The sequence below is a fragment of the Thalassobellus sediminis genome (assembly GCF_044386045.1).
Classification (GTDB): domain Bacteria; phylum Bacteroidota; class Bacteroidia; order Flavobacteriales; family Flavobacteriaceae; genus Thalassobellus; species Thalassobellus sediminis.
In genome coordinates this window covers 692,057-922,742 of the sequence record NZ_JBISCD010000040.1, presented here as the reverse complement: position 1 = coordinate 922,742, position 230,686 = coordinate 692,057, and the positions used below count along the sequence as shown (strand labels likewise).

Annotated in this window: 187 protein-coding genes, 2 tRNA genes and 3 pseudogenes (2 of these 192 cut by a window edge); 66 read left to right on the top strand and 126 right to left on the bottom strand. The window is 31.4% G+C overall.

The genetic code is table 11. From position 1 onward, the window contains the following. Positions 1-1,546, bottom strand: partial view of a carbamoyltransferase family protein gene (locus ACH5TW_RS10600; RefSeq protein ID WP_439336474.1) — the 5' portion only. It extends 254 nt beyond the left edge of the window; the window shows 1,546 of its 1,800 coding nt (coding positions 1-1,546); the start codon lies at positions 1,544-1,546; its stop codon lies off the left edge, out of view. 314 nt (positions 1,547-1,860) lie between these two features. On the opposite strand from ACH5TW_RS10600, the gene ACH5TW_RS10595 reads away from it, so the two are divergent. The 3 genes from ACH5TW_RS10595 (at position 1,861) to ACH5TW_RS10585 (ending at position 10,312) form a co-directional block, all read left to right on the top strand. After that, positions 1,861-4,974 (top strand): SusC/RagA family TonB-linked outer membrane protein, encoded by a 3,114-nt coding sequence (locus ACH5TW_RS10595; RefSeq protein WP_439336473.1) that lies wholly within the window; start codon positions 1,861-1,863, stop codon positions 4,972-4,974. A gap of 10 nt (positions 4,975-4,984) precedes the next feature. Then, on the top strand, positions 4,985-6,913 hold the full coding sequence (locus ACH5TW_RS10590; protein ID WP_439336472.1) for a RagB/SusD family nutrient uptake outer membrane protein: 1,929 nt from the start codon (positions 4,985-4,987) through the stop codon (positions 6,911-6,913). A gap of 105 nt (positions 6,914-7,018) precedes the next feature. After that, entirely contained in the window at positions 7,019-10,312 is a 3,294-nt protein-coding gene (locus ACH5TW_RS10585; protein WP_439336471.1) for a VCBS repeat-containing protein, read from the top strand. Here ACH5TW_RS10585 and ACH5TW_RS10580 read toward each other — a convergent pair. The 7 genes from ACH5TW_RS10580 to ACH5TW_RS10550 form a co-directional block, all read right to left on the bottom strand. Then, on the bottom strand, positions 10,309-12,585 hold the full coding sequence (locus ACH5TW_RS10580) for a CRTAC1 family protein (protein ID WP_439336470.1): 2,277 nt from the start codon (positions 12,583-12,585) through the stop codon (positions 10,309-10,311). The two genes, ACH5TW_RS10585 and ACH5TW_RS10580, sit on opposite strands and share 4 nt — an antisense overlap. Positions 12,586-12,648: 63 nt before the next feature. After that, complete coding sequence (locus ACH5TW_RS10575; protein WP_439336469.1) at positions 12,649-13,674, bottom strand: glycoside hydrolase family 43 protein; 1,026 nt, start codon at positions 13,672-13,674, stop codon at positions 12,649-12,651. Between the two features lie 12 nt (positions 13,675-13,686). Continuing rightward, positions 13,687-15,141 carry an MFS transporter gene (locus ACH5TW_RS10570; protein WP_439336468.1) on the bottom strand — a complete coding sequence of 485 codons (1,455 nt, stop codon included), beginning with the start codon at positions 15,139-15,141 and terminating at the stop codon, positions 13,687-13,689. A gap of 16 nt (positions 15,142-15,157) precedes the next feature. Beyond that, complete coding sequence (locus ACH5TW_RS10565; protein ID WP_439336467.1) at positions 15,158-16,288, bottom strand: endo-1,4-beta-xylanase; 1,131 nt, start codon at positions 16,286-16,288, stop codon at positions 15,158-15,160. Positions 16,289-16,295: 7 nt separating this feature from the next. After that, positions 16,296-17,411: an endo-1,4-beta-xylanase gene (locus tag ACH5TW_RS10560; protein ID WP_439336466.1), complete on the bottom strand. Its 1,116-nt coding sequence runs from the start codon at positions 17,409-17,411 to the stop codon at positions 16,296-16,298. 2 nt (positions 17,412-17,413) lie between these two features. Then, complete coding sequence (locus tag ACH5TW_RS10555; protein WP_439336465.1) at positions 17,414-20,314, bottom strand: glycosyl hydrolase 115 family protein; 2,901 nt, start codon at positions 20,312-20,314, stop codon at positions 17,414-17,416. A gap of 29 nt (positions 20,315-20,343) precedes the next feature. Continuing rightward, positions 20,344-22,509: an alpha-glucuronidase family glycosyl hydrolase gene (locus ACH5TW_RS10550; protein ID WP_439336464.1), complete on the bottom strand. Its 2,166-nt coding sequence runs from the start codon at positions 22,507-22,509 to the stop codon at positions 20,344-20,346. A gap of 204 nt (positions 22,510-22,713) precedes the next feature. Here ACH5TW_RS10550 and ACH5TW_RS10545 point away from each other — a divergent pair, with 204 nt between their 5' ends. Both ACH5TW_RS10545 and ACH5TW_RS10540 read left to right on the top strand, forming a co-directional pair. Further along, a complete protein-coding gene (locus ACH5TW_RS10545; protein ID WP_439336463.1) occupies positions 22,714-24,984 on the top strand; it encodes a glycoside hydrolase family 3 C-terminal domain-containing protein in 2,271 nt (756 codons plus the stop codon). An 8-nt stretch (positions 24,985-24,992) separates the two neighbouring features. Next, complete coding sequence (locus ACH5TW_RS10540; RefSeq protein WP_439336462.1) at positions 24,993-26,942, top strand: sialate O-acetylesterase; 1,950 nt, start codon at positions 24,993-24,995, stop codon at positions 26,940-26,942. Between the two features lie 67 nt (positions 26,943-27,009). Here ACH5TW_RS10540 and ACH5TW_RS10535 read toward each other — a convergent pair whose 3' ends face one another. Beyond that, positions 27,010-28,041 carry a LacI family DNA-binding transcriptional regulator gene (locus ACH5TW_RS10535; RefSeq protein ID WP_439336461.1) on the bottom strand — a complete coding sequence of 344 codons (1,032 nt, stop codon included), beginning with the start codon at positions 28,039-28,041 and terminating at the stop codon, positions 27,010-27,012. A gap of 82 nt (positions 28,042-28,123) precedes the next feature. Here ACH5TW_RS10535 and ACH5TW_RS10530 point away from each other — a divergent pair, with 82 nt between their 5' ends. Then, entirely contained in the window at positions 28,124-29,860 is a 1,737-nt protein-coding gene (locus tag ACH5TW_RS10530; protein ID WP_439336460.1) for a glycoside hydrolase family 43 protein, read from the top strand. A gap of 343 nt (positions 29,861-30,203) precedes the next feature. Here ACH5TW_RS10530 and ACH5TW_RS10525 read toward each other — a convergent pair. The 3 genes from ACH5TW_RS10525 to ACH5TW_RS10515 form a co-directional block, all read right to left on the bottom strand. Further along, positions 30,204-30,277, bottom strand: a tRNA-Asn gene (locus ACH5TW_RS10525). A gap of 72 nt (positions 30,278-30,349) precedes the next feature. Then, on the bottom strand, positions 30,350-31,684 hold the full coding sequence (gene rseP, locus ACH5TW_RS10520; RefSeq protein ID WP_439336459.1) for an RIP metalloprotease RseP: 1,335 nt from the start codon (positions 31,682-31,684) through the stop codon (positions 30,350-30,352). Between the two features lie 69 nt (positions 31,685-31,753). Then, on the bottom strand, positions 31,754-33,691 hold the full coding sequence (locus tag ACH5TW_RS10515) for a M1 family metallopeptidase (RefSeq protein WP_439336458.1): 1,938 nt from the start codon (positions 33,689-33,691) through the stop codon (positions 31,754-31,756). Positions 33,692-33,810: 119 nt separating this feature from the next. On the opposite strand from ACH5TW_RS10515, the gene ACH5TW_RS10510 reads away from it, so the two are divergent. The 4 genes from ACH5TW_RS10510 (at position 33,811) to ACH5TW_RS10495 (ending at position 37,053) form a co-directional block, all read left to right on the top strand. Further along, positions 33,811-34,485, top strand: coding sequence for an SCO family protein (locus tag ACH5TW_RS10510; RefSeq protein WP_439336457.1), 675 nt, complete (start codon positions 33,811-33,813; stop codon positions 34,483-34,485). Between the two features lie 69 nt (positions 34,486-34,554). Further along, entirely contained in the window at positions 34,555-34,788 is a 234-nt protein-coding gene (locus tag ACH5TW_RS10505; RefSeq protein WP_439336456.1) for a FeoA family protein, read from the top strand. Then, positions 34,781-36,880, top strand: a complete 2,100-nt coding sequence (gene feoB / locus ACH5TW_RS10500; RefSeq protein ID WP_439336455.1) for a ferrous iron transport protein B — start codon at positions 34,781-34,783, stop codon at positions 36,878-36,880. The genes ACH5TW_RS10505 and feoB (ACH5TW_RS10500) overlap by 8 nt, the downstream gene beginning before the upstream one ends. A 35-nt stretch (positions 36,881-36,915) precedes the next feature. After that, positions 36,916-37,053 carry a FeoB-associated Cys-rich membrane protein gene (locus ACH5TW_RS10495; protein ID WP_439336454.1) on the top strand — a complete coding sequence of 46 codons (138 nt, stop codon included), beginning with the start codon at positions 36,916-36,918 and terminating at the stop codon, positions 37,051-37,053. 37 nt (positions 37,054-37,090) lie between these two features. Here the strand turns inward: ACH5TW_RS10495 and ACH5TW_RS10490 are convergent, their stop codons facing one another. Further along, positions 37,091-37,657: a hypothetical protein gene (locus ACH5TW_RS10490; RefSeq protein WP_439336453.1), complete on the bottom strand. Its 567-nt coding sequence runs from the start codon at positions 37,655-37,657 to the stop codon at positions 37,091-37,093. A gap of 148 nt (positions 37,658-37,805) precedes the next feature. Between ACH5TW_RS10490 and ACH5TW_RS10485 the strand changes: the two genes are divergently transcribed. Next, positions 37,806-40,049, top strand: coding sequence for a TonB-dependent receptor (locus ACH5TW_RS10485; RefSeq protein ID WP_439336452.1), 2,244 nt, complete (start codon positions 37,806-37,808; stop codon positions 40,047-40,049). 17 nt (positions 40,050-40,066) lie between these two features. On the opposite strand, the pseudogene feoB (ACH5TW_RS10480) reads toward ACH5TW_RS10485, so the two are convergent. The 3 genes and pseudogenes from feoB (ACH5TW_RS10480) to ACH5TW_RS10470 all read right to left on the bottom strand — a co-directional run bounded on the left by feoB (ACH5TW_RS10480) (position 40,067) and on the right by ACH5TW_RS10470 (position 43,954). Further along, positions 40,067-42,272 (bottom strand): annotated as a pseudogene (gene feoB, locus ACH5TW_RS10480) (ferrous iron transport protein B). Between the two features lie 3 nt (positions 42,273-42,275). Continuing rightward, the gene (locus tag ACH5TW_RS10475) at positions 42,276-43,298 is read right to left on the bottom strand and encodes a metal-dependent transcriptional regulator (protein ID WP_439336451.1); all 1,023 of its coding nucleotides are present in this window, start codon (positions 43,296-43,298) and stop codon (positions 42,276-42,278) included. A 2-nt stretch (positions 43,299-43,300) separates the two neighbouring features. Continuing rightward, entirely contained in the window at positions 43,301-43,954 is a 654-nt protein-coding gene (locus ACH5TW_RS10470; RefSeq protein ID WP_439336450.1) for a metal-dependent transcriptional regulator, read from the bottom strand. Between the two features lie 127 nt (positions 43,955-44,081). Here ACH5TW_RS10470 and ACH5TW_RS10465 point away from each other — a divergent pair, with 127 nt between their 5' ends. Continuing rightward, a complete protein-coding gene (locus ACH5TW_RS10465; RefSeq protein ID WP_439336449.1) occupies positions 44,082-44,441 on the top strand; it encodes a YraN family protein in 360 nt (119 codons plus the stop codon). 85 nt (positions 44,442-44,526) lie between these two features. Here the strand turns inward: ACH5TW_RS10465 and ACH5TW_RS10460 are convergent, their stop codons facing one another. Next, positions 44,527-45,855, bottom strand: a complete 1,329-nt coding sequence (locus tag ACH5TW_RS10460) for a TlpA family protein disulfide reductase (protein WP_439336448.1) — start codon at positions 45,853-45,855, stop codon at positions 44,527-44,529. 37 nt (positions 45,856-45,892) lie between these two features. Further along, positions 45,893-49,240 carry a transcription-repair coupling factor gene (gene mfd / locus ACH5TW_RS10455; RefSeq protein WP_439336447.1) on the bottom strand — a complete coding sequence of 1,116 codons (3,348 nt, stop codon included), beginning with the start codon at positions 49,238-49,240 and terminating at the stop codon, positions 45,893-45,895. A gap of 376 nt (positions 49,241-49,616) precedes the next feature. Between mfd and ACH5TW_RS10450 the strand changes: the two genes are divergently transcribed. Both ACH5TW_RS10450 and ACH5TW_RS10445 read left to right on the top strand, forming a co-directional pair. After that, positions 49,617-50,048: a tellurite resistance TerB family protein gene (locus ACH5TW_RS10450; RefSeq protein ID WP_439336446.1), complete on the top strand. Its 432-nt coding sequence runs from the start codon at positions 49,617-49,619 to the stop codon at positions 50,046-50,048. A gap of 579 nt (positions 50,049-50,627) precedes the next feature. Further along, the gene (locus ACH5TW_RS10445; RefSeq protein ID WP_439336445.1) at positions 50,628-51,212 is read left to right on the top strand and encodes a tetratricopeptide repeat protein; all 585 of its coding nucleotides are present in this window, start codon (positions 50,628-50,630) and stop codon (positions 51,210-51,212) included. 101 nt (positions 51,213-51,313) lie between these two features. On the opposite strand, the gene ACH5TW_RS10440 is transcribed toward ACH5TW_RS10445, so the two are convergent. Genes ACH5TW_RS10440 through sqr form a run of 3 tightly spaced genes read right to left on the bottom strand, consistent with a single transcriptional unit; the run spans position 51,314 to position 53,379 of the window. Further along, on the bottom strand, positions 51,314-51,787 hold the full coding sequence (locus tag ACH5TW_RS10440; RefSeq protein ID WP_439336444.1) for a DsrE/DsrF/DrsH-like family protein: 474 nt from the start codon (positions 51,785-51,787) through the stop codon (positions 51,314-51,316). Positions 51,788-51,805: 18 nt separating this feature from the next. Continuing rightward, entirely contained in the window at positions 51,806-52,114 is a 309-nt protein-coding gene (locus ACH5TW_RS10435) for a TusE/DsrC/DsvC family sulfur relay protein (protein ID WP_439336443.1), read from the bottom strand. Positions 52,115-52,140: 26 nt separating this feature from the next. Then, entirely contained in the window at positions 52,141-53,379 is a 1,239-nt protein-coding gene (sqr, locus tag ACH5TW_RS10430) for a type III sulfide quinone reductase, selenoprotein subtype (protein WP_439336442.1), read from the bottom strand. 308 nt (positions 53,380-53,687) lie between these two features. Between sqr and ACH5TW_RS10425 the strand changes: the two genes are divergently transcribed. Then, positions 53,688-55,088 carry an OmpP1/FadL family transporter gene (locus ACH5TW_RS10425; RefSeq protein ID WP_439336441.1) on the top strand — a complete coding sequence of 467 codons (1,401 nt, stop codon included), beginning with the start codon at positions 53,688-53,690 and terminating at the stop codon, positions 55,086-55,088. A gap of 307 nt (positions 55,089-55,395) precedes the next feature. On the opposite strand, the gene ACH5TW_RS10420 is transcribed toward ACH5TW_RS10425, so the two are convergent. The 5 genes from ACH5TW_RS10420 to metG all read right to left on the bottom strand — a co-directional run bounded on the left by ACH5TW_RS10420 (position 55,396) and on the right by metG (position 61,959). After that, positions 55,396-57,513: a Tex family protein gene (locus ACH5TW_RS10420; protein WP_439336440.1), complete on the bottom strand. Its 2,118-nt coding sequence runs from the start codon at positions 57,511-57,513 to the stop codon at positions 55,396-55,398. Between the two features lie 316 nt (positions 57,514-57,829). After that, positions 57,830-58,348 (bottom strand): ferritin, encoded by a 519-nt coding sequence (locus tag ACH5TW_RS10415; RefSeq protein WP_439336439.1) that lies wholly within the window; start codon positions 58,346-58,348, stop codon positions 57,830-57,832. 140 nt (positions 58,349-58,488) lie between these two features. Beyond that, complete coding sequence (locus tag ACH5TW_RS10410; RefSeq protein ID WP_439336438.1) at positions 58,489-59,193, bottom strand: YiaD family glycine zipper/OmpA-like lipoprotein; 705 nt, start codon at positions 59,191-59,193, stop codon at positions 58,489-58,491. 1 nt (position 59,194) lies between these two features. Continuing rightward, the gene (locus ACH5TW_RS10405; protein WP_439336437.1) at positions 59,195-59,665 is read right to left on the bottom strand and encodes a lipocalin family protein; all 471 of its coding nucleotides are present in this window, start codon (positions 59,663-59,665) and stop codon (positions 59,195-59,197) included. Between the two features lie 209 nt (positions 59,666-59,874). Continuing rightward, positions 59,875-61,959, bottom strand: coding sequence for a methionine--tRNA ligase (metG, locus tag ACH5TW_RS10400; protein ID WP_439336436.1), 2,085 nt, complete (start codon positions 61,957-61,959; stop codon positions 59,875-59,877). 217 nt (positions 61,960-62,176) lie between these two features. On the opposite strand from metG, the gene ACH5TW_RS10395 reads away from it, so the two are divergent. After that, entirely contained in the window at positions 62,177-63,193 is a 1,017-nt protein-coding gene (locus tag ACH5TW_RS10395; RefSeq protein ID WP_439336435.1) for a S66 peptidase family protein, read from the top strand. 53 nt (positions 63,194-63,246) lie between these two features. Next, a complete protein-coding gene (locus tag ACH5TW_RS10390) occupies positions 63,247-63,501 on the top strand; it encodes a hypothetical protein (protein WP_439336434.1) in 255 nt (84 codons plus the stop codon). Positions 63,502-63,572: 71 nt separating this feature from the next. Here ACH5TW_RS10390 and ACH5TW_RS10385 read toward each other — a convergent pair whose 3' ends face one another. Then, positions 63,573-64,025, bottom strand: a complete 453-nt coding sequence (locus ACH5TW_RS10385; protein WP_439336433.1) for a DUF1569 domain-containing protein — start codon at positions 64,023-64,025, stop codon at positions 63,573-63,575. Between the two features lie 71 nt (positions 64,026-64,096). Continuing rightward, positions 64,097-64,696 carry a YceI family protein gene (locus ACH5TW_RS10380; protein WP_439336432.1) on the bottom strand — a complete coding sequence of 200 codons (600 nt, stop codon included), beginning with the start codon at positions 64,694-64,696 and terminating at the stop codon, positions 64,097-64,099. Between the two features lie 123 nt (positions 64,697-64,819). On the opposite strand from ACH5TW_RS10380, the gene ACH5TW_RS10375 reads away from it, so the two are divergent. After that, positions 64,820-65,680, top strand: a complete 861-nt coding sequence (locus ACH5TW_RS10375; RefSeq protein ID WP_439336431.1) for a helix-turn-helix domain-containing protein — start codon at positions 64,820-64,822, stop codon at positions 65,678-65,680. Here the strand turns inward: ACH5TW_RS10375 and ACH5TW_RS10370 are convergent. Then, positions 65,677-66,429, bottom strand: coding sequence for a TerB family tellurite resistance protein (locus tag ACH5TW_RS10370; RefSeq protein ID WP_439336430.1), 753 nt, complete (start codon positions 66,427-66,429; stop codon positions 65,677-65,679). The two genes, ACH5TW_RS10375 and ACH5TW_RS10370, sit on opposite strands and share 4 nt — an antisense overlap. 120 nt (positions 66,430-66,549) lie before the next feature. Here ACH5TW_RS10370 and ACH5TW_RS10365 point away from each other — a divergent pair, with 120 nt between their 5' ends. The 5 genes from ACH5TW_RS10365 to ACH5TW_RS10345 all read left to right on the top strand — a co-directional run bounded on the left by ACH5TW_RS10365 (position 66,550) and on the right by ACH5TW_RS10345 (position 70,023). After that, positions 66,550-66,960 carry a BrxA/BrxB family bacilliredoxin gene (locus ACH5TW_RS10365; protein ID WP_439336429.1) on the top strand — a complete coding sequence of 137 codons (411 nt, stop codon included), beginning with the start codon at positions 66,550-66,552 and terminating at the stop codon, positions 66,958-66,960. A 103-nt stretch (positions 66,961-67,063) separates the two neighbouring features. After that, positions 67,064-67,462 carry a hypothetical protein gene (locus ACH5TW_RS10360; protein ID WP_439336428.1) on the top strand — a complete coding sequence of 133 codons (399 nt, stop codon included), beginning with the start codon at positions 67,064-67,066 and terminating at the stop codon, positions 67,460-67,462. Positions 67,463-67,537: 75 nt separating this feature from the next. Next, a complete protein-coding gene (locus tag ACH5TW_RS10355; protein ID WP_439336427.1) occupies positions 67,538-68,275 on the top strand; it encodes a lysophospholipid acyltransferase family protein in 738 nt (245 codons plus the stop codon). Positions 68,276-68,286: 11 nt separating this feature from the next. Further along, a complete protein-coding gene (locus tag ACH5TW_RS10350) occupies positions 68,287-69,285 on the top strand; it encodes an acyl-ACP desaturase (RefSeq protein WP_439336426.1) in 999 nt (332 codons plus the stop codon). A gap of 69 nt (positions 69,286-69,354) precedes the next feature. After that, a complete protein-coding gene (locus ACH5TW_RS10345) occupies positions 69,355-70,023 on the top strand; it encodes an HD domain-containing protein (protein WP_439336425.1) in 669 nt (222 codons plus the stop codon). Here ACH5TW_RS10345 and ACH5TW_RS10340 read toward each other — a convergent pair. Further along, on the bottom strand, positions 70,013-70,885 hold the full coding sequence (locus ACH5TW_RS10340; RefSeq protein WP_439336424.1) for an AraC family transcriptional regulator: 873 nt from the start codon (positions 70,883-70,885) through the stop codon (positions 70,013-70,015). The genes ACH5TW_RS10345 and ACH5TW_RS10340 overlap by 11 nt on opposite strands. A 730-nt stretch (positions 70,886-71,615) precedes the next feature. On the opposite strand from ACH5TW_RS10340, the gene ACH5TW_RS10335 reads away from it, so the two are divergent. Together ACH5TW_RS10335 and ACH5TW_RS10330 are read left to right on the top strand one after the other, a co-directional pair. Beyond that, positions 71,616-72,200 carry a hypothetical protein gene (locus ACH5TW_RS10335; protein WP_439336423.1) on the top strand — a complete coding sequence of 195 codons (585 nt, stop codon included), beginning with the start codon at positions 71,616-71,618 and terminating at the stop codon, positions 72,198-72,200. Positions 72,201-72,560: 360 nt separating this feature from the next. Continuing rightward, positions 72,561-73,169 (top strand): hypothetical protein, encoded by a 609-nt coding sequence (locus ACH5TW_RS10330; protein ID WP_439336422.1) that lies wholly within the window; start codon positions 72,561-72,563, stop codon positions 73,167-73,169. 52 nt (positions 73,170-73,221) lie between these two features. Here the strand turns inward: ACH5TW_RS10330 and ACH5TW_RS10325 are convergent. After that, positions 73,222-74,301: pseudogene (locus tag ACH5TW_RS10325) on the bottom strand (PA0069 family radical SAM protein). A gap of 209 nt (positions 74,302-74,510) precedes the next feature. On the opposite strand from ACH5TW_RS10325, the gene ACH5TW_RS10320 reads away from it, so the two are divergent. The 5 genes from ACH5TW_RS10320 (at position 74,511) to ACH5TW_RS10300 (ending at position 80,843) form a co-directional block, all read left to right on the top strand. Further along, positions 74,511-75,029 (top strand): Crp/Fnr family transcriptional regulator, encoded by a 519-nt coding sequence (locus tag ACH5TW_RS10320; RefSeq protein ID WP_439336421.1) that lies wholly within the window; start codon positions 74,511-74,513, stop codon positions 75,027-75,029. Between the two features lie 88 nt (positions 75,030-75,117). Continuing rightward, the gene (locus tag ACH5TW_RS10315; protein ID WP_439336420.1) at positions 75,118-75,525 is read left to right on the top strand and encodes a DoxX family protein; all 408 of its coding nucleotides are present in this window, start codon (positions 75,118-75,120) and stop codon (positions 75,523-75,525) included. 31 nt (positions 75,526-75,556) lie between these two features. Further along, a complete protein-coding gene (locus ACH5TW_RS10310; RefSeq protein WP_439336419.1) occupies positions 75,557-76,528 on the top strand; it encodes a VOC family protein in 972 nt (323 codons plus the stop codon). Positions 76,529-76,544: 16 nt separating this feature from the next. After that, on the top strand, positions 76,545-77,135 hold the full coding sequence (locus tag ACH5TW_RS10305; protein WP_439336418.1) for a protein-methionine-sulfoxide reductase heme-binding subunit MsrQ: 591 nt from the start codon (positions 76,545-76,547) through the stop codon (positions 77,133-77,135). Positions 77,136-77,282: 147 nt separating this feature from the next. Then, the gene (locus tag ACH5TW_RS10300) at positions 77,283-80,843 is read left to right on the top strand and encodes a T9SS type A sorting domain-containing protein (RefSeq protein WP_439336417.1); all 3,561 of its coding nucleotides are present in this window, start codon (positions 77,283-77,285) and stop codon (positions 80,841-80,843) included. A gap of 173 nt (positions 80,844-81,016) precedes the next feature. On the opposite strand, the gene ACH5TW_RS10295 is transcribed toward ACH5TW_RS10300, so the two are convergent. The 7 genes from ACH5TW_RS10295 to ACH5TW_RS10265 form a co-directional block, all read right to left on the bottom strand. Then, on the bottom strand, positions 81,017-81,799 hold the full coding sequence (locus tag ACH5TW_RS10295) for an enoyl-CoA hydratase/isomerase family protein (RefSeq protein WP_439336416.1): 783 nt from the start codon (positions 81,797-81,799) through the stop codon (positions 81,017-81,019). A 39-nt stretch (positions 81,800-81,838) separates the two neighbouring features. Further along, positions 81,839-83,296 carry a sensor histidine kinase gene (locus ACH5TW_RS10290; RefSeq protein WP_439336415.1) on the bottom strand — a complete coding sequence of 486 codons (1,458 nt, stop codon included), beginning with the start codon at positions 83,294-83,296 and terminating at the stop codon, positions 81,839-81,841. Positions 83,297-83,501: 205 nt separating this feature from the next. Continuing rightward, the gene (locus ACH5TW_RS10285) at positions 83,502-84,050 is read right to left on the bottom strand and encodes a CopD family protein (protein ID WP_439336414.1); all 549 of its coding nucleotides are present in this window, start codon (positions 84,048-84,050) and stop codon (positions 83,502-83,504) included. A gap of 3 nt (positions 84,051-84,053) precedes the next feature. After that, complete coding sequence (locus tag ACH5TW_RS10280; protein WP_439336413.1) at positions 84,054-85,397, bottom strand: MATE family efflux transporter; 1,344 nt, start codon at positions 85,395-85,397, stop codon at positions 84,054-84,056. A 2-nt stretch (positions 85,398-85,399) separates the two neighbouring features. Continuing rightward, entirely contained in the window at positions 85,400-86,434 is a 1,035-nt protein-coding gene (gene hemH / locus ACH5TW_RS10275) for a ferrochelatase (protein WP_439336412.1), read from the bottom strand. Positions 86,435-86,474: 40 nt separating this feature from the next. Continuing rightward, entirely contained in the window at positions 86,475-86,636 is a 162-nt protein-coding gene (locus ACH5TW_RS10270; RefSeq protein ID WP_439336411.1) for a hypothetical protein, read from the bottom strand. A gap of 19 nt (positions 86,637-86,655) precedes the next feature. Continuing rightward, positions 86,656-87,552: a helix-turn-helix transcriptional regulator gene (locus ACH5TW_RS10265; RefSeq protein ID WP_439336410.1), complete on the bottom strand. Its 897-nt coding sequence runs from the start codon at positions 87,550-87,552 to the stop codon at positions 86,656-86,658. 193 nt (positions 87,553-87,745) lie between these two features. Here ACH5TW_RS10265 and hemA point away from each other — a divergent pair, with 193 nt between their 5' ends. The 16 genes and pseudogenes from hemA to ACH5TW_RS10185 all read left to right on the top strand — a co-directional run bounded on the left by hemA (position 87,746) and on the right by ACH5TW_RS10185 (position 102,138). Beyond that, positions 87,746-89,008: a glutamyl-tRNA reductase gene (gene hemA / locus ACH5TW_RS10260; protein ID WP_439336409.1), complete on the top strand. Its 1,263-nt coding sequence runs from the start codon at positions 87,746-87,748 to the stop codon at positions 89,006-89,008. After that, entirely contained in the window at positions 89,001-90,578 is a 1,578-nt protein-coding gene (hemC, locus tag ACH5TW_RS10255) for a hydroxymethylbilane synthase (protein ID WP_439336408.1), read from the top strand. The genes hemA and hemC overlap by 8 nt, the downstream gene beginning before the upstream one ends. Next, positions 90,578-90,880, top strand: a complete 303-nt coding sequence (locus tag ACH5TW_RS10250) for a hypothetical protein (protein ID WP_439336407.1) — start codon at positions 90,578-90,580, stop codon at positions 90,878-90,880. Before hemC ends, ACH5TW_RS10250 begins: the two co-directional genes overlap by 1 nt. Before the next feature lie 93 nt (positions 90,881-90,973). After that, positions 90,974-92,002 carry a uroporphyrinogen decarboxylase gene (gene hemE, locus ACH5TW_RS10245; protein ID WP_439336406.1) on the top strand — a complete coding sequence of 343 codons (1,029 nt, stop codon included), beginning with the start codon at positions 90,974-90,976 and terminating at the stop codon, positions 92,000-92,002. Between the two features lie 158 nt (positions 92,003-92,160). Continuing rightward, positions 92,161-92,919, top strand: a complete 759-nt coding sequence (locus ACH5TW_RS10240) for an EI24 domain-containing protein (RefSeq protein ID WP_439336405.1) — start codon at positions 92,161-92,163, stop codon at positions 92,917-92,919. After that, positions 92,909-93,454: a GNAT family N-acetyltransferase gene (locus tag ACH5TW_RS10235; protein ID WP_439336404.1), complete on the top strand. Its 546-nt coding sequence runs from the start codon at positions 92,909-92,911 to the stop codon at positions 93,452-93,454. The genes ACH5TW_RS10240 and ACH5TW_RS10235 overlap by 11 nt, the downstream gene beginning before the upstream one ends. 3 nt (positions 93,455-93,457) lie before the next feature. Further along, positions 93,458-93,805 carry a 5-carboxymethyl-2-hydroxymuconate Delta-isomerase gene (locus ACH5TW_RS10230; RefSeq protein ID WP_439336403.1) on the top strand — a complete coding sequence of 116 codons (348 nt, stop codon included), beginning with the start codon at positions 93,458-93,460 and terminating at the stop codon, positions 93,803-93,805. Positions 93,806-93,810: 5 nt separating this feature from the next. Next, positions 93,811-94,713, top strand: a complete 903-nt coding sequence (hemF, locus tag ACH5TW_RS10225) for an oxygen-dependent coproporphyrinogen oxidase (RefSeq protein WP_439336402.1) — start codon at positions 93,811-93,813, stop codon at positions 94,711-94,713. Positions 94,714-94,722: 9 nt separating this feature from the next. Beyond that, positions 94,723-95,108 (top strand): annotated as a pseudogene (locus ACH5TW_RS10220) (YchJ family protein). A 95-nt stretch (positions 95,109-95,203) separates the two neighbouring features. Then, the gene (gene hemB, locus ACH5TW_RS10215) at positions 95,204-96,193 is read left to right on the top strand and encodes a porphobilinogen synthase (protein WP_439336401.1); all 990 of its coding nucleotides are present in this window, start codon (positions 95,204-95,206) and stop codon (positions 96,191-96,193) included. A gap of 27 nt (positions 96,194-96,220) precedes the next feature. Continuing rightward, positions 96,221-97,306, top strand: coding sequence for a CNNM domain-containing protein (locus ACH5TW_RS10210; RefSeq protein ID WP_439336400.1), 1,086 nt, complete (start codon positions 96,221-96,223; stop codon positions 97,304-97,306). Continuing rightward, a complete protein-coding gene (locus ACH5TW_RS10205; protein WP_439336399.1) occupies positions 97,306-97,779 on the top strand; it encodes a methylated-DNA--[protein]-cysteine S-methyltransferase in 474 nt (157 codons plus the stop codon). Before ACH5TW_RS10210 ends, ACH5TW_RS10205 begins: the two co-directional genes overlap by 1 nt. A gap of 158 nt (positions 97,780-97,937) precedes the next feature. Continuing rightward, positions 97,938-98,534, top strand: a complete 597-nt coding sequence (locus ACH5TW_RS10200; protein WP_439336398.1) for a TetR/AcrR family transcriptional regulator — start codon at positions 97,938-97,940, stop codon at positions 98,532-98,534. A gap of 68 nt (positions 98,535-98,602) precedes the next feature. Further along, on the top strand, positions 98,603-99,748 hold the full coding sequence (locus ACH5TW_RS10195) for a serine hydrolase domain-containing protein (protein ID WP_439336397.1): 1,146 nt from the start codon (positions 98,603-98,605) through the stop codon (positions 99,746-99,748). Next, on the top strand, positions 99,745-100,458 hold the full coding sequence (locus tag ACH5TW_RS10190) for a 3'-5' exonuclease (RefSeq protein ID WP_439336396.1): 714 nt from the start codon (positions 99,745-99,747) through the stop codon (positions 100,456-100,458). The genes ACH5TW_RS10195 and ACH5TW_RS10190 overlap by 4 nt, the downstream gene beginning before the upstream one ends. Continuing rightward, positions 100,459-102,138 (top strand): ABC transporter ATP-binding protein, encoded by a 1,680-nt coding sequence (locus tag ACH5TW_RS10185; RefSeq protein WP_439336395.1) that lies wholly within the window; start codon positions 100,459-100,461, stop codon positions 102,136-102,138. 302 nt (positions 102,139-102,440) lie between these two features. On the opposite strand, the gene ACH5TW_RS10180 is transcribed toward ACH5TW_RS10185, so the two are convergent. The 6 genes from ACH5TW_RS10180 to trhO form a co-directional block, all read right to left on the bottom strand. Next, positions 102,441-103,094: a 3-oxoacid CoA-transferase subunit B gene (locus tag ACH5TW_RS10180; protein ID WP_439336394.1), complete on the bottom strand. Its 654-nt coding sequence runs from the start codon at positions 103,092-103,094 to the stop codon at positions 102,441-102,443. A 98-nt stretch (positions 103,095-103,192) separates the two neighbouring features. Beyond that, a complete protein-coding gene (locus ACH5TW_RS10175) occupies positions 103,193-103,894 on the bottom strand; it encodes a CoA transferase subunit A (protein WP_439336393.1) in 702 nt (233 codons plus the stop codon). A gap of 142 nt (positions 103,895-104,036) precedes the next feature. After that, entirely contained in the window at positions 104,037-106,388 is a 2,352-nt protein-coding gene (locus ACH5TW_RS10170) for a penicillin-binding protein 1A (RefSeq protein WP_439336392.1), read from the bottom strand. A gap of 61 nt (positions 106,389-106,449) precedes the next feature. Further along, the gene (locus tag ACH5TW_RS10165; RefSeq protein WP_439336391.1) at positions 106,450-106,953 is read right to left on the bottom strand and encodes a gliding motility lipoprotein GldH; all 504 of its coding nucleotides are present in this window, start codon (positions 106,951-106,953) and stop codon (positions 106,450-106,452) included. Beyond that, positions 106,940-108,241, bottom strand: a complete 1,302-nt coding sequence (locus ACH5TW_RS10160; RefSeq protein ID WP_439336390.1) for a PSP1 domain-containing protein — start codon at positions 108,239-108,241, stop codon at positions 106,940-106,942. Before ACH5TW_RS10160 ends, ACH5TW_RS10165 begins: the two co-directional genes overlap by 14 nt. A 255-nt stretch (positions 108,242-108,496) precedes the next feature. After that, positions 108,497-109,567 carry an oxygen-dependent tRNA uridine(34) hydroxylase TrhO gene (trhO, locus tag ACH5TW_RS10155; protein WP_439336389.1) on the bottom strand — a complete coding sequence of 357 codons (1,071 nt, stop codon included), beginning with the start codon at positions 109,565-109,567 and terminating at the stop codon, positions 108,497-108,499. A 286-nt stretch (positions 109,568-109,853) separates the two neighbouring features. Here trhO and recA point away from each other — a divergent pair, with 286 nt between their 5' ends. The 4 genes from recA to ACH5TW_RS10135 all read left to right on the top strand — a co-directional run bounded on the left by recA (position 109,854) and on the right by ACH5TW_RS10135 (position 113,430). Further along, on the top strand, positions 109,854-110,852 hold the full coding sequence (gene recA, locus ACH5TW_RS10150) for a recombinase RecA (RefSeq protein ID WP_439336388.1): 999 nt from the start codon (positions 109,854-109,856) through the stop codon (positions 110,850-110,852). 104 nt (positions 110,853-110,956) lie between these two features. Then, positions 110,957-111,364, top strand: a complete 408-nt coding sequence (locus ACH5TW_RS10145; RefSeq protein WP_439336387.1) for a hypothetical protein — start codon at positions 110,957-110,959, stop codon at positions 111,362-111,364. 24 nt (positions 111,365-111,388) lie between these two features. Then, complete coding sequence (locus ACH5TW_RS10140) at positions 111,389-111,931, top strand: RNA polymerase sigma factor (RefSeq protein ID WP_439336386.1); 543 nt, start codon at positions 111,389-111,391, stop codon at positions 111,929-111,931. Continuing rightward, positions 111,931-113,430: a hypothetical protein gene (locus ACH5TW_RS10135; RefSeq protein WP_439336385.1), complete on the top strand. Its 1,500-nt coding sequence runs from the start codon at positions 111,931-111,933 to the stop codon at positions 113,428-113,430. Before ACH5TW_RS10140 ends, ACH5TW_RS10135 begins: the two co-directional genes overlap by 1 nt. Positions 113,431-113,530: 100 nt before the next feature. Here the strand turns inward: ACH5TW_RS10135 and ACH5TW_RS10130 are convergent, their stop codons facing one another. The 7 genes from ACH5TW_RS10130 to ACH5TW_RS10100 all read right to left on the bottom strand — a co-directional run bounded on the left by ACH5TW_RS10130 (position 113,531) and on the right by ACH5TW_RS10100 (position 121,934). Then, positions 113,531-115,108 (bottom strand): aldehyde dehydrogenase (NADP(+)), encoded by a 1,578-nt coding sequence (locus ACH5TW_RS10130; RefSeq protein WP_439336384.1) that lies wholly within the window; start codon positions 115,106-115,108, stop codon positions 113,531-113,533. 13 nt (positions 115,109-115,121) lie between these two features. Further along, entirely contained in the window at positions 115,122-116,003 is an 882-nt protein-coding gene (locus tag ACH5TW_RS10125; RefSeq protein ID WP_439336383.1) for an alpha/beta hydrolase, read from the bottom strand. Further along, complete coding sequence (locus tag ACH5TW_RS10120; protein WP_439336382.1) at positions 116,000-116,833, bottom strand: fumarylacetoacetate hydrolase family protein; 834 nt, start codon at positions 116,831-116,833, stop codon at positions 116,000-116,002. The genes ACH5TW_RS10125 and ACH5TW_RS10120 overlap by 4 nt, the downstream gene beginning before the upstream one ends. Next, positions 116,833-118,182: a GntP family permease gene (locus tag ACH5TW_RS10115; RefSeq protein ID WP_439336381.1), complete on the bottom strand. Its 1,350-nt coding sequence runs from the start codon at positions 118,180-118,182 to the stop codon at positions 116,833-116,835. The genes ACH5TW_RS10120 and ACH5TW_RS10115 overlap by 1 nt, the downstream gene beginning before the upstream one ends. 25 nt (positions 118,183-118,207) lie before the next feature. Beyond that, the gene (locus tag ACH5TW_RS10110; RefSeq protein ID WP_439336380.1) at positions 118,208-119,929 is read right to left on the bottom strand and encodes an IlvD/Edd family dehydratase; all 1,722 of its coding nucleotides are present in this window, start codon (positions 119,927-119,929) and stop codon (positions 118,208-118,210) included. A gap of 4 nt (positions 119,930-119,933) precedes the next feature. Further along, on the bottom strand, positions 119,934-121,097 hold the full coding sequence (locus tag ACH5TW_RS10105) for an endo-1,4-beta-xylanase (protein ID WP_439336379.1): 1,164 nt from the start codon (positions 121,095-121,097) through the stop codon (positions 119,934-119,936). A gap of 96 nt (positions 121,098-121,193) precedes the next feature. After that, the gene (locus ACH5TW_RS10100) at positions 121,194-121,934 is read right to left on the bottom strand and encodes a lysophospholipid acyltransferase family protein (protein WP_439336378.1); all 741 of its coding nucleotides are present in this window, start codon (positions 121,932-121,934) and stop codon (positions 121,194-121,196) included. Positions 121,935-121,998: 64 nt separating this feature from the next. Between ACH5TW_RS10100 and ACH5TW_RS10095 the strand changes: the two genes are divergently transcribed. Together ACH5TW_RS10095 and trpS are read left to right on the top strand one after the other, a co-directional pair. After that, complete coding sequence (locus ACH5TW_RS10095) at positions 121,999-122,241, top strand: GlsB/YeaQ/YmgE family stress response membrane protein (RefSeq protein ID WP_439336377.1); 243 nt, start codon at positions 121,999-122,001, stop codon at positions 122,239-122,241. An 88-nt stretch (positions 122,242-122,329) separates the two neighbouring features. Then, complete coding sequence (gene trpS, locus ACH5TW_RS10090) at positions 122,330-123,298, top strand: tryptophan--tRNA ligase (protein WP_439336376.1); 969 nt, start codon at positions 122,330-122,332, stop codon at positions 123,296-123,298. Here trpS and dprA read toward each other — a convergent pair. Next, entirely contained in the window at positions 123,295-124,398 is a 1,104-nt protein-coding gene (gene dprA, locus ACH5TW_RS10085) for a DNA-processing protein DprA (protein WP_439336375.1), read from the bottom strand. The genes trpS and dprA overlap by 4 nt on opposite strands. A 193-nt stretch (positions 124,399-124,591) precedes the next feature. On the opposite strand from dprA, the gene ACH5TW_RS10080 reads away from it, so the two are divergent. The 3 genes from ACH5TW_RS10080 to ACH5TW_RS10070 all read left to right on the top strand — a co-directional run bounded on the left by ACH5TW_RS10080 (position 124,592) and on the right by ACH5TW_RS10070 (position 126,792). Then, entirely contained in the window at positions 124,592-125,929 is a 1,338-nt protein-coding gene (locus ACH5TW_RS10080; protein WP_439336374.1) for an HU domain-containing protein, read from the top strand. A gap of 89 nt (positions 125,930-126,018) precedes the next feature. Continuing rightward, on the top strand, positions 126,019-126,528 hold the full coding sequence (locus tag ACH5TW_RS10075) for an acyl-CoA thioesterase (protein ID WP_439336373.1): 510 nt from the start codon (positions 126,019-126,021) through the stop codon (positions 126,526-126,528). 54 nt (positions 126,529-126,582) lie between these two features. Continuing rightward, complete coding sequence (locus ACH5TW_RS10070; protein ID WP_439336372.1) at positions 126,583-126,792, top strand: DUF6515 family protein; 210 nt, start codon at positions 126,583-126,585, stop codon at positions 126,790-126,792. A 39-nt stretch (positions 126,793-126,831) separates the two neighbouring features. On the opposite strand, the gene ACH5TW_RS10065 is transcribed toward ACH5TW_RS10070, so the two are convergent. From ACH5TW_RS10065 to ACH5TW_RS09975, 19 genes are all read right to left on the bottom strand, one after another. Then, the gene (locus ACH5TW_RS10065) at positions 126,832-128,061 is read right to left on the bottom strand and encodes a murein hydrolase activator EnvC family protein (RefSeq protein ID WP_439336371.1); all 1,230 of its coding nucleotides are present in this window, start codon (positions 128,059-128,061) and stop codon (positions 126,832-126,834) included. After that, a complete protein-coding gene (lolB1, locus tag ACH5TW_RS10060; RefSeq protein WP_439336370.1) occupies positions 128,061-128,828 on the bottom strand; it encodes a lipoprotein insertase outer membrane protein LolB1 in 768 nt (255 codons plus the stop codon). The genes ACH5TW_RS10065 and lolB1 overlap by 1 nt, the downstream gene beginning before the upstream one ends. Next, positions 128,828-130,189: a tetratricopeptide repeat protein gene (locus ACH5TW_RS10055; protein WP_439336369.1), complete on the bottom strand. Its 1,362-nt coding sequence runs from the start codon at positions 130,187-130,189 to the stop codon at positions 128,828-128,830. The genes lolB1 and ACH5TW_RS10055 overlap by 1 nt, the downstream gene beginning before the upstream one ends. A gap of 205 nt (positions 130,190-130,394) precedes the next feature. Then, positions 130,395-131,414, bottom strand: coding sequence for a sugar nucleotidyltransferase (locus ACH5TW_RS10050; protein ID WP_439336368.1), 1,020 nt, complete (start codon positions 131,412-131,414; stop codon positions 130,395-130,397). 111 nt (positions 131,415-131,525) lie between these two features. Next, a complete protein-coding gene (gene dut, locus ACH5TW_RS10045) occupies positions 131,526-131,960 on the bottom strand; it encodes a dUTP diphosphatase (RefSeq protein WP_439336367.1) in 435 nt (144 codons plus the stop codon). Between the two features lies 1 nt (position 131,961). After that, positions 131,962-133,419, bottom strand: a complete 1,458-nt coding sequence (locus ACH5TW_RS10040) for an oligosaccharide flippase family protein (RefSeq protein WP_439336366.1) — start codon at positions 133,417-133,419, stop codon at positions 131,962-131,964. 58 nt (positions 133,420-133,477) lie between these two features. Further along, positions 133,478-133,987 carry a hypothetical protein gene (locus ACH5TW_RS10035; protein WP_439336365.1) on the bottom strand — a complete coding sequence of 170 codons (510 nt, stop codon included), beginning with the start codon at positions 133,985-133,987 and terminating at the stop codon, positions 133,478-133,480. Between the two features lie 168 nt (positions 133,988-134,155). Then, positions 134,156-135,016, bottom strand: a complete 861-nt coding sequence (atpG, locus tag ACH5TW_RS10030) for an ATP synthase F1 subunit gamma (protein WP_439336364.1) — start codon at positions 135,014-135,016, stop codon at positions 134,156-134,158. Positions 135,017-135,104: 88 nt separating this feature from the next. Continuing rightward, positions 135,105-136,685, bottom strand: coding sequence for a F0F1 ATP synthase subunit alpha (gene atpA / locus ACH5TW_RS10025; RefSeq protein ID WP_439336363.1), 1,581 nt, complete (start codon positions 136,683-136,685; stop codon positions 135,105-135,107). Between the two features lie 27 nt (positions 136,686-136,712). Next, a complete protein-coding gene (atpH, locus tag ACH5TW_RS10020; RefSeq protein WP_439336362.1) occupies positions 136,713-137,249 on the bottom strand; it encodes an ATP synthase F1 subunit delta in 537 nt (178 codons plus the stop codon). 7 nt (positions 137,250-137,256) lie between these two features. Continuing rightward, positions 137,257-137,757 carry a F0F1 ATP synthase subunit B gene (locus ACH5TW_RS10015; RefSeq protein WP_439336361.1) on the bottom strand — a complete coding sequence of 167 codons (501 nt, stop codon included), beginning with the start codon at positions 137,755-137,757 and terminating at the stop codon, positions 137,257-137,259. A gap of 73 nt (positions 137,758-137,830) precedes the next feature. Then, positions 137,831-138,022, bottom strand: coding sequence for an ATP synthase F0 subunit C (gene atpE / locus ACH5TW_RS10010; protein ID WP_175445408.1), 192 nt, complete (start codon positions 138,020-138,022; stop codon positions 137,831-137,833). Positions 138,023-138,054: 32 nt separating this feature from the next. After that, complete coding sequence (gene atpB / locus ACH5TW_RS10005) at positions 138,055-139,134, bottom strand: F0F1 ATP synthase subunit A (RefSeq protein WP_439336360.1); 1,080 nt, start codon at positions 139,132-139,134, stop codon at positions 138,055-138,057. A gap of 100 nt (positions 139,135-139,234) precedes the next feature. After that, positions 139,235-139,633 carry a DUF6168 family protein gene (locus ACH5TW_RS10000; RefSeq protein WP_439336359.1) on the bottom strand — a complete coding sequence of 133 codons (399 nt, stop codon included), beginning with the start codon at positions 139,631-139,633 and terminating at the stop codon, positions 139,235-139,237. Next, positions 139,630-139,860, bottom strand: a complete 231-nt coding sequence (locus tag ACH5TW_RS09995) for an AtpZ/AtpI family protein (protein WP_439336358.1) — start codon at positions 139,858-139,860, stop codon at positions 139,630-139,632. The genes ACH5TW_RS10000 and ACH5TW_RS09995 overlap by 4 nt, the downstream gene beginning before the upstream one ends. Then, complete coding sequence (locus tag ACH5TW_RS09990) at positions 139,820-140,239, bottom strand: bactofilin family protein (protein ID WP_439336357.1); 420 nt, start codon at positions 140,237-140,239, stop codon at positions 139,820-139,822. The genes ACH5TW_RS09995 and ACH5TW_RS09990 overlap by 41 nt, the downstream gene beginning before the upstream one ends. A gap of 12 nt (positions 140,240-140,251) precedes the next feature. Further along, positions 140,252-142,816 (bottom strand): type IX secretion system periplasmic lipoprotein PorW/SprE, encoded by a 2,565-nt coding sequence (gene porW, locus ACH5TW_RS09985; RefSeq protein ID WP_439336356.1) that lies wholly within the window; start codon positions 142,814-142,816, stop codon positions 140,252-140,254. Between the two features lie 118 nt (positions 142,817-142,934). Next, a complete protein-coding gene (locus ACH5TW_RS09980; protein ID WP_439336355.1) occupies positions 142,935-143,630 on the bottom strand; it encodes an ABC transporter ATP-binding protein in 696 nt (231 codons plus the stop codon). Positions 143,631-143,641: 11 nt separating this feature from the next. Beyond that, positions 143,642-145,120: a DUF5687 family protein gene (locus ACH5TW_RS09975; RefSeq protein WP_439336354.1), complete on the bottom strand. Its 1,479-nt coding sequence runs from the start codon at positions 145,118-145,120 to the stop codon at positions 143,642-143,644. A gap of 104 nt (positions 145,121-145,224) precedes the next feature. Between ACH5TW_RS09975 and ACH5TW_RS09970 the strand changes: the two genes are divergently transcribed. Next, positions 145,225-146,280 carry a 2Fe-2S iron-sulfur cluster-binding protein gene (locus tag ACH5TW_RS09970; protein ID WP_439336353.1) on the top strand — a complete coding sequence of 352 codons (1,056 nt, stop codon included), beginning with the start codon at positions 145,225-145,227 and terminating at the stop codon, positions 146,278-146,280. A gap of 55 nt (positions 146,281-146,335) precedes the next feature. Here ACH5TW_RS09970 and ACH5TW_RS09965 read toward each other — a convergent pair whose 3' ends face one another. Beyond that, positions 146,336-147,355, bottom strand: coding sequence for a glycosyltransferase family 9 protein (locus ACH5TW_RS09965; RefSeq protein WP_439336352.1), 1,020 nt, complete (start codon positions 147,353-147,355; stop codon positions 146,336-146,338). A 62-nt stretch (positions 147,356-147,417) separates the two neighbouring features. Further along, on the bottom strand, positions 147,418-148,023 hold the full coding sequence (locus tag ACH5TW_RS09960; protein ID WP_439336351.1) for a DUF4254 domain-containing protein: 606 nt from the start codon (positions 148,021-148,023) through the stop codon (positions 147,418-147,420). Positions 148,024-148,097: 74 nt separating this feature from the next. Here ACH5TW_RS09960 and upp point away from each other — a divergent pair, with 74 nt between their 5' ends. Beyond that, the gene (upp, locus tag ACH5TW_RS09955; RefSeq protein WP_439336350.1) at positions 148,098-148,757 is read left to right on the top strand and encodes a uracil phosphoribosyltransferase; all 660 of its coding nucleotides are present in this window, start codon (positions 148,098-148,100) and stop codon (positions 148,755-148,757) included. Here the strand turns inward: upp and ACH5TW_RS09950 are convergent. After that, complete coding sequence (locus ACH5TW_RS09950) at positions 148,746-149,669, bottom strand: DUF6427 family protein (protein WP_439336349.1); 924 nt, start codon at positions 149,667-149,669, stop codon at positions 148,746-148,748. The genes upp and ACH5TW_RS09950 overlap by 12 nt on opposite strands. A gap of 72 nt (positions 149,670-149,741) precedes the next feature. Here ACH5TW_RS09950 and ACH5TW_RS09945 point away from each other — a divergent pair, with 72 nt between their 5' ends. Beyond that, positions 149,742-149,969, top strand: a complete 228-nt coding sequence (locus ACH5TW_RS09945) for a DUF6341 family protein (protein ID WP_439336348.1) — start codon at positions 149,742-149,744, stop codon at positions 149,967-149,969. On the opposite strand, the gene purD is transcribed toward ACH5TW_RS09945, so the two are convergent. After that, complete coding sequence (gene purD / locus ACH5TW_RS09940; RefSeq protein WP_439336347.1) at positions 149,964-151,235, bottom strand: phosphoribosylamine--glycine ligase; 1,272 nt, start codon at positions 151,233-151,235, stop codon at positions 149,964-149,966. The two genes, ACH5TW_RS09945 and purD, sit on opposite strands and share 6 nt — an antisense overlap. A gap of 131 nt (positions 151,236-151,366) precedes the next feature. Between purD and ACH5TW_RS09935 the strand changes: the two genes are divergently transcribed. After that, complete coding sequence (locus ACH5TW_RS09935; RefSeq protein ID WP_439336346.1) at positions 151,367-152,674, top strand: phenylacetate--CoA ligase family protein; 1,308 nt, start codon at positions 151,367-151,369, stop codon at positions 152,672-152,674. Here the strand turns inward: ACH5TW_RS09935 and ACH5TW_RS09930 are convergent. The 23 genes from ACH5TW_RS09930 to ACH5TW_RS09820 form a co-directional block, all read right to left on the bottom strand. After that, positions 152,658-153,440, bottom strand: coding sequence for a glycosyltransferase family 2 protein (locus ACH5TW_RS09930; protein WP_439336345.1), 783 nt, complete (start codon positions 153,438-153,440; stop codon positions 152,658-152,660). The two genes, ACH5TW_RS09935 and ACH5TW_RS09930, sit on opposite strands and share 17 nt — an antisense overlap. A gap of 3 nt (positions 153,441-153,443) precedes the next feature. Beyond that, on the bottom strand, positions 153,444-154,856 hold the full coding sequence (locus ACH5TW_RS09925) for an exopolysaccharide biosynthesis polyprenyl glycosylphosphotransferase (protein ID WP_439336344.1): 1,413 nt from the start codon (positions 154,854-154,856) through the stop codon (positions 153,444-153,446). A gap of 6 nt (positions 154,857-154,862) precedes the next feature. Then, positions 154,863-155,849, bottom strand: coding sequence for a UDP-glucuronic acid decarboxylase family protein (locus tag ACH5TW_RS09920; protein ID WP_439336343.1), 987 nt, complete (start codon positions 155,847-155,849; stop codon positions 154,863-154,865). 3 nt (positions 155,850-155,852) lie between these two features. Next, a complete protein-coding gene (locus tag ACH5TW_RS09915) occupies positions 155,853-157,154 on the bottom strand; it encodes a UDP-glucose dehydrogenase family protein (RefSeq protein ID WP_439336342.1) in 1,302 nt (433 codons plus the stop codon). Between the two features lie 17 nt (positions 157,155-157,171). Beyond that, on the bottom strand, positions 157,172-158,515 hold the full coding sequence (locus tag ACH5TW_RS09910; RefSeq protein WP_439336341.1) for an exopolysaccharide biosynthesis polyprenyl glycosylphosphotransferase: 1,344 nt from the start codon (positions 158,513-158,515) through the stop codon (positions 157,172-157,174). Between the two features lie 165 nt (positions 158,516-158,680). After that, positions 158,681-159,907, bottom strand: coding sequence for an O-antigen ligase family protein (locus ACH5TW_RS09905; protein ID WP_439336340.1), 1,227 nt, complete (start codon positions 159,905-159,907; stop codon positions 158,681-158,683). Then, a complete protein-coding gene (locus tag ACH5TW_RS09900) occupies positions 159,885-160,982 on the bottom strand; it encodes a DUF1972 domain-containing protein (protein WP_439336339.1) in 1,098 nt (365 codons plus the stop codon). The genes ACH5TW_RS09905 and ACH5TW_RS09900 overlap by 23 nt, the downstream gene beginning before the upstream one ends. Before the next feature lie 7 nt (positions 160,983-160,989). Further along, positions 160,990-162,087, bottom strand: coding sequence for a glycosyltransferase (locus tag ACH5TW_RS09895; RefSeq protein WP_439336338.1), 1,098 nt, complete (start codon positions 162,085-162,087; stop codon positions 160,990-160,992). A gap of 31 nt (positions 162,088-162,118) precedes the next feature. Next, positions 162,119-162,811 carry an acyltransferase gene (locus tag ACH5TW_RS09890; protein WP_439336337.1) on the bottom strand — a complete coding sequence of 231 codons (693 nt, stop codon included), beginning with the start codon at positions 162,809-162,811 and terminating at the stop codon, positions 162,119-162,121. Then, a complete protein-coding gene (locus tag ACH5TW_RS09885) occupies positions 162,804-163,628 on the bottom strand; it encodes an O-antigen ligase family protein (protein ID WP_439336336.1) in 825 nt (274 codons plus the stop codon). The genes ACH5TW_RS09890 and ACH5TW_RS09885 overlap by 8 nt, the downstream gene beginning before the upstream one ends. A 355-nt stretch (positions 163,629-163,983) precedes the next feature. Next, a complete protein-coding gene (locus tag ACH5TW_RS09880) occupies positions 163,984-165,030 on the bottom strand; it encodes a polysialyltransferase family glycosyltransferase (RefSeq protein ID WP_439336335.1) in 1,047 nt (348 codons plus the stop codon). Continuing rightward, on the bottom strand, positions 165,031-166,296 hold the full coding sequence (locus ACH5TW_RS09875) for a lipopolysaccharide biosynthesis protein (RefSeq protein WP_439336334.1): 1,266 nt from the start codon (positions 166,294-166,296) through the stop codon (positions 165,031-165,033). Between the two features lie 65 nt (positions 166,297-166,361). Beyond that, positions 166,362-167,291: an NAD-dependent epimerase/dehydratase family protein gene (locus ACH5TW_RS09870; protein ID WP_439336333.1), complete on the bottom strand. Its 930-nt coding sequence runs from the start codon at positions 167,289-167,291 to the stop codon at positions 166,362-166,364. A gap of 234 nt (positions 167,292-167,525) precedes the next feature. Beyond that, on the bottom strand, positions 167,526-168,830 hold the full coding sequence (locus ACH5TW_RS09865) for a sialate O-acetylesterase family protein (protein ID WP_439336332.1): 1,305 nt from the start codon (positions 168,828-168,830) through the stop codon (positions 167,526-167,528). 249 nt (positions 168,831-169,079) lie between these two features. Continuing rightward, on the bottom strand, positions 169,080-169,805 hold the full coding sequence (locus tag ACH5TW_RS09860; RefSeq protein WP_439336331.1) for an acylneuraminate cytidylyltransferase family protein: 726 nt from the start codon (positions 169,803-169,805) through the stop codon (positions 169,080-169,082). A 90-nt stretch (positions 169,806-169,895) separates the two neighbouring features. Next, on the bottom strand, positions 169,896-170,753 hold the full coding sequence (gene rfbD, locus ACH5TW_RS09855) for a dTDP-4-dehydrorhamnose reductase (protein ID WP_439336330.1): 858 nt from the start codon (positions 170,751-170,753) through the stop codon (positions 169,896-169,898). Then, positions 170,750-171,295 carry a dTDP-4-dehydrorhamnose 3,5-epimerase gene (gene rfbC / locus ACH5TW_RS09850; RefSeq protein WP_439336329.1) on the bottom strand — a complete coding sequence of 182 codons (546 nt, stop codon included), beginning with the start codon at positions 171,293-171,295 and terminating at the stop codon, positions 170,750-170,752. Before rfbC ends, rfbD begins: the two co-directional genes overlap by 4 nt. Beyond that, positions 171,295-172,161, bottom strand: a complete 867-nt coding sequence (rfbA, locus tag ACH5TW_RS09845) for a glucose-1-phosphate thymidylyltransferase RfbA (RefSeq protein ID WP_439336328.1) — start codon at positions 172,159-172,161, stop codon at positions 171,295-171,297. The genes rfbC and rfbA overlap by 1 nt, the downstream gene beginning before the upstream one ends. Before the next feature lies 1 nt (position 172,162). Beyond that, complete coding sequence (rfbB, locus tag ACH5TW_RS09840) at positions 172,163-173,206, bottom strand: dTDP-glucose 4,6-dehydratase (protein WP_439336327.1); 1,044 nt, start codon at positions 173,204-173,206, stop codon at positions 172,163-172,165. Between the two features lie 5 nt (positions 173,207-173,211). Then, positions 173,212-174,282, bottom strand: coding sequence for a hypothetical protein (locus ACH5TW_RS09835; RefSeq protein ID WP_439336326.1), 1,071 nt, complete (start codon positions 174,280-174,282; stop codon positions 173,212-173,214). Between the two features lie 9 nt (positions 174,283-174,291). Then, entirely contained in the window at positions 174,292-175,980 is a 1,689-nt protein-coding gene (locus ACH5TW_RS09830) for a DUF6909 family protein (protein ID WP_439336325.1), read from the bottom strand. Positions 175,981-176,016: 36 nt separating this feature from the next. Continuing rightward, entirely contained in the window at positions 176,017-177,510 is a 1,494-nt protein-coding gene (locus ACH5TW_RS09825; protein ID WP_439336324.1) for a GH3 auxin-responsive promoter family protein, read from the bottom strand. Continuing rightward, positions 177,511-178,374, bottom strand: a complete 864-nt coding sequence (locus ACH5TW_RS09820) for a M23 family metallopeptidase (RefSeq protein ID WP_439336323.1) — start codon at positions 178,372-178,374, stop codon at positions 177,511-177,513. A gap of 148 nt (positions 178,375-178,522) precedes the next feature. Here ACH5TW_RS09820 and ACH5TW_RS09815 point away from each other — a divergent pair, with 148 nt between their 5' ends. Beyond that, the gene (locus ACH5TW_RS09815; protein ID WP_439336322.1) at positions 178,523-178,711 is read left to right on the top strand and encodes a twin-arginine translocase TatA/TatE family subunit; all 189 of its coding nucleotides are present in this window, start codon (positions 178,523-178,525) and stop codon (positions 178,709-178,711) included. A gap of 78 nt (positions 178,712-178,789) precedes the next feature. Here ACH5TW_RS09815 and ACH5TW_RS09810 read toward each other — a convergent pair whose 3' ends face one another. From ACH5TW_RS09810 to ACH5TW_RS09795, 4 genes are all read right to left on the bottom strand, one after another. Beyond that, on the bottom strand, positions 178,790-179,779 hold the full coding sequence (locus tag ACH5TW_RS09810; protein WP_439336321.1) for a DUF4837 family protein: 990 nt from the start codon (positions 179,777-179,779) through the stop codon (positions 178,790-178,792). A 22-nt stretch (positions 179,780-179,801) separates the two neighbouring features. After that, complete coding sequence (locus ACH5TW_RS09805; RefSeq protein ID WP_439336320.1) at positions 179,802-181,367, bottom strand: LysM peptidoglycan-binding domain-containing protein; 1,566 nt, start codon at positions 181,365-181,367, stop codon at positions 179,802-179,804. 80 nt (positions 181,368-181,447) lie between these two features. Then, on the bottom strand, positions 181,448-182,635 hold the full coding sequence (locus ACH5TW_RS09800; RefSeq protein ID WP_439336319.1) for a phosphoglycerate kinase: 1,188 nt from the start codon (positions 182,633-182,635) through the stop codon (positions 181,448-181,450). A 126-nt stretch (positions 182,636-182,761) separates the two neighbouring features. After that, positions 182,762-183,826: a DUF2652 domain-containing protein gene (locus tag ACH5TW_RS09795; protein WP_439336318.1), complete on the bottom strand. Its 1,065-nt coding sequence runs from the start codon at positions 183,824-183,826 to the stop codon at positions 182,762-182,764. 159 nt (positions 183,827-183,985) lie between these two features. Between ACH5TW_RS09795 and ACH5TW_RS09790 the strand changes: the two genes are divergently transcribed. Further along, a complete protein-coding gene (locus tag ACH5TW_RS09790; protein WP_439336317.1) occupies positions 183,986-185,140 on the top strand; it encodes a DNA polymerase III subunit in 1,155 nt (384 codons plus the stop codon). A 71-nt stretch (positions 185,141-185,211) separates the two neighbouring features. Here ACH5TW_RS09790 and ACH5TW_RS09785 read toward each other — a convergent pair whose 3' ends face one another. The 5 genes from ACH5TW_RS09785 to ACH5TW_RS09765 all read right to left on the bottom strand — a co-directional run bounded on the left by ACH5TW_RS09785 (position 185,212) and on the right by ACH5TW_RS09765 (position 192,912). Then, a complete protein-coding gene (locus ACH5TW_RS09785; protein WP_439336316.1) occupies positions 185,212-185,733 on the bottom strand; it encodes an OmpH/Skp family outer membrane protein in 522 nt (173 codons plus the stop codon). A gap of 371 nt (positions 185,734-186,104) precedes the next feature. After that, positions 186,105-186,965 (bottom strand): class I SAM-dependent methyltransferase, encoded by an 861-nt coding sequence (locus ACH5TW_RS09780; RefSeq protein WP_439336315.1) that lies wholly within the window; start codon positions 186,963-186,965, stop codon positions 186,105-186,107. 134 nt (positions 186,966-187,099) lie between these two features. Then, positions 187,100-188,971 carry a tRNA uridine-5-carboxymethylaminomethyl(34) synthesis enzyme MnmG gene (gene mnmG, locus ACH5TW_RS09775; RefSeq protein WP_439336314.1) on the bottom strand — a complete coding sequence of 624 codons (1,872 nt, stop codon included), beginning with the start codon at positions 188,969-188,971 and terminating at the stop codon, positions 187,100-187,102. Between the two features lie 130 nt (positions 188,972-189,101). Then, entirely contained in the window at positions 189,102-189,512 is a 411-nt protein-coding gene (gene ybeY / locus ACH5TW_RS09770) for an rRNA maturation RNase YbeY (protein ID WP_439336313.1), read from the bottom strand. Beyond that, complete coding sequence (locus tag ACH5TW_RS09765) at positions 189,505-192,912, bottom strand: DUF4175 family protein (RefSeq protein ID WP_439336312.1); 3,408 nt, start codon at positions 192,910-192,912, stop codon at positions 189,505-189,507. Before ACH5TW_RS09765 ends, ybeY begins: the two co-directional genes overlap by 8 nt. A gap of 190 nt (positions 192,913-193,102) precedes the next feature. On the opposite strand from ACH5TW_RS09765, the gene gltX reads away from it, so the two are divergent. Then, positions 193,103-194,614, top strand: a complete 1,512-nt coding sequence (gene gltX, locus ACH5TW_RS09760; RefSeq protein WP_439336311.1) for a glutamate--tRNA ligase — start codon at positions 193,103-193,105, stop codon at positions 194,612-194,614. Positions 194,615-194,784: 170 nt separating this feature from the next. Beyond that, positions 194,785-197,058 (top strand): IPT/TIG domain-containing protein, encoded by a 2,274-nt coding sequence (locus tag ACH5TW_RS09755; RefSeq protein ID WP_439336310.1) that lies wholly within the window; start codon positions 194,785-194,787, stop codon positions 197,056-197,058. A 159-nt stretch (positions 197,059-197,217) separates the two neighbouring features. On the opposite strand, the gene ACH5TW_RS09750 is transcribed toward ACH5TW_RS09755, so the two are convergent. Beyond that, positions 197,218-197,901, bottom strand: coding sequence for a hypothetical protein (locus ACH5TW_RS09750; protein WP_439336309.1), 684 nt, complete (start codon positions 197,899-197,901; stop codon positions 197,218-197,220). A gap of 78 nt (positions 197,902-197,979) precedes the next feature. Between ACH5TW_RS09750 and ACH5TW_RS09745 the strand changes: the two genes are divergently transcribed. Next, on the top strand, positions 197,980-198,909 hold the full coding sequence (locus tag ACH5TW_RS09745) for an SPFH domain-containing protein (RefSeq protein ID WP_439336308.1): 930 nt from the start codon (positions 197,980-197,982) through the stop codon (positions 198,907-198,909). Between the two features lie 54 nt (positions 198,910-198,963). On the opposite strand, the gene ACH5TW_RS09740 is transcribed toward ACH5TW_RS09745, so the two are convergent. The 3 genes from ACH5TW_RS09740 to ACH5TW_RS09730 all read right to left on the bottom strand — a co-directional run bounded on the left by ACH5TW_RS09740 (position 198,964) and on the right by ACH5TW_RS09730 (position 202,733). Further along, a complete protein-coding gene (locus ACH5TW_RS09740; RefSeq protein WP_439336307.1) occupies positions 198,964-200,121 on the bottom strand; it encodes a GNAT family protein in 1,158 nt (385 codons plus the stop codon). 66 nt (positions 200,122-200,187) lie between these two features. After that, on the bottom strand, positions 200,188-200,673 hold the full coding sequence (locus tag ACH5TW_RS09735; RefSeq protein ID WP_439336306.1) for a DUF1761 domain-containing protein: 486 nt from the start codon (positions 200,671-200,673) through the stop codon (positions 200,188-200,190). Between the two features lie 62 nt (positions 200,674-200,735). Further along, positions 200,736-202,733, bottom strand: coding sequence for a glutamine--tRNA ligase/YqeY domain fusion protein (locus tag ACH5TW_RS09730; protein WP_439336305.1), 1,998 nt, complete (start codon positions 202,731-202,733; stop codon positions 200,736-200,738). Between the two features lie 80 nt (positions 202,734-202,813). Here ACH5TW_RS09730 and folB point away from each other — a divergent pair, with 80 nt between their 5' ends. Next, positions 202,814-203,176, top strand: a complete 363-nt coding sequence (gene folB, locus ACH5TW_RS09725; RefSeq protein WP_439336304.1) for a dihydroneopterin aldolase — start codon at positions 202,814-202,816, stop codon at positions 203,174-203,176. Between the two features lie 51 nt (positions 203,177-203,227). Beyond that, positions 203,228-203,298 (top strand) — tRNA-Cys (locus tag ACH5TW_RS09720). Between the two features lie 17 nt (positions 203,299-203,315). Here ACH5TW_RS09720 and ACH5TW_RS09715 read toward each other — a convergent pair. The 15 genes from ACH5TW_RS09715 to ACH5TW_RS09645 form a co-directional block, all read right to left on the bottom strand. Next, on the bottom strand, positions 203,316-204,011 hold the full coding sequence (locus tag ACH5TW_RS09715; RefSeq protein ID WP_439336303.1) for a LysE family translocator: 696 nt from the start codon (positions 204,009-204,011) through the stop codon (positions 203,316-203,318). A 120-nt stretch (positions 204,012-204,131) separates the two neighbouring features. After that, on the bottom strand, positions 204,132-205,892 hold the full coding sequence (locus ACH5TW_RS09710) for a T9SS type A sorting domain-containing protein (protein WP_439336302.1): 1,761 nt from the start codon (positions 205,890-205,892) through the stop codon (positions 204,132-204,134). A 418-nt stretch (positions 205,893-206,310) separates the two neighbouring features. Then, on the bottom strand, positions 206,311-207,195 hold the full coding sequence (locus ACH5TW_RS09705) for a glycoside hydrolase family 17 protein (protein ID WP_439336301.1): 885 nt from the start codon (positions 207,193-207,195) through the stop codon (positions 206,311-206,313). Positions 207,196-207,232: 37 nt separating this feature from the next. Further along, positions 207,233-208,795 (bottom strand): MFS transporter, encoded by a 1,563-nt coding sequence (locus ACH5TW_RS09700; protein WP_439336300.1) that lies wholly within the window; start codon positions 208,793-208,795, stop codon positions 207,233-207,235. Positions 208,796-208,802: 7 nt separating this feature from the next. Then, positions 208,803-210,299: a glycoside hydrolase family 30 protein gene (locus ACH5TW_RS09695; RefSeq protein ID WP_439336299.1), complete on the bottom strand. Its 1,497-nt coding sequence runs from the start codon at positions 210,297-210,299 to the stop codon at positions 208,803-208,805. 25 nt (positions 210,300-210,324) lie between these two features. Next, complete coding sequence (locus ACH5TW_RS09690; RefSeq protein ID WP_439337509.1) at positions 210,325-211,548, bottom strand: glycosyl hydrolase family 17 protein; 1,224 nt, start codon at positions 211,546-211,548, stop codon at positions 210,325-210,327. A 63-nt stretch (positions 211,549-211,611) separates the two neighbouring features. After that, entirely contained in the window at positions 211,612-215,067 is a 3,456-nt protein-coding gene (locus ACH5TW_RS09685) for a 1,3-beta-D-glucan phosphorylase, GH149 family (protein ID WP_439336298.1), read from the bottom strand. Between the two features lie 102 nt (positions 215,068-215,169). Then, on the bottom strand, positions 215,170-217,953 hold the full coding sequence (locus tag ACH5TW_RS09680; RefSeq protein WP_439336297.1) for a PKD domain-containing protein: 2,784 nt from the start codon (positions 217,951-217,953) through the stop codon (positions 215,170-215,172). A 10-nt stretch (positions 217,954-217,963) separates the two neighbouring features. Further along, positions 217,964-218,863 carry a glycoside hydrolase family 16 protein gene (locus ACH5TW_RS09675; protein ID WP_439336296.1) on the bottom strand — a complete coding sequence of 300 codons (900 nt, stop codon included), beginning with the start codon at positions 218,861-218,863 and terminating at the stop codon, positions 217,964-217,966. Between the two features lie 33 nt (positions 218,864-218,896). Beyond that, a complete protein-coding gene (locus tag ACH5TW_RS09670; RefSeq protein ID WP_439336295.1) occupies positions 218,897-220,312 on the bottom strand; it encodes a carbohydrate-binding protein in 1,416 nt (471 codons plus the stop codon). A gap of 12 nt (positions 220,313-220,324) precedes the next feature. After that, complete coding sequence (locus ACH5TW_RS09665) at positions 220,325-223,474, bottom strand: glycoside hydrolase family 2 TIM barrel-domain containing protein (protein WP_439336294.1); 3,150 nt, start codon at positions 223,472-223,474, stop codon at positions 220,325-220,327. 677 nt (positions 223,475-224,151) lie between these two features. Next, positions 224,152-225,108 carry a PKD domain-containing protein gene (locus ACH5TW_RS09660; protein WP_439336293.1) on the bottom strand — a complete coding sequence of 319 codons (957 nt, stop codon included), beginning with the start codon at positions 225,106-225,108 and terminating at the stop codon, positions 224,152-224,154. 12 nt (positions 225,109-225,120) lie between these two features. Beyond that, positions 225,121-227,316: a PKD domain-containing protein gene (locus ACH5TW_RS09655; RefSeq protein ID WP_439336292.1), complete on the bottom strand. Its 2,196-nt coding sequence runs from the start codon at positions 227,314-227,316 to the stop codon at positions 225,121-225,123. Between the two features lie 11 nt (positions 227,317-227,327). Beyond that, positions 227,328-228,830 carry a RagB/SusD family nutrient uptake outer membrane protein gene (locus tag ACH5TW_RS09650; RefSeq protein ID WP_439336291.1) on the bottom strand — a complete coding sequence of 501 codons (1,503 nt, stop codon included), beginning with the start codon at positions 228,828-228,830 and terminating at the stop codon, positions 227,328-227,330. 9 nt (positions 228,831-228,839) lie between these two features. Continuing rightward, positions 228,840-230,686, bottom strand: partial view of a SusC/RagA family TonB-linked outer membrane protein gene (locus ACH5TW_RS09645; protein ID WP_439336290.1) — the 3' portion only. 1,180 nt of this gene lie beyond the right edge of the window; only the last 1,847 of its 3,027 coding nucleotides appear in the window; its start codon lies off the right edge, out of view — the gene reads right to left on this strand; the stop codon is at positions 228,840-228,842.

Sequence of the window (230,686 nt, the reverse complement as noted above, 5' to 3'; positions counted from 1 at the left end):
TAAATTTACGCTTTTCATTTAAACTATAAGTTTCAAAATCTACTGGTAATTTTCTTCTTAAAGATTCCTTTACCTTACTTGTAAATAGCATATAATAAGAATGTTTCCCATATTCGAAATAATCATAATAGTCTTCTTCACAAACCATTGGAGCAAATGGTCTAAAACCTTCTCTAAATTTAATTTTCATATTTAAGGTATATTGCATTTCTGGATCTGTAGGATCAGCAATTATACTTCTATTTCCTAAAGCTCTAGGCCCAAATTCTGTTCTGCCTCTGTACCAACCAACAACCTTATTATCGGATATAGTTTGGGCTGTTGCTTTAGTTAACTCATCTATACTTTCAAAATGCTTGAATTTACATTTATATTTTCGCAACAGTCTTTCAATATCCTCATTAGAGGATTTAGATCCTAAATAAATATTAAATGCTTTTTTTAATCCATTAAAGTTTAAATCTTGATGTATATGAGCAGAAGCTAATGCTGCTCCTAAAGCACCTCCCGAATCCCCTGCTGCAGGTTGCACATATATATCTTTAAAAATGTTTTGTTCAAACAATATTGAGTTTGCTACACAGTTTAAAGCTACACCACCAGATAAACATAAATAATCTTCCTTTGTCGTATCCTTTATATATGTAATTAGTTTGATAAGAACTTCTTCGGTAACCTTTTGTGCAGCAAATGCTAAATCTGCATGTACTTGTTCTAATTTTTCTTCAGGTAACTTTTTCTTTATTTCAAATAAGGCTTCCCATTTTTTAAGATTCACCATACGTAAGCCAACAGCATATTCAAAATAATCCATATTCAATTTTAAAGACCCATCTGGTTTAATATCAATTAGCTTGTCTTTTATTATTTCAATAAAATGTGACACTCTTTTTGAGTTTTTATTTCCATAAGGAGCAAGACCCATCATTTTATATTCGCCAGAATTAACTTTAAAACCTAAAAAATAAGTGAATGAAGAATAAAATAATCCTAATGAATTTGGAAAATGAAGTTCGCCTAATACCTTAATCCCTTCTTTGCCAGATGCTATTCCATAAGATGTAGTAGTCCATTCGCCAACACCATCAATTGTTAAGTAAGCACTCCTATTATATGGAGATGTGTAAAACGCACTAGCAGCATGAGAAAGATGATGCTCTGGAAAATTAATAGGTATTCTAATTGTTTTAGATTTACTTAACTCAGAAATTCTTTTGTTTATAAACTGCTTAATAAACAATTTTTCCTTTAACCAAACCGGCATAGCCTTAGCAAATGATTTAAAACCTTTTGGAGCGAATGCATAATAAGTTTCTAATAATCTTTCAAATTTTAAAAATGGTTTATCATAAAAAGATATAAGATCTATATCTTCAATTTTATATCCAGATTCGTAGAGGCAGTATTCAATTGCCTGTATTGGAAATGAAGCATCATTTTTTATTCTTGAGAATCGCTCTTCTTGTGCAGCATATAAAACTTTACCGTTATCAATAATTGATGCAGCAGAGTCATGATAGTAAGCAGAAATTCCGAGAATTTTCATATATATAAATGTAAGATATAATTTATTTAAACTTCAATAATTGTTTTTCTTATAAAATCAAAAAGAAACAAAGAAAATCAAAAATAAAACAATCGGTTGTTTTTTTTAACGCAATCGGTTGTTTTTTTTATATATTTTTATATATTTGGATCAGTATAATATATTTTAGAGATAATATGCAATATAATGCGTCAAAACACAATCGATTGCGTCATATAGATGTCTTAACTTACAAATAAGCAAAAAATTATTTCGAAAAAGATAATACTAAAAATAATTAATAAAAAACCAATTAATTTTCTAAACTAAATTTTATGACAAATTTTTTACTTTTGAAAAACAAAAACATCAGTAAACTAGGGTATCTAGTTTTAATGTTTCTGTTTAGCGCAGGTATGACTGCACAAGTATCAGTTTCTGGAACAGTTTCAGATGCTGATGGACCTGTACCAGGTGTGAATGTAATTTTAAAAGGCTCTAACACTGGAGCAACTACAGATTTTGATGGTAATTACACCATTAAAAACGTATCATCAACTGGCACTTTAGTTTTTAGCTATATAGGCTATAAAACAAAAGAAGTTTCTATTAACAATCAACAAACTATTAACGTAACACTTGAAACTGACACAGCTACTTTAGATGAAGTTGTTGTAATTGGTTATGGTACACAAAGAAAAGAATCTGTAACAGGTTCTGTGGTTTCCATTAAAGGAGAAGATCTAGCTGAAATTCAAACAGCAAACTTTCAACAAGCACTTCAAGGACGAGCTGCTGGTGTACAAATAACCACAACCGGTTCTAGACCAGGAGATGCTCCACAAATTCGTATTCGTGGTACGCGTTCTCTAACTGGAGATAATGATCCTTTAATTGTACTTAATGGTATTCCGTTTTCTGGAGGTTTAAATGATATTAACATGAATGACATTGCAAGTCTAGATGTATTAAAAGATGCATCAGCAACAGCCATTTACGGTTCTAGAGGCGCAAATGGTGTTATTCTAATAACAACAAAAACTGGTAAAAAAGGCCAAAAAGCAAGATTTACATATAATACTTATTACGCTACTAAACAAGTATTTGCTAAGTTTCCTATGATGAATTCAGCACAGGTAACACAATTACGTGCAGATGTTGCATCTATTAATGGTGGCACTCCAATATATGGAATAGGAGGCGATGAAGACTTGGCAAACGATACTGATTGGCAAGACTTACTATATGGATCTGGTCTTCAAACAAGTCACGATATTAGTATTCAAGGAGGTTCTGAAAGAGGATCATACAACATTGGTATGGGGTATTTTAAAGAAACTTCTGTTATTCCTGGTGATGATTTCCAAAGATATTCTTTAAGAGCTCAGGTTGATCAAGAAATTGGTGCTTTCCGTTTTGGATTAAACTCAGTAATGAATTTTAATAAACAAAGCCGTATTATGGGTGTTGGTGGCGCCTTATCTGCATCACCACTATTAAGTCCATTTAATGCTGATGGAACCATTAATACCCCTGTTCGTCTACAAACTGAAGCTGATGACAACTGGATTCCTACCAGATACGAAATTAACCAAGTTGGAGCAGGTAGAGTAAACGATCAGTTAGATTTTGGTTCATATAATAATATATATGCAGAAGTTAAAATTCCTGGGGTTGAAGGTTTAAAAGCAAGGGTTAATGTTGGTTTAAATATTCGAACAAGTAGAGATGGTAATTTTACAGGTAGAGGTATTTTTAATTATAATCTTAACAACCCTTCAAATGCAAGCTACGGTAGTTCAATAACACGAGATTATGTTATTGAAAACCAATTACTGTTTGACAGAACATTTGCCGATAAGCATCAGGTAAATTTTGTAGGATTATTCTCGTCTCAAAATACTGAATATGACAATGTTAATCTTAATGTACAAAATGTACCAAACGAACAATTCTTATTTTATAACTTAGATTCATCGCTTGCTGAAGATATTACTAGATATGGTACAAATTATGAAGCTACTGGATTACTATCTTATATGGCTAGAGCCATGTATCAATATGACAACCGTTATATGATTACGGCAACAGTGCGTTCTGATGGATCATCTAGGCTAGCAGCAGGCAACAAATGGGTTACATATCCTGCAATGTCTGTAGGATGGAACATAGGTAATGAAGCCTTTATGGAAGATGTAAAATTTGTAAATAGTTTAAAACTACGTGCAGGTTATGGAGAAACATCAAACCAAGCTATAGATCCTTATACAACCAGAGGTAGATTAGGTACTAGAAACTATAACTTTGGTAGCACCTTTGCTACAGGTTATTATGTAGACAAAGCGCCTAACCCAACTTTAGGATGGGAATTTTCAGAAACTTATAACTATGGTTTAGATTTTACGTTATTTAATAATCGCTTATCTGGTACTGCAGAATACTATGTTACAAATACCAACGATATTCTTTATAACCAACCACTACCCGCTTCTTCTGGTTTAAGTAATGTAACTACCAATATTGGTGCAACCGAAAACAAAGGTTTTGAACTATCACTTAATGGTACTATTATAGATAATCCAGATGGCTTAACTTGGGATGCTGGTATTAATCTTTATACCAATAAGAATAAAATTGTTGCCTTATCAAGTGGAGAAGAACAAAATGTAGGACAACTTTGGTTTGTAGGGTCTCCTGTTAATGTAATATATGATCAGAAAAGAATAGGGCTTTGGAATACAACTGATGCAGATTATCAATATCTACAAGATTTTGAACCAGGAGGTAATGCTGGTATGATTAAGGTACAATACACCGGAGATTTTAACCCTGATGGATCACCAACTAGGGCTATAAATGCTGACGATAGAATTATACAAGATCCAACACCAGATTTTCAAGGTGGTTTTAACACGCGTTTTGCATATAAAAACTTCGATTTAAGTATGGTAGGTACTTTTCAAAAAGGAGGTATTGTTGTAAGTACATTGTACAGTAGTCACGGATACCTTAACTTACTTACTGGTAGAAGAAATAACGTGGATGTAGATTACTGGACACCAACTAATACTGGTGCAAAATATCCAGCTCCAGGAGGAATTCAAAGTGGTGATAATCAAAAATATGCTAATACTTTAGGTTATTTTGATGGTTCATTCCTTAAAGTTCGTGCAATAACTTTAGGCTATAACTTTGACCAAGGTTTAATAGAAAAATTAGGTATTCAAAAGCTTCGTATTTATGCAACGGCTCAAAACCCATTTGTATTCTTCTCAGATTTCCATAAAGAATCAGGAATGGATCATGAGACAAATTCTGGAGTCAACTCGAACGGAAGTCGTCAAAACGTAGCTGTAAACACTAGTAATATATCAGATGGAATTGCAACTATTGGTTCTAACGCTCCAACTACACGCAATTACATGATAGGGTTAAACTTAACATTCTAAAAATATTATTATGATAAAAAAATTGAAATATAAAATAACAACTACTGCAATAATTGCATTAGCTCTGATAACAGGTTTTTCTTGTACAGAAGATATTCTTCAAGAAACGCCAAGGAGTACTTTTACTCCAGATTTTTTCCAAACTGAACTTGGTGTTCAAGGCGGGTTAACGTATTTGTATCAAAATTTAAGAAACCTATACGGGCAACCATACCACTTTAATTCACTAGAGACTGGAACAGATGAATATACCTATGCACAAAGTGCTGATAATAATTTTAAAGGAGCAGATTTATCTGGTGTAGGTCAAATACTATCAGACTTTTACCCAACAGGTATAGTTTGGAGTACTGTTTTTCCTGCTATAAACACTGCTAGTGGAATTATTGAAAATGCTGCTACTGTTGGTCTAGATCCTTCAATTGTAGCTGAAGCAAACTATCACCGTGCTTTTAATTACTTCTTGTTAGTAAAAACTTATGGTGGTGCACCATTAGATTTAGGAGCAGGAGAATTAGTATTTAACACGTCAGCAATTAGTACTTCGGTTCGTAATTCAGTAGCTGAAGTATATACCAAAGCTATATTTCCAGATTTAAATACTGCTATCAACGATTTACCAGACAATCCAAGATTAACAGGTACAGTAACGAAAAATGTTGCTAGATTGACTTTAGCGAAAGCTTATTTAACTTATGCTTGGTGGTTAGAAAACCCAAATAATATCCCTACATATCCTGAAGTTGCAAGGACAGATCCTGATGGACAAAATGCAGCGTATTATTTTCAACAAGCATACAATATATCTGCTACAGCTATTGACAATCCAGGACCTTATGCTTTACAAGAATATTTTTATGATGTACATTTAGCTTCTAATGACCGTCATAGTGAAATGATGCTTTATGCCGATCGTACTGAAGAAAGCCAGATTTATAATGGCGCAAGTTTAGGTTGGAGTGGTACAGGCGGTAGTGCTAATACAGCTGCTTGGATGGTAACATCTAACTACACGTCTATTCGAGTTGATGGTGTAGCGGCAGTACAACGTGAAGCTGTACAAAGTTTAGGGCGTCCATGGACACGTATGGCTCCTACAATTAATGTGTTTGAAGAAACATTTGCAGATAAAGCTATAGATGCTCGTTACGATGCTACATTTGTAACTAGTTATAGAGGAAACTGGGATGTTGCTGGTGTTCCAGATCCAACAATAACTGGTGCCAATGGCTTAGACATTGCTCCTGGAGAGGCCGTTATGACATTCTTAGATGATTATGATGCGACTGTAGATTATAGTGTAAATGGAGGAAACCTAGGTGGTGGACAAATTGCTGGAAGATCTGATTATGTTATAAACCCAAATGAAATAAACAGAAGATTTTATCCTGGTTTATGGAAAATAGGAACATATCGTACAGATAGTGAAGGTGGATTAGGCTCTCCTAATGGAGCAATTACGCGTCCTTTCCCAATCGCTAAATTCTCTGAATTCTATCTTGTAGCTGCAGAAGCAGCTGTTAAAGGAGCAACTCCTCAAGGAGGAAAAAGTGCTAGAGAGTTAGTTAATGTGCTTCGTGCTCGTGCTGGTAAATGGCGTTTTGATAATGGAGAACAACAAGAACGTATAGAAGACAATAGCGCTGCTCTTATTGCTGCAACACCTGCAACAATAGATATAGATTATATTTTAGCAGAACGTTCTCGTGAGTTTTTTGGTGAAGGTTATAGATGGTATGATTTAGTTCGTACTCAAAAATGGGCTGAAGTAGCTGCTAATTATGAAATTGCTGGTAATGATGCTACAGACCATAGTCCAGTTGAAGTTACAAGAACTATTGAAAACTATCACTATTTAAGACCGATACCGCAAAGTCAATTAGACCAATTAGATATGTCTGATGCAGAAAAAGAAACTTATCAAAATCCAGGTTATTAATAACATTTCATATTTTTAGTTTGTTTTAGTTTTAGTGCTGCCCTAACAAAAAAGGGCAGCACTTTTTATATAAAGTTAGTTCCTTATCTTTAAATTATTTTTAACATGAAGAATACATTTAAAATAAAAAGTTTAATACTCCTTTCTGTATTACTATTTACTTGTAAAAAAGAAGTTTTAATAAAAGAAACTACTGCCAATTCTCTTTTTACATTGGTTTCAAGCAAAGAATCGAACATACATTTTAAAAATATAGTAAAAGAAACTACAGATTTTAATGTTCTAAACTATTATTACGCTTATAACGGAGGCGGCGTTGCCATTGGAGATATAAATAATGATGGCTTAGATGATGTGTATTTAACATCTAATCAGCAATCAAATAAACTATACATAAACAAAGGTAATTTTAAATTTGAAGACATTACAAATAAAGCTAAGGTAAGTGATTTAAAAGGCTGGACAACTGGTGTTAATATGATTGATATTAATAATGACGGTTGGTTAGATATTTACGTATGCAAATCAGCTTCTGTATATAATGAAAGCCTTAGACGAAACAAACTTTACATCAATCAAAAAGATGGAACTTTTATTGATGAGGCAAAAAAATGGGGCTTAGATAATAATGGTCTTTCCATTCAATCATACTTTTTCGACTACGATAAAGATGGTGATTTAGATATGTTTTTAGTAAATCATAGAAATGATTTCTTCGATTCAGTAAACCTTCAGAAAATTAAAAGAGAAGATGTTATTGGAAAATTCTATTTAGAAACATCCGACCATCTTTTTAGAAATGATGGAGGTGTTTTTAAAGATGTCACTCACAGTGCTGGGATATTAAATAAAGAATTTAGTTTAAGTGCTTCTATTGGTGATTTTAACAATGATGGATGGTTAGATATTTTTGTAGCTAACGATTTTATTACGCCAGACAAATTATACATTAATAAGAAAAACGGAACATTTATAAACCAAGCAAATGAAAGGCTAATGCATACGTCTTACAGTAGTATGGGATCTGATTTTGCCGATATAAATAACGATTTCTTGCCAGATTTACTCGTTTTAGACATGTCTGCAGAAGATCATCGTAGAGGGAAACAGAATATGCCAAGTATGAATACTAGTGGTTTTTGGGACATTGTTGATGCAGGCTACAATTATACCTATATGTCTAACATGCTCAACCTAAACAAAGGCAACGGCATGTTTAGCGATGTAGCACAACTATCAGGAATATCTAAAACAGATTGGAGTTGGACTCCTCTTATTGCAGATTTTGATAATGATGGCTTTAAAGATATTTTTATAACTAATGGGATTAAAAGAGAGATTGCTAACCAAGATTTTGGAAATTTTCTAGACACTGAGCAAGACTCTATAAACAAAATGTCCATGTCCCAAATTTTAAATACTATGCCTTCTGATAAACTTCAAAATTATGCTTTTAAAAATAATGGCGATTTATCATTTAGCAAAGTAATAAACGGATGGGGCCTAAATAAGGCTTTTAATTCAAACGGGGCTGCTTATGCAGATTTAGATAATGATGGTGATCTTGATTTAGTTATTAATAACCTAGACGATGAAGCTAGTTTATATGAAAATAATTCCATAAATAATTATATAAATATTAAACTTGTTGGTAATGAAAAAAATAGAAACGCTATTGGTTCGAAAATAAAAATTTATACCGATAGCACACAACAATACCAGGAAATGTTTCTTTCTAGAGGTTACCAATCTTCAGTCTCACCACAATTAAATTTTGGAATTGGACATGAAGCATTAATTAAACGTATTGAAGTAGTTTGGACTAACGGAAAAACATCTGTAGTAGAAAATGTTAGAGCCAATCAAACCCTAACATTAAATCAAAATGATGCTTCAGCTAAAGGAAAAACTAAAAACAAATCACTTAAAAATTTCTCAAAAATAAATCCTAAAACTTTAGGATTTAAATTTAAACATGCCGAAAATGAATTCAACGATTTTTCACGTCAAGTCCTTTTACCACAAAAACAATCGCAACAAGGACCTGCATTTACTATAGCAGATGTTAATAATGATGGATTGGAAGACATCTTTTTAGGAGGCGGTTTTAATCAATCGGCTGAATTATATATTCAAAATTCAAATGGTCAATTTAATAATAAAAAGCAAATAGCTTTTGAAAAAGATAAAAGCTATGAAGATAATGGTGCTCATTTTTTTGATGCAGATAGTGATGGAGACCTGGACCTTTATGTAGCAAGCGGTGGTTATGAATTAAAAGAAAAAAGTGTATTATTACAAGACCGTCTTTATATAAATGATGGGAATGGCAATTTTAAAAAATCAAACACATTGCCAAAAATTACCAGTAGCGCTAAAGCTGTAATATCTCTAGATTTTGATAACGATGGCGATTTAGACTTAGCAATTGGTGGACGTGTAGTTCCAGGCAAATATCCATTAACACCAAAATCGTATCTATTAGAAAATGTTAACGGTCGGTTTTTAGATGTAACGAACAAGATAGCTCCAGAATTTTCAGAAATTGGAATGATTAACGATATGATATTATCTGATTATGATAGCGATGGAGATAAAGACTTAATAATCGTTGGCGAATGGATGCCTATCACCATTTTTGATAATGTAGAAGGTAAACTACAGAAAAAAAACATTGAAGCTTTCGAAGATACAGAAGGTTGGTGGAATACCATTAGTGCCATTGATTTTGATAATGATGGCGATTTGGATTATTTCGCAGGAAATTTAGGTGGTAATAATAAATTTCATCCTTCAAAGAAAAGACCACTTCATATTTACGGAAATAACTTTGACGATGATGGAAACTACGATATGATTTTGAGTAAACTCTATAATGGAAATTTAGTTCCTGTAAGAGGAAAAGAATGCTCAACTAGTCAAAACCCTTTTGTTAGTGAAAAAATTAAGACTTATAAAGAATTTGCTAATTCCACATTAGTCGATATTTATGGAGATACTATGCTAGAAAATTCTTTTCATAAAGAAGTTTATGAGTTTAAATCCGTTTATATTGAAAATAAAGGTGATGGTAAATTTGAAGTAAACCATTTACCAAATACAGCTCAATTAGGACCAACAATGTCTTTTGAATTCACAGATATTAACAATGATGGCCATATAGATGTAGTTGGTGTTGGTGCCATTCATGAAGCTGAAGTAGAAACCGTTCGTTATGATGGTAATGCAGGTTATGTTTTATTAGGAGATTCGAAAGGCAGTTTAAAAACATACAACGACATTAGTTTTTATAATAATTTAAATGCAAAAGGGATGAGGTTGATAACAATTAAGAAAGAACCTTATTTAGTTATTGCAAACAATAATGGGCCATTAACTATTTTTAAAATTAAAAATTAATGGTTGTGATGAAGTGTTTTGCTTTTGAAAGACACTTTATTTAAATCGAGTTCTTTGATAGGCTCTCCTTCAATAATTTTAATAGTACGATTTATTGGTACGTTATTATAAACATTGGTCGGTTTAGAATAATGAGGCCATTTTATTTCTATTCTTTTTATACTGGAAGCTTTCCCTAAACCTATTTCGGCCATAATACTATTACCTCCAAAACTTGCTCCAGTCCCTACAGAATGATAAATATGGCGCTCTTTACCATTTTCTTCAATGGTTAGAATAATTTTAGCACCAATTGCAGATCGATTACTCTGTTTGCCTTCTAAAATAATATTTATCCAACTATTTTTATTCCCTAAAGGATTTTCAAAAAGTAAATTTCTAAAAACATCGCCTTCTAATGCGCCACCCATAACGGCATAAATATCTTGGTCTCCATCCAAATCTAAATCGCCAAAACCTATACCATGCCCTTTTTGTATATGTCCAAAACCCCCAGTATATGTAACATCTTCAAATTTTTCACCATTTATATTATGATACATTCGGTTAGGTACAATAGAAAAATAATCTGGATCTCCTGTTGCAAGATAAAAATCTAAAAAGCCATCATTATCTAAGTCACCAAAATTACAACCCATTGTTGCAATAGGCTCTGTTAAATTGACGCTTAAAGACACTTCTTTAAATGTCCCATCGCCATTATTTTGATACAGAAAAGGTCTATTATCATGATTATTCCCTTTTATATTTTGCATCATTAATTGTGCTGGCAATTTTTCAACGGTAGAATATCCAGAAACAAATATATCTTCCAGTCCATCATTATTATAATCAAAAATCCAAGTTGGAAAGCTTGCTATTGGTTGAGATACACCTGATTCTTTTTCGGATCTTTTAAAAGAAGGCTTTCCTTTTTCACTAGTCGTGTTTATATATAAAGTATTTAACCCTGAATAGTTAGATAAATAAAGATCTGGGTATAAGTCATTATTAACGTCACCACTTGCAATACCCTTAAAGTAGCCCATAGCAGTAATTCCAGATTCTTTAGCTAAGTCTTTAAACGTTCCATCTGTTTGATTTATATATAATTCGCATAGACTTTGTTTGTTTTGAGACCATTCGTTGGCTATAAATAAATCAACCCAACCATCTAAGTTTACATCTGTCCAAACGGCTGTTTGTGTTGGGTTAAGCGAATAAACACCAGCTTCCATAGTAACATCTGTAAAAGTACCATCACCATTATTTCGCATTAATGAATTAGGAATACCACCATTATTGGACAACCAAGCGCCTCGTAATATTATAAAATCTAAATGTCCATCATTATTATAATCGGCATGCCTCAAGTTTAATCCTCCTGTAACGCCATTTAAACCTGCATCTTTTGTTTTATCTGTAAAACTTCCATTTTTATCATTTTGAAAATACTTAATCTGATCTTCGAACCCCCAAGAAGACGCTATAATATCTAAATAGCCATCACCATTAAAGTCATCGATACAAGTGCCTCCAGACTTTTGGTTTTCATCTACTCCTAAGTTCATTGCAATATCTTTAAAACGTGGAAATGCTGCTGAGCTAGAAAAGTAAGCTTCGGGAATCCTAAATTTTAAAGGAACTTTGTCTGGATATTGACCAATGGTCATACTTGCAATATTAAGTAGGTATTGGCAATCTAGATCGTCTGGGTTTTCTATTAATAACTGATTAAGTAAGTCTATTGCTTTTTCTGCGCCTTCTTTTAAAACATGTTGTGCTTTTAGACTTATTGGAATTATACAAGATTCCTCATTATGATTTGCAATACAATTATCTTGCTCTGCTTTACGCATATAAGCAATTGCTAACTGCTTTTTAATAGTATAAATAACCTCAGCCTTAGATTTTAAATCTTTCGTTTGAATTATTTGTAATACTTCATTAAAAGTTAAAATAGCCGCTTCGGTTTTACCTGCATTAAGTAATTCTATAGCATATGTAAAAAGTAAACTTAAGCGGTTATTACCGCTTAAGTTTTGAAGGTGGTTTTCTAAAAGTTCAACTTTTTTGTTATTTAAAATATATGGAGCGTTTTCTACATCAATAAGTGAAACAGCTTGTTTTACAGATTGAATCATCTTAAGTGTTGATTGATCTGGCTCTCCTTTTTTATGTTTATGTATTATTTGATGATTTTCATCTGAAACTTTAGTCTTTTTTTCATCAGAACAACTAAAAATAGATAAACTTAATAACAATAAAATAGTATTTTTTAAAATAGAATACATATTCAAAAAAATGAAATTAATTATAAATATATTTAGAATACTTTTAAAAAAACAATATTCAAATTAAGACATCTTACTATAAGGGTTTAATGTATTTATAGTACCATCATCATTATAGGTTATTTCAGCAACTTTTACCGAACGCAAATGCGTAACACCTTCAGATAAACTAGAGTCATGATAAAACAAATACCACTTCCCTTCTACTTCACAAATAGAATGATGCGATGTCCAACCAACAACAGGATTTAAAATTCTTCCTGTATACGTAAATGGTCCATAAGGACTGTCTCCAATGGCGTAACAAATAAAATGAGTATCGCCTGTTGAATAAGAGAAATAGTATTTCCCTTTATATTTATGCAACCAAGACGCTTCAAAAAAGCGACGGTCATTATCTCCTTCTAGTAACAATTTGCCATTTTCATCTAAAATCTGAACTTCTTTTACGTCTTCAGAAAACTCTAATAAATCATCTGCTAATTTAGCAACCAAAGGTAGCAATGCAGGTTCTTCTGGCTTAGGTAACTCATTATCTTCATTAAATATATTATTTCTATATTTTTGAAGTTGACCTCCCCAAAGTCCTCCAAAATACATGTAGTAACTACCATCTTCATCTTCAAAAACAGCAGGATCTATACTATAACTTCCTTTGATGGCTTTAGGTTGTGCAACAAAAGGACCAATTGGAGAATCTCCTACAGCTACCCCAATTTGAAAAAACCCTTCTTTGTTTCTGGCTGGAAAAAACAAGTAATATTTCCCTCCCTTATGTGCCGCATCTGGAGCCCACATTTGTCTTTCTGCCCATGCTACGTCTTTTACATGTAAGGCAACGCCATTATCTACAGCATCACTCTCAATAGAGTCCATAGAAATAACATGATAATCTTCCATACCAAAATGGTCGCCATTATCATTAAAAGGGATTCCTGCATCAATATCGTGCGATGGATAAATATAAATCTTACCATTAAAAACATGAGCAGACGGATCTGCAGTATACATATGTGTAACTAATGGTTGAGAAATAGCTTTATTATTTAATTCATTAAAATCAATTTCTTCAATACTATCTTCTGGCATAATTATATTCTTTTAATTTCTTCTTTCTTTTAAATCACTTTCTATTTGTACTTCCATTTTCTTATTAATTTCATAAAGAAATAACAAGCCTACACATATTAAAAATGGAATTGCAGGATATATACTTACTAACATTTTTGTTCCCTGAATAGCTGTATCTGGTTGTGTAATTACTTCTCCAGCAATTGCAGCCTCTTTTGTTACATATCCATATAAGCCTAGAATCCAAGTTAACAAAGCGCTTCCTATGCTTAAACCGCCTTTTAAACCCACCATCATTGCAGAAAAAATAATGGCCGTAGCTCTACGGTTATTTTTCCATTCAGAATAATCCGCCACATCCGCAATCATAGCCCATAATAAGGGTATAGTAAGACCATAGAAAAAACCATGTAATATTTGTGAAACAAAGATTAATTCTACAGATTCGGTAGAGAAAAAATAAAAGGCTATAATAAACAACGTTGAAATAAATAGAGCCACTCTAAAAACATCTCTTTTTCCGTACTTGTCTGCATATTTTTTTGAAAGTGTTATACCAACAATCATAAAAATAATACCTCCTGCGTTAAATAATCCAAATCCAGCTGATACAGGGTTTTCTCCAAAGAAATTAATTCCAATAGATGACAGGAAATCTAAAATAGGTTGAATAAAATGTGTTAATTTTTCTTCACTAACATAATTCTCGAAGTAATAAACATACGAGCCTCCTTTCATAGCAAGTGTTACAAAAACTAATGTTGTAACAATAAGAATAATAACCCATGGTTTGTTTTTAAATAAATCGCCTAAATCTTCTTTAATACTCGATTTTTGTTCTGGTGTTGGTACAATACGCTCTTTTGTAGTTAAAAATGTAATAATTAACATAACAGTGCCTATAATAGCTAACCATGTCATTACAATTTCAATACCTACAGCTTTATCTCCACCTCCAGCAGATTCAATAATTGGCAACATAAATACTTGCACAAAAAATTGTGCAAACATTACGGCTACAAAACGATAAGATGATAAACTATTTCTATCTGCCATATCGCCTGTAATTACACCACTTAAAGCAGAATACGGTAAATTATTAGCCGCATATAATAGTAATAATAAAGTGTATGTTACTACAGCATAAATTACTTTTCCTTTATACTCAAAATCAGGTGTACTAAAAGCTAATAATGCAATAACTCCAAGAGGAATGGCTGTCCATAAAATCCAAGGTCTAAACTTTCCCCATTTAGAATTGGTTCTATCTGCAATGGCTCCTATTATTGGATTAAACCCAAATGCAGCAATAAGACCAACGGTTAACATAATTGCAGAAGCATGATTTGCTTCAAGTCCATAAATATCTGTATAAAAATATGCCAGATAGGTCATTAAGGTTTGGAAAACCAAATTTGCAGCGAGATCGCCTAAGCTATATCCAATTTTTTCTTTTATGGATAGTTTTTGAGAAGTTGAATTCATATGTCCTTGTATATATCTAGTTAGTTGGTTCTTTTTTTAATGACAAAATACTATCATATGCTTTTTTGGTTTTTAACTGTCTGTCAAAAACCATTGGATAATTTGTACGCCCTTCAATAGGCCAGTCATTTAACCAAGTATCTTTATCGCTTAACCCCCAAAAAGTCACTCTACTAATCTTATCTTGATGTTTTAAAAACAATTTAAAAATATCTTGATAACGTTTTGTGAATTTAGTTTGAATGGAGTCTGGAACACTTTTGGTATAAGGGTTCATTTTTTCACTGTTTTCAAACTTTTGACTTATTTCGGCTCCTACCAAATCCCATGGACTAGGCAGTAAATTAATGTCGAGTTCAGTAATGGCAACTTTTACTCCAAGATCTGCATATGCTAAAATACTTTCTTCAATAACTTCTATCGATGGAGAATCTAAACTCCAATGTCCTTGCATACCAATACCATCTACTTTTATTCCTTTATCAAGAATACGTTTTACCATCTTTATAGCACCGTTTCTTTTATCAGTACTTGTCATATTATAATCGTTATAATATAAATCTGTATTTGGATCTGCTTCTGATGCCAATTTAAAAGCTTGAGCCAAATAATCTTCACCATAAGTATCTAAAAAAACAGACTTTCTTAAAGTACCATCTTCATTTAATGCTTCATTTACAACATCCCAAGAATTTATTTTTCCTTTAAATCTACTCACAATGGTCTTTATATGGTTTTCCATAGTAGAACTCATTTCTGTACTATCTTTTATTGCTTTAAACCATGGCGCTAATTGGCTATGCCAGATTAAGGTGTGACCATGTATAAACATATCGTTCTTTTTTCCAAAGGCTACATATTTATCGGTTAGTATAAAATCGAATGTATCCTTTTTGGGATGGATAAACATGGACTTCATAATATTTTCGGCAGTAATACTGTTGAATTCCTTTGAAATTAATGCAGTTTCTAAAGAATCTTGTTCTTCTATTTGGCTTTCATTTATAGCAACTCCTATATAGAAATTTTCTTTAAACTCATTTTTTAAAGAAACAACTTTTACAGGTTTTACTTCATCAACTTTTTTACAGCTTATTACTAATAGTAGTATAGCTATAACAACTAAAAAGGGTTTTGTTTTTTTCATTTTTTATTTAATTAGTTAAACCATCTAAGAAACCAAATATTGCCGGTTTATAATTGTATCCTGAATCGAATAATAATGGCCATTCTTTTGGGTTATCGTAAAAATCTAGCAACCAACTATCGGTGTCTCTCATGCCCCAAAAGGTAATTCCAAATTGTTGAGCCTCTGGAATGGTTTTATATATGATTGCCATTTGTTTGTATCTTTCTTTTTGAGCATTTGATCTTTCTGTTGTGAGACGCGTTAAAACTTTATCTTTATTCACAGTCATATCTACTTCAGAAAAATGAATTAAAAGCCCTGTATTAGCTAGTTTAGTTACATTCGATTTTAAGGATTGTAACCCAGGATACTGATAATCTATATGCATTTGCATGCCAATACCATCAATGGGTACTGAATTTGCTTTAAAATCATTAACCATATTTATAACTTTACCTGCTTTAGAGCTATCGCTACCTAAGTTATAATCGTTATAAAACAACTTCACTTTGTCGTCGGCTTCACGTGCCCATTTAAAACATTTTTCAACATAATCAGGTCCAATTCTTTTATGAAAAGGAGCAGCTTCTGCATCTGAAGTAAATGCTTCGTTAACAACATCCCAACTTTCTAAAACAGGAGTTCCATCGGCAAAAGTTGCTTCAGCAAAATGAGAAACTGCAGCTTTAATATATGCTTCTATGTGCGCTTCAAACTCAGCATCAGTGCCCCCGAAATTTTCTAACCAATCTGGAATAGCATATGAAGGATGCCAAATTAATGTATGCCCATGAACCCGTAATCCGTTTGCTTTTGCATACGTAACAATAGCATCTCCAGAACTCCAATCATAATTATTTGGGCCTTTAAAAAACTTATACATTTTCATGTCATTACCAGCAGTAATACTATTAAATTCTTTGTTTAACAAGGTTCTAAAATAATTATTACTACTAGATGCTAGAGTACTTTCAGAAACAGTATTTCCTATTGGGAAATTTGCAGCTTCCTTTAATGTTATTGTAGGCATAGGAGCTGGAGTAGGTTCAGGTGTACTGATAGTATCATCGTCTTCTGATTTACTACAACTCATAAAAGCCAGTAAAACAATCAGTGTTATATATTTTAATATTTCACTCATTTTTAATTCTTTTTAAAGCTTTGCTTAGGACCTAAATAAGTGTCCTTTAAATGACTGCTTTCCGTTTCTATAATTATTTTTTGAAGCACTAAACCTTCATCAACTCTATAATAATTTAGGGTATGATTTCCTGCTTTATCAATTTCAAATTCAGTAGTAATAACTTTAATCTTATCTGAAACATTTGTATGCCAATTGCTTGGTACTTTTCCGTTATAATTAAAAATATTTGGATCTGAATCGTAATTTATTTGAATAGGTTTTTCTTTGTCGAAGGATAAACCATAATACAGACCTTCTCTATTAGCATAATTAATAGTTGGTGAAAAATACATGTGTACTTTTACAGTACCTATTGTTTGGAAATTAACATTATAAGATAACTTAGGAGCGTTTTCATTTAATACAACTCTACCTTTTTCTATTGGTAATGATATTATAGAAGAACCCGTTTTACCAAGATTATCAACAACAACCCATTTAAATGTTTCCGATACGGATTTATTTGAAAAATGAATGGCATCAATTGCTATAAAACCATTATTTTCAACAAAACCTTTAGCCTCTTTTAAATCAACATTATTCGTTTGAACAAAAACAGGTATAGATTTTTTATTCGCCTTAACAATAAAGGATGTTTTATGTAATCCTATAGGTGCTTTTCCCCAATCTATAGTGACCTTAATTCTTTCTTCTTTATCTATAGTCCCTTTTATTTTAGAAAAAATTAACCACTTAGATTTAGACTTTATTTTAAAACAAAAAGATTCAGTTCCTTTATTAAAAACATCAAAATAGAATGTATTATTTTCGAAAGAAATAAAGGTTGGAAGAATAGTTTCTTCTGTTGCATTTGGCCACCATTTTTTAGAACCTTCCACAGCAACACCAACTTCAGAATTGCTTGATAGTTCTATGGTTTTTGTTTCAGGCATTATGTTTTTAGATGGTGCTCTCCAATTTGTAGCTCCAATATATGCTTGAGACATCATGTGATTCCATTTGCCATTAGACATTACTTTATTATAATGGTTATCAAATTCAGCTACTTTATTAAATAAGTCTTTAACTTTTTCAGCTTCTAAATTAGTTGAAGCCCTTCCTTGTTCTGCATACAGCTTGTTTCTAGCAACGGTAACATATAATTCGTTAAGATTCGCACCTGCTAAAACATGATAAAGCACCAATTGATAAAAAGCGTCTTTATATTCTGGTTTTAATTGTTCATTAATTTCTTTAGCTTTTTCAACTAATGCATTATAATCATTAACAATCGTTTCGGCTTCATTATAATCTATTAAACTATATGTATTAATATCTAAAAGTTCAGGTGTTTTACGAGCATTATATTTTGTGTAAAGTCTTAAAAGATTCGCTATGTCTTCTGTAAACTGACCACCAAAATTATCTTTAGCCCACTGGTGATAATAATCTTGTAAATTATTTGCATCCCATTTTTCAGGATTCCAAGCATAATCTAAAAAGAAAGAAACAGGAAACTCCATGGGTTTTATATCCCCAACATTTACAATCCAAACATCATCTACGCCATGTTTGTAAGCCAAATGCATTTGTTCCCAAACACGTTCAATTTGGTTTGTGTTTGTCCACTTATAACTTCGTGGTCCACCAACATAATCAAAATGATAATAGATACCATAGCCACCTTTACGAGGCTTAGCATTTAAACTTGGTAACTTTCTTAAATTTCCCCAATTATCATCACAAAGTAGCAATGTAACATCATCTGGTACTTGCATACCTTTATCATAATAATCTTGTACTTCTTTATAAAGTGCCCAAATTTGAGGTGTTTTGTCTGCAGGTTTACCTGTTACTTCTTCAATAATTTCTCTTTGCGATTTTACTATACTTTCAAGTAAATCAGTAGCCGTTTCTTCACTCATAGGTTCATCACCATCACCCCGCATTCCAATAGTTACAAGCGATTCAGCATCACCCATATTTTGTATTCCCTTTCTCCAAAAATCATTAAGCCCCTCCTTATTAGTGTTATAATTCCATTCTCCTTTACCATATCGCTTCCACTCTTGCTGAGACCGAACCATAGGCTCATGGTGTGATGTTCCCATTACAATACCATATTCATCTGCTAAAGATTGGTTTAAAGGATCGTCATCATTAAAGGCATTACCCCACATTGCTGGCCACAAATAATTACCTTTTAATCGAAGAATAAGTTCAAATACCTGCTCATAAAACTTAGAATTAAGATCTCCATAATTTTCATCTGCCCAACCGGTTAATGCAGGTGCTTCATCGTTAATAAAAATACCTCTGTATTTTACTTTAGGTTCTCCCATAGTGTGATTACCTGGAAGCACATGTAATTCTGCTTGTTTTTTAATAGGAACATCTGCCCAGAAATACCATGGTGACACGCCTATTTGTTTTGAAAGATCGTAAATACCATAGATGGTTCCTCGTTTATCTGAACCAGCAATAACCAATGCTTTTTTAACACCCGTTAGCGGATTATCAATAATTTGCGTTATGAATTTTTCCCTTTTACCTTCAAGCCCTGTTTTATCTATTTTACCATCAGTTACTAACCTATTGATAATTTTACTTTTACCTAAAGTGCCAATAATAACTAGATAGTCTTCTACTTGCAATTCTTCATCTAAAGTATTTGGAAAGGTATTCGTTACGTTTTTAATATCATTTTTTAAATGCCCAGCAACACGTTTTACACCAGCAAAATCATCATCACTTATTAAAATAGATGCAACATTACCATTTGAAGCTAAAGGAAAGCTTCCTAAAGCTTGCTCATTAATAACATATTGCTTCGTATTTATACTTTGAGCATTATTCGTTATTGTAACTAATAACATTAATAATACAGTAGAAAAAACTCTAATTTTATTTAAAATTTTCATTTAGTTTTTATTTCTTTAAAAGCTTAAAATTAATGGTGTCCTGGAGCAAAAGGAAATTCTAACGATTTAAAATAGTCTAATGTTTGAGTCGGTTTTTCAACGCCTTGTGGCAATTCTTTTTTAGAAAATTGTTGAAAATATAGTAAACAGGCATCTCTCCACCATTTTGCTTCTTTATATTGAATGTTTAACAACATCTTCATTTCTTGAAAACGTTGAGAATCAACATAAGCTTCTTGTGCATCCCAAGTATTAATCATAGCTTGAATTTGATTAACACCTACTTGATATTTTAAAGCCATTCCATTCCATAGGCTTTCGCCATTCTTCAATTTATAATCCCATGATACATGATGGAACCATAATAAATATTCTTCAGGACATGTTTCTATGTTATTAAACATTTTAGCCACTTCTGGTGCGTATTGATCGATGGCATTACTTCCTTTCGAAGTTCGGTCGAAACCAATTCCTAAAGAATCTGCTTTATGATAATAAACCGGGTTCCATTCTGGTCTCGATAAATTAGAAACCCAAGGACCAGGACCGTAATGATGACCCGTTGCCATAATATGGTGCAAACCTAAAGGCGTCATATAATTAACAACAGCTTCTCTAGAATTAAGCATCATTTCCTTTACTGGTTTTACAAAACCTTCATTATTAGAAAAAGTTTCTCGTACCCATTCGTCTGCTATATCTTCAGAACTCAGATTTGGATTCCATGCCAATCTTCCAAGACCATACCAGTTAGCTTGTAAAAACACATTACCTGTCCAGTTTCTATCGGTACCAATATTACTAACACCAGCCATTCCTGTTAGCTTTTTATTATAAAGCGTTCCATCAATATCTTTAGCAACTGTTGAGCCTTTCCCTTTTTGGTAAGTGTCTGCTTTTAAAACTTCTTCATATAAAGCAGGAAGAAATACAGCATGTGTACTACACCCTAAATACTCTTGGGTAATTTGAAATTCCATCATTAAAGGTGTTTTTGGCATCGCACCAAACATAGGATGAAAAGGTTCTCTAGGTTGAAAATCAATCGCGCCATTTTTTACTTGAACAAGTACATTGTCTTTAAATTGTCCATCATAAGGCACAAACTCAGAGTAAGCCTGTTTTGCTCTATCTGTTACATCATGCTCTGAATAAACAAAAGCTCTCCACATAACAATACCTCCAAAAGGAGCTAAAGCTTCTGCCATCATATTAGCACCATCTACATGATTTCTATCATAATTTTGAGGTCCTGGTTGCCCTTCAGAATTTGCTTTTACTAAAAAGCCTCCAAAATTAGGTATCGATTTATAGATTTCAGCAGTTTTATCTTTCCACCATTTAATAACACCAGCATCTAGTGGGTCGGCTGTTTTTAAACCTCCAATCTCGATTGGTGCAGAAAAACGAGCTGTTAAGTATACCTTAATACCATAAGGCCTAAAAACATTTGCTAAAGCTTTAACTTTCTCTAAATAATGAGGCGTTAAAATAAGTGCATTCGCATTTACATTGTTTAACACAGTACCGTTAATACCTATAGACGCGTTTGCTCTCGCATAATCTATATAACGCTGGTCTATATAATCTGGTAACTTATGCCAATCCCAAATTGAGGATCCTGAATACCCTCTTTCTACAGTTCTATCTAAATTATCCCAATGGTTTAAGACCCTAACTTTTAATTTAGGAGCATCTACAATAGATAAATTTTCAATAGATTTATTTGTTTGTATTAATCTTAAAAAGTTAAAAACACCATATAAAACACCAACATCTGTTTTACCTGTAATAACTATTTGCTTCTTTCCTTTTAAAGTGATTGATTTAATAATAAAACCTTCATCATTGATCTCACTAAACTCTTTCGCTAATAAACTTGAAACATCTCGATTTAAAGATGATTCAGACCCAAAAACTAAAACACATTTTTTAGAATTACTCTCCTTTATTTTAGACAAGTACTTCTCACCCAACATACCTGAAAGCCCTCTTTCTAATTCATTTAAAGCAATTTTTATTGTTTCAGAATTACCAAAAGGTATTAATTTTTTAATATGAGACTGATAATTTTTTCTTAAAGATTCGTTCTTTATAATATCATACTGTAACCACAACTTATAACCATCATTAGCAAAACTCTTTAAGCTAAACATTATCATTACCAGTGCTAATAAACTATATCTCTTCAACATAAATCTTATTTTAAAACAAATCATACTTCTTAAACATATTGATAATTTAAATTCGAATAAATAACTATTCCATAATATCTGAGTTAATTTATTGTGAAAATAAAAAAATTCATTTAATTTGCAATCGATTGCGTAAATCTAAAACATTCCAATTGAATATAAAAATTTTTAGATACTTTTACTAATGCTTTTAATTAAAACCTAATGATGAAAACTTTATTGACAAAAACTTTACTACTCATTTTTTTTGCCTCAATTATAATTTCTTGTAATCAAGAAAAAAACAATAATTCTAGCACTGATAATGATACTGTCAAACTTCGAGACACCTTTGCATTTTACAACCCTTCACTTTCTATAAATGAAAGAATTCAAGATTTAATGTCAAGATTAACACTTGAAGAAAAGATAGGACAAATGATGAATGGTACACCGGCAATTGAACGTTTAAAAATTCCAGCTTACGATTATTGGAACGAAGCGCTTCATGGTGTGGGTCGTTCTTGTGCCGCAACAGTTTTTCCTCAAGCTATTGGTTTAGGTGCTACTTTTGATGAAGAGTTGGCTTTTAGAGTCTCTTCAGCCATATCAGATGAAGCTAGAGCGATATATAATGCTACAAATGAGGTAGGTTACAACAAACAATATAATGGTTTAACATTTTGGACGCCTAACATTAATATTTTTAGAGATCCTCGTTGGGGTCGTGGACAAGAAACTTACGGTGAAGATCCTTATTTAACTTCTGTTTTAGGAGCTTCTTTTGTTAAAGGTTTACAAGGAGATAATCCTGATTATTTAAAAACAGCTGCGTGTGCAAAACATTTTGCAGTACATAGTGGCCCTGAGAAAGTAAGACATGAATTCAATGCCGAAGTATCTCAAAAAGACTTATGGGAAACCTACTTACCTGCATTTAAAGCATTAGTTGATGTGAATGTTGAATCTGTAATGTGCGCCTATAACCAAACAAATGGAGAACCTTGTTGTTCTAGCAACTATTTAATAACAGATGTCCTTAGAGATACATGGAATTTTAAAGGTCATGTTTTAACAGATTGTAGTGCATTGGTTGATTTTTATAAACAAGTAGATGAAGGTGGACATGGAAGAGTGAAAACAGAAGCTGAAGCTGCCGCTCTATCAGTAAAGAGTGGTGTGAGTCTAAATTGCGGACCTACTTACCATGCATTAAATGATGCTGTTAAAAATGGATTAATTACTGAAGAAGAAATTGATAAACAATTAGCCATTCTATTACAAACAAGATTTAAATTAGGGCTATTTGATCCTAAAGGAAGTAGCCCTTATGATAATATTTCAATTGATATTGTAAATAACGAAACCCACAGAGCGCTATCTAAAGAAGTCGCTCAAAAAAGTATCGTGCTCTTAAAAAACAATGGTATTTTACCTTTAAAAAACGATCTTTCAAAATATTTTGTTACAGGACCAAATGCTGCTAGCATAGAAATACTTTTAGGTAATTATTATGGTGTAAATTCTAATATGGTTACCATTTTAGAAGGTATTAGTGCCGCTATAGAACCTACAAGTCAATTACAATTTAGATTAGGCGCTATGCTTAACAAGCCATCAATAAACCCTATAAACTATGCTATTGGACATGCAGGAAATAGTGATGTAACTATTGCCGTTATGGGTATTTCTAGTCAGTTAGAAGGAGAAGAAGGCGATTCGTTAGATTCAAACACAGCTGGTGATCGATTAGATTATAATTTACCACAAAATCAGATTGATTACTTAAAAGAATTAAGAGAAACAGCCGATAAAAATCCTGATAATAAAAAACCAATTGTTTCAATAATAATAGGTGGAAGTCCAATAAATCTAGCTGAAGTAGAAGCTTTATCTGATGCTGTTTTATTTGTTTGGTATCCAGGTGAAGAAGGAGGAACCGCAGTTGCAGATATTCTTTTTGGAGATGTTTCTCCATCAGGAAGGTTACCAATTACGTTTCCAAAATCGCTAGACCAATTACCTGCCTTTGATGATTACTCTATGAAAGGAAGAACTTATAAGTATATGGATGTAGATCCATTATACCCATTTGGATTCGGATTGAGTTATACTACTTTTGAATATAGTAATATTGAGGTATCATCTTCTACTATTTCTAAAGAAGAAAACCTTACTGTTCAAGTTTCTGTTACTAATACAGGACAAGTGAAATCTGATGAGATTGTACAAGTTTATATTTCAGATATTGAGGCATCAGTTAGTGTTCCAAACTCTCAATTAATCAACACAAAACGTATTACCTTAGAACCAGGAAATACTGAAAAAGTATCATTTGAATTAACACCGAAAGATTTCGAAATCGTAAAAAATGATGGTACTAGAACTATAGAATCTGGTTCATTTAAAATTCACATAGGAGGTTCGAGCCCAATGAAACGAAGTTTAGAATTGGGAGCTTCAAAAATATCTGAAATTTTAGTTAAAGTAAACTAATTATAAAAATGAATAAACTTAAGTTCTTAATTATTGTTGTATTTTTTATTCAAGCTAATACTGTAATCGGACAGGTTACACTGCCTAAACTAATTAGCGACGGTATGGTATTGCAACGCGATGTTAAGCTTCCTATTTGGGGATGGGCAAGTCCTAATGAGAAAATCGTGGTATCCTTTAACAGAAGAACATATCGAACTAAGGCATCCTTAGAAGGGAATTGGAGTATTAAACTCCCTAAAATGAAAGCAGGTGGTCCTTATACAATCAAAATTTCTGGAAAAAACAAAGTAGAAGTAAAAGATGTATTAATTGGAGACGTTTGGCTTTGTTCTGGGCAATCGAATATGGAGCATCAATTATTTAGGCATGATAATATTTATGCCAATGAAATTGCGAATGCAAATTATCCAGAAATACGTCATTTTAAAATCCCAAGAACTAATAGTATTTCTGGGCCAACAAAAGATTTAGTAGGAGGTGAATGGCTAAAAGCAGTAGGAGAAGAGGTGAGACCTTTTTCTGTAGTCACTTACTTTTTTGCTAAAAAAATATATGAAAAATTTCATATCCCAATAGGGTTAGTTAATTCTAGTATTGGAGGCACTCCTATTGAAGCTTGGATTCCAAAAGAAGGGTATAAAAATTTTCCAGACATGCTAAAGATAATCGAAGAAAACAAAGACACTGCTTTTGTAAATAGTTTAAAAAGAAAGCCTTCAAATAATACTTCAGCACCAAAAAAATTAGACAAAGGTTTAGCGGGAGAAAAACCTTGGTACGATATAAGTTTCACTCCTAAAAAATGGAGAACTATTAACATCCCTGGATATTGGGAAGACCAAGGTGTTAAAGATTTAAATGGTATCGTATGGTACCGTAGAGAAATTGATATTCCGCAATCTATGGTAGGCAAAGAAGCTCGCGTTTTTCTTGGAAGAATTGTAGATGCCGACGAGCTATACATTAATGGAGAAAAAGTTGGAAATACAACCTACCAATACCCACAAAGAAGATATACTTTACCCGCTAGCACTCTAAAATTAGGTAAAAATATTTTTGTAATACGTGTCACTAATAAATCTGGCAAAGGTGGTTTTGTTCCAGACAAACCTTATTATGTATTTACAGAAAATGATACTATAGACCTTAAAGGCTACTGGAAGTACAAAGTAGGCAAAGTGTTTCATCCTCGCAGTAAATCTTCTTCTAGTAAAAAAGATGTGAAAAAGCAAAGAACCATAAGACCGCAAAGAGAACCTAATTCGCTTTATAATGCTATGATTGCTCCATTTATTCAATATCCAATAAAAGGCACAATTTGGTATCAAGGAGAAAGTAATGCAGGGCAACCAGAAAAATACAAAGGCTACACACATGCTTTAATTTCTGGTTTAAGAGAAGTGTTTAACAACCCAGAAATGCCATTTATTTATGCTCAACTTCCAAACTTTATGGATGTATCTTATTCACCAAGAGAAAGTGGTTGGGCAGAATTTAGGAACGCTCAATTTCAAGCGCTTTCATATCCAAATACAGCCATGACCGTTAATATTGATTTAGGAGAATGGAATGATATTCACCCAGACAACAAAAAAGACGTAGGTGAACGTATGGCTCTTGCCGGACTTAAATTAGCATATAATCAAGATATCGTTTATTCTGGACCGCTATACAAAGGCTATGAAATAGAAGGAGATAAAATGATTATTTCATTCGAACACCTTGGTAGTGGCTTAATTGCTATTGACGGTGAAGTATTAAGCGAATTTGCTATTGCAGGTAAAGATAAAAACTTTGTTTGGGCAGATGCTAAAATAGAAGGTGACAAAGTTATTGTTTCTAGTGAGGAAGTTCCTAACCCAAAATATGTTCGTTATGCATGGGCAGACAATCCTGATAACCCAAATTTATTTAACAAAGAAGGATTACCTGCTTCACCCTTTCAAACCGAATAAAATAATTTTCTGAAATAAAATAAAATGACACTTACTGGCTACACGTTTGTAAAATAGTAAGTGTTTTTTATTTCCTTTTAGAAGATTCTCTAACAATAACTTCAGTGTTTAGCACTCTTGTTTCTTTAACCTCATCTTTTTCTTGAGACTTTAAAGTTTTTAAAATAATTTCAGCTGAAGCTTGACCCATTTTAGATCCTGGATTGGAAATAGTTGACAAATGAGGCTCTATAATTTGTGAAATTGGGTCGTTATTAAAACCTATTACGGCTAAATCTTCTGGCACATTAATACCTCTTTTTTTCGCGCATTGTATGGCACTTACTCCTAAAATATCTCCTGGTGCAAATATTCCATCTGGCGGATTTTTTAAATCAAGAAGATTGTTTGTAGCCTTGGCAGCTTCTTCCAAAGTTATGCCATCTAGTTTAACTATAAGTTCGTCTTCAATAGGAAGATTAAATTCTTTTAAAGCAGCTAAATACCCTTTTTTTCTTTCATAATAAATACTAAATTCTGAACCTGCTGCTAAGTGAGCAATACGCTTACATCCTTGAGAAATAAGATGTTTTGTTGCTTTATAACCAGCATCATAATTATCAATAATAACTTTATATGTACTAAATTCTTCTTGTGGCACCCTATCAACAAAAACCAAAGGCGTATTACTATCTATAAATAATTGAAAATGCTTAGCATTTGGAGTTTCCATAGCTAAGGAACAAATAATACCACTAACACGGTTATTATATAAGGATTGAACTAAACTCAATTCTCCTTTATAAGAATCATGCGATTGTACAATAATAACATTATACCCTGCTTTTTTTGCAGTAATTTCTATCCCACTAATTAATGATGAAAGAAAAGGTTGTTCAATTGTAGGTAATAAAACACCTATGGTTTTCGTTTTTTTATTTCGCAAACTAGCTGCTAGGTTATTGGGACGATAACCCATTTCTTCAGCTGTGTTTTTAACCTTTTCAATAGTTTTTTTACTAATACTAGAATGGTTCTTTAATGCTCTTGAAATAGTAGAAGTCGCTAAATTTAGTTTCTTTGCAATATCGTATATAGTAACTTCTGTATGTTCTTTCATTTATATTCTAAAAAATTTACCAAATATACATCTTTTAAGGAAAAGATATTTTATATTTAAATACTAATTAAACAAACAAGATATGCACGTTTTTTCTACAAGTTTTATCAAAACTTTATCTATTCTAAGTCTTTTAACTTTATTCTTTTCATGTAAAAAAATTTCCAATTTTAAACAATCGGTTGCGAACCATGAATATAGTACTTTTTTCTGGTTTAATTACCAAGGAAATGATGACACTTTTAAATCTTTTTCGAAATCAGATGATAGCTATATAAATCCAATTTTAACTGGCTTTTATCCAGACCCAAGTATTTGCTATGCTAATGGTAAATTTTACCTCATAAATTCATCGTTTTCATACTTCCCTGGCATTCCTATTTTTGAAAGTACAGACCTTGTTAATTGGAAACAATTAGGACACGTTATTACGCGTAAAGAACAAGCAGATTTTAGTGGATTAAAAGTCTCTAAAGGTATGTTTGCGCCAACTATTAGGTATCATTATGATACTTTTTATGTTATTTGTACAAATGTAGAAGCATCAGGAAACTTTATTGTTACTGCTAAGAATCCTGCTGGCCCATGGTCAGATCCTATATTACTTCCAGAAGTTGAAGGTATAGATCCAGATCTTTTCTTTGATGATGATGGTAAAGTTTATATAACACATAATGGTGTTCCGCCAAATAATATTTCTAAACATGAAGGTCATCGCGCTATTTATATGTTTGAATATGATCTTGAAAACAAAAAGGTTATTGGCGAATCTACACTATTAGTAAACGGCGGTACGAGTATGGATATAAAACCTGTTTGGGTAGAAGCGCCTCATATATTTAAAAAAGACGGTTACTATTACTTAATTTGTGCTCAAGGTGGCACAGGGAATAATCATTCTGAGGTGGTATTTAGAAGCAAATCTGTTTCTGGCCCTTATGTAAGTTATGAAAACAACCCAATATTAACACAACGTCATTTAGATGCTAACCGACCAAACGAAATTTCATCAACAGGACATGCCGATTTTATAGAACTCCCTAATGGAGATTGGTGGACTGTATTTCTAGGCTGCAGACCTTATGAAGGCGATTTGTATAATACAGGCAGAGAAACCTTTTTAATGCCCTTAGCTTGGGAAAATGACTGGCCAAAAGTTGTTGGTGGCAAAACCCCAATAACTGTTTTGCATAAAAAACCAAACTTACCTGTATCACAGGAAGCAACAACCCCTACAACAGGTAACTTTGTATTTCATGACGATTTTAATGAAGACACTTTAGACTTTAAATGGAATTTTATAAGAACCCCTTTAGAAGCATGGTACAAATTAGATGGTAACAATTTACTTATAAAACCTAGAACAGAATCGATACATACAAAAACAAACTATTCGTTTATAGGCCGAAGACAACAGCATTTACAATTTGAAGCGTCTACAAAGCTTTCTTATACTGTTACAGACACATTAAAAACGGCAGGATTGGTAGCATTTCAAAATGAAGATTTTTATCTATTAATTGGAAAACGACTTAATAAAGACGGTAATGTAGAAGTCTACTTAGAAAAAAACGCAGGACCTGTAGATGCTAGTAAACCGAGTATTATTGAAAAAAAGGAGCTAAATGAAAATACAGAAGACTTGTTTTTAAAAGTTGAAGGTGACAAACGTTTTTACAATTTTTATTACAAAACGCAAGAAAATGATCCTTGGATACTTTTAGGTAATACAATTGATGCTTCTATATTAAGCACCAATAAAGCAGGAGGTTTTGTTGGTACGTATTTGGGGATGTATACGTCTTTGAATCATTTTTAGGAAGTAAAAAAAGATTTCCTTTTCTATATAAAAAAGTTCAACAAAAATGTTGAACTTTTTTGGTTTATAAATATTGTTTTACCAAACCAATTTAATAAAGAATTACTCTTTATTTTTTATTTATTAATATGGCCTTTTTATTTCCATAATGCAACTATTCTCAACTATTACAATTCCCTCACCTGTTAAGAAATACAACACATAACCATAGCATCAATTTATAATTTGTTTAAAATATAATTGTTTAATAGGAAATCGATGTATTTTAAAAAATCATAAGGATTTTTAGTCAGGAAAGGTATAAAAACAAAAAAGTCCAACATTTCTGTTGAACTTAATTTTGCTCCTTCTCTTGGGCTCGAACCAAGGACCCTCTGATTAACAGTCAGATGCTCTAACCAACTGAGCTAAGAAGGAATATTATATTCGCCTAAGCGAGCGCAAATATATATATATTTTTAATTACTGCAAACAATATTTTTAAAAAATTTAATTAAAAATTGCTTTAAAAATATCATTCCCATTTGCAAACAAAACTAATCCTATTAAAATAAAGAATCCAACCATTTGTGCATACTCCATGAACTTGTCTCCTGGCTTTCTCCCAGACACCATTTCATATAATAAAAACATAACGTGTCCGCCATCTAAAGCAGGTATTGGTAATAAGTTTAAAACACCTAACATAATAGATAAAAAGGCTGTTAAACCCCAAAACGCAGCCCAATCCCATGTTGGAGGAAACATTTTACCAATAGCTGCAAAACCACCTAATTGTGAAGCACCCTTTTTTGTAAATATATATTTAAACTGAGCAAAATAATCGACTATAGTCCAATACCCTAATGAAAGTCCTTTACTTACACTTTCTGTAAAAGAGTAATCTTTATGATTATAAGTAATATAATCTTTATCGGTAGGTTGTAAAACCACTCCTATTTTTGAGTCTTTATCTGGAGTAACTATTACTTCTTTTAATGTATGATCTCTTTCAATAGTAAGTTTAACGGTTTCCTTTTCTGTATTTCTATTTTTTATAAAATAATTATAATCTGTATTATAGCTTACTTTATTCCCTTCTACTGCAACAATTTTATCGCCTTTTAATAAGCCAGCTTTTTCACCAGGAAAATCAGGCACTATAGAATCTAAAACAAATGGCGATCTAGCTGTAAAAGCGCTAGTGTCTCCATTTTCAAACATGGTAGTCCCAATATTTTCTGGTATAGCTATATCTACAGTATTTCCGTCTTGACGTTCAACTTTAATAGACTTAATGGTTCTAAACATTAAGTTAGAATTAATACTAGATATTTCTTCTATAGGAACACCATCGGCACTAACAATCTTATCGCCTTGTTCAAAACCAAGGTCTTCCATGGTCTTAGTAATACCATAGCCATATTTAATATCATCTTTTGTACTATAACTAGTTCCCCAAGCAAAAACTATAAAAATATAAATTACAAAAGCCAAAATAAAATTAACTGTTACACCACCCAACATAATAATTAATCGTTGCCATGCTGGTTTAGAACGAAATTCCCATGGTTGTGGCTCTTGAGACATTTGCTCGGTATCCATACTCTCATCAATCATTCCAGAAATTTTCACATAACCTCCTAATGGCAACCAACCTATACCGTAAACGGTTTCTCCTATTTTCTTTTTAAATAATGAAAACTTTACATCAAAAAATAAGTAAAATTTTTCAACGCGTGTTTTAAATAATTTAGCTGGTATAAAATGACCTAATTCGTGTAAAACAACTAATATTGATAGGCTCAACAACAATTGAGCTCCTTTTATTAAAAATACTGACATCTATAATTTTTTATAATCGCACAAAAGTAAGCTTTTCACATCATTTAGAAAACTTATTAAAATTAATAGCTAGTTTTTTAACACCGATTTATTAATTACACCCTGTGTTGTATGTAATTGCACGAAAAGAACTCCCGAAGAAAATGGAGCTATATTAACTTTTTCTAACCACTTTGATTGATATAATAATTGTCCAAATACGTTAAATATCTTTATTTCATCAACCTCTATACTACCTGGTTTTGAAACAATTACATTCTCTTGCGCAGGATTTGGATACAAAAGAATGCTTCTCTCAAGTTCAAATTTATTAGTTGCAAGTGTTACTGTATTGTTTTTTGAAATTAAATCTGCTTCAGGATCAAACTCAACTGAAGCTATTGTAAAATTTACCGAATTAAAGAAGTCTTCTTGATTCGTCGTGTTGTTTAATGTAATATCTAGTGTTTCGCCTAGAGTCCCTATAAGTCGCAATGGTACTGGAGCTTCAAAATAAGATACTGAAGGATTGCTTTGTGTTTGAGACATTTGAATATGTACTTGGCTAGCCGAAGGTTGATTCCATTGAATATTGTAACTAGGATAGCCTTCATTATATAACCAATCGTTAAAAAACTCTGTTAAATTTTCGCCACTTGCTGCTTCCATAATGGGAATAAAATCTTCTGTTTTAGCATAATCATAGGCATAATCCGTATCACTTAAATAATTTTTAACACCTTGAAAAAAATCGGTATCCCCTATTTTCTTTCTTAACATATGCAAAACCATAGCACCTTTATTATAAGTTAATCTGCTACTAAATATCCTACCTACACTTGTTGTATCTATATCTGAAAGATATACTGCCCCATCAGGAAAAGATGTTATAGATGTGCTACGTTGTTTTTTCCATGTTGTAAAAGCAGCATTTCCATCAAGATTTTCAATTGTTATGCCAGATAAATAGGTTGCAAAACCTTCATTAAGCCAAATATCTTTCCAACTACCGCAAGTTATTTTATTTCCAAACCATTGATGCGCCAACTCATGAGCAATTAAATTACGCCCAAAATTACCCATAAACGAAACGGTTGTATGTTCCATACCACCACCTCTACCAAATTGTGCATGACCATATTTTTCATTAGCAAAAGGATATTCTTCAAATAAATTAGAAAACAAATTCATTATATCAACTGTAATTGGCGTACTTGTTTGAGCCGTACTTAAATTTTCTGGATACACATAATTCACTATATCAAAAGGATTACCATTATTTGCTACCGTATGCGAATACACGCTATAATTTGTAACTGCTATCGCTATTAAATAAGCAGGAATATCATAACGATGTTTAAAATGGGTGGTCTTATTTAATCCATAAATAATCTGACTTTGCTCTAATCCATTAGAAACAGCAATATATTCTTCATTAAACGGATTAAACCTTGGTGTTGTGATGTATACATCTAAAGAATCTACTTTGTCATTTAAATCTTGCTTACAAGGCCACCAATCTTTTGCGCCATAAGGCTCAGAAAGTGTCCACACAATAGGATCTCCATCGTGTAGACTTTGTTCAAAAGAACCAAAGCCAGAGCTTACAGGGTTACCAGAATAGTTTATAGTTAAAGAATCTAAAACACCTGTGTTTTGAATAGCTGGTAATGTAATAACCAATTCATCATTTGCATTCTGAGTAAATGACAATGTATTTCCTCTTTGTATAACTTGTGAAACCACCATATTATCTGCTAAATCGTAAGTAACCTCACTCAAACCCACTTTGGCTTCAAAATAAGTGGTTACCTCACCAGATAAAAAAGCGATAGCTGGATCTACAGTAAACTCTAATCGGTGATATTTTACATCATAATTCCCTGTATTAACATTTGCTTTTTGCAGCATTTTCTTTGATGCCAATTTAACTTCTAAGTCTCTTATACTTTTTAATGCTTCTTCAAACTCTTGCCCAAAAGAATTGATAGTAAATAAGCAACATATTAAGATTATAAATACTTTCATTTTTACAAGTTTTTAATAACGTTTCCTAAGAATTCTTTTCAACTAAAAATACTACTTTATTAGTTATGTATCGTATTTTTGCATTCAATCTTAAAATTAATATCTAAAATTATATATAAATGCTTTCTTTTTTTAAAGACTACAAGAAGTTCGCTATTGTTTTTACTATAATTTCTATCATTATCATCACTTTAATATATAACACTTTAAATGTTTACCAACCTTTAGATATTTATCGTCCCGCAAATGTTGACCCAGTTTTAGTTGACAGTACAATTCAACATGTAAAAAAGTATCATAAAATAGCCGATTTTTCACTTACAAATCAAAATGGAAAAATCATTACTCAAAACGATTATAAGAATAAAATTTATGTGGCCGATTTCTTTTTTACAACCTGCCAAACCATTTGCCCCATAATGACAGACCATATGGCCGATGTACAAAAAGCAATTTTAAATGATGACGAAGTCATGTTATTGTCCCACTCTGTAACTCCAAAAATTGATTCGGTAGCTCAACTAAAACGTTACGCTATAAAGAAAGGTGTTAATGATAAAAAATGGAATTTAGTAACGGGTGATAAAAAACAGATTTACGAGTTAGCACGAAAAAGTTATCTAGCTGTTAAAACTCTTGGAGATGGCGGTCCTTTTGATATGGTACACACCGAAAACTTTATGCTTATTGATAAAAAACGTCAAATTCGCGGATTTTATGATGGTACCAACACAGAGGATATTGAAAAACTTCTTGAAGATATTAAAATTCTAAAAGAAGAATATAGGCAATAGTTTTATCTACAATTTTTTTAGCCTAATATTTTACATTACTTTTGTTCTTTAAAATCAATCTAAATAAGCTTGCAAGATACATTAGCCAATTTAAATCGAGGAGAACGTGCCATTATTACTGACGTTTCATCTATTCACATTCCTTTAAAACTCCTAGAAATGGGCTGTTTACCGGGTAATCCTGTAGAACTTGTACAATTAGCACCGTTTCAGGATCCTATGTATTTAAACATTAATGGGTCGCATGTAGCTATTAGAAAAGAAACTGCTATTCATATTTTAATTGAAAAAGCAGATGAGTAAGCAAATAAACGTCGCCTTAATAGGAAATCCTAATACAGGAAAAACATCAGTTTTTAATGCCCTTACCGGTTTAAACCAAAAAGTTGGTAATTACCCTGGAATTACCGTCGAAAAAAAGGAAGGGGTCTGCAAATTACCTCGTGGTGTAAAAGCCCATATTATTGATTTGCCTGGTACATACAGTTTAAACGCATCGTCTCTAGACGAAAATGTTGTTATTGAGCTTCTTTTAAATAAAAATGATAAAGATTTTCCTGATGTTGCTGTTGTTGTAAGTGATGTTGAAAATTTAAAACGAAACCTACTTCTTTTTACACAAATTAAAGATTTAGAAATTCCTACACTGCTGGTTATTAACATGGCAGACCGTATGAAGTACAAAGGTATTTCATTAGACATTCCTTACTTAGAAGAACAGCTTCAAACTAAAATTGCATTAATAAGTACTAGAAAAAACGAAGGTATTGATGCCTTAAAAGATCTTATTACTAATTATAAAGATCTATCGATAACACCTTGTTTAAATGCTTTTGAAATTGATAAAGATTATTTTGAAAATTTACAAAAAGCATTTCCTAATCAGCTTATATATAAACTTTGGTTAGTAATAACACAGGATGTAAACTTTGGAAAAACTAATAGAAAAGAAATTGATGCCATAGCTAGTTTTAAAACTAAAAGTAAAGCCGATTTAAAACGATTACAGCAAAAAGAAACCATTAAGCGTTACCAATTTATAAACAATACGCTTAAAAAAGGGCAAACTATTGATGCATCTCAAGCTAAAGACTTGCGCACAAAACTCGATCGTGTTTTAACACACAAAGTTTTGGGCTATCTTATTTTTATAGTAATTCTACTTACTATTTTTCAAGCTATTTACGACTGGTCTAGCGTCCCTATGGATTATATAGATAATGCGTTTGCTTTACTTAGTGAATGGACAAAAAACAGTTTACCACAAGGAGCTTTTACTAATTTACTAGCAGAAGGTATCATTCCAGGACTTGGCGGTATTGTTATTTTTATTCCTCAAATTGCATTTTTATTCCTGTTTATTTCGGTACTAGAAGAAAGTGGGTATATGAGTCGCGTAGTGTTTTTAATGGATAGAATTATGCGCCGTTTTGGTTTAAGCGGAAAAAGTGTTGTACCGCTTATTTCTGGTACAGCTTGTGCGATTCCTGCTATTATGGCAACACGTAATATTGAAAGCTGGAAAGAACGATTAATCACTATTCTGGTTACGCCTTTTACAACTTGTTCGGCACGATTACCTGTATACCTTATTATTATATCATTAATAATTCCTGAAGGACGATTTTTAGGGTTGAGTTATCAAGCTTTAACATTAATGCTTCTATACCTTATTGGATTTTTATCTGCTGTTGTAGCAGCAGCCATTTTAAATAAAATAATGCAATTTAAAAACAAAAGCTTTTTTGTTGTTGAAATGCCAAATTATAAACTTCCGCTTTTTAAAAATGTAGCACTAACGGTTATTGAAAAAACAAAAGCATTTATTTTTGGAGCCGGTAAAATTATTCTTGCCATCTCTATTGTACTTTGGTTTTTAGCTTCTTATGGCCCTGGAGAAGATTTTAATAATGCAGAAGACATCATAAAAACAGAATACGCTTCGCAACAATTAACTGAAGACGAAATACAGCAACATATTGCATCTCATAAATTAGAACACTCTTTTATTGGTATTACTGGTCGTGCTATTGAGCCAGCCATAAGACCTCTTGGTTACGATTGGAAAATTGGAATAGCCATTGTAAGTAGTTTTGCTGCACGTGAAGTATTTATTGGTACACTTGCTACTATTTACAGTGTTGGAAGCGATGATGAAGCCACCATAAAAAATCGGATGGCTGCAGAAATAAATCCTATTTCAGGAGGACCATTATTTACATTTGCTTCTGGTGTATCTCTATTATTGTTTTATGCTTTTGCTATGCAATGCATGAGTACATTAGCTGTTGTAAAACGAGAAACTAATAGCTGGAAATGGCCAACGCTTCAATTAATTATTATGAGTGGGTTTGCATATATTGTCGCACTCATTGCATTTCAATTTTTAAAATAATTTAAGGAATTTAAAAGATTACCGACTAAAAAAACATGAACATCATTATTCAAAACATACTCGTTTTTTTTACTTTAGGAATTGCTTTGCTTTTTTTAATTAAGAAATACTTTTGGAAAAAACCAACACCCAAAAAAGCCTGTGGAGGCGATGATGGATGTGGGTGTCATTAGTCATTTTTTTAATAAATTATATGCATTTAAATATTATTTAAAATCTATATCCTATTCTTAAGTGCAAATTCGCAGCAACATCACTTTCATTTTTTAAATACCCTGCATTTTTTGCGAAAGTATATACATACCCAATGCCAATACCTGTTTCATAATTAAAATGATTTCCAATATTTCTTCTTATTCCCCATGTTGGAACAATAGAAATATCGCTTATTACCCTAATATTATCATAATTAGAAATCACAAACCAATCTGGGTGATAACTTGTTTTTAAAGAAATAAAATTTCCGCTATTGCCATCTATTCTTCTAGATTTTCGTGTTCTTCTATTCAAATTATAATACCAACGTGGCTCTGCTGTAATTACAGGCGCTAGTAAAAAGCCTGTTTTATCGTAAAAACTTCCTCCCCAAATACCAGTATCAAGCCCAAATTCACTTCTTAAAACTATTTGATTTGATAATTTAGATTCGTTATGTATCCAAACACCTAAAACACCTGTTTGAATTCCGAAAGTTGACTGTTCTACACTTACATTTTGTGATTTTGCAATTAAAGTAGATCCGCAAAAAATTAAAGCTAAAAGAAATTTTCTTGTCATCTTATTCTTAATTAAAATATTAGATAAATCTTTATCAACAACTATACCTTCACTTAAAAATAAGTTTGTTTTAACACAATCATAATATTTTAAAACAAATTTTTAGTCTAACCTAAATTTATATTTATATTTGCATAAATTATTTTTAATGAAATATCTAATATTATTTTTAAGCATACTGCCAACTACTTTGTTTTCTCAGCAAATATCGGGTCATGTTTTAACCGACGGAGCCCCCCTTCCTTATGCCAATGTGTATTTAAAAAACACTACAAAAGGAGCAAATACGAAAGATGATGGCACATATAAGATCAGTAATATTAAATCTGGCACCTATACACTTACAGCATCGTTTACGGGGTTTAAAACTCAAAGCAAATTAATTACCATCACAGATAAAGATGTTACAGTAAATTTTAATTTAGAAGAATCTGAAGCACTAAATGAAGTTGTTGTTACAGGAACTTTAAAAGCCGTATCGCGTCTAGATAGCCCAGTACCTGTTGAAGTATATACTCCTTCCTTCTTTATGAAAAACCCAACACCTAATATTTTTGAAGCTTTACAAAATGTAAATGGTGTACGCCCTCAAATAAATTGTAGCGTCTGTAATACGGGTGATATTCACATAAACGGACTAGAAGGTCCTTATGCGTTAGTTTTAATTGATGGCATGCCCATTGTTAGTGGATTATCTACAGTTTACGGTTTATCTGGAATTCCTAATTCTCTTATAGAACAAATTGAAATTGTAAAAGGTCCTGCATCGTCTTTATATGGTAGTGAAGCTGTTGGTGGGTTAATAAACATTATCACAAAACTTCCAGAAAATGCCCCTTTAGTTTTTGCCGATAGTTACGCAACAGGTTGGGGAGAATGGAATTTAGACCTTGGTTTTAAAGCTAAAATAGGAAATAAAACAGATTTACTTTTGGGAGTAAACTACTTTAATTACAACAACCCAATAGATAATAACAATGATAATTTTACCGATTTAACACTTCAAGATAGAGTATCAATATTTCAAAAATGGAACTTTAAACGGAAACAAAATAGAATATTCTCTCTTGCTGGGCGTTTTTTTTATGAAGATAGATGGGGTGGAGAAATGCAATGGAATTCATCTTACAGAGGTGGAACCGAAATTTACGGAGAAAGCATTTACACCAAACGATATGAGCTTTTAGGAAAATACCAATTGCCTGTTAAAGAAAATATGTTTCTTCAATTTTCATATACCGATCATAATCAAAATTCTGTTTACGGTAACACACCCTATTTAGCAACTCAACGTATTGGTTTTACTCAATTAACTTGGGATAAACCTCTAGAGAATCATGATTTATTATTCGGAATTGCTGCACGTTACAACTATTACAATGACAATACACCAGCAACCATTAAAGCAGATAATATTGTAATTCCGTCTGTTTTTATTCAAGATGAAATTAAACTCAATGAAAAAAACAACGTTTTACTAGGCGCACGTTATGATTACGATAAACGTCATGGCAATATTTTCACCCCAAGAATAGCTTATAAATTTAAACCTTCAGAAAACGATATTTTACGCTTAAATGCTGGCACAGGCTTTCGTGTTGTAAATCTTTTTACCGAAGAACACGCAGCACTTACAGGCTCTAGAGATGTTGTAATTACTGAGGCTTTAAAACCAGAACGATCGTTTAACGTAAACCTTAATTATTTAACGAAACTATATACCAAACAAGGCAATATGTTTACAATTGATGCCTCAGCTTGGTATACACATTTCAGTAATTTAATAGCACCAGACTACGAGAGTAACCCTAATCAAATTATATATGATAATTTAAACGGAAAAGCAGTAAGTAAAGGTATAAGCTTAAATATAGACACAATGCTTTCTAATGGCATAAAACTATTAGTAGGCGCAACAGTACAAGATGTTTCTAAAACCGAAAATGGAGTTACAGAACGTCAAATTTTAACCGAAAGTTTTACAGGTACATGGGGAGTAACCTATAAAAATTACAAATACAATACTACCATAGATTATACAGGAAATCTCTACGGTTCTATGCGACTGCCTTTATTAGGTGATTTAGACCCAAGATTGCCAGAATCTCCTGTTTGGAGTATTCAAAATATACAATTTACTTTTGATGGATTAAATAATTTTGAAATTTACGGAGGAATAAAGAATCTACTTAATTGGACTCCCAACAAAGGAAACCCTTTTATTATTGCAAGAGCTAACGATCCTTTTGATGAAAATGTTCAATTTGATAATGACGGAAACGCCATGTCAACAGCCAATAATCCCTACGCTTTAACCTTTGATCCTGCATACGTATATGGTCCTAATCAAGGAAGACGCTTGTTTTTTGGTATGCGATTTACTTTAAAATAGTACGAGCACTAATTCTCTTAAAAAATAATCCTCCAAATTTGAGCTACTAAAAAAGTAACAACAAACCCTAAAACAACAGGCATAATAGATGCAAACACCGTCCATTTTACACTTTTTGTTTCCTTATAAATAGTATAAATAGTTGTACTACATGGGTTGTGCAATAAACTAAATAACATCAAATTTATGGCGGTTAGCAAAGTCCAACCACCTGCACGTAAAATATCGCCTGTAGCAGTAACCGAATCTAGTTCGAACATAACACCTGCACCAGAACCTCCAGTAATACCAGTTACCATAACCGTTAGCATTAATATGGTAGGAATCACAATTTCATTAGCAGGAATCGCGACTATATAGGCTAATAAAATAACACCATTTAGTCCTAAAAGGAATCCGAAACCATCTAAAGCATCAATAGTCCAAGCAGCTATACTTTCATTACCTATATACACATTAGAAATTAACCAAATAACCGCACCCGCAGGAGCTGCAAAAACAATAGCGCGCCACAAAACAATCATGGTTCTATCTATTAACGAGGTATATAAGGTTTTCCAAAAACGTGGCGGACGATACGGAGGTAATTCTAAATTAAATGTAGATACTTCTCCCTTCAACATGGTTTTAGACAATGCCCAAGATGTACCAAACATAAAAGCCATACCCAAAACAGCAATTCCTATAACCGCTAATAATGATACTAAACTAGATAATGAAGAAGGCACTACAGCTCCAATAAAAATAGTAGCAATTAATATTTGTGTTGGCCAACGTCCATTACACAACGAAAAATTATTAGTTATTATAGCAATTAAACGCTCTCTAGGACTATCAATAATTCGAGTAGCAACCACACCAGCAGCATTACAACCAAAACCCATACTCATGGTTAAAGCTTGCTTACCATGCGCGCCAGATTTTTTAAATAAAGAATCTAAATTAAAAGCAATTCGAGGTAAATAACCAAAATCTTCTAATAATGTAAACAAAGGAAAAAAGATAGCCATTGGTGGTAACATAACCGCAATAACCCAAGCTACAGCAAGGTAAACACCATCAATTAAAAACCCATCTAACCACCAAGGCATCCCAATATTTGATGCAAAGGATTTTAAAATAGGATGCACGGTATCTAGTAAAAGTTCTGCTAATAAACCTGAAGGGTAATTGGCTCCAATTATAGTTAACCATAACACCACGGCCAAGATTAAAAACATAATAGGAAACCCAAATGTTTTACTAGTAACTATTTTATCAATTTGTCTATCTAATCGAAAGCGTTTTTTTGAATTATCAACCTTTACGGTATCACTAACTATTTGAGCTGCATCAGCATAAATACCTTCGGTTAAATTATCATGAAAATCGTCACCAATTTGCCAACGCAATTCGTTAGACAATTCTAATATATGATCTATATTTTTATTCTTCATGTCGTTATCAAAAACCTATTAGTTAAACTAATTCTCCTGCTCTTAAAGCATTAATAATATGCGTATCGCCTTCTAACAATCTAAAGGCAATCCATCTGCTATTCGCAATATTAGGAAACTCTTTTTCTATTTCAGCTGAAAGCGTTTTAACAGCATTTTCAATATTACTAGGCACATTTTTAATACGGTGAGGCTTACATACAATATTGCCATTTGCAATCTCGCTAATGGTATGAATTAATTCTGGAATACCTTGATTAAATCGAGCACTGGTTGGCACTACTGGAATTCCTAAATCGCGTGCTAGCGTTCGTTCATCAATAGTAATATGGTTTCGTTTTGCTTCATCCATTAAATTCAAACATAGTACCGCCTTATCTGTAATTTCTAAAATTTGCAGTACTAAATTTAAGTTACGTTCTAATCTATTTGCATCAACAACAATTACGGTTACGTTGGGTTTTCCGAAAAGGATAAAATCTCGGGCTGCTTCTTCATCTTCTGATGTTGAAAGTAATGAATACGTTCCTGGTAAATCGACCAACTTAAATTTTTGACTATTATACTCAAAACCTCCTTCGGCTCTAGTCACTGTTTTTCCTGGCCAATTCCCGGTGTGTTGCCTTAATCCTGTTAATGAATTGAATACCGTACTTTTTCCTGTATTTGGATTACCTGCCAACGCCACCACAAAATCGAAATTATTGGTATTTATTCCCAGCTTTTTTAAACCTTCAGCATTGAAATGTTCACAGGTATCGCAAGCACTTTTTACTTTTGTATCCATGGCTTAATCTTTTTTAATAAGAATTTTTGATGCTTGATTTTTCCGAAGGGCAATAGAGGTTCCTTTTATTAAATAAGCATGTGGTTCTCCTAACGGATTCATTAAATCTATTTTAATATCGGCACCTTTTACAAAGCCTAAATCTAAAAGTCGTCTTCTACTCTCTCCTCTACTTTCTTTAGAAATTCCTATAATTTTAGCGGTATCTGATTCTTTTAAACTTGATAATCTGGCAATATTATCTTCAATAACAACCTCTTTTTCAATAGCTGCAACGGTTAAATTTGCTGCTACAATAGGTGCTAATCTAAATTCTTCACCTTCCGATAGAAACACAATACGAGTTGCATTATTTTCAACCACTCTAATAAGCGATCCTATATGAATATTTTCGGCTAAAATTTGCTTATAAATTATTTCGGGTTCATCTTCAATATGTGTAATTCTCCCAATGGTATTTACAGGTAATAAAGGCAACTCTGTGCCATTAACCTCAGCCATTTTCCCTGTTTTTGTGGGGATAGGATCTCCATGCGGATCGAACTTTGGGTTTCCTAAACGAGATGCCAGCGTATTGGTTTCATCATGACTTAACTTATGCTCCATCTTTTCTGCCCTATCATGCCATTCGGTTTTATCAAAACCTGTTTTATCGGCTAAATAGCGTTCCCATAGCCTATGTACTCTAACAATACGAACCGCATAATCGCGTCCTGTTTCTGTTAGTTTTAAAATATCTGATTCAAAATAAATTAAATCGTTTATCGTCATTTTTTTTATGGCTTCAACAATGCTATTATTATTAAAATCTAACACCTGAACCAAAGTTTTCATATCAACTTTGTTTTCTGAATTTTCAAAATGATATAACTGCTTTAAAATATCTTCAATTATTGTTTTTTCATTACCCTTTAAATTCTTTTTAAGAATCCAAAACCAACCCTTTATAGGTCTAAACAAGCCAAAAAGCAATATTGCAATAACAAAAAAGATAATAAGTGCCGATATTGGATTGTATGTATTCATAATTACATGCTTAAATATAAATTCTGAGCAACTTCTTTAGAAATAATCATCTTTTTAGATTTAGTTTCTATAGTTAACGAGTTATCAAAAGGTTCAAAATCTAAAACCTTAATAGTGTCTCCTAACGCCAAATTATTTTTGTTTAAATACTTTAAAAACACATCAGAAGAGTTTTTCACTAATGCTAAAATGCCTTCTTTTCCTGTTTCTATATCTAAAATATTCACACTTTTTACAGGCGAATAATTTCCGTCTTTATCTGGTATAGGATCGCCATGCGGATCGTGTGTTGGGTTTCCTAAAAAATCATCTAACTCGTTTACTAGTTTTAAAGATTTTATATGCTCTAACTGTTCGGCAACATCATGAACCTCATCCCAAGAAAAGTTTAATTTCTCTACCAAAAACACCTCCCATAGCCTGTGCTTTCTAACAACTAACGCTGCTGCTAAACGGCCTTTTTCGGTTAAACTCACGCCTTGATATTTTACATAATTAGCTAAGTTTTTTTCAGCTAATTTTTTAATCATATCGGTAACCGAAGACGCTTTAGACTCAATTTTTTTTGCAATAGCATTAGTACTTACAGCCAAACTCCCTTGTTGTCCTAACTGATAAATAGCTTTTAAATAATTCTCTTCAGATAATGAAACCATGTTATAAAAATATGCTGTAAAGATACATATATTTACTTTGGTTTAAAACTATTTTTAGGGATGACTAAAAATTGAGTTTTAAGTATGAATTAAGTACTTAATAGCAAAATATTTTTATCTTAGTAAAATGGCTCAACACAACGAACTTGGTAAAAAAGGCGAGCAACTAGCCGTAGATTTTCTATTAAAAAACAGTTACGATATCATAGAACGTAACTACCGTTTTGATAAAGCCGAAGTTGATATTATTGCAAAAAAAGATGATATTTTAGCTATTATTGAAGTTAAAACACGATCGTCAGTCGATTTTGGAAATCCACAAGACTTTGTAAAACCAAAACAAATTCAACGCCTTGTAAAAGCTGTTGATGAATATGTAACAGCAAACGATTTAGATGTAGAAGTGCGTTTTGATATTATTGCTATTGTAAAAGAAAGTAACGACTTTAATATCGAGCATTTAGAAAATGCTTTTTATCATTTTTAAACTTTTATTATTATTACTTAAGCAAAAAATAATTCACAATAAATTTAGAGTTAAAATGGATCCCTGCATTCGCAGGAATGACAAATTATTCCTCAAAAAAGTTTTTTACATCTTCAAAATGTTCTGGTTTTGCAATAATGTGCTTGTCTTTATCTAAAATAAAATAGGTTGGTGTTGCCGTTACACCATAATCATTTCCTATAGCATTATCCCATTTACCTTCTCCATACACATGAATAAATTCTGGATAGTCATATGTTAGGTCTTTCCATTTGTAAGGTTCTTTTTCTAAACCAATAGCAACCACTTGTATCTTTCCTTTTTCTTGAGCTTTTACAAAAGTATCTAAATGAGGAACTTCTTCTAAACAATGAGAACAGGTACTACTCCAAAAAACTACTATGTAATTTTCAGCAGTATCTAAATCACTTAACTTTTTAGTGATTTTCTTATTATCTTTTTCTATTTCTAAAGAAAAATCGGGTGCTTTTTTACCTAAAGAAACCCTTTTAAATAATAATAAGTCGTTAACCAACTGTTGGTCATTCAAAGCCAAAGCAACATCTATTAAATAGGTTTCAGAAATATAATTTGCAATAGGCTCATTACCTAAATCGGCCATTTGCTGCCATAAATCTAGCAATAAAATCCGCTTAACTTCATTAGGAACCGTTTTCATAGCGTCACAAAAAACATCAATATTCTTCTTATAATTAGATGCTTCATCTAATGTTTCAGAAGTCATTCCAAACACATAATTTAACATGCGTTCTTCTAAAAAACTAGAACTTTGTAATGTTTTATTATTAAAATCTACATAATCAAAATAATGCTTTTCTAAATTATTTATATATGTCTTTACATCTTCAAATACTTCAGGCACATAAGGCTTATTAGCTTTAATAAATTGAAGTGCAATAGTACCTTGAGCTGCTTTTTCAAAGTTTAGTTGCGTTTCTTTTTGAGTTTTAAAAATGGTTTTTAATGCCGTGGTATCTGTACTTTGTTGCCTAAAATAATTACCTATACTTTGAGTAACCATAGACATACTATTGGTATAAGATGCTAAAAGTTTATTTTCTGAAGAAGATGTGAATTTTACACCTGTTTCCGAGTTAAAAGTAAGCTCTATATCTTCTTTTGCATTATAAATAATATCGAAATTATAATCTTCTTGCGGTACCGCATATACCAATTTATAAATACCTTTTGTTGCTGTAGAATCTAACTGAAACTCAAAGCTTCCATCTTCTTTAATTTCTGCATTAGTAACGTATTCTGATATAGTAGGCGTTGCTTTATACAATAATGCAACGTTATAGTCTTTGGCCGGAGAGAACGTTCCTTTTATAGTATGTTGCGCAAAAAGAAATGTTGGTAATAATACTACTAAGACAATAATTCGGTTTAACATGGGCACTAATTTATTTATATTTCATAAAAATCAATAATCAAGCCACGATAGGTTTTAACAACTCGTAAGCTTGTTTTACAGATTTAACAGATTCAAAGGTTAATAATAATCGTAAGCCATTACGCGTTTGCTTTTCTTTCATTTTACAAATTCTTGGATTTTTTTGCACAAATTGAAGCACTTTAGTAAACCCTTTACTTTGATAAAAATTACTTTGTTGATCGGTAATAAAATAGCCTACAAACTTACCTTGTTTCATAATAATTTTTTCGAAACCTATTTTAGTTGCCAACCACTTTATTTGGACACTATTTAATAAATCGGTCACTTGATTTGGTAATTCTCCAAAACGATCGACTAATTCTTTTCCAAATTTCTGTAATTCTTCTTCAGTATTTAAATTATTTAGTTGTGTGTATAAATTTAAACGTTCAGCAATATTATTTACATAATCATCTGGAAATAACAATTCAAAATCCGAATCGATAGTTACTTCTTTAACGTAAACTTTATCGTCTTCATCTTCTTCATATAAATCTTTAAACTCATTTTCTTTAAGCTCTTCAATTGCTTCATTTAATATTTTCTGATAGGTATCAAAGCCTATTTCATTTATAAATCCGCTTTGTTCACCACCTAACAAATCGCCTGCACCACGAATTTCTAAATCTTTCATGGCTATATTAAAGCCGCTTCCTAATTCGGTAAACTGTTCTAAGGCTGTAATTCGTTTTCTAGCATCATCTGTCATTGCAGAATATTCGGGTGTTATAAAATAACAGAATGCTTTTTTATTACTACGCCCAACACGACCACGCATTTGGTGTAAATCACTCAACCCGAAATTATTAGCATTATTAATAAAAATGGTGTTGGCATTTGGCACATCCAATCCACTTTCAATAATGGTTGTACTCACTAACACATCAAAAGCACCATCCATAAACGATAACATAAGCTGTTCTAGTTTTTTACCATCCATTTGCCCATGACCAATACCAATTTTAGCATCGGGCACTAAACGCTGAATCATACCTGCAACTTCCTTAATATTTTCAATACGATTATGAATAAAAAATATTTGTCCGCCACGTTCAATTTCATAACTCACGGCATCACGAATACTTTCTTCGTTAAAGCGAATGACATGACTTTCTATAGGATAACGATTTGGTGGTGGCGTTGTAATAACTGATAAATCGCGAGCAGCCATTAAACTAAATTGAAGCGTTCGCGGAATTGGTGTTGCGGTTAAAGTCAACACATCTACATTATCTTTTAATGTTTTAAGTTTTTCCTTTACAGCAACTCCAAATTTCTGTTCTTCATCAACAATTAGAAGTCCTAAATCTTTAAATTTTACTTTTTTATTAACGAGTTGGTGTGTACCTATAATAATATCTACTTTTCCTTTTTCAAGATTCTCTAAAGTCTCTCTTTTTTCTTTTGCAGTTCTAAATCTATTTAAATAATCTACCGTTACAGGAAATTCTTTTAAACGCGCTGCAAAGGTTCTAGAATGCTGATATGCTAAAATAGTTGTTGGCACCAAAACAGCGACTTGTTTGCCGTTATCTACAGCTTTAAAAGCGGCACGAATAGCGACTTCTGTTTTACCAAAACCTACATCGCCACAAACCAATCTGTCCATTGGGCGTTCGCTTTCCATATCGGCTTTAATATCGGCAGTGGCTGTACTTTGATCGGGCGTATCTTCATAAATAAAAGAAGCCTCCAACTCATGCTGCATATAACTATCTGTCTTGTATTGATAGCCTTTTTCAGTTTTACGTTTAGCGTAAAGTTTAATTAAGTTAAACGCTACATGTTTTACACGTGCTTTTGTTTTGGCTTTTAAAGTTTTCCAAGCAGTACTACCAAGTTTGTAAATTTTTGGTGGCTTACCATCTTTTCCATTAAACTTAGTTATTTTATGAAGTGAATGGATACTTAAATACAATACATCGCGCTCACCATAAACCAATTTAATAGCTTCTTGTTTTTTGCCTTCTACATCTATTTTTTGCAGTCCACCAAAACGCCCAATACCATGATCTATATGCGTTACATAATCGCCAATATCTAAATTTGTAAGTTCTTTTAACGTAATGGCTTGCTTTTTAGCATAACCATTTTTAACATGAAACTTATGGTAACGTTCAAAAATTTGATGATCTGTATAACACACCACTTTAGAATCGTGATCTATAAACCCTTGATGCAATGATAAAACAATGGTTTTATAATGAACCTCTTCTTCAACATCATCAAAAATATCATGAAAACGTTTTGCTTGCTGTTCACTTACACAGGCTATATAATTTTTATATCCTTTATCGTGATTGATATTTAAATCTTCTATTAACAAATTAAACTGCTTGTTAAACGAAGGCTGTGGCGAAGTATTAAATGCTATTGACTGTGTATCGCCTTTACTAGAAAAGACTGCAGAACTACCAAACTCTACAATAGAAAACTCTAACAATTGTTTTTTTAATAATTCAGAATTACTAAATAGCTCATTTGGTTGGGCATGCTTAATATCTGAAGACAAGGTTTTAAAAGCTTCTTCTGCTTTGGTATAAAAATCGTCTATTCTTGAAAAGAATAAATCGGCATTTTTAAAATATACCACTGTTTTTTGAGCAATATATTTTAAAAAACTTTGACGTTTTTCTTCTAATAATTTATTGGCAACATTAGGAATAATGTTAATTTTTTTAATCTGCTCTATAGATAGTTGTGTCTCTACATCAAAGGTTCTAATGCTATCAACTTCATCTCCAAAAAACTCAATTCTATAAGGTTGATCATGCGAAAACGAAAACACATCTACAATACCACCACGTACCGAAAACTCACCAGGTTCGGTAACAAAATCAACCCGTTTAAATTGATATTCAAACAACACCTCATTTACAAAATCGATTGATAAATCGTCATTAACACCAATTTTTAAAGTGTTACGTTCTAGTTCTTTTCTAGTTACCACCTGCTCAAAAAGCGCATCTGGATAGGTAACAATTATGGCTGGCTTTTTCTGAGAATTTATACGATTTAAAACCTCAGCTCGTAATAGCACATTAGCATTATCGGTTTCTTCTATTTGATAAGGTCTGCGGTAACTGCCTGGATAAAACAACACATCTTTATCGCCACATAATTGTTCTAAATCGTTTAGGTAAAAAGCGGCTTCTTCTTTATCGTTAAAAACAATTAAAAAAGGTTTCTCTGTTTCTTTAAAAACACTCGATATTACAAACGAAAACGAAGAACCTACAAGGCCTTTTAAATGTGTTTTACTTTGAGAATTGGCAATAGATGTTTTCAGATTTTGCGTTTGCAAAGTCTGTGCATAAGTTTGCGAGAGAATAGTTTTACTCACGTAATTATTGTTTTACAATGCAAATATAAGGTTTAGGATTATTTATAAGATATTTTGATAAGAATTTACTAATTAAAATCTTATAAATTTTTAGACCGAAAAACTGTAGGTTCCCTTTTTGGTTGCATTAGGGATTACTCATTTGATTATTATTAAATAATAAATGTGTTGCATTAATAAAACCAAATTAAAACAAGTTTAAGACTTTGTATAGATTGCTACCTCCGTAGGATTACAAAACAAAAGATATAGTTGAAAGCCCAACCTGTTCCTGACCTATATTAAGGATAAAGCTAACACCCAAAAAATTAATTCTTACAGTTTAATTTATTAAAAAAAATATGTAGGTTTGCATCACGTAAAAAAACAAAAATATATGTCGTTTTCTGATTTATTTGATAGTGGATTTAAAAAGCGTAATGAAAGTCATTTCGCTTCTATTGTTCGTGTTGCCATGGAAGATGGTATTATTACTAACGAAGAACAAGCATTTTTAGATAGATTAGCACGTAGGTTATCTATTAGTGAAAGCGATTATAAATTGATTTTAAAGAATTACGAATCGCACCCAATTAACCCGCCAGTATCTTACGATAAACGCTTAGAGCGTTTATACGATTTAGTAAGAATGGTAGATGTTGATGATATTAATGGTGACTCTGAACACAAACTTTTAAACAAAATTGCTGTTGGGCTTGGGTTTCATGCTGTAAACGTAAAATATATTACAGATAAGGCTTTAACAATAGTGCATAACGGAGTGGATCTAGACACTTTTGTGGACGAAATAAAGAATATGAATAGATAAGAAAACAAAATCTATATAATATCTAAAGCGTCCAAATTAATTTGGACGCTTTTTTTATGAAAAAATTTAAAAATATTGATAATTAAACTAAACAATTAAAATATTGAACATTGAAGAGTAAGCAACTGGAAAACAAACATTTGCAAAAAACTCAAGTATCTGTTGAAAAACAGACAGGAACACCTTTGCTTAAATATTCAATCAACTCGCTGACTACCAATTAATTAAATGTAAATTTTATTTGTTTTTATCAAAATAGTTTTCATCTTTGCATCGCAGTTTTAAACAAACACTGCAAGCATATAAATATTAATATTCCTGAAACATGTTCAGGATAAATAAAACAGGAAGCCATGTTAAAACACATGAAAACATTTCAAATATTATGTTATGACCTTGAGTCATTTATAAGGCTTCGGTATTTTCTGTAGATAACTTTCCAGAAAAAAATCCGAAGCAAACAAACTGTTTCGGATTTTTTTATTCCAAAAATTAAAAATACATCAATCTGATTCGGTTTTATAAGCCCACAAAACGTGTGCTTTTAAACCAAGTATCACATTATAAAACAATACGAAAATGGAAAATAATTTTTATAACAACTATTTATTTAAAGCTTTAGATGCCTATCCGCATGAACTTGAAAAAGCTGTAGAGGCTTTAAACTATGCTTTGTCTTACGAACCTGAAAACGCTAAGGCTTTATGCTTAATGGCAAAAGTACAAGGTGAACAACTAGGTAACAATGAAGCAGCAAAAGCATATTACGAAAGTGCTTTAGTTAGCAATATAGAAATGCCTGATATTTACCCTGATTATATTCGCTTATTAGTAAATAATGATGATTTTGATGAGGCTCAGAAATTGATAGATTTTGCAATGACTATAAAAGGTATTGATAAAGCTGGGATTCTATTAAATCAAGGTTACTTGTTTGAAGCTTTGGGTGAATTTAAAAAAGCAGAAGATGCTTTACATGAGTCTAAAATGTATGCTTTGAATAATGACTTTATTTATTTTGCTGACGAAGTTATTACTCGTGTAAATAAAAAAGGTAGAATTCAGAACAATAAAAATCGAGTTAAAGAAACCGTTGAAAAAAAAGACGTTGAAAAGAACGTAAATAGCAACTGGTTTCGAAACAGATTGAATAATTTGTTGTAATACTTTGAAGAGAGATTTTCTCTGAGAAATTATTAAGCGTATATATAAATGCGTCAGTTTAAAACTGACGCATTTTTTATATTTATAAATAAAATCTAAAATTAAATGAAAAGAAGTTGGCAACCTTCCTGGTCTGCTCTACTATAAAAATCTCCAATAGTTAGTATACCATCTAGTTCATCTATTAAATCTTCTTCTTTTAAATGAAACATATCTACAGCCAGCTTACAAGCCCAAAGCCTACATCCAGAATCGGAAAGTATTTCTAAAAACTCTCCAATAGGTGGCATATCTAGTTTTTCCATTTCTTTTTTCATCATCTTAGTTGCAAAAGCTTCCATACCTGGCAAACCTCCTAACATCGTTGGGATATGCATACCTGGATTACCCACTGTAGCAACATGCAAATGTTCTAACTTTTTCTTTTGAATGGCTTCTAAACCAAAAAAGGTAAAAAATATTTCGGATTCTATCCCTTCCATTCTTGCTCCATTTGCCATTACAAAAGCGGCATAAGCATTTTCAATAGTTGCTTTTGATAAAATAAAAAGCATTTTTTTAACTTTTGTACCCATGATTTATTGGTTTTTAATTTAAATACAACTTTTAGGTTTAGGAATTCCTGCCATTAATGTTGATTTTTTTAATGGCCCACCTGGAAATAAATTATAAAATTCTTTAATATTTATAACACCACTTTTTTTAATTCCTCTAATTGATAATGCCTCATCTTTATGGTGTTTGTCTTGTAAATATTCTATTACTTCCCAATGCTTGTCTGTTAATACAATATCGCATTCATTAGCAATACATTCGCAAACTTCCTTATCCCATTGATTAAAATCCAATAGATATCCTTCTTCGTTTACTTCAATTTCCTTATTTAATATTATTTTTTTCATGATTATTATATTAAGTTAATTCTAATTTACTTTATCAATTTTTTTCCTTTTTTTGACATGGTAGCAGATACAAATGGAATATGAACACCTTTAATTAACATATTCCAATAAACCCATCTAAATGCCATTTTACCCATATGATTTGTTCTACTTTCTTTTAATAGACTTAATGGGCCTACTCCTGGAAAAGGAAACGTGCCTTCAACTGGTTCTTGTGTATAATTAAAATCAATTAAAAGTGCTTTTCCATTACCCGTTTCAATAAAACAATTGGCATGGCCATCAAATTCTTCTTTTAGTTGCTCTCCCTTAATATACCTAAGTATATTATCCGTTAATATTTCTGCTTCAAAATGAGCTACAGATCCAGCTTTTGATGCTGGAACATTAGTTGCATCACCAATGGCAAAAATATTCTCATAAGCATTAGATTGAAGTGTTGCTTTATTAGTAGGAACATAATTTAAATCGTCGCCCATCCCAGAGCGTTCAATAAGAGCATCTCCCATATTCGTGGGTACTGTAACTAAAAGATCATATTCAATTTCTGTATCTGTATAATCTATTATTTTATTGTTTTCATAATCAACGCGCTCTATATTAAAATCTGTAACTTCCTTAATGTTTTTTTCTTCTAATAAATAATGCAAAGCTTGATTACATTTTGGTTTAGTAAACGCACCATCTAAAGGTGTAACAAAAACAATATCTACTTTATCTCTAATTCCTTTATTCTTAAAAAACGAATCTGCTAAAAAAGCAAATTCTAAAGGAGCCACAGGACATTTAATTGGCATTTCTGTAATATGTATAACTAATTTACCACCTTCCCATTCTCGTAATTTATTTCGCAATGCTTTTGCGCCTTCATAGGTGTAAAAATCGAAAATACTTTTATGCCACTCTGGTCCATCCATTCCTTCTGTCTCATCTGGAGCAATTTTAGTACCTGTAGCTATAATTAAAATATCATAATCTAAAACATCTCCTTTTTTAAGTTTTACTTTATTTTCTTCAGGAAGAATAAGCTCAATTTTTTCTTGAATATAATTTACACCCTTAGGAATAAATTTTTGTCCATTTTTCTTTACTTGTTTGGTACTATATACATCAAAAGGAAGAAATAAAAACCCAGGTTGGTAATAATGTGTTTTGTATTGATCTATAATAGTAATTTTCCAAGTTTTCTTTGGGAGCTTTGAAATCAAATGATTTGCCATCATCGTTCCAGAAGTACCTGCACCTAAAATAACTAAATTTTTCATTGTTTTTAAGTTTAAAAGAATTATACCAATACTGATTCATTCTGATTTTAATTCTCAATAAAATTAGTTATTAAACAAGTCTTAAATTATGACATAAATCATATAAACCCCTATGTAACATAGGTTACACAGGGTTTAAGCATTTTATACCTATATTTGACAGTTAGTTTTTTCTTTTAAAAAAGAAACTAATAATGATAAAAGTCATAAATAATTGACTAATCATAAATTAACTTTACCTATCCAATATAAACGATAAGAATTCTACTCGAAATACTTCATTCTGAATTCTTCTAAATTTTTTAGTTATGAAAACTACTATTTTACGTTCGTTATTTTTACTTTTCTCAGTATCTGTTTTATCTCAAGCAGGTCATATTATGCAAGGCGTTGGGTCTGTAAACATGTCAATGGGTGGCGCTTCTACAGCACAACCTTTAGATATATCTGGAGCACTTCAATGGAATCCTGCCTCAATCTCTGCTTTTGACAATAAAATTATTAAACTAGATGTTGGGTTATTCTTTTCATCACCAGAATTAAGCTCAGGATTACCAGCTAATACCCTATGGCAACCTGGAGATTTTGGTCCTAATTCACCTGGTGCGCCTCCAGTAACTGGAATAACTAAAGACGATAGAGGAATGTCTCCAATGCCTGCTTTTGCTATGGTATGGGGGAAACAAGGAAGTAATCATACTTTTGGTGTTTCAGCATTTGGTATTAGTGGGTTTGGAGTAACATTTCCTCAAGACAATAATGCTCCAGTAGATGCTCAAGGCAATCCTAATGCAAATTTTAACCCATTAGTAAATTCTAACCCTATTAACTATCCACAAGCCGCACAAGGATTTGGACATATAGAATCTGATTATATGTTGTTACAAGTAGGCTTCTCTTATGCCTATGAAATATCGGATAAATTTTCAATAGGTATTCAACCCAATATAAACTATGCTGCATTGGAATTAGCCCCAAATCCAACAGCGAAACCCAATATGTTTGGGTATCCAAATACCGATAAAGCATCAGTCATTGGTTTTGGTGCTCAATTCGGACTATTTTATGATTCTGGATTTGGATTAAAACTTGGAGCTTCCTATAAAACCACTCAAAAATTTAGCGAGTTAGAGTTTAATAATATGTATCCAGATAATACGACGGCTAAAAATAAATTCCAAATGGATTATCCCGCGATTTTATCACTCGGATTTGGATACTCTGCTGGAAAAATAGATTTAGCTCTTGATTTTAGACGCGTAGATTACGAAAACACCGATGGTTTTTCCAAAACAGGTTGGACATTTGATGAAAATATGATGCCTTCTGTAGCTGGATTTGGATGGAAAAACATCTCTATACTTTCTGCTGGATTTCAATATAAAGGCATCAAAAAACTACCTTTACGTCTAGGGTATACATATAGCTCTAACCCAATTTCAGAGGAAATTACATTTTTTAATATTCCTGCTACAGCAATTATAAAACATGCTTATCAATTCGGATTAAGCTATGAAGTAAACGACACATGGAAAATTGACGCTGTTTATCATTATGGAGATAGTAATGGATCAACCGAAGGACAAATATTAAACCCTCGTAATATTACTCCTAGTAATTCATTAGGAGCAATTCCTGGGTCTTTTGTTTCATATAACATGACAACCTCTATGATAATGTTTGGTGTTAGTTATAAATTTATTAAATAATCATTTGTGGCAAAATTATAAGTTTAATAAAAAATGCGAACTGAAAAGTTCGCATTTTTTATTTTTCACTATAAAGGCTCAAGTTCTAATCGTTGTTTCTTTATAAATTTTTCAACAATCAATTGTTATAAAAGAAGCAAATCAGGGCATTATATTACTCCTTTAACTCTTCAATAGTTTCGGTATTGCATTTTACACTATAACTTTAAACACCAATACATTTTGAAGTTTAAGAAACGTAATGGATTCCTAACTCCTTTTTTAGATAAACAATACAATATGTACGCTTCTATATTCATAGTATAAACTATTTATGCAACTTCAATTGAATACGCTTACGAGCAACATCTACTTCCAAAACTTTTACTATAATTTGTTGATGTAAACTCACATGTTCATTCACGTCTTTTACAAAACTATCTGATAAATTTGAAACGTGAATCAATCCGCTTTCTTTAATACCAACATCTACAAAACACCCGAAATTGGTGATATTATTAACGATACCTGGGAGTAATTGCCCCTCGTGTAAATCGTTAATGGTTTTTATATTCTGATTGAAGGTAAACACTTTGGCTTGTTCACGAATATCTAAACCTGGTTTTTCTAATTCTTTAATAATATCTTCTAGAGTTAGTAAACCAACAGATGCTGTACAATACTGTTTTAAATCTATTTTTTTAAGAAGGTCTGAATTACCAATTAAATCTTGAACCGACTTACCTAAATCTTTCGCCATTTTTGTAACAATAGGATAACTTTCTGGATGTACCGCAGAATCATCTAACGGATTTTTAGCATCTTTTATTCTTAAAAAAGCAGCACCTTGCTCAAAAGCTTTCCCCCCTAAACGCTGCACCTTTTTTATGTCTTTTCTGGATGTAAAAACACCATTTTCATTCCGGTAATTAAAAATATTTTCTGCTAATTTTGGACCAATACCTGAAACAGAACTTAACAACGGCTTGCTTGCCGTGTTTATATTTACACCAACCGCATTTACACAGTTTTCTACCACAACATCTAATTGCTTTTGAAGCTTGGTTTGGTCGACATCATGTTGATATTGCCCTACTCCAATAGATTTGGCATCAATTTTCACCAATTCTGCTAATGGGTCTTGTAATCGTCTTCCAATAGATACCGAGCCACGAACCGTAACATCGTAATCTGGAAATTCTTCACGCGCAATTTTTGATGCCGAATAAATACTGGCTCCGGCTTCGCTTACTACAAACACTTGAACTTCATTTTTAAAATGAATCTTTTTTATAAGTGCTTCTGTTTCTCGTGATGCTGTGCCGTTTCCAATGGCAATGGCTTCAATTTTATAAGCATCAGCTAAGGAGCTTATTTTTTTCATCGCACCAACACTATCACTTTTTGGTGGATGCGGGTAAATAGTTTCGTTATATTTTAATTGCCCTTGTGCGTCTAAACAAACTACTTTACAGCCTGTTCTAAAACCAGGATCAATAGCTAAAACACGTTTTTCACCTAATGGAGATCCTAACAACAGTTGTTTTAAATTTTTTGCAAAAACGGTTATCGCAGATTCATCAGCTTTATCTTTTGTTATTTGCAAAGCTTCATTACTTAATGACGGTAATAATAAGCGTTTGTATGCATCTTTAATGGCTATTTCAATTTGTTCCGCGCAAGCGTTATTACTTTTAATAATACGCCTTTCCATGTTATCTAAAGCACGATCATCATCAATAGAAATTTTAACTCTAATAAAACCTTCTTTTTCAGCTCTTAAAATAGCTAGTAAGCGGTGTGACGGTATTCTATTTAAGCTTTCTTCCCAATCAAAATAATCTCTAAATTTTTGAGCTTTTTCATCGTCTGCTTTTGTTTTTATCACTTTCGTGGAAATCATAGCAAAACGCTCTAATTGGCGACGTATATTATTTCGAATATCGGTACGCTCATTTATCCAATCGGCAATAATATGGCGCGCGCCCTCTAAAGCTTCATCAACCGAATTAACAGTTCCTTTTACATATTTAAACGCAATAGACTCGACATCATTTGCATTTTGAGACATGATTATTTTTGCCAAAGGCTCCAATCCGTTTTGTCGTGCTTTTTCAGCTTTCGTTTTTCGACTCTTTTTATAGGGTAAGTATAAATCTTCTAACGCTATTAAATCTTGAACCGTTTCTATTTTCTGTTGTAATTCTGGTGTTAAAACAGCTTGTTCTTCCAAAGCTTTTAAAATCGCTTTTTTACGCTTTTCTAAAGCTTCATATTGTTCCTTAAACTTTACAATATCTCCTATTTGAACCTCATCTAAATTACCTGTAGCTTCTTTTCGATAACGAGAAATAAACGGAATCGTACAATCTTCATTAAGTAATACAATCGTATTTTTTACAGATTGCTCTGGTAGTTGTGTATTGGAAACTATAAATTTTATCATGCTGTTTTAAAGAAAAAAACCTATCAAATTTTCTTGATAGGTCTAATTTATATTTTAATTTAAAATTACTGTAATTGTTAAGCAACTTTTTTTAACAAATCGAAACACGGGCATTTTTTACAACGTTTGTTCTCGCCTTTTTTAAATTTTTTACAACAACTCGTTTTTACTTTATTAGTAGTAATAATACCAATGCGTTGTAACTCTTTAATTGCTTTTTTCTTCTTCTTTTTGCCCAAAACAGAATCTAATATTTTGATAACAAGGCAAAAATAAGTTATTTTTATTAAATCTAAATAAGATTAATTGTTAAACTTTATTGCGGATTATCAACAGACGCAGAACTAACTGTTAGTTGTTGAATATCTCTATCAAATAAGTACAGGCCACCTTTATCGTCACCAATAAGATTTATTTTATCAAGAATCGTTCGAGCAACAGCTTCTTCTTCAATTTGTTCAGAGACATACCATTGTAAAAAGTTATGTGTTGCATAGTCTTTTTCTTGAAGTGTTATATGCACTAACTCATTGATACTTTCTGAAACAAATACTTCATGCTTAAAAAGCTCTTCGAACATTTCTTTAAAAGAATTAAAAGTAACATGAGGCGCAGCTAATTGTGAAATTTTTGCATGACCTCCACGTTCATTAACAAACTTTACAAGCTTTAACATATGAGCGCGCTCTTCATCAGATTGATCGTACATAAACCCAGCAACACCTTCTAAACCTTTAACTTCTGCCCAACAGGCCATAGCAAGGTATATTTGAGAAGACTCCGCTTCAATTCTTATTTGATTATTAAGTGATTTTTCTATGGTTTTTGATAACATAATATTGCTTTTTGTAAAGTTAATGAAATATTTAAACGCACTAAAACCATAGCTAGATAATTTATATTAAAACAGAGCAAAAAAAACCCCATTTTCGAAAATTATTTTGAAAATGGGGTTTATATAATTTACACCTTATTTTAATTTCCTGCTTGTGCTTTAGCATCTTCTACCATTTTTTCGTTTGGTAAAATAGCAATATTAACACGTCTGTTTTTAGCACGTCCTTCTGCTGTTGCATTATCATAAACTGGTTGTGTTTCTCCAAACCAGTTGGTAGTTAAACGCGTTTGATAAATACCGTTATCTGATAAATAATTAGTTACAGCATTCGCTCTATTTTTAGAAAGCGTCATATTATATTCTTCTGAGCCTTGGCTATCGGTATGTCCAACAACTAAAATATTAGTATCTGGGTATTCTTTAAACACAGCAACAAGTTTATTTAATGTCGTTTGAGATGCTATATTTATATTAAATTTATTGGTATCAAAATACACCCCACTGCTTTCATCAAAAGTTACTACAATACCATTATCTACACGCTCTACTTGAGCACCAGGAATTTCATTTTCGATTTCTTGAGCTTGCTTATCCATTTTATTTCCAATAAGCACACCTGCTCCGCCTCCAATAACACCACCAATAACAGCTCCTAATTCACCATTACCGCCTTTACCTATATTGTTTCCAAGAATAGCGCCTAAAATAGCGCCTCCAGTAGCACCAATAACTGCGCCTTTTTGTTTGTTGTTTGCATTTTGTACAGCCCCACAGTTTGTTAAACTTACAGTTAATACAAGTACTAAAATAATAACTCCTATTTTATTTATTAATGTTTTCATATTATTGTTTTATAAAATTCATATCCATTGTCAACGAACTACCCGCTACACTTACAAATTGTTGCCATTGCATTGTGGTCTTTGTTAATGAAGAAAGCTTTAATCTATAACCATGATTTGTTACTGAATTATATTTTTCATCTGTAGGTTTAAGTGTAAAATCATAAAGACCTGTTTCCTCATTAACCTCTTTTATAGCAAATATAAAATGTCTTTCATCTATTGAGCAGTTTCCATCACTAAGAGTATAAACTCCTGTATTATTATTAGGAATAAATTTCCATGTACTACCTTCAAAACATTCGCTTGAAGCATCATTAAACAACGTTGAATTATATTCCCCTCCTTGGCTATAAGTTATAGAGTTTAATGTCCATTCTCCTTTAATAACTTTTTTAGATGTTCTAATGGTTTTAGAAGTTCCGCAAGACACCAAACTAATTGTAAATAGTAAAATGAATAATTGTTTCATAAATTTTTGATTTATTTTGTTATAATTGAATATATGACTTTTCAGTTCTCTTTCAATGCTTTTATCATTATGATTTACACGAAAGTCTTTTTATTCAAAAATAAGACACGTGGTTAATAAAAGAGTCACTTTTTAACGACAATATAATTATTAAAAAAAGATTAACACTTTATGTACCTATAAACGGCATAGACATTAATAACGAGCGATTAACTCACCTGTAACCCGTTACCAACATTAGCGTCATCTGGATTTACAAACACCAATTTACCATCTGATGTTTCAGTCATTAAAATCATACCTTCACTTTCAACACCTCTTAAAGCTCTTGGTGCTAAATTCACTAAAACAGTAACACGCTTACCTACTACTTCTTCGGCAGTAAAGCTTTCAGCAATACCAGAAACAATGGTGCGTACATCAATACCAGTGTCTACTTTTAAAACTAGTAGTTTTTTAGCTTTCGGCATTTTTTCGGCTTCCAAAATAGTTCCCACACGAATATCTAACTTTGTAAAATCATCAAAAGTTATAGTGTCTTTTTGAGGTTCTACAACAGCATTAGCAATTTCGTTTGCTTTTTTACTAGCTTCCAATTTATCTAGTTGTTTTTGTATGGTTTCATCTTCTATTTTAGAAAACAGTAATTCTGCTTTTTCTATTTTGTGACCCACTGGAAGTAACACGTCTTTTGTAGTTACTTCATTCCAAGTGTTCTCAATACAATTATCCTGTGTTGAATCACTTGAACTAACATTCAATATTCCTTTAAGTTTTGTAGACGTAAACGGTAAAAACGGCTCGCTTAACGTTGCAAGAGCAGATGCTATTTGAAGTGCCACATACATAATTGTTTTTGCACGTGCCTCATCTACTTTAACTACTTTCCAAGGTTCAGCATCGGCTAAATATTTATTACCTAAGCGGGCTAAATTCATTAACTCTTGCCCTGCTTCTCTAAATCGGTAACGCTCAATAGAACTTGCTATAACATTTGGATATGCTTTTACAGCTGCCAAAGTTTCTTCATCTACTTGAGTTAACTCACTTGGTGTTGGTACAATGCCTTCGTAATATTTGTTAGTTAATACGACTACACGATTAATAAAGTTCCCGAAAATGGCAACTAACTCATTGTTATTTCTTGCTTGAAAATCTTTCCAAGTAAAATCGTTATCCTTAGTTTCAGGGGCATTAGAGTTTAATGCGTATCGTAACACATCTTGCTGTCCTGGAAAATCTTTTAAATATTCTGGTAACCAAACAGCCCAATTTTTAGAGGTAGAAAGCTTATTACCTTCTAAATTTAAAAACTCATTTGCTGGCACATTTTCTGGTAAAATATAAGACCCTTCTGCTTTTAACATCGCAGGGAAAATGATACAGTGAAATACAATATTATCTTTCCCTATAAAGTGTACTAATTTAGTATCTTCATCTTTCCAATACGGCTCCCAATCTTTGCCTTCGCGCGCTGCCCATTCTTTGGTAGATGATATATAACCAATAGGCGCATCAAACCAAACGTATAATACTTTGCCTTCGCCACCTTCTGCTGGCACAGGAATACCCCAATCTAAATCTCTAGTTACTGCACGCGGACGCAAGCCATCATCTATCCACGATTTACATTGTCCGTAAACATTAGGTTTCCAATCTTTTTTATGTCCTTCTAAAATCCATTCTTTTAAAAAGGCTTCGTGTTTATCTAAAGGTAAAAACCAGTGTTTTGTTTGCTTTAAAGTTGGTACATTACCTGTTAATGCCGATTTAGGGTTTATTAAATCAGTAGCATTATGGCTTGTTCCGCAATTTTCACATTGGTCGCCATAACTTTCTTCATTGCCACATTTTGGACAAGTACCAACCACAAAGCGATCTGCTAAAAACTGATTTGCTGCGGCATCGTATAATTGCTCGGTAGTTTCTTCTATAAACTCACCTTTATCATATAATGTTGTAAAGAATTCTGAAGCGGTATCATGATGAATTTTTGCCGATGTACGCGAATAATTATCATACGTAATTCCAAAATCCTCAAACGATGTTTTAATAATAGCATGATATTTATCTACAATATCTTGAGGTGTTACTCCTTCGTTTTTTGCCTTAATAGTAATTGGCACACCGTGTTCATCACTTCCACCAATAAGCAATACATCGTTTCCTGTTAAACGTAAATAACGTGCATAAATATCGGCAGGAACGTAAACACCAGCTAAATGCCCAATATGAATGGGTCCGTTTGTATACGGTAAAGCAGTGGTAATGGTATATCTTTTTGGCTTATTCATCAATCTAAATTTAATTTCAACAATTACCGCGCTTCACTTAGAATAACGGTTCTTTTTCAAGCCGTAAAAGTACGCATTTTGACTTCGAATTGGAAAATAAAAAGTATGAAACAAAAAAACCCCAAGAAAAAAGCAGGATTAGTTCCATCAACTATTTTGAATTCGTCTTTCAAACTTTTCGAAATAGAATTTCACTAAAAAAATGTACATTTACATTATGTCGAAAATCTCATTAACCTCAATATTGTTTTTAGTTGTTTTTTTCTTTGGAATAACTCATATTTCAGCTCAAAACATATCATTAAATAAAACTAGTACATTGATACAACCTCCTTACTTAAAAGCAGGCGATACTGTTGCCATTGTTGCTCCTTCTGGTATTTTAAAAAACAGAATTGGCGAAGTTGAAAAAGCAAAAGCTCTCTTAAAAAGTTGGGGCTTACATGCTGTAGTTGGAAAGCATGTTTTTAACCAAGCCAATCATTTTGCAGGAACCGACGATGAGCGTTGTGAAGATTTTCAAAATGCCTTAGACGACCCCAAAATTAGTGCTATTTGGTGTGCACGTGGCGGTTACGGTGCGGTTAGAATTTTAGATAAATTAGATTACAATAAATTTAGAAAGAATCCGAAATGGGTTATTGGTTATTCTGATATTACAGCACTTCACAGTCAAATTCATAACGAAGGTTTTGAGAGCTTACACGCCATGATGTGTACCAGCTTACAAGATGATGCAGAAACTATTAAAGAAACTATTTCAACCTTTAAAAAAGCGCTTTTTGGAAATCCTTTAACTTATGCTTTAAAAGGTTCTAACTATAATAAAACAGGAACGGCTACTGGCAAATTAATTGGAGGTAACCTATCGATATTACAAACCATGTTAGGTTCTAAAACGAGCATGGATACCTCTGGAAAAATCTTATTTATTGAAGAAATTGGTGAATATAAATATCATATTGACCGGTTACTACAAAGTTTAAAACGTGCAGGCTATTTTGAAAATTGTAAAGGTGTTATTATTGGCGATATGACCAAAATTAAGAGAAATACAACACCTTGGGGGTCTTCTATTGAACAACTTATTTTAGACGTTTTAGCAGAATACGATTTTCCTGTAGCTTTTAACATGCATGCAGGACACGAGAAAGATAATCGGGCTTTAGTTTTGGGTAAAACTGTTGATTTAACGGTAAATAACGAACACTCAACCATTATTTTTCAAAATTAATAGAATATGTTTTAATCTTGGGTTTATATTTTAAACCCCTAAACATAAAATCTATGAAGAAAAAATTACAATTATTAGCAGTAGCTGCTACGCTTTTACTTTCTTTTAATGCAAAAGCTGATACAATTAAAAATTCGCAATTAAACCTAAACAATCCTGATGTACGCAAATGTTTATTAGAAGCATCTGAAACTGACGGTTGGAAATTAGCATCTGTTTATTTAAATGATGACAATAAAATAGTTATGATCTTTGATAAAGACAACGATACGAAAGTATATACTAGTAAAGAAGAATTGTCTCTATAAAATTTTTTTACTTAAAAATAAAAAACCAACTAATTAAATTAGTTGGTTTTTTTATCCCTTTTTATTTCTAATTAAACCCCAAACTGACTTAAATGATGGTCTAAATGTTTATAAAACATGTTATTCCATTCTTGCTTAGTTAACTTGCCAAAGGAATGTGATTCTTTGCCATCAAAATGACTTTCTCCTAAACTTTCAGCTTTCTTTAAATAGTCTGTTAATCTTCCTTTTTCTTCAACAAAATTTTTAGCATCTGCAATTAAAAACTGAGGCGCTGTTCTAGAATTTCTCTTATATGGCTTCTCGCTAACAACTATAGGCTTTACAAATAATTTTAGCAATACCTTTTTAAACCCTCTAGCTTTTGGGTGAATATCTTCAAAAGCCATTTCGTAAGTAACATTACAATGCGCTAACATTTGATCTACACTCATTTTTCCCCATAACGGATTTGTAGATGGCGTTAACTTGTTAATTCTCTCTATTACTGTATTCGTTTCTTTAGGATCGAAGATATTATTCATTGCTTTTATTTAAAAAAAAGCAATTTACAAAAATCTAAATAATTATTGTAACCGCAATTTTGAATTAAAAACTAACAACCATCATCGTTATCTGACCATTCAAGAATTACTTCAAATTCTATAGCATCCGAAATAATATCATCTTTTAAACCGCCAAACAATCCTTTAGATTCGTATTTAACATCCCAAAGCGTTCTATCGATAAAGAATTTTGAAGTTAATCCCCATCTTCCTTTTGTTATATTAAGTTTAGATTTAAAATCAACATAATTAGTAATGCCTTTAATGGTTAATTCAGCTTCAACCAGAACATCAGTAGCACTCGTTCTTTTAAATTTCAAAATTTTTAGCTTTGAAATAGCATGCTTATTTACATCAAAAAAGTCTTTACTCTTTAAATGTGAAACCAACATCTCATTGTATTTACCATCGGTATTTATAATGGAATTCATGTCTATTACAAAACTACCGCCTATGATAGTCCCGTTCGATTTAATAATCTCCCCACTTAAAAACCTTACGGTACCATTATGTTTATTATATTTAAAGAGGTTTGACCCTGTCCATTTTACAACACTTTTTGTCGTATCTATTTTTATGACATTATTTTGGGCTTCGGTTATTACTGTTAAACATAGAAATGTTACTAATGTTAAGATGATTTTTTGCATGTCTTTATTTTTTTAAGTAAAACTAGAAATGTAGCAACCAATCATTGTAAAAAGAATGTGAAAGAAGTGTGAAACGGATGTAAAAAGTTTATAATTTCACTTTATTTACCTTTTTAAATTACTATGAAGCGAAAATCTATTTTCTTAATTCTACCAATCTTATCTGCTATAGTATTTCTATTATTAGTATCTACTAACAATAACCCGCAAGATCATTTTTCTGAAATGGTAAAGGTTGCTTTAAGAGATGCCGGTAATAAAATATTATTAGCAAATAACGATTCTACTTCGCTAATACTACCTATTACTAAATTAAATGAAAACCGTTATGAAATAGCGTTTCAAAACAAACTACTAATTACTCCGGATAGTTTAGTAAGCATTATTAGTAATAGTTTAAAAACTGCCGATTTACCAAAAAAATATATTGTTGAAGTTGTTAACTGCAACAGCAAAGAGGTGTCGTATAGCTTTCAAATTAAAGAGCTAAAAGAACAGAATATAACACCGTGTTTAGGACGAAATTTACCAACCGATTGTTATACCATTCAGGTATTATTTATTAAAAACAACTCTTTTTTAAGTAAAAGCACCATCTTTTTAATACTCGCATTTATACTAATAGGAATTGTTGGTGTTTTGTTGTTTTATAAAAAACGAGAAGAAAAAACAAAGCAAACAGATACTTCTTATTCTAAAATTGGCAATTATAAGTTTTACAAAGACCAAAATAAACTGATTAAAGATAGCATTGAAATAAAACTCTCAGCAAAAGAATGCGATCTTATGGCTATGTTTAGTGCAAACCAAAACCAGATTATAAAACGCGAAACGTTGATAAAAGAAATATGGGAAGACCATGGCGTATATGTAGACAGAAGCTTAGATACTTTTATTTCAAAACTTCGCAAAAAGTTTAAAGATGATAACACCATAAATATTGTAAATATTCATGGTGTGGGGTATAAATTAGAGGTTAGTTAAAACCGACGTTCCTTCTGTAACTGCTCGTAAGCAGCTTGTACTTGTCTAAACTTTTCTTCGGCACCTTTTTGGTGTTCTTTACCTAAATGAATCACTTTATCTGGGTGGTACTTTTTAGCCATTTTTCGGTAGGCTTTTTTAATTTCATCTACGGTAGCACTTTTAGTAATTTCTAAAACTTTATACGCATTATCGCTGCTGTTATAAAACATGGCTTTTATACTCTCGTAATCGCGCGAGCTAATACCTAAATAACCTGCTATGGTATAAATTTGTTTAACTTCATCTTCAGTAACCGTGCCGTCTGCTTTTGCAATACCAAACAAAAAGTGCATCAATTGTAAACGAGACGGATGATCCATCATCTGTTTAATTTGTAAACAAACTTGCCTTGTAGATATGTTTTTCTGATTACTTATGTTTTTAAACAATTTAAAAGCACGATTAGCACGCTCTTTACCATACATATTTACAAATTGCTGACGCACAAAATCCAATTCACTTTGATCTTGTTTACCATCTGCCTTTATAACGATGGATGCTAATATGAGTAAACTCACTTCAAAATCGCCCGATTGTGTTTGTGGTCTACGCTGTGGTTGTGTTCTTTGTCTTCCACGTATTTGTGGTTGCTCTTTACCGTCGGCTAATGCGTCAACTACGCTGCCTAATGCTAAACCAATAATAGCCCCGATAGGACCACCAAACGACCAGCCTAAAGAGGCCCCTATCCATTTTGAAAAACTCATGTAAGTATAAATTTTATTTATCGTCAAATATAATATTAGTTAGTTGATAATTATACCATATTGTTACACAATTGGTATCTTTGTAATCTAAAAAATTGTTAATTATAAAAATTTAAAAATATGTATCCAGCAGAATTAGTAAAACCAATGCGCGAAGATTTAACAAACGTTGGTTTTGAAGAATTACATACTGCAGAAGCGGTTGATGCTGCTATAGCAAAAGAAGGCACTACACTTGTGGTTGTAAACTCGGTTTGTGGTTGTGCTGCAGCAAATGCACGGCCAGGAGCTAGAATGAGTTTAGCTAACAACAAAAAACCAGATCATATTACAACTGTTTTTGCAGGTGTTGATAGAGAAGCTGTTGATGCAGCTCGTGGTTATATGGTACCGTTTCCTCCTAGTTCACCAAGTATGGCATTGTTTAAAGATGGTGAATTGGTACACATGTTAGAGCGTCACCATATTGAAGGGCGTCCTGCAGAATTAATTGCAGAAAATCTTGTTGATGCTTATAACGAGCATTGCTAGACTATTAAATATATATAAACAAAAAGCCCACGATAAATCGTGGGTTTTTGTTTAGTAACGCAACCATTTTTAAATTTTTACATCTAATAAAAAATGCTATAAGATGAAAAAATCAATATCCACTTTTTTTTTATTTCCACTATGCTTATTATTATTTTCTACACAATGCGAAGACGATATTCCTCCTCGTACACAAGAAAGTGAGCAACAAGAATTAAACACATTAAAAACAGACATTGAAAATTTGGCCAATGCTTCTATTTGTGGTGATACTTTTGAATGTAAATTTATTGCTTTTGGTAGCAAACCTTGTGGTGGCCCATGGAATTATTTGATTTATTCTACTTCTATAAATACTGAACAACTTGAAATGTTAGTTGAAGAATATAACCAAAAAGAAAACCTTTATAACAAAGATTGGAATATTGCTTCTGATTGCTCAGTTGTAACACCTCCTACAAGTGTAGACTGCGAAAATAACACCTGTGCTCCGGTATATTGAACTCATATCTTGCAATAAAACTGGAATTAAAAAATTAAAACCATGATTTTATCGTGGTTTTTTTATTTTTGCGACATGCAAAAACTATTGTCTTACCCTTTAAGCATTATTTATTACCTGTGTTTTTTTTTAACACTTGTTATTTTTCATCCTATTCAATGGTTCTGTTTTAATGTATTTGGTTATAAAGCTCATAAAGTAAGTGTTGATGCACTACAATTTGCATTAATGCGTTGTGCTAATATTTTAGGTACGCATTTTACTTTTGATAATCCACATCAAATTGACACTAATCAACCACTTATACTCGTGGCAAACCATCAAAGTTTACACGACATTTACCCACTTACTTGGTACATGCGTAAATACCACCCTAAATTTATTAGTAAAATAGAGTTAGGAAAAGGCATTCCTAGTGTATCATATAATTTACGTCATGGAGGTGCTGCTTTAATCGACAGAAAAAATCCACGACAATCCTTACCTGCGCTTATAAAATTTGGTGAGTATATTGAAAAAAACAAACGTACCGCAGTTATTTTTCCAGAAGGTACGCGAAGTAAAAATGGAGAGCCTAAACCATTTCAAACAAAAGGTTTAGAAATTTTATTCAAAAAAATTCCATCTGCATTAGTTGTTCCCATAACCATAAACAACTCCTGGAAAACAGTACGTTACGGTAAATTCCCTATGGGTTTAGGCACTCATATAACTTTTACTGTGCATAAGCCTTTAAAAGTTGCTACCTTTGCAGACAATAAAGAACTTATTAATAGTATTGAAACTACTATTACACAACATATAAAACCTTAAAAAATATTAAGATGTCTTTAAAGAATAAGAGATTTGAAGTGATGCAGTTTTTAGAAAAAGACATTGACGCATTAGTTGAAAAATATTTAATCCCCATTGAGAGTATCTGGCAACCAACAGATTTTTTGCCAAATTCTGAAACAACTGATAATGCCTTTTTTGAAGAAGTTAAAGAAATTAGAGAATTAGCAAAAGAATTACCTTATGATTTTTGGGTTGTTTTAGTAGGTGATATGATTACTGAAGAAGCGCTTCCTACATACGAATCTTGGCTAATGGATGTTGAAGGTGTAGACCAAGTAAACGGACAAACAGGATGGTCTAAATGGGTACGTCAATGGACTGCAGAGGAAAACAGACATGGCGATGTACTTAACAAGTACTTATACCTTTCTGGTCGTGTAAATATGAGAGAAATTGAAATTACAACACAACATTTAATTGCTGATGGCTTTGATATTGGTACCGATAGAGATCCTTATAAAAACTTTGTTTATACTAGTTTTCAAGAATTAGCAACTTATGTATCTCATAATCGTGTTGCTAAATTAGCTAAAGACAAAGGCAATAAGCGACTTTCTAAAATGTGTAAAATTATTTCTGGTGATGAAATGAGACATCATCATGCTTACTCAGAATTTGTGGAGCGTATTTTTGAAGTAGACCCTAGCCAAATGATGATGGCTTTTCATTATATGATGAAACAAAAAATAACCATGCCTGCTCACTTTTTAAGAGAAACTGGAGGAAAAATAGGTTCGGCTTTCGAAGAGTTTTCTAATACCGCACAACGTATAGGTGTCTATACATCAATGGATTATATTGACATTTTAGAAAAACTTATTAAGCGTTGGGAAATAGATAAAATTTCTAATCTTACTGATGAAGCTGAAAAAGCAAGAGATTATTTAATGAAACTCCCTTCTAGAATGACTCGAATAGCAGAACGCATGAAAATCCCTGAAAACTCTTTTCAGTTTAAATGGGTAGAACCAGCTATTATAAAATAATTAGAACATATTAAATTATATCTTTAAAAAATTCCTTTCCTAACCGAAAGGAATTTTTATTTTTATACTATGACAAACTCAAAAGACATCATTAACAAAACAAAAGCATTTGTAAAAGAAACACTTGCTAATGCTGAAGGAGGACACGATTGGTTTCACACACTAAGAGTGTATAATAATTCATTACTTATCGCTAAAAAGGAATCTGTTGATGAGTTTGTAGTTTCTCTTGGTGCATTATTGCACGATATTGCAGATAGTAAGTTTTATGATGGCGATGAAACCATTGGACCAAAAATTGCACGCGAATTTTTATTTAAACTAAATGTAGATTCTTTAGTTATTGAGCATGTTGTAAATATTATTGAAAATATTTCTTTTAAATCAAGCTTATCTAAAAGTAAAACAGAAAAATTTACATCGGCTGAATTAAATGTTATTCAGGATGCCGATAGATTAGATGCTATTGGAGCTATTGGTATTGCTAGATGCTTTAATTATGGCGGTTTTAAAAACAGAGAACTTTTCAACCCTAATATTAAACCGAATCTTAATATGAGTAAAGCGGAGTATAAAAACTCAACAGCTCCTACTATTAATCATTTTTACGAAAAACTATTGCTTTTAAAAAATAAAATGAATACCAAAACTGGAAAACAAATAGCAAATGAACGCCATAACTATATGCTAAATTTCTTAGATCAATTTTATAAAGAATGGGATGGCATTAGCCAATAATCATCTTAATTTCCTTTCGGTAATTTGAAGCACTTTTACCTGTTATTTCATTAAACTGTTTATTAAAATGCGAGAAATTATTAAATCCGCATTCAAAACAAACATCAGCAATACTCATTTGGCTTTCATTAAGCAACTTTGTAGCATGCACCACACGATACTCATTTACTAATTGTGTAAATGTCTTTCCTGTTGCTTTCTTAAAATAACGACAAAATGCTGGAACTGTCATACTTACTTCACTTGCAATTTCATCTAAAGTAATGTGTTTTTGAAAGTTCTTGTTAACATATTTAAAAATAACATCTACTTTAGAACTATCTTGAGCTTCAGTTTCAAAAGCAAAACCATCTGCATTAAGTAATGAATAGTCATCTGTTTTTGCCAAATAATTCAATATATCTAAAAATTTTAACACACGCTTAAGTCCATCACACTCTGAAAGTTTTTCAATTTTAGACCCAATTTTCTTTTTAGTATCAACTTTAAAACGAATGCCCTTCTTTGCCCTTTCAAATAAAGCCACAATAGGCCCCATTTCTGGAACAGTTAGAAAGTCATCTCCTAAAAAATTAGATCTAAACTGTATCGTAGTCTCTGTACCGTTTGCAGTTAATCTATCTGTGAAACCATTATGAGGTAAATTAGAACCTATTAATATAAGTTGACTATTATTAAAATAAGATAAATGATTTCCTATATGTGTTTTTCCTTGCCCTTTGTTAATATAAATAAGTTCCAATTCTGGATGAAAATGCCAATATGCACCATCCTTATCTACGGTATCTATATGTTGCTTAACTAATATAGAACTTCCGAAACTTGGGGTAAGTTTCCTAAAAGTTGGTTTTTTATTAATCATAACAAATCTATTATAATACAAAATTACAATATATAACTAGGAAAACGTATCATTTATTACCTGAATTGTGTGTTATTTTATCATAACATTCATTTAACATTTAGTTAACAGGTAATATAGCATATAAATTGGTCAAATTTGATGTTTTTTATAACCTACTTCTGCTGTAATTTTGTCTTGCAGATTAAAAGTAATATCTGATATCGTAAAACATTTAGATATATATATATTAAAATTATACGATATATTAAAACTTAAATAATTAGAAAAACATATAATTACTCTGATAATAAAGAGTTTACAATATTCATTAATAATTTAGTTTAATGTCTTATTTAGTTTAGTTGGTAAAGTGAGCTGTGGTGGCTCACTTTTTTTTGCCCTAATTTTAAATAAACTAAATTCTAAATAAATCGATCGTGACATTATAAAATATTCTTAAAAAATACCTAGACTTAATCAGCTATCATATCTAAATAAGTAACGGTTTAGTATAATTCACCTATTTTCCAATAAATTTAGATTAAACAAGCATACTTTTTAAAATAGAAAGAACATCAATTACAACCATTTATATTAAAAATTTACCACAATATATGCTATATTACCTTTACTTAGTGTTAACGTAAATTTAACAGATAATTTAGCATACAAATTAGCCAAAATGGATGTTTTCTAAGGTCGCGTTCTCATATAACTTTGTAGTGTTGAACGTTAAAAAATCCAAATCATGAAAAATGTAATTAAAAAAAGCATTCTATTAGTAACAGTATTTACTACAATGCTAAGTATCGCAAACGAAATTCCTAATAGCATTAAAAACACTTATAAGGAAACAGCATTAACCATTAACAATGTATCACAAGGAGATTTATTAACTATTAAAGATTATAATGGTATTGTACTTTATAAAGAATTAATAAAATTTAGTGGAACATATAAAAAAGGCTTCGATTTAACTGCACTTCCAAGCGGAGATTATTTCTTTGAAGTTGATAAAGACATGGAAATTAATACCATCCCTTTTACTGTTAGTTCTAATAGTGTTGTATTTAATAAAGAAGAAGAAACTTCAATTTTCAAACCTTATTTAAGACAAAAAGGCGATTTAGTTCTTATTTCAAAATTAGCTCCAAATTTAGAGCCTTTAAATGTTAGTATTTATTCTGAATTAAATGGTAGCTCAGAATTAGTATACACTCAAAAAGTAGAAGGTCTTCAAGCAATAGATCTTGCTTACAGATTAAAAAAAGGAAACTTTAAAATAGTATTCAACTCTAATGGTAAAGAGTTTACAAAATTCATTAATAATTAGTTTAATGTCTTATTTAGTTTAGTTGGTAAAGTGGGCTGTGGTGGCCCACTTTTTTTTGCAATATATTCTCTCTTTCTATTATAATTAAAACAAGGCTTTTAATTTATATTTTTTCTTCAGAATTAAATTCTTCCTCATTATACTATTTAATAATTTATTAAAACTAATTATTCTTATTACAGAATCATCAGCTTCTTAAAAATATGTTCTATTAACCCAAAAATATGATTATTTAATTAACAGAAATATGATGTAAAAATAACAGATAAAATACCATATAAATACATCAAAATCAATGTTTTACAAAATAAAAAACTGTTTTAAATTTGTAGTGTTGAACGTTATTAAAAACTCCAAATTATGAAAAACGTAATTAAAAACACAAAAAAAGGAATCTTAATGGTAACTATGCTAGCTACCTTGTTAAGTTTCGCAAATGAAGCATCAGTTACAGTTAAAAATGATGCTGACAGAACCTCACTTACTTTTTACAATGTAAAAGAAGGGAACCTATTATCTATTAAAGATGATAACGGAATCATACTATATAAAGAACTTATTCAGAAACAAGGAACATACACAAAAGGATTTGATTTAACATCGCTTCCTGATGGCATATATGTTTTTGAATTAGAAAAAGATATGGAAATAGACACTATTCCTTTCTCTGTAAAATCAAGTCATGTTGTATTTGATAAAGAAAAGGAAAAAATAATTTTTAAACCTTTTACTAGAGTCGTGGGCAATTTAGTTTACCTAACTCAACTTGCATTGAATAATGAATCTTTTAAAGTAGAAATCTTTTATTCAAACTCTAATTTTTCTTCAGATTCAGAACTTGTATATTCTGAAAAAATTAAAAACACAAAAGATATTAAAAGAGCATACAAACTAGTTGGTTTAGAAAAAGGAAAATACAAAATGGTTTGCTATCTAGATGATAGAAAATTTACAAAAATTATTAATTAAAAATGACTAACAACAGTAACCTAAAAAGGTGAGCATTATTTGCTCACCTTTTTTACTCTAAAAACAACCGTAACTGTCCTTGTTTAAAAGGTTCATGCAAATCGCAATTAAGCTTTGGAATGCCTTTATTTTTAAAATATTTTTATCTAGCTAATTTTACTAAACTGTTAATTTGTTCAGCAATTTTACCTTCTCCACGCATTCTAGAACCATATCTGGAATCATTTAAGTTTCCGCCATGACAACTTTCAATTTGATGTAATACTTTTTCAGCACGATCTGGCATTGTTTTATGAATCCAATCTGAAAAAATCTCACCAATTGCACCATTTAATCTAACAATAGTATGCGCAATAGATAAAGCGCCATAATCTGAAGCCGCTTTTGCTAAAGGTAAAATTTCATGACTATTTATTGACGGTATAATAGGCGCCAACATTACATTAACAGGAATTCCATTGTCACTTAAAACCTTAACAGTTTCTAACCTTCTTTTAATAGTAGCTGTTCTAGGTTCTAAAATACGCCTAGTATCTTCCGATAAAGATGTAATAGACATATTTACAGCAATCAAATTATCCTTAGCCAAGGCTTTTAAAAGATCTAAATCTCTTAAAATTAAAGCGTTCTTTGTTATTATAGCAACCGGATGCTTGTATTTTAAAAACACTTCTAAACACTGGCGCGTAATTTCAAATTGCTTTTCGGCAGGTTGGTAACAATCAGTATTTCCAGACATAACTATGGTTTGCGCTTGCCAACTTTTCTTTTTTAATAGTGCTTCTAATAATTTTGGTGCATCTTTTTTTACCATAATACGTCGCTCAAAATCTAAACCCGCACTATAACCCCAAAATTCATGACTATTACGTGCATAACAATAAATACAACCGTGTTCACATCCTTGATAAGCATTCATTGAATACTGCATGCCAACATCTGGACTCTGCACTTTATTGACTATAGTTTTAGGAAAAACATCTAAGTATAAGGTTTTGTTTCTATCTATCGCTTCCCCTTCTTTTTGGCAGAATTCTAAAAAATCGTCACGCATTTCATGACTTAATTGAAAAAAACGATTGTGCACATTACGTTGCGCACCACGCCCTTTTATGATAGATTTTGGGTTCATTGTAGTAAAATTAAAGATTGTTTGCTGTTTGAGTAGCTCTTTAAAATTAGTCATAATTTATATTGAAAAATGTTAAAATAAAAATGGGTTATTAACAAAATATTATTGCCTATCAAACTTGACTTTATCATAAAAAATAATAACTTCGTTCAACAGCATTAAAATCTATAATACATAAATCTTCTTTATTCATTCTCTGCAAGCTAAAAATGAAAATCATTAATCACAACAATATAAAAAAAGTAACTAAAGGAGAGATTCTTTTAAAACAAGGAGATATTATTAAACATGGTTATTTCGTTAAAAGTGGATGCCTAAAAAGCTACACTATAGATAATTCAGGAAAAGAACATATATTACAATTTGCTCCAGAAGATTGGATGATTACAGATTTAGATAGTTTCGCCAACCAAGTCCCTGCCTTAGTTTTTATTGAAGCTATTGAAGACAGTGTGGTTTCATTAATTTCAAAATCGGCTTTTGGTGATTTTTCAGATTTACCAAAAGAAACTTTAATAGAATTGACGACTAAGTCAATAAATAACATGATTGCTAACAACAAAAGAGTCATAGGTCTTTTAAGTGCCACAGCAGAACAGCGCTATCTAAATTTTACAGAAACTTACCCTACATTAGTACAACGCCTACCACTTAAACTCATAGCGTCTTATATTGGTGTTACACCGGAATATTTGAGTGATATAAGACGAAAAATAACAAAAAAATAAGCACCAATTCATTTCTTAAGGTATCTTATTTTTAATTAAACCTTTCTACCTCAACTTTGCGTCATTCTATTTAATAAAATTTAAAGAAATGACAAATCAAAAAAACAACAAAGCAATCCATATTGGATTATGGGTTGCTCAAGCACTATTAGCAGCAATGTTTATTATGGCAGGTATGATGAAAGCTTTTCAACCTATAGAAGCTATAGCACAATCATTACCTTGGGTAACAGAATACCCTGCTGGTTTAATCCGTTTTATTGGTATTAGTGAATTACTTGGCGGTATTGGTTTATTACTTCCTGCTTTGCTTCGTAAAAAACCATTTTTAACAGTTTGGGCTGCTAGAGGTCTTGCTTTGGTTATGCTTTTAGCAACTGTTTTTCATATTTCAAGAGGTGAATATTCAGCTATTGGAATGACTATAATTATCATGGCTATTGCCTTATTTATTGCATGGGGAAGAAGCAAAAAAGCACCTATTCTTGCAAAATAAAATGATATAATAAATTGAAGCACCAACAACTATGAAACGAAATCATTTTATAAAAACTGTTTTTGGTGCTTCAATTTTAACAACTATGGAAGGCTTTTCTTCCATAGCAAATGCGCTATCACATATGAATCAAGAACATAGCAATTCAAGTAAATTCGCTTCGTTTGGAGCCATTCACTTAAAGAATACAAACCTTAAAAAATCTACAATTTTCTGGACAAAAATAGTAGGTATGAAACTGAGAAAATCTTCAGGCACTATTGCTAAATTTGGCACAGAAACCCAAACATTAGTAGTGGTTCATCAAACTGCTAAAACCCATTTTAAAAAAGGTTATAGCGGATTGTATCATTTGGCTATTCACGCTCCAAACGAAGCTGAATTTGCTAGTATGATAAACAGATTACTTGTTAATAATTATCCATTTTCACCAGTAGATCATACCATGTCTAAGTCTGTTTATTTAGATGATCCAGATGGTATTAACGTAGAATTTGCATTAGAAACTCCTAAACGATTTAAAAGAGTAGTTACACAAGGAGGTTTAAGAATTGAAGATTCAAACGGAAATATAAAAAGTGCATCCGATTATCTTGACTTAAATGAAGTGATGAAATCCTTAGTAAATAAAGACGTTACTAAAATAATTTCCGATGAGACATATATTGGCCACTTACATTTATATGCCAATAATGTTGAAAAATCAAATACGTTTTATAAAAAATTAGGATTCAACCAATTCAATTATTTACCACAGTTTATGTATGCCGATGTTGGAGCTGGTGGCACATACCAACATCGCATCGCTTTAAACTCGTGGCATGGAATTAACAGACCTTTAGCACCAAGTGACAGTGCAGGAATGAAACATTATCAGATTAATTTTAGCACGAAAGAAAAATTAAACCAAGCCTTAAGTAATGTTTCTGAATATGAAGAAACCGATGACGGTTATTGGTTTCACGATGCTACAGGAAACAAAATATTAGTGACGTGTTCTTAATTGAATTATAGTTAACATGAACCATTTAAAATCTTTACTTACCGGAAAGCACATCCTTTGGTTGCTTTTATCTGTTCCAGGAATTATGGTATCCATAAATTTCCTAAAAGGACAACTTAATTATGATATGATTATGCATATTACGGGTGAATTTGCTGGTAGAATGTTAATTATCAGCTTAATTGCTACACCCATAAAATTAATGTTTCCAAGAGGTCGTGTAGCAAAATGGCTCATTAGAAATCGTCGTTTTTTTGGAGTAGCTGCTTTTGCTTATACTTTATTACACACTATATTTTATGTATTCGAATATCCTTTTAATCAAATAATTAATGAGTTTTCAGACTTATCCATTCTCACAGGCTGGATTGCATTCTTCATATTTATTCCTTTAGCAATAACAAGTACCAATGCAGCTATAAAAAGAATGGGACGTTCTTGGAAAAAGCTACAACGCTGGGTGTATTTAGCAGCTGTAATGGCATTTGCACATTGGGCTTTATTAGGCTTACAAGGTACTCATGCTAATATGGGTGGTGCATTATTTCATTTTGTTCCTGTTATGCTTTTACAAGTTTATCGGGTTTGGAAACAGAAACTTTCTTAAATTGAAATAAGTTATAGCTAACCCTAAAACTTGACTTTGTAAAAATTTTCAGCTACCTTCGTTTAACTTATGATATGAAACATTTATGATGAATTTATTTCAGTATTAAAACGATTTCATATCAACGTCGTTACCTACAATTTGAGCATGAATGATATAAAAATAATAAAAGTAAAACTCACTCTTTTTAGCCTAGTTTTTTCCTTTAATCAGATTTGTTTTAGTCAATGGATCAACCTTAATTCGGAAATTAATGATGAACTAACTGGTGTTGTCTTTTTTGGAGATACTGGTATTGCATCTGGTAAAAAGGGGATTTACTACACTTTGAACGGCGGGGAAGGAAGTTCTAGTTGGCAACGATATGAAATTTCAAACAATATCCAAAATTCAAACCTATATGACAATACTGAATTTAATTCTTGTTATTCAAACCCAGAGAACTCATCTAGTGTATTCAAAATATATGCTGTAGGTCAAAATAAAACTAGTCAAAAGCCTATTTTGATGAGTATAGAATTCCCCAGTTTGGAATATGAAATAATTGAAATAAATATTGAAAATACAGGATTAGCTGACATAAAATACTCTAGAAACTCCCAAGATTACTATGCTGTTGGTAATAATGGTTTAATATTAAATTTTAAAGATAACATTTCCAATTATTCAATTGTTCAAACATTCGAAAATTACGGCAACCTAAGTTCAATAAATTTTAACACTACGGGATATCAAGCTTATATAGGTGGTTATAATCACTATTTAAAAATGCAAACTTCAGGTAATTCTTTCGACAAAATAGAAACTCCTAATCACATTCATAAAGATGTTGAATATTTAAATTCATCTAATGTATATTCAATTAATGATGCATATTCCAAGTTCAATTACCATATTAAAACTGGGTATGATAATTATTTTCATGGTCCTATAAATGGTAATGAAATATTTAGATATTCAAATAGATTCTTCATTGGGACTGATCATGGTATTTTCATTTCCAATTCAGGGTTTAATATCCTCGAATGGCAACCAAGTTCTAATAAACATTTTATTAATGAATTTTGGAATTCCCAACAAGATAATGTTTTATACGCTTGTGGTAAAGATGGTGTCATTTTAAAGAACGAATCACCTATTGGAGAAGCCGAACCTTATGTAATGATTGGTTTCGACGGAGATTGCTTCTATTCAAATACATTTTCTACACATAGAATTTCTATTATCAAAGGAAGTAACACAAATTGTAAATGGTATATTGATAATGAGTTAATTAGCTCTTCTTGTGATAACTATTTAAACTACCGATTTGATAGTCCTGGTACTTATGAAATTAGAGTTGAAGTTGAATACAATGGTATTATAAGCGAGGAAACAAAAACTATTCACATTGTCAATCAACCTGAGATAGACAAAGCCATTTCTATTACCGATAGTGTTCTATGCAAAATAGAAGCAACAGAAATTGTAATTGAAAATTCAGAGCCTAATGTAGAATATATTCTAAAAAATAAGGACAGTAATGAGGTATTAGGTATAAGCGATGTAGGTAATGGAGGAACAGTTAGCTTACAAACAGAGCCCATCGATGTAACGGGTGAGTTTTATTTGAGTGCCCAAAGCACTTTAGCTAATTGCTCAATGGACTTTACTGATTCTTTTATAATTACTGTTGAAGAAACTAAAGCTGAATTTACGCACTCTTTAATAAATGCTAAGCAAAATGAGGCAGTTGAATTTTACCAGCATTCAACAGATGCTCAAAATTTCAATTGGGATTTTTATCAAAATGCCAGTACTCCAAATAGCACCGAAGAAAATCCAAAAATATCTTTTTCAACTTTAGGACAGAAAAATGTAGATTTAGAAGTTTGGTCTAATGCAGGGTGCTATGATAAAATCACTAATCAAAATGGTCCATATATTTATGAAGATCTAGGACATACAGAAGATTCTTGGGCTGTTATCAATGGAGGGGAAGATTCAAACCCGATAGTACGGTCATCAATGACAAGGTCAAAGGATGGATTATTGGTTGTTGGTGTTATTAACAACAACACAATTTTGGGTTCAACCCAAGGAGTTGAATTTGTTGACTTGCCCATTGAGACTACTGGATTCTATCTGGCTAAATATGATTTTAATGGTGTATTGAGATGGGTAGTTTATAATTATGACAATGAAACCAGCTATGGAGCAGATTCAATTGAAGACAAGGATGGCAATATTTATTTAACACTTCCCCGTAATCGCAATAGTTATCTGGTGGATACTACAGGGGGGAAAATTGAGCTAGACTATGAATACTCAACTCATTCAATAATAAAATTAGATTCAACAGGTAAATTTTTATGGGAATTAACAGCAGCTCAGTATAAACCCCATAGTCTTCATTTAGATAAAAAAAACAATTTAACTGTCATTGGCACCATAAATCCATCGATAAATAATCAAATCTATGTGAATAATATGGCAACTGACGTTTTGGGTGAAACCTTAACTGAAAGTAATCATAGAATTATCTTAACAAAATTTTCTCCTAACGGCAATTTGATATGGGAAAATGGAGGATACGATGTAAACTTTTGGGATATAGGTTTTGATAGTGACAATAATATCTATGCAATGATATCACCTTCCTCAAACGGTTCTATTTATTCTGCAAATAATACTTCACCTACTTATTTAAATTGTTTTAATTCTAGAAATTGTTCTTTTTTGGCAAAATATACGGAAGATGGACAACTTTTATGGACAACAAAAAATTCTATTTATAGTAATGAAAACACTTGGGGAGCAGTATATTCATTTTCAATTTTTACAGATGAAAATGGAAACACTTACATTCCTGGTTCAAACAATATAAGAGGAACTGCAACCTCAAGTGATTATATACAAACTTTTGAAAATACAGATGGTTCTCTAACCCAAAACAATGTTGGATCGTTTTATATTGCCAAAGTAGATTCAAATGGAATTTGTGAATGGATAAATGGTAGCACAGGAACTTATTATGGACAAGCTCATAGAGTAATAAAAAGGGGGAGAGAAATATTTGTTTTGGGTAATATTTCTGCAAATGGTGATAATAGTATCGAATCGTCCTTTAGTGGGACTGATGGAAATGAGATTAATTTAAATATTAATAATATAGATTTCTTTATCGCAGTTTATGATACAGAAGGTAAATTAAAAAGAATTATTCAAAATGGAAACAACTCCTCTGAAACTGCAGGAAGTCTAACACTTCAACATTTTAACGCTGGTATAGGAGGCTTTTTTAATGGTCAAGGAAACAACTTTTATTTAAGTTTGAATATTGGAAACGTACAATCTGAAAATTTGAATAACAATGGAATGTACAACAATTTTGGTGTAGATATAGCTAATATCGATGCTGTTGATGGTGTAATTACAAGATTTACAGAAAACGATGGGATAATACACTACGCAGAAAACTTATCTGTAAATGAGACTTCTAATGTGAGTATTCTAAAAATTCACCCCAACCCCGTTCAAAACATATTAACGATTAACTCTCCGTCTGAAATTAATCAAGTTGAAATATTCAATATGATTGGTCAAAAAGTTTATGATACATTTAATAAAAATTCAATAAATGTTTCAAACTTGAAGACAGGTATTTATATTATAGAAATTAAAGATAAATTAGGTAATCTAAAAACTCTAAAATTCATTAAAAAATAGATTTAACAAATTAAAAAACTATAGGTAACGTGTATAATTAATTGCTTTGGCAAGTCATTATCCGGAAAATTACTTCGGAATTTTCTTACGTTCGTTTTTGTTTAGTAAATTAATTGCTTTACCACGCAACTAACCATACACAACAACATTAAACGAACCAAAAACTCTCAATCTCAATTCCCCGGAAACTCCGCTTTTCTTTTTTGTAAAAATGCGGTAGTACCTTCGGTAAAATCTTCGGTTCCAAAGGATTTTCCAAATTGCTTAATTTCAACATCAAAACCATTAACACCATCTTTAAAATTAGCATTTACAGCTTTAATAGCAGCACCTATAGCAACGGATGAATTTCTTAAAATTTTAGCCGCTATTTTTTGGCAAATCCCCATTAATTCTTCTTGTTTTTCAACATGATTTACCAAACCATAATTGTGTGCTGTTACAGCATCTATCATACCCGCAGTCATAATCATTTCCATGGCACGACCTTTTCCGACAAGTTGTGGTAAACGCTGTGTACCACCATAACCAGGTATAACACCTAAGGACACTTCTGGCAAGCCCATTTTAGCATTATCGCTAGCTACTCGAAAATGACAAGCCATAGCCAATTCTAACCCGCCACCAAGCGCAAAACCATTTATGGCTGCAATTACTGGCGTCGATAAGTTTTCAATAAAATTGAATAATATTTCATGCCCTTTTGCTGCTAAGTCTGCTCCTTCTTTAACGCTATAATCAGCAAATTCGCTAATATCAGCTCCTGCTACAAAAGCTTTATCTCCACTACCCGTTATAATAATAACTTTTACATCCTCATCTTCATTAGCATCCTTAAAAGCTTCATGCAATTCTTGTATGGTTTCTCTATTTAGAGCGTTTAATTTTTTTGGGCGGTTAACAGTAATAACAGCGATACTATTTTCTTCTTCTACTAAAATATTATTATAATTCATATGGTATATTAATAAGATTCACAACTTCTCAGGAGTAAATTATTCTTTAGGAAATGTGACTTTAAATGTGGTACCTTTATCTTTTTCTGAGCTAAATGAAATACTCCCTTTATAGGTTTCAATAATGTTTTTAACCATGGCCAACCCAAGTCCCATACCACTTGTCTTGGTTGTAAATTTTGGTTCGAACACCTTTTCTTTGTTTTCTTCAGAGACACCCGAACCATTATCTGAAACAGTAATTATAACATCTTTAGAATTAGACCCTACATTAATTACAATTTTTGGCATTTGATTTTCTGGCATAGCTTGAATAGCATTTTTAACCAAATTTGTAACCACTCTTATTAGTTGAGTTCTATCAAATTTTGCAATAACTTCTTCTGATTCTGATGTAAAAAAGATATAATCTTCATTAAAAATATCGAGCGCTAATTTTACAATTTTAACCACATTTAGCGTTTCGTTTTGTTGCGCTGGCATTTTTGCAAAATTTGAAAAGGCAGACGCAATAGAACTCATGGTATCTATTTGCTGAATAAGTGTTTTACTATATTCATCTACTTTTAAATGAATATTTTCATCTTCAGGATTAAACTTACGTTGAAAATTTTGAACTGTTAAACGCATAGGTGTCAACGGGTTTTTAATTTCGTGAGCCACTTGTTTTGCCATTTCTCTCCATGCCTGTTCTCGTTCACTTCGTGCTAATTGCACAGCACTTTCTTCTAACTCATCAATCATACTATTGTATGAATTAACCAGGGTTGAGATTTCTTCGCTTGTATCGTTTACATCTATCTTTTCATTTCGTTTTTCTAATCTAGTCGTGTTAATTTTATCGCTAATAGCCTGCAATGATTTTGTAATGTATTTTGACAGCAAAAACGCAATAATAATTGCTGCTAATAAAACAAACATAAAAGCATACGCTATACGCTTTAAAAACTCTAAAAGTTCGTTTGTTAAAAAGTCATCTCTTTCTAAATATGGTATATTTAAAATAGCTAATGGTTTTGATTTTTGATCTACCAAATAGGTATAAGAAGATTGGTAGGTTTGTCCGTTTTCTATATGCTTGTCTACATACCTATGATCCGCTCTGTTTGAAATTTCATTTAAAACTTCAGCTTTTAAACATTTATCAGCATCACTAACTTGTAAACTGGCTTTTGATGATAACAGTAAAGCGCCTTCTAAATCATATAAAATAATTTGAAGCTTATGTATATCGGCTACATTATAAATCTCGTCTTTGAAAATTAAAGGTATATTTTCGGTTTTAACTTCCCAGGTATTTTGTCTGCCGTTTAAAATACGCTTTAAATGTGTTTGAACATTCCCTTCTTTACGCGCTAAACGACCACCGTGATAATCTTTACTTTGTTCTTGATACTGATATAAAGCTACTGCCGAAATAAGTACAGATGCTAGTAACACCAACAATATCATGACTAAAAAAATACGGGTACGTAGAGAAAGTTTTTTTAATTTCATGAATGCTTGCTATGACTTTTAAAAGTTCAATAAATATAACAATAATTAGACCAAACAGCCTAAAGATGGCTTAAAATTAAGCTAGCAGATAGATGTGGGATTGCAGTGTTAGCTTTTGGCGAGGCGCGCATCGAGCCAAAACTTTTAACGAAAAGCCCGACCTGTTCCTGAACTAAATTCAGGATAAAAGTTAACGCCATAATAATTAAGCTTCAGGGTTTTTATCGCGTATGCTTTTATAAACTTTAAAGCCTAACATAATTAAAACGCCTAAAACCAATATACCAACAACACCCCAAACCCAATTAATAGCACTTTTTAAAATGACTAAAAACACGACTGCGAATAGAATGAAAGTTGCACCCTCGTTCCAAATACGCATAAAACTTGATGTTTTTTTAACCACATCGTTTTGTAATTGTTTGTAGTATTGGTGGGTTTTTAAATGATAAATTATAAGCAAAATAACGAAACCTAATTTTACATGCATCCATGGTTGTTGCAACCAAAATGGCTGTAAAACCAGTAGCCAAACAGCAAAAATAGTTGCTAATATAGCCGATGGCCATGTGATAATAAACCACAAGCGTTTTGCCATAAGCTTTAATTGTTTTCCTAAAATTTCTTTTTCTGGCGAGGGTTTATGAAAAGCTTCTATTTGATAAACAAACAAGCGTGGAATGTAAAACAAACCAGCAAACCAAGTAATTACAAAAATGAGATGAAACGATTTTATATAATTATAATATTCCATAATTTAAGATTTTAAAGTCTTTACTACTTCTCTATTTAAAAAATATGCCGTTACCAAAGTTGCTAATACATCTGCTATTGGAAACGAGATCCAAACACCTAATTCGCCATAAAACTTGGGCAAAATAAAAATGAGTGGGATAAAGAAAAACCCTTGCCGCAATAAAGTTAATAATAAAGCTGGTTTAGCCTTACCTATGGCTTGAAAATATGCTGCTCCTATAAGTTGTACTGCAACTATAGGTGTTGCTGCAAATACCCAGCGCATAGCACCAGGGGTTTGTCTTAACACACTAACATCTGTGGTAAACATTTTTGTGATTGCTTCTGGAAAAACCATTAAAAGTACAAATACTAATGTCGCCAGAATAGTGGCGTATTTTATAGCAATATTAATAGTTTTTCTAACTCTAGCATAGTTAAGAGCACCATAATTAAATCCTGCTATAGGTAAAAATCCTTGCGTAATACCTAAAACAGGAAACATAGCAAACATAAGCATACGACCAACAATAGCATAGGCTGTTACAGAGGTTTCTCCTCCAAAATCGTACAAAATATTATTCATAAGTAAATAAGTAATACTCACTACAGCTTGTCTAGAAAGCGTAACAAAACCTAAAGCACCAATTTCTGAAACTATACCTAAATTCAATCCGAAATGCGAAAAATCAATCTTCAATTCAGATCGTTTAGACATAAAAAACCAAAAAATAAAAAGAAAACAAAGCACATATGAAATAGTAGTTGCCCAAGCAGCTCCTTCCATTCCAAAATCTAATACATTTATAAAAATATAATCTAAAAGCAGGTTGCCTACAGAAGGAATCATCATAGCGTACATACCAAACTTCGGTTTTCCTTCTGCCCTCATTACAGCATTCCCCATCATATTTAATGCTAAAACAGGAATACCATAAAGCACAATTTTATAATAAATTTTAGCGGGTGCAAAAATAGCACCTTTACCTCCAAAAGCAGGTATAATAGTATCAACAAACCATAATCCGAACACCACAAATGTGATAGTTAACAATAAGGTTAACGTAATTTGATTTCCGAAAGTTTTTAAAGCTTTTACGTTATTATTTGCGCCTAATGCTCTAGATATTATTGATGCTCCTCCAATACCAATACTCATACCTAAAGCCGCAATAAAAAAAGAAACAGGAAGCACCACATTAATAGCAGCAATAGCTCTAACTCCTATCCAATTTCCAACAAAAATGGTATCGACAAGAACATTTAAAGACATGACTAAAATACCTATAGAAGCAGGAACCGCTTGTTTAATCAACAATTTCCCAATGGGTTGTGTTCCTAAATCTTGAGACGCTATTTTAGACATTATTATACCGCTGCTGTTTTAGACGCTTTCCATGTTTTAATCCATTTAGCAATTAAAGCCACCCATTCGGCATCATCATTTAAACAAGGTACGGTTGTAAAATCTTGCCCGCCCATTTCATGAAAAATTTCTTGTCCTTCCATAGCAATTTCTTCTAAAGTCTCCAAACAATCGCTCACAAAAGCAGGTGTTACAATAGCCATATTTTTAACGCCTTGTTTTCCTAAACGCTCAATAGTTCTATCTGTATAAGGTTGCAACCAAGGATCAAACCCTAAACGCGATTGAAATGATGTAGAATACGAACCTTCTTCAAATTGCAATTTTTCAGCAACCAACCTGGTAACTTCTAAACATTGGTGTTTATAACAAAACTCATGCGCTTTGCTAGGCGTTACACAACAACTTTTATCTATTTTACAATGTGAATTAGTAACATCGCTTTTTCGAATATGACGTTCTGGAACACCATGATAAGAGAACAATAAATGCTGGTAATTTTTACCTTTTAAATGTTTTTTTATGGAGTTAGCAAGCACTTCAATATAATCGGGCTTGTTATAAAACGCAGGAACCGATTCTATTTTTAGATTCGGAAAAAACTCTTGACGCAGTTCTTCGGCTAATACCGTAATAGTTTCGGTAGTAGCCATAGCAAACTGTGGATATAAAGGAAACAACAATACCTCTTCAACACCTTTATCTACTAATTCTTGAAGCCCTTTTTTTATAGTCATACTACCATAACGCATAGCCAAACCTACAGGTACATCTACTTGTTCTTGTACTTTCTTTTGAAGTCTTTCTGATAATACAATTAAAGGCGAGCCTTCTTCCCACCATATTTTTTTATATGCTGCAGCCGATTGCTTTGGGCGTGTATTTAAAATAATACCTTTTACTAGTGCTGTTCTTGCTACAAGTGGCAAATCGATAACACGCTCGTCCATTAAAAATTCACCTAAATACTTTTTTACATCTTTTGGTTCTGGGCTATCAGGTGAGCCTAGATTAACTAATAGGATTCCTTTTTTCATTTCTTTTTTTTAGACAGGTAAATTATACATAATTTAAAAATCAACCTTTACTTTTATCTGATTTTTTTTGATGATATAATTTTGGACGCGCTTCATTATAATCACAATCTTGAAAAATGCCACAAGACACATTTGTTCTTGCTAAAGATTTCGTGTTCTCATTTTTAGATAAAGCTTCAATTTCGGGAGTTAAATATTTCATCTTTTTCTTTTTTTTAATTCTAATTTAAAGACATGATGTATTTTTTTGGCGTAGTGCCATATTTCTTTTTAAATGCAGCAATAAAATGACTCGAAGTACTATACCCTACTTTAAGTCCAACCTCATTAACATTATCATTTCCTGCTTCTAACAATTTTCTAGCAACTTCCATCTTATAATCAAACAAAAAGCTAAATACCGAATCGCCATATATTTGTTTAAATCCTTCTTTAAGCTTTTTAAGACTTAGCCCTATTTCATCTGCCAATTCTTGTAAACTTGGTGGTTCGGCTATTCTAGATACGACAATATCTTTAGCTTTCCTTATTTTAATAACATTAGTTTCATCAACTAAAAACGGGCATTGCTCAACATTAGCATCTTCACTTCTATTAAAATACAAACTTAAAAGTTCATAAGCCTTACCTTTAAAGTATAAAGATTTTATAGAATGGTTTAAATTAAAATTAATTAACTGATTTAAAGCAATAGCCATGGATGGCGAAATAATGCCCTCTTTATAATATTTCTTATCCTTATTATCATTATTTAAAAATGAAATATAATCAGCTTCTTGAGAAAACAAACCGTGAAACTTTTTTATAGAAATTAATACCGAAACCATCCAAGAGTTTGGCTCCACTTGAAGATTTATAGGCAAATCTTGTTGCGGATTATAAAGCAACAACGAATTTTCTTCAGAAACATTTAAACCATACCTGCCCTCGTTAAAAAGAAACTTACTAGATCCCTTTAAACAAAAATGAAATTGTATATAATCGCTATCTATGTACTTCTCAACACTTTGAGCGACACTTTTATCATTTTTATGAACTAATACAGAAAACCCTTCATCAACTTCCGTTTCTTCAAAAGAACCTTTAGCGACATTTTTACTATCAGTTTTATCATTCATGACACCTCTTTATTTAGATTCGTTATAAATTAATCGTCTCAAATATGCTATATACTATGCAAAAATATGACAAATATCATATAATCATCAAAAAACAGGGCAAAAAACCACAAACGATATTAAAAGTTCTTTGAGCGTTACTTTTTTTATAGCAATCGATATACATTTGCTTCACAATTTCAGGTATAGCAACATGCAGAAGTACAATATTTCAAGAAGTAATTACTTTTATGCTATTGGTTTGAGTTATAAAAAGGCCGATGCAGACATAAGAGGACACTTTAGTTTAGATGATGACTCTAAGCTAGCGCTTCTAAATCAAGCAAAAGAAAACAATATTGAAAGTTTAGTAGTTACTTCTACTTGTAACAGAACCGAAATTTATGGTTTTGCCCAACACCCCTTTCAACTTATTCAATTACTTTGTGATAATACAAAAGGTACTGTTGAAGAATTTCAAGAAGTAGCATACATATATAAAAACAACGAAGCTATTGCGCACATGTTTCGCGTTGGTTCTGGTTTAGACAGTCAAATTTTAGGTGATTTTGAAATTATTAGTCAGTTAAAATCAAGTGCAAAACTTTCAAGAAAACACAGTTTACTTAATCATTTTACTGAGCGTTTAGTTAATTCTGTTATTCAAGCAAGCAAACGTATAAAAACGGAAACAGATATTTCATCGGGAGCAACGTCGGTATCATTTGCCTCGGTTCAATATATTTTTAATACCGTTGAAGATGTTTCTAATAAGAATATTTTGTTATTCGGAACAGGTAAAATAGGAAGAAACACTTGTGAAAACCTTGTAAAACATACCAAAAACGAGCACATAACTTTAATAAATAGAACAAAGGATAAAGCAGAACAAATTGCTGGAAAGTTCAATTTATTAGTTAAAGATTATGCAAATTTACAAGAAGAAATTAACGAATCTGATATATTAATTGTTGCTACTGGTGCACACCGCCCAACGGTAGATAAACAAATTATTCAATCTAAAAAACCACTTTTAATTTTAGATTTATCAATTCCTAAAAATGTAAATGAAGATGTTGAAACGTTAGACAATGTAACACTTGTTCATTTAGATGATTTATCAAAAATAACCGATCAAACTTTAGAAGCGCGTAAAAAACATATCCCGTTAGCCGAAACTATTATAGAAGACGTTAAAACAGAATTTAGTCAATGGTTAGAAACTAGAAAGTTTGCTCCAACCATTAAAGCGTTAAAACATAAATTGAATGATTTTGCTACGGCCGAGTTAGATACACAACGCAAAAAACTATCTGACTTTAATGAAACTCAAGCCGAATTAATTAGCAATAATATCATTCAAAAAATAACCAATCATTTCGCGCATCATTTAAAAGATGACACGATTTCTACAGACGAGAGTCTAGAACTTATAAAAAAAGTGTTCCAATTAGAACCTTCAACAAAAAATGTCTAAAACCATAAGAATTGGCACACGCGATAGTGAATTAGCACTATGGCAAGCCAAAATAGTGCAAAGTCAACTTGAAAATTTAGGTCATAAAACCGAGCTCGTTCCTGTAAAATCTACAGGCGATTTAGTTTTAGACAAACCCTTATACGAGTTAGGAATTACCGGTATTTTTACCAGAACTTTAGATATTGCTATGCTAAATAACGATATCGATATTGCCGTTCATTCCTTAAAAGATGTACCAACCGTACTTCCAAAAGGTATTGTACAAGCTGCTGTTTTAAAACGCGGTAACGTAAATGACACGCTTGTTTTTAAAAACAATGAAGAGTTTTTAGGCGCTAAAGATGCCGTTATTGCAACTGGTAGCTTACGCCGACGTGCGCAATGGTTAAACAGGTTCCCAACACATACTATTGTCGATTTAAGAGGCAATGTAAATTCTCGTTTACAAAAACTTGAAGATAATGAAGGTTGGAACGGAGCCATTTTCGCAGCAGCTGGTATTGGTAGAATTGGAATAAGACCCGAAGAAGCTATTAATTTAGACTGGATGATTCCTGCTCCTGCACAAGGCGCTATTATGATTACTGCTTTAGAAGAAGATGAAGACATTAAAGCTGCTTGCACTGAGTTAAATCATGAAGAAACTGAAATTTGCACAAGTATTGAACGCGAATTTTTAAATAAATTAGAAGGTGGTTGTACGGCTCCTATTGGAGCTTTGGCTTACATAAAAGACGAAGAAATTAACTTTAAAGGCGTTTTATTAAGTCCGGATGGATCTAAAAAAATTGATGTAACCCGAGTTAAAAAACTAGGAGAACATCATGATATTGCCCAGTTTTGTGCCGATTTTGTTATTGAACGAGGCGGTAAACGCTTGATGGATAACATTAAGAATTCTACTAAAGAAACAAAAGTTTATTCTACAAAGTCATTTACTGAAGACCAACGTTTGTTGTTTCATGAAAAAGTAGTTGTTGATAGCAGTGATTTTATAAAAATAAGCTTGAATAGAATACATCCGCGTTTCTTAAAAAATGAAATTAGGAATGTTGTTATTACTAGTAAAAATGCTGTTGAATCTTTAGTTACTAACTATTCGGCTATCGAACTTCAATTTAAAAACATTTACTGTGTTGGTCGTCGTACCAAACGCTTAGTTGAAAACAAAATAGGTAAAGTTGCTCACGCTGAAAAGAATGCAAAAAAACTAGCAGAATATTTAGTTGAATATATTGAAGGTACCGAAGTAACATACTTTTGTAGCGACATCAGATTAGATGCTTTACCAACAATTTTAGAAGAAAACAATATAAAAGTAAACGAAGTTGAAGCTTATGAAACCAAATATGATGGTTTAAAAGTTGACGACTCGGTTGAAGCAGCTATGTTTTATAGTCCATCAACCGTTGAAAGTTTTGTTCAAAAGAACAACGCAGAAGTTATTGCATTTTGCATTGGAGAAACAACAGCTAACGAAGCAAGAAAGCATTTTAGCGATGTAAGAGTTGCAAAAGTACCAACGGTAGAAAGTGTAATTGAATTAGTAAACGAACATTACGTGTAATGATTTATCTAACCGCTTTAATGTTTGTTAAAGAAGGAAAAGAGAACATCTTTAAAGAATATGAGTCTTTAGTACTTCCTATTCTAAATGATTATAATGGAAAGCTAATATACAGGATTAGACCAACGCAAAATAATTTCATTCATTCTGAAGAAGAATTACCTTATGAGGTACATTTTATTTCATTTGATACTAATGAAGATTTTGCTTGTTTTTTAAATGATAGAAAAAGAAAAAGTTTTGAAAGCCTTAAAGAAGATTCTATAAAATCTACTTTTTTAGTTCAAGGCAAAAAATTATAGTGGTTGTCATTCCTGCACAGGCAGGAATCCATTTTATAAAATTTAAGTTTCAATTTAAAAGAGTCCTGCTTACTCGCAGGAATGACAAAAGGTATGAGTATTAAGAACGATTTATTTTTAAGAGCATTAAAAGGAGAAACGGTAAACCGCCCACCAGTTTGGATGATGCGTCAAGCAGGACGTTATTTACCAGAATTCATGGCAATAAAAGAAAAATACGATTTCTTTACGCGTTGTCAAACACCAGAATTAGCGAGTGAAATCACAGTACAACCTATCAGACGATACGGAATGGATGCTGCTATTTTATTCAGCGATATTTTGGTTATTCCTCAAGCAATGAATATTGAGGTACAAATGAAACCTAATTTTGGCCCGTATTTACCAAACCCTATTCGCTCTCAAAAAGACGTTGATAATGTTATCGTACCAGACGTAAAAGAAGCATTAAATTACGTTTACGAAGCTATAAAAGCAACCAAAGAAAAACTTAACGATGAAATTCCGTTAATAGGTTTCGCAGGTTCTCCTTGGACAATCTTATGTTATTGCGTACAAGGGCAAGGCAGTAAAAACTTTGATAAAGCCAAGGAGTTTTGTTTCACTAATCCTATTGCAGCACATCAATTATTACAAAAAATAACAGATACTACCATTGCCTATTTAAAAGAAAAAGTAAAAGCAGGTTGTAACGCCGTACAAGTTTTCGATTCTTGGGGAGGTATGCTTTCTCCAGTCGATTATCAAGAATTTTCATGGCAATACATTCAACAAATTATCGATGCTTTAAAAGATGATGCTCCCGTTATTGCGTTTGGTAAAGGTTGTTGGTTTGCTCTAGACGAAATGGCAAAATCTGGCGCTTCGGCTTTGGGTGTAGACTGGACATGTTCTGCAAGAAACGCACGTTATTTAACTGGTGGAAACATTACGCTTCAAGGTAATTTCGATCCAACACGTTTGTTTTCTCCACCAGCAGAAATAAAGAAAATGGTTCACCAAATGATTAACGAATTTGGTAAAGACAAATACATTGTAAACCTTGGTCATGGTATTTTACCTAACATTCCGTTAGATCATGCCAAAGCGTTTATTGATGCCGTTAAAGAATACGGAAATTAAAATATTGCGGGCGTTACCTACTTTTTTATGTAACATTAGGTTTTAAAAATCTACTTATAGTTATAAAAAAGTAGGTCGGGCTTTCGGCAGTCGCTTCCCGATAAAAAAATCGGGAGAGCTTCAACAAATGCCTCAATCCCTAACGCAAAACTATCGTCATGATTAAAAACATCATTTCAGGAATTAAAGTATACTTCGGTGCTTTCAGTTTAATTTCAAAATTAAAACTCTGGAAGTATTTTGTAATTCCTATGATTATAAGTTTCGTAACAGCAATTCTTATCGGTGTTTCAGCCTATGGATTATCCGATAATATTGGAAATTTCATTTCTAAAGCATGGCTTTGGAATTGGGGACACGACACATTCGCATCAATTAGTAATTTTATTGGCGGACTCATAGTTGTAATCATTGGCCTTATTCTTTTCAAACACGTCATAATGGCTTTATCTGCACCTTTTATGAGCCCCGTTTCCGAAAAAATTGAAGTACATTTAACAGGCATTACAAATCATAACCATAGAAACACCAGTTTTTCCCAACAGCTTATTCGAGGTATACGTATTAATGGTAGAAACTTAATTATGGAATTATTTTTAACCATACCGTTATTACTACTTAAATTCATTCCAATAGTCAATATATTTTCAACATTTCTACTGTTTATGCTACAGGCCTATTATGCAGGTTTCGGAAATATGGATTATACGTTAGAACGTCATTTTAAATACAAAGAAAGTCTTCAATTTGTTCGTAAACATCGTGGTTTAGCTATTGGCAATGGTATTGTTTTTATTCTGTTTTTATTAATTCCAATAATTGGTGTAATTTTAGTGCTACCATTATCGGTTACTGCAGCAACATTAAAAACCGTAGATGCACTTAAACTGAAAAACAATTTACCTAATGCAGCTTAATTTCGAGAACTTCTACATAGAACCTATCCAGATTAAAGATGCTTGGAATCTCTGCAACTTTATAGTTTCTAATGAAGACCGATTAAAACGCTATTTTCCAAAAACATTAGAGCAAAATTTAACGCCAACCTTATCTAATCTTTTCGTTGAAAAAAAGGTAAAACAATTCAACTTAAAAGAAGAATTCTTATTCACCATAAAAGAAAACGAAACCAATGAATTGGTAGGCTTAGTCTATATTAAAGAACTAAACTGGACTAAAAAACAAGGGGAATTCGCATATTGTATTGGCTATCCTTATGAAGGCAAAGGCATAATAACTAATGCTGTAAAAAAATTATCGGACCACGCTTTTGAAAACCTTGGATTGAAAACACTTCAAATCATCGTTTATAAAACAAATATAGCAAGTGTAACCGTTGCGAAAAACTGTAATTTTATTTGGAAAAGAACATTAGAAAACGAATTTACACCATCGGGAGAAAAAGCATTAGACATGGAATTATACGAATTATATAAAGAAATAGAATCTTAAAATATGCCACATTTTGTAATTGATTGTTCAGAAAACATTTTAAAACTTCAGCAACCAGAAAAAATTATGCAAGACATACATAAATCGGCTTGCAACACAGAATTATTTGATGAAGCAGATATCAAAGTACGTTTAAACCCTTTTAAAGAACATTATTTAGTAGGAGGCAAAAAAGAAGACTTTATTCATGTTTTTGCAAATATTATGGAAGGTAGAACTACAGAACAAAAAGCTAATCTTTCAAAACAAATTGTAACACAATTAAAAGCCTTATTTCCAAATATTCCCTTCATCGCTATAAACATTAGAGATTTTGAGAAAGTAACCTATTGTAATAAAGAAATGATTTAAAAATCATGAAAGACAAATTTTACCAATACATACAAGGTTTACAAGACAGCATCACCTCAAAACTTGAAGAAATTGATGAAAAAGCTACATTTCAAGAAGACCTTTGGAAACGACCAGAAGGAGGTGGCGGACGTACGCGTGTGATAGAAAACGGCAATGTTTTTGAAAAAGGAGGCGTTAATATTTCGGCAGTTCATGGCAAGTTACCAGATACCATGCAAAAAATGTTTAAGGTAGGTGAAGCCGATTTTTTCGCCTGTGGACTAAGTTTAGTCTTGCACCCTAAAAACCCTATGGTTCCTACAGTTCATGCTAATTGGCGTTATTTTGAAATGTATGATGAAAACAAAAACATTATAAACCAATGGTTTGGTGGTGGACAAGATTTAACGCCCTACTACCTATTTGATGAAGATGCGAAACACTTTCATCAAACTTGTAAAACGGCTTGCGATAAGCACAATCCTGAATTTTATCCTAAATACAAAGCTCGTTGCGACGAATATTTTTATAATGCACATCGAAATGAAGGCAGAGGTTTAGGTGGTTTATTCTTTGATTATTGCAAAGCCTCCGAAGACATGACTATGCAAAATTGGTATAATTTTGTTACAGAAGTTGGAGATAGCTTCCTTGAAGCTTACGCCCCTATTGTTGAAAAACGAAAAGCCTTACCATATACAGACGAACAACGTAAATGGCAAGAAATACGTCGTGGACGCTATGTTGAATTCAATTTAGTTCATGATAAAGGCACCTTATTTGGATTAAAAACCAACGGACGCATAGAAAGTATTTTAATGAGTTTACCGCCGCATGTGCAATGGGTTTACGATCATCATCCCGAAGCTGGTAGCGAAGAAGAACGTTTAATAAACATATTACAAAACCCTATTGATTGGGTTTAAAAGCATAAAATGAATTGTTATTGCGGAAGTTTAAAACCCTTTACTAATTGTTGCGAAAAAGTGCATAAAAATTTAGCTGAAGCAAAAACAGCAGAACAACTCATGCGTTCTAGATATAGTGCATTTGTGGTAGCTAATGGCGATTATTTAATGACGAGTCATCATACCAAAACACGGGCATTAAAAGAGAAAAAATCTATTTTGCATGGGCAAAATCTGTGCAATGGATAAGTTTAGAAATACTAGAAACTACCAAAGGAAAACAAAACGATTCCGAAGGTACGGTAACTTTTAATGCTTATTTTTATGAACATGGAACTATAGAAGTTATTCATGAAAAATCGGCATTTGTAAAAGAAAATAATCACTGGAAATATTTAGGATTAAGTAAATAAATAACAAGTAGTAAACAGACGAAACCTAAAAACACTTTTTAAGTATGAGTTAAAACTTTTTTAACTTTATACTTTGTAACTTTTAACTAATAAACATGTATCCAATAAAAAGAAATAGAAGATTAAGAACCAATGAAGCCATTCGTTCTTTAGTTCGAGAAACCATCATAACACCAAACGATTTTTTAGTGCCGCTTTTTGTTGTTGAAGGTAAAGGCATCAAAGATGAAATTGCATCTATGCCAAACTATTTTCGTTATAGTTTAGATTTATTAGAAGGTGAAGTAAAAGAACTTTGGAAACTGGGATTAAAATCTGTTTTATTATTTGTAAAAGTGCCTGATAACCTAAAAGACAATAAAGGTACTGAAGCTTTAAACCCAAACGGATTGATGCAACGCGCCATTAAAACCGTTAAAAATGTGTGCCCAGATATGATTGTGATGACAGATGTGGCTATGGATCCATATTCATCTTACGGACATGATGGTATTATTGAAAACGGAAAGATTATAAACGACGATACCGTTGAAGTTTTAACCGAAATGAGCTTATCTCATGCCGAAGCAGGCGCTAACTTTGTAGCACCTAGCGATATGATGGATGGTCGTATTCTATCTATTCGCGAAGCTTTAGAAGACGAAGATTTTACCGATACAGGTATTATGAGCTATTCTGCTAAATACGCATCGGCTTTCTATGGCCCTTTTCGCGATGCTTTAGATTCTGCTCCCGTAGATTTGGTTGATGTTCCAAAAGACAAAAAAACCTATCAAATGGATTATGGAAACCGTTTTGAAGCACTTAGAGAAACCGAATTAGATATTGATGAAGGTGCCGACATTGTTATGGTAAAACCAGGTATTTCATACCTTGATATTTTAAGAGATATTAAAAATGAAGTTGATGTTCCTGTAGCCGTATATCAGGTTTCTGGCGAATATGCAATGATAAAAGCCGCAGCAGAAAAAGGATGGTTAAATCATGACCAAGTCATGTTGGAAACCACAACGGCATTTAAACGTGCTGGTGCCGATATTATAGCAAGTTACTTTGCTAAGGATGTTGTGAAATTGATTTCGTAAATTAGCGTTTAACAAAATCTATTTTTAATGAGCGCACTATTTTTTTGGGCAACAATTTCTATTTTCTTTTCTTTTTTATGCTCCATACTTGAAGCAGTATTATTAAGTATTACACCCACCTTTATAAATGTAAAAAAACAAGAAGGAAAAGACTATGCTTTAACACTAGAATCTTTAAAAAAAGATGTAGATAAGCCTCTTATAGCTATTCTAACATTAAATACTATAGCACATACATTGGGAGCTATGATGGTTGGTATTGAAGCAGAAAAACTACCTTTTAAAATAGAATTATTTGGTATTAATACTGTTGGTGTTGTTTCTGCAATTATGACGTTTTTAATTCTAGTTGCTTCTGAAATTATACCCAAAACTATTGGTGCAACGTACTGGAAACAACTGGCAAATTTTACTTCGAAAGCATTAGTTATTTTAATTTTTCCTCTAAAATGGACAGGCATATTATGGTTACTCCAACTTACAACAAAGTTAATTGGAGGTAAAGGTCATGGTAGTGTTTTAAGTCGTGAAAACTTTATGGTAATGACCGATATGGCTCATGAAGAAGGTGTGTTTTTAGAAAGCGAAAGTAAGGTTATTAAAAACCTTTTAACCTTTAAAGATGTTATGGCAAAAAATGTTATGACACCTAGAACGGTTATGAAAACTGAAAATGAAAATACTACCGTTGAAGAATTTTTTAATAAAAACCTAAACCTTCGTTTTTCAAGAATCCCTGTTTATAGCGACACCGAAGATAATATTAAAGGGCTTGTGTTAAAAGATGAAATTTTTAAAGAAATGGCCTTAGGCAATGGTTCAAAAAAACTATCAGAAATTAAACGAGACATTATTATAGTAGAGCGTAATATTGCCATTCCTACACTTTTTGAGAAATTAGTTGCAACTAGAAATCATATGGCATTGGTAGTTGATGAATATGGTACTGTTAGTGGAATTGTAACTATGGAAGATGTTATTGAAACATTACTAGGCTTAGAAATTATGGATGAAAGTGATAATGTATCCGATTTACAAATTCAAGCCAGAAAAAACTGGGAAGCTAGAGCCAAAAAATTAGGTATTTTAGAAAACCCTAAAACTGAAGACTAATGGAAACATGCATCATTAAATCTCCTTTAGGCTTTGCTAAAATTGTTGGAGATATTGATGGTATTTCATCAGTTACTGTACTTAACACAGAAGAAAAAACAACCGATATAATCCCCATAGAATTAGAAGATTGTGTAATTCAGTTAAATGAATACTTTGAAGGCTCAAGAAAACAATTCGATTTAAACTTAAATCCGCAAGGAACCGATTTTCAAAAGAAAGTATGGAATCAATTAGAACAAATTCCTTACGGAAAAACAACTTCTTATCTAGAGCTATCAAAACAATTAGGCGATGTAAAAGCTATTAGAGCGGTTGCTAATGCCAATGGTAAAAATCCACTTTGGATTGTAATTCCCTGTCATCGAGTTATTGGTACCAACGGTAGTTTAACAGGTTATGCTGGTGGTTTACATCGGAAAAAATGGTTATTAGACCATGAGAGTCCTTTCAAGCAACTATCGTTATTTTAACGTTCTGCAATCTTTTTCATAAACTGAAAAAACATACAAACTATTTATTTTCAATTACTTACATATGTAATTTTTTTATTTTTATTTCATGAGATTATTGTCTCATATAAATTTTAAGCCATTTTTTGTATATTTATTTTTTATAAGACAAAAATCTCATGAATAATCTTGCATTAAATTCAGGTCGTAAAGCACAAAAGCAAAAAACTAGACTTAAAATCATAAATACCACACAAGAATTAATAAAACAAGGCATCAATTTAAGTATTGAAGACGTTGTGAAAGCCTCTAGTATTTCTAGAGCTACTATATATCGCTATTTTTCAAATATTGATTTATTATGTTCTGAAGCAAGTTTAGAATTATTAACAAATTCTACCGAAAACACATTTCTAGACACCCAACATCTTCCTATAATTGATCGCATATTATACATTCAAGATTACTTTAATGAGTTAGCCTTAAACAACGAAGCTGCATTTCGAAAATATTTAAGTATCTATTTAAAAGAAGACGATTCATATAAAACGCAATTAACAAGAAATTCTAAAAGAATGGCTGCACTAAAACTGGCACTTATTCCTTATAGAAATCAAATTGATAGAGATGTTTATAATAAACTATTATCTGTTTCAATAGCATTAATGGGTATTGAACCAATAATGACATCTAAAGATTTATGCCATTTAAATGATAGAGAAACAAAAGCTTCTTTAGCTTGGGGATTAAGAATTATTTTAAGTAGTATTTTTTAAAAAAGAATATACTATTACTAATAGGTCGCATTTTAATTATTATATTTAATTCAACTAAACATAATAGAATGAAATTTTTAAAACAATTCTTTAAATGGTTTATTATTATAATTATTGCAGCTATAGCATTACTCTATGTTTTTGATTATGGTTATATAATTAGAGGTGTTAAAGTTGTTTATTTCACAGGACATAATACGGCTTTCATAGACGACTATCCCTATTTTGAAAACGATACAATTAAAAAAGGAAATAATACGAGTCCTTGGTTAAACCATAAAGATTACAACACTGTAAAAGAAACTGAAAAACTTTCTACAGTTAATAAAGATTGGGGAACCATTGCTTATCTAATCATAAAAAATGATAGTATTTGGTTTGAAAACTATTATGGTGATTTTAATGAAAACTCAAAAACCAATTCGTTTTCTATGGCAAAAAGTATTGTAACGTCTTTACTTGGAAAAGCGATAATGGATGGATACATTGAAAACTTAGACCAACCTATAAGTGATTTTTATCCACAATACAACTATGCAAAAACCACTGTTGGCGATTTAGCTTCCATGGCTTCTGGCCTCGATTGGGTAGAGCATTACACAAGTCCGTTTTCAGTAACAGCAAGAGCTAATTATGATGATGATTTAGCTGAAACTATCTTAAATCAAAAAGTAGTTAAAACCCCTGGTGTAGAATTTGAATATTTAAGCGGAAGCACCCAATTACTTGGAATGATTATTCAAAAAGCAACAAAAAAATCGCTTTCAAATTACCTTTCTGAAAGCTTTTGGCAGCCTATGGGAGCAACCGATGATGCACTGTGGCAATTAGATGATGAAGACCACAAACTAGCAAAAGCTTTCTGCTGTGTTTCTAGTAATGCTAGAGATTTTGCGCGCTTTGGTAAACTATATAAAGACCATGGAAAATGGAATGGTAAACAAATTTTAGACTCTGCATTTGTAGAAAAATCTATAACGCCAAGATTTAAAGAAAGTCCAGAATATGGTTATGGCTGGTGGCTAAAAAAAGTTGGAGACAAGCACTTTTTTATGATGCGTGGGCACCTAGGACAATACGTTATAGTAGAGCCTAATGATAATGTTATTATTGTTCGCTTAGGACATAGAAAATCGCCAGATGAAGGTGTTGGTGAGTTTACAGATGACATTTCAGTTTATATTGAAGAAGCTTATAAAATGTTGAATGAATGATTGCAAAATTAGATCTTGAAAACATATTATTTCTAGATATTGAAACCGTACCTGAGGTTCAATATTTCTCTGAATTAAATGAGACAAAACAGGCACTATGGGAACACAAATCTAAATACCAACGAAAAGATGAATTCACAGCTGAAGAGTTTTATGACAGAGCAGGCATTTGGGCAGAATTTGGCAAAATAGTATGCATATCTGTTGGTTACTTTATATTTAAAGGTGATTCAAGACAATTTAGAGTCACCTCCTTTTATGGCGATGAAATTACCATTTTAAAAGACTTTAAAAACCTATTAAGTTCTCATTTTAATCAAACCAAACATTTACTTTGTGCTCATAATGGTAAGGAATTCGACTTTCCGTATATAGCACGTCGTATGATAATTCATAATATAGAATTACCATACAAACTAAATCTTTTTGGCAAAAAACCTTGGGAGGTGCCTCATTTAGACACTTTAGAATTATGGAAATTTGGAGATTATAAAAGTTACACCTCACTAAAATTACTAACTCATGTTTTAGGTATTCCATCACCAAAAGACGACATTGATGGCAGTGAAGTCTATCGTGTTTATTACGAAGAAAAGGAAGTAGACAGAATTATTATCTATTGCGAAAAAGATACTATTGCCGTAGCTCAAATATTTTTACGTTTACGAGGTGATGATTTATTAAGTAACGATGAAATTATGCATATATAAATGACGAAAGAAACTATATTAAAAGTTGAAAACCTATCTATTTCATTTGGAAAAAACGAAGTCATTCATAATATTTCATACAAATTAGAAAAGAACGAAATTTTAGGAATTGTTGGAGAATCTGGTTCAGGAAAATCGGTATCTTCATTAGCTATACTAGGGCTTCTTCCTAAAAATATTTCAAAAATAAATTTTGGTATCATTACATATAATGAAGAAGAACTAACCAATCTTTCACCAAAATTATTTCAAAAAATTAGAGGTAATAAAATTGCCATGATTTTTCAGGAACCTATGAGTTCTTTAAACCCATCTATGACTTGTGGAAAACAGGTTCAGGAAATATTATTACAACACACAAAACTCTCAAAACAAGAAGCCAAAAATGAGACACTTTTACTTTTTGAAAAAGTTAAACTTCCCGAGGCAAAAACAACGTATGATAAATATCCACACGAAATTTCTGGTGGTCAAAAGCAACGTGTCATGATTGCCATGGCTATTGCCTGTAAACCAGATATTTTAATAGCAGACGAACCTACTACCGCTCTTGATGTTACCGTACAAAAAGAGATTATTAAACTCATAAAAGATCTGCAATCCGAAACCAAAATGAGCGTGATATTTATTACGCACGATTTATCTTTAATTTCTGAAATTGCTAATCGTGTGTTAGTTATGTACAAAGGTAATATTGTTGAAGAAGGAGCTGTAACAAACATTTTTAACAAGCCGCAACATAATTACACCAAGGCACTTATAAACTCTCGTCCGTCTTTAGATACCAGACTAAAAACACTACCAACCATTGACGATTATTTAAATAATACGGTTTCAAACACAATTATAACCCCAGAAGAACGTAAACAAAATCACGAAAAATTATATAATAAAACGCCTTTACTAGAAGTTGTTAATGTTGAAAAAGAATATATAACAAAAGGAAACTGGTTTAATAAAGCAACAACCTTTAAAGCTGTAAACGATGTTAGTTTTAAATTATATGAAGGCGAAACTTTAGGCTTGGTAGGCGAATCTGGTTGCGGGAAATCAACCTTAGGAAATGCCATTATTCAACTAGATAAAGCGACTGTTGGACAAATTTTATATGATGGCATCGATATTACAAAGCTTTCTAAAACAGAAACTAGAAAACTTAGAAAAGACATTCAAATTATTTTTCAAGACCCTTATTCCTCTTTAAATCCTCGAATTCCTGTTGGAGAAGCCATTATGGAACCTATGAAAGTACACCAACTTTTTAATTCTGATAAAGAACGAAAAGAAAAAGTTATAGATATTTTAAATCGGGTTGGTTTATCTGAAGATTATTTTAACCGGTATCCTCATGAATTTTCTGGCGGACAAAGACAACGTATTGGTATTGCAAGAACCATTGCACTACAACCTAAATTAATTGTTTGTGACGAATCGGTTTCTGCTTTAGACATATCGGTTCAAGCGCAAGTTCTTAACTTATTAAACGAACTTAAAGATACTTTTGGATTTACTTATATATTTATTTCGCACGATCTAGCTGTGGTAAAATACATGAGTGATCAATTATTAGTAATGAATAAAGGTAAAATAGAAGAATTAAACGATGCTGATATTATATATAAGTCGCCTCAAAAAGAGTACACAAAAAAATTAATTCATGCTATACCAAAAGGATTATAGCATGAATATTTTTTTTGTTAAATAGACTAAGCCTTTAAAAAATTGTAAATTTTCTTTTACAGTTTCTTTGAATTTGCTCTCGTCATTTGTAGGTTGTTCAGGTAGATTTGTTGCAATATTCATAAGCGTAAAATTCATGATAGATTTGGGGAAATCTATAATTTAAACTTGGTATGTTTGGGGAGTACTAATATCAGACATCTTTTTAATAAACCAGCCAAAAAACACAAAAAATCGATGAAATGCATGTATTTTTAACATTTCATCGATTTCTTATGTTTGATTTATTTTTTTATGAAGCTTTAAAGACTCATTTCAGGAATATCACCTTCAATAATTAAAGTCCCTTCTGTAGCACTTTTTATAGTTTGAACTGTAACACCTGGTGCACGTTCTAAAAGTTTAAACCCTTCAGTAGTTACCTCAAGCACTGCCAAATTAGTGACTATTTTTTTCACACAACCAACACCTGTAAGTGGTAATGAGCATTTTTTCAATAACTTAGATTCGCCTCTTTTATTGGTATGCATCATGGCTACAATAATATTTTCGGCACTGGCTACTAAATCCATGGCACCTCCCATACCTTTTACCATGCGACCAGGAATCTTCCAATTGGCTATATCGCCATTTTCAGCTACCTCCATAGCACCTAAAATAGTTAAATCTACATGTTGTCCACGAATCATAGAAAAACTCATAGCTGAATCGAAAAAACTAGCTCCAGGCAATGTTGTAATGGTTTGCTTACCTGCATTAATAACATCAGCATCTTCTTCGCCTTCAAAAGGAAAAGGTCCCATGCCTAAAACACCGTTTTCACTTTGAAATTCTACTTCTATATCATTACGAACATAATTAGCGACTAAAGTTGGTATGCCAATACCTAGATTAACATAATAACCATCTTGCACTTCTTTTGCTATACGCTTTGCTATTCCTGTTTTATCTAACATCTATCTTTTCTTTTGTCATTCCTGCGAAAGCAGGAATCTTTTTAATTAAACCTTAATTTTTAAAAAGAGTATTCCTGTCTTCGCAGGAATAACAACCTCTATTCTTTTACTCTCACAGTACGTTGTTCAATACGCTTTTCATAGGTTTCTCCTTGAAAAATACGTTGAACAAAAATTCCTGGGATATGAATTTGATTAGGATCTAAAGTTCCTAATGGCACTAATTCTTCAACCTCAGCAACCGTTATTTTAGCTGCTCCGCACATATTTGGATTAAAATTTCTAGCGGTTCCTTTAAAAATCAAGTTTCCTGCTGCATCACCTTTCCAAGCTTTTACAAAAGCAAAATCTGCTTTAAAAGCATGCTCTAACACATACATTTTACCATCAAACTCTCTGGTTTCTTTACCCTCTGCTACTTCAGTTCCGTAACCTGCAGGTGTATAAATGGCTGGAAATCCTGCTTGAGCCGCTCGACAACGTTCGGCCAATGTACCTTGAGGAATTAATTCTACATCTAATTCTCCCGAAAGCATTTGTCGCTCAAATTCGTCATTCTCACCTACATAAGAAGACACCATTTTTTTTATTTGCTTTTGCTGAAGTAATAATCCTAATCCAAAATCGTCTACACCTGCATTGTTAGAAATACAGGTTAAACCTTTTACTCCAAGTTTTACTAATTGCCCAATAGCATTTTCAGGAATACCACTAAGCCCAAAACCACCAAGCATAAAAGTCATGTTATCTGAAACGCCTTGAAGAGCCAATTCAACATTATTTACTTTTTTATTAATCATTATTATCAATTTTATGCATATAAAATTACGAATAATAGAATTATAATGAGTAATCAATGTCAAACAAAAACCATTCAAAATAAATGGTTTTTGTCTATTTCTATTTTAAAAGAGAATAAATTCTTGTTAGAAGAAAATAATATTAAAAATCTAAATCGTCAGGCGTATCATCAGAATCATCATCAATAACCATTGTATCATCATCAACTTTTGAACAATCTACATTTATTGATAAATCAGCAGGTTCTTCAAAATCTTCTTTAGAAATATTTAAACCTTCATCTGCATAACAACTTTTCATATAAACACCCCAAATAGGCAATGCCATAGCAGCTCCTTGACCGTAAGTAATCGTTTTAAAATGCGCTGCTCTATCTTCGGCTCCAACCCATACACCTGTTACCAAATTAGGTACTATACCCATAAACCAACCATCACTTTGGTTTTGTGTAGTTCCAGTTTTTCCTGCTATAGGATTTGTAAAGTCATAAGGATAGCCTGTTATTATTTCTCTATAATCAACCCTGTAAGCATCTACTCCTTTACCTCGTAAACGAGCTCCAGAACCGGATTGTGTTACACCTTCCATGAGCTTCAAAGTAACATAAGTTGTTTCTACACTTAAAACATCGCGTGTTTCTGGTTTAAACTGATACAATATAGTTCCGTTTTTATCTTCAATACTCGTAACCATTACCGGTTTCGTATAAACCCCTTTATTAGCAAAAGTTGAATAAGCACCTACCATTTCGTATACACTTAAATCTGGTGTTCCTAATGCTATAGATGGTACTGGAGGTATTTCTGATTCTATTCCTAATTTCTTTGCTAAATCTACTACCGTTTGCGGCCCAACCTTATCTATTAATCTCGCAGTTATTGTGTTTACAGAGTTTGCTAAAGCGCTTTTTAAAGTCCTTGTACCTCCATAATCATTTTCTCCATTAGAATTCTTAGGGCACCACTCTTCAGGATTTCCATATTTACCTGCATCTATACAAAATGGTGTGTCTGGTAACTCATCGCATGGTGAATAATGAAGCTGATCTATAGCCGCAGTATAAACAAATGGTTTAAATGTAGAACCAACTTGACGTTTTCCTTGTTTTACCATATCGTATTGAAAATGACGATAATTAATACCTCCAACCCAAGCTTTTACATGACCTGTTTGCGGATTCATAGACATCATACCTGTGCGTAAAAATGATTTATAATAACGCATAGAATCTATAGGCTTCATTATCGTATCAATCTCTGAAGCTTTACCGTCTTTCCATGCAAAAACCGTCATTTTAGTAGGTTTATAAAAGGATGCTTTAATCTCTTCATCAGATTTTTTTAAATCGTACTTCATATGTCTCCTTCTCTCAGATTGCCTCATTCCTCTATTCATCAAAGCATCAATCTCTTCTTCCTCTAAATCTAAAAAAGGTGCAGTAGGGTTTCTCTTTGGTGTATTCTGATTAAAAAACTCTGCTTGCAACCTAGGCATATGTTGTTGTACAGCATCTTCAGCATATTGCTGCATACGCGAATCAATAGTTGTGTATATTTTTAAACCATCACTATTTATATTCCATTTAGTTCCATCGGGCTTTGGGTTTTTCTTAATCCAATCCTTCATAAAACCTCTTAAATATTCTCTAAAATAAGTTGCCATACCTTCACGATGTGATTCTGGCGAATAATTTAAATCTAAATCGGTTTTTTGAAGTGAATCTTTTACTGCTTCAGTTATGTATTCATATTTATACATTTGAGCTAAAACAACATTTCGCCTCTCTTTCACCAACTCAGGACGCCTTCTCGGGTTATATAATGAAGAATTTTTAAACATACCCACCAACATCGCAGACTCTTTTAAATCTAAATCTATTGGTTCCTTGCCAAAGTAGATTCTTGCTGCACTACGAATACCATCTGCATTATTTAAAAAATCGTAAATATTAAAATACTGAGCAATAATTTCTTCTTTGGTATATTGACGCTCTAAACGAATAGCAATAATCCATTCTTTTATTTTTTGAGTTAAACGACCAATTGTATTTTTTGATCCTTCACCATGAAACAATTTTTTGGCTAATTGTTGTGTAATGGTACTAGCTCCTCCACGTGTTGAAAGAAATGCTATTGCTCGTAGAGTTCCTATAGCATCAATCCCCGAATGGCTACGATAACGTGCATCTTCAGTAGCAATCAATGCGTTTACCAAATGCTCTGGTAAATCATCATAACTTACAGGCGTTCTATTGTCATCAAAATAAAATTTACCAAGGGTTTTGCCATCAGAAGAAATAATTTCAGTTGCTAAATTAGTTTTAGGGTTTTCTAGTACTGTGTGATCTGGCATCTCTCCAAACACCCCCCAAGATGCTAATAAAAATATAAGAACCCCAGACAATATACCTCCTAAAAATAAAATCCAAAACCAACGAGTGTATTTCGAAAAATCTTGAACTGGTGTTTTTGTGCTTTTTTTTGTTTTTGCCATGTACTTTGGGTTAATACATCTCGATACTTTTTCGCTAAAACGAAATCACTCGATGTGACATTTAATTATTATTTATACGTTCTACTCTAAAACCAACATCTGTAATGCCTTCAAGTTCTGTTACACCATTTACTTTGCCGTTCTCTCGCATAGCCTGCTGAATATTAATGGTATATTCTCCTGTTTCATTAAAAACAAAAGGGTTGTCTTGACCTTTATACCAAAGTTTGTTTTCTTTAACATCGGTTAATCCAGTACCTAGAAGCTTTCCGCTAGGGTCTGCCATTCTATACTCTAAAGTATCTTTTATTATTTTTCCGTGCGGATAAACCATTTCGACAATTAAAAATAAATTATTGTATTTGTAAGCATTTGTGTTTCTTAAATTCACAAATAAATTATAGTTTTTTGTTGAATCTGGAGGTGTTACATTAAACCCTATAATGGAATCTTTATGCCATAAATTAGGCAATGATTTATATTCATCAAAAACACGATTTGAATCGCAAGACACAAATACAAAAGAAAAAATTAAAAAAAATAATACGACACTATTTCGCAACATTTTTACTGTTTTGAGGTTTAGGTTTTCTTTTATTATTGTTATTGTTTTTATTTCTATTATTTGGGTTAGGCTTATTCTTTGAAGCCACTTTTTTATTAGCTTGATTCCCCTGATTTCCTTGGTTTGATTTTGGTTTGGACTTCTGATTTCCTTTTTGATTAGGCTTTCTCCTATTGTTTCTACGTTTATTATTAGGTTTTGGACTATCAAAACGTGTTAAACTATCTTGCCCAACAACATTTTCAAATTCTGTTTGAATATCCTCTACAATCTCTGATGCATATTCTTCAAGACTTGCAATGGGTTTATTCTTTTTATTGGCTTCAATAATTTCATTGGCTTGCTGAGTCGTTATTTTATGCCAATTCATCCACTCACCTTCGTAAGCGTACCACATATGTCCTTTAAAAATATCAGTTTTTTGACAAACAGCGGTTCCTTTTTCAGTTTTAAGTTTAATATCTGTTTTAGGAAAACTTTTTAAAGCATCTAAATAAGAATCTAATTCATAATTTAAACAACATTTTAACTTACCACATTGTCCTGCCAGTTTTTGAGGATTTAATGATAGTTGCTGGTAACGCGCTGCCGAAGTACTTACCGAACGAAAATCTGTTAACCAAGTAGAGCAACATAATTCACGTCCGCAAGAGCCAATACCTCCAAGTCTTGAAGCCTCTTGACGAAACCCTACTTGTTTCATTTCTATACGTGTTCTAAACTCACGCGCAAATACTTTAATAAGCTCACGAAAATCTACGCGTTCTTCTGCTGTATAGTAAAAAGTAGCTTTACTAGCATCACCTTGAAATTCAATATCTGAAATCTTCATTTGAAGTTTCAAATCGATTGCAAATTGACGCGCTTTAACCTTCATAGGTTCCTCTTTATCGCGTGCCGTTTGCCAAATATCAATATCTTTTTGACTTGCTTTTCTGTATATTTTTAATAATTCTTCTGGAGTTTCAGAAATATTTTTGCGCTTCATTTGAACGCGCACCAATTCCCCAGTAAGGGTAACCATGCCAATATCATGACCAGATTGTGCTTGTGTAGCAATAATATCGCCAATACTTAAGGTTAAATTTTCGGTGTTTTTATAATAATTTTTTCTGCCGTTTTTAAAACGTACCTCAACCCAATCAAATGGTTTTTCGCCATTTGGTAGCGACATGTTTGCTAGCCAATCAAAAACAGTTAATTTATTACAACTATCTGTACCACAAGTACCGTTATTTTTGCAGCCTTTTGGAGAGCCGTCTTTTGTTGAGCAACTTGCGCAAGCCATATGATTTTATATATTGAATTCGTTAATAATTAGATTATTACGAATGAAGGTTTATAAATATTTTTAGTTTTCCACTTTCACGAAAACAAGAATAAAAAACAATTTTTTGAAATTAAATTTCTGAAAAAGCCGTTTGGATGTAAAGATAAGATTAAAATACCAACAAATAAAGAATTTCTTAAAACCAAAATTCTTTATTTAGATTCCCGTTTTAACGGGAATAACAATTTAAACGGAAAATATATTACTCCTTTATTAACCTTTAGTTTTGAATGTTTCAAAGATATTTCTTAAATCTTTTTTATAAGGTAGATGATCTGCACGCCCTTTTTTAAAGATATCGTTGCTATTTCCTTGCCCTTTACGTAATGCTTTTTGTTCTTCGTGAGGCAATCTATTTATGTCCATACAGGTTGAAGAACAGCAGTTTTCCATGTCTTCTTTACACTTAGGGCATTGAATAAATAATAAATGACACGCTTCGTTAGCGCAATTGGTATGCACATCAAAAGGTTCTCCACATTGATGGCAATTAGCTATAACATCATCACTAATGCGTTCTGCTCTACGATCATCAAACACAAAATTCTGACCTAGAAATTTATTTTCTAAATGATTTTCGTTTACCTGTCTTGTATATTCAATAATACCACCTTCTAATTGGTAAACATTTTTAAAACCTTTATGTTTAAAATAAGCACTGGCTTTTTCGCAACGAATACCTCCAGTACAATACATAACCAAATTTTTATCTTCTTTATGGTCTTTTAAATCTTCTTCAATTATATCTAAAGAATCTCTAAACGTATCTACATCTGGAGTTACGGCGTTTTTAAAATGACCTATTTCGCTTTCGTAATGATTTCGCATATCGACCAAAACGGTGTTTTCATCTTCAATAAACTGATTAAATTCTTCAGCCTTTAAATGAATCCCTTTATTGGTAACATCAAACGAATCATCGTTTAAACCATCAGCAACAATCTTTTTTCTAACTTTCACTTTAAGCTTTAAAAACGATTTATTGTCTTGTTCTACCGCAATATTTAATCGGATATCTTTTAAAAAATCAATAGAATCTAAATGATTTTTAAACTCATTAAAACGATCGGCAGGTAATGATAATTGACCATTAATACCTTCGTGAGCTACATAAATTCTACCCAAAATGTCTAATGCGTCCCAAGTAAGAAACAAGTGGTCTCTGAAAATTTGTGGATTGCCAATTTTGGCATATTGATAAAAAGAAAGTGTTAATCGATTTTTTCCTGCTTTATCGATTAATTCTGCTCTTTCTTTTCCGCTTAATTTATTGTACAGTTGCATGCTATACTAATTTTTAAGGTTAAAAAATATTTTTAAATCGCAAAAGTACGGTTTTAAAAAAAAGTACCCAATTTAAAATAAAAAAGCATCTAATAAATTAGATGCTTTAATAATTAGTTTGAGTTAATCAGCATGTAAAAATGCTCTAGTTAGTCAATTTCATAGCATAAAATCTTCTCACTTTATTTACTAGATGCAAAATGTACAAAAAGGTTGCGTCATAAAATTGTATGATGATAAAAGATATACTATTTTAGCATACTACTTCAGAAAAAAATAAATAAAAATGAGCAACGAAAAAGAAGCAAAATTAAAAGCACTTAAACTTACATTAGATAAATTAGATAAAGCTTACGGAAAAGGTACCGTAATGAAAATGAGCGATGCCGCTGTTGTAGATGTAGAATCTATTCCTTCTGGATCATTAGGTTTAGATATTGCTTTAGGCGTTGGTGGTTATCCACGTGGTCGCGTTATTGAAATATACGGACCTGAATCATCGGGTAAAACTACGCTTACCCTACATGCTATAGCAGAAGCACAAAAAGCAGGAGGCATTGCAGCTTTTATTGATGCAGAACATGCTTTTGATAGATTTTATGCTGAAAATTTAGGCGTTGATATTGATAATTTAATTATCTCTCAACCTGATAATGGAGAGCAAGCTTTAGAAATTGCAGATAACTTAATTAGATCGGGAGCAATTGATATTGTTGTTATAGACTCTGTAGCAGCTTTAACACCAAAAAGTGAGATTGAAGGTGAAATGGGAGATTCTAAAATGGGACTTCACGCACGTTTAATGTCTCAAGCCTTAAGAAAACTTACCGGCTCTATTAGCAAAACGAATTGTACCGTTATATTCATTAATCAATTACGTGAAAAAATAGGTGTAATGTTCGGTAACCCAGAAACAACTACCGGTGGTAACGCCTTAAAATTTTACGCCTCTGTTCGATTAGATATAAGACGTTCTACACAAATTAAAAATAGTAATGGCGATGTTTTAGGAAACAAAACCAGAGTAAAAGTGGTGAAAAACAAAGTAGCACCACCTTTTAAAATGGCAGAATTTGATATTATGTATGGTGAAGGTGTTAGTAAAGTTGGAGAAATACTAGATGTTGCTGTTGAACTTGAAATTGTTAAGAAAAGTGGTTCTTGGTTTAGCTATGACGAAACTAAATTAGGGCAAGGTAGAGATGCTGTTAAAGCCATTATAAAAGACAATCCAGAACTTTTTGATGAACTCGAAGAAAAAATAAAAATTGCCATTAAAGGCTAAAACAATAAAAAATCTCGATTTATCGGGATTTTTTTATTTTTATGCGCAACCTTTTTATTACAACTGCATCTACATGGTACATGTATTAATAATAAATTTTTGCTATGAAAAGATTACTTGTACTTTGCCTAACACTAATATTAGCCTCATGTAGTGTTGACGGTGATAGTACAAATTATAATTTTGAGGTTTTGCCGGTAAAAAGTGTGGATATTCCTGATGAATTTGTTTTAGGAGAAACATATCCTATAACCATTTCATATTACAGGCCAACTACTTGCCATTCTTTTAAAGAGTTTTACTATCTTAAGGAAAATAATATCCGTACAGTTGCTCCTATAGACTTTTTTATTGAAGAGAACAATTGTATAGAACTTCCTGCTGTATTAGAAGAAGAAAGCTTTAATTTTATTGTTACAAATAATGGTTCATACGTGTTTAAATTTTGGCAAGGAGAAGATACTAATGGTCACGACCAATATTTAACTATAGAAGTGCCTGTTGTAGATTAATTATTAATTAATACGTGTTTAATTTTGAGTTTAAATCAACTCATAGAAAATTGTAAAATTAATGATACCAAAGCACAAGGAGAATTGTATAAACTCTTTTCGAGTAAACTATTCTCTGTATGCTTAAAGTATTCAAAAAACTATGCTGAAGCAGAAGATAATTTGCAAGATGCGTTTTTAACAATTTTTAATAAAATTGGGCAATATAAAAATAAAGGCTCTTTTGAAGGTTGGTTAAAACGTATTACTATAAACACTGTTTTACAACGATACAGAACCGAAAAAGTTTTTGATATAGTAAATGAAAATAGTATTGAAGATGTTGTATTAGAAATTGATGAAGACGAAATTTCAATTGATTATCTATTACAAATTATTCAAGAATTACCTGACAGATACAGAATGGTTTTTAACCTATATGTACTTGATGGTTATTCACACAAAGAAATAGCAGACATGCTAAATATTAATATAGGAACTTCAAAATCTAATCTAGCACGTGCTAGACAAACTTTGAAGCAAACTATTGAAAATTATAAAACAACACAAAGTGCACAATCATTATAATGAAAGAAAAAAAGCATATCGATAGATTATTTCAGGAAGGTCTCAAAGATTTTGAAGCTACTCCTAGTGATGCTGTGTGGAAAAACATTGAGGCTAAACTTACAAATAAAGAAAAGACGCGAATTATTCCTATTTGGTGGCGTTATGCAGGTGTTGCAGCATTATTATTGCTTCTTTTAACTGTTGGTGGGACTTATTTTATGAACACCGATAAACCAGAAACAAATACCATTGTAGATATTGAGACTAAAATAAATAGTAATCCCATTAATTTAAATTCGGGTGATTTAAATAAAAATAGTAGTGTTATTACAGTTAATCATAAAGAAAACGAAAACACAGAAAAAAGTTCTCAAAACAAGGCTAAACCATTAATCAATAAAATTAATAGCTCAACTAATTCTTCAATAGCAAAAACAACTGATTCTGGAAACAGAAATAACAATACTAAATCTTCAAATAAAAAATCAAATATTTCTAATTCAATAATAAAAATAAAAACAGAATCAGAAACAACAATTGCATATAATCTTGAAGAAACAAACAAAAACAGTAATCAAAACGAAAAGAGTACTACCCTAATTGATGTTAATAGTGCTAAAAATATTATTAAGAATAATACAGTTTCAAAATCTAATATTGAAGAAATAAATACTTCTTTAGCAAACAACAAAACAACTAAAGAAAACTCGCTAACTATTGAAGAAGCAATAGATAAAACTAAAGATATTATTGAAAAAGAAGAAAAAGTAAATAAATGGAGTGTTACTCCAAACGCTGCACCTGTATATTTTAATAGTTTTGGAGAAGGCTCTTCTATAGATCCTCAATTTAATCGTAACTCTAAAACAGGAGAAATTAATATGAGCTACGGAATATCTACTAGCTATGCTCTAAATAAAAAATTAAGTATTCGATCTGGTATTAATAGAGTAAATCTAGGCTATAACACTAATAACATTGTTATATATAGATCAGTTGGAGTAAGTAGCAGTAAACGCGCACTTCAAAATGTAAGTGTTAGTAACAATAATAATCTTGATGCCTCACCAAACGAGAATACTACTGAAAACATTTCACTTGTAAGTGGTGAAAATTTTGCTTCAAATGAAAGTCCTGAATCATTTGGTGCATCAAATACGTCTATTAATCAGTCTTTAGGGTTTATTGAAGTTCCAATAGAAATTCAATATGCCTTATTAAACAAGAAATTAGGTATTAATGTTATTGGTGGTTTTAGCTCATTCTTTTTAAACAATAATGAAATATCTTCTGAAGCAGAAAGTGGTACTAGAATCCTTTTGGGAGAAGCTACCAACTTAAATAAAATAAGTTATAGTGCTAATTTTGGTCTTGGATTAAACTATCAGGTTTCTAAAAAAATAGACTTTAATTTAGAGCCTATGTTCAAATATCAAATTAACACATTCAATAATACATCTGGCGATTTTAAACCTTATTTTATAGGTGTTTATACCGGATTCGCCATTAAGTTTTAGGTTTTTGGTTAGATCTATCAGGTATTGATTTTCAGTAAGCTCGGAAATTAATATCGAATAAAAAGCTACTCAGCCCTGAGTAGCTTTTTCTTTTTAAAAATTATTTTTTATACTCCCCATTAAAGATTCTAATAATCCCCAAAGGGTTTTCATTTTTCAATTCATCAGTCAATAAATGCTGAGGAAAGTTTTGATAGCATACAGGACGAGTAAAACGAGTAATTGCTCCTGTACCTACTGATGTTGACCTACTATTAGTTGTTGAGGGAAATGGCCCTCCGTGAACCATTGAGTGACATACTTCAACACCTGTCGGGAAATTATTAATAATTAAGCGTCCTACCTTTTGTTCTAAAATTTCTATTAAATCAGTGTGGTTTTCTAAATCTTCTTCGGTTGCAAATAATGTTGCTGTTAAATGCCCTTTCATTTTTTTTGCTGAGGCTAATAACTCATCTTTTGAATCTGCGGTAATTGTAATTGTTGAAGGGCCAAAAACTTCTTCTTCTAAATAATTTTCGTTTAAAAAGTTTTTTGCAGACGTTTTAAATACATGTGCACTACCTTTAAAACCCTGGTTGTTTTCTTTTCCTTGGGCTAATAATTCAACGTTGTTTTTACTTGATAAATTATTAACCCCATTATCAAATGCAGATTTAATACCACTATTAAGCATCGTATTTGCTTCAACTGCTTGAAAATTTTGAGATAGTTTTTCTTGAAAATCAGAAACTGAAGTTTCATTGTTTAAAAACACAATTCCTGGGTTTGTACAAAACTGGCCAACACCTAAAGTAACCGAACCGGTTAAACCTTGAGCAATTTCATCACCACTTTCTTTTAAAGCATTTGGTAAAATAAAAACAGGATTAGTGCTTCCCATTTCTGCATATACAGGAATTGGCTCTTCACGCTCATTAGCCGCTTTAAAAATAGCTATACCGCCTTTATTAGAACCTGTAAATCCAATCGCTTTAACAAAAGGATGATTTACAATGGCCATTCCAACGGCTACTGATTTACCATGCACCATTGAAAAAACACTTGCAGGCATATTGGTTTTCTTTGCAGCAGCATTAATAGCTATAGCAATTAATTCGCATGTTCCTGGGTGTGATGGATGTGCTTTTACTACTATAGGGCAACCACTTGCCAAAGCCGAAGCTGTATCGCCTCCTGCAACTGAAAATGCTAATGGAAAGTTACTCGCTCCAAAAACTCCAACAACACCTAATGCCTTTTGCATTGAGCGAATATCTTGTTTTGGAATTGGTTGACGATCTGGAATTGCAGTATCTATACGAGCATCTACCCAAGAACCTTCTCTTAATACATTGGCAAACAATTTTAATTGACCCATTGTACGCCCACGTTCTCCTGTAATTCTTCCAACAGGCAAACCCGTTTCAGCACAACAACGCTCAATTAAAGTATCTCCTAAATTTAAAATTTCATCAGCAATTGCATCTAAAAAATCAGCTTTATTATGACCACTTTTTTTACTGTAAACAGTAAATGCTTCATTTGCTTTTATTACTGCTTTATTGACCTCTTCTTCAGTTGCTTCATGAAAATCTGTTGGTAACTCTGAAGCATCAAAAGGGTTGATGCCTTTAAATGTACTTTTCCCTTCAGATGATACTAAACCCGCGATATAATTTCCTCCTATCAATTTCATTTTTATAATTCTTTTAATTCCTATTTTTTTTAAAATCAGACCAAATCCATTTTAAAGCCTCTGGAAACACAGAGCCTCCATGCTTTCCATTGTGCTTTCCATCACCTTTAACAAACATATAATTATATGATTTATATTCTAGTGATGAAGCCATTTGCAAATTAGCAAGCCACCAATTTCCGTGTTCATTATTCAAATCATTTGATCCATCTTGAAGATAAACCTTAATATTTTTTTTAGGTGTTTTTCTAATCATAGCTTCATAATTGTGTCCGCCACGAATATTTGTAAAACTACCAAAATGACTTATAACATTACTAAAATAATCTGGACGCTCCCAAGCTGCTGTAAACGCACAAATACCACCAGAAGACAGTCCACAAATAATTCTCATTTTCGGATTGCTTGTTAAATGATACGTTTTCCCTATTTCGGGAATCAATTCTTCAATAAGAAAACGAACATAATCATCATTTAAACTATCGTACTCAATACTCCTATTACTTGCTCTATATGGGTTTTCTGGTAACTCTAAACTTTTATGTCCAGGGTTTATAAACAAACCAATGGTTACTGGAATATCTTTTTTACAAATAAGATTATCTAATACCGTTGGCACTCGAAAATCTCCTTCTAAATTTACATAAGAATGTCCATCTTGAAAAACCATTAATGCTGCTGCTTCATTTGGATTATACTGCTCTGGAATATACAAATAATATTCACGTATAGTCCCTTCTAATAAAGTGCTTTTCCAAATATGCTTTGTGACTTTTCCTCTGGGAACGTCATCGTGTTGTTTTGAATCTTCACCTAAAATATAAGTGCTTTTTTGACTAAAACAAATATTAACGATTAGAAGAAAAAAATAAAAAACAGCTTTTAAAAATCTCATCTTACATAATTGACTAAAGTCCCAATATGATCTATTGAAATTAGAATTTTATCATCGCTTTGTAATGTGAAATCTGTAGTTGGTACAATTCCAGTTCCAGTCATTAAAAAGCTTCCGTAAGCAAAAGAACACTCTTCGTATAAATATTTAACTAAATCTTCTAGCTTACGCTTTATTTTGTTTATTTCAATACTTTCTTCAAAAACAGTTTCCCCGTTTCTAATTATTTGCATAACTATTTTAGTATCTAAAGATAGTGGCTCGTTTGTTAAATAAATACATGGACCTAATCCTGCACAAGCATCGTAAGTCTTTGCTTGCGGAAGGTACAATGGATTTTCTCCTTCAATACTTCTTGAGCTCATATCGTTACCAACAGTATAACCAATTATTTTTCCTGAAGACGATATGGCTAGTGTTAATTCTGGCTCTGGCACATCCCAAGTAGAATCTTTTCTAATATTTACTTTTCCGCCAGATGGAACTGTTCTATTAATAGTTGCTTTAAAAAATAATTCTGGTCTATCGGCATTATATACACGTTCATAGTAATCGCCTCCTCCGGCATCTTTACTTTCTTCTTGTCGTCCTAATTTACTGTTATAATATGTTACGCCACTTGCCCATAATTCCTGACTCTGCATAGGCACAAGCAAATGATTTTCTATAAGATCTTTAGCGTTATCAATTTTAGAATTTTTGGACATCAATTCTTTTGCTTTATTTAAAACGTTATCGTCATTAATAAAAACATCCCAGTTTTCATTAACTAAAACAAATGAATTGTTAGATTCTAATAAAATGCCCTTTGTTGTATTGTAAACTCTCATTAATTTAAAATTAGATATAAAATGAATAATATAATTGCTGCTGAACTTCCTAAGATAAAGGTTCCTAAAGAATGAAAACGATAACCTTGTTTCACATCCATTCCAGATAAACGGGTTACAACCCAAAAGAAACTATCGTTAGCATGTGAAATAACTGCAGACCCTGCTCCAATAGCAACAACCACCATTGCTTTTTGAAGCTCGGTATCAAAACCAAGATTTGACATCATTGGTGCTAAAATAGAAGCCGTTGTTACTAAAGCTACTGTTGATGATCCTTGTGCTGTTTTTATTGCTGCCGCCAATAAAAATGGCAACCAAATACTAATATTTATATTCGATAAGGTTTCTCCTAAAGTTGTTGCAATTCCAGAATCGCGTAATACTTGTCCAAAAATACCACCAGCGCCTGTAATTAATAAAATAGATGATGCACCTACCAATGCTTTTCCTATCCAACCAGAAGTTGAAAACATGTCTTTATTTAATTTCTTCGGAAGGGTTAGCGATAAAAACCCACCAATTAGTAAAGCAATAAAAGGCTCACCTAAAAAGAATAATATTTTTATTAAATCTGGAAACGATTCGTAATCATCATTTTTATAACCATAAAGAGAAGTCAACAATGATTTTATCACAATTAAAATGATAGGTACAAATATTGGAATGGTAGATTTAAATGCACTAGGAGCTGTTTTTAAGCGTTCAACAATTTCTTCATCAGTAATTTTAGGATCTGGATCTATATAGGTTTTTGATACCACTTTTTTAACAAAAACAAGTCCTACCATTAAAGCTAATAAACTAATTGGGATTCCAAATAGCATGACTAAACCTAAATCTGCATTTAAATAATGTGCTGCAGCAATAGGTCCAGGAGTAGGAGGTACCAAGGTGTGTGCAGCTGTTAAACCAAGCGCTAAAGCAATTGCGGTTCCAGATAATGAAATTCCTGCTTTTTTAGACAAACTTTTGTTTAATGGCGCTAATAACATAAAACCACTATCGGCAAAAACAGGAATGGATACAAACCAGCCTATTATTCCCATTGCTAATGGAATTTTATTTACTCCTGTAAACTTTAATACTTTTTCGGCTAATGCGTATGCGCCTCCAGAATTTTCAAGAAATGCACCTATAATTACACCTAGAATAATAATCATTCCAATACCTCCAAGGGTATTTCCAAACCCTGTATTAACAGAAGTAATGATTTGATTTAATGGCATGCCAACAATAACTCCATAAAAAATGGCTACCAAAAGTAACGCTACAAAAGGATGTACTTTTAATTTTGTGGTTAGCAAAATTATAAGGGCAACACTAAGTAATAAATAAATAACGACCATTTAGTTGTTGGTTTTAATTAACTATTTAATGTAAATCTCTTTCTACTTTCGATCCAGAACCACCAACAAGTACATCTAAATCGGCACCAAGTTCAGCACCTTGAACATGATCTATATAAATACGTACGTACCCTCTTTTAGCAAGAGGCTCTGGAGCTTTCCATTCTGCTTTTCTTTTTGCAATTTCTTCATCTGAAATGTTTAGTTGAAGTAATCTGTTCTCAACATCTAAAGTTATAGTATCTCCATTTTGAACAATGGCTAATGTACCACCAATGGTTGATTCTGGAGATACATGAAGTATAACAGTTCCGTAAGCTGTTCCGCTCATTCTACCATCAGAAATACGAATCATATCCTTTACGCCTTTCATAATTAGTTTTTCTGGTAAATCAACATTACCAACTTCTGGCATTCCTGGATATCCTTTTGGTCCTACACCTTTAAGTACGATAACACAATCTTCATCAATATCTAAATCTGGATTATCAATTCGTTCATGATAATCTTCCATACTTTCAAAAACAACAGCTCTTCCTGTATGATTCATCAATCGTTTTGATGCTGCCGAAGGCTTTATAACCGATCCGTTTTCACATAAGTTACCTTTTAAAACAGCAATACCAGCATTTTCTTGCAAAGGTTTATCTATTTTGGCAATAATATTATTATCATAACATTTTGCTTTTTCATAATTCTCTCGGAATGTTTTTCCGTTAGCCGTAACAATATCTTGATGTAGCAAATCGCCCAATTCTTTCATTACTACAGGTAATCCACCAGCATAAAAGAAATCTTCCATTAAATATTTTCCAGAAGGCATTAAATTAACTAATAATGGAATTTGACTGCCTAAAGTATCAAAATCTTCCAATTTTAAATTAACTCCTATACGTCCTGCAATGGCAATTAGATGAATAATTAAATTAGTTGATCCACCAACAGCAGCGTTGGTAATTATGGCATTTTCAAATGCTTTTCTAGTTAGGATTTTAGACATGGTTAAATCTTCCTTCACCATTTCTACAATACGACGACCTGATAATTGTTGCATTACTTTTTTACGAGAATCTGCTGCAGGAATCGATGAAAATCCAGGAAGTGTTAACCCTAAAGCTTCACTCATAGTTGCCATTGTAGATGCGGTTCCCATAGTATTACAATGTCCAATACTTCGCGCCGCACAAATTTCGGCTTCTTTCATAGCTTCAGAATCAAAATCTTCTGTTTTTTGCTTTTCTTTAATCATCCAGTTAAAAGACCCTGAGCCAATTGTTTCGCCCCGAAAACGGCCATTTAACATAGGCCCACCAGGAACAACAATTGTTGGAATATCTACACTACAGGCGCCCATAATTGTAGAAGGCGTTGTTTTATCACAACCTGTTAATAAAACGATTCCATCAAGTGGATTTGCTCTAATTGATTCTTCTGTATCCATACTAGCCAAGTTACGAAACAACATGGTAGTTGGTTTCATAATGGTTTCTCCTAAAGACATTACGGGGAATTCTAAAGGAAAACCACCTGCTTCTAAAATACCACGTTTAACAACTTCGGCTACATCACGTAAATGACCATTACATGGTGTTAATTCAGACCACGTATTACAGATTCCTATTACCGGTTTTCCTTCAAAATAATCATCTGGACACCCTTGGTTTCTTAACCAAGAACGATGTACAAACCCCATTTTATCTTGTCCTCCAAACCACTCTTGGCTCCTCAATTTTTTCTCTTTACTCATTAATTTAATTGTTGTTATTCGAAATATTTAAAATGGCATCTAAAACAGGTTTTGCTTTTTTATCTCTATCATACAATAGAGGATAATTCGTTCTATTTGCTATTGGATAATCGTTTTTCCAAGACATACCATCATGTACGCCCCAAAATGTTACACGATCTATTTTATCTTTTTTTCTGTGAAAAATCTCAAAAAGTTCGGCGTATCTATTAGCTAAATCCTGCTGTTGTTGTTCTGGTAAACCATCAGCATATGGATCTAAAAATTCTTTAAATTCTTCTAAATCATATTGAGGGTGTAATAATCCTGTGCCAATAATTTGTCCTTCTTTTGTTACTGGTAATACATCTACATCCAATTCTGTAATCATCACTTTTACACCAAGTGTTGCAAAAGAATCTATAGCGGCTTCAATATATTCATTTTTTGGATAATTAAGGCCCCAATGTGCTTGAATACCAACACCGTCTATTCTTATTCCTTCTTTTTGAAGCATCCTAACTAAACGCATGATGCCGTCTCTTTTTGAAGGTCTCCACACATTAAAATCATTATAATACAATTCTGTATCTGGCGCATACAAACTAGCAAATTTAAAAGCATGTTTTACTAACTCATCACCACTACCTACACCTTTAACCCAAGTAGTTGGTCTATAAGAGCCATCATTATCTATAACTTCATTAACAACATCCCAAGCATCTACTTTTCCTGCATATCTTCCAGCAACAGTTTCAATATGGCTGCGCATACGTTCAATTTGAGCTTCTGATGTATTAGGGTTTCCATTTTCTTCATGAAAAAACCAATTAGGAGTTTGATTGTGCCAAACTAAAGTATGACCAATAATAAATAGGTTATGCTTTTTTCCAAAGGCAACAAAATCATCTGCTGGTTTAAAATTATAAACTCCTGGCTCAGGGTTTATAGCTTCAGCTTTCATTATATTTTCTGGAGTAATGGCATTAAATTGTTCTAAAATTATTCGTTGAGATATAGTATCAATTCCAGAAGCCGTATCTTCATTTAAAGCATTCCCAATTAAAAAAGCATTTTTATATGTCTCTTTTAAAGACAGTTTTTCTAAACTTTTCTTTTCTGGAGACGAGCAACTATTAAAAATTAATAAAACTAAGAGCGTCTTTAAAGACGTTTGTAAAACATTCATATTTGTTTTTATTTTGCGCAATCGATTGTGTAAATCTACAAATTAAAATTCAATTTCAAAGAAAAATTTAATTTTCGTAAAAAAAAGTAAACAAAACTAGTGTTTTGAAAAAGATTTTAGTTGTTCTAAAATAATAGCCCTAGAGCTCTCATTTAACGATCTAGTATCCTCAACCGTTAAATTTTCAGTTGTTAAAAATTTATGAATTTTAACACGCATCTTACCTGGGCTTCCACTAAAAAAAGTATAAGAAAAGCGTTTTTTATTATCTGCAAATGTTATGGGTACTATAGGAATATGATGATTAATAGCTAACCTAAAAGCGCCATCTTTAAATTCATCTAACTCAATATGTTCATCCGGCACACCGCCTTCAGGAAAAATACAAATACTTAAACCAGATTGTAAACGCCTTTGAGCTCTTAAAAAAACAGCTTGCCTACTTTTAGCAGAACTTCTATCTACCAAAATGCAGGTTCTTTTATAGAAAAATCCAAATAGCGGAATTTTAGCCAATTCCTTTTTCCCAACAAATACAAAAGGATTTTTTACAGAAACCAACATAAGCATAATATCTGCCATTGATGTATGATTAGCAATAAACATATAACTCTTATCTTTTTCTGGTACTTGTTCGCATTCAATAGAGTAATTAAAACCCATACCTATTAAAATAAATTTAGCCCAAATTCTAGCTATTTTAAAAAAAAATGGATACCAAGACTCTTTAGAAATAGAAATTAAAAGTATAGGAAACATAATTAGTATAGGTAAACCTACAAGTATGTAAAACCAAATACGGTAGAATGTCCAGAATACGTGTTTTATAAATTTCATGCGTTTCAAAAATACTATTATAAATTGATTATCTTTAAAACATAACAACATAAAATATTTAATTATGAGTTTACTTTATTCTTTACTAATTGGCGGTATTGCGGGTTGGTTAGCAGGCAAATTAATGAAAGGTGGTGGTTTCGGACTACTACTAAACATTATTATTGGTATTCTTGGAGGCATTGTTGGAAACTGGCTTTTTGGAACATTAGGCATCTCGTTAATGAATGGCGTTATAGGTGATGTTTTAACAGGAGCTATAGGCGCTTGTGCCATATTGTTTGTTGCAGGATTAATCAAAAAATAATCTTTTTTTTTAATTTTTACAAAAGTGGCTCACGCCACTTTTTTTTATTGAGTAACTTATCTTTAAATTTGCAGCTTATATAAAATTTATGGCACGCATACTTACAGGTATACAAAGTACAGGAACTCCACATTTAGGCAATATTTTAGGCGCTATTTTACCAGCTATTAAAATGGCTGAAAACCCAGAAAATGATTCTTTTTTATTTATTGCCAATTTACATACTTTAACTCAAATTAAAGATGCTAATGTATTAAGAGAGAACACTTACTCTACAGCTGCGACTTGGTTAGCATTTGGTTTAGATATTGAAAAAACCGTGTTTTACAGACAAAGTGATATTCCGCAAGTAACAGAATTGTCTTGGTATTTAAGTTGCTTTTTTCCTTACCAACGTTTAACATTGGCACATAGTTTTAAAGATAAAGCCGATAGACTAGAAGATGTAAACTCTGGTTTGTTTACTTACCCTATGCTTATGGCCGCCGATATATTATTATATGACGCCGAAATTATTCCTGTTGGAAAAGACCAATTACAACATATAGAAATGACTCGAGATGTTGCATCTCGTTTTCATGCTAAAGTAGGCGATACTTTTGTGATGCCAGAAGGCAAAATACAAGAAAACACCATGCTTATTCCAGGTACCGATGGTGAAAAAATGAGCAAAAGTAGAAATAACACGATTAATATATTTTTAGCCGATAAAAAATTACGCAAGCAAATCATGTCTATCCAAACAGATAGCACACCACTTGAAGAACCTAAAGACTGGAGTACTTGTAACTGTTTCGCTATTTATAGTTTATTAGCTTCTGAAGCAGACATAGCAATTATGAAAGCTAATTACGAAAATGGTAATTACGGTTATGGACACGCAAAACAGGCTTTATTTGAATTAATTGTTGAAAAATTTGCGACACAACGTGAGCGTTATAACTATTACATGAATAACCTTAACGAAATTGATAAAGCTTTAACACTTGGTGCAGAAAAAGCAGCGTTAGTAGCTAATGATGTTTTAGGGAGAGTTAGAGAGAAGGTTGGATACTAAACAACCTCAAACAATTTCCCTCGCAAAGGCCTAATAACGCCTTTTAATTCCATAGTTAATAAAATACTAGCTACTTTAAAAATAGGTAGATTACAACTTATTGCTATAATATCTAACTGTTGTTTATTATTATCTTTTAAGTAATTATAAATTACCTTTTCGGTTGCATCTAGCTCAACAAATAATTGCTTTTGGATAGCTGGTTTTTTATTGTCTTCTAATTGCCAGTTCAAAATATAAGGTACATCTACTGGCGTAGTAAGCATCTGTGCTTTTTGCTGTTTTATTAAATTATTACAGCCTACACTTTGGCTATCTGTTGTACGCCCCGGAACTGCAAATACATCACGATTATAAGAACTCGCAATATCGGCAGTTACTAAACTTCCACCTTTTTCGGCAGATTCTATAACAATAGTCGCTTCACTTAAACCTGCAATAACTCTATTTCGCTTTAAAAAATTGTTTCTATCAAAATGATCGCTACTCCAAAAATCAGTAAAAAATCCTCCATTATTTTCTACATCAACCATATATTTTTTATGTCCTTTTGGGTAAATTTGATTAAGCCCATGCGCTAAACAGCCTATTGTTTGTAAATTATGTTTTATTGCTGCTTTATGAGCTGTAATATCGGTTCCGTAAGCAAAACCAGATACTATAACAGGGTTATAAATTGCTAACTTTTCAATTAAATCTTCGCAAAACGCTATACCACTCGTTGTAATTTTTCTAGCACCAACAATGCTAATAATTCGCTGCTCTTTTAAATTAACTTGCCCAGTTTCAAATAATAAAATAGGCCCATCAATGCAATGTTTTAGTTTTTCAGGATAATTATCATCTTCAAAATACGATACTTTAATATCATTTCCATTTATAAAGTCTACTTCCTTTTCGGCTTCTATTAAATGTGTCGTTTCAAACAAATGGTTTAAAATAGTCGTACCAATACCATCAATTTTAAGAAGATTTTGTTTTTTTTCTTTTAAAACCGCTTCTGCAGAGCCACAATTTGAAATTAATTTTTTGGCTGTTATATCTCCTATATTGGGCACATGTTGTAATGCTAACGTATAAAGCAAATCGTTTTCAGTCATTCTATTCATTTGATTTTGAAACCACAATAAAAAAAGTTACTCAATAATTGAGATTTAAAATTTAAGTGTATATTTCAAATCTAAGCAATTTCTTTCAACTGTTTTATAATCTAAAACAAAAGAATCTATTAGTTGTTAATAAATACTTCATCTTAAATTTTATCTACAAGTATAATTTTTTAACTTTGTTTTCATGCAATTAGAAACCTACATAAGCGACTTATTATATAGATATGAATGTGTTACTATCCCTGAGTTTGGTACATTTTTAACACAACCGGTATCTGCGACGGTAAATAATAATACCAATGTTTTTTATCCGCCTAAAAAAGTCGTGTCATTTAATGAGCAAATTCAAAAAAATGATGGCTTATTGGCAAATTATATTGCTGATATAGAAAAAATTCCTTTTGAAATTGCAAATGAGAAAATTGCAAAACGTGTTAGCATCCTAAAAGACTTTTTAACACAAGGTGAAACTCTTACTTTTAAAAATATTGGAGAGATTGTTTTTAATACTGAAGGTAAAATTTTATTTGAACCTTCGTATCATTTAAATTATTTAACGGATGCTTTTGGGTTATCTCAATTTGTATCACCTTCAATTACAAGAGAAGATTATAAAGAAGAAGTTGAAGCTATTGAAAAAGTAACCCCGTTAACTATTACGCCTGAAAAACGTAAATCGAGACCTTACCTAAAATATGCAGCAGTTGCATTAATTGCTTTAACAATTGGTGGTTTTGCCGCTTCTAATTATTATGTTAATCAAATTGAAGAGCATAACCAATTAGCACAAGAAGAGGCTACACAACAATTAGACGCTAAAATTCAGCAAGCTACTTTTAATTTAAACCCGTTTCCTGCTATTAAACTTCCTGTTACTAAACAATCTGGAAATTTTCATATTGTAGCTGGTGCATTTAGAGTAGAAGAAAACTGCGATAAAAAAATTAAGCAACTTAAAGCTGATGGTTTTAAGGCCAGAAAAATTGGAGTTAATAAATATGGCTTACACCAAGTTGTTTATGCTAGTTACGAAAACAGACTTGATGCTTTAAAAGCGCTAAGAGATATTAAAAAATCACATAATAAAGATGCTTGGTTACTTGTAAACCATGATATAGAATCTAAAAACACTATAAGCAAAGGAAATATTGAAAAAACACTTCCTACTCAAACAAAGGTCATTAAAAAGACACTAGCAAACCAACAAGATAGTGTTAGTGATTACGTTTTTGAAGAAAACAGAAACATCATTAAAATAATCCATAATGTTACTACTGTAGAAAGTGGTTATTATTTAATGTTAGGTGCTTTTAAAGATTCCGAAAAAAGAGATGCTTTTTTAAACAAGCTAAGTTCTCAAGGACTATCTAACATCGGGTTTTTATTTGATGGAAAAAGTGCCATGTATTTTGTTTACAACAAAGAAAAATTTGACGATTTAGTATCAGCTAATAAATCCTTATCATTAAAAGGAAACCTATCCTATACAGGTAAGATGGCTGTAGTTAAAGTAGAAAATTAGATTTTATATCATCTAATTTATATTTAACTTGAATCTTCAATATCCTAAAAAGCTTTTTTACCTTTACATCTTTCACTTAAAAAGTTAAGATGCAAGCAAAAACACCCGAACAATCTAAAACAATACTTACCGATATGGTTTTACCTGGTGAAACCAATCCTTTAGGAAACTTATTTGGAGGCGAACTTTTAGCCCGCATGGATCGTGCTGCGAGTATTGCGGCTAGACGCCATAGTCGTCGTATTGTTGTAACGGCTTCTGTTAATCACGTAGCTTTCAATAGAGCGGTTCCTTTAGGAAGTGTAGTAACTGTTGAAGCTAAAGTTTCTAGGGCTTTTAAAACCTCTGTAGAGGTGTTTATTGATGTTTGGATAGAAGACAGAGAGTCTGGAAACAAAACCAAAGCAAACGAAGGCATATACACCTTTGTAGCTGTTGATGAAACCGGACGACCTATTGCTGTACCACCAGTAACTCCTGAAACCGATATAGAAAAAGAACGATTTGATGCTGCGCTTCGCAGAAAACAATTAAGCTTATTACTTTCCGGAAAAATAAAACCTAGTGAAGCTTCTGAATTAAAGGCTTTATTTGAATAATTAAACTTTTACAATTTTTAAAAGTCTTATAGTAGAATCAAATCTTAAAAAACTATGAGACCTATTATTCTATTTTTGGTATTTTGTATGATTAACTTATCATCATGTGCCACTCGTGTCGTTACAAGACCAGCAAATGTAACTGTTGTTAAAACAGCCCCAAGACATTATAAAGTTGTTAAAGTAAAAGGGAAACGCTATTATTTTTGGAATGGAAATCATTACAAAAAAACACGTAAGGGTTACGTAATTGTTAGGGTATAATTTTTATAAAAATATAAAATGTAACATCAAAAAATGATGTTACATTTTATATATCCAAGAAGCTGGGTTTTGGGTTGAACTTTCTTTAAAAATGCTAAAACTAAGAATAGTTTCACCGTTTGAAAAATTTGTAAAGACCTCTCCTATTTCTTGATTGGTTATAACCTTATCACCTTTTTTTACATATACTTTTCCCAAATTCTTATATGCTGTAAAATAATTTCCGTGTTGTACCATAACGACTGTATTCGCATTTTTAATAGCAATAACAGCAGTTACTTCGCCATTAAAAACAACATGTACTTTAGCTCTTTTCTCTGTTGCTATTCTAACACCATTACTTTTAATAGTCAATGATTTATTAATAGGATGAGGTTGTGTTCCGTAACGTAACTTCACCACCCCTTTTTCAACTGGCCAACCAAGTTTACCTTTATTAGATTCAAAATTTTTAGCCAAGGCTCTTCCTGCAGGCGTTAGAGCAAAAGTTTTAGAACTTGAAGATTTACCTGCCTTTTTGTTAGACTTAGCAATAGCAGCTCTAATTATATCATTAATCTGCTTGTCTATTCTATCTGCCTCACGTTGCTTTTTATTTATTTGGGCCGTGTATTTACTTAAATTACTTTTAATAGATTGCATTAAAGCTTCATGCTGCTTACGCTCTTGCTCTAACGATTTTTGCACCACTCTATTATCTGCTATCAACTTCTTTTTATCTTCTTGCTGCTTTTGTAAATCAATATTAGTTTTCTGTAATTCTTGCGTTTTTGCCTTTATAGTTTCGCCTTGTTCTTTCTGATGGTCTGAATATTGTTTAATATACTGTAAGCGCTTATAAGCTTGTTTAAAATTGTCTGAAGACAATAAAAACATAATACGGCTTTGTTCGTTTTTACTTTTATAAGACTTTACAATCATAGCAGCATAATCGTTCTTAAGCTGCTTTAATTCATCTCTAAGACTGGTTATTTTCTTTTGATTGCTATTAATCTCACGTGTTAAGAAATTAGCTTGCTGATTAGTAACTTTAATTAAGTTATTTAATACATTTATCTTATAATTAAAGTCCTCAATTAAGGATAGTTGCGATTTCTGTTTTGATTTATTTTCAATACGTAACTCGTTTATTTTTTGAATTTCTCTACGTAATTCTTGCCGACGTGTTTCTAACGCTTTTTGCTTATTATTTTGGGCAAAAGCAAACGTAGTACACATTAAAAAGAGTACTAAAAAAGATGTTTTATATGTTAGGTTATACCGTTTCATTAAAGGGTAATAGCTTTAAATCCCGATGGAATTTTAAACGGAAATCTTAAGTCTTGATTTAAAGACACCGATTTAAACTCTAAATCAATTATAGTTTCTTCATTAGCCTCAACAGCTATTATTTTTAAACGCTCTGGAAGCTTTTGCTTATCTACTTCTTGATACGATAAATAATCTATTTGTAAATGTCGTTGTTCTTTTGGTTGAGATATTTGTTGAGATTTCAACTTAAAATAAGAAGGGTCTAACAATAAAAAAAGCTCAAACAACTCACGCTGTTTTTTGGGTTGAAGAATATAAGTACCATCATCAACAGAGGCTTTATAAGATGCCTTTTCTAGATTAAACAACGATTCGCCCAACAATAAATTTTGAACCTTTGTAAAGTCTAATTCCGTACCCAACAACGCACTTAAATAAGCAAAATCACCTTCAAAATACGTATTATCTAACTTATTATAAAAACTAACTTTCTCAGGCGTAATTAATGCTTTTACAATTGAAAACGTAGCACTCATCCAAAGTTTTTCATCTTTTTTAACTCTAAAACTAACCGAATGTGTTTGAGTTTTATCGCCTTGTGTATAACTTATTTTAAGCTTAGACTGAAGCGTTTTAAAATCTGGTGTTTGTTTCGCATTTTCCTTTATAAGCTGCTTTGTCGATAAATTATAATTTGCTTGCCCACTAGTAACTGTTTTTGATGATTTACAGTTAAATAGAAATAGCACTAATAAGCTTAATATAATATGTGGAAATTTGTTCATTAATTTTGGGGTTGTAATTGTTTTGCTTTATCACTAAACGTTTTTGCTTTAGCGGTATTGTTTAATAAGGTATAAGCCTTACTTAATTGATTATAAAAATCGGTTTCCATTTTAAGGTCTTCGATAATATAATCAATACCCATTTCTAAAGATTCTATAGCTTCTTTCGGCTTATTTAATTCATTTAAAGTCACACCATGTATTAAATATAAAATAGGTTGCGACGGGTATTTTTCTAGTGCTTTACTACTTTTTTCTTCTGCTAATTTATACTGTTTTAAGTCTATTTGTAACAATAAAACGTTTCGTAAAATGGCGAAATTATTAGCATCTTGTTTCAATGCTAATTCAAAGTACTCTAAAGATTTTGCTTTATTATTTTTTGATAAATAATATTGCCCTAATTCAGACAATGATTTTTCATTATCATTGTCGCTAACCATAGAAGTAGCTTCAACTAAATCTGTCTCATATTCTGGATGCGCTTTCACAAAATTCACAAAATCAGATAACACTTTCTGTTTTGCTGCAGGTTTTATTTGCGTGCTTTTAACCACTATTTTCATAGATTCAATAGCCTTATCAGCATCATTTTTATCTAAATAAAACTTGTAAAGTGCTAAATGAACCAATTGCGATTCCGGATTTATCTTCAACAATTCTTTAGCCGTTTCAAAAGCTTTTTCCTTTTCATTGTTTTCGCTATAGCGGAAAATAAGGGCTAAATAATTAGACTCTTTATCGGGGTTACTTTCAACCCGTTCTTGTAAATTTTTAATTTGATCCTTTTTTCTACCCGTTGCCTTATAAATTTTATTGCGCATAACATCTCGTGCCACCGAAACACCAAACGCAGCATCCAATTCATCTAAAAGCTCTAAAGCATCATCATACTTTTTGGTTCTAACATATAAAGAAGCTAAATCTTCTTTATAATCTGGATGATATTTAACAAGTTGTTTAACCGTTTTAATAGCCTTATCATAATCATTTTGAGATACGTAATAACCATAAAGTTCATCTAAAAACCATTCGTTACCAGGATCTAAACTTACTGCTTTTTTTAAGGCATCTTCGGCAGCTCCAAAATTTTTAAGTTTTAAATTATTTTTACCTAATTCAAAATATAAAACAGGCACTGAATTATCTAATTCAATACATTTTAAAAGCGCATCAACCGATCGGTCGTAATTCTCTATCCCTTTTTGTTTTAAAGCTTCATAAAAAAGCTCTTGAAACTCATCTTCAAAATCACCTAAATCGTCATTTGGTTTTTTATTAAAATCTACTTGAGCATAGTTAATCTGCGGAAAAATTAACATTCCGAAGAGTAAAAAAAGTATGTAAAATCTTTGTTTCATTATTATACTATGCTTTCAATTTATTTGGGCGTTACCTTTATCCTGAATTAATTTCAGGATAAAGGTCGGGCTTTCCGCTATATCTTTTTTGTTTTTAGTGACAAAAAAGGATGCCGCATCAATCCCTAACGCAATTAAATCGTTTTCAAATAGTGTTCCAAACTCTAATTAACCAGACTCCCTTCTTCAAAGGAATAAATAAAAATTACTCTAATACCGAATAATCACCTATACTTATTGATGTAAAATTGCCATCATATTTTACATAATTACCAATCATAGCATCATCTAAATTAGCATTCTTAATACTAGTATTCGTTTGAATTAAACTGTTCTTAATAGTAGAATTCTCAATAACAGAATCATTTCCAATAGATACAAACGGACCAACAGTACTGTTATTAAGAACCACATTTTCTCCAATAAAACAAGGTTCTATTATTTTAGAATCGTTTAATTGCGCTGACGATACTACTAGTTGTTCTTCGGCATCTGCCTTTAAAAAGCCTAACATTCTTTGGTTTGTTTCAATAGTAATGGCTTTGTTTCCGCAGTCCATCCACTCATCTACAGTTCCTGTTTTAAACACTTTACCATCTGCCATCATACGTTTAATACCATCATTAATTTGGTATTCGCCGCCATTCATAATGTTTTCATCAAGAATTTCTTGTAGTTTATCTTTTAAAACTGCAACATCTTTAAAGTAGTAAATACCAATAACAGCTTGATCGCTAACAAAGGTTTCTGGTTTTTCTACCAGTTCAACAATTTCTTTATTGTCATTTAATTTTACAACACCGTAAGCTTCTGGATTCTCAACTTGTTTCGTCCAGATAACACTATCGGCAGTAGGATCTAAATCAAACTCTGCACGAATTAAAGTATCTGCATATGCAATAACCGCAGGCCCCGATAAAGATGGCTTAGCACACATAATAGCATGTCCTGTTCCTAATGGTTTATCTTGACGATAAATAGAGGCTTTCGCTCCTAAACTTTCGGCTAAGGCTTCTAAACTAGACACAACCTCGTCTCCAAACCAAGCAGGGTCACCCAATACAAAAGCAATTTCTTCAATAGGTTGTTTTAATACTTTAGCTATATCTTTTATCAGACGGTGTACAATTGGTTGACCTGCAACTGGAATTAATGGTTTTGGTACGGTTAAACTATGTGGACGTAAACGAGAACCTCGTCCTGCCATTGGTACTATTATTTTCATGCTTAATGTTTTTATCATTCCCTCGAAAGAGGGAATCTTTTAATTTAAACTTATATTTTTTAGTTGTGTTTCAAGAAACACCCCTAAAGTCCGCTCAAGGGGACAATTCTATTATTTTACCCCAGTACTACCAAAACCACCTTCACCTCGTGATGCTTCAGAAAGTGTTTCTACTTCTTCCCATTCGGCACATTCATGTTTAGCAATAACTAATTGTGCAATACGCTCGCCGTTTTCTATGATAAAATCTTCGTTAGAAAGGTTTACTAATATCACACCTATTTCACCTCTATAATCGGCATCAACGGTTCCTGGTGCATTTAAAACTGTAACTCCTTTTTTTGCCGCTAATCCACTTCTAGGACGTACTTGCGCTTCAATACCAGCTGGCAACTCTATAAACAAACCTGTTTTAACAATAGTTCTTTCTAATGGCTTTAATGTTATAGCTTCAGAAATATTAGCTCTTAAATCCATGCCTGCCGATGCTATTGTTTCATAATGCGGCAACTCGTGGCTGGATTTGTTTATAATTTTTATATTCATTTTATCTTTTTAATATCAGCTTAATTTGTTTTTTTTCAAACATAAATACAACTCCCAAAAATACGATTAACATAGAAATTCCAACAATATAATTCTCTCTAAATTTATAGAAGGATAAAACAGATAAGACTACTGATAGAATTAAATATGTTACTATTTTTTTTATATCATAAGGTATTGGATAATATTTCCTTCCGTAATAGTATGATAAAAACATCATGACTCCATATGCAGAAAGTGTAGCTATAGCAGAACCTTTATACCCTATAATAGGAATTAAAACAAAATTTAAAACTAATGTAATTAATGCTCCTAGTAAAGAAATATAAGCCCCATATTTTGTTCTATCTGTAACCTTATACCATACAGATAGATTATGATAAATACCTAAACAAAAATTAGCCATAAGAATAAGAGGTACAATCCACATCGCCTCATAATAAGCTTCACTTCTAATAATGTATGGTTTTAAAATATCAGCAAAAACAACAACTCCTAAAAGTATAACAGACCCAAATGCTATAAAAAACTCTAATATCTTTGCATAATTTTTTTGGGGATCTACTGTTTTAGAATGACTAAAAAAATAAGGTTCAATACCTAATCGAAATGCGGTTGCAAATAATGTCATGAACAAAGCTAGTTTATAACACGCCGAATACATTCCTATTTGTTCATCTGCTATACCTATTGGTAATAATTTTTTTAATAAAATTCTATCAAAAGTTTCATTAACCGAAAAAGCAATACCAGCAATTAATACTGGTATGGCATATGTCATCATTTTTTTCCATAAGAAAGTATCAAAACTAAACTTAATTTTTGCATAAAAAGGAAGCAATAACAACAATGTTACAGCACTAGCAATTAAGCCCGATATGAAAATATAATTAATTTCAAAATTTGGTTTATATAAACCTTCGAAAAAAGAACTATCTCTTGCTAATTCTTTCAAATAAAGTAAAAAGAAAACATTTAAACTTAAATTAATTACAACGTTTAAAATCTTAATAAGAGCATACTTCATTGGTTTTGCTGTAGCCCTTAACCAAGCAAACGGCATAATAACCAAGGCGTCTAACAAAAGAATAATAAAAACTAAATTTAAATACTCTAGTTTTATATTTATTAATTCAGAAATTTGATTTCTAAATAAAAATGCAATTCCTAATATAATTAGTGAGCTAAATATTAATGATAAGGATGATGTACTAGTAACTTTCTCTTGGTTTTCTTCTTTATTAAAAAATCTGAAGAATGCAGTTTCCATGCCATATGCCAAAACAACATTGAATAAAACAAAATAGGCAAAGACAAAAGATACAATTCCGTATTCTGAAACAGAAAGAACATCTGGACTTGTATATAACGGCACCAATATAAAGCTTAACATTCTTGGAAGCACAGTAGCTAATCCATAAAGAAATGTCTGTTTAAAAAGTGTCTTAAGTCCGCTCAATGATAGTATATTTATCTTGCTAAAAATACGTTTTTAGCAAATGCTAACCAAAGATAATCTATTGCTTTCTGGGAGGAGCACTCATAAAATTTTGAGTTTCCTTTTTTATAATTTTATCAATTTTAAAATAATGCGTTTTATTATTTAATTTATAACTAACTACACATTCGTCTTCTTTAAGTTGAAAAGGTGATTTTTTTGGAAGATTTGGAACTTTATTTCCATATTCAGCAAAACGATCGCTACTCATAATTATATCCTCTTTTTGATTTACAGATGTTTTAAAACGTCCAATAAAAATGGAATTATTACGATATTCTAACTTTGCCTCTTTACCTTTAAAAAAGACACTGTCTAGCATAATATTATTTGGATTAGACTCCATTGGAATAAAAATATTAAAACCAGAACCGCCACCTTTAACTCCAGCAACCCAAGATTGATAATAAACGTCTCCTAAATCTATTGGCAATGATTTATCTAGCTTTTGAGTTCCTGCACAGTTTGAAAAACTTATCATAGTAAAAACCACAAATAATAAGAATAGTATATTTTTAAATCTTTTCATTTTTAATCTTTTGAAGATTATAAAGATACTATTTCAAAATTGATGCCATAAAAAAGCCCCACTAAAAGTGAGGCTCAATTTTTAAGATGCTGAAACAAGTTCAACACAACTAATATTATTTATTCAAAGCTTCTGCTTTTTTAATAATTTGGCTACTCTACGATCCTCCTAATTATTAAGAGCTTCCGCACCACCAACAATTTCTAAAATTTCATTAGTAATTGCAGCTTGACGTGCTTTGTTATATGTTAATTTAAGCTGATCTCTTAACTCTGTTGCATTATCGGTTGCTTTATGCATTGCTGTCATACGCGCTCCGTGTTCGCTTGCAAAAGAGTCTCTAATACCTTTATATAATTGCGTTTTTAACGACTTAGGAATTAACTGCTCTACAATTTCTATTTTTGATGGTTCAAAAATATAATCTGCATTATTGTTTGCATCACCTTCAACAGGAACAATAGGTAAAAACTGCTCAGTCATTACTTCTTGAGTCGCAGCATTTTTAAATTTATTGTAAACTATTTCAATTTTATCGAACTCGCCAGCAACAAACTTAGCCATTAATTCTTCAGCTATTTCTGCAACATTTTCAAAGGTTAAATCATCAAAAATGTCACTTTTATTAGCAATTACAATATCTTGTTTACCAAAAGCATCATTAGCTTTTTTACCAACTGCTAAAACAGATACATTTTTTCCAGCATACACATTACTAATTAAGTGTTGTGTTTGCTTAATAATGTTAGAATTAAAAGCACCACATAAACCTCTATTAGAAGTAATAGGAACTATTAAAACATTTTTAACGTCACGTTGTGCAGAAAATTTACTTCCAGAATCCTCATCTAAAGTAGCACTTAAGCTTTGTAAAAGCTCTGTTAACTTATCTGCATAAGGACGCATTGCTGTAATAGCATCTTGTGCCTTCTTTAACTTTGCAGCCGATACCATTTTCATGGCACTGGTAATTTGCATCGTTGAAGATACTGATGATATTCTGTTACGTATTTCTTTTAGATTAGCCATAATCTCTTTTTGTCATTCCGAAATTAATACGGAATCTATTTTAATTGAACTTCAAAACATGAGATTCCTGCTTGCGCAGGAATGACAATTATGCTCTATATTTTCCTGACAAATCTTTTGCTACAGCTGTTAATGTATCTGTAACTTCATCAGTTAATTTACCTGCTTTTAATGTAGCTAAAACACCTGCGTGTTTCGCTTTTAAGAATTCTAAAAATTCACCTTCAAATTCTTTTACTTTTTCTACAGGAACATCTCTTAATAAGTTTTTAGATCCTGCATAAATAATAGCAACTTGATCTTCTACTTTAAACGGATCGTTTTGAGCTTGTTTTAAGATCTCAACGTTACGTTTACCTTTTTCAATTACATTTAAAGTAACAGCATCTAAATCTGATCCAAACTTAGCAAACGCTTCTAATTCACGGAACTGAGCTTGATCTAATTTTAAAGTACCAGATACTTTTTTCATTGATTTAATTTGTGCATTACCACCAACACGAGATACAGAAATACCTACGTTAATTGCTGGACGTACACCAGAGTTAAATAAATCTCCATCTAAGAAGATTTGCCCATCTGTAATAGAAATTACATTTGTTGGGATATATGCAGATACATCACCCGCTTGCGTTTCAATAATTGGTAAAGCAGTTAAAGAACCACCACCTTTTACTAATGGTTTTAATGAATCTGGAAGATCATTCATGTCCTTCGCAATTTCATCATTATTAATAACCTTTGCAGAACGCTCTAATAAACGAGAGTGTAAATAAAATACATCTCCAGGATACGCCTCACGTCCTGGTGGACGACGTAATAATAAAGATACCTCACGGTAAGCAACAGCTTGTTTAGATAAATCATCATAAACAATTAAAGCTGGACGACCAGTATCTCTAAAATATTCTCCAATTGCAGCACCTGCAAATGGCGCATAAACTTGCATTGGAGCAGGATCTGATGCGTTTGCTGCAACAATAGTAGTGTAAGCTAAAGCGCCTTTTTCTTCTAATGTTTTAGCAATTAAAGCTACTGTTGATGCTTTTTGACCAACGGCAACATATATACAATATACAGGCTCACCTGCATCGTAAAATTCTTTTTGATTTAAGATAGTATCAATACAAACCGCTGTTTTACCAGTTTGACGGTCACCAATAACCAACTCACGTTGACCACGACCTACAGGAATCATGGCATCAATAGATTTAATACCAGTTTGTAATGGCTCAGTTACTGGCTCACGGAATACAACACCAGGAGCTTTACGCTCTAAAGGCATTTCGTAAGTTTCACCAGAAATTGGTCCTTTACCATCAATTGGGTTACCTAAAGTATCTACAACACGACCAACAATACCTTCACCTACTTTAATAGATGCAATACGGTTAGTACGTTTTACAATAGAACCTTCTTTAACTCCTACTGAAGCTCCTAAAAGTACAATACCTACATTATCTTCTTCAAGATTAAGTACGATACCTTCTAATCCGCCTTCGAATTCTACTAACTCACCATATTGAGCGTTAGCTAATCCGTAAGCACGTACAATACCATCACCTACTGTTAATACTGTTCCAACTTCATCTAACGAAGCGCTAGCTTCGAAACCTGCTAGTTGTTGTTTTAAGATTGCTGATATTTCAGCTGGTTTTACTTCTGCCATCTTATTATTTATTTAGATCTAAGGATCTTAGTTTAATGTAAATTCTCTTTTTAATTTGCTTAGTTGATTTGCAATACTAGCATTGTATTGTATATCTCCTATGCGAAGGATGAAACCACCTAAAATGCTTTCATCTATAATGTTTTCTACTTCAATATCTTTTCCAGTAATTTCTTTAGCTTTTGCTAAAACTTTCTTCTCTAAAGCATCTGTTAATGCTACTGCTGTTGTTACAGTTGCTAACTCAATACCTTTAGATTGATCGAATAACTGGCTATACTTAAGTGCTACTTCACTTAAAATATTAATTCTGTTATTACTTATTAAGACATCTATTAAGCTTAATGTTGCTTTGTCTGATGCTTTAAAAACTTCTAATAACACAGTTTTTTTAACTGTTGAATTAATTACAGGGCTTTGTAGCGTATCTCTTAAATCCTTACTTCCTGCAATAGTATTAGCAATTAGCTTCATATCATTATTTACAGCATCTACTGATTTTTGATCTGTTGCTAAACTTAATACCGCTTTTGCGTAACGTATTGCTGCTCTTGCTCCTGACATACTATTCTTAGTTTAATTTAGCTTCACCTAACATAGACTCAACTAATTCAAGTTGTTTTCCTTTATCAGCTAATTCACCTCGCACTACTTTTTCAGCAATATCAATAGACAATCCTGCTACGTGATTTTTAAGTTCTGCCATAGCAGCTTTCTTTTCACTTTCAATAGCAGCCTGCGCTTGTTCTATCATTTTATTAGCTTGCTCTTGCGCTTCGCTTTTAGCGTCTTCAACCATTTTATTTTTGATATCACGCGCTTCTTTAAGCATAGTTTCACGCTCAGCTCTTGCTTCTTTTAATAACTTTTGGTTATCAGCTTGAAGGTTTTGCATTTCTAATTTTGCACTTTCAGCAGAATCTAACGCGTCTTTAATACCATCTTCTCTTTTTTCAACAGCTTCAAGAATTGGTTTCCAAGCAAATTTTCTTAAAAGTAATACTAACCCAACAAACAATACTAATTGCCAAAAGAACAATCCTATTGAAAACTCATTTATTAACTTTTCCATCTATATCTATTATTTTATAAATATTTAATTTAAAAAACAGCTTTAACCAACCGTTAAAGCTGTTTTAGTTTTTTTAAGCTGCAAATAAAGCAGCAAATCCAATACCTTCAATTAAGGCAGCAGCAATTAACATTGCTGTTTGAATTTTTCCAGAAGCTTCTGGTTGACGTGCAATTGCGTCCATTGCTGAACCACCAATTTTACCGATACCTAAACCAGCACCGATTACGATTAAACCTGCTCCTACAATACTTGGAATTGTCATAATGTATATATATTAAAATTAAACATTCTTTTTTAGTGATCGTCGTGGTGTTCTTCCACAGCTGATCCAAAATACAAAGCAGATAACATAGTAAAGATATATGCTTGTAATGCGGCAACTAAAAGTTCTAGTAATGATAAAGCAAACGCTAAACCAAACGATAAAGAACTTCCTAACCAGTTTTTAAATATGAACATTAAACCAATTATACTCATTAAAACGATATGTCCTGCAGTAATATTTGCATACAAACGAATCATTAAAGAGAATGGCTTAATTATAGTACCTAGCAACTCAATTGGTGCTAAAATAATTTTCATTGGTGTTGGTACACCTGGCATCCAAAAAATGTGACCCCAGTAATTTTTATTTGCCGTAAATGTTGTTAACACATATGTAATTAAAGCTAATGCTAATGTTACAGCAATATTATTTGTTACGTTAATTCCTAATGGCGTTAAACCTAATAAGTTTATAATCCAGATAAAGAAAAATACAGTTAACAAATATGGCATGTAACGCATGTAGTGTTTTTTACCAATATTTGGAATAGCAATATCATCTCTAATATAAAGGATAATTGGCTCTAAACCACGCCCAATCCCTTTTGGTAAAGCACTTGTTTTATATTTTTTAGCCATTCTACTAAAAACAACAAACATTAATAACGCAATAACAAAAATTGTGAATACGTTTTTAGTAATAGAAAAATCTAAAGGCTTAGCATTTGTTGCATGATGATGTTCATCTAAATGAATAGTTCCAGATGCATCTGTTTTATATATTTTTCCGTGAAATGATTTATAGTAATTACCACCTTGCTCAACAACAGCTTCTCCATGGTGTAATTTTGAAGAAGAAAAAACTTGTAAGCCTCCATCCCAAAGAATAACAGGTAGAGGAAACCCAATATATTTATGCTCTCCAGTTTCAGTAGTATAAGACGTTAAACTAAAATCATGTGAATCAAGTAAATGATGATTTATATATTCTTTAATTTCAGTTTTAACATCTCCAGCTTCCGCATGAGATTCTTCTTCTTTTGCAAAAGAAAATGCTGTAACAAAAAAGAAGAATAAACAAATCGTCTTTATAGAAAAAATATTTCGCATATCACTTATGATAAATAGTGGCTTAAAAATCGGTGCAAAGGTATGCTTTTATCTGAAAATCAAAAAACAAAATTTTATATTATTTACAATAATATTCTAACTAGCTTGAATTATCTAAATTATTAAGAAATTTAGACAGAATAATACTTTCTGTAATAAGACAAACTACGTAAGGAATAAAGAATGTAAAAAATTCTAATCGACTTAAATTACCGTCTGAATTATATTTTGGATAAAGAAGCAGAAAAAAGAACAAAAATTTTAACATACTTGCTCCCAAAAAAATAAAGCCTAACTGATCTTTAAGTTTCTTTTTTAATAAAAATATCACAAGAATCGCGCTACAAGCCAATATAACGTTAATACTATAAGAATAGATTAATTGATTAGTTTCTAAAGATTGGCTAATTGAATTATTTACAAGAAGATGAATAAAAAAAGCTACAGTAGAAACACCAACTACATTTAAACATTTAACAATACTATTTTTTATAATCAAGGATTTAATTTATTTATCTGTTTTAATACAGCATATAAAGAAATGCCAACACCTAATAAAGTACAAATAATTAAAAAAGCTTTACCAGAACTATTATAATTAGTATCTAACCATTTTCCTAACAATACAAAAAGATATATAGTTATACCCATTTGTATAGCTATACCCGATAGAGCTGCAATTTGTTTAAGCTGTTTGTTCTGTTTCTGTTGATCTTTTCTGCTCACCTTTGTTTATTTCTTTTACCATGCCTTTCATAGCACATGTAACATTAAATGTTGCACCTGGCTCGACAGCTAATTTACTTACAATAACGTCTCCTTCTATATGTGCAGATTCTTTTAAAGTTAACGTCCCCGATAAAGCTAATTTTCCTGAAAACTTACCTTCAAAATAAGCATCAGTACCTTGTAACGTTCCATTTATAAAACCTGCTTTCCCTACAACAACTTTTCCTGATGTTTTAATATTACCTTCAATAACACCATCAATTCTAAAATCGCCTTCACTATTAAAATCGCCAACAATTTTGGTGCCTTGAGCTATAATATTTTGACTTGATGTTCCTTCAACCATGTGCTTGTTTTTTTTATTATCAGAAAACATAATGCTTTTAATTTAATTATTGTCTTTATTTAAATAAGCGTCCAAATTTTTATGAATTTGAATAATTTGATAATTTGTAGATGACACTGCAAAGTAAGGTTCTTTTATTTTTTTCTTATTTTCCTTTGTTAATAACTGATCGAATGTTTGTGCTACTTGTCCGTTTTTGAGACCATGAACAATTACAAAAGAAGTTTCTGGACTATAAATATCAACCGATGACTTTAATTTATAATACTTAATACTTTTTAAAACAGTATCTAAATTATTTTGAAAAGCTAAAAGTTGTTCTTTCTCTGGATTTTTAAATTGAAAAACAACCTTATAATTACTTAAAATACTATCATTTACTTCTACAAAATCTGTACTAGCTAATTTTGGCAATACATTAGTTTCTATATTTTGGGCACGTTTACCTTCTAGAGTATTTGCGTATGTAACTGCTAAATGATTAATAGCTTTTCTGTAAGGCTTAAAACCATAAAGTCGCCCTATTGCAGTAGCTTTTAATAATTCTAATTTAGGCACAATAGGCTCGCCATCAAATTTATTAATATAATCTTCACTTTTAGAAATAACATCTGCATATTCTTGATTTTGATGTTGAATATAAAGCGCTTCGTATAAACTTTCAGGACTGTTTTCATCTTTATCAGAAACTAATTCAGGGTTCTTTAAAATAAATGCATAACGAGATTCTGGATACTCTTTTATAATCTCATTTTTTGCTATTGAAGCTTCACCATTTTCATCTAACAACTCATAAATTTTGTATAAGTTATATTTAGACGGCAATATTAATCGCTCCTCTGGTTTGCTTTTTAATAGATCTTGAAGCTTATCTTTTGCTAGTTCGTATTCTTTAAACTTCTCTTTGTAAATTAATCCTAATTGGTAATAAGCATAATTACGGTCTTTAGAAATGCTATCTATTTCTTTTGCTTCAGAAGGAATTTTAGAAATATAAAATTGAGGATCGAATTTTTCATCATCTGTTGCTAAAGCTACAATATCATTATTTGAAACACCTCCAATTGTTCTCGATTGACCTTTACTAGACAATCTCCAGTCATCACTTAATGTTCTATCACCCCATATTTTAACAAACTCGTTTTTACCATAAGCAACAGTTGTTGGATTATAAAAATAAAACATTGTAGCTTGACTAGGAATTCCTGGACCTCCTCTATTAATAGAACCACCAATAGTATTATTTACTGTAGCTAAACCTTGATTTCTTTCGGCAGCTTCTGCCTTTTCTTTTTCTTCTTCGGCTTTAATTTTTAGGTTTTCAATAAAAGATTCAAAATAAGCTAGCCTACCAGCTTCTGATAAATTAACCAATTTTAGAATACTATCATTTGCCTTGGCTATAGCTTCGTAGTAAATAACATCTTCTAAATTATCTCGCTTTCTTTTTATAACTCGGTATGGTTTTGAATTAAGCACCAAACTAGTCATGGTACTATCATAATATTGACCCGCTGTACTATAAATAGATTTATCGAAATTCATGTCTCCAAGAATTTCATAGTTTTTAGCTTTTAGAAGCTTGTCTCTAGAATCTGTTCTTAACGACTTATTATAATAAGCAGTTGCAAGAGAATCTGATTTATTGGTTAAATGATACGTTGCTATTTGGTGATAAATTTTATCTAAAAACGGACGGTTTTCTCTGTTTTCTTCTAATTCATCAAGTAATTCTACAAGTTCTAATTTATTACCGTTTTCGTAATCGAAATTTTTAACTTTCTCTAAATACGCACTAATCATATAAATGCGTGGTGTTTTTCTATTAAGCTCTATAACCCTATCAAAAGTAATGTTTGCACTATCCTTTTTTCCTAATTGATTATATAATTGCCCTTGTATAAAACGATAACGACCACGTTCATCATTACTTTTTGTGGCATTTGATGCTATTTCTAATTGTGTAATAGCGCTATCTACAGACTTTGTATTTAAATATGCCTGTGCCAACATTGAGGTTGCATCGGCTAAATCTTGACCTTCTAAATCTTCTTGAAATAATAAACGTTTTAAGTTTTTAATAGCCAATTCATCATTATCTAAACGAATATTCGTTTTTTCTCGCCAAATTTTAGCTTGATTAATCTTATCACTCGCTGGATACTTATATAAAATATAATTGAAAGCTTCTAAAGCTGGTACAAAACGCTGATCGAAATATCTGGATTTACCTAAAAGCAAATAAGCTTCATCAATTTGCGGGTTTTTCTCTTTCCCGTCTATATTCATACTATGTTTCTGAATAGTCTTTACTGCTTTTTCTTCGGCTCTTGTAAAATTTTCATTTTTAGATTGACCAGGAAGCACCACCTCATCAAGTATTTGCATACGCTCAATAGGTAAAACATCCCAATAGTTATCAAAATAACCCTCATTAAGAGTATTTCTTCCTTCTTCTAAAGCATTATATCCGTTATAAAGTGTATTGAATTCTGCTGTAACAGCATGAAAATTTCGATTAATAAATTTATCCTTTTTTCTAGAACAACTTACTACCAAAAAAATAGAGCAGATAATAAGAAGTATGGCTTTAATAGGTGTTTTCAATGCTGGTGTTTTTTAGTCTAAATAATAACTATAAACTCTTGCTATTATTATATATAGACGTAAAAATAAGCATCTTTTTGGATTTAGCTATAAAATAAAGTTCCTTTTAAAAAAACTGCTAGCTTGCAAAATGCAACTCCAATTCTTTTAAAGTAGCTTCACTTGTTTCTAAGTCTTTTACTATTTCGCCTTTTTCAAGCACTACAATACGCTCGCATACATCTGTAACATGCATTAAATCGTGACTAGAAATTAAAACAGTAATACCTTGTTTTTGGGCTAAATCTTTAATAATTCCTTTTAAACGAATTTGAGTTGTAGGATCTAAATTAGCAAAAGGTTCATCTAAAATAATGACTTCAGGGTTACCAATTAAAGCAGCTACAATACCTGCTTTTTTCTGATTTCCTTTACTTAAGTCGCGTAAATACTTTTTTTGACCTAAAACTTCTCCATGGAAAAAGTCTTCAAATTGAGCTACCAATGTATCTACATCGGCTTTATTTTGTCCGCGCAATTCACCAATAAAATAAAAATATTCTTCGGCAGTTAAATAACCTATTAAAAAACTTTCATCTATAAAAGCAGATGTAAAGGGTTTCCAGTCTTCACTTTTATCTACTTGTACATCATTATTATTAATAAACCCTGTTGTTGGCTGAATTAAATCTAGTAACAAACTAAAATAAGTTGTTTTTCCAGCGCCATTATTCCCTACTAAACCAAAACTTTGCCCTTTTGGGATTTCTAATGATTCTATATTTAAAACTAAATTACTATTATATTTTTTTGAAAGGTTTGATGTTGTTATCATAATTATATTTATTAATTATCTTGATCGAATGCATCAATCATTTTATACTTTGATTCTAAATATTTAGCTGTAATTATTTTCATCAATTTTTGATGAAATATAATGCCTATAACACCTAGGATTGCCAATACTAAGCAGGCTATTTCGAAACTAATTAAAAAGTAAAACAATGCAAATAATCCCATTGGTACTAATAACAATGGTATACCTATAAGCCACTGTACTGCTCCTGTGCCCTGATAATTAAACGCTGCCTTTTGACCTAAATCAATCTTTTTCCTATTAAAAGAACCACCATACAACATAACATGCGAATTAACACCTATATTATAAATTGCTGCCGCAAAATGTGCTAATAAAATTTTCCATCCAAAATAAACGTAGGGAATACCAAGTACAAATAAAATAACAACACTTAATGCCATTAAAGTGAATTTTGAATTCAAATATTGCTCATATTTAATATTCTGACTCATAAGCAGCTTATAATAACCGCTGTCCCAGGCCGGAATAAACTGTCCAAAATTGATTAAAAAAATACCTGTTGAAAAAACACCTATAAAAACGAAAAACCATGGCATATTTTGATAAGTAGGTTGCGGGTAGAAAAACAAGCCATAAAGCAAGCCTATTGCTAGCATAAAAACAGAAGACTTAGTTCGTTTATTACGCCAAATCAATTTTAAATCTAATTGCATAAAAGGTGCAATGTCTCCAAAGTTTTTTGTCCAATCTAAGTTTGATGTATTAACCTCTTTTATTTTTGTTTTTAATCCGCTATCTAAAAAAAGTTTTTGTTTTAAAATCTTAAAATTATAAGCATAAAACAATATCAATATTGTAATTGGCACTAATATGAATAAAGGGTTTTCAGAAATTGATATAATTCCTTTAGAAAGAGCTTCAGAAATTGATATAATTTGAAAATAATTCAAAGCATAAAGACCTCCTACTATAAGGATAATTGGTAAAATTGATAGTTCCGTTTCCGCAGATTTACTTTCAATAATAAAATTAAGAAAGTTATTAATTAAGATTAAAATTATAATAGTTACAAACCAAACTAAAACAGTTGTTGAGTTATAACCACCAGAAATGAGTTTAATACAAAAAGGAACAACTGCAAATAATGGCAAGAAATTAATAAATGACATCACCGATTTTCCTAAAACATAATTAACAATCCGTTTCCGTTTTACAGGAAGTGTAAGCAAGGGCATAACACTCATAACTGGAAGTTTTTGGAAAAAAAACCGAATCATTAAATCTCCTAAAATCCAAAAGAAAATGAAACTACTAAAAGCTACAAGCGGATCTAAATTAGGATAAAATTCATTTAAAATTTTATCCATAAAAAAACCCATAGATAAAAACATAACCATAAAATAAAGTGCAAAAAAGCCCATTAGTATTTTTACACCTAGACTTTTCCCAAAACTTGCAGACCTAAAAAAAGCTTTCCACTCTAAACTTAAAAATTGTTTAATCATGTTATATATTTAATTCTATGTGTTAGTATTCTTTTTAGTTTAATTGTTACATCCAAAATTTAATTTTACAAATCTACTTCACTATTTTTGTAAAAATTTTTCATATGTCATCATTTCACAAACTATCGATTAAAGATATAAAAAGAGAAACTAATAAAGCTATTAGTATTACGTTTAATCTTACAGAAAATTTAAAAGATGCTTTTGCTTTTAAAGCAGGACAGTACATTACTTTAAAAACTGAAATTGATGGCCATGAAGTAAGGCGAGATTACTCTCTTTGTTCTTCTCCAAAAAGTGGCGATTTAAAGGTGGCTGTAAAAGAAGTAACAGATGGCACTTTTTCATCTTACGCTAACAACTCTTTAAAAGTTGGTGATGTTTTAGAAGTAGCACCTCCAAAAGGGCGTTTTGTTTTTACACCAAACGATTCTAAAACTAAAAATATAGCAGCTTTTGCTGCTGGTAGTGGTATTACACCTGTTTTAAGCATTATAAAATGTGCTTTAGAAGAAGAAGTAAATAGCAAAGTCATTTTAGTTTACGGTAACAAAACGACTGAAGACACTATGTTTTTAAATGAAATTTTAGAACTTCAGCACCAATATAAAGATAGATTTTCTGTTCAATTTGTATTTAGTCAAAAGGATGAAGACAATGCTATTTTTGGACGTATTGAAAAAAGCACCGTTAATTACGTCGTAAAAAACGAATACAAACATATTGAAGTAGATGCTTTTTATCTTTGCGGACCAGAAGCAATGATACATACTGTAAAAGATGTATTAACAGATCATGGTATTGATGAAGAACGTATTCATTTTGAACTTTTTAAAGCTGCCAAACCCGCCGAAGTTGAAGAAGAAATAACAGCAACCGGTAACACAAAAATTACGATTACTGTTGATGATGAAACGACAACTTTTGAAATGGCACAAAAACAAACCATACTTGAAGCGGCTTTAGACGAAGATGTTGATGCACCTTATTCTTGCCAAGGTGGTATTTGTAGCAGTTGTTTAGCACGTATTACTGAAGGCGAAGCTACTATGCGTCAAAATAATATTTTAACAGAAAATGAAGTTGCTGAAGGTTTAATTCTTACTTGTCAAGCACATCCTACAACACCAACTCTTACTGTTGATTTTGATGATGTGTAATGTCATTCCTGTGTAAGCAGAAATCTTATTGATTGAAAATTAATGACAAGCGACACTATAATATTGCTTCAATTTTATCTATAATAGTTTTAGGAATAATGCTTCCTGAAGCTTTTTCGTAGCCTTCTGGGTATTTATTACCATAAATAGATGTTGGTATTTTAGGGTATTGATTTCTATCAGGTAATAACGCATATTCTTCGGGCTGATTAAAAGGAGCAAAACCAGCATACGGATGCGTAACACCCCAAACAGTCACTACTTTTACTCCCAACATAGCTGCTAAATGCGCATTGCCAGAATCCATAGAAAGCATAACATCTAAATTAGAAATAACATCTAACTCTTCATCTAAAGAAAGCTTTCCAGCAACAGTAACAACATTGCTAAAATCGTTTTCAAAATTATTTAGAATGTCAATTTCTTTTTTACCGCCTCCAAATAAAATAATTTGATTGTTTTTCGAAAGTGTTACAATAACATCTCTCATCAAATCTAAGGGATACATTTTTCCTTCATGGGCTGTAAAAGGAGCAATACCAATACGTTTACCCTCATTTTTACCTAGAAGATTAATGCATTTTGAGTTTAATTTTTTAGGTTCTATAAATAATGGACTCTTTAAATCGATAGGATAACCTAAGGCTTCAAACACATCTGCGTAGCGTTGATGTGTTGTTTTTAATTGCTGAAAATTTTCACCTGAAACCAACGCTTTTTTTTCAGCGCGACCTTTATCTATTTGAACCATTTTTTTCCCAATTAAAAAGCACTTTAAAATATTGCTTCTTAATACATTGTGTAAATCGGCAACTGCATCAATTTTTTGTTTTCTAAGCTCTTTTGAAAGTTTATAGAGCCCAAAAACACCTTTATGATTCCCTTTAACCTCAGCAGGAAAAACTGAAACGTTTGGTAAATCTCTAAAAAACGGAGTAAAAAAAGCACGCGTTAAAACAGTAATTTTTAAATCTGGATATTTTTGGTTTAACGCGCTTAAAACAGGCACCATCATAGCTACATCCCCCATTGCTGAAAGACGAATAACTAGAATGTGTTTTTTTGGTTTTGACATCAATTTTTAACTATAAATATCATAGTTCTAGCCAAAATAAAATTCAGTTTATAACTGAGTAATTATTTCTGCTCTCGTAGAACAGGATTAAGCTCATCGTCATTATACATTTTCATTTGCTTATACACTTTCATGTATTTATCACCTTTTTCAATATCACTTAAAAGTGTATCAATAGCAGTAGACAAATCAACACGTTGTTCTAATAAAATATCTAATTTTTTTTGGCAAGCAGCTTTATGAGATTCAGAAGCATCTTCACGAGTTGCCTCTTCATTCATATGATATACTTTCAATGCCAAAATTGATAATCTATCAACACCCCAAGCAGGACTTTCTGTATTAATTGTAGCTCCTTCTTTAGCCGTTACATTTTTATATTGCTCAAGAAAATAACTATCAATATATTCTACCATATCTGTTCTATCTTGATTAGAAGCATCTATTTGGCGCTTTAATGTTAAAGCAGCAACAGGATCTATTTGTGGATCGCGAATAATATCTTCATAATGCCATTGCACTGTATCTATCCAACATTTTCTATATAATAAATGTTCTAATAAATCGGTTTTAGAATATGGATTTTCAAAAGGCTGATCAACCGTATTAATAATATGGTATTTTTCAATAACGTCTTGAAATATTTTGTTGGCTTTACTTGTAAACATAATGTATTATTTTAAAGCGTAAATATAAGTCTATTTAATTAACTTTACTACTGTAAAAACTCAATATAGACACTATGAATATTCATAATATTTCTGAAAAAAACTCCGTTTTAAATACTTTTATTTCTGAAATTAGAAACGTAATAATCCAAAAAGACAGTATGCGGTTCAGAAGAAATATTGAGCGTATAGGTGAAATTTTAGGTTATGAAATGAGCAAAACATTAAATTACAAAATCAACACTGTTGAAACACCATTAGGTAATTCCGACATTAATTTAATAGATGATGAGATTGTTTTATGTTCTATTTTAAGAGCAGGAGTTCCGCTTCATAACGGTTTGCTCAACTATTTTGATACTGCCGAAAATGCTTTTATTTCTGCTTACAGGCACCATAAACAGAATCCAGAAAGTTTTGAAATTATTGTAGAATATTTAGCCTGCCCCAATTTAGAAAACAAAACACTTATTCTAGCAGACCCCATGTTGGCTACCGGACAATCTATGGTTGCCACGTTTGAAGCTTTAAAGCCTTTTGGAACACCAAAAGAGATTCACCTCGTTAGCGTTATAGGAGCACAAAAAGGCATTGATTTTATTGAAAAACACTTTGATAATAACACGCATTTATGGATTGCTGCTATTGACGAAAAGCTTAATGATAAAGGTTACATTATACCAGGGCTTGGCGATGCAGGTGATTTAGCTTTTGGAGAAAAACTACAGAAATAACAAAACAAAAGGCACTAAAATTAAAACAGAAAGAAACACTTCTTTAAACCATTTTTCTTCAATAACCTCAATATAATTTGTAATAATTATTGATAATGGTGCAAACGCAAATAAAAATTCGCTGCCATCTTTTTTAGGTACTAATATTATAATTACTAACGCAATTAAACCAGCAAAGAGAATGGTGTTAAAAGACGCTCGAAAGGCTTTCATTTTTTGTTTAATGCTCTTTATATAAAATATAGAAGACCAAATACCGAAAGACAAAAGCAATGTGATAGCAACTAAATATTGTGGTGAATTATAACTACTTAAATCATAACTCACCTCTGGTAAACTTTTAAATAGACTAAAAAAACTATCATTAAAAATAATAGAAGTCGCTGTTATTACTAAGAAAACAGTTAATACTCCTGTAAAAGGAATAAACCAATGGTTTATTTTAGTTTCAGAATATAATATCAATGAAATAAGAATTAAAACAAAAAACAAAATGGCCCAAAAATAAAATAATGCAGCAATGGCAATCCAAAAAGCGGCGTCAAACAGCTTCTTTTTAACATTAATTTGAGAACGTAAACTTATTATTCTACGCAAGCCTAACATGATAAAAAAGTTAGACAAAATAATATTCACATTATTTGTAGTCTCCGTAATAGTTAACAAAAACAGACTAAACAAAAGAATTTCGTAGTTGTTCTTATTCGTTAAGTTATTCTTACTAACAATAAAATTAAGTAGTAAAATAGAAATATAACAAACACCAAATAAGACAAGGTGTTTAAAAACAAACAGCATTGATATTGGCGTATTTACAAGCCCTATTCTTGCTGTAAAAAAAGCAATAAGCGCAATAAAAAATACAATGATAAAATTTATTGGCCTAGATTTACTAAAAATACTTGTAATCATTAACTGTTTTTGTATTTTTGCCTCGTAAATATACTAACTATCTAATCAGTTAGAAAATAATATATCAAACACATGAAAGATTTCTTTTACGCTATCCAAGATTTATTTGTTAATGTACTTTTTTCACCTTTAGATGCTTTAAGAGCATTAGAGTTAGAAAACTGGTTTGCAGCAAATACATTGTCATGGATTTTCATCATTATCGGATTTGTAGCTATGGTTTACTGGATGCTACAACTAAAAATATTTAGTGATAATAACGAAGAAGACAAAAGTATTTCTTCTCATTCATTTTTATAAATCGAATCCAATATCTTTACGATAATTCATCTTATCAAAATGTAGTTTTTCTATATTTTGGTAAGATTTTTTTATGGCCTCTTGATACGTATCTCCGTATGATGTTATAGCCATAACACGCCCTCCAGAAGTTACCACTTTACCATCTTGTAATTGCGCGCCTGCATGAAAAGGGATAGAATCTTCAATGGCATCAATACCAATAATTTCTTTTCCTTTTTCATAAGCTTCAGGATAACCTCCAGATACTAACATGATGGTTGTTGCTGCACGCTTATCAATTTCAATATTAATTTTGTCTAACGTTCCATTAGCCATAGCTTGTAGAATTTCAACAAAATCATTTTTAAGCCTTGGTAAAACAACCTCTGTTTCAGGATCTCCCATTCTCACATTATACTCAATAACTTTAGGGTCGTCTCCTACTTTTATAAGTCCGATAAACACAAAACCTACATATGGTAAGTTATCCTTTTTAAAACCGTTAATAGTTGGTTTTACAATGCGCTCTTCTATTTTATTTAAAAATTCATCGGTAGCAAAAGGCACTGGAGAAACAGCTCCCATACCACCAGTATTTAATCCTGTATCACCTTCACCAATACGTTTATAATCTTTAGCTGTTGGTAAAATTTTATAGTTTTCACCATCAGTTAATACAAAACAGCTTAATTCAATACCATCTAAAAACTCTTCAATGACTACTTTGGTACTTGCTGCACCAAACTTAGCATCAACCAACATGCTTTTTAATTCGGCTTTAGCTTCCTCTAAATCATTTAAAATAACAACACCTTTTCCTGCTGCTAATCCATCTGCTTTTAAAACATAAGGCGCTTGTAATGTTTCTAAAAAAGCATATCCTTTTTCAACAGTTTCTTTCGTAAAACTCTCATAGGCTGCAGTTGGAATATTATGACGGTATAAAAATTCTTTAGCAAATTCTTTACTTCCTTCTAATTCAGCAGCGGCCTTTTCTGGTCCAATAACAGACACATGCTTTATAGCATCATCATTTAAAAAATAATCGTGAACACCTTGCACTAAAGGATCTTCTGGACCAACCACAACCATATCAATGCTTTCTTTTAAAACTAATGTTTTTATAGCATCAAAATCGGTTACACCAATATTTACATTGGTTGCTACTTCTGCAGTTCCTGAGTTTCCAGGTGCAACAAATAATTGATTAGATAATGGACTTTGAGCAATTTTCCAAGCAAAAGTATGTTCTCTTCCGCCAGAACCAAGAATTAAAATATTCATTTTGATTATTTTTATTAGATTCCCATCTTAATGGGAATGACAAATTATCGTTTTATACGATTGCAAAAATAAAATTAATGCCACCAATTCACGAATATTTTTTATTTACTTTACAAAAATTATAATTTACTTTGAATTTGTTCGATTTTTCCTTAAAACTAAAAGGCTTCCCTATAGATGAAGCCAAACGTTTTTTGAAAACTATTCAAAATAAAAAGGAAACATATTATACTGCTTATATTGAAACAAAAAAGCTAGAGATTGTTTCATATCATTTAAAACATAATCCGTTTTATAAAGCTTTTGCTAAAGACATAAATACACAAGATTGGAATAGTATTCCGGTAATGGCCAAACGCGATTTACAACAACCTTTACAACAAAGACTTTCAGACAATTTTACAACAAAAAATGTTTATACAAATAAAACATCTGGTTCATCTGGAGACCCATTTATTTTTGCTAAAGACAAATTTTGTCACGCCTTAACTTGGGCTGGTTTTATTGATAAATATAATTGGTTTAATTTAGATTTTAACACCTCTAAACAAGCACGATTTTACGGTATTCCATTAAACAAAACAAGCTATTATAAAGAGCGTTTTAAAGATGTTTTAAGCAAGCGTTTTCGATTTTCGGTATTCGATTTAAGTGACAAACAACTTGAAAAAAATTTAAAAAAATTTAAATCAACTCGTTTCGATTATATTAATGGTTACACAAGCTCTATTGTTCAATTTGCAAAATATTTAGAACACAAAAATGTTGTTCTTAAAACTGTTTGTCCGTCGCTTAAAGCTTGTATTGTAACTTCTGAAATGCTTTTTGAAGAAGATAAAACACTTTTAGAAAACCAACTAGAAATCCCTATTATTAACGAATATGGCGCTGCCGAATTAGGTTTAATTGCTTTTCAAAACAAAAAAAAGGAATGGCTCATTAACAACGAAGACTTATTTGTTGAAATTCTAGATGAAAACAACAATGTTTTGCCTTACGGCGAAGAAGGCCGTATAGTTATAACATCCCTTTACAATAAAGCACACCCGTTTATTAGATACGACTTAGGTGATATTGGCACTTTATCGAAATTAAGTACTCCTGAAAAACCCATCCTTGAAAAGTTAATTGGCAGAACCAATGACATTGTAGTTTTACCTAGTGGAAAAAAAGCTGCGGGATTAACTTTTTATTATGTCACAAAAACTATAATTGAAGATGATGGTAATGTAAAAGAATTTATTATAGAACAACTTAAACTTGATACGTTTAAAATTAGCTATACAAGCCACACTAATCTTTCTGAAGAAAATTTTAATAATATAAAAAGTGCTGTTTCTAAATATTTAGAACCTAACTTAATTGTTCTTTTTGAAAGAAAACAACTTTTAGAACGCTCAAAAAGTGGTAAGCTGAAACAGTTTAAATCTTATTTATAGAAATTGTTTGTTTCGATTTTACAAAGAAATGCTCTATTAAAAACACAAACATACAATAGACAGATTTTAATGTAGAAAACCCCAAGCCTTTTTTATAAACCCAATAATTATATTTTACTAAATTCAATTTGTTAGAAGACATTGAGTTTTCTCGAACACGATAATAAGCCAAAGACTCCTGAATGCTCAGAGCTTTTTTACCAGACTTTTTAATTGCGGCTAACCATAACAACCAATCTTGTCGTTTGCGCAAATCTGGTGTCTTTATTTTACCTAATACCTTTGCATTATATATTCCTGTTAAATTACCAATGTAATTACTTTTTAAAAGCTTGTTATATGATAAATGAGGTAATGCTTTTACTTTTTTGTTTAAAAATTCTCCGTTTTCTTTTATTAATTCATAACTAGAATAACAAACATCGCAATTTTCAGTTTGCATAAATTTGATTTGGGATTCTAGCTTTTCTGGTTTCCATAAATCGTCTGCATCTAAAAAAGCAATATAATCGCCTTTTGCAAAATCGATTCCTTTATTTCTTGATATAGCTGCACCTTGATTTGTGTCGTTTTTAAGAAGCTTTATTTGAGGATAGTTTTTAATATATTCTTGAACGATTGAGAGCGTTTTATCTTGTGAATTATCATCGATTAGTAGTAACTCCCAATTTTTATAGGTTTGCTTTAAAACGCTATTTATTGTTTCTGAAATAAAAGCTTCAGAATTAAACATGGGCGTTATGATAGACACCAAGGGTTTCAACATCTTTTAATATGCTTTTTCTTCTCCAATTAAAATATTTATAGTAGTTAAAAAAATAATTTTTAAATCTAGTAATAACGACCAGTTTTCTATGTAAAAAATATCATATTTAATGCGATTTATAATATCATTATCTTCTTCTACTTCTCCTCTATAACCTTTTATTTGAGCCAAACCAGTGATCCCTGGCTTAACTCCATGTCTAAAAATAAAATTAAACTTATCTATTTTTTTTGAATACGCATCTGTGTATGATGGCATATGAGGTCTTGGTCCTACAACGCTCATCTCCCCTTTTAAAACATTAATAAATTGTGGTAGTTCATCTAAACTAGTTTTACGCAAAAACTTACCAATCTTTGTTAGACGCTCATCGTTTTGTTTAACATAAGTTCCTCCAACCTCCTTAGTGATATTTAACGACCTATATTTAAAACAATAAAACTCTTTATAATTTATTCCATTTCTTTTGTGCCTGTAAAATAATGGCCCTTTAGATTCAATTTTAAGTAAAATAAATATAATTATTGAAAGCCAAGAAAGTATAAATACTATAATAATTAATGAAAATAAAACATCAAAAACCCTCTTTATTAGCTTATTAAAATTGTTATTTAAAGAAACTTCTTGAATTGATAAAACAGGAAGATAATTATAATAATCTGTATGAAGCCTTTTATTAAAAAGTTTCGTTGAATTTGGAACAAACTTTATGTTACAATGGTTTATGTTTGCGTATTTCACATACTCATTAACTTGTTTTTCCGTTAATTCGTCAATGGCACAATATATTTCGTCAACCGTTAAATTATTTTTAAGGAATTCAAAACTTTCCTTTATACTTCTTCCATTGACACTATCTTTTTCAGAATTACTAAAAGTAGCTATTAAATTATAGCCAAGACCTTTTTTCTGCTTAAACATTCTTTGAAGGTCTTTAACATTTTCTCCTTTACCAATAATAACAACGTTTCTTATATTACCTTTTAAATATAATCGAAATACTTTTAAAACATAAAAGCTTATCAGCTTAATTACTCCTATAGCTAAGAAAGAATATATTAAATATTTAAAAGTTATTAATGCAGAAACATTTATACTTCTAAAAACTCCTTGAAAAGCAAAAACAATTATGGAAAAAACAAAAAACTGTTTTAGTAAAAGATATATTATACTTAAAGAAGAAGTATACCTGTATACATTATAAAATTTTAAAATAAAGGTTGATAAGAGCCATAATAATACTGAGTAAATAAGATACAGTAAATACTTATTGTTATAGGCTTTTGACGAGAAAAAATATAATTCTTGATCGTTAAAATTTAATAAAAAATAGGCAAAAATATTTATAATGAATATGTCACAAAGAATCAATCCCGGTCTTAAAAGCCATGAATACCTTCCTCGTATATATTCCATAAATATTTATTTGTTTATATATCCCGAAAAGTCTTTATGCTCACTTTTATATAACTCTTCTTCTGTTAAACTTTTAAAATAATCAAAGGTAATTTTCATTCCTTCTGCTCTAGAAACTTTTGGTTCCCAATTTAAAAGTTTTTTTGCTAAAGAAATATCTGGTTGTCTTTGCATAGGATCATTAACAGGTAGATCTTTATAAATTACCTTTTGAGTTGTTCCTGTTAATTTTATTATTTCTTCAGCAAAATCGCTAATAGTTATTTCATGAGGGTTTCCAATGTTTACTGGTTCAGGATAATCACTTAAAAGTAATCTATATATCCCATCAACTTCATCATCAACATAACAAAACGATCTTGTTTGAGATCCATCTCCAAAAACCGTTAAATCTTCACCTCTAAGAGCCTGCCCCATAAAAGCAGGAATAACACGCCCATCATTAAGTCGCATTCTTGGTCCATAAGTATTAAAAATTCGAACAATACGCGTTTCAACCCCATGAAATCTATGATAAGCCATAGTAATAGACTCTTGAAAACGCTTAGCTTCATCGTAAACACCACGAGGCCCAATTGTATTTACATTTCCATAATAATCCTCTGTTTGCGGATGCACTAAAGGGTCTCCATATATTTCTGATGTTGAAGCAATTAGCATTCTCGCCTTTTTTGCTCTTGCCAACCCTAATAAATTATGTGTTCCTAAAGACCCTACCTTTAAAGTTTGAATTGGGATTTTCAAATAATCTATTGGGCTTGCTGGAGATGCAAAATGTAATATATAATCTAATTCGCCATCAATCGATATAAACTCGCAAACATCATGCTCTATAAAATCAAAGTTAGGATGATCTTTTAAATGACTAATGTTTTTTTTGTCTCCTGTAATGTAATTATCCATGCCAATAACATGATAATTTTCTTTGATAAAGCGATCGCATAAATGTGATCCTAAAAATCCTGCTGCACCTGTAATTAAAACTCTTTTCATATATTATTCTCTTCCAATTGAACTATAATAAAATCCTTCCTTTTGCATTTCTTCTAAGTCATATAAATTCCTCCCATCAAAAATTACAGGTTGTTTTAAATTATTTTTTAATGTATTAAAATCTGGGGTTCTAAAAAGACTCCATTCTGTACAAATTATTAAAGCATCTGCATCAATTGTAGCCTCGTTTTTATTCAACGCATACTTTATATTATCTCCAAATTTACGTTTAACATTTAGCATTGCTTCAGGGTCAAAAACCTGAATATTTGCTCCTTTACTTAATAATTCTTCTATAATGTATAACGCTGGAGCTTCTCTAATATCATCTGTTTCTGGTTTAAAAGCTAATCCCCAAATAGCAAAGGTTTTTCCTTTTAAATCAAAACTAAAATGAGATTCTATTCTTGGGATAAGAATTTTTTTCTGAACTTCATTAACATTAATAACAGCTTCTAATATATCAAATTTATATCCAACATCTTTTCCTGAATTATATAATGCTTTTACATCTTTTGGAAAACATGATCCGCCATAACCTATTCCAGGAAATAAAAACCGTTTGCCAATTCTAGAATCAGTACCCATACCAACTCTTACTTTATCTACATTAGCTCCTACTTTTTCACAAAAATTGGCTATTTCATTCATAAAAGTAATTTTAGTTGCTAAAAATGAATTAGCAGCATATTTAGTAAGTTCTGCTGACTTTTCATCCATAACAATTATAGGATTTCCTGACCTAACAAATGGTTTGTACAATTTTTCCATTAATTCAATTGCTTTTTGAGAACTTGAACCTATAACTATACGTTCGGGCTTTAAAAAATCATCTACAGCATAACCCTCTCTAAGAAATTCTGGATTAGAAACTACATCAAATTCAATATTTGTTTGATTAGAAATAGTCTTTGTTACTTTTTCTGCTGTTCCTACAGGAACAGTACTTTTATCAACTATAACTTTATAACTTTTTAACAATTTACCAATATCTGCAGCACAACCTAACACATATGATAAATCAGCAGATCCATCTTCACCTTCTGGTGTGGGTAATGCTAAAAATATAATCTCTCCATGTTCTAAGCCCTCTTCTAGAGATGTTGAAAAATGTAATCTATTTGCTTTTATGTTTCTATGAAAAAGGACATCTAAATGTGGCTCATAAATAGGCAGCTCTCCTAGCTTCATTTTGGCAACCTTTTCCTTGTTATTATCTATACATAATACGTCATTCCCAGTTTCTGCTAAACAAGTACCTGTTACCAATCCAACATATCCTGTTCCTATTACCGCTACTTTCATTTTTTGTTTTATATTTTTTAATATGCTTTTTCTTCTCCTTTAAATATGTTTGCCACGGTTTGAATTATAATATTAAAATCCATCAACAAAGACCAATTTTCAATATAGAAAATATCATATTTAGTTCTATTCACGATATCTTCTTTTGTTTCAATTTCTCCTCTATATCCTCTGACTTGAGCTAACCCAGTTACTCCTGGTTTAACAAAATGGCGTACCATATATTTTGGTATTTTTGTTCCATACATTTCATTTTGCCTCCATAAATGAGGTCTTGGACCAACAACGGACATAGAACCAAAAAGAACATTAAAAAACTGAGGAAGTTCATCTATACTTGTTCTTCTAATAAATTTACCAACTTTTGTAATTCTAGAATCATTTCTTGTTGCTGAATCTTCAGATCTTGAATTTAATGTCATAGAACGAAACTTATAACAACCAAATCCTTCTTCTTTTATTCCTGGTCTATTTTGCCTAAAAAAAATAGGCCCTTTGCTTTCCAAAATTATTATTAATCCTAAAACAGGTATTAACCATGAAAGAACAAAGAAAATAATTATTAAAGAAAATATAATATCAAAAACACGTTTTGTTATGCTTTTTATTGGAACATCTAAAGGAATTTCTCTTAATGAAAGTATAGGTGTAATATCATAATAATTGAGACGCAAATTTTTACTGAATAACTCTTCTGTATCAGGAATAAATTTTAAACTTTTTAAATTGATATCACAGAAATTGATAAACTCTTTTATTTCTTCATTAGTTAAATCTTTAACTGAACAATAAACTTCATCAATTTTGTTTTTTATAATAAAATTAAAGCTTTCTATAATTGATCCTATTTTATTATCATTAACTTCATTTGTAAAAAAACCCATAAACTTATAACCATACCCAGGTTGATTATTAAAAAAGTATTTAAGCTTTCTTGTTGATTCATTTGAACCTATTATGACAACTTGTTTATAATTACTTCCCGTAATTACTCTGTATTTCTTAAAAATAAAATGTAAAAATGCTCTCCAAAAAATTAATACAAAGAAAAGGATTATAAAAAATTCAATTACATTAACAGACTCTATAACTGATTTTTTTATATATAAATATGAAAAAACTAACAAAACAAAAACAAAAACCTGTTTTAATAATAATGATATTACCTCAGTGATTTTTGTAAACCTATAAACACTGTAAAATGAAAAAATTATTGAAAGAACTATCCAAAAAACGACAAAAAACAGTAAATCATATATTTCTTTTGTAAGAAGAAAATAAGTAAAAAAAGATATTATAAATAAATCTAAAACATATAATAATGGCCTTATTAATTCAGAATACCCTTTTTTACTTTTCATTTAACAAATAAAATTGGTTACAAATATATGCTAATTTTAATAAAAAAAACACATCTATAGTCAACAGAATACATGAAAATTGATCGATTAATTTGCCTTTAAAAGACTTCGAGTTCTAATTTTTAGAATTATATTGTTTGATAAATAGATTTAAAATCTTGAACATTATTTTGATTCAAGTTTAACCCTATTTATCAAACAATATAACATTATAAATAAATAAAGACCTTTCTGTCTCCATAAAAAGGACTCCGTTAAAAAAATTAAACTAATAGTGATAAAAAACATCAAAAATAAAAATCTCTTTGTTTTGAACGCTTTAACTAAAGAATAAATTAACATAAAAATTAATAATATGAGTCCAAATATTCCAGTTTCAGAAAAAATCTGAGCATATTGATTATGATAATTATAATCATGGAATTCTGGATATGTATTAAATAATAGATGCCTTTTTTTAATATTATCTCGGGAGGCAAATAATCCGAATCCTTTCCAAAAAATAGATTCTTCTTTAACTTGCTCTTTTAAAATTCTTAATTGTAATATCCGAATAGAACTACCTGTCCATAAATAAACCTTTCCAAACTTCTCCTTATTTAAAACCTCACTAAACTTGGTTTCTTTTTCAAATAAAAACCTTTTACTAATAGAAATACAACTTATTCCTAAAAATAAAAAAGTAATTATTGTTATTAAAATCAATTTGTATTTTTTAATTTTTTTTATTTTGTTTAAAGAAAAATAAACAATTAAACCAACAACTAAAATTAACACCATTGTTTTAGAAGACAATAAAAACAAAAGCGCTATAAACAATAAAATCATTGCTTTGTTTATGCGCCCACTTTTCTTATCGGATAATAAATAGAATAAACTTATTGAAAATGCTACCGATACATATATAGCATTTAAATCTAATACACTTACCAATTCATGGTAAGAAAAAGCACTGATAGATTTTGTATTAAAATAGTTAAAAACAGCTGTAATTAAAAAGAAAAGTCCTAATATAGTATTTGTAATAGTAAAAAATTTAAGAACTATTTTGAAATTTTTAATAGAAAATTTAGGAATAATAATAAAAGTTAAAGGAACTAAAAAAAGAGCAATTGTTCTTTCAAGTCCAGTTTTTGTTTGATTTTGATTGACTGACCAGAAATAAGTAAAAAAAAACAATAAATATATAAGTATTGGTAAATAAAGTGTAAAGTCGAATTTAATTTTACTCCTGTATATTATAAAATGGCGTAACGAGAAAATTATAAAAACAAAAAGTGCAACACTATTTATTACATACCCTAAAAACAACGTAGATAAGACTAAAGAAATTAAATACGCTAAAAATTCTTGTGTATTTATAAAGTCTTTAATTCTGTTTAATACATTCATTAAAAAAGTTTAAATATTTTTTATTTATTACTTCCCATCTATATTCATTATCGATTTTTGAATAACAATTATCAATTTTATTTCTGTTCTGATTTTTATCAACAGTTTCAATAAAATCTTTAACGTCCTCTTTGTTTTCAAAATAAAAAGCATTATCATTTAAAATTGATTTTGAAAATTCATTATTATGGGCAATAATTAAAGCTTTTGATGCCATAGCTTCTAATAAAGAAGGATTAGTACCTCCTACAGAATGACCATGGAAATATAACTTAGAATAATATCTCAAATTATTTAAGTGCTCTAAATTAAAAATCCCTCCCATAAATTTAATATTCTTACAATTTTTAAATTTGTTCTTTAAGTGTCTACCAAACTTATTAGCATCATGTCTACCAACAACTAAAAATATAGTTTTATCGTCACTTAAAGCGACGCCATCTAAAATAATTTCTAAATTATTTTCTGGTTCAAACCTCGCTACAAGCATATTATAATTGTACTTCTCAACATCATATAACTTTAAAATTTCTTCATTTGGTGTTTTAAATAACTCTGCACCATATGCAATAAATTCAGACTTTGAGTTATACTCTTTTAAAATATAATTCTGAATTCCGATAGAATCTGAAACTAAAAAATCACTTGTTTTTACAGCTAATCTTTCTGCATATTTCAAAAACCTTCTAACTAATGGTGAATATTTTGAGCGTTTCCATTCTAAACCATCCATATTACTAATAATTACAGGTTTTTTAGGTAATAACCAATGCCAAATAGTATTACTAGTATAGCCTAACTGAAGTATTATATCAAAATTTCTTTTACGAGAGTCTATAATACAATTTAAGTCATATATAAATTGACCAAATGTCCCTAATTTATATTCAGGATCAAATTGATGAATAATATTTACACCATGAAATATTTTCTCTTGATAAAGATGATTATGAGAATTATAAACCCAAACATCATGCCCTGCTTCGGCAAGAAATACTGAAAAAAATTCAGCAAACTGTTCAAACCCAGAATAATGATTTGGAATTCCTCTTGTTCCTAATATAGCTATTTTCATATTTTAATTAACTAACTTTTAATACTTCTTTGTATGCTTTTATTGTTTTTTGAGCTGTAATATCCCAATTATACTCAGCCAAAATCTTTTCCCTATATTCTATATTTGTTTTAGCAGAATATGCTCTATCTACAGCTAATCTAATAGAGCTAATATCTTTTGGATTACAATAAAAAGCATAATCTTCAAAATACTCCATTTGATCGCCTCTGTTAGTAATAACTATATTACATCCTAAATATGCTGCCTCCAAAGAGACCAAGCCTGTTGTTTCAAACCAACTTGCTAAAACGTGTACTTTTGCCTTAGTATAAATTATAGATAACTCTTCTTGTTTCAATTTCGGTATAAAATGAATGTTGTCAGAAGCTGTCTCAAGACATTTATTATAATATTTAGTTGCGTTTAAAGTAGGGGCTCCTATAATATAAACATTGTACTTAGTATTATTTAATGCCTGTATTAGGTTTAAATGGTTTTTTACTGGGGTTATTTGACCTACAGAAATAATACTGTTTTTAAATTTATTATATTTAGAATTATTTGAATCATCATATTTAAAAACTGAAATATCTATACCATTGGGTATAACATAATATTTTTGTTTTAGTCCGTAAGATTTATATAGTCGATTATATTCACTTTCAGAATTTGGCAAAAGTAATTCTGCGTTTTTAATTATCCATTTCACTGATTTTTTATGACCAAAAATAAAGTATTTGTAATCTGTTATCTTTTCTTGTTTCTTTAAAAATCGTCCAATGGCTTTTATATATTCCATTTGATTAAGACTAAATAACTTACTTAAAAGAAGCCTAGATTTTTGAAAATGGTTTTTCTCAACTTCTGAAAAATCAACAAATATAGTTGATATCACATAAGGCAATTTTGATTTATTTATTACTCCTAACAAATCTGATGGCCTACATATATTAAAAAGGTGTAATAAATCATAATTAGAATAATCTATGCTATCATTAACTGTTTTTACATCTACTGATACACCTTTGAATTTATTTATATATGCGGCTGTTTTTGTTATTTGTATCGTATCCCCTCCTGGTTGCAAGAATAGCGTTGCTCTACTTACCATTAAAATCCTCATAAATTATCTTATTTTCCTGTTAAATAAAAAATTATTCTTTTCTAAATTTTATTAATTTAGCAGGGATTCCTCCATAAATGCCATAAGCTTCGTATTTTCCATTTGTTAATAAGGCTCCAGCCGCAATAATACAACCATCTTCTATAACTGCACCATCTAATATCGTGACTTTAGCTCCTATCCAACAGTCTTTCCCTATAACTATACCTTCTCTATTAACTCCTTGAGTTCTTATAGGTGTTTTTCTTGATGAAAAAATATGGTTTTCAGAGTGAAAACTTACAAAGTTTCCCATTATTGAATTATCTCCAACGCTAATTCCTCCAGCACAACCAAAAAAACCATTTGCTCCTAAACTAACGTTGTTACCAACAAAAAGACCCTTTCCAATATCTTTTATTGATCCACTACATTCAATAACAGTATATTTACCCATTGAGCTATTGTCTCCTATTATAATACCATCAGTTGATAACGCATCAAGATAACTACCCCTATCAATTGAAACTCCTTTTCCTATTTGAATATTCGATTTACAATACATTTTCACTTTAGAACCTCTGAAAAAATAACCTTGTTTTTTGCAGCTAGTAAAAGAGCCTCTTATTAGCATAAGTAATCTTCTATACATAATAGAGATTAAATATTTCAATGGAATATCATCGCTTATAATATATTTTTCTCCCTTAATTTTAGAGATTAATTTATTTATAGATCTACGCATACCTTTTAGAAATATTAAATTCTGGAAATAAATTCATAAATGCCATAAGCCAAATAATATACTCAAGTGTAGAAGTGATAAAACTACCCGTAAATTGATAAATAAAAATAAAAGCAAACAATGTAAAACTAAACATATTATTGTAGCATTTTTTGTAAAAAAACAAAAAAAGTTGAATAAACAAACGTATGAAAGCTCCAGTATATCCAAATATTGCCAAGGTTTCAGCAAAAGCATTTGGAATTGAAACCCTAAACCACTTTTGATATCCATAGTAATTTTGAATATACTCTTGTCCAAAAACTTTTATCTGTCCTAACCCTATTCCAAAAAATGGGCTTTTTCCATGTATTAAATAATTTGCAATTTCAAAAGCGTTAGATGTTCTTCCTTTGGTGGAAAGATCATCACCTTTAAAATTCATTACAATTCTATGTGAGATTTCAGTATTAAAGATAAGTAATAGTATAACCCCAATAGGAAGCAAAGAAAATACTATGAAGAAGTAAATATTAATCTTAAAATATTTTATAGAATAATAAATTACAAAAATTATTATTGCAAGCAATATTCCAAGAAGAACACCAAATGACCAAGTAAAAATAATAGGAATTGCAACAAATAAAAGGTTGCCGAAAGTTTTATAACTTTTTTCTACAAAAATAAACTTATAAAAGTAATATAATAATAAAGGTGAAAACATAAGAGCATAATAAGAAGGCTCATAAAGAAACCCTTTAAACCTTGGTATTCCTGCACTTTGATTACTTAAATCTGAATAATTATAATATCTCCATGTAGATTTTGAAAAATCCAAAAATAAAAATAGAGCTGAAATTAAAAAAAAAATAAAATTTGCTTTAGCAACAAAATCAAATAATAAACTTATCCTATTACCTAAATACTTTATATAGTTGTGAGCCAATAAAACATTTATAAATACCAGTATATATACAGCTAAACTATTTAGGTAAGAATTCATTTCTACTCCATAATAAAAATGTATAGCAAAATATATTAAAAGAGTAAAAACAAAAGAGCAGGAAAAAATAAAATACTTTGTTTTAAGTAATTTTTTAATGAAAAAAATCGAAATAAAGTTTGTGTATAATAATGGAGATGGAAGTCCAAATATATTAATACCAAAAAAAATTATTGCTAAAATTTTATCTCTAATTTTCATCTATTAAATTAACTATATTAAAGTATTCTGAAGGTATTGTATTTGTGTAATTCTTAAAATTTTCTCCTGGTTGTAAATTTATAACTTGATTATATAGTGAATATGATTTTCTTCCACAAATATTAGCATAAATAGCAACACTACTTGAAACCATGTAAAACTCAGATGCCATACTATTAAAAGCTATATCTTCTAATTTAATTGATTGATTGATTTCAACAAAGTTTATTCCTTCATTTTTTTTGAATTTATCAAATAAATTTAAAATAATTCGTTTAGACACTCCTGATTTTATTTGATCTGGATGAAATTTATAATAAATTATGTTTTTTTCTTTTCTTGCTAAATAATTAAACAACCATTCCAATAAGGATAAATACAACTGTTTTTTTAACACTCCTGTTTCCACAAACGACTCTAAAACTAATATGGTTTCAAAATTACTTAAAGTTTCATTTTTATTAAATGAAATATTTAATACTATCTTATTTGGATGCTCTCCAAAACAATGATTTGAAAAACAATATGATGCTTCGTATTTTGAATTAGATACATCGAAAAAATCTGAATATGGTACTATTATCGTTCCAAAATTTAACAAATGATAAACTCTTTTTATTTTATTTAGAAAAAAATTAGAATGCCTATTTATAAAATTACTGTGAGTTTTATTCTTTTCGCTTACTGAATAATAACTAGCTAATCCTTCCTCTAAATAACAATAAAAGTTACAATTTTTATGATTAATTAAAAATTGAAATGTCTCAAAACCTGTTGTAGGCAAAAATACTGTATATTCATCATTTATTGAATTAATAGTTTTATTTACTTTATAAATATCCAACCAAGTACTAAAAAAAAATATTTTTTTTTTGAGAATTGGAATTCTAACTATTTTAAAACCTAGCTTACTCTTATAATCTCTATAAGAAAAAAGAACCGTATTTTTTTTATTAAATTTATTATTATCAGAGTTAATAACTTTTTCGGTTATTAACTCTGTTATTGGATTATTAATTACAAAAATATATTTCATTTATTTTATTTTAAAACTATCAAACCATGGAAGTGGAAAAACTTTATTACTTAATCTCCAAGTTAATAGAAACGTAATGATATATGAAAAAAGTGAAGCTATTGCTGCACCTTGTATACCATATAATTTTATAAATTGATAACTCAAAAAAACATGTATTAAACCCGTACTGAAAGTAATAAGAGCTAATTTTTTAGATTCTTTAAAGTAAAAAATATAGTTTAAAACCATTAAATACATCCCATGAATTACCGCAGAAAAAACAAGATATGGTATTATTTCAGTTGCTTCAGCATAATTCTTTCCTAAAAAAAGTGTCAATATTTTGGGTATAAATGTAGACATCAAAATACCTAAAACTATTAATACTAAAAAATACTTATAAGTAAGACTCACTAATTTATACTTATCTATTTCATCTTTATTTTTCAATTTTTCATACAAATAAGGTATCATTGCTTGATTTACAGCAGAAACCAAAATAAAAATTGAAAACCCTACTTGATAACCAGCCGAATATATTCCTACTGCTTGTTGGGTTAGTAAAAAAGCAATCAGATACCTATCTAAACCTGTTTTAACCCAATAACTTATTTGATGAGGCACTAATGGTAAGCCAAAAGACAAACCATCTTTTGCATATTTTTTTGAAAAACATATTCTCTTTGGCAGCAGTTTGTCTTTAACCATAAAGTATATAATTACAAAAAAGAAAATTATTGAAACTATAAGCATCGCTTCCAATCTTCCAACCCATGATCTTAATAAGATAACAACAAAAACTACTGAAAGCCCCCCTTCTAAAAAAGATTTAGTTAATTGAAAAAATGAAAACCTCATTGGTTTCATTTTCATTTGCAATAAATTCATGTAATTTAAAAAGTAAATAGTTGTCAATACAATAGGGTAGGCCATAATAAGCCAAAAGAATGGTATTCCAGTTAATTCAACTAAAACCTTTTCAAAAAAGACTGTTATTAATAGTAATATTCCCCATGTAAGTAAAATTATTATAAATGAGGTGCTATTATAAATGCTAATAGAGCTTTTATGAAGTTGATGATAATTAACACTAATTGAAGATGATAATCCAAGAGAACATAATATTACTAAGACATATATATATACAGTAAACAAGGATAATAACCCATATTCACTAGGTGTTAAATACCTAGTTAAAATGGGTAGTAAAATAAAAGGTACTGATTTATTTAAAAATTCAACTACAATATAAATTGAAGCAGTTTTGAATAATTTTTCGGACATTTTAAACTACTACTCTTTAAATTAAAAAATTTAACAAAATTATATCACATTAATTAATATGATATTTACTTCTTATTCCTACTCCAGTTAACCATCTCTTTAATACCTTCATTAAACTTAACAGTACCTTTCCAGCCCAAGTGTTTATTAATCTTTGAAAAATCTCCAAAAATTCCATTTTGATCTCCTGGAGTTCCGTCGCCATATTCAGTAGTAACTGAATAAGGTAAGTTAGATTTAATATGTTCAATTAATGATTCTACAGTTACCTTTTCGCCATTACATACATTATATGCCTCAAATAACTCTCCTTTTTCTCTTTCGATGGATAACATAACAGATTTAACTACATCATCTATATAAACAAAATCTCTAAACCGATGTTTAGATCCTTTAACAAAAATATGTTTATCCGTTAGTGCTTGAGCAAGAAATATACTAGCCATACCTTGCTTTAAATTATCAAGGTTTTGTCCAACACCGTAAACATTAAAAAACCTTAATGCAGTTGTTTTAATTCCATAAGAACTATAGATTCTCATATATTGCTCGCTAGACAGTTTTCCTACAGCATAAAATGATTTTGGTGTTGTAGAAGATTTCTCATTTACAAATGGATTATCATGATCTCCATAAACAGACATAGAACTCGCATAAATAAACTCCTTGCACCCAGTTTTTAAGGCTATATTTAATAGCATTATTGTAGATTGTGTATTTGTTTGAAGATCGTAAACTGGGTCTTCAAAACTAACTTCTCCAGAACTTTGCCCAGCCATATGAATTATTAAATCAAATGAATATTTTTCTAATTTTTCAATTATTTTAATATCATAAATATCGCCCTCAATAAACTCACAACCTATTGGAATACATTCTTTATTACCTGTAGATAAATTATCCACTGTAACAACCTTATTATGCATATCTAATAAAACTTTCGCTATTGCAGATCCAATAAAACCTGCAGCCCCTGTCACTAATATTACTTTCATAAGAATAAATTGATACTAAATAATTGAATTTTAACAACATGCATAATAATGGTAAATTTAATATTATTAACTGGTTTACAGTTATTTTTAAAATCAAATAATCTTAAAAACCATTTGACCCTATGAAGGTTTGTATGTATTCAGTTGATAAATCTATATTGTTTTTAAATTTAACTTCGTTTTGAGGAAAACACATAAAACCAAGTCTCATTGCGATATTATTATTTTTCATTTTTATAATTTTTTAGCTCTATAAGTTTCAATGGTAGGAAAGGCTCTATATATTTCAATCCAATCTTCCTCTACAGCTGTATTGAAACCATTTAATTTCTGTAATGTTACTCCTTTGGCTCCTAATAAAGATAATGTGCCACTAACAACGTCAACTCGCATTTTAAAATCAGGGTACAACCCTGTGGGAATAGTAATTGTAGAATTACCTGTAAGTCTTATGGTTGAATTGTAATACGCATTTGAAAGAGTAATATTAGAGCCTACTACAACTACAAAGTTTTTAGGAGTTATAGATAAAATTTGATTCTCTATAATACTTCCTCCTTCATTTCTTATCCCTTTTATTTTTACAGAAGTATTAGGTGGTAAAATATAAGTTGACATCCTATTAATTTTTCCCTCTGAAGGAGTTAATGTAACTGATGAAGTACTTCTTAAATTCACTATTGTATATTCTTTATTTAATGCAGGTTTAGGAATAACAATTGAACTCCAACCTTCGGCATCTGTTAATATAAATGTGTCGGCAGTAAAATCCCATAAATCACTATTGTTTGTTGTTATTACATCGTGTTTTTGTTTTTGCAGGTTTTGGCCAATACTCATATTTTGATAAACCTTAAAATATCTTTGACCAAATTTATGTAAATCAGCACCATCAAAATGAATATTAACCCCAGTTCCTGATCTAACTGAAATTAATCCTTTTGAATCTACGTAAGCGACATTTTTACTTGTCATAACATTTTCAAAACATATACTTGTTGCGTGCCATAAAGAATAACTACCAACTCCCTTTATAAGTCCTCCAAATAAAAAGAAGTATTCATTTGTGTCGTACTGATTTAAACTTTCAAGTAAATCAATTCTTTTTTGTAGTTTATAAAAATAATCAACATCACTGCCATTATTTTCGCCTTGATGCCTGTCAGTTGAGCCCTCTTGTATCCAATCATCTATTGGCATACCACCACTGGCATTTAATATTATCTTAACAGTTCCACCATATGTCTCTTGATACTTTTTGGCAAACGACCAATATATTTTATCAGCTCTAGAATCTAATACATCCCATTTACTTGTTCCTTTGTTCCATATTAATACATTGTTATTAACCGTAACATCGTAAGGCACTATTTCAGCATCAGTTCCAACCATATTACTTTGCCCTTCTGCTACTATAATAGTTTCCTTTGTCGAGGTTAAATCTATCTCTTTAACAGATTGTTTAGTAATCGGTAGTATTACGAGGTTTTGTGCAAAACCTATAATTCCAAATAATAAAATAAATAAAGTCTTTTTCATTTTATAAATTTTGTTCCTTTCATGTATTCAAATAATACATCTAAGATAACTGGTAGAACTTATATTAGTGATTTATATAATAATCTTGGTGTTTTATATATTCTTATTTAACCTAATTTATAATAGATTTATTTCTAAAGTTATTTTGACCTTAAAGCGGTATAATCTGTTAATATTTATAGTTCTATACTTTTAATACTTTACTTATCTTATAGGTTAATTTGGAATCTCTTAAACATTTCTATAAGTCTAATATTTTATTCCTTCTCCCATTATCCATTTTTCTGTTCTTTGAATATCTTCTAGAATATGCACATCAAACCCTTCATCAACTATTATGGGCTTAACATTATTTCCCATAAATCCCCAAGGCTGTTGCCCACCCTCTGCTTTTATAGATTTATTAACATTAAGTGTCCAAAAATTATGACACAAATAATAACATCCTGGTAAGTCTTGTCTATTAGTTGATACTGCTTCATTATTAAAATCAAACCAAGTGTCCAAACACCCATCTTCTCTTAGTTTTTTTGCCCTATAAGGATGATGGTCTTGGTCCATTTTTACAGGAGCTGACGCTGATAAGTCTTCATTTTCTAAAATATTAATAATTGAATCTTCAATCCATTCCTTTTTCACAACTCCAGAGTTAGCCATAAGAACAACTATAATATCAGGTTCTATTCCATCTTCTTTCATCATCTCTAAGGCATGTAGTATAACATCTTTATGTTGAGCTGTTGGAGTAGAATATTCCTCAGGTCTAATAATACGCTTATAACCACAATTCTCTGCTGCTTTTAATATTTTTTCATCGTTACTACTTACATAAAAGTCTGTAATCAAGTCACATGTTTTAGCAGCCATGGCTGGATAATACAAAAGAGGTTTACCAAAAACAGGTAAAATATTTTTATTTAATAACGTGCTATTTCCCCTACCCGTTAACAGTGCTACAACTCTCTTTTCTTTCATTTATTAAATTTATTTCTAAAAAAAATCACTTACAAACATACAAACTAAAAGTTTTTTAATTTGGGCATTATCAAAAAAATTCTATATTGATTATTTCAATCTAGCTAAACTGCTTTTTAAACTTTTCCTCCAATAAGGAATCTCTATTTTTAAAGTAGTTTTTATTTTAGTTTTATCCATAACACTAAAAGAAGGTCTCTTTGCAGGTGTTGGATACTCTTCTGTTTTAATTGAATTTACGTTTATTATAGAATTAGTCTCCTCAAAAATAGCCTTAGCAAAATCAAACCAACTTAATTCTCCTAAATTACTATAATGATATATTCCGTAATCTTTTACTTTCATATTTATAATATGAACTATAACCTCGGCTAAATCACCTGCATAAGTTGGTGTTCCTCTTTGATCACCAACAACATCTAACTCGTCTCTGGTTTCCGATAAACGTAACATAGTTTTCATAAAGTTATTTCCATACTCAGAATATAACCATGATGTTCTTATAATAAAGTGTTCTTTTAAAACTTGTTGTATTTCAACTTCTCCTTGTAATTTAGATGCTCCATATACACTAATTGGATTGGTTTCACTTGTTTCTACATAAGGTTCGTTTTTTTTACCATCAAACACAAAATCAGTTGAAATATGTATTAAAACAGTACCTTGTTTCTTACAAGCTATAGCTAAATTTTTTGCTCCCATTGCATTTATATCAAAAGCCTTTTCTACATCTCTTTCTGCATTATCAACAGCTGTATAAGCCGCACAATTGATACAATAATCTATTTGTTTATGTTCTTTAAAAAAAGCTTGTACCAGATTTAAATCACAAATATTTAGTTCTAAATAGTCCGTATAAATCACATTTAAATAATCATATTGACTTTCAACATCCTTTATACAACTTGCTAATTGTCCGTTACCCCCCGTAACCAAAACATTTATCATAAAACAGCTTCTTTTAAAGTTGGTAACAGCAAATCCTTTTCGGAAACTATAAATTCTTTTTCATCTAATTTCCAATCAATATTTAAATCTATATCATTATAAATAATACCCCTTTCGGATGCATGTTCATAAAAATTATCACACTTATAAAAAAAAGTAGCTGTATCACTTAAAACAATAAAACCATGCGCAAAACCTCGAGGAACAAATAATTGCTTTTTATTTTCTTCTGTTAATTCTACAGCAACATGATTTCCAAAAGTTGAAGAATCTTTTCTAATATCTACCGCTATATCTAAAACCTGTCCTTTAATCACTCTTACTAACTTTGCTTGTGCATGGTCTCCTATTTGGTAATGTAAGCCTCTTAAAACGCCTTTAGAAGAAAATGATTCATTATCCTGCACAAAATTAACTTCTTGATTAATTAATTCATTAAACGTGCTTTGATTAAAACTTTCAAAAAAATAACCTCTGGAGTCATTAAAAATTTTTGGCTGCACTATAAAACAACCTTCTAATATAGTTTCTTCTACTATCATTATTCTCTATTCAATAAACCTAATAAATTCTTTCCATAACCACTTTTAAGTAATGGTTCTGCTAAAGATTTAAACTGTTCTTTATTAATGTAGCCCATTTCATATGCAGCGCCTTCAATAGCTCCTATTTTTAACCCTTGCCTTTCTTCTATAACCTCCACAAACTGCGAAGCTTGCATTAAAGATTGAAAAGTCCCAGTATCTAACCAAGCCGTGCCTCTATCTAAAATACTAACACTTAGTTTGCCTTGTTTTAGGTACTCTTTATTTACATCTGTAATTTCAAGTTCCCCCCTATAGCTTGGTTTAATATTTTTTGCTATTTCAACAACCGAATTATCATAAAAATAAATACCAGGAACGGCATAGTTTGATTTAGGCTCTTTTGGCTTTTCTTCTATTGATATTGCTTGTCCTTCATCATTAAATTCTACAACCCCATAACGCTCTGGATCATGAACACGATAAGCATATATTATCCCACCATTAGGGTCATTATTTGCCTGTAAAAGTTTAGCTAAACCAGTACCATAAAAAATGTTATCTCCTAATATTAAAGCTACCTTATCATTACCTATAAAATCTTCTCCTATAACAAATGCTTCTGCTAATCCATTAGGTGATTCCTGAACAGCATATTCAAATTTACATCCATACTTTTTACCATCACCTAATAAATCTTTAAAGAGAGGTAAATCATTAGGTGTTGAAATGATTAATACTTGATTTATACCTGCATACATTAATGTTGAAAGCGGATAATAGATCATTGGTTTATCATAAATAGGCATTAATTGCTTACTTACAGATAATGTTAAAGGGTGTAATCGTGTTCCTGATCCTCCTGCTAATATTATTCCTTTCATATTAATTATATTGCTTCTTATAATATGATTGATATGCTCCACTAGTTACATTACCTAACCATGCTTCATTATTTAAATACCAATCAATCGTAATAGAAAGTCCTTCTTCAAAAGTTACTGAGGGTTTCCATCCTAATTCTTTATTAATCTTTGATGCGTCTATAGCATATCTTAAATCATGTCCTGGTCTATCTTTAACATAAGTTATTAGCTTTTCTGAATATCCTTTAGATCGACCTAGCTTCTCATCCATTTTTTTGCATAACAATTTTACTAAATCAATGTTTTTCCACTCGTTAAAACCACCAATATTATATGTCTCACCTATAATTCCTTTATGAAAAACTAAATCAATAGCTATGGCATGATCTATTACATATAGCCAATCTCTTGTATAATTCCCATCTCCATAAACAGGTAATGATTTACCATTAATAATATTATTAATAAAAAGAGGGATTAACTTTTCTGGAAATTGATTTTGCCCATAATTATTAGAACAATTTGTTATCACATAAGGCAATCCATAAGTTTCACCATAAGCTCTTACAAAATGATCAGAACTAGCCTTTGATGCTGAGTAAGGTGAATTAGGATCATATGAAGTGGTCTCAGTAAATAAACCTATTTGCCCTAAAGAACCATAAACTTCGTCTGTACTTACATGATAAAACAATTTATTACTAAAATCATCTTTCCAAACAGATTTAAAGGAGTTTAAAAGAACCATAGTCCCTATTACATTTGTTTTAACAAATGCTAAAGGGTCTTTTATCGAACGGTCAACATGAGATTCTGCAGCTAAATGAATCACACTGTCAAATCTATACTCTCTAAACAACTTATTTATGAAAGGTTCATCTGTGATATCTCCTTTTATAAACTTATAATTAGGTTTGTTTTCAATATCTATTAAATTTTCTAAATTACCTGCATATGTTAATTTATCTAAATTAAAAATATGATAATCAGGATACCTTTCAACAAATAGTCTCACTACATGAGATCCAATAAAACCAGCCCCACCTGTTATTAAAATATTCATCTAATCTATTTACTTTGAGTGTCTAAAAATCTCCCTAGTCCAATAAAAGAAAACACAAATAATGTTATTAAAAACAATACAATTGGCAACACAAACTTCTTTTTATCAGTCCATTCTCTAATATCATAACCAGATTCCGGGAAATTAGCTAAAACATTAATGATATTTTTTTGGATAGCTTTTGTGCTATCTATTTCTCTTCTAAGATTTTCATACCTTAACCTTTGTTGTAATACTTTAGACTCATCAACAATTAAACTTCCTCCAGTTGATTCAGCATCTCCCATATATAGATTAGTACCAGAACCAGGTATTTGTTCTTTTTCAGATTCATTTATTCTAATCTTTAAATATTCATCAACTAAATCATCTGTTTTTTCAACTTGAACTCGGAGCGATTTATCCTTCCTATTTAAAATTGAATCACTCGCTTCCAGCATTTCTACTAAATAATCATTATTTGAAAGCCCCTTCACAAAAGAATTCTCTATTTTTTTGTAAAGATTTCTATCAGTAGAAGCGACTCCTATTCTGTGTATTGAATAATTGTACGGTGTTAAGGATTCTTTATACCTTTTGTAAGTCATTTCTAATCGAGATATAGAATCTAATTTAAGATAAAACTCTGAGTACATTGAAGCTATATTATTTTCATCCAAATCAGCTTCAATATAAAATCCTTTTAAATTAGAAGCTTCTTTAGTAGAAATATCTAATCTTCTAGCCAACTCTACAGTATCTTTATCTATATATGCTAATTGATGAAATTGTTTAATATTTTCATAGACCTGCCTCGCAGAATTAAAATTAGTTTGTATAAACATATTTGCACCATAAGATTTGTCAGAGAAATTATCAATTAAAAAACCTAAAACAACACCTATTATAGTAGCAGCAGCATACCAAACTAAACGTTTATATATATGTACTAAAAGTAATAATACAACTTTATATATACCACTAAAAATACTTCCTATAAACTTAAAAAATCTATCAAAAGCATTACCAATAAGTTTAAACAACTGTCCTAAATCTACTTCTTCAGATTGTTGTGGTTGTGGAGATTCTTTACTCATAATTTTTATTTAATTAAATATTTGTTCTAATATGGTTCTTGTTATTAAATAGGTTGGTCTGACACCAGATGTCCCTAAGCCTCCAGATGCTAAGGTAGCTCCAGTTTCTAAAGGATTATCACTGGCATAATACGCATATCTTATTTTTACATTTGGATTGATACTCCCTCTTACTTTAGAGGCAGCTTGAATGGCTTTTTGGTAGTGAGCCCCTTCCATTTCTAAGCCTATTACATTCCATGTTGAATTATAAAAGAATTTCAAAATGTCTTTATTTTGAAGCGAAGTGCCTAAAACGGTTATCATAGACCCTTCATAAACACCTACTCCTTGATTTTCTAAATCTTCTTTTTTTAATTCATTTTCAAAAGGATAATTATCTGCTGTACCTTCAAAAATATGTGCTGACGGTATCATAATATCACCTTTTCCTCCTTCTAAAATTCCTGCTTTACCCATAATAGATAATGACTCAACATTTAAATGAATTTTTTTTCCTTCCTTATTATAAGGTTTCAATAATTCATCTATCGTTTCATAAGCTTGTTCTCCAAAAGCATAATCCATAACAAATATAACAGGTTTTGTTGCTTCTACAAATGTTTTATTTACTTCAACATCTATTTTAGAAAGGTCTATCTTATTTGTATCAAAAATTTGAACATCTATATTGGTTCCAGAAACATCTTTAATATAAATCATTCCTTTTTGTAAAGCTTCTTTTATTACTTTATTTCGTAACTCTTTATTTTCTTTCTTACTTAAAGACTCATAAACTTGAAAAACGTCACTTTTATTTTTTAATGATTTTAAAGCATTTGGAGCAAAGAGCGTATTCATTACACTATGCATATTTGCACTAATAATATGAATTGGTCTTTCTAACAAACCGTGTTTAAAAAGAACTTCTTTTATACCGTCTGCCCAAATTTCACCATGAATATGATGTCCAATACGTTCTCTTAATACAGGGCTAAATGTAATGGTTCGTTTATTATCATTTACTTGTTCTTCAATAGCTAGTTTACCCAACCAATAAACAATATGAAGCAACCTTTCTGGTTGGTTTGTTGTTGCAAACTCACCGTAAACTGTTTTTAATTCTTCAAACGTACGCCCTAAAATATTAGCTGTATGTGTAATAGCTACTTCGCGTTCTTCATTAGTAAGCTTCTTTTTTAAAAAAACCGCTTTTTCTAATTTTATCCAATCTCTAGTAGTAGCTCCATCTTCATTAATTAAAACACGCGAACTAATTTTATGAGACTCTACAAAAAGGAAAGTTAAATGCGTTAAAATATCATAAATCTCAGACCTCCCTCGGGTAATCTCAATATTCATTTGTTCGTCATCAATTCTGAAACAATTTCGACGTCTTTTTTCTGGAATAATAGGTTTAAAATGAGAATTCGAATACCCTTCATCACTTGTTAAATTAATAAAAGTGCATTCCTCTATTCCTATAGGAAGTCTATCAATCACATAAAGCAAACCCTCTAACTCTGCTTTTTCTTCTCCTATAGAGCCATAAATTTCTGGGCGTAAAAGCAACAATGCTTCTCTAAGCGTTTCTCCAGACACCCCCATAGGTTTATAAAACCCACGGTTAAACAAATGGCGCATAGTAATATACATCCTTTCGATGGCATTCGAGCTTTCTTGAGCCCTTGTTCTTTCGTGATGTTTTTTATTACTCATACCTATTATGACTGGTCAAAGATACTATTATTTGGCTTAATTATCGTGCGGAAAATCCTCAACAATTTTCCTGTCGTTTGATAATCTTGGAATTTTATTTTGCCCTCCCAATTTACCAACAGATTTCATATAAGCTTGAAACCCGCCTTTTTTAACTCTAGTAATTTTAAGAGGTTGTAATACCTTCCCTTCTATTAAATCGAAATAATAAGAGTTTTGTTTTTGTAGTGATTCGTCTATTTTTTTCGCTAAAGTGGAAAGATTTTCTGGTTCATTTTCAAACTCGACAAACCATTCATGATAAGGTAAGCCTTCTTTAGGGTTTATTTGAGGCGCTACCGTAAACTCTGAAACTCGTGTTTCTGTATTTAAAGTAGCCACTTGCATCGCTTGTTCTACTTCTTTTCCAATTACATGTTCGCCAAAAGCAGAAATGAAATGTTTTATTCTACCAGAAACAATAACACGATATGGTTTAGTAGAAGTAAACTCAACCGTATCACCAATATTATAAGCCCATAACCCTGCATTGGTTGAAATTATCATCACATAATTTATACCAACTTCAACATCTTTAATCGTTATTCGTTTTGGGTTTTCATTAAAAAATTCATCGGCTTTAATAAACTCGTAAAAAATACCTGAATTTAATTGTAATAACATCCCTTTATCACACTGCTTATCTTGAAAAGCAAAAAAGCCTTCACTTGCAGGATACAATTCGATACTATCTACTTTTCTACCAATTAAATTTTCAAACTTGGCTTTGTAAGGCTCATAATTAACACCTCCAAAAATAAACAAATTGAAATTCTTAAAAATATCACCTACTTTTTTTCCTGTTTTTTGCTGAAGTTTTTCAAAATACATTTGCACCCACGAAGGAATACCAGAAATAATAGTCATGTTTTCAGGAAGCGTTTCTTCAACTATAGCATCTACTTTAGTTTCCCAATCTTCAATACAATTGGTTTCCCAAGACGGTAATCTATTCTTTTGAAGATATTTAGGTACATAATGCGCTACAATACCAGAAAGCCTACCTAATTGCACGCCGTTTTGCTCATTAAGAATTGGGCTTCCTTGGAGGAAAATCATTTTTCCATCAACAAATTTAGCATTACCTGTTTCATGAATATACATTAAAATAGCATTTCTTGCGGCTTCAACATGAGTTGGCATGCTTTCTTTAGTAATAGGAATGTATTTTGAGCCAGAAGTTGTTCCAGATGTTTTTGCAAAGTAAATAGGCTTTCCTTTCCAAAGTATATTGTCTTGCCCTGCAACTACTTTTTCAACATACGGTTTTAAAGCCTCATAATCTCTAACGGGAACTCTAGAAATAAAATCTTCATAATTATTTATACTTATAAAATCATGATCTTTTCCAAATTCGGTTCCAGCAGCATTGGCTATTAAATCTTCAAATACCTTTTGCTGAGTTTCAACAGGGTTATTTGCCCACTTTTGAATTTTTTTATAAACACGTTTTGCAAATGGTTTTGCTAAAGCAGACTTTAATGAAATCATTTATTTAAAATCGATAAAATTTGTTGGGTTAATAGGATATCCATCATTCCAAAGCTCAAAATGTAAATGAGGGCCTGTTGAAAGTTCTCCTGTATTTCCTGCAGTAGCAATAACTTCTCCTGCTTTTACTAAATCGCCCTGAGATTTTGTTAATGACGCATTGTGTTTATATACAGATATAAGTCCGTAACTATGTTCTATTAATATCACATTACCTGTGTTAGCAGTCCAATCTGCAAAAATTACAATACCATCAGCCGTGGCTTTTATAGGCGTATCTTTTGCAACAACAATATCAACAGCATAGTGTTTTTCTTTTAAATTATACGGTTCACTAATGGTTCCGCTTACTGGAGGAAATAATACAAAATTTGATGATGTTGCCGATTCAAATAAGTTATATTTATCTTCTTTATCTACTTTTTCTCGTAAAAGCGAATCTTCAGTTATGGGTTTTAAATCAACTTCACTAGCTTCTAATTTAACTGCTTCTACAATAGAATCTTTATTAAAATCGGCAGCACTTAAATCGCCTTTTAATACTTTTTTTATGGAGGCAAAATACCTATCATTCATAGTAATTACTTGCTGTAAAGAATCGGTTTTATAATTTAACTCTGTAGCTTTCTTTTTTAACGCTGTAGAAGAATACCCAGGAATATACTCTCTAAGGGGTGTAAAAGCAATTATTGCATAGGTTACAACAATTAAAAAAATAGCAGACAAGGAACCTAAAACAAATACATTTAAGCGCGTAAGTTTAAGAGATAAACGCTCTTCAAAAGTATTTTCGTTAAGTATAACAAGCTTATACTTATCAAGTAGTTTATGTTTTATTCTTTTTGGCTGCTTTTTCTCTTTCATCTTAAAAACAAAAATAAATAGAATTTATGAAAGATACTCTTCTTTAAACAAAGTATAACAATCTAGAAACCCTCTTTATGCTAAAGTTATGTTTAAAACGACATTATTTAACTTTAATTATTAACTTTGCACTACAAAATTAAAAATTATGATCTCATTAAGTATATTTTTAGGAATGGTTGGCCCTTGGCAATGGGTTATAATAGGATTAGCAATTTTACTTCTTTTTGGAGGAAAAAAAATACCTGAACTAATGAAAGGTTTAGGAAGCGGTATTAAAGAGTTTAAAGATGCTAGCAAAGAAGAAGAAAGTAAAAAAGATAATTCTAAAAAATAAGAATCAAAGATATTTATCAAATAAAAAAACCAACACATTGTGTTGGTTTTTTTATACTTTAATTTATTACTAAATAAATTATTTTTCAATCTTAATAGATTTTATAATTGCTTCTAATTCGAATATATAATTTCGTTTTTCTACAGATGGTGCATAGGCAAATCCTTCAGCAATTATCCATCTATTATTAATTTTATCTTCAATAGCATAATTAATAAAAGGCCCAGCCATAACTGCATTTTCAACTTCCCAAATCCCTTTAGTTTCTAGTGTAGTCTTATTGTCTAAAATAATTTCTGAATGAAACGGGGTATATTTATTTTCAGTAATCATATATGAACCTTCTAAAGGGCCAGCAATGTATTTCTTACCTATAGAATCTCTAATTTTTATAATTTGTTCAACGATACTAGTATCTTTTTTTATGATATTTAGAGGCAATTCATATAGCAAAATATTAACATACCCTGTTGGAATATCTCTTTTTAACCAATAAAATTTATCCTCTTTTTTGGCCAATGTATTTCCTATTCTGTATGCTGTTGGAAATTCAATATTTAAGCCTAAATTTTCTTGAATCTCTTTCGCGTTATATAAGGACTTCCTTGTTTGTTTTTGCTTTGCTAATATTTCGGTATTCTTAAACGATTCAATTATTTTAGAAGCGTTATCATTAAGCAGTTTAATAACCTCTTGCTTTGTTTTACCTGAAACAGTAATTACTTTTTGTGGTTGCGCATAAACATTATTATTAAATGTTATTGCGGGATCTTTACCCATTTCTATCTTTAGAATCGTTCGGTTTTGTGTTATAAAACCCGAAAAGACATGGGAAGGTATTTGATTAATATTAAAAACAGGCTCATCTTGAGGTAGTCCATAAATAGGAGATGCTAATACATCCCTAATAGATTCTCCAACACTTCCATCCCACATATCGTTACTTAGTACAACAGAAATATCGTTTATTTTTCCACTTGAGTCTAAAAGAATTCTTTTGTTTGATTTTTTGTCGCCACAAGACATTACTAATAATAATGATAATACAGCTATAAATAAATGACGCATAATAAAGTTAGATTTTAAAGAATTATCCTTTTGAAATTTTAAGTTTCATTCCTGGTTTTAATTTACTACCACTAATACCGTTCCAATCTTTAATATTTTGAACAGAAACTCCAGAAAATTTTTGAGAAATACTCCAAAGCGAATCTCCGCTTTTTACAGTATAAGTTATTATGTTTCCTGAAAGTGGTTTTGATGTTGATTTTTTTGTTACCATTTTAGTTGTTGAAGTAGATACGGCTGCATAAGGTTTTCGAGGGTAAATGGTTAATCGTTGACCAATTTTTAAATTATTATTACGCAAACCATTCCATCTTTTTATATCACTAACTCTCACCCCATAAATTCTAGATATTTTCCCTAAATAATCACCCGATTTTACTTTATATCGAATTCTATCATTCGCATTAAAAAATTGAGGTAAAGGCTTTTCTCGTTTAGCAAATTCTGCTTTAGCAAAGGCATAAATACTATCTTCATTATTTACAAATTTACCAACAACTTCATTTGGTAATCGCAAAGCATAATTTTCTCCTTTAATAAATGGAATGATATCTAATTTATACGATGGATTCAAAAATTGAAGTTCTTCAACTGGAGTTCCTGTAACTTCTGAAACTTGATCGAGCGTAATCATTTCTTTCACTCTTACGGTGTCGGTTTCAAAATATGCTACCTCAGGTTTCATTTTCTTAAATCCGTGTTCTTCAGCATATTCAAAAATATACATATTTGCTAGAAACGCGGGTAAATACCCTGCCGTTTCCCTTGGTAAATTATGACGAATATTCCAGTAATTTTTATACCCTCCAGACCGCCTGATTGCTTTTGAAACATTTCCTGGTCCAGAATTATAAGCTGCTAAAGCCAAGTCCCAATCTCCAAAAATTTCATAGAGCTTAGATAAATATTTTGATGCAGCTTCGGTAGATTTAATAGGATCGCTACGTTCATCAACATAACTGCTCACATCTAATCCATACATTTTACCTGTAGCAAACATAAACTGCCACAAACCTGTAGCGCCTACTCTAGACTTTGCTCTGGGTTTTAAAGCCGACTCTACAATTGCTAAATACTTTATTTCTAAAGGAATATTATAATTATCTAATTCCTTTTCAAATAGCGGGAAATAAAACGCACTTAAAGTTATTAGCTTTTGTAAATGCCTCCTTCTATGTTTTAAATACGATTTTATTACACTTTCTAAAGCTGGGTTATATTCCACATTAAAAGGTGTTCTGGCATCTAATTCTTTTAATCTTACTTTAAGGGTATCGGTTGGTAATTCTGGATAATCAATCTCTTCAAAGGTAAGTTCAGCTACCGATTTATAAATGGTATCATACAAGGCTGTACTGTATAATTCTTCATACCACTTTTCATCAAACTGAGCTGCTAATTTATTATCCTTTAAATTTTTAATTGAAAAACTATCCGTTTCAACTTCAATTACTTTAATAACATTAGCTTTTCCGTCGATTACGGAATCCTTAATACTAATTGCTTGTGATGAAATAGAATCTTGATTTTGAGAAAAACAAGTTCCAATATTGAGAAGTAATAATAGTATAAAAAAACGAAAAGCCATAAAATCAAGTTCAGTTTGTTAGTGAACGATATTATGGCTAAAATCGTATTTTTTAAGGGAATTTGAAAACTAAATAGTGTTTATTCTAAAATAGCAGCAATTCCAGGAAGTGTTTTACCTTCTAAACTTTCTAACATAGCGCCTCCACCAGTACTTACATAACTTACTTTATATTCGAAACCAAACTGTTTTACAGCTGCTACAGAATCGCCTCCACCAACAAGTGAAAAGGCTCCGTTTTTAGTAGATTCGGCAATTGAATTACCTAACTCGATTGTTCCGTTTGCAAAACTTTCCATTTCGAAAACACCAAGAGGTCCGTTCCAAAGTATAGTTTTAGATTCCATAACAACATCATGGAATAATTTAATAGATTTTGGTCCTGCATCAACACCTTCCCAGCCATCAGGAATTGCAGTAATATCTAGTATTTGTGTATTCGCATCATTGCTAAAATCATCGGCAGCAACAACATCAACAGGAATATGAATTTGTACGTTTTTCTCTTTTGCTTGCTTTAAAATATCTAAAGCCAATTCCATTTTATCGTCTTCACAAATAGAATTTCCTATTTTTCCGCCTTGAGCTTTAACAAATGTAAAAGACATACCTCCACCTATTATTAAGTGGTCTACCTTATCTAGTATGTTTTCTATAATTGTAATTTTTGAAGACACTTTAGCACCACCAAGTACAGCTAAAACAGGTTTTTCACCTGTTTCCATTACTTTTTGAATGCTTTCTATTTCTTGCGCTAATAAACTTCCGAAGCATTTTTTACCTTCAAAAAATTGAGCAACAATAGTAGTTGAAGCGTGTGCTCTATGCGCAGTACCAAAAGCATCATTTACATAAATGTCTCCTAATTTAGACAGTTTTTCAGCAAAAGCTTTATCGCCAGCAGTTTCTTCTTTATAGTAACGTAAGTTTTCTAATAATAAAATTTGTCCTGGTTCTAAGCTTGCTGCAGCAGCTTCAACATCTTCTCCAATACAATCTGCTACAAATTTTACTTCTACACCTAAAATATCTTCAACTTTAGCCGCAATATGCTTTAAAGAAAACTCATCTTGAAATCCTTTTGGTCGCCCTAAGTGAGACATTAAAATACAGCTTCCACCATCTTCTAAAATCTTAATAATTGTTGGTTTTGCAGATACTATTCTTGTAGCGTCTGTAACTTCAAACTTATCATTTAGTGGCACATTAAAATCTACACGAATTAATGCTTTTTTATTTTCAAAATTAAAATCATTAAGAGTTCTCATCTGGATATTGTTTTGTTTTATAAGTAATTATTTCACAAATGTAACTAATTAAACAACCCTTTCAAATGTGTTTTTTCACGAAAACGATATAGATAATAAAGATTTTAAAAAAAGAAGACTTTCAAACTAAGTTTGAGGCGAAAAACCAGAATCAATTAATATAATTAGCTCTTTAATGTTTTCTGAAATATTATTTTTCAACCCTTTCTTTAAAAAAGATTTCATTAAAAGCCCAATGACATTTAAATCTGCAAAAACCTCAATAGTTAACTTGGTAAAGCCTGCGTCTGTTTCGTCTAAAACAAAATAACTACTCAACCTTTTTGTAAAAGAAGCATCTGTTGTGCTTTCTCCATAAACTAACTGATTTTTATTGCTCGATTTAATAACCGTTGCAAAATTTACTTCTTGATTTTTATTTATTAAACATTTATGCTTTGTACCTGCTCTATTTACCTTGTTTTTTTCATATTCAAACTTATCTACACCTTTAACCCAAAGTAATCTATAATCAAAATTACTAATAACTTCGTATAACTCCGGAGCAGATATTTTAATGACTTCTGTTTGACTAAACAATTTGTGTTTAGGTACATCATCTGGAATTGGTTCTATTTTAGGTAACTTTTCTTTTAAATGAGAAAGTGCCTTAAAAGTATAAGTTATCGTTCCAAAATCATATTCTGCTACTAGTTTATTCTTTTCATTTTCATCTGTTAATGGTTTCACATTTTCAGTAAAAAGTGCGTATTCATTAAGTGTTACATTGTTTTTTAATAATCGATGCACCTGAATAACGTTTCTGCCATAAGGTTTTACAGAATCTTTAACCGTTAAAAATTCTATATCGCCATAATGCACAACAAATTTCAACTTTAAATTGTATGCTGAAGAACAAGCTCCACAATGACAAATGCGCTGATACTCGTACCGTTTTATATGCTTATGAAATGCCAAATACATGGCTTCAATTTGTTGTTCTAATTCTGAAACATTAACCTGATTTTCTAGCTTATATAGAAACAAAGCATCACCCTCAATTTCAGCTAATTCTAAACCCATATTATTACTGTCTATTAAAAGTTCTAATAGTTCAGATATAATATGCCTACTATGGCTAATATCTGTATGATGCACAAATTCTGTAAAACCAGAAATATCAGGAATAAAAAGAATGGCGTTTTGAGTCATTTTATATCAATAAGCAGTTTTTGTTTATAAAAGTAAGTCGGTTTTTATTCTGTTTGTTACAAAAAAATGTTAAAACAAAAAGGATAATTTTTGTATTCATATTTATTTCATTTCGTTTTTTGAATTTCAAAATGAAAAAATTCATTTACTTTTGTTTTTATGCTTTTTCAAGATGTTTTAGGACAAGATCATATTAAAAACCATTTAACCACAAGTGTTGATAATGGTAGAATTCCACATGCCCAATTGTTTGTTGGTAACGAAGGTTCAGGTACTTTGCCAATGGCTATTGCTTATGCGCAATATATATTATGTAGTAATACCAGTGGAGAAAACAACACAGGCAATGAGGCTTGCAACTTAAAATTCAATAATGTTTCGCATCCCGATTTACATTTTGCATTTCCGGTAACAACCACCGATAAAGCTAAAAATCACCCCGTTTCTAGTCATTATTTAGAAGAATGGCGCCAACTTTTAAAAGAACAGCCTTACGGTAATTTATTTGATTGGTATAAACTTTTAGGTGTTGACAATAAACAAGGGCAGATTGGTGTTGATGAAGCCCATGACATTGTAAAATCACTTGTTTTAAAGTCTTATGAAGGCGGTTATAAAGTGATGGTAATTTGGATGGCAGAAAAAATGAATATTGCTTGTGCCAACAAGCTTTTAAAACTTATTGAAGAGCCACCAAATAAAACCATTTTTATTCTTATAGCTGAAGACGAAGAGCAAATAATTAATACCATACGGTCGCGTTGCCAAATATTACATTTTCCTCCTTTAGCAGAAGACGTTATTAAAGACGCTTTAGTAAAACAGTATAATTTAGATATGAATGTTGCTACTAAAATAGCACATCAATCTAACGGAAATTACAATAAAGCGTGCGATTTGGTATATCAAGATTCTGAAGATATTCAGTTTGAAACTTGGTTTATTTTCTGGATTCGAAGTGCTTTTAAAGCCAAAGGTAATAAAGCTGCTATACACGATTTAATTTCTTGGAGTGAAGATATTGCTAAAACAGGACGAGAAACTCAAAAACAATTTCTTAATTTTTGTTTAGATTTTTTCCGTCAAGCCTTATTACTAAATTACAATGCAACAGATTTAGTGTATTTAGAACCTAAAACAGAAAAGTTTAAACTAGAAAACTTCGCTCCTTTTGTACATGGCAATAATATTATGGATATTTCTAATGAGCTACAAGACGCTATTTACCATATTGAGCGTAACGGAAATTCTAAAATTATTTTAACCGATTTAAGCATAAAGTTAACGCGATTACTTCATAAAAAAGCGGAGTAATTAAAACAAAAATGCTTGTCAAAATTTCTTTTAACAAGCATTTAATAATTTGATTAACAGAATCTTAAAGATTAATCTTCTTTTTTAGCTTCAGCATTTAGAGCATCTAAAACGGCCTTTGTTAAATCATTTTCATCTGCACCATACATAACCGTTGCAGCAGCATCACTAGTTCCTAAAATGTAAGTATATCCATTTGTTTTACCGTAGTCTTTAACAAAATCTTTTACCTTAACTATTATAGAATCTAATTCTGCTTGAAAAGATTGTTGAAACTGTTGTGCCTCAATTTGTCTTTGCTGATCAAGAACTTGCTTTTTTTGACCAAGTTCTTGATATTTTTGCTGAGCTTTGGCTTGAGCCATTCTCTTTGCATCTGTTTGAAATTTTTGTACTTCTAATTGAAATGCTTGGTCAATACTATCAAATTTCTTTGAGTAAGCCTCTTGTTTTATTTTAAACCTTGCTTCTAAATCTATCTTTTCTTGATAATCATTAATAATTGTTCCATTATCAACAAAACCAATTTTATTTGACTTTTGACAAGAAGCTAAAACTAACATAGCTAAGGCAACATAAATAATTTTTTTCATCTGTTTTTTTATTCGTTTCTATTTGGTTGATTTTTTTTAATTCCGAACAAATGTAATAAAGTAAACTATAATGTGAAACGGAATTATTTTTGAAATATATAATTCTTAAAATAAATAAATGTTAAGTTCTACTTAAAAAATATTTTTAGAAAATTTTTAATATGAATCTTTTAAGCATACAATTTAACTGAAAAGTAAAATACACTTCAAAAACAACTTTATAATAAATCCTTATACCTTTAACACAAAAAGATAAACAAATCTTATTAAAAACAAGCTTAAATAAAGCGTTTTAAGACACTTTTAAAAAATCGACTTGTATTTAGACAGATGCACTCAACAAAAGCTAACATCGTTTACAGAAATGTGTTTTACTTGTTTTTAATGATGTAAATTAAAGATGAAGCTTCTTTTGTCTTAAAAGATTTTAAATTTGAAAGTAACCCAATCCAAAAGCCTTTAATAGGATTCATTTTTCCAGACTTATATTTTTCTGAAAGCAAGCTCACATAAAAAGCATCAAATAACATTGGTTTTACTTTTTCCACTTTCATAGATGCTTTTGAGACTAATTTAGAAATAGATTCTTTATTAAAATGCCAAAGGTGTCTTGGTACATCAAAAGCAGCCCAATAACTTTTATAATATAAAGCATCGTAACTTTTATAATTAGGAACCGCAATTATTAAAGTACCGTTTGGTTTTAGTAATTTTTTAATAATTGTTATTTGTTCTTCTAAATTTGGTAAATGCTCCAACACATGCCAAAGCGTAATAACATCAAAACTTTCCAATTCAAATTTTGAAAGCTGTTTTGTATTAAAAACAGAGTCGTTTGTTTTTTTATTTGCAATACCTCTTGCCTGTTCGTTTGGTTCAATTCCTGTAACATTCCAATTATTATCTTTCGCTGTTTGAAGAAAATCACCTGTACCACATCCAATATCTAATAAGCTTTTATTTTCTAAAGGAAAGGAATTAATTAGTTTTAATTTCTTTTTTAAAGAGATAGTTCTAACTAAATGATATACTTTTTCAAAAAGATTTCTTTGTGAATCTGTATGCGAAATATAATCTTCACTTTCGTAATATTCGGGTAATTTATCTAAAGATGGTTGCGGAGTAGTTTCAAGAAAACCATATTTAGAGTTTTGAATTAACTGAAATTCTTCACCTGAAACAGAATAATCTTTTACTTTTAAATACGCTTGATTTGAGTTTTGTTTTGCCACGAATTCACGAATGTTATTTATAAAAATATCTTTTAAATATAGATTCCTGTCTACACAAGAACGACAATATTTTATCTAAAATGTTTTATGTTCCACGTGGAACGTTTGTAAACAAAACCCATTTTTAGCTAAATTTATCTTCCCATATAAACTAATAATACAGAAATATCATTTGGAGAAACACCACTAATTCTTGATGCTTGAGACACCGTTGTTGGTTGTATTTTTTTAAGCTTTTCACGCGCTTCAAAACTCATAGATTTAATTTGTGAATAGTCGAAATTATCAGGAATTTTTACATATTCTAATCTAGTTAGTTTATCTGCGTTGTTTTTTTCTTTAACTATATATCCAGAATATTTAACTTGAATTTCAGCTTGCTCAATAACTTCATTATCTAAATTATTATCTTGAATATATTGTTCTACTGCTTCAAATTTTCTAACATCATAAATCGTAATATTAGGTCTAGAAAATATCTTAAACATCTTATCCGATTGTTTAACCAAAGAAGATCCTTTAGATTCTAAAACAGGATTAGCCTCTTCTGGTTTTACACTTGTATCAGCAAAAAACTTAACAAACTTTTTAGCATCATTATGTTTTTGCTCCATACGTTTAAGTCGCTTTTCCGTAGCTAAACCAATTTCAAAACCTTTAGGCGTTAATCGTAAATCGGCATTATCTTGACGTAACAAGGTTCTATATTCAGCTCTTGAGGTAAACATCCTATAAGGCTCTTCTGTGCCTTTAGTAATTAAATCGTCTATTAGAACACCTATATAAGCCTCATCCCTTCTTAGAGTAAAAGGCTCTTTTTCCTGAGTTTTTAAACTTGCATTTATACCCGCCATTAAACCTTGAGAAGCTGCTTCTTCGTAACCAGTAGTACCATTTATTTGACCAGCGAAATACAAACCTTCAACCAACTTAGTTTCTAACGTATGCTTTAATTGTGTGGGTGGAAAATAATCATATTCTATAGCATAACCAGGTCTGAAGAATTTAACATTTTCAAAACCAACTACCGAACGCAAGGCTTTAAATTGAACATCTTCTGGAAGCGATGTTGAAAACCCATTAACATAAACCTCACAGGTTTTCCAACCTTCTGGTTCTATAAATAATTGATGCCTATCCTTATCTGCAAACCTATTAATCTTATCTTCAATAGACGGACAATAACGCGGTCCTAAACTTTTAATTCTACCATTGAACATTGGCGACCTATCAAAGCCTTCACGAAGCAAATCATGAACCTCAAGACTCGTGTAAGTCATGTGACAAGAACGTTGATTTTCTAATGGTTTTGTAATATCTAAATAAGAGAATTTTTCAGGATTTACATCACCAGGCTGTTCAACCATTTTAGAAAAATCTAAAGATCGTCCATCAACTCTTGGAGGTGTTCCTGTTTTCATTCTACCAGATTCAAAACCTAAACCAACCAATTGTTCTGTAATTCCTGTTGCTGCTTTTTCACCTGCTCTTCCTCCACCAAAATTCTTATCGCCTATATGTATTAATCCATTTAAAAAAGTACCATTTGTAAGAACAACAGACTTAGATTTTATCTCAACACCTAAAGATGTTTTTATACCAACAACTTTATGATTTTCTACTAACAAACCAGACACCATTTCTTGATAAAAATCAAGATTAGGCGTGCCTTCTAAAAGCAATCTCCAATCCTCTGCAAAACGCATTCTATCACTTTGCACCCTCGGACTCCACATGGCAGGTCCTTTAGATTTATTAAGCATTTTAAATTGAATAGCAGACGTATCAGAAACAATACCACTATATCCACCAAGGGCATCAATCTCTCTTACAATTTGTCCTTTAGCAATTCCACCCATAGCAGGATTACAAGACATTTGCGCAATGTTTTGCAAGCTCATGGTAACAAGCAGTGTTTTGCTTCCCATGTTGGCAGCAGCAGCAGCAGCTTCACTTCCTGCATGACCTGCACCAACAACTATAACATCATAAACCTCGTTAAACATAAGTACTCTATTTTTTATATTTCAAAGACGTTTCGACTGTGCTCAACGTTACATTTAAATTTCAATTTAACATGTTCCACGTGGAACATATTACTAATTTTGTTTGCAAATATACGTTGTTTATTGAATACTAAACCAACTGACTTAGGTAGTGGTTTTCCTTTTCACGCATCACCTTAGCCTCTTCATCCGTTTTATCTTTATAACCACAATAATGAAGTACTCCGTGTATAATAACGCGCTTCAATTCATCAGTAAAAGACACATTAAAATCTTTAGCATTATCGGCAACTCTTTCTACTGAAATAAAAATATCGCCCTGTATTAATTTTCCCATAGAATAATCGAAGCTAATAATATCTGTTAATGTATCATGACTCAAAAACTCTACATTTAATTTATGAAGATAATCATCATCACAGAACACATAATTGATTTCTTCAAGTTTGTGTGATTCTGATGAAATAGTATTTGAAATCCATGAAGAAATAACAGACTCATCTTCTAATATAAAATCTGTTTCGTAATTAAAACTAATCATTTGCTTGCTTAAAATATTCTTGCACTTTCTTTTTATAAACTTGCTGCAAAGGTAATGCTTGTCTATTCAATATTTCAGTAGTTTGGAAATATTGTTTAGCTGTTGGAATTTGATTATTAGAATTGTTATTAAACTCATTTATATTAGTTTCAGATTCCATTTTATCATCTTCACCTTGCTCAAAAGCAGCATTCTCCATTTTTAATAATTGATGCTTTAACTCCATCATTTTTTGAAGTGTTTCATTAGTGAAACCTTTATTTAACAAATCAAGCTCCACCTCTTCCATTTTTTGCAATAAATCTTTACCATTTCCGGATTTACCCATTCCATCTTTGCCTTCTTTTGCTAATCTCTTTGCTAATGCATTTCTTAATTCTTGTTGTTGCTGATAAATTTTATATAATTCACCACTCATACCCTCATTAGATCCTTCCCCTTCTCCACCAGTACTTTTACCATCTTCTCCTTCCTCACCTTTACCATCACCTTTTTTCTTTCCTTCTTTATCTCCATCTTTCTCTCCTTTACCCTCTTTTGGTTTTCCTTGCTCTTCTTTTTTCATGCCTTCCTTCATCATTTCATTAAGCTGTTCTTGACTCATAATAATATCTGGAAGCTGCATGTCTCCTTCTCCTCCTTTACCAGCAGACATACTCATACTTTCTTGCATATTATCTAGAACATCACTTAAATAATCGGCCAAATTATTAGCTGCAGTTATAACAAATTGCTGACTAGAAACACCTTGATACAATTGATTCTCGGCTAAAAGATTTAATGATTTATCTATATTATAGAAAACCTCAGTGATTTCATTATTTACTTTTTCTGAAATTTTTGGCTGTCTTAAAGACAACGCAAACAAGCTATCATCAACATGCTCAAAATGCTCTTTTAACTCATTTTGTTTTATTAAATACGATGAAAATTTATTATGGTTAACATCAACCGATTTAAACTGATTCATGAGCATTTCTTGATCAAAAGAAAAAAGCACCAAATTATCTAGAACCTGTCGCAACATCTCCATATCTTCTTGCATTTGCTCTCCTCCACTTGCTTGCATAGAACTAGACATTTTTGCACTCATTTTTTTCATTTTTTGAGCGGCTTTCTTCTGGCTTTTTTTAGCGTTTTGTAAACTTTCTTTGGACTGATCTTGATTAGCATCTTGAGCTTGTTTTTCTTCCTCATTTTTTTCTAAGGATTCGGAAGCCTTTTTTTGCTCGCCATCAATTTCTTTTTCGTCTAATTTATCTCTTGGAATATCGATGGGCTTTTTTAATTCCTTGCTGTCTTTTTCTAAATCTTCAATTTGCTTTTTAAAATCTTCAAAAGCATTATTTAATTCATCTTGATTTTCTTTAGTATTTTCTTCATCAGATTTATTAGAAAGTTTTTCTTGTTCGTCAGCTAATTTCTCTAAATCATCCTTAAGTTTTTCTAGTTTCTTTTCTACGTAAAAACGTTTTGTTAATTCTAATAACTGTTCTAAACTTCGCTTTTTATTTTTATTCTGTTTAGCAAGTTCATCTAACTTTTTTACTAATTCTTCCTTCCCTATTTTCTCATGGAGTTTTTCAAGTTCCTCTAAAAGTTTTTCGTCTTTTTGAAGTTTCTCTTCATTCTCTTTTAATCGTTCTTTTAGATCTTCTTTAAATTGATCGTCCTTTTGATTCTCTTTTTGAAATTCTTCTAAATTATTTTTAAGTTTTTTATTGAAACTTTTCATCATTTCGTCTTGCTCTTTTTGACGCTTGAAAAATGATTCTAATTTCTTTTTATCGTTAAAATTTAAAGTAGATTTCTCTTTACTAGTTTTTGTTAACTCTTCTAACTTTTTATCTTGTTCTTCAAATTTCTTTAAAGACTTATTCAAATCTTTAATAGACTCGCTTTGCTGTTTCAAATTCTTTTCAGCTTCTTCATTTTTGGTTCGTTTTCTGTAATTAAACGCATTACTTTTTACACTTTTACGATCGTTAACTAAATCATTATCAAATACTTGAAAGTATAAACTATAAGGAATTCCAGCTTCAATCTCTAAATTATTAGGAAAGGCTGTAATAAAATCTGAAATATTAGAATTGGAGAAATCTAAAGTTTTAAACGATTTATCACTCTCATTATCAGACGGATAATAAACCAATTGTAGTTTACTAAAACCATAATCGTCACTTATTTGCCCGTAAAAATATAAGGTTTGCAAGTCTAAAGTATCCTTTTCTACTTTAATCTTAATCTCAGGATATTCATCCTTTATAACATCAATATTAAAATCTAAATTTTCATAGTTTTTTAAATTTTTATTGCTCGTGCTTAAGGTATAATCGTAATTATTAAAAACTTGTTTCTTAGCTTCAAAAACACCTAGTTTATCTGCATTAAAACCAATAGTATCTTTGGCAAACAAATTAACCTCATCAGTTGCTTTTGTTTTAAGTTGCCAAGTAATTTTAGTGCCTTCAGGAACAACAGCGTTACCCGTGCTTTTTAAAACGGCGTCTTTCTTTTTGGTATAATTAGGGTAATCTAAAACCATTTCGAAACTTAACAAAGAAGGCACTTCTACGACACTAAGCGTATAAGGTTTAGAGGTTATATTATTTGCAGTTAATTCAAACTGAATATTCGTTTTAGGTTGCGAAAACACATATTCAAATTCGCCAATACTTTTCTGTTGCAAAAAGTAAGTTTCGTTATTATAAACTATTTGAGCAGATTCAGGCATTACCTCACCTGCTACTTTTACTATCAGCTTAAAATCTTTATTTTCAATTGCATTTAAATCATCATTAATTACAAAAAACTGAAACGGTGCTGGCGGTTCGTAAGCCGTTTTGTAATGCACCACACGTTCGTAACTATTGCTAAACCAATTAGAATTTCCTGTTAAAAACGTTATCAATAAAATTAAAACAGGTATAATGGCGTACTTAAAATAGCTAAGATTTTTCTTAAAATTAATAGCCAGTTTAAAAGGAATTGGATTTAACTCTAAAGATTTCTGTTCGATACTAGCCAATAATAATTCCGACTTCGTTTCATTTTCATTTAGCTGAAGGACATTTAATAATTTATCGCTTACTTCAGGAAAATGTAAACCAATAATTTTAGAAGCATCTTTATAATTTATTCCTTTTTGAAGTTTAAATAATTTGGCTAACGGAAAAAAGATAAACTTAACAAGCAAACCAAATTCTACAATAATAAATAGCCAAAATAAAATGGTTCTCGCCGTTGTATTTAGCCATAAAACATGCTCGATAAATAAAGTGAAAAGAAAATATAGTAAGCCAATGGCAAAAAACAAAATAGCGCCTTTAAACAATTCATTAGTATAGTAACGCCTAATAAATGCTTCTAACTTACTTTGTATGTTTTCGAAATTATTCATGATTTGGGTAAATTTCCGCCTTCAGAGAAATGAAAAAACTAATTTAATAGACTAAACTACAATTTTATTTTTTACAAGATTTATAATTGTGTGTTAATTAAGGATTATGCTTAATAAAAAGCAAAAACTTACGACTTCTAGTTTCGGTCTTCTGTCTTAATACATATCTTTGCAACAAATTTACAAAAACATGACTAAAAATGTTCGTGTGCGTTTTGCACCAAGCCCAACAGGACCTCTTCATATAGGGGGTGTTCGTACAGCGTTATTCAATTATTTATTCGCTAAAAAACATAACGGAACTTTTATTTTAAGAATAGAAGATACCGACCAAAATCGTTATGTTGAAGGTGCCGAACAATATATTATTGATGCTTTAAATTGGTGTAACATGCCTTTTGATGAAGGCCCAGGAAAAAATGAGAAATTTGGACCATACAGACAAAGCGAACGTAAAGATTTATATAAGGCTTACGCCGATGAATTGATTGCTTCGGGTAACGCTTACTATGCGTTTGATACTGCTGAAACTTTAGATTTTCACAGAAAAGACCACGAAACAAAAGGAAAAACATTTATCTACAATTGGCATAACCGCTTAAAATTGAGTAATTCTTTATCGCTTAGCGCGGAAGAAGTACAAGCTAAATTAGATGCTGGTGATGATTATGTAATTCGTTTTAAGAGTCCGCAAGACGAAACCTTGCACTTAACCGATATTATTCGTGGAGATATTAAAATTGATACAAATATTTTAGATGATAAAGTATTGTTTAAAAGTGATGGTATGCCAACCTACCATTTAGCAAATATTGTTGATGATCATTTAATGGAAATTTCGCATGTTATTCGTGGTGAAGAATGGTTACCGTCTTTAGCATTACACTATCAATTATACAAAGCATTTGGTTGGGAAGCTCCAGAATTTGCACATTTACCGCTTATTTTAAAACCTACAGGAAAAGGGAAACTAAGCAAACGTGATGGCGACAAATTAGGGTTCCCTGTTTTTCCATTACAATGGACAGACCCTAAAACAAACGAAGTTTCTAGAGGTTATAAAGAAGATGGTTATTTTGCCGATGCCATGGTTAATTTCTTAGCATTTTTAGGATGGAACCCTGGAACGGAACAAGAAATTTTTAATCTTGATGAGCTAATTGAAGCTTTCGATTTAAAGAAAGTAAACAAATCGGGTGCACGTTTCGATCCTGATAAAATTAAATGGTTTAACCACCATTATATGCAAGAGCAATACAATGAGGATTTAGCTCAAACTTTTAAAAATAGCCAAGCAGAACTCTCTGAAATTGATGTTGAATACATAGCTTTAGTTATTGGCTTAATAAAAGAACGTGCCACTTTTGTATCTGACTTTTGGAACTTAAGTCATTTCTTTTTTACGGCTCCAACATCGTATGATGAAAAGGCTTCTAAAAAAGCCCTTAAAGAAGGTACTGATGTTATTATGGATCAAGTTATTTCTATTGTAAATACTATTGAAGATTTTACTGTAGAAAACCTTCAAACCGAAATTAAAGGTTGGATAACTTCCAACGAAATTAGCTTTGGAAAAGTTATGATGCCTTTACGTTTAGCTTTGGTAGGTGCCTTACAAGGTCCCGATGTGTTTGATATTATGTACATGATTGGTAAAAATGAAACAATTAAACGTATTGAGAATATTGTAAAAACGCTGTAATTATAACCAAAAGTATAGTATAAATTACAAAGCCTCTTCATAGAAATATGGAGAGGTTTTTTGTTGATCGCTATTTACTTTGTCAGAAAAAATAGCTAAATTCGTTTAACATTAGATTTAAAACATTAAAACTATTTCATATCAACGTAGTTACCACATAAAATAAAACTATGAACAAATACAAATATCTATTTACAATTTTAATCTTATTAAGCATCCTTATTTCCTGTAGTTCTAATGACGAAAAAAGTGAACCTCAAATTATGGAACCTGAAGTATTAACTATTAACGCTACAATAGGTACTAATGGAGGCGTTAAACTTATAGGAAGCTATGAATCTAATGGAAACACTATTTCCGAAATAGGATTTGAATACTCATTAGATAGTCTGTTCAACAATGAAATTAAACTCAATTCAGAATTAAGTTCAAATAATGAAATAGAATATTTTCTTGCTAATGGAATTGAAGAAAACACAAAATACTTTTACAAAGCATTTGTAAAATCTTCTGGAGTATCGTTTTATGGGGATATTAAGAGTTTTATATCAGATGGTAGCGTTGCACCCGAAATAAATTCTATTTCAAATGATTTTGGTCATATAGCTGATACTTTAGAGATACACGGAAAATTTTTCAAAGATGATAATCATCAAACATTTGTAGATTTTTCAAACATAAATAGTCAAATTATCACTTTAAACGATACAATTATTAAATGTAAAGTTCCTGTAAATATTAATTCTATAATTAATGATGTAAGAGTAAGAATAGACAATAGAGCTGATTCATATTCTTCTTTTACTTTATTCGAGCCAACAATAGAAACTATTAATCCAATTATTGGTGTAATTGGCGATACTTTATCAATTAATGGAAATCATTTTGATATTGTTAACTCAAGAAATGATGTCTTTTTTGGTAATATTCAATCAACAGTAATTGAATCAAATAGGGAAACTATACAAATCATAGTGCCAGAAAACATTGAAAGTCCTACAGAATCAATTAAGTTGAATTCACAATTACAAGAGGTAACGTATAACACTTCGTTTCAATTATCTGCACCTGAAATAAACTCTATCTCTCCCTTAAATGCAACTTTCAGGGATGAAATAACAATCACTGGGAATAATTTTGATTTCAAAATATCAAGAAACAAAGTCTATTTTGGGAACACTGAAGCAACTATCACCTACGCTGATAAAAACACTTTAGTAGTAACCGTTCCAGACGATTTAGAAAGTAGTTCAGAACAAATCAAAGTTGTAGCTCAACTTCAAGAAGTTATATTTAATGAAAACTTTCAATTAATTCCGCCTGAAATTAATTTTGTACCACAAGATGTTTATGCAAATCAGGATATTACAATTCAAGGAGCTTATTTTCATCCTATCTTAGACAGAAATAGCATTACTATAGAAGACATAGAGGTTAACCTTATATCTGGAAATACGGAAAGTCTTGACACCAAAATACCTCTAGGCCCTTTTCCTAGAAGAAAAGCTATAGTAAAAATTCAAATTTTAGACTTAATCGTAGAATACGAAGTTGACCTTAATATTTTGGATAAATGGGTAATGGTATCAGATAATTTACCATTTGAATATTATGGAACAAATTTTAATAATGCAGTGATAGCTAATAATACTCCGTATGTCCTTTCAAGAAATAAGAATTTCAATAACGAGGAAATTTATTTATGGAAATTAAATATTGAAGATTTTTCTTGGGAACAAATCCAATTACCTTCAAATATTGGGCTTTATAATGGTGGAGGAGCAATTGTTGATTCTGATGGTGAGAATATTTATGTTTATTTACCTGAAAGTCAATATGATTTTTGGCAATATAATCCACAAACAAACAATTGGTCTCAGAAAGCTAATTTTATTGGAGAAGATAGACATGGATGCACACATTTTTCAATAGATGGAGAAATTTATGTTGGTTTAGGAACTGCCCCAATCAAACTTGATTTTTACAAGTATTCACCTGCTTCTGATACTTGGTTACAAATTGAAGATGTTCCTTTAGGAGATTTTGATGCAAGAAGAAACACTGGTGTCTTTGTCATTAACGGGTTATCGTATGTTTGCAATGGAGGTTTTAACACAGGAGATATTGATTGTTGGGTATATAATCCAAATTCTAATTCGTGGAGTCAAATAGCTGATTTTCCTGATGCGAGAAATATTACTGCTGGTTTTTCACTAAATGGAATTGGATACATTACGGGAGGTGGACCTATTGGGGGAAGTAATACAACAGACAGTTGGTTATACAACCTTTCTTCTAATAACTGGACTAGAAGTGAAAATGTTGGTCATATAGCAAGAGGAGGACACTTTACCTTTGTATTTAATGGGAAAGCTTATGTTGGCGGAGGAAGAAATTTAAGTGGAGGTTCAGGGGTCTTTGACTTTTATGAGTATATACCTTAAAATAACGTGTGTTAACAATGGCTATAAGTAATTTCTTGTTCTCACCTACTTCTGAAAATCCTCACGGATTTTCAGCTTGGTGTGTACTTGAAAAATTAAGTGTTAAACCAAGCAACTACTCATAGCCGAGACCGTTAAACGAACAATTTAATAAAAATACTAAAACAAAACCATAGCACCCAAAACCAACAAGGTTTGGTTTCCTTTAAAACGAGCACCTCCACCAGCTGTATCTAACTCTTGATTTTCTAATTTCTTCAAAATATTTGTAAAGCCATAAATGTATTGAGCTTTCAACTTAAAATTCTTAATACCAACTGAAGCTCCAACGGCACCATTCAAATTAAATTGAGAAATATTGGCAATGTCTTCAGCTGTTAAGTTATTATAATTATTTACAAAATAAGCTTCTTGTCCTTTCTCTTTAAATTCTAACTTACTGTTGTATTGTAACATTGGGCCAACATCAATAGTAAAATGTTTTGGAATCACCTTTATATGTCCCAACAATGCTACTTGAGCAGCAAACATTTTGTAATCTATAAACTCATTAGAAGTACTAGAAATATTTGGTCTGCCTAAAATTCCTATAGTACTTTCAGATAGTTGCATACCAAAACTTATATTATACCAACGGTGAGGAATATCAACGATAGCCAATAATCCACCCATAAAACCATCTCCTTGTTTTGTTGTAAAATTATCTGTTGTAATATCCAATTTTGTAATGCCTCCAAAAATGCCAATACCGTTACTAATTCTATAATTTCCTTTTTGTGAAAAACTTTTTGTAACAAAACATGTACAAATAGCTACTAATAGAAAAGACTGCTTAAAATTCATTGTTTATGTTATTAAGTCAACAAATATAATGTAATTTTAGTATCTTGATTTTTTATAACCATTCTTAAATAACACATTATGAGTTTCTTTTTTCCAATTATTATTTTTTTAGGATTAATTATCCTAATATCATCGTTCTTTATTGTTAAACAACAAACCGCTGCTATTATTGAACGTTTTGGTAGATTTCAAAGTATTCGTCAATCTGGATTACAGTTAAAAATCCCTTTAGTAGACAGAATTGCAGGTCGTTTAAGCTTAAAAATACAACAACTAGATGTTATTGTAGAGACTAAAACAAAAGATGATGTTTTTGTTAAATTAAAAGTTTCTGTTCAATATAAAGTAATAAAAGCAAAGGTTGAAGATGCTTTTTACAAACTAGACTATCCGCATGAACAAATTACAAGTTATGTATTTGATGTAGTTCGTGCTGAGGTACCAAAAATGATTTTAGATGACGTATTCTTAAAAAAAGACGATATCGCTATTGCTGTTAAAACAGAATTAAACGATGCTATGATGGAATATGGTTACGATATTATTAAAACCTTAGTAACCGATATTGATCCTGATGCACAAGTAAAAGAAGCCATGAACCGTATTAATGCAGCCGATAGAGAAAAAACGGCGGCACAATACGAAGGTGATGCTGCTAGAATTTTAATTGTTGAAAAAGCAAAAGCTGAAGCAGAAAGCAAACGTTTACAAGGACAAGGTATTGCAGACCAACGTCGTGAAATTGCACGTGGTTTAGAAGAATCGGTTGATGTATTGAATAGAGTTGGAATTAACTCTCAAGAAGCTTCTGCATTAATTGTTGTGACTCAACATTACGATACATTACAAGCCATTGGACAAGAAACAAATAGTAACTTAATTTTGTTACCAAACTCGCCACAAGCAGGAAGTAATATGTTAAACGATATGGTTGCCAGTTTTACAGCAAGTAACCAAATTGGAGAAGCTATGAAAGAAGCTAAAGAGAAAAAGAAAAAAGAAGAATAAAGCCGTTTTCTAACTGAATAAAAAAAGCCTTAAAAATTTAATTTTAAGGCTTTTTTATATTTTAAAAGGATGCCGTTCTTCCCAATCTTGTTTAGGATGCATCAACTTAAAAATTTGCTTTAAAATAGCATTTATAAAACCATTGGTATGTTTTATATAAACGCTCATAGGTTCTGGCTTTGCTCCTACTGAACTTTTAATTTCCATAGCAGTACGCGCATATACAATATTTGAAAACTTGTCTTCAATGGCAAATTTTACCATATCATAGAGCATATTTAAATACAACTGATTGGGATATTGATGCACCGTATCATAACCTAAAAAATAAGTTTCTAAATCATCCCCATTTAGAATTAAAGTGTAAAACCCTATTAATTGATCATCTAAATAATAACCAAAAACTTTAAACGATGCTTTTAATTGAAGTTTTAAATTATAAAAATGATTTTGCGCTAATTCAAACGTGTTAAACTTGGCATTATTAGAAACATTTAAATATAATTGATGAAGCGTTTCGGAATGAGTTTCAATCGTTTTTAAATCTAATTCTTTACAAGTTATCTTTCCTAGTTTCTTTTTTGCTCGCTTATAACGGTTTTTGTACTTTTTATTTAAACTAGCTAGATAATCTTCCATTTTTAACCAATTAGGATTAACTCGCATCGTCATATTGGGCTGCACATACACATGATGTAGTTTATTGGATAGAAAAAACGCTTTACTTTTATGAATAGCATCTGCTTCAAAAAAATCTTTAAGCATTATGGCTCTAATTGTTTTCTTTTGATTTGTTTTAATCCTGATTCTAAGAGTGTTTAAAGCTTCAAAAACAACATCTAAGTATTCTGCTTGCGAAATACTATTCGCTTGATAAAACACACCGTGCTGACCCGTATGCATTAAATTACCAACCACCAAAATGTTTCCTCTAACTATTTTAGAAACAATACTTTTAAAAGCTTCTCTAAAACAAGAAACTTCTGTTTTTCTAAACATATCATTTAAATACAATTGTACCCGTTGTACAACAGCAACTCCAACTAATAGGTCATTATTAAAAACACCCACATAAAAAAATTGAATATTTTTTGGAGACGCTTCTTCTAAAGCTTCAAAATAATTGGGTTGTAAAAAAACATCGTGTTCAGTAATATGCTTCCAAGATTCTGGAAGTTCTTTATATGAATTATAAATATGATGTGTTTTCAATATAAAATAATAAAGACCGAAGTTACATACCTCAGTCTTTATTTATGTTAATAAATTACAAAATTATTATTTCCAGCCACAAATAATAGCACCCATAATCCCAAGTGTTACAATCCAATAACCTGCATTAATAAATATGTATTTAGCACCTTTTCGTTCAAATAAAGCATTGGTTCCAATTATAGGAAGCGCAATTAAAACACCAGTTAAAACGCCATGTAAAGCACCATGTTTAAAAGTTCTAAAAGCATCTCCATAATCGGCCATTAAAGCATCATAAGAAGGTAAAGCCACAGATGGGTCTCCACCTACAAGGCTAAAAACGCCCATTTGATGGATAACTATACCTGGTAAAGCTGTTGCTAATAAAAACGCAAAGATTAAAGCTAAACCAAAAATTTTAGCCATATTTCCGCCTTTAATTTGCTCATCGGTCATACCAGCAGCTTCCATCCAAGCGTTTCCAAAAACTTTTGGGTTGTACCAAATAAATCCGACAACTAATGCCGAAACAGCTGCTACTAGCATTGCAATTGGGTTTAATAATTCCATAATAATGTCTTTTTAGTTAGAAGTTAAATATAATACTTTTTAAAAAACTGATAATTAAACGTTTATTTAAGAGTATTAGCTTCATTAACTAAAAGGTCATTTTTATCTTCAAGTGCTTTTGCTATAAATTCGCTTATAGCATCATTCTTTTCTAGTCCGTTTTCTAATAAAACGCCTAAAGTAATAGCTACAGCAATACGTGTTCCTGCTTTTTTTACGGCTGTATTAAAAAGAGGTTGCAACTCTTCATAAGTTACACTTTTAGCAAGTTCTTGAATTTCTTCTTTAACCTTTTGCTGTTTTATTTCTGGTAAATTGGTGTATTTCTTACCTAATTTTTGAATCACATCAATAGCTTTTCGTTGTGATTGCTGATTGTTATTTGGCTTTACCGCTTGTTGTTGAGGCTTAGGTTTTTGTTTTGCCCAAGTATCACGTAAACCAACTGTTTTATTGAATATTAATTTATCAGAAGATGAATCGTTATCGACATTAAAATAGCCTAAACGTTGAAACTGAAACCGCTCGCCTACTTTAGCTTCTAATAAACTAGGCTCTACAAAAGCTTCAATAGTTTTTAAAGAATTAGGATTTATAAATTCCATAAAATCTTTGTCTTGATGGCTATCTGGTGCTTCATCAATAAACAAACGATCATATTCTCTAACTTCAGCTTTTACAGCATGTTTTATAGATACCCAATGCAACGTACCTTTTACTCTTTTAGAAGTGTCTTCGGAATACGTACAATAAATTTCTGTAATGTTTCCATTAGCATCTTTTTCAACACTTTCAGCTTTAATTATGTACGCGTTTTTAAGTCTTACTTCTCCACCTAACTTCAATCTAAAGAACTTATTACCAGCTTCTTCTTTAAAGTCCTCTTTTTCAATATATAATTCTTTTGAAAATGGCACTTTTCTAAAGCCTGCACTGTCATCTTCTTGATTGTTCTCTGCTTCTAACCACTCTTCTTTTCCTTCTGGATAATTAGTAATTACTAATTTCACAGGATCTAAAACAGCCATAACTCGTGGTGCTGTTTTATTTAAATCTTCACGAATACAAAACTCTAAAAGCGATACATCAATAACATTATCACGCTTTGCAACACCAACAGTTTCAACAAATTTTCTAAGTGAATTAGGTGTATATCCTCTTCGGCGTAAGCCAGAAATAGTTGGCATTCTAGGGTCATCCCATCCAGCTACAATTTTATCTTCAACCAATTTAAGAAGCTTGCGCTTACTCATAATGGTATAACTTAAATTTAAACGTGCAAATTCGCGTTGTTTTGGTCTAATTAAACTGGTGTCTATAACTTGGTCTAAAAACCAATCGTAAAGTTCTCTGTGTGGTTTAAATTCTAAGGAACATAAAGAATGTGAAATTTGCTCAATATAATCGCTCTCACCATGTGTCCAATCGTACATTGGGTAAATACACCAATCGTTTGCTGTTCTATGATGATGCTTCTTTAAAACACGATACATAATAGGATCACGCATCAACATATTTACATGTTGCATATCTATTTTAGCACGCAAAATGTGTTCGCCTTCTTCAAACTCGCCCGCTTTCATGCGTTCAAATAAATCAAGGTTTTCAGCTACCGTTCTATTTCTATACGGACCATCAACACCTGGCTGCGTTGGCGTTCCTTTTTGTTCTGCCATAGCTTCACTAGACTGCGAATCTACATAGGCTTTCCCTGCTTTTATAAAATGAATTGCCCAATCATACAATTGTTGAAAATAATCTGATGAGAATAATTCTTTATCCCACTTATATCCTAACCAAGCAATATCTTCTTTAATTGCATCTACATATTCTTGCTCTTCTTTTGCAGGGTTTGTATCGTCAAAACGAAGGTTCACAGGTGCATTATATTTTTCTCCCAAACCAAAACTTATACCTATAGCTTTTGTATGACCTATATGCAAATAACCATTAGGTTCTGGAGGAAAACGAAAACGTAAGTCTTTTTTAGACATTCCGTTTGCCAAATCTTCTTCTATAATTTGCTCTAAAAAATTAAGCGATTTTCTTTCTTCAGACATACTTGATATTTATTTCAACTAAATAAGCTTCAAAATTACGGAAATTCAAACTATTTTAGCTTAATAAGTTTAAGAAGCTAATGGGAAAAATAAAAGTTGAAAACATTCGGGTATTTGCATACCATGGTTGTTTAAAAGAAGAAACAAAAATAGGAAGTGATTATCGTGTAGATTTAGAAGTTGATGCCGATTTACAAACCTCGGCAAAAACAGATGATTTAAGTGATACTGTAGATTATGTGTTTTTAAACAGGATTATAAAAGAAGAGATGGATATTGCTTCTCACCTACTTGAAACCGTTGCAAAACGTATTTTAAATAGAATTTTTAACGAAGATAAATTAGTTAAAAAAGCCACTGTTTGGGTTAGTAAATTAAACCCGCCTATTGGTGGTGATGTTGCAAAAGTGACAATAAAAATGACAGATAAGCGTAAAAAGTGATTTTATGCATTGAAAAGTCACATTTTTTTTTACTTTTGCACCAATAATTATGGCGTCGTGGCCGAGTGGCTAGGCAGAGGTCTGCAAAACCTTGTACAGCGGTTCGAATCCGCTCGACGCCTCAAAAAAAGCTTTTAGTTTATTCTGAAAGCTTTTCTTTTATAGGATTTATTTGTTCAAATTTTTCTTTTAAAAGCTCTTTCTCTTTTGGAAAAAATCCTTGAACTAACAATAAAACACCAAAGCCTAAGATTAGAAGTGCTATTATTTTTTTTGTTTTAAATATTAATCGAGGTGTCAGCTTGTTTTTTAATTTTTTTGCAATAAGTATTTTAATAAGGTCTACTAAAAAATAAACTATTAAAATAGTACTTAAAAATACCACAATACCATCTTCTGACTTTGTTAACGAATTACCAAGTACAATAAAAGCAACCCAACCTAAAAGAACTCCAATATTTATAAAGTTTAATAAAAAGCCTTTTAAAAAGAGCTTACCATAGCCTTTTTTAATTTCAACTTTATGATATTCTCTAACAATGTCTCTAAAAGATTTTGATGCTTTTACAAATGAAATAATACCATAAACAACCAGTAATACGCCTCCAAAAATTAAAAAATTAGGGTCATCTTTAATTTTTTCTAAAAGTTTATTGGTACTAAAAAAGGCTACTAAAATAAAAATGACATCGGCTAACATAACGCCACAATCAAAAATTAAGGCGCTTTTAAAACCCTTGGTCGCACTAGTTTCTAGAAGCACAAAAAAAACTGGACCAATAGTAAAGGCAAGTATAATTCCAAATGGAATGGCTGCTAAAATATCATCAAACATAATTTATGCGAAGCTTTACACAAAGTAAAGAAATATTTTGATGAAAATTAATACAATCTAGTAAGTATATAAAAAAAGGTGCTTAAAATAAGCACCTTTTTAAATTGTAAAACAAAAATATTATTTCTTAATAATCTTAATACTTTTAAGGCCTTTTGCCGTTTTTATTTGTGCAAAATACATCCCTCTTTTTAAACTTGTTCCATCTATTGTTGCTTCGTTAGAATTAGGCGATATTGAAATTACATTTTTTCCTAAAATATCGAAAACTCTAATTGATGAAATCTTTTCACTTTTAGTATTAACCTTCCAATTGTTTTGTGTTGGATTTGGAAAGACTTTAAATGACGTTGCAGTAAAGTCATTAGTACTTAAAACACCACTACAAGTAGACTCAAATGGTACAGTTATATCTCCTGTTTCTAGCAATGCCCAATTTCCTGGATTACTAACTTTGCTCCATAAAACATTAGGAAGAACTACATCGGCTGCAGGGTCTTCACCGTTCCAAGTAAGCGTTATGCTTATTTTTCCTGGGTCAGATGTGTCAGGAGCAGAAGGTGTTGGATTACCAGTTATTGGTCCAGGTAATACTAAATCATCAACCGGATCAGCATCATTAGACTCAATAGTTACTTTCATCGATCTAAAACCTGGTTCTTGTCTTTCTATAGTTAACTTAATATCTGAACCTGCATCGCCGCCAAACGCATTAACAACTTCATTGCAATAACCACTTGTCACCGCTGGTTTACTATAAATATAAACATTGTCTAAATAAATATCACCAGCGTTTCCACCAATGGCATCTAATTTCCATTGAAATAATTTTGTTAAAGGATTTGAAAAAGCACTTAATGGAATATCTACTCCTGTCCATGTTTCAAGAACAATACCTCCATCTTCTGTAACTAGATCAAATGGAGATTCACCTAAACCAATATCTATTAAAAAAAACTTAAATACTGATACATCTGTTGCCCAATAATCTAAATGGATATGTGTTGGGTTACCAGATAATGCAGTTACATCAACTTCATCCCATTTTGCTCCTACAAAATTTACTCCTGAATATTTTAACACTTCATTGCCGCTAAAAGAAACACCAGTAGTAGTTGTACCTCCAGAAAAATCTTGACCAACAAATCCTGGCGCAACCAAAGTTGTGCCATCTATATCTGTACTATAAATATCAAATAAACTAATTTCAGTAGGCAATGGTGGTGCGTCTGTTGGAACCGCTGGACAAGCATCACAATTTGGGCCTCCACAATCAATTTCTGTTTCACCTTGATTTTTTACACCATCATTACATGTTTCCACAATAGCAGCACCTGCATCAGCCATAATATTATCTATCCAAACTTCTCTTGAAACCGTGTCTCCATTTGTACCTTCCCAATTACCTCCACCTTCTACTCTATTTGGGAAAAATGAAATACGATTATACTCACCTGTAGCAGATACAGGTGTAAAATCCCAAGTAACAGAACTCCAACCTGTTCCAGGATGTAAACCATCTACTTCTTTATCAGGCTGTCCAACACCTGCAGTTAATTTACCCAAAATAGCTATTGGGGTCGCACCTATATAATAAACATCTGCCGTAATCGTCTTGGTAGTGGTTACATTAATGGTGTTATCTGTCATAATAAGAATCGCATTTTGCCAAGGCATACCTGCAGCATTAGAAATCATCCTACCTACTTTCCCATAAGTAGCATTTTCTATCGGAGCATCCACAACATCTGTAGTAGTCATTGGTTCACCTGCATTAAAAGCCCAACTCCCCTCAAGAGGTGCAGGATCGAATGTAATGTCAATTTGAGAATACCCAAAGGATACAGTCAAAAGTATTAGCAATAAAGTAATGTTTTTCATAATCATTTAGTTTTAATTAATATTTAGAATTGTTGTATTCTCAAATATACCTATGATTAAATATGAATTATGCATATTTATACACTACAAAAAACATACATCCTAATAAAACTGATGTATTTTTATTTTTTTAATAGTAAAGGTTTAGTGGTAATAAGGGTTTTGACACGGATAATAATGACATAAAATACAAGAATTTTATATGCAAAAATTTGAATGTAGTGGTAATGTTGTGGTAAATAAAAAACTGTTTTGGTTCCATAAGAAAATGTTGTATACAAAAACAACTATAAAAGATTTAATTATAGATGTTTAGGTACATAACACTAATTAAAAACAATGTTAAATGAAACAAAAAACGCACATAAATATTAGAATTTATATGCGTTTTCAGAAAGACATTTTAATGTTATTTAAATTAAAACTTCAGCTTTTCATTCTTATCCCAAAGTCCCCAATAAGCTCCTACATCTCCTTCTGCTCCAACTTTCCATGACTCATCAAAAGATGAGAAATAGAACATTTCAATATCGTCAGCAGCAGACCATACTTGAGAATTTATAAAATACTTTAATGCATTTTCATGTGATGGTACAGCACCTTGTAATCCTTCACCAAAAGACGGCCATCCAGTTTCTGTGATAATTACTTTTTTCCCTTTACCAGCATCTCTTGCTTGATTATACATATCTCGCATATATACTAAAGAATACTCAAGACTGCAGCCTTCCCAATATGGATAACAATTTGCTAAAATAACGTCACAAGCTTGGGTAATTCTGGGTCTGTGACTAAACTCATAATAGGCATCTACATAACCCATAGGAATATCTGGAATAGCTTCTTTTACTTGATACATAAAAGCTAGAAGTTCATCTTCAGTCAAATCCTTTCTGTACATAACTTCATTACCAACTGCAGCGATATCAACATACCCTTCTTTAGCCAATTTTATAAGACCCGCAATTTCTTTTTTATTAATTTCATCGTCATCGCCTAACCAAGCTCCAACTAGAGTTTTAATGCCGTACTCTTTAGCAATACGAGGAATAGCTTCATTGCCATCTGTACATGAAAATGAACGAATCCATTTTGTATATGGCTTTATAATTTTCATTCGTCTTCTTATCTGTTTTTCGGTAATTTGTTCACCTGGTTCTTGTCCTTCTTCATAAGGACTAAAACACAAACCATGCATGCCTCCTTTTAAAACTCGTTTAAATAGGTTATGCAATCCTTTAGGTGTTTTATCATTAAGATTTAAACCTGCTAACGACCTAATTTTATCTATTCTGTACGACATAATCTTCTTAATATAAATTACTAATTAATTTCCTTTACTATAGCTCTCCTCTACGCTTTACTAATTCTTCTTTAATTTCTCTAGCTCTTGTTTCATTCAAACTATACTTATACATTATCCAAATGGCAATTGCAGCAGTTAATGATGGTATAACTATATCAGCTATTCTTAAACTATACATGGTTTCTGCCGTTTGTGTTGGCGCATCAGAAATAAAACCTACTAATTTTAAAACCAAACCTCCTAAAAATAAAGCTATGGACTGACCTATTTTTACCATTAACCAATAAATGGCACCAAACGTACCTTCTTTACGAGGCATACCATTATTTAACTCATCTAAATCGCAAACATCTGCCGTCATACTCATCATTAATGTAAAAAGCCCCCCTAAACCAAAAGCTATAAATGGAATAGGCATAAAAATTAACCACGGAGATCCTATGCTTGTATCAATACTAAACCATGACATACCTACACTTTCTAGGAAAGGATTCATATATTCAAATAATGAAGCAACACCGCTATTAAGTGATTGACCAAAACCTGTAGTATTAAATTCTTGATTTAGTTGATTATCAAAGCCCCACCATTTAAGAATATACCCAATTATTGATATAACTGTTGATATAATAAAAGCTTTACGCTTACCCCATTTATTTGCCATTGCCGATATTATAGGTATTACAACAAATGCAGTTGTTACAGCTGTAATTGTAGAAAACCAAGCTGGCCATGTTCCTGCACTTGCATAACTTCCATTATACATGTAAAAAACAATGATATACACACTAAATGCAGCTACTAGTTGAAAGCCGTTGAATACTAAAAAAGTTGCACCACAAAGCTTCATAAATGGCTTGTTTTTTGATACTTGCTTAATTCCTGCCCATAGGTCTTTCATATTAGAACCTAATGACTTTAAATTAATTTCTTTCCTATTTTCCATATTAGCAGAATCAATTCCTCTACAAAAAATAGCAGGCAATAAACCTACAACAGCACAGACTGAACCAACAATTATGGATAAATGCCTCACACCTTCGGCTTGAGTTTCATACATTTCAGGGTCAGCAATTATTACCCAAAACCAAGGCACTATCATCCAAGCTACTTGACCAACAGTATTTGAAAAAGCCATCAACCTAGTACGCTCATTATAATCTGAAGTCATTTCATACCCCAAACCTACCAATGGTGTAGCATACATTGTGTTTCCTGCTAAAAATAAAATGGTTAAAATGAGGAAGTACCAAAAATTATACATTTGAGAATTATCAGGATTCATTTGCCATGTTAATGCAAATAGTACCCCACTTAAAATAGCTCCAACGAAAATAAATGGTCGTCTTCGGCCCCATTTTGATTTAGTATTATCTGAAATAAAGCCCATTATAGGGTCTGATACGGCATCAAATAATCTCGGTAAAGCTCCTAGAATACCAGCATAAAGGGGATCCATTCCAAAAGCAGTAAGTAAAAAGAACATGAAAAAGCCAAGTGCTCCTGGTAATAAGTTAAGCACGAAATGACCTGCTCCAAATGCGGCTTTTTGCCCTAATGGCACTCTATCTTTAGCTACTGTTTTTACATGTGGCATAATCTTATTAGTTTTTAGTTGGTATTAATATTGTTTGTATAGCTTGTTTGCTTATTTGAATATCTATAGACTTTTCATCTAAAGACATCTTTATGTTTTTAGTTTGTTCTCCTTCGTTGAAAATTACAGCCACGATAGTTCCATCGGGATTCTGAGCTGCTGTAACCATTAAAGTATCATCGGAGTTTTCAAGACCAATTATTTTTGCTTCTGGTCTTATATATTTACTAAAGTGTGCCATTATATAATAAATAGGAGTGAAATAAACCTCATCAGAATCAGGATCAACAATTACAGGCGCTACACACCAGTTTTCAAACCAATTTGGCCCGCCTTGTTTATCGAGTACCATATTCCAATCTACCCATCCATCAACCCAATTATTTAGGCAACCTATAATATCTCTAGCGTATCGATTTACTGGCGCATATTTAGGGTGTAAATACTTTTCTTCTTCAGATGCCCAATCCCAACCCCAATCGGTCGCTTCTTTTTTCCAGTACCAAGTATCATCTTTCCAAACCGGAACTTGAGAATCCACACAACCTTCAGTTTCAATTAAAAATTTATTTGGTGCTTTATTATGTGCATATTGCAAGGCTTCAGGAAAAAAATCATAAGTACTCTCGTACCAATGTATAGCCGTTCCATGAAAATATTTTGATGATGCTTCATCTCTATACATCTCATCTACCCATTCTTTTAAACCCGCTCTGTTTTGATCGTAGCCTAAAATAATTTTATCACCATAACCATCAGACTCTAATTTTGGTCCTAAATGAAACTGAACGAAATCGGTCATTTCTTTGGGTGAAAAATGCATGCTTTCCCAATTATTTCCGTTTCCATGAGGTTCATTTTCTACCGTAAAACCCCAAATTTCTATCCCTTCAGCTTTATAAGCATCTAAATATTTTGAGAAGAATAATGCCCAAGTATCATAATATTCTGGAAGTAATTTACCGCCAACCCAATTGTTATTATCTTTCATCCAAGGCGCTGCTGTCCATGGTGAAGCAAATATTTTAAAACCATCTTCAGACACTTCTAAGGCATCTTTTATCATAGGAATTAAATCATCTTTATCTTCTTTAATAGAAAAATGTTCTAGATTTTTATCACCTTCAATAGGCGTATATGAATAGTTAGAAAGTGAAAAATCGCAAGAATTCATGTGCGTTCTCGTTAAAGAATAATTTGCACCTTCTTTTGAGAAATACGCTTTCAAAATAGTATCACGATTTGCTTTACTTAACTTGTTTAATAAATAAGCTGAAGACTCTGTAAAAGCTCCACCAAAACCTGTAATGGTTTGATACGTTTTATTAGATAAAAGCTTTATAGTACTGGCTTTTTCTACAGATGGTCTTTCTGAAATCTTTTTTAACTGATTCCCATTAGCGGAAGTTTCATAAACTTCTACTAGTAACTCATTTTGCTTTTCGTTACAACTTAACATAAGAAGAATAAAAAGTGAATACACACTGTATTTTAATGTTTTCATATTTTAAAACTTTAAGTTGACTCATTTATCTATGTGCCATAATTTCTACAATAGTAACCGGTGTTAAAACATCTTTCAATAAAGCATCCTTATCGCCATTATATGTTTTAGTTATTGGCTTTCCATCTCTTGTTAATCCATTAAAAATGCCTTGATCAACTAAATTCCACAACGCATATTTTGCTTGTCCTTTAAGGTTTATAAGTCCAAAATGATTTTCAGAACCTAAAGCGTTATGTGCATCTTTCCATTGTTCATCAAATGCTTCAAAATAGAAACAAGAAATGTTTTCTTGGTTTGTCCAATTACGTATAAGTTGATAGTATTTTGCCGATTTATATTCATCGGTTGCTCGAGAGCCTTTAGCTCCATAATGTCCGTTTGACAAGGTTGCCCATCCTGTTTCCCCAATATGTACAGGCTTATTAACTCCCAAACTTTTCATATAATTTGATACACTATCATGTTGTTTTTTAGCAAATTGAAATGAGCGTTGCATAGCTGCTTCAATTTTTTTGGCATCAGATAATTCAAATTCATTTTCTGGTACTGCCCAAAATTCTGGATTGTAATGTGAATTATGCATAGGGTAGGTGTGCATTGAAATATAGTCGACAGCTTTAATAAGGTTTTCTAAATCTTCCGTATGATAACTTGGATCACCTCCACCCCAAGACGAGAAATCATCGGAACTTGTAATCCATAAATCTTTTGATAATTCACCAGAATTCTTTAAATCCTGTAAATAATTTACCCACTTTAAAATAACATTTGGCCTAACAAAATAGCTTGTTGCCCAACGTACCATGGCTTCATTACCAACCGCAATAATTTTTATAATGTCTGGATATGCTTTTGCTAAGGCTACTGCTCTATCAATTTCTCCTGCATTCTGTTGGCTCTCTACTTCATGATTAGGTTCTAAACCCGTCCATGCATTTTCGCAATCAATCCATGCACCTAACATTACATACATTTCAAAGGTTGAATCTTCTGCTTTTAATTCTGAAATAGCTTTTAATAAATTAGGGGCTTGCTGTAACTGAACATTATAAGTACGCAAAATTTTCACACCCATAGCTGCCAATATTTTCATATCATCCTTTAACTGAGGAATGGTAGGTTGTATATCGCGAGATTTTTGACGATATCCTCCATACGAAATTGCTAGATAATTAGGGTTTCCTAAAATGTCTGCTGCTGTTTTATAAAATGGCCCTTTTTTAGGTTGTTGATTGCATCCTAGCATAGATAATAAAATTGGTAGTATTAGTAATATTTTTAAATGTGTCTTCAACGGTTTGTGTTTATATCATTTCTTTATAGAAACAATTATTTGATTAATCTCTCCTTTTCTTTCAAAAATGGATTTAGATATTTGCGTATCCAGTTTTAAACTATCAAACACAGTATGTTTGCCTTTATTAAAATTAATTTGTACGCTATCTTTATCTGAAAATTTATATATAATTGGTATTTGACAGTAAGTAAAACAAAGCGAATTAGCTTCTAATTTTATTTCCTGTTCTTCTTTATTAACACTAGTATATTTAAATGATTGTGGGCCTTTTAAAAACTCATTGTCTCTTAACAAACGCGGATTAAATAGTACTTTTCCGTTTTTAACAAAAACACCCAATTCTCCAATTCTGCTTAATATATCTTCTTTTACCTGACCAGTCATCCCTGGTTGTTGAGCTCCTTTTGTTGCTGGTGTATGCGAATAAGCATCCGTTGGAAATGCACCGTATAATTCTGGTGATTTATGCACACCAATACCTGCGTTTATTTCATAATAATGATCTAAAAGCTTACCTATAATAACTTCGCTTTCATTCGTGTTTATTGCTAATAAACAATTTTCTTGTACTGCTAATAATAATTTAGATACCATATGCCAATAAATAGAGCCTAAGCCTTCATAACCAAAAAATGTTCCTGAGCGTCCTGTAAAAGCTTTATGATTAAAAATAGATTCGAAAGTATTTAGTAATAACTTAGAATCTCTTTCTACAAGAAACTGATATTTATTTGGCAAACTTGATAGCGCTTCTTTTAAGCTATTTGCATTATTGAAATTGCCATTAAAATGATAATTTCCTAACACATCTTTTTCTATAATTTGTTGATGCCCCTCTGCAACTAATTGTTTTAACAATTCAGATTGCTCAAAAGAATCTTTAGGGATATTATTCTTTTTATCAAACCTTGGTAATTCTTTATCTGGATATAAAATATAACTGTATTGATCTTCTCTAAATAAAGCACTGCTCTTTAAACCATCTAGCAATTCTAGAGCATCTTTTGGTGATAAATAACCTGAACTTAAAGCCGCTACTTGACCTTCTAACATTTCTGGCAGGTATGAAATTGAAACTTCTAAATCATTTTCAACCGTCATTAAATTATACGCATGAAACATCTTGTCTGAACGCTTATTTGCATCAATGGTGTGTTGTAAATAAGTTTTTGTGGTTTTTATAAAATCTAAAAGCACAGATTTGCTAACGTTATTTTTATTAGATGAAAACCCATTATTATATATAGTACTTCTATACTTACTTCCAGCAATTCCTAAACCATCTAATACAGTTTTACGGTCTTTATTAGAAATGATTCCTGAAAGAATATCTTTATTAGTTTCAAGTGTTAAAATAACTTCATTTAAAAACACCGCTAATTCCTGTGATATTTCAGCATTTTCTATATCAGATTTAGCAACAACTTCTTCAAAGAAATTTAAAAATCTATTTAAATAACAAAGGGTAACCATAGACACACCATTACCAACTAATGCATTATTGGCATCATTCCATTCCGGTCTTTGCGTGTTTAACCAAATACCGCCTTCGGGAATAAAGTTTGAAATTTTTGCTAATACAGTTGCTAATAGTTTTTCAATTAAATTAACCTTGTAAATAGTATCATTTTTGGTTCTTAATAAAGCACCATCAGCGCCTAATTCATGTTTTTTTTGATTGATTTCAGCATCCAATTTATGGTCGAAATCTATAGTGTCTTTAGGATTAGAAAGTGTTTCCTTATAGCTTTTAATTTTATAAGGTACATTAGCATAAACAAAAATATTCTCATTAAAACGTTTTGCCAAAAGGCTAGGGTAGTGGTCTTCTATAAATTCTAAGAATTTTAAAAGATAAATAATTTGATGATCGCCCCAATAACCAATATATGACCATGGATCGTTTTCTTCAATAATTTCCCAATCAAAACCATCTTTTGTAACACGATATGGATTGTAACCTTCAAATGTTGTAGCATTTAAAAACTTATGAATCATACCTTCAATAAACTCTGGATAGGAGTGTGCCAGGGCTTCCCAGTTTTGGAAAATATCTCGCCAATTTCCTTCGTAATCTAAAATTTTAGAACCGTCTATTTCACTTCTTGTATTAATTGAAAACTTGTTCCAAGGTCTACTTGGGTCACCATGTCTTCTACTAAATTTTAGAGGTAAATATTCAAAACATAAACGTTTAAAATTTTTATCAATATCATCTTCTGCTAAATTCTTTAAATAACTTAAAGTAAATAGCTCTGGAAGTTCTTTTAACTGTGATTCTTTTTTATTAAAAAATTCTTTATTGGCTTTAGAAATATATGTTATGAAGTCTTGTTTTTCAATGTTGTAACCGTCATCAAAAATACCACCTCTCATAATATTGAAAAGTGTATTTGAAAAATGCCTCGTATTAACAAGTGGATCTTCAGTTATTTGCAAACCATCTGAAGCAGTGGCTAAAAAAACCAGCTTTTGTGTACCAGCATCTATGTCCTTTTGAAGTAGCCCTTCTATATCTTCTTCATTTTTAATAATTTCAGAAATATGAATTACTCCAGATATAGATTGATTTACATTAGCAACAAACATCCAATTTTTGTCAGAGTTTGCTTCTAATTCTAAATCTGAAGAAATAAAATAAGCTCCTTTTTCTGCTTTTACATCTTCTTCTTGCTTAATACTTTTAAGCTTTCTAAAGTTCTCTAACTGCAAAGAGGATAATAAATACTTTGGATTTTTTAAACCAGAAGACCAAACAATATTAGCTTTTAAAGCTTCACTTGGTTCTGCCTTATCAACAATTATAGCACTTAATGCGTAAATGCCTAAACCTACATTTGGCCATAGTTCACATTTTTTATAGGCATCAACTAAATTACTTCTGCTGTTTTGTAAATCGGCAGTAACTCCACTTGGTAAAATATTTTGTAATCCATCTAAAATTGTAACACTCATTTTAGAATCAGAGTTATTTAGTAAAGTCGATTTTTTAACGAATCCAAATTCATTACTAGAACTCCATTTATATCTAAATGTTAATCCCAAGTCTAGATTTATTTCTTCAAAAACAACTTTATTACCGTATGTGTTTTTATATATGCTTCTTTTCGTTTTGTAAAACCCCATTTGCCTATTAGAAAAAGGTTCCCATACTAAAGTTTTATTTTCTAAATGAATTTGAATAACCGTTTTACTTCCTGTTATATCGGCAGATTCTGTAATCTTATCATCTGTATAATAAGGAAATATTGAGGATTCAGCATTTTTTCTTCCAGAAGTTAAACCGCCATTACTAGATATAAACATCCAATGATTTGAGTCGCTTACAATGCTCATAAAAAATGGACGCATCTCATCGCTATTTGAAATCTTGTAATAGGTTTCATTATCAAAACTAACAAGTTTACCCGTTACTTTATCTGATATCCCTAAAGCCATTTCTTCTTCTTTATAAATTGTTTGATTCATTTATTTACTTATTAATTCATTAGGTTTTTAAACCTTTAGTTCATGATTAATAAAAAAGGTTAGCTAATAAGAAAGCTTGCGCTAACCTTTTTTAATATTTAATTATTGGTTTATTGTAACTGAGATATTATCAAAGTATGCTATAACACCACAACCTGAAACGGCTCCACAAGCTGCCTTGAGTTGCAAGGTTACACCACCACTTACATCGTCGCCCGTAGTTGTGGTATAGGTATAATTGGTCCAAGTATCTGTTGGGGTAAGAGGTCCGCCACTAAGAATTTCAGCTTTTGAAACGCCTTCTGGACTTTTCTCAGAGAAAAATTCTGCAAAAACAACGCCTCCAGCTCCCTCTAACGATCCTTTTAAGTCGAATGAAATTGTTACGGAAACACCTGTTCCAATGGCTGGATCGCTGTTTATATTAGCTTGCTTTATAACAATTTCTTTACCTTCTCCTGCCACAAGTTTGCCAGAATAAGTACCACTTTGAGCTTCTTCATTAGTGACTGTAAAAACGCCTCCTTGAGCATCAAAAATGGTATAACCCGTTGTATCACCAGTTTCAAAATCGCCATTATTGGTTAAACCACCATCAACAGTTCCTCCGCCACCGCCGGTACCTCCACCTGAACCACCACCGTTGGTAGCTCCAGATTGTTCAATATCATCAATATAAATTGGTTGTCCATCGCCACCATTATCCCAATCTGTATTTATAACAAGTCTTGTATAGGTATAACTAGACATTGCTTGATCTGAAAAGTCAAAAGTTAAAGTAACCCACTCATTTGCATTAGCAAGTGTTTGGAAAATTTGATAAGCAGGAGGATCTATAACACCTGGCTCCTGCTCTAAACGCGCTCTAACCTGAATATTTGGTTTTGGCGACCAGATTTTCATTGTAAATACCATGCCATTACCTAAGTTTACTAATGGACCTCCAAGTCCTTGACTAGAATTAACACCAGCATAAAAAGGCGTTCCAGATGGCTTAATTAATTCTAAAACTTTGGAAGAAGTATTCCCTGTAGGTTGAGGATTATTTATAACACCTACTGTAGCGCCTTCAAAAGGACTAAAAATATTAACACCATCTTCAAAATTTAAAGGAAAACCACTAGAGGTACCACCTCCTCCGCCACCAGAGTCACAATCTAAACAGAAAAGGGATACATTATCAATAACGACAACACCTGTATCTCCTCCTAAATCAAATAAAACACGATTATCTAAACCACCAATAATATCGGCTGCTACAAGATCATATGTAAATGTCTGTGTTTGTGCTGTTAAGTTAACTACTCTGTCTACACTTTTGAAATCGCCAAAAGTATCTCCTATTCCTGCAATAATAGTTCGGTTTCCATCAGATGAAGCATCAAAAGTAAATTTATAAGTCTTACCAGGAATCATCTCTATTCCTTTTTGACTTATATTAATTTCGAAAGCATTAGCCGGTAACGGTGTTCCAACGTCTGCAAAAGCAAAACTATTGTCTCCTTCAGTTCGAACATCAAGAGCATTACCATACCATGCCGTTCCATCACCTGTTTCAAAATCACCGTTAGTAAGTAAACCATCATCAAATACACCTCCGCCACCGCCACCAGTGCCAGTACCATATAACATTAAATCGTCAAAATAATAGGTATCTGTGTTTTCAGCATTTAAATCGAAGAAAATAACAATTTTATCAAATCTGCCACTCTCTGCGCTTGAAAATGGAAATGTTAATTCTTCCCATCCACTAGTTACAGATGTTGTTAAAAAAGTTTCGAAATTATTGTCTTTATTACCAATTTCTTCTAATTTAATTCTAACTTCAGTGTTTTCTCTAGCAGACCACACTTTTATTTTTAAACCCTCATTAGCATTAAAATCTAATTTAGAATCTAAATCTATTTGATTATTATCCCATGGGTTTTGATTTAATTTAGTGATTTTCGCTACTCTACAAGATTTATTAATATCATTGTCGAAATCTGGATTATCAATCGTTTCAAAAGTAGTTCCCTCAGAAATAACCTTTTCCGATGCTAGATCAGCCATAAACGTTATGTTAAGATCTGAACCACTTAGAGATTGCATATCTTCATCTGTACATGCTAATGGCGTTTCTATTTGATTTATATCATCAACATAAAAAGTGCCAGCAGTAGTTCCTGGGCCATCAACAAATAAGGTTAATCTTGAATACTCATCTGAAGCATTAAAACTAAAAATAATTGTTTCCCATCCTGAACCACCATGACTAGCAGTTTTTTCAATATTTTCTCCTGTTCCTTCTTCTAATTTTAATAAAACATTAACAGGTGCATCAGCCCAAAAATTAATTGAAATACTTTTATCTGTTGTTAAATCTAGATCTGAACCTAAATCAAAACTAATACCTTCATATTCTGCTCCTATATTTGTAATTGCTCCTACTTTTGAAGCATTTGGATTAGACCCTCCTGGTGCAGGATTATCAACTATTTCGAAAGAAGCTCCGCTAAATACTTCGGCATCATACTTTGTGTTTTCACCATCAAAAGTAATAGGTACTGTAGCTATTAATGGAATTAATATGGTAATTTCATCTTGAAAAACATCTGAACTCCCTGCTGAATTTGAGGCTGTTAATACAATGGTATATGTTCCATCTTTATAAGCTTTTACTGGATTAATAAGAGTTGAACTTTTTCCATCTCCAAAATCCCAACTATAATTGGTTGCTTGCTCTGAAATATTAATAAAAGTTACAACACCAGTATCTGCATTAATTGTGTGTGTAAAACCAGCAACAACTTTTGGTAAAACCGTGTCTTCTTCTTCACAACCCATTAAGGTTACAGCGAAGATTAAAATCGAAATATATTTGAATGTTCTAATTATTGTTTTCATAGTCTTTTTATTAATTGTTACTATTTTTATATACTCTTACGTAATCTACTAGCATGCTTTGAGGAAAAGTTTCATCGCTATCTGGAGAACCAGGAAAGGCTCCTCCAACAGCTAAGTTGATTATTATATAGAATGGTTTATTAAAAACCCACTCGCCTAAAACTCCAGAACCATCATCTGGTGTTACCTCAAGATCGGCTGGTGTTATTTGATTATACAGAACATCGTCTATATAGAAATTAATATATTCTGGACCCCACTCGATACCAAAAATGTGAAAACCAGCATCAAAACGGTCATTCCCTAAATCGTAGGCTTTTGTAATTTGTCCTTGTGGTATAGTAAGACCAGAGTAACCAGGGCCATGAACCGTTCCACTAACAGAAGTTGGTTCTTGCCTGCGATATTCCATAATATCAATTTCACCACATTGTGGCCAATTTACATCACCACAATTAGCTCCAAGCATCCAAAATGCTGGCCATAAACCAGAACCACTTGGTACTCTAATTCGTGCTTCAAAACGACCATAAGCTTGTTCAAACAATCCTTTTGTTGAAAGTCTTGCAGAAGTATATGTTGCGCCGTTATAATCTTCTTTTAAAGCAGTAACGACTAATACACCGTTTTCTACTTTTACATTTTCAGTACGGTTAGTATAGTATTGTAACTCTCCATTACCCCAACCAGTTCCTGCTTGAGTATCGCTTCCGTCACCAATATCATAACCCCAAATTGCTGGGTTAGGAACACCATCGGTATTGAACTCTTCTGCCATTACTAATTCTGTAAACCTCGCTACTGTTTGCTTATCATCAGTAGAGCAACTTAAAGCTACTAAGCAAAGAGCAAACAAAAAGAGCCCTTTTTTAAATATGCTTTCTGTTTTTATTTTATATTGATTTGTCATAATCTTTATCTTTTAAGTTTTTAAAACGCTCCTTTATTTATAGTAATAGATGTTATCAACAAATATGTCTGATATAGTAGCATCTGTTATAAAAAACAGTAAGCCTAATTGAGATAAATCACTTAAACCAAATTCTGAAAGTGGCACATCTAAACTAACCCACTCATCTGCAGTAAATGCATCTGAATTAAACCTAACTGAGCCAGATGTTTCATTATTACCAACAGAATTTAACAACTCTAACGTAATAAAATCAGCAGTATTTATAGCTTCATTAACTTTAATATCAACATGAAGATGAGTCATGTTTGTTGCATTAACTGAAGCAACATCTTGGAAGGTTCCTATACCCACAAAATTTAATTTCGTGTAATTTATAATAGCATCGCCGTTAACATCTAAAGGAGGAGATCCACCTTCTGTGGTTTGAAAACCGTCTAAAAAGAATCCGTTATAATAATCTACAGGAACATTATTATATGCATCACTAAATATTGAGATTACATCACCTGCATTACGAACAGGAGGTGTTGGTGCAAAATCGAAAGCCCCAATAACTTCAAGCGCTAAAGAGCCCGTAGATTCCACACCAGCTAAACTTGCTGATATTGTAGCTTCTCCAGTTTTTTCAATACTTATAATTCCTAATCCATTTACAGATGCTACACTTGGGTCTGAAGATGAGAAATCATAATAGCTTGGTGCAACATTAATAGTTGTGTTCATACCAGAACCCAAGTTAAAGGTTTGTGTTAAACCTGTTAAATCTACCGTAATTCCAGTAAAACCAATCTGTTCTATATCAACACCATTTAAAATAACTGGTTTTGATTGCCCAATAGTACCTAATTTTTCAAATTTCAAATCGTCAATCCAAAAAGTATAACCAAATCCATCCGTATCTTGTGTTCCTGCCGAGTACCAAAATAAACCTCTTTCTTCAGTAAGTTTTGAAGGGTCTGGAATAGGAATAGTGTATTTAACCCAATTTGTAGACAACATTACATTTGAACTACCTACCTGGTATTTATTATCTATAAAATCGGTACCAAAACCCATTTCTCCAATAGTTATTCCTTGAGATGCTTTCGCCCAAAAGGTTAAGGCATCATATCCTGTTAAATCTCTACCAGCACCATCTACTCTAAATATAGCACCTGCGTAACCTCCTTCGGGGTCATTTGCATTAGGGACATCAAAACGCATTGAGGACTGACTTTCATAACCTTCATTATCATCAACAGTCCAAGCGGTTGCTTTAGAACCTTGAAATGGAAAGTAAAAATCGCTACCAAGACCAATAGGTGAATCTGTAAAAATTTCTCCTGTTTTATCGAAAGTGGCAAACTCTACCTCATCTGAAATTTCTCTTTCACAACTCGTAGTTACTATTAAAAGTAACCCTGAGAGCAATATAATTTTTGAATAAATAAATTTTATATTTTTCATTTTTCTATATTTTTATTTTCCAATGTTGATGTGTATATATGTTCTTATTTCCCATTCGTTACCATCTCCAAACCCAACAGGACTTATAGTTGGTACAGCTGGAAATGTATTAGGAGGTACAACATTTGGTGCGTATCGTGGAGAAAACTCATTAAGCGAACGCCATGTACCACGAATACCAATTTTTGTGTTTGGCAAAAGAAACCAGTCTTGTTTACCAATAGAAGTAGATAAATCTAACATAAGTTGTACTGGAAAAGTTAAGTTGAAATCACGATGATAATCGAAAGGTCCCCAATCATTAATTTTAAAGGAATGGGTTAGTTTAAACTTGTTATATATTAATCTAATATCACCTCCAACACGTTTAATCATTCTTTCGTCACTACCATTTGCTTGTCCGTTACCAGCATAAAAGTTTGCAATAACACCAAGGTCTGGACTTACTTTAGATACGATACGTGTATGTGCCTCCCATAAATCTTGAGCAGGCGCTGCATTAGGAAAAGCAAAAGACGTACGATCTGCTAAAAACCCAATAGCTGCGTCTTGAGCTGTTGGGTGATGACGAAAAACAAACCCTAAATTAAAAGCAAATTTAGCATCTTCTTGTCGGTCGTTATCCCACTCGTACATCCAAGTACCTGGAGTAGGATCATAAGTGAATAAAATTTCTCCAGCAGTTGTTTCTCTATTTCCTCTTACAGCAAATGGATCGTCTTGAATATTTCTAAGTCTTCCAGGTGCATTAACATCATTAGGCATAGCGCCAACAATTGGTTTCTGCCATAAAAAGTTAGGAGCAATTTGAAGATTCCCTATAGTATATGTGAAGCCAGTAAGAAAGTTATTTTGGTTGCCACTTCCAGAATCTTTAAGTCTCCAACCTGTAAATGTTTGTGTTTGATCTGCGCCTCCGTTTGCAACTAACCCCATAGTTGCTCCTTGAGCATACCAGTTAAATAATCCTTTTTGAAAGGTTATTTTAGCTTTTGCTCCCCAGTTATCTTTTTCATTAATTTTATCATTATAAATAATATAATTTCCTGGTTGACCTTCTGCAATTTGAAATTGTCTTCCGTTTAAAGGTTGTCCTCCCCAAATACCACCGGCTTCAATCTCGAATGCTCCAAGTTCTCTTTTTGCATGAAGTGTTACTCTACGTGTTTTTGGAAGCGGTACAGCAATAGACGTTACAGCTTCGCCAACATCATCAATATCTTCATGATACACAGCTGTAAGGTCGTAATGACCTAGTTTTTTAGCATATTTTAACAATATAGCAGGATTAGCACCCCACCAAAGTTGTGGTCCAAAAGCAGCCTTTAATCCCTTTAGTTCTTTTTTACCATCTACTTCAAAACCTAAAATTTCTCCGTTATATATATCTAAATTTGGTCCATAATTAGCTTGTGGATATAAACCAAAGAAATCGCCTTCGTATCCCCAATGGTAATGTCCTGTTCTATAAAAACCTCTTAAATCAAAATCTTTAGCTTTCCACTCAAATTCAGCATTATATACTTTTACTCGATTAGGGTCTGTAATATCTACATTTCCTTCATCTGTATTTACAGAAAAAGGGCGTCCAGTATTTTCATAAAAAATTTCATCTATAGGGTTTTCAGCAACATTACCAAGAACATTAAAATTAACACTAGCTTTCATATTAGAACTAGGGTTTCCCTCAACTCCAATGAAATATGACTGCATGTGATCGAAACCTAACTTATTTGGATATGTTGAGCCATTAGGGTCGGCATTACTAGGCGTTGTAATTAAATTACCTCCTGTATTGAAAGTTGTAAACTCAGCTCTTAAATTACTAAGTCTAATTTTATCTGAACTATTTCCTTTTAAAGCTGCTTTATCTCCTCTAGCTTTTAATACAGCATCCATTAATTGAATGTTTTCAAAATGGTTTTTTACGAATTCAGATGTAACACCTTCTCTATAAGGATTTAACTGATGTGCTTCTTTTAAAGCATAATATGCAGCACGTGGATACAAATCGTATAATCCTCGATCGCTGGTTGGCCCTTTTGCACAAATACCAAACCACTCTTCATTCATGTTGTTTTCTCCTGGCGCTAAATCTCTGGCATAACCGCCGTTAGCCCATGACGCATTGTTATCATGTACATCGGCATTTTTTCTATCATCAAAACCGTATTTCCACCAACCATCACTAAATTGAAATGTAAAACCTCCAATAGAAATATCTGATTTATCAAAACCAGCAGCATTTTGATAAATTTCTTTCCAGTTTTCTACCATATAATATGCTTGTGAAAACTGATCTTCTTTTTTTTCAATTTCATTAAAAGCATCTGCTCCAAATTCGGTAAACATAATTGGCATATTAAGTTTTTCCTTTACCACATCGAACATATCAGTAAATGATGGACCACGATAAGAATTTACTCCATATATATCAACATCTTTACATTCATCTGCAACAATATCTATAAATAAAACATCTCCATTACAAATAGCCACAGGATGAGAAGTATCCATAGCTTTCATCATTTTTGCAGCCTCATTCATCAATTTATACATGGGCCTTCCACGAGATTCTCCTATGAAATTTATTTTTCCTTCATCATCTGGAAAATCTTCCGTTTCTGCACCTGCCCAAAAAAGACCATAATTATTTTCGTTACCTAATAAGTACAATAATAGTCCGGGTGTATTTTTATAACCTTCAACTAATGCTTTCATCTCTGCTAATAGAAACTCTTGAGTACGAGGTTCTGAATAAATTGTAACAGGAGTCCAAACGCCATCTAATGTTAAACCATAACGGCCAAAAGAATGATTAAGCATGGTGTAAATGCCGTAATTCTCATATATATACCGAATCCATTTTGCTGGAACGCCAGTATATTGACGAATTACATTAACGTTCATGTTCTTAAGAAGAGACATTTCGGTATCAAGTCCTGCTTTAATTACATCGTCGGACTTTTTCCAGAAATTAGCATTAACAGTATTTGTTCCAATTGGAATATAATCCCAATTCATACCATTAATCATAAAATCTTTTCCATTAACTACTAATTTCATGCCTTTTTCATTACTTACAACTGATACATTATCAGACTGCGCAAGGGCAGTTACTGTAAATAAAAAAAGTACGAATCTTAGAAAATTGTTTTTCATAGTCTTATTTAATTATTTGAGTTAGTCTTAAACTAATTCTAACTTGTGTCGTTTTTTTGAAAAAAGAAACTTATTAACAACACAGATTAGGTGGTGATTTGTTTTATATAAAATTAGAGAGTCAAATTGTGAAATCATCAAAAAAGACCTCAACAAAAAACATACACTATAAAATAATCATGATATTTTTAATAAAACCCTAACAACACAAGTGTTTTTATAAGAATATATGGGCTTTTAAGAAACCTCTTAAGTTTTATTAAACAGGATTTGTTGTGGTATTGTATAGGTAAAAAATATACGTGTTGTATATATTCATACTATTGCTCTTCTTAATTATTAAAGATTATGTTAATTAATTAATACTTATATTAACTATACACTACTAAATTTACTTAAAAAATAATAAGGGTTTAAGTATTGATTTATAAGCTTTTTAATAATCTTAAAAACGATAAAGCATCACAACATTTAATTATTAACGGAATAAGATAATAGCATTATTTAAAACCTAAAGACAATTTAGTGATATACCTATCATGATAAATTACTTCATAATTTTACATAGAAATTACAACACAACTTAATTGTATTTACAATAATTATGATCTAATTAAAAAGGGGACAAACATTAGTTTATAACGTTTTATCCCCATAAATAAAACTAAATAATATTATTATTGGATTGGTTTCTCGGTTTGGAAAAAACAATACCAAGCACGAGGCCCGTCTTCAACTCTAACTTTTAATGTATTAGCAGTTATTTCGATAATTTCTAAAGCACTCGAACTTTCTCCTACGTACCAACACATAAATCCGCCGTCAGAAATATTTATAGTCGTTCCTCTATATGATGGGTTAGTAGCGTCTTCTGTTGCAATAGAAGATGAAGGTGTAAAACTAACGTTCTTAACTCCAACTAGAGTAGGAGCAATGTCAAGGCCATAACATATATTACCATCAATACCTAATATATTAGCATAGTCTCCATTAACATAAGCTATTTCTTTAAGTTGCTCAAAAGTTATTTCTTCTCCATCACTAGATTGAGTGAAAACAAACTCTGCATCATACATACATAACTTGTCATCCCACCATGGACCTGCATTAAACCAATCTGGAAATGTATGCTGACCACCAGCTTGTACTTCATTTGGTCCTAAACCAATATTTCCACTTTTATCTGCTGCCCAGTACCATGTCTTACTGTTTCCTGCACCACCACTTAAAAAGTCTTTAGCTTCTTCATCTTCAAATGAACTAAACACATCGATATTCATCGTTTTAGTAGTAGTAATACCAGCACGACCAGAAGCCATAACTGTAACTGAATAGGTATTAATACCTGTTAAACTAAATCTATGACTCACAACTCCTGTATTATTAGCTATAACCTTTGAATTATCACCAAAATCAAATCTGTATGTTATTGCTCCGTCTGCGCTTGCTACAAAATTAACAAACCCAGAACCATCTCCATTAGGATTACTATTATCTACACCAACAATTTCTGCAGACATGATAACATTACTTGGCGCTATTATATCTCCAATCGTACCTTCATCATCTTGACAGCTACTAAAGAGTAATAAAGTAGAAAGAAAAATTCCTATTATATATTTTATGTTTTTCATTTTTTTAAATTTTTAATTATGATAGTTGAAATTATCTATATAAGCTACTACATTATCAAAATTGTTTTCTCCATTAACTTGAATAACAACTTTATCTAAATCTGTTCTATCTATTGGGTCAGGATCAATACCATTAAAATTTAAGTTTACCCAATCATCATTTACAAAATCAAAAGTAATTTCCTGCCAAGTGTCTAAAAGAATTGGTTTAATAATCTCTGTTTGAGTTTGCCATACATTCGGCCCTAATTCGCTATTTTGAAGTTTTAAAGAAATTTTATTTTCTTGACTTCCAGTAATACCAGAAGACGGCACATATACTTTCAAAGTAAATTTACTCTTAGCAACTAAATCAAATTTAGGAGAAACTGTAAACTGAACATTGGCATATTGCCCTCCAGTGTCTTGATACTCTAATACAGTAGCAGAATTATTATTAGCATCAACAAATGGATTTGCAAAAGCAGTATTTAAGCCTGCAGAGTCGCCAAACCATGTTGTAATAGTTCCATTACCTTCAAAACCATCTCTTGCAAAAGGAGGACTATCTGCTGGTGGTGTAGTACCGTAATTAAAATCATCAATATAAGCTGTCACATTATCAAAATTATTTTCTCCATTAACCTGAATCACAACTTTATCTAAATCTAATCTATCAACTGGATCTGGATCAATACCATTAAAATTTAAATTTATCCAGTCATCATTCTCAAAATCGAAAGTAATTACTTGCCATGTGTCTAAAACAATTGGTTTTATAATTTCAGTTTGAGTTTGCCATACATTCGGTCCTAATTCACTATTTTGAAGTTTTAAAGAAATTTTGTTTTCTTGAGCCCCTGTAATACCTGTAGACGGTACATAAACTTTTAAAGAAAAAACACTTTTCCCTCCTGATAAATCAAACTTTCCATCTGCTACAAATTGAACATTTGCATATTGCCCTCCTGTATCTTTATATTCTAAAACAGTTTCAGAAAAATTATTAGCATTAACATATGGATTTACAAAAGCATTATCCATACCTGCTTGATCTCCTGCCCATAATGTAATATTTCCATTTCCTTCAAAATCGTCAAAAAGTAATGGTGTGTAACTAGACGGTGCTCTCCAGAAATAAATATTATCCACAAATATGGTTCCTCCAGCAGGTGCTCCATCAAATTTAAATTGAGCAATATCAGCCATACTTAAACCTAAATCGGTAAAATATGATAAAGGAATATCGAACGATGTCCACTGGTTTGCTGTTAAATCTAAATCGAATGCTTTCTCTCCTGTTGAAGCACTTATAGGTGATAGCTTTGCATTATTATCATCGGCTGTCCAAATATCTATATGTAAAAACTCCATACCAGACGCATCAATATTAGCTGCTAGTTGTATACCTTGGTATGTTAACCCTGTATATCGTAGTATTTTATCTTCATCAATTAAAAATTCGCCAACATTCCAATCGGCTCCTTGATCCCAGTATGGGAAGAAATCATTTGAAAGGTCATATTCATAATTTAGTTTATCGCTAAAGACACCTATAACATCTGATACTTGTCTAAAAGGAGGTGCTTTAGCAGATGCTAGTGGTTGTAAAATTGCTGTTACAATAAACTCTTCTGTATATTCAGTAGTTTCAATAGCTCCGCCCATTACTACTATTCTAATAGTATAGGTGCCTGCATCTTGATATGTATAATTTACAGTATCTCCAATGTTTCCTATTACTAGATCATTCTCAACGGTTTCTCCAAAATACACTTCAAAACTCACGGCAAAATCTGCCGTTGCAGTAACATTTACTTGTTTAGATATTGCTGGATCGTTCTCAATTGTGACAACTAAATTTTCAGGTGCTTTAAAAGAAACTAAAAGTTCTTTAGTAACCTCAGATTTTAATCCACTTAAACCAACAGCTTCTATTTTAACAGAATAAGTGCCTTCTTCATAAATATGCGATGTACTCTCACCTTGAATTACATTAACAGCTTCTGTAGTAGCATCTCCATAAGTAATATTATAATTTGATGCGCCAACAGCATTTGGCGTTATAGTAACCAAGCCAGTATTGTCTTGTGTAATTTTAAAAACAGCCGACACTTCTGTAGGAGCAACAACAGAGTCAATAAAACTCAAATCATTAGCGTCTTCGGTACAACTCCCTAAAAGAAGAAATACCATTGTTATTCTAAATATATATTTTAATGTTTTCATATCTTTTTTTTTTAGTATCCAGGATTTTGTTCCCATCTATTTCCTGTTAATATTATTTCCTCAACAGGTATTGGAAAAAGCTCATGTCCTTTGGCTTTTGAGAAACCAGGAATTGTGCCTTCTGCTCTATCAGTTCTAACCAAATCGAAGAAGCGATGTCCTTCGCCAACTAATTCAACACGACGTTCTTTCCAAATATCATTGGTTAAATTAGAACCAGATGTTAATACATCTCCTAAAGTTGCTCTATTACGCACTTCGTTTAAGTAATCTCTGGCTCTTGAATCGCTAATATTTCCTCTATTCAAAGCTTCAGCTGCCATTAGTAAAACATCTGCATATCTTATTGCTCTATAATTATCGGGGTTTGTAAGTGCAGCATCAGCGTTATTAAGATCGCCTTTTCTAGCCATTATTTTTCTATTAAAATAACCCGTTTGTTCGTATCCTGCATTTGGGTTATAAGAGGATCCTGGGTGTTCTTCAATATATTTCTCTATATCAAGAATGGAATATTCTAGACGAATGTCACCATCTTCAAAAGCATCTACCGCATCTTGTGTTGGGACATTAAAACTATATCCACCATCAAAGAAACCTTCAGAGTCTACAAAATCTCTTGGTCCATTAAAATATGAGGTATAATTACCTTCTAGACATTGAAAACATTCAAAACTTCCACCATCTACGTCTGAATACTGAATTTCAAAAATAGATTCAGTATTATTTTCGTTATATCGTTCAAACAAATCAGGGTACTCAGCAGTTGTTAATAATCGGTGAGGTCCATTATTTATTAAATCTTCTAAAACAGTAGCAGCATCAGTAAATTTATCTTGATATAAATATGCTTTGCCTAATAAAGCTTGTGCCGCTCCTTTTGTAACTCTACCTGTTTCAATTACTGTATAGTCCAAATTATTGGCGGCAAAAATTAAGTCGGCTTCAATTGATGCATAAACCTCTGATTTTATTGTTCTTTCTAAGGTAAACTGATCTCCAAACTGTATGCGTTTATCAATCGCTAATGGTACATCTCCAAACCATTTAACCAATTCAAAATAATAATAAGCTCTTAAAAAACGTGTTTGCGCTAGAACACTTGTTTTAGATGGAAATTCTAAATTATCTTGAAATTCCATAATATAATTACACCTATTTATACCTTCAAACATATATTGCCAAATATTACCAAGACCTCCACCATCAATAGGGGGATTACTTTGACCAATCTCAGAATGAATCATATCGTCTATTTGTTGAATGGCAGGAGAGTCTGTTGCACTTTCTCCCCCACATAAACTATTATCTGATGCTATTTCTGCCCATTGAAAATTTCTTGAAGTTGTTTGTAAATAATCATAAGCAGCTACCAGTGCGTCTTGGTAATCCTTTTCTGTATTAAAAAAGGCTTCAGAATTTTCGTCTTCTGAATCCACATTTACAAACGAATCACTACATGACATAGTAATAACACTTACAAATAGGATATATATAATTTTTAAATTTTTCATAATACTTAATTAAATTTTTACGTTAACACCTAATAAAAATGTGCGAGCTGTTGGGTAAAATCCTTGGTCAATTCCGCCTCCAATTGGAGCACCAGTTCCTGCCGTAGGATCATATCCATTATATTTAGTTAATGTGAATAAGTTACTTCCTGAAATATAAATTCGGCATTTCTTTATTAGCGAATCTTCAGAATCGTTATTAAATGTATAACCCAGTTGAGCATTTTGCAATCTTACAAAAGAACCATCTTCTACGTAAAAGTCTGAAAACACAGTATTCGGACTAGCTCCAATAGCTACTCTAGGATTAGTATTACTTGTGCCAGAACCCGTCCAACGGTCTAAATAGGTACTTGGTTTATTTACTAAATTTTGATTACGCTCATAGTTTCTAACAATATCATTCCCAAGAGATGCAAATGCATAAGCTGCAAAATCCCAGTCTTTATAATCAAATGAAATATTAAGTCCCATAGTAGCATCTGGAAGTGGCTTTCCTAAATTTACTCGATCTTCTAAATCAATAATTCCATTACCATCTTGATCTACAAACTTAAAATCTCCCGGTTGTGGTTCAATAGCTCCCACCGCTGAGTTGTCTATCTCTTCTTGAGTTTGAAATACACCAGCCGTTTGATATCCCGCAAAATATCCTAACGGGAAGCCTGCTTCCATTCTAGAAGGTGCCGGTTGTGAAATTCCAAATTTACCACCTTCAATATACTCTCCATCTCCACTTACTGATACTACTTCGTTTTTAATATAAGTAACATTATACTTAATACTAAATTTAAAGTCTTCACTAAAATTATCTGAATACCCAATTGCAAATTCAAGTCCTGTATTTTCAACTATACCAGCGTTTACAAACGGCGGTGCTCCAGTACCTAATAATCCTGATACAAATGGTGATACTAATAAGTCTTCTGTTCTTCTTTTGAAATAATCGGCAGTAATATCTACCTTATTATCTAATATGCGCATATCTACACCTATGTCTAATGTTTTTTGTTTTTCCCATTTTATTTCTGGGTTTGAAATAGGGCCACTTGCTTTTCCGAAGTATTCATTGTCTCTATCATTTCCTCCAAAGAAATACGTTCCTTCTCCTGAAAGTAAGGATACAAATCTATAATCTCCAATTCTATCGTTTCCTAAAATTCCATAAGATGCTCTAAACTTTAATAAATCGAAAAAGTTATTATCACTTAAGAAATCTTCATCTGATGCCACCCATCCTATAGAACCAGAAGGAAAATAACCAAACTTATTACCAGGACCAAACCTTGTTGACCCATCTCTACGCAAAACCCCAGAAAACAAGTATTTACCTTTATAATCATATTGTACTCTTGTAAAATAAGATAATAGTCTAGCGTCAAAGGTAGGATTACGACCTAATTCAGCATATTCATTTTCTTGATCAAAACCTTTTTCAACACTAGCGTTTCTTATATCATTATCTATAATATCTGAAGCTGAAGCTCCAGAAAATACACCTGTGGATTTAAAAACAGAGGTTCCTAAAAGAACATTTAACTTATGTACATCATTAAAGGTATTTTGGTATTTGATAAAACCATCGAAAGTATAATCTCTATAAATATCAAAGCCTTCAGAAACACCGCTTCTTATATTATTAAACACCTTACCAATTCCATAATCAACTATTGGGCTAAAAGAAAACTCATCTACTTCAGCATAATTAAATTGAATATTTGCTTCTGCCGTAAAATGCTCTAAAAAGTTATAAGATAAACCAGCAAAACCATTAAGTTTCATTACACTATTACGATTATAATTATTATCAATTTGAGCTTTAGGATTAATAATCTCAGCTCCTAAGCCTTCGGCTT

Coding starts and splice junctions, on each gene's coding strand:
- ACH5TW_RS10595 (WP_439336473.1), top strand. CDS start 1,861: ATGACAAATTTTTTACTTTTGAAAAACAAAAACATCAGTAAACTAGGG.
- ACH5TW_RS10590 (WP_439336472.1), top strand. CDS start 4,985: ATGATAAAAAAATTGAAATATAAAATAACAACTACTGCAATAATTGCA.
- ACH5TW_RS10585 (WP_439336471.1), top strand. CDS start 7,019: ATGAAGAATACATTTAAAATAAAAAGTTTAATACTCCTTTCTGTATTA.
- ACH5TW_RS10580 (WP_439336470.1), bottom strand. CDS start 12,585: ATGTATTCTATTTTAAAAAATACTATTTTATTGTTATTAAGTTTATCT.
- ACH5TW_RS10575 (WP_439336469.1), bottom strand. CDS start 13,674: ATGCCAGAAGATAGTATTGAAGAAATTGATTTTAATGAATTAAATAAT.
- ACH5TW_RS10570 (WP_439336468.1), bottom strand. CDS start 15,141: ATGAATTCAACTTCTCAAAAACTATCCATAAAAGAAAAAATTGGATAT.
- ACH5TW_RS10565 (WP_439336467.1), bottom strand. CDS start 16,288: ATGAAAAAAACAAAACCCTTTTTAGTTGTTATAGCTATACTACTATTA.
- ACH5TW_RS10560 (WP_439336466.1), bottom strand. CDS start 17,411: ATGAGTGAAATATTAAAATATATAACACTGATTGTTTTACTGGCTTTT.
- ACH5TW_RS10555 (WP_439336465.1), bottom strand. CDS start 20,314: ATGAAAATTTTAAATAAAATTAGAGTTTTTTCTACTGTATTATTAATG.
- ACH5TW_RS10550 (WP_439336464.1), bottom strand. CDS start 22,509: ATGTTGAAGAGATATAGTTTATTAGCACTGGTAATGATAATGTTTAGC.
- ACH5TW_RS10545 (WP_439336463.1), top strand. CDS start 22,714: ATGATGAAAACTTTATTGACAAAAACTTTACTACTCATTTTTTTTGCC.
- ACH5TW_RS10540 (WP_439336462.1), top strand. CDS start 24,993: ATGAATAAACTTAAGTTCTTAATTATTGTTGTATTTTTTATTCAAGCT.
- ACH5TW_RS10535 (WP_439336461.1), bottom strand. CDS start 28,041: ATGAAAGAACATACAGAAGTTACTATATACGATATTGCAAAGAAACTA.
- ACH5TW_RS10530 (WP_439336460.1), top strand. CDS start 28,124: ATGCACGTTTTTTCTACAAGTTTTATCAAAACTTTATCTATTCTAAGT.
- rseP (WP_439336459.1), bottom strand. CDS start 31,684: ATGTCAGTATTTTTAATAAAAGGAGCTCAATTGTTGTTGAGCCTATCA.
- ACH5TW_RS10515 (WP_439336458.1), bottom strand. CDS start 33,691: ATGAAAGTATTTATAATCTTAATATGTTGCTTATTTACTATCAATTCT.
- ACH5TW_RS10510 (WP_439336457.1), top strand. CDS start 33,811: ATGCTTTCTTTTTTTAAAGACTACAAGAAGTTCGCTATTGTTTTTACT.
- feoB (WP_439336455.1), top strand. CDS start 34,781: ATGAGTAAGCAAATAAACGTCGCCTTAATAGGAAATCCTAATACAGGA.
- ACH5TW_RS10495 (WP_439336454.1), top strand. CDS start 36,916: ATGAACATCATTATTCAAAACATACTCGTTTTTTTTACTTTAGGAATT.
- ACH5TW_RS10490 (WP_439336453.1), bottom strand. CDS start 37,657: ATGACAAGAAAATTTCTTTTAGCTTTAATTTTTTGCGGATCTACTTTA.
- ACH5TW_RS10485 (WP_439336452.1), top strand. CDS start 37,806: ATGAAATATCTAATATTATTTTTAAGCATACTGCCAACTACTTTGTTT.
- ACH5TW_RS10475 (WP_439336451.1), bottom strand. CDS start 43,298: ATGAATACATACAATCCAATATCGGCACTTATTATCTTTTTTGTTATT.
- ACH5TW_RS10470 (WP_439336450.1), bottom strand. CDS start 43,954: ATGGTTTCATTATCTGAAGAGAATTATTTAAAAGCTATTTATCAGTTA.
- ACH5TW_RS10465 (WP_439336449.1), top strand. CDS start 44,082: ATGGCTCAACACAACGAACTTGGTAAAAAAGGCGAGCAACTAGCCGTA.
- ACH5TW_RS10460 (WP_439336448.1), bottom strand. CDS start 45,855: ATGTTAAACCGAATTATTGTCTTAGTAGTATTATTACCAACATTTCTT.
- ACH5TW_RS10450 (WP_439336446.1), top strand. CDS start 49,617: ATGTCGTTTTCTGATTTATTTGATAGTGGATTTAAAAAGCGTAATGAA.
- ACH5TW_RS10445 (WP_439336445.1), top strand. CDS start 50,628: ATGGAAAATAATTTTTATAACAACTATTTATTTAAAGCTTTAGATGCC.
- ACH5TW_RS10440 (WP_439336444.1), bottom strand. CDS start 51,787: ATGGGTACAAAAGTTAAAAAAATGCTTTTTATTTTATCAAAAGCAACT.
- ACH5TW_RS10435 (WP_439336443.1), bottom strand. CDS start 52,114: ATGAAAAAAATAATATTAAATAAGGAAATTGAAGTAAACGAAGAAGGA.
- sqr (WP_439336442.1), bottom strand. CDS start 53,379: ATGAAAAATTTAGTTATTTTAGGTGCAGGTACTTCTGGAACGATGATG.
- ACH5TW_RS10425 (WP_439336441.1), top strand. CDS start 53,688: ATGAAAACTACTATTTTACGTTCGTTATTTTTACTTTTCTCAGTATCT.
- ACH5TW_RS10420 (WP_439336440.1), bottom strand. CDS start 57,513: ATGATAAAATTTATAGTTTCCAATACACAACTACCAGAGCAATCTGTA.
- ACH5TW_RS10415 (WP_439336439.1), bottom strand. CDS start 58,348: ATGTTATCAAAAACCATAGAAAAATCACTTAATAATCAAATAAGAATT.
- ACH5TW_RS10410 (WP_439336438.1), bottom strand. CDS start 59,193: ATGAAAACATTAATAAATAAAATAGGAGTTATTATTTTAGTACTTGTA.
- ACH5TW_RS10405 (WP_439336437.1), bottom strand. CDS start 59,665: ATGAAACAATTATTCATTTTACTATTTACAATTAGTTTGGTGTCTTGC.
- metG (WP_439336436.1), bottom strand. CDS start 61,959: ATGAATAAGCCAAAAAGATATACCATTACCACTGCTTTACCGTATACA.
- ACH5TW_RS10395 (WP_439336435.1), top strand. CDS start 62,177: ATGTCGAAAATCTCATTAACCTCAATATTGTTTTTAGTTGTTTTTTTC.
- ACH5TW_RS10390 (WP_439336434.1), top strand. CDS start 63,247: ATGAAGAAAAAATTACAATTATTAGCAGTAGCTGCTACGCTTTTACTT.
- ACH5TW_RS10385 (WP_439336433.1), bottom strand. CDS start 64,025: ATGAATAATATCTTCGATCCTAAAGAAACGAATACAGTAATAGAGAGA.
- ACH5TW_RS10380 (WP_439336432.1), bottom strand. CDS start 64,696: ATGCAAAAAATCATCTTAACATTAGTAACATTTCTATGTTTAACAGTA.
- ACH5TW_RS10375 (WP_439336431.1), top strand. CDS start 64,820: ATGAAGCGAAAATCTATTTTCTTAATTCTACCAATCTTATCTGCTATA.
- ACH5TW_RS10370 (WP_439336430.1), bottom strand. CDS start 66,429: ATGAGTTTTTCAAAATGGATAGGGGCCTCTTTAGGCTGGTCGTTTGGT.
- ACH5TW_RS10365 (WP_439336429.1), top strand. CDS start 66,550: ATGTATCCAGCAGAATTAGTAAAACCAATGCGCGAAGATTTAACAAAC.
- ACH5TW_RS10360 (WP_439336428.1), top strand. CDS start 67,064: ATGAAAAAATCAATATCCACTTTTTTTTTATTTCCACTATGCTTATTA.
- ACH5TW_RS10355 (WP_439336427.1), top strand. CDS start 67,538: ATGCAAAAACTATTGTCTTACCCTTTAAGCATTATTTATTACCTGTGT.
- ACH5TW_RS10350 (WP_439336426.1), top strand. CDS start 68,287: ATGTCTTTAAAGAATAAGAGATTTGAAGTGATGCAGTTTTTAGAAAAA.
- ACH5TW_RS10345 (WP_439336425.1), top strand. CDS start 69,355: ATGACAAACTCAAAAGACATCATTAACAAAACAAAAGCATTTGTAAAA.
- ACH5TW_RS10340 (WP_439336424.1), bottom strand. CDS start 70,885: ATGATTAATAAAAAACCAACTTTTAGGAAACTTACCCCAAGTTTCGGA.
- ACH5TW_RS10335 (WP_439336423.1), top strand. CDS start 71,616: ATGAAAAATGTAATTAAAAAAAGCATTCTATTAGTAACAGTATTTACT.
- ACH5TW_RS10330 (WP_439336422.1), top strand. CDS start 72,561: ATGAAAAACGTAATTAAAAACACAAAAAAAGGAATCTTAATGGTAACT.
- ACH5TW_RS10320 (WP_439336421.1), top strand. CDS start 74,511: ATGAAAATCATTAATCACAACAATATAAAAAAAGTAACTAAAGGAGAG.
- ACH5TW_RS10315 (WP_439336420.1), top strand. CDS start 75,118: ATGACAAATCAAAAAAACAACAAAGCAATCCATATTGGATTATGGGTT.
- ACH5TW_RS10310 (WP_439336419.1), top strand. CDS start 75,557: ATGAAACGAAATCATTTTATAAAAACTGTTTTTGGTGCTTCAATTTTA.
- ACH5TW_RS10305 (WP_439336418.1), top strand. CDS start 76,545: ATGAACCATTTAAAATCTTTACTTACCGGAAAGCACATCCTTTGGTTG.
- ACH5TW_RS10300 (WP_439336417.1), top strand. CDS start 77,283: ATGAATGATATAAAAATAATAAAAGTAAAACTCACTCTTTTTAGCCTA.
- ACH5TW_RS10295 (WP_439336416.1), bottom strand. CDS start 81,799: ATGAATTATAATAATATTTTAGTAGAAGAAGAAAATAGTATCGCTGTT.
- ACH5TW_RS10290 (WP_439336415.1), bottom strand. CDS start 83,296: ATGAAATTAAAAAAACTTTCTCTACGTACCCGTATTTTTTTAGTCATG.
- ACH5TW_RS10285 (WP_439336414.1), bottom strand. CDS start 84,050: ATGGAATATTATAATTATATAAAATCGTTTCATCTCATTTTTGTAATT.
- ACH5TW_RS10280 (WP_439336413.1), bottom strand. CDS start 85,397: ATGTCTAAAATAGCGTCTCAAGATTTAGGAACACAACCCATTGGGAAA.
- hemH (WP_439336412.1), bottom strand. CDS start 86,434: ATGAAAAAAGGAATCCTATTAGTTAATCTAGGCTCACCTGATAGCCCA.
- ACH5TW_RS10270 (WP_439336411.1), bottom strand. CDS start 86,636: ATGAAATATTTAACTCCCGAAATTGAAGCTTTATCTAAAAATGAGAAC.
- ACH5TW_RS10265 (WP_439336410.1), bottom strand. CDS start 87,552: ATGAATGATAAAACTGATAGTAAAAATGTCGCTAAAGGTTCTTTTGAA.
- hemA (WP_439336409.1), top strand. CDS start 87,746: ATGCAGAAGTACAATATTTCAAGAAGTAATTACTTTTATGCTATTGGT.
- hemC (WP_439336408.1), top strand. CDS start 89,001: ATGTCTAAAACCATAAGAATTGGCACACGCGATAGTGAATTAGCACTA.
- ACH5TW_RS10250 (WP_439336407.1), top strand. CDS start 90,578: ATGATTTATCTAACCGCTTTAATGTTTGTTAAAGAAGGAAAAGAGAAC.
- hemE (WP_439336406.1), top strand. CDS start 90,974: ATGAGTATTAAGAACGATTTATTTTTAAGAGCATTAAAAGGAGAAACG.
- ACH5TW_RS10240 (WP_439336405.1), top strand. CDS start 92,161: ATGATTAAAAACATCATTTCAGGAATTAAAGTATACTTCGGTGCTTTC.
- ACH5TW_RS10235 (WP_439336404.1), top strand. CDS start 92,909: ATGCAGCTTAATTTCGAGAACTTCTACATAGAACCTATCCAGATTAAA.
- ACH5TW_RS10230 (WP_439336403.1), top strand. CDS start 93,458: ATGCCACATTTTGTAATTGATTGTTCAGAAAACATTTTAAAACTTCAG.
- hemF (WP_439336402.1), top strand. CDS start 93,811: ATGAAAGACAAATTTTACCAATACATACAAGGTTTACAAGACAGCATC.
- hemB (WP_439336401.1), top strand. CDS start 95,204: ATGTATCCAATAAAAAGAAATAGAAGATTAAGAACCAATGAAGCCATT.
- ACH5TW_RS10210 (WP_439336400.1), top strand. CDS start 96,221: ATGAGCGCACTATTTTTTTGGGCAACAATTTCTATTTTCTTTTCTTTT.
- ACH5TW_RS10205 (WP_439336399.1), top strand. CDS start 97,306: ATGGAAACATGCATCATTAAATCTCCTTTAGGCTTTGCTAAAATTGTT.
- ACH5TW_RS10200 (WP_439336398.1), top strand. CDS start 97,938: ATGAATAATCTTGCATTAAATTCAGGTCGTAAAGCACAAAAGCAAAAA.
- ACH5TW_RS10195 (WP_439336397.1), top strand. CDS start 98,603: ATGAAATTTTTAAAACAATTCTTTAAATGGTTTATTATTATAATTATT.
- ACH5TW_RS10190 (WP_439336396.1), top strand. CDS start 99,745: ATGATTGCAAAATTAGATCTTGAAAACATATTATTTCTAGATATTGAA.
- ACH5TW_RS10185 (WP_439336395.1), top strand. CDS start 100,459: ATGACGAAAGAAACTATATTAAAAGTTGAAAACCTATCTATTTCATTT.
- ACH5TW_RS10180 (WP_439336394.1), bottom strand. CDS start 103,094: ATGTTAGATAAAACAGGAATAGCAAAGCGTATAGCAAAAGAAGTGCAA.
- ACH5TW_RS10175 (WP_439336393.1), bottom strand. CDS start 103,894: ATGATTAATAAAAAAGTAAATAATGTTGAATTGGCTCTTCAAGGCGTT.
- ACH5TW_RS10170 (WP_439336392.1), bottom strand. CDS start 106,388: ATGGCAAAAACAAAAAAAAGCACAAAAACACCAGTTCAAGATTTTTCG.
- ACH5TW_RS10165 (WP_439336391.1), bottom strand. CDS start 106,953: ATGTTGCGAAATAGTGTCGTATTATTTTTTTTAATTTTTTCTTTTGTA.
- ACH5TW_RS10160 (WP_439336390.1), bottom strand. CDS start 108,241: ATGGCTTGCGCAAGTTGCTCAACAAAAGACGGCTCTCCAAAAGGCTGC.
- trhO (WP_439336389.1), bottom strand. CDS start 109,567: ATGCAACTGTACAATAAATTAAGCGGAAAAGAAAGAGCAGAATTAATC.
- recA (WP_439336388.1), top strand. CDS start 109,854: ATGAGCAACGAAAAAGAAGCAAAATTAAAAGCACTTAAACTTACATTA.
- ACH5TW_RS10145 (WP_439336387.1), top strand. CDS start 110,957: ATGAAAAGATTACTTGTACTTTGCCTAACACTAATATTAGCCTCATGT.
- ACH5TW_RS10135 (WP_439336385.1), top strand. CDS start 111,931: ATGAAAGAAAAAAAGCATATCGATAGATTATTTCAGGAAGGTCTCAAA.
- ACH5TW_RS10130 (WP_439336384.1), bottom strand. CDS start 115,108: ATGAAATTGATAGGAGGAAATTATATCGCGGGTTTAGTATCATCTGAA.
- ACH5TW_RS10125 (WP_439336383.1), bottom strand. CDS start 116,003: ATGAGATTTTTAAAAGCTGTTTTTTATTTTTTTCTTCTAATCGTTAAT.
- ACH5TW_RS10120 (WP_439336382.1), bottom strand. CDS start 116,833: ATGAGAGTTTACAATACAACAAAGGGCATTTTATTAGAATCTAACAAT.
- ACH5TW_RS10115 (WP_439336381.1), bottom strand. CDS start 118,182: ATGGTCGTTATTTATTTATTACTTAGTGTTGCCCTTATAATTTTGCTA.
- ACH5TW_RS10110 (WP_439336380.1), bottom strand. CDS start 119,929: ATGAGTAAAGAGAAAAAATTGAGGAGCCAAGAGTGGTTTGGAGGACAA.
- ACH5TW_RS10105 (WP_439336379.1), bottom strand. CDS start 121,097: ATGAATGTTTTACAAACGTCTTTAAAGACGCTCTTAGTTTTATTAATT.
- ACH5TW_RS10100 (WP_439336378.1), bottom strand. CDS start 121,934: ATGAAATTTATAAAACACGTATTCTGGACATTCTACCGTATTTGGTTT.
- ACH5TW_RS10095 (WP_439336377.1), top strand. CDS start 121,999: ATGAGTTTACTTTATTCTTTACTAATTGGCGGTATTGCGGGTTGGTTA.
- trpS (WP_439336376.1), top strand. CDS start 122,330: ATGGCACGCATACTTACAGGTATACAAAGTACAGGAACTCCACATTTA.
- dprA (WP_439336375.1), bottom strand. CDS start 124,398: ATGACTGAAAACGATTTGCTTTATACGTTAGCATTACAACATGTGCCC.
- ACH5TW_RS10080 (WP_439336374.1), top strand. CDS start 124,592: ATGCAATTAGAAACCTACATAAGCGACTTATTATATAGATATGAATGT.
- ACH5TW_RS10075 (WP_439336373.1), top strand. CDS start 126,019: ATGCAAGCAAAAACACCCGAACAATCTAAAACAATACTTACCGATATG.
- ACH5TW_RS10070 (WP_439336372.1), top strand. CDS start 126,583: ATGAGACCTATTATTCTATTTTTGGTATTTTGTATGATTAACTTATCA.
- ACH5TW_RS10065 (WP_439336371.1), bottom strand. CDS start 128,061: ATGAAACGGTATAACCTAACATATAAAACATCTTTTTTAGTACTCTTT.
- lolB1 (WP_439336370.1), bottom strand. CDS start 128,828: ATGAACAAATTTCCACATATTATATTAAGCTTATTAGTGCTATTTCTA.
- ACH5TW_RS10055 (WP_439336369.1), bottom strand. CDS start 130,189: ATGAAACAAAGATTTTACATACTTTTTTTACTCTTCGGAATGTTAATT.
- ACH5TW_RS10050 (WP_439336368.1), bottom strand. CDS start 131,414: ATGAAAATAATAGTACCAATGGCAGGACGAGGTTCTCGTTTACGTCCA.
- dut (WP_439336367.1), bottom strand. CDS start 131,960: ATGAATATAAAAATTATAAACAAATCCAGCCACGAGTTGCCGCATTAT.
- ACH5TW_RS10035 (WP_439336365.1), bottom strand. CDS start 133,987: ATGAAAAGATTTAAAAATATACTATTCTTATTATTTGTGGTTTTTACT.
- atpG (WP_439336364.1), bottom strand. CDS start 135,016: ATGGCTAATCTAAAAGAAATACGTAACAGAATATCATCAGTATCTTCA.
- atpA (WP_439336363.1), bottom strand. CDS start 136,685: ATGGCAGAAGTAAAACCAGCTGAAATATCAGCAATCTTAAAACAACAA.
- atpH (WP_439336362.1), bottom strand. CDS start 137,249: ATGTCAGGAGCAAGAGCAGCAATACGTTACGCAAAAGCGGTATTAAGT.
- ACH5TW_RS10015 (WP_439336361.1), bottom strand. CDS start 137,757: ATGGAAAAGTTAATAAATGAGTTTTCAATAGGATTGTTCTTTTGGCAA.
- atpE (WP_175445408.1), bottom strand. CDS start 138,022: ATGACAATTCCAAGTATTGTAGGAGCAGGTTTAATCGTAATCGGTGCT.
- atpB (WP_439336360.1), bottom strand. CDS start 139,134: ATGCGAAATATTTTTTCTATAAAGACGATTTGTTTATTCTTCTTTTTT.
- ACH5TW_RS09990 (WP_439336357.1), bottom strand. CDS start 140,239: ATGTTTTCTGATAATAAAAAAAACAAGCACATGGTTGAAGGAACATCA.
- ACH5TW_RS09980 (WP_439336355.1), bottom strand. CDS start 143,630: ATGATAACAACATCAAACCTTTCAAAAAAATATAATAGTAATTTAGTT.
- ACH5TW_RS09975 (WP_439336354.1), bottom strand. CDS start 145,120: ATGATTAAACAATTTTTAAGTTTAGAGTGGAAAGCTTTTTTTAGGTCT.
- ACH5TW_RS09970 (WP_439336353.1), top strand. CDS start 145,225: ATGTCATCATTTCACAAACTATCGATTAAAGATATAAAAAGAGAAACT.
- ACH5TW_RS09965 (WP_439336352.1), bottom strand. CDS start 147,355: ATGTCAAAACCAAAAAAACACATTCTAGTTATTCGTCTTTCAGCAATG.
- ACH5TW_RS09960 (WP_439336351.1), bottom strand. CDS start 148,023: ATGTTTACAAGTAAAGCCAACAAAATATTTCAAGACGTTATTGAAAAA.
- upp (WP_439336350.1), top strand. CDS start 148,098: ATGAATATTCATAATATTTCTGAAAAAAACTCCGTTTTAAATACTTTT.
- ACH5TW_RS09950 (WP_439336349.1), bottom strand. CDS start 149,669: ATGATTACAAGTATTTTTAGTAAATCTAGGCCAATAAATTTTATCATT.
- ACH5TW_RS09945 (WP_439336348.1), top strand. CDS start 149,742: ATGAAAGATTTCTTTTACGCTATCCAAGATTTATTTGTTAATGTACTT.
- purD (WP_439336347.1), bottom strand. CDS start 151,235: ATGAATATTTTAATTCTTGGTTCTGGCGGAAGAGAACATACTTTTGCT.
- ACH5TW_RS09930 (WP_439336345.1), bottom strand. CDS start 153,440: ATGTTGAAACCCTTGGTGTCTATCATAACGCCCATGTTTAATTCTGAA.
- ACH5TW_RS09925 (WP_439336344.1), bottom strand. CDS start 154,856: ATGGAATATATACGAGGAAGGTATTCATGGCTTTTAAGACCGGGATTG.
- ACH5TW_RS09920 (WP_439336343.1), bottom strand. CDS start 155,849: ATGAAAAGAGTTTTAATTACAGGTGCAGCAGGATTTTTAGGATCACAT.
- ACH5TW_RS09915 (WP_439336342.1), bottom strand. CDS start 157,154: ATGAAAGTAGCGGTAATAGGAACAGGATATGTTGGATTGGTAACAGGT.
- ACH5TW_RS09910 (WP_439336341.1), bottom strand. CDS start 158,515: ATGAAAAGTAAAAAAGGGTATTCTGAATTAATAAGGCCATTATTATAT.
- ACH5TW_RS09905 (WP_439336340.1), bottom strand. CDS start 159,907: ATGAATGTATTAAACAGAATTAAAGACTTTATAAATACACAAGAATTT.
- ACH5TW_RS09900 (WP_439336339.1), bottom strand. CDS start 160,982: ATGAAAATAGCTATATTAGGAACAAGAGGAATTCCAAATCATTATTCT.
- ACH5TW_RS09895 (WP_439336338.1), bottom strand. CDS start 162,087: ATGAGGATTTTAATGGTAAGTAGAGCAACGCTATTCTTGCAACCAGGA.
- ACH5TW_RS09890 (WP_439336337.1), bottom strand. CDS start 162,811: ATGCGTAGATCTATAAATAAATTAATCTCTAAAATTAAGGGAGAAAAA.
- ACH5TW_RS09880 (WP_439336335.1), bottom strand. CDS start 165,030: ATGAAATATATTTTTGTAATTAATAATCCAATAACAGAGTTAATAACC.
- ACH5TW_RS09875 (WP_439336334.1), bottom strand. CDS start 166,296: ATGTCCGAAAAATTATTCAAAACTGCTTCAATTTATATTGTAGTTGAA.
- ACH5TW_RS09870 (WP_439336333.1), bottom strand. CDS start 167,291: ATGAAAGTAATATTAGTGACAGGGGCTGCAGGTTTTATTGGATCTGCA.
- ACH5TW_RS09865 (WP_439336332.1), bottom strand. CDS start 168,830: ATGAAAAAGACTTTATTTATTTTATTATTTGGAATTATAGGTTTTGCA.
- ACH5TW_RS09860 (WP_439336331.1), bottom strand. CDS start 169,805: ATGAAAGAAAAGAGAGTTGTAGCACTGTTAACGGGTAGGGGAAATAGC.
- rfbD (WP_439336330.1), bottom strand. CDS start 170,753: ATGATAAATGTTTTGGTTACGGGGGGTAACGGACAATTAGCAAGTTGT.
- rfbC (WP_439336329.1), bottom strand. CDS start 171,295: ATGATAGTAGAAGAAACTATATTAGAAGGTTGTTTTATAGTGCAGCCA.
- rfbA (WP_439336328.1), bottom strand. CDS start 172,161: ATGAAAGGAATAATATTAGCAGGAGGATCAGGAACACGATTACACCCT.
- rfbB (WP_439336327.1), bottom strand. CDS start 173,206: ATGAATATTTTAATAACAGGTGGGGCTGGTTTTATTGGATCTCATGTA.
- ACH5TW_RS09835 (WP_439336326.1), bottom strand. CDS start 174,282: ATGAGTAAAGAATCTCCACAACCACAACAATCTGAAGAAGTAGATTTA.
- ACH5TW_RS09830 (WP_439336325.1), bottom strand. CDS start 175,980: ATGAGTAATAAAAAACATCACGAAAGAACAAGGGCTCAAGAAAGCTCG.
- ACH5TW_RS09825 (WP_439336324.1), bottom strand. CDS start 177,510: ATGATTTCATTAAAGTCTGCTTTAGCAAAACCATTTGCAAAACGTGTT.
- ACH5TW_RS09820 (WP_439336323.1), bottom strand. CDS start 178,374: ATGAAAGAGAAAAAGCAGCCAAAAAGAATAAAACATAAACTACTTGAT.
- ACH5TW_RS09815 (WP_439336322.1), top strand. CDS start 178,523: ATGATCTCATTAAGTATATTTTTAGGAATGGTTGGCCCTTGGCAATGG.
- ACH5TW_RS09810 (WP_439336321.1), bottom strand. CDS start 179,779: ATGCGTCATTTATTTATAGCTGTATTATCATTATTATTAGTAATGTCT.
- ACH5TW_RS09805 (WP_439336320.1), bottom strand. CDS start 181,367: ATGGCTTTTCGTTTTTTTATACTATTATTACTTCTCAATATTGGAACT.
- ACH5TW_RS09800 (WP_439336319.1), bottom strand. CDS start 182,635: ATGAGAACTCTTAATGATTTTAATTTTGAAAATAAAAAAGCATTAATT.
- ACH5TW_RS09795 (WP_439336318.1), bottom strand. CDS start 183,826: ATGACTCAAAACGCCATTCTTTTTATTCCTGATATTTCTGGTTTTACA.
- ACH5TW_RS09790 (WP_439336317.1), top strand. CDS start 183,986: ATGCTTTTTCAAGATGTTTTAGGACAAGATCATATTAAAAACCATTTA.
- ACH5TW_RS09785 (WP_439336316.1), bottom strand. CDS start 185,733: ATGAAAAAAATTATTTATGTTGCCTTAGCTATGTTAGTTTTAGCTTCT.
- mnmG (WP_439336314.1), bottom strand. CDS start 188,971: ATGTTTAACGAGGTTTATGATGTTATAGTTGTTGGTGCAGGTCATGCA.
- ybeY (WP_439336313.1), bottom strand. CDS start 189,512: ATGATTAGTTTTAATTACGAAACAGATTTTATATTAGAAGATGAGTCT.
- ACH5TW_RS09765 (WP_439336312.1), bottom strand. CDS start 192,912: ATGAATAATTTCGAAAACATACAAAGTAAGTTAGAAGCATTTATTAGG.
- gltX (WP_439336311.1), top strand. CDS start 193,103: ATGACTAAAAATGTTCGTGTGCGTTTTGCACCAAGCCCAACAGGACCT.
- ACH5TW_RS09755 (WP_439336310.1), top strand. CDS start 194,785: ATGAACAAATACAAATATCTATTTACAATTTTAATCTTATTAAGCATC.
- ACH5TW_RS09750 (WP_439336309.1), bottom strand. CDS start 197,901: ATGAATTTTAAGCAGTCTTTTCTATTAGTAGCTATTTGTACATGTTTT.
- ACH5TW_RS09745 (WP_439336308.1), top strand. CDS start 197,980: ATGAGTTTCTTTTTTCCAATTATTATTTTTTTAGGATTAATTATCCTA.
- ACH5TW_RS09735 (WP_439336306.1), bottom strand. CDS start 200,673: ATGGAATTATTAAACCCAATTGCAATGCTAGTAGCAGCTGTTTCGGCA.
- ACH5TW_RS09730 (WP_439336305.1), bottom strand. CDS start 202,733: ATGTCTGAAGAAAGAAAATCGCTTAATTTTTTAGAGCAAATTATAGAA.
- folB (WP_439336304.1), top strand. CDS start 202,814: ATGGGAAAAATAAAAGTTGAAAACATTCGGGTATTTGCATACCATGGT.
- ACH5TW_RS09715 (WP_439336303.1), bottom strand. CDS start 204,011: ATGTTTGATGATATTTTAGCAGCCATTCCATTTGGAATTATACTTGCC.
- ACH5TW_RS09710 (WP_439336302.1), bottom strand. CDS start 205,892: ATGAAAAACATTACTTTATTGCTAATACTTTTGACTGTATCCTTTGGG.
- ACH5TW_RS09705 (WP_439336301.1), bottom strand. CDS start 207,195: ATGTCGTACAGAATAGATAAAATTAGGTCGTTAGCAGGTTTAAATCTT.
- ACH5TW_RS09700 (WP_439336300.1), bottom strand. CDS start 208,795: ATGCCACATGTAAAAACAGTAGCTAAAGATAGAGTGCCATTAGGGCAA.
- ACH5TW_RS09695 (WP_439336299.1), bottom strand. CDS start 210,299: ATGAAAACATTAAAATACAGTGTGTATTCACTTTTTATTCTTCTTATG.
- ACH5TW_RS09690 (WP_439337509.1), bottom strand. CDS start 211,548: ATGCTAGGATGCAATCAACAACCTAAAAAAGGGCCATTTTATAAAACA.
- ACH5TW_RS09685 (WP_439336298.1), bottom strand. CDS start 215,067: ATGAATCAAACAATTTATAAAGAAGAAGAAATGGCTTTAGGGATATCA.
- ACH5TW_RS09680 (WP_439336297.1), bottom strand. CDS start 217,953: ATGAAAACAATAATTAGAACATTCAAATATATTTCGATTTTAATCTTC.
- ACH5TW_RS09675 (WP_439336296.1), bottom strand. CDS start 218,863: ATGACAAATCAATATAAAATAAAAACAGAAAGCATATTTAAAAAAGGG.
- ACH5TW_RS09670 (WP_439336295.1), bottom strand. CDS start 220,312: ATGAAAAATATAAAATTTATTTATTCAAAAATTATATTGCTCTCAGGG.
- ACH5TW_RS09665 (WP_439336294.1), bottom strand. CDS start 223,474: ATGAAAAACAATTTTCTAAGATTCGTACTTTTTTTATTTACAGTAACT.
- ACH5TW_RS09660 (WP_439336293.1), bottom strand. CDS start 225,108: ATGAAAAACATAAAATATATAATAGGAATTTTTCTTTCTACTTTATTA.
- ACH5TW_RS09655 (WP_439336292.1), bottom strand. CDS start 227,316: ATGAAAACATTAAAATATATATTTAGAATAACAATGGTATTTCTTCTT.
- ACH5TW_RS09650 (WP_439336291.1), bottom strand. CDS start 228,830: ATGAAAAATTTAAAAATTATATATATCCTATTTGTAAGTGTTATTACT.